Here is a 230,686-nt window from a genome sequence, read left to right as displayed (position 1 = left end):
ACTTTTGTTTTTGCTGTGCTATTTAAAAAAATCTATCCAGGGCAGAGTTTTATACAATTTGTAAAAGACAAGTTCAAGAATAAACTTAAAGTTTCTGTAATTCTTATTGTGAGTATGATTCAAACTTTCATATTTTTAATGATTTTGTTTATCGTGTCTAAAAATAGTGAAGTAGACTCTATTTTTACTGTCTCTTCATGGGGAATGCTAATCTATTTCTTTGTTAAAAACTTTCTTGCGGGGCCATTGGGAGAAGAAATAGGATGGAGAGGTTTTGCACAAATTGAACTCCAAAAGAGGCATTCACCATTAAAAGCTTCGCTAATTATAGGATTTTGGTGGGGGACGTGGCATCTACCTATATGGTTTACTACAGGATTTGTAGGAATTGATTTATTTAAATATATTTTATTTTTTATGATTTCTATCATATCCATTAAAATTGTCATGACAGCATTCTATAACTTAAATCAAAATTTAATCATTCCAATCATTATCCACCAATTCTTTAATTTTTTTATCGGCATCATAAACGGAAACTTAATCGATCTAATCATGTATAACGCGATTTTTTATTTAGTAGTTGCAGTTGTTTTAATTGTTGTGAACCCAAAGAGAGTTCTGTATGGAGCGGAAGATATAAATAGCAGGAATGGAAAGTATTAAGTACATTGCTATTGGAAGGCGGGGAATGGTGAAGAATTATATAGGGATAGTAGCTGCTATAAGTACCTTTATCCTTTCAATTGTTTTTCTATATTTCAATCCATATAGCGATCAAGAGCTTGATAAGGAAGTATATATCACTGTATTTTTTATGTTCTTATTTCCTTCTTTTCTAGCAGTAATTGCGGCAATGGCAAGGAAAAAGGTTTTTATGGTCGTTTGTTGCATGTGGATGTTACCAGGAACTCTTTATTTAGGTGTAGCAGCGATACCTAGTTTATGGAATACATACGTTATATTTTTCATAATGTATTGTTTAGCTATTGTTTGGACGGAGAGGAGAAATGCTTAAAGAAAGTAGTTCTCTTTTTTTATTAATATATTGAAATGGTAGTGAAGGGACGAGGGTGTAATGAAGCGAAAACTATCGAAATTAGCGGATATACTAGTCAATCATTCTACGAAAGTGCAGCCTGGCGATCAAGTGTTGATCCAAAGTGTTACTGAAATAGATCCCGCAGTAGTTCGTGAAATTATTAAGTCTGTGGAAAAAGCAGGGGGATATACGCATGTATCAATGCGCGATGTTTCTGTAACAAGGCAATTGATTCTATCAGGATCTGAAGAACAATTTAAGTTATTTGCAGATTGGGAATGTTATCGCTTAAGTAAGATGCAAGTATATATTAATCTCCGTAGCCCTAGAAATGCATATGAATTAGCAGATGTACCAGCAGAAAAAATGAAATTATATCAAAAGATATTTGGAAAAGCTCATAGTGAAGCAGTGTATAAAACGAGATGGGTGACAACTCGAATTCCGAATGCGGCGTCTGCGCAAGAAGCGAATATGAGTACTGAGGCTTATGAAAAATTTTATTATGATGTATGTACGTTAGATTACAATAAAATGTCGAAAGCAATGAATCCGTTAAAAGAATTAATGGAAAAGACAAAGCAAGTTAGGATTATTGGAGAAGGTACGGATTTGAAGTTTTCAATTGAAGGAATTGGCGTTTTAAAAGGAGAGGGAACGGATAATATACCTGATGGTGAAGTGTATACAGCACCTGTTAAAAATTCAGTAAATGGAGTAATAACATTTAACACGGTATCTGTTCAACGAGGTTATGCGTTTAAAAATATAAAGTTACATATTAAGCATGGAAAAATAATAGAGGTACACGCAAACGATACAGAGCGAATAAATCAAATTCTTAATACGGATGAGGGAGCAAGATATATTGGAGAATTTGCACTAGCCTTTAATCCTTATATACTACACCCGATGAATAATACGTTATTTGATGAAAAAATAAATGGTAGTTATCATCTAGCGATTGGAGATTCGTTACAAGGTGCAGATAATGGGAATAAATCAGCGATACATTGGGATTTAGTAAACATTCAAAGACCGGAGTATGGTGGGGGTGAAGTTTGGTTCGATGATGTACTAATTAGAAAAGATGGGCGTTTTATTTTACAAGAGTTGTTCGGATTAAATGAAGAGAATTTGAAGGGGTAAAGTGCTTTATTGAGATTATGTAAAATAGATTAAAACACAACGTATCAAACTACGAGATTAATCGTGTGATTTTACACTCATTTAATATTAATAGGTAAATAGAACAATTGGTGCCAATTGTTAAATGCGTAGTGTAAAAAAGACAAAATCTCTTAAAAAATACTTAAATTTTTACTCCATCTATCTTTACAATCCCTCCTTATAATGTGAATTGGGCAAGCATCTAAGAGAAAGTAGAACATGTTAGTTTATACATTTTATTATTAGGGGGAGAAATTGTATGAAAAAGGTAGTTGCTTCGTTAGCCGTTATGGCGGTATTATTACCGACATTTACAATGCACGCGGAAGAGAAAGAGCGAGTAAGAAAAACAGCGACGATGTTTAATGTTATTAGTGACATTCAAGGGGATTTATCAGATTTTGATCACGTATTAAAAGATATGAACAAAGTGACGCCGCTTTCTAGAGCGCTTATTATGAATGGGGATATAACGCCAACTGGACAGCAGTCACAATATGATGATGTGAAGCGTGTGTTAAACAAGAATAAGCATCCAGAAAATGTATGGTCAACTGTTGGGAATCATGAGTTTTATGCTGGGAAATGGAAAGCTGATGGGACGTTAGCTCAAAATACATGGCCAAATGGTGTAACGGAAGAAACACTATTCAACCGCTATTTGCAGTTTAGCGGGCAAGAAAAGGTATATCATAAAAAAGAATTAGACGGTTATCCGCTTTTATTTTTAGGAACTGAAAAATATATGAAATACCACGATTCAAAAATGTGGGACGAAGTATATATGAGTGATGAGCAATTAGGCTGGTTAAAACAAAATTTAGAAGACTACAGTCAAAAAGATAAGAATAAGCCAATTTTCATTTTCTCTCATCACGTTTTACCGGATACGGTATCTGGATCAAAACAAAATCCGTATTTACAAGACTATTTAAATGTTGATAAATTGTACGATATATTAAAAGACTATCCGCAAGTTGTTTTCTTCACGAGTCATACGCATTGGGATTTAAATTTACCAGATTGGGCTGGTAAAAAGAAAATTGCAGGCGGAGATGAAAAAGGATTTACGGTTGTAAATACGGGAGGTATTGAAACAGGCTGGATGTCAGCTGGACCAAATGGCGGAGAGAAGACTGCTCCAGATGGCTATTCATTTAAACAAGGATTACAAATAAAAGCATACGGTAACGATGTAATCGTAACAGCTTACGATTATAAACGGGATAAGGGCATAAAGAAATTATCAATTAGTGATGCGAAAATCGCACAAATGGCACCAGATGTCACGGCTGATGATAATAAAAATGTAATTGTCGGCGCAACAGAATATATGGAGTACTCTATAGAAGGAACGAACGAGTGGAATACGTATAATCCATCAAAACCTCAAAAGTTTGATGGCGACAAAATCGTATACGTACGTCACAAAGGAGAAATGAATTTAGAGCCAGGATTAACACAGCTTCTTCGTTTTTCGGTAAATAAGTGATTGGAGAGGGCTCACGCATTTAAATGTGTGGGCTCTTTTTGTTTTATCGGTTTTTGTCGGTAAGTCGATATATTTGAAAAATCGCCGATATAAATTGCATTTACCGAAAATCTAATACATTTTTAATTCAGAAAGGTGACTTCATCATTTTTACATGCAATAATAGTATCGTTACATACATTGTGAAAGAAGTACAAAAGGAGCGTTATTGATGAATTTAGCTAAATTTCCGAGAAAAAAATATACAGAATCATATACACCAATTGAAAAATTAAACAATTTTTCTGAAGTACTTGGTGGGCCAACTATTTATTTTAAACGAGATGATTTACTTGGTTTAACAGCTGGCGGTAATAAGACGAGAAAGTTAGAGTTTCTAGTTGCGGATGCACAGGCAAAGGGTGCAGATACGTTAATTACAGCTGGTGGTATTCAGTCAAACCATTGCCGTCTAACACTTGCAGCTGCGGTAAAAGAAAAAATGAAATGTATTCTTGTGTTAGAGGAAGGGCTTGAGCCAGAAGAAAAGCCAGACTTTAACGGAAACTATTTCTTATATCATTTATTAGGTGCTGAAAACGTAATTGTTGTGCCAAACGGAACAGACCTTATGGAAGAGATGCATAAAGTAGCGAAAGAAGTTAGTGAAAAAGGTAATACACCATATGTAATACCAGTTGGTGGATCAAATCCTACTGGCGCAATGGGATACATTGCTTGTGCGCAAGAAATTATGGCGCAATCATTCGAGCAAGGAATTGATTTCAGTTCAGTTGTTTGCGTAAGTGGTAGCGCTGGTATGCATGCTGGTTTAATTACTGGTTTTTCCGGAACACAAAGTAAAATTCCTGTAATCGGAATTAACGTAAGTAGAGGAAAAGCGGAGCAAGAAGAGAAAGTAGCAAAACTTGTAGATGAAACTTCAGCTCACGTTGGTATCCCAAACTCTATTTCACGCGAGGCAGTTACATGCTTTGATGAATATGTAGGACCAGGATACGCTTTACCAACACCAGAAATGGTTGAAGCAGTACAGTTACTTGCGAAAACAGAAGGTATTTTACTTGACCCAGTTTATACAGGTAAAGCAGTAGCAGGATTAATTGATTTAATTAGAAAAGGCAAATTTAATAAAGAAGACAACATTTTATTCGTACATTCAGGTGGTTCACCAGCTTTATATGCGAATACGTCTCTATTTGCGTAAGTGTAAAAAGCATTGGGTATCCAATGCTTTTTGTTTTGAATTAATGTTGAAATTTGATACAATTTCGTGAATATGCGATGATTTTTCAACATTCAACGGTAGACAACGATATATAAAGGAGATTGATGTATGACAGAATTTTGGGAAGCAAGTTTTATAGAAAATCAAATGATGTGGGGATTTGAAGCTGCAGATTCCGCAATTTTGACGAAGGATTTTTTCCTTGAAAAGAAAGTGAAGGATATATTGATTCCTGGTATTGGATATGGAAGAAATGCAAAGGTTTTTATTGATAACGAAATACAAGTAACAGGTATTGAAATTTCAAAAACAGCGATCGAATTGGCGAGGGAAAATGAAATTAATGCTAATTTATTCCATGGTTCAGTTACGGATATGCCTTTTGATAACAAACTGTATGATGGCATATTTTCTTATGCACTTATTCATTTGTTGAATAAGGATGAGAGAGAGAAGTTTATTAAAGATTGTTATAGTCAGTTAAAACCAAACGGATATATGATTTTTACTACTATTTCTAAAGATGCCCCAATGTTTGGGAAGGGGAAACAACTTGGTAAAGACTACTTCGAGATAATGGAAGGGGTAAAAATGTATTTTTATGATGTTGACTCGGTAAAACAAGACTTTGGAAAATATGGACTGATGGAAACTACGGAAATTGTGGAGCCACATAAAAATATGGCAAGTAAACCTCCATTTAAATTTATAATGATTAAATGTCAAAAAACACTATAATTACCATTGTGTAAAAATAGTGAAAGGTTACTTAATAAGCTGGTTGAGTAAGCTATTCACTCATTGTTCTTTAAAGGCGAAGTAAGGGGAGTCAAATGGCGTCCCTTACTTCGCTTAATTTATTTTAAAGCACGTTTTAAACTTTCAATGAATCATTTGTTATATAATGGAATTATTGGAACGTGGGAGGGGTGATTATATGAGTACAACATTAAGATGGATCATATACACGATACTCAGCATTTCTATAATACTAATACTTCTTTTAGGTTACGGATTATATTTGTATTTTAAGTGAAATGGTAACCGAACCAAAGGAAAGATAAAATAATTGCTGTATTAAATAACGTAAAGGTTAAACCGATAATAGATAAAATTTTCTTTTCGCTGCGACTACAAAATGAGATAACTGCTAATATAATTGCTATAACAGCGGAAGTTAATATGAAGTACGCGAAAGGAACCACATATTCTACTCCAACTCTGTCTAAAATAGGTGAGAAGAGAAAGAGATTAATAGTAACGAATATACTTATAATGAGAAACGTATAACTTTTCCAAGTGTATGTTTTCAGTTGCATGGAATGGCACTCCTTCCTTATTAGTTTTTATATGTCTAATTGCAAGGTGTTTACCTTTATTTTACAATCAGGGATGCTTTTTATTAAAAAGAGGAGGACTAATATGCGAATTAGAAAATTGACTTTAGTTTTTGTTTTTATGTGTATATTCATAGTAACCGGCTGTTCAAATATACTAGGAAATGAAGATCAAAGAATCGAAGTGCAAAAACGTGTTGGTGATGATAATTATGAGGATTTGAAAGTAGTTACAGACAATAATCAAGTGTTGCAAGTAAAGAAAATATTAAATGATATTCATTTTGAAAATAAAAAAGCGGAAATGTCGCGTTCAGCTGATTATCAGTTTATTTTTCAGTTTAAAAATCCGAAAATAGAGGCGAAATCTGTGTCATATCAAATTTGGATTAGTCCTAATAAAGATAAAGTAGAAGTAATGGCGGGGGATAATCGGTATGCTCAATTAGAAGGGAAAAATGCAGCCACCTTGTTTCAGATTGTTACCGGAGAGAAGTTAGTTAAATAAAAGTATATGGTACTTAACTTTTTGGTGTTTATTGTAATGATTTATTACTTGTAAGGGACTATTCAATGTGTTGTTCTATTAAAAAACTAAAGTTGATTAATTAAATGCGATAAAATCTTTTTAAAAATAATGAAATTTTAGGAAAAATAAGGTACACTAGTCAATGGTTTTAGTTTAAAATCGATTGACGTTAATGTATACGGGGGAAAGATTGATGAACAATAATCCAATAAATGAATCAGTTGAAGAAGTTGAGAGAAAACGAGTAAGATCAAGCAAACGTTTTACAAATTGGAAGCTTATTGCAGCGGGTGTTGGTGTAATTGTACTTCTCATTGGAGGAATGAGTTATTATCAGGCAACTCACTTCAATTCAAATGTTACGATTAATGACACAAAAGTCGGTGGTCTGAACGCTGATCAGGCAATACAGAAATTAAAAACATCTGGACTAGAAAACAAAGTCTATGTTGATCAACAACAAATTTTAGATGAAAAAGATACAAAAACGGAACTTACGGAAAAAGATTTTCCTCAAGTTAAGAAACTATTAAAAAGCCAGTGGACATTTTTCCCTTCCTCAAAGGAAAAAAATTATTCAGTGCTACCGGAAAAGGCGGATCAGTATCGTAGTGAAACGATGAAAAAACTTGTAGAAGAAAAGCTCATCTCTATGAATGAAAAATTAAAAGCGCCTCAAGATGCTATGGCGAAGCTTGAACAAGGAAAAGTTGTTATTTCGAAGAGCGTTGATGGAAAACAGTATGACGTTACTAGTCTACTGAAAGATTACGACAAGCAGAAGTATAAAAGTGAAATTCATCTGAAGTCTACATACATAAAGCCTATTAAAGAAGACGATCCGATTGTCAAAAAAGAGGAGAAAGCACTACAGAATCTTCTTGGGCAGTCTGTTGAGTATAAAGTGCAGAATGAAGTGTATCCTTTAAAAGCGAAAGATTTAATTCAGAATGCCTCTATGTCAAAGGATATGAAAGTTACAATCGATGCGAGCGACATTAAGAATAAGATTGCTGAAATTAATAATGCTAAATCAACATTAAATAAAAATTTCAGCTTTAAAACCCATTCCGGTTCGGTCATATCAGTAAAAGGACAAGGCTACGGCTGGGCACTAGATGTTGAAAAAGAAACAAAACAAGTTCAACAAGCTTTTGAAAAGGGTGAAAAATCGCTATCTGCTTCTAATATCCATGGAAATGGTTGGGAGAAGGAAGGTATCGGTTATGAAACAACATCGAATAATGGCATCGGAGACACGTATGCGGAAGTTTCAATTGCAGATCAACAAATTTGGATTTATAAAGATGGGAAATTAGTCGTCACAACAAATGTAGTAACTGGTAAACATAGCACGAGTGAAGATACATCACCAGGTGTGTGGTACGTTCTATATAAACGAACACCATACACGCTGAAAGGCAGCGCAGTAGGTAAAGCTGATTATGCAGTTAAGGTAGATTACTGGGTTCCATTCACAAATAGCGGCCAAGGATTCCATGATGCAGGCTGGCGAAAAGACTGGGCAAATAATGCTTATTTAACAGGGGGATCAGGCGGGTGTGTAAACCTTCTTCCTAATGTTGCAAAAACTGTATATGACAGTTTGAACACTAATGATCCAGTTATTGTGTACTAGAAAATAGCTACGTATCAAGAAATAAATAAAGCAGGAAATCTTATCTGATGGTACATGAAAAAACACCTCTTGAATTCGCATATTTAGTGTGCAAATTCAATGGAGGTGTTTTTTGTTTGAAAACAAGAGTTCATTGCCTATAAGAAACGAAGTAGAAAGAGATTGAGATGATAAATAGATATTCAAATAGTCAATAAAATTGACACTGAATATCATTTTCATTTATTATGAAATCGTCGCATGTAATTGGACATGATTTTTGTGAAAAAGTTTACTTTTTTATTAATATAATAGATTTCTATTAAGGTGTCCCATTTAAGAATTTAAGCGTAGGAAAGGGTAAAATAAAAATGAACTGGAAAAAAGGCGGATTATGGATTATTATTTTTTTCATTGTAAAAGGTACGATTTCTACACTTTTAATAGTTACAGGTGCTAAATATTTTGATTTATCATTTATGCAACTTTTCGTACTAATACTGATCTTATTACTGATTTCTCTCATAAGTCGAAAATTGCTGCATAGACATAAACAAAATAAAAAGCAAAAAGAGCTAAATATATAATGGAGCCCCAGAGACCTTTGGATTTCTGGGGTTTTACTATATATTTAGCTTCTTACTATTTGTGGAAAGTAAAACTCCCAGCTCAAAATTTAGGTGGGTACAGAAGTTTGTTGGGAGCTGATTAAAGTTTCACTTTATTCCATAGTGCATGATCTATGTTGATTAAAGGAAGTCACTGAATTTATTGCTACAATTATTAAACAAGGACTGAAGAGAGCTTTTTAATCAATCTGTATTCTAAAGCTAAAACCGAGCATACATTATGCTCGGTTTTCAATTGGTAGTTTAAATGTAAAAGTACTGCCTTCTCCTAATTCACTTTCAACGGTAATTTCTCCTCCGTGTAGTTCTATAATCCATTTTACCATCGACAATCCTAAACCTGTGTTTCCATTGTTTGAAGATGTTCGTGCTGCGTCAACTCGATAGAAGCGGTCCCATATTTTTACAATATGTTGCTCGCTGATGCCTATGCCATTATCGGAGACTTTACCTATTATGTTGGTTTCATCCCGGAACAGTTGGATATTCACAGTGCCGTTCGCTTTGCTATAAGCAATCGCATTCGTTAGTAAATTCATTAATAAACGCATCATCAATGTTTGATCTGCTTTAATAAACAGGTCTTCCTCTATATTTGTTGTTATATTAATCGAAGCTTCTTGAACCATTAATGAAAGCTCTTCTACAACGATTTCCGTTAATTCACTCATATTGATACATTCAAATTGAAAAGTATTATGCTTTTCTTGGTCAACTCGTGCTAATAATAAGAGTTGCGAGATTAACGTGGACATTTTACGCGATTGCCTTAAAATTACTTCTAACGATTCTTCCATTTCTTTCGGATTATTCCTCTGCGATAAAGCGTATTCGCATTGCGAAATAATAACAGATGTTGGTGTTCTTAATTCATGAGATGCGTCAGATGTAAATTGTTTTTCACTTTCGAATGATGTCTCCAATCGCTCAAACATTTTGTCAAAGGTTTGTGCTAAATGATACATTTCGTCTTTCGATGAACCTTGTAAATTAATTCTCTTCGAAAGGTCTTTACCATCACCAATTTCACTGGCTGAATCACTCATTTGTTGCACAGGTCGAAACGCTCTTTGCGTAATAAAATATCCTCCCGCTGCTGCAATGAGAATAAGTAATGGAAATGAGATGAGTGTTACCACAATAAGCGTATTCATGGTCGATGATAATTGATTCATGGTCATTATGCCACGAACCCAGACTTGCTCATCGCCGCCTACATTATGGAGAAAATCATATACTATCCATTCCTTATTACCGTCTTTAATGGTTTGTATTTCATCGGATTTAAGCGATACCTTTTTATTAAAGGTTGTTGGATTATGTCCTGCCAGCAGCTCACCTTGTTTACTATAAATGATGATATTTACTCCATCTTCTAAGGCTTCAAATTCATCGTCAATCTTTAACTGCCCATGCTTATATTCGATATCTTCAACACTTTCTTTTACTGTGCTCTTCAATTGATTTTTCATATTAAAAAGCAAAACTTTATCTGAAGAAGTTAAAATAAAAGCTAACACGAGTGCCATAATAATTACAACTAGCCCCGTATACCATAGGGTCACTCTCATTTTTATTGATAGTCTTTTCATGATTCTACTCGCAATACGTAACCAGTTCCTCGTACTGTATGAATTAACTTCGTTTCAAACTGGCTATCAATTTTTTTGCGAAGATAGCGGACGTAAACATCAATAATATTCGAGCCACCTTCATAGTCGTAATTCCACACATGTTGCTCAATTTTATCTCGTGTCAACACAACTTCTTTATTACGAATCATATATTCTAAAATAGCAAATTCTTTACTGGAAAGATTGATAACTTGATCTCCTCTTGTTACTTTATGCATATTGCAATCCACCACTAGGTCAGCGATTTCAAACACATTAGATATATTTCCTGTTTTTCTTCGCATCAACACTCGAATTCTTGCTAACAGCTCATCAAAAGCAAAGGGCTTTACTAAATAATCGTCCGCACCTAAGTCGAGTCCTGTTACGCGATCATCAATTGTATCTTTAGCTGTAAGAAGCAAGACAGGAGTTGTATTATTGTCCGAACGTAATCTTTGTAATACTTGTAAACCATCTATTCCGGGAATCATAATGTCAAGCACAATCAAATCGTAGGTAGCCATGCTTATATAATCCAAAGCATCTTCTCCATTCCCACATCCATCGACACTATAATATTCTGCATTTAATCGTTTTACTAATATATTTTGTAAGTCTTTTTCATCTTCGACAATAAGAACTCGCATTAACATTCTCCTTTTCTTCTTATTTATATGTATCACTATAATTTCAAAACATTAAAGAAAGATTAGAAACTATTTAATTATATCATTTTATTTTTTTGCACATTAATCTTCCTTTAATGTTTGTTCAGTAATATAAGGACATGGATAAGGTGCACATGTAAAGGGAGGAGAACATAATGGGAAAATGGATGATGATTGGAGCAATGTCTTGTTTATTCTTAACAGCTTGTTCTACTCAAGCTGATAACGATACAGAAATACAACAACTGAAAGTGGAAAATGATACATTGCAAAAAGAAAGTGCTCAACTACAACAAGAACCACACAAAACAGGGCCTGCTACGAATGATACGAAGCAAATACAAGATTTTAAAAACGAAGTCACATCTATTGTAGAAAAGGCAAATAACACGAAACCAGTTGGAGCTAAAGAAGAAAACTTAAATACGTACTTAGCAGCAAAAAAAGAAATTGATCAATTGGATGACAAGATAGATCTATCGGATAATCAGCTAGAAGCAGATTATCACGCCGGAACGATAACGATTGAACAATATAAAGCGCAAGAAAGAGAACACGATATACTGGAAGATCAATTAGAGCAAGCAGAAAATGTACTTGAAGCAAGATTTGGAATAGATGATTAATTATTAAGGAGTGGATGAAAATGTTAAAACATAAAAAGAAAATAATGATAAGCGTAATTGCTATTTTAGTAAGTGGTATTGCTATTGTTGGTGGATATTATGGTATGGGTTACAATTATGCAAAAAAGAATGAAAACTACACAGAGAAACAAGTTCGTGAAATTTCTTTAGCGCATACAAATGGAGAAATTATGAATGTGAAAAAAGAATTCGAATTAGAAGATGACAACTTAGCACAATCAAAATTTGAATATGAAGTGGAAATCAAGACACCTGATAATCTGTTAAATATTTTAAAGGTTAGTGCTAGAACAGGTACAATAGAAATCAATAGTGAAGATTAAAAAAATATCGCGTATTTGAAAAAATACAATAAGCTGCCCATATGGGCAGCTTATTTACATAATTCTTGTTATCGGTAGCGAAGAAAAAGACGAATCCCTACTCTCAAGGGAATCGTCTTTTTTGTTCTATGGATCTATGCGTTTTTTTATACATTCCTATCCTGGTGCGGTTTTAGGGTTCTTGTCTGTTTTTGGATTAACCGAAAAACTGTATAAAATCTTGTATACGCTTAGAGTAATTTTTTCCGAAATTCTGGCGGTACCCCATTGCCATCAACCTAAGCTTTTGAGATACCCCCATACCGAAATTTTCACCTTTTTACAGTTATTTATGAGAATTCAGCTCATTTTTTCGTTTTGGGGAACAATCAATTTCTTACGTTGATGGGTATGTGATAATGCTTCCATTTGAACAAAGGCTGCCGTCCAACTTTTACAACACCTACTAGCCGAACTACGTTTGTGGGGCTGGTTTTTGAAGTGATTTTATAGTATTACTGAAGATATTTCTTATATTTTTGTTCCGCAATCGGGCCAGATTATGAAGTAACAAAGAGAATATATAGTTTGATTCAACTAAAAAATGAGAAAAAGGGTTGCTTGAGGCAACCCTTTTTTATAGATCATAGTGGCACAAGATTTTAAGTCGTACCCCGTTATTTTTTATAGATGGTGTATGACCTTTGAATTAATTAAGATACTGTTTTAATATTTTTAACCCAACTTTTAACTCATCCAATGAATTTGTAGAAGAAAGTGCAATACGCAAATACTTATCCGGATTGGTCTGACCGCTTAGAAAACGGTTAGAATGAAAAACTCTAATACCGTGCCTTTTCAAATCCGCTTCCAACTGTAACGCATCGTTATGCCCTTCAATTGGAAGCCAACGATAAAAACTAAGAGGATGTTCAACATTCTTTTTTATAGGAAAATATTCCGAATAAATATCATTTGCAGACTGTGCAAGCTGTTTCTTTTGAGAAACAATTTCATGAGCCTTCCCCGATAAGATAAGCTCTGAGATAACCTCTGCATCAAAAGAAGAGGTTTTTACATTGATGTTAAAAATAGCATGCAAAATTTTCTCACTTAATGCATCCCCATAGACCATATAGGCAATTCTTAATCCAGAACATATTGACTTAGAGGTGCCACAAATATAAACACTCTGTTCTGGAAGTAAATTAAACATTGGCTGCTGGTAATCGGAGATTGTACCTGCCGTCAGAAATGCATGAATATCATCCTCAATCAAAATTAAACGATGCTTACGAATGACTGCCGCTAATTCTTTCTTTCGAAAATCCGAAATCATAACTGTGGTTGGATTATTGCAAGAGGGCATCAGAAAAATGCCGTGAATATTTATTTGCCGACACTGCTTTTCAAGTTCGTCTGGTAGCATTCCAAACTGGTCTCCAGGAATTGGGACTAACTGAATATGGAACATTTTTGCTAACTCGATAAAATTTGAATACGTGTATAAATCGGTTGCAATTCTATTACCAGGCTCAAACAAAGCAGCCAAGGCAATAGTCAAAGCATTTTGCGCGCCGGAAACAATCGCTATATGTTCTTGGTCTGCTTGAATACCGAAAGATTTCATCCAGTTTAGCCCTGCAGTCTTTTGATGTGGAATACCGGTTGGATCATTGTAATTTAGTAGCTGCTCCAAATAGCTTTTATCCACAACCTTTTGGATAACCTCTGCTACAATTCCATTAGATTGCTCAAAAGAGGCTACTAAGCCAAAATCAATACTGTTTGTGATTTTATCATTGGAAATGGTTATAGAACGAGCCGCATTTGGAGCTACAAAGGTTCCGCTTCCGGTTACTGCATAAATTAAGCCCTTTACCTCGCATATTTTGTAGGCACGAGTAATAGTCGTAAAGTTTAAGTCAAGAAAATCTGCCAATTCTCGTTGAGGGGGTAACTTTGTCCCGGGTGCTAAAAAGCCATTTATAATATCCTGTTCAAGTAGTGACGCTAGAGATTTATAAAAAGGGCGTTTTAAGGATTTCTTATCAGGTTTCCAAGCCATCGGGTAATTATCAAATGAATTTACTGGCATACTACACCTCTAATATCTTATTCTATACAATCATATCACTTTTTGTATGGAATTCTTAATAAAAGGGAACTAAATTCTTTATAAAGAAATGTAATGCATACAATTATTTTATTTTTTGTATGGATGCTCTATGTTAAATTAAAACAAAGTTAGCAATCAAGGATGTGAATCATATGAAAAAAAGAAATCAAATAAGAATTGCATTTCGTGCGGCTTTTCCATACACAGTCCCTATTTTTGCAGGATTTGTATTTTTGGGAATTGCTTATGGAATCTATATGAATTCATTAGGTTTCAATGTAATTTATACAAGCATGATGAGTCTAACAATATTTGCAGGATCAATGGAGTTTGTTGCAGCGAATTTATTGCTTGTCGCGTTTAATCCAATTAACGCCCTTTTTCTAACTTTAATGGTGAATGCACGACATTTGTTTTATGGCATTTCCATGCTGGATAAATATAGGGGAACCGGGAAGAAAAAGTTTTATCTGATTTACGGGCTATGTGATGAATCTTTTTCTATCAATGGTACCGTTGATGTTCCATTGGGTGTGGATAAGGGGTGGTTTATGTTCTTCGTGACACTGCTCAATCATTCCTATTGGGTCATAGGAGCAACAATTGGCGGCATTTTTGGACCTCTTGTACAGTTCGATACAGAAGGACTCGAATTTGTTATGACGGCTCTCTTTGTTGTAATTTTCATTGAACAGTGGATGAAAGAGAAACAGCACTATAGTGCTCTTGTAGGGATTGGGCTGTCAACTGTCTGTCTTATTATTTTTGGCGGAAACAATTTCATTATCCCTGCTATGGTTGCAATTCTGGTAATGCTCACCGTTCTTAGAAAGAAATTAGAGAAAGTTGAGGTCATCATATGACTATGAGTTTAGCGCAGCAAATTATCACAATTGCTATGGTTGTTTTAGGCACAATGCTTACAAGGTTTCTTCCATTCGCCATTTTCCCATCAGGTAAACCCACACCAAATTATGTTCAGTTTCTTGGCAAAGTGCTACCATTGGCTGTGGTAGGACTGTTGGTAATTTATAGTTTAAAGGATGTGAGCTTTCTGTCCGGCAGTCACGGCATCCCTGAATTTATTGCGGTATCGGTAGTTGTCCTGCTTCACTTTTGGAAGAAAAAGATGCTCCTCTCTATAGCAGGGGGAACGATTGTCTACATGATTTTGATCCAATTGGTTTTTTAATTGCATTAATAATATTAGCGTTTCTATCTCCTCTCATCCATAAGTATAAGAAATGATGAAGAAGGTAGGTTGAAAGTACAAAAAAACTATATATTAAATTTGTAGGAGGAATACAGATGAAAGCTGTTCAAATGTCAAATTTCGGTGGACCTGAAGTCTTGAAATGCACAGAAGTAGATGAACCAATCCCGGCTACAAATGAAGTACGTGTTAGACTTTTTGCTGCGGGTGTCAACCCTAATGAAACGTATATTCGTACTGGTACGTATTCTTTTTATATTCCTGAGTTGCCGTACACCCCCGGGTTTGATGGATCTGGAGTTATAGATGCAATAGGCGAGGGGGTAAAGCATCTCAAAATAGGAGACCGCGTTTTTGTAGCTGCATTGCTTGCAAAGCGGAATACCGGAACATATGCACAAAAAGTGGTTTGTGATGCGAATGTTGTCCATAAATTGCCTGAGTCAATATCATATCAGAAAGGTGCATCTCTCGGTATTCCAGCATTAACTGCTTATCGTGCATTGTTTCACAGAGCGAAGTTAAAACCAGGTGAGACAGTTTTGATTCACGGAGCAAGCGGTGGCGTTGGTTTGTTGGCAGTTCAGATGGCCAAAGGAATCGGAGCGACGGTGATTGGAACTGCAAGCACAGAAGAGGGGAAGTCTTTGGTGAAAGCTTCAGGAGCCACACATGTACTCGATCACATAACGGAGGATTCCATCAATAAAATAATTTCTTTGACAAATGATAAAGGACCAAATGTCATCATTGAGTTCTTGGCAAATGTGAATTTAGAGACTGATCTGAAGATAATAGCACAATATGGTCGTATCGTTGTAGTTGGTAGCCGGGGCAACCTGGAATTCAATCCGAGATTGGCGATGTATAAAGAAGCAGATATCTTAGGTTTGGCTCTTTGGAATGCAATACCCGATGAGTACAATGAGAGTTTACTTGCTGTTGAGGCTTTCCTGGAATCGGGTATTTTACATCCGGAAATCGGAGATGCATTAACCTTAGAAGATGCAGGAAAAGCGCATGAACAAATATTAAGTAAAAAAGCACATGGAAAAATAGTACTTTCCATTGATTAAATCTCCCCCCGATGCAATGTATATTCCTGTAAAACAATGAGGAAATGCTTTGTTTGTATCAGGACAAATTCTAGTTGTTAATGGGGCACTTGCTTATACAGGGAAAGTCGGTAATGAAAGAACATTAGAAGAAGCACATGAGGCAGCAAAAATCAGCACGATTAATATGTTGGCAGCAGTCAAGAATTACCTTGGTGATTTAGATCGTGTTGTAAATGTCATTAAACTTCAGTGATTTGTTAACAGTGAAGTTGGGTTTTTAGAACCACATACTGTTATTAATGGGGCATCACAATTATTATACGATGTGTTCGGTGAGGCAGGAAGACATGCACGTACGTCACTCAGTACGTATCAATCCACTGAATGCCACAGTTGAAATTGAAGCGATTTTTGAAATCGAGGTAAAAATAGAGCAAGCCTAAATAAAAAAGAGGGATTTGATTGGTATTATCCCCCCTAAGTAGACAGTGTATCATTTACTTAGAGGGGATTTTACTATGTCTAGGAAAAATAACAGCTATTCTTACGAGTTAAGAATACAATCAGTTCAAGGTTATTTAAATGGTGAGGAAGGTATGTCAAAGTTGCCCCAATGTATGGATTAAAAAGCAAAACCCAATTAGAAAATTGGGTAGAGAAATATCGTGAAACACCTAATCCACTCAATGGAAAGAAAATTCATTTCAAATGCGTTGAAGAAGAACGTGACTATTACAAGGTACAGGTTGAATATCTAAAAAAGCGTTAATACTCTAAAACCTATCCAAACGTATTAGAACGAAAATTTCAGAAGAGACAGCCAAACGAAGTACTCATAACGGATATCACCTATTATTGAAGGGTGGATTTCGTTATTTATTGGCCGAACAAGACCTTAATAACAATGTAGTTATTGCTTGGAGGCTGTCTTCACGGAATGATTTACAACTCGTGATGGATACATTAGATTTAGTAGCAGAAAAAAGAAATTTTTACAGAACCATTTTCCATTCGGATCAGGGGTTTCAGTACGCATCTCACGCCTATCATAATCATTTTGCACACCTAGGTGTTATTGGCAGCCACTCCCGTAAGGGACATTGCCATGATAATACTTGTATTGAATCATTCTTTTTGCATGTAAAATCAGAAGGTATTTATTTAAACCACTTTGAATCTGAAGAGGAACTACAAGCTGCCATTGAAGATTATATTTATTTTTATAACTATCAACGTTTCCAAAAACGACTCTGCCACCTTGCAGAATTGTTCGACTTTTTTAGGTTGCAATTTGCTTAGCGTAAGAAATTCGCGTTTTGTTGGTGCTACCCCATCGCTATCAAGCTAAGATAAATTTGTATCCATATAATCAAAAAAACGCTATTCTTTTTGTAGAAATATACAGAAAGGATGGCGTTTTTGATGAATCCTATCATTTCCAATGAACTGAATCTTTTCGCACAAGAGCTACAATACTTTTTATCTCCAATAGTCCTACAAGATATCGCCAAACAAGTTGGTTTTGTACAGCGATCTAGTAAGTATCAAGCAAACGAACTCATTGCCCTTTGCGTATGGCTCAGTCAAGAAATCGCTAGCACATCGCTTACACAATTGTGCAGTCAGTTAGAAGCCTCAACTGGGGTACTGATGAGCTCAGAAGGATTGAACCAACGCTTTAATCCAGCAGCTGTCGCATTTCTTCGAGAAGTCTTTACTTCTCTTCTCACACAAAAACTCTGTTCAAATCACTCGCTTTCTGCACACATGATCTCTACTTTCAATCGTATCCGTATTTTAGATGCGACAGTGTTTCAACTGCCTGATCATTTCGCCACTAACTATCAAGGTTCAGGCGGGAGTAGTAATACGGCAGGCGTGAAAATCCAATTGGAATATGATTTACTTAGTGGTCAATTTCTTAACGTGCAGCTTGGACCAGGAAAGAATAATGATAAAACATACGGTACCATCTGCCTTGAAACCGTAGAGGCGGGTGATTTGTGTTTACGTGATCTTGGTTACTTCGATTTAGGAGACTTACAAACTATTCATGATAAAGAGGCTTACTATATCTCGCGGTTGAAGCTGAATACACGCATTTATATCAAGAACCCTGAGCCAGAATACTTCAACAACGGCACGTTAAAAAAGCAAATAGAATACATCCAGCTTGATATGGCACAAATGATGTCGGGTCTAATCCCAGGTGAAACGATAGAAATCCCCGAGGCATACATTGGCCAAAATCAGAAGCTTCCAGCACGTGTCATTTTCCATCGTTTAACCGATGATCAAACGCAAACACGCCTGAAAAACCAAGCGATACGTGAAAAGAAAAAAGGCATCGTCATGAAGGAGAAAAGTAAACGTTTAATGGGTATGAATGTATATATCACGAACACGTCTCTAGAAGGAGTACCAACGAACTACGTGCACTCATTGTATTCACTTCGTTGGCAGATTGAAATTTTGTTTAAAACGTGGAAGTCATTTTTTGAAATTGATGAATGTAAAAATATTAAAAGAGAACGCCTAGAGTGCCATTTATATGGACAACTCATCGGCATTCTCCTCTGTTCTTCTACGATGTTTCAAATGCGACAGTTTCTGCTTGAAAAGACAAAGCAGGAGCTGAGTGAATACAAAGCGATTTATATGGTTAAAGATTACTTTCCGTTACTGTTTCAAGCGATAGCCGTTGGCACAGAAGAAATTTTAAAAATTCTGCATCGTCTTTATCTGTTGCTCAAAAAGAACGGTCGTAAATGTCATCGGTATAAGAAGATGACTGTCTTTGATATTCTAGGGATTGTGTATAAAACGACGGTGAAGTATAGACAATCTGCCTAGCGAAAAAATCACGTTTTATTAGGCTTCTTTAGCATGCCTACTTTTCTATCAATTGCTAGTTTTGAAACAAGGATCGTTTCTTATCTAGTAATTTACTTGGTTAGCTTGATGGGCATGGGGTACTGCCAAGATACATGTAATTTTGAGTCATAGGCTTACTTTTATTTTGAAACATAATCAAATCGGGGTTTTCTCTATAATTTTTAAACTTATTATCATACACCCTAATCATACAATTGAAACAAAGTATTTTCAGTAGCTAACTAATGAATGATTAAGGTTGCTTATGCTTTATTTGGATAGATACGAAATTTATATGCTTTATTGATCATCATTCCTTTCACACCCATTTTGATATGTACCTATTATACAACAAACGTACATTCGAATGATATTGAAGTAACAATGTAAGTATGTCGAACAATTAAGATGACTTCCTGCCATCCCTTGTCCGAAGCCAATTCATCTCCCACCTACTCACTTCACGTTCCTTGAGGAAGGAGTCTTCTTGGCTAAAATGATAAAATATAAAAACTACGCTACCTTTTCTGTGGAATCCTAGGAAAAGATGACGCTTTTATCTCCCAATAACTTAAAAACTTAAACTATAAGGGAAAAAAGAATGAAGTATTCTGATGGTAGTAAATGACTTAGCGGTTTCAATGTATATATGACAAATCCGCCTATAGCTATTTACTTTCTTGAATTTTACATAATATTAATTTTCTGTGAATTATTACTCTGTAATTAATTAGATTTAATGTATTATTCACACGAAATGACTTCCTTTGTGTAATTTATTTGATTTGTAAGACAGTTAGGAATACTAGATTAAAACATAAATAGACGTTTTTGATAGATATTTTATAAAGTTGTATTTATATGTGTCATAAAATAACATCTAAATATAATTATAAACAGAGTAAAGGGAGGGCTATGTAAAAAGTAATAAATACAAGTTCATGAACTGTTTTTGCACGTAAACACATGCTAAAGAAATGAAAACTTTTAAATTTATCAAGGAAATGAGAGGGAGATACTATGGGGAATAAATCAAAGCATAAAACCAAAAGAATACTTGTAGCTACTGCAACATTAACTATACTTGCTTCTGGAATGGCTTCTTCACCAGATGTCTTTGCAGAGGAAACGCAGCAGCAAAAAAATTTATCGACATCACTGCAAAGTGAAAATTCATTTAAATCAGAAAATAGAACGTATACAGTCCCAGGGAAAGGGGATGTCGAGGGACTGAAACAACAGGAAAGAAAAAATATGGCATTTAGCCCATATGAACCCACTGGTTTATATGCAAAACCAAATGAACAAATAACGATTAATGTAGAAGGTAATCAAGATATTCAGGTATATATTGGAACGTATTCGTATGATGCTTCTTGGAGAGAAGATTCTAAAATAAAATCATTTACATTAAAACCTGGTATAAACACGATTCAATCTCCAAATGGGGGGATGATTTATTTTTATAATAAACAACAAGGTGGCACCATTCGAACAACAGTCACAACAGGTGGAACGACTACGCCTTTCTTTGAATTAGGAAAGCATACGAAACAAGATCTAATAAACATGCTGGACCAATATCCTAATGCACATGCAGTGGAGTTAAAAGGAGAACGTGTATTAATTACAGCCAGTCCTGCACGTGTTAAGAAATATTTGTTGGGTTCTAATACAGATCCTGTACAACTCTTAAAAAAGATGGATGAAGCTACTCGAATTCAAGACAAAGTAGCTGGATTATCCGAAGAACAAGTAGATAAACATTATGTTCATTACGTAGAGGAAAATCATTCTCCGGATTATTATATGTATGCAACTTCTTATCGAACTGCATATGTAGGAGATGCAATCCAATACGTGTTAGATATTGATAAATTTGTAAAAGATGGCTGGGGTCCATGGCACGAGGCAGGACATTTGAGACAACAATCGCCCTGGAAGTTTTATAATATGACAGAAGTACAAAATAATATATACAGCCTTTCTGTAGAAAAAGCATTTAATCAACCATCCAATTTAGAGAAAAGTGGAATTTATCCAAAAGCGTTTCAATATCTAGAACAAACGAATAAAAATTATGATGAAATTAGTGATGTTTTTGTTAAGCTTGTTATGCTTTGGCAACTACAGTTAGCATATGGAGAGGATTTCTATCCTAAATTGCATCAGCTGTATAGAGACATGCCTTCAAATGAGATTCCACAAACTGATGAAACGAAAAAACAATTATTTATGATTTCAGCATCAAAGGCAGCAAACCAAAATTTAATTCCGTTTTTTGAGAAGTGGGGATTACGTCCAAATAACGATACCATCCAAAAAGTGGCTGCATTAGGATATCCAATTTTAACAGCAGAAATTTGGAAGGGTACGGATTCTAATCCAATTAAACCAGATATGCCTAATGGAAATAATATTTTAGAAGGAAAACAGTTTGCATGGTCACTAAAAGGAATTAGCGATTTTGAGTTTGCTAAAGTCAATTTCAATAAGTCGACAGAAGAAATGCAAATCGACTTAAAAGCAGGCATACCGCATCATTATTTTAATGAAACATACGCGAGTCTTAAAGTACAAAATACATCAGGAAAAGTAGTATACAATAAAGATATTTATGGAAACAAACAGCAAAATGCTGAATCGCAAAAGGTACCAGTCAAAGTAGGAGATTTTATCGAGTTAACACATTTAGAAGGTGTGCATAGAGCTACTTTTATGAATGTCGATAATAGTAAACAAGAGAGCTTTGGAAAAAAAGCCATATACGAAGTTACAAAGGATGGCCTGAAAAAAGTAAATCAAATTGTTAATCCGAAACCAGATACAGAGGCTCCGACACAGCCACAAGAATTATATGCAAGCAACCTAACTTCTAACAGTGTAGAGCTAAAATGGAACCCTTCTACAGATAATGTAGGTGTAAAAGAATATCAGGTAATACGCGATGGAAAATTGATTCAAACGGTACAAGGAACGACGTTTACTGATCAAAACTTAACAGCTAACAAGGAATATAAATATGCAGTGAAGGCTGTAGATGCAGCTGGAAATACATCAATTCAAAGTAACATTCTTCCGGTAAAAACAAAAGATCAAAATGCATCTTATGAGAAATGGGATCCAAAGAAGGCGTATACAAAGGGAGACAAAGTAGAACATCAAGGGAAAGTGTATGAAGCTGTTCAAAATCATCAAGGAAATGGTGACCAAAATTGGATATTTGCATTATCTTTATGGAAACCACTTACAATCAAGTAATATGTAAGAATCAGATGTGAAGATAGAACAACATAAATTGGGGCAGTATTTTAAAGAATTACTGGATGTTGCTTGAATTTTGATAGATTTATCTACTAAGTTATTATTCAATAATAAAAATTAGAAAAGGAAGTAGATTAGTGTGATTAGTCAGAAAACGAAGAAAAGTTTTAATAAAGTTATTATAATTACCGCAGCATGTAGCATGTTTTCTATGTTTGGAACGTCTATTTCGCACACTAGAGCCGAAACACATTCAGCTGCTCCAGCAGTTTATGTGAGTCCCAAAAATATACCTGCCTCAGATATTATTAGTATAGACTGGTCACCAGTTCAGACTGCACCTTATACGTATTGGGCTGTACACAACTGGAATGCAGGTGGTGAAGCTGGAGGATATGCTGGTTTTCAACAACAAAGTGGGTATGATGAAAATGGAAAACGTACATTACATTTTGCCTTATGGGATCCAATTTCCTCTAAAGAAGCAATAAAGGCCGAATACTTATCTCCGAATTCACAAGCTGGACCCTTTGGAGGAGAAGGAACAGGAATGAAGGTTCAAACAAATTATGGTTGGAAAGACTACAATTGGTACAGAATGACAATGCGTTCATGGCAAGAAGATGGTCATACTAAATTTGGACAATGGATGAAAGATGTAACAAAGAATAAATGGCACCTAATTGCAATTATGGACTTTCCGGTTGCTAATGTTGCATTTAATCATGGATTAGGAATGTTTCAGGAAGACTGGGCTGATAGTGGACAGAATGTTCGAGAAGCGCGCCTAAAAAATGGTTATAGCCGAAAGTTAGTAGATAAACAATGGAGTTCTTGGAATAATCAAAGTATTTCTGGAACGCATGATAATGCTTATCAATATGATGGAGGAGCTACTTCAGAATATGTATGGGTCAAAGCAGGAGGTAATACGCAGTCTACCATTGGATCAGGAAAAACATTCACGCTAAATCAACCTACTCAACCTGAAATAGGAAAAATAGATTTTGATATCCAATCTATATATTATGAAAATGAAAAATTAAATGTATCTTGGAAACTAAAAGAAAATAGTACACCGCAATTTAAGGGGAAAATTGAAATTTATAACAATGAAAATATGACGGGCCAACCTATTAACGTAATTGATGATATTAAATCTTATCAAAATGGAATCAATCAATCTATATTATTACCAACAAATGCTTATGCAAAAATTGTATTAACGGATTTATTTGATCAAACTGTTGAGAAAAAGGTACAAATCAAAAATGAATCTCCAAACATTTTTGAAGGTAACGAATTTGCATGGTCGCTGAAAGGGATTGGAGATTTTGAATTTGCGAAAGTAAATTTAAATAAATCAACAGAAGAAATGCAAGTGGACTTAAAAGCAGGTGTACCACATAACTACTTTGATAGTACATACGCAAGTATTAAAGTGCAAAACACATCAGGTAAAGTGATCTATAACAAAGAGATTTATGGAAATAAGCAACAAAATGCTGAATCACAAAAGGTACCAGTCAAAGTAGGAGATTATATCGAGCTAACACATTTAGAAGGTGTGCATAGAGCTGCTTTTACGAATGTCGATAATAGTAAACAAGAGAGCTTTGGAAAAAAAGCCATATACGAAGTTACCAAAGAAGGTCTGAAGAAAGTAGAAAAAATGCCAGAAGCAACAATTTTAGATGGAAATCAATTTGCATGGTCATTAAAAGGATATAGTGATAGAGAAATTGCAAAAGTAGATTATGATAAAACGGCAGAACAGATGAAGGTAAAACTAGAAGCAGGTGTACCACATTCCTACTTTGCTAGTACGTATGCGAGTATTAAGGTCCAGAATTCTTCTGGCAACGTTCTGTACAATAAAGAAATTGTAGGAAATAAACAACAAAATGCTGAAAGCCAAACTGTGCCCGTTAAAATAGGGGATTACATTGAACTAACTCATATAGAAGGGGAAGCAATAAAGGAAAAAACGCGAGCGACTTTAATTAACCTTGAAAATAACAAAAATGAAACCATTGGAAAGATAGCGAGATATCAAGTTACAAAAGAAGGCCTGAAGAAAGTAGAGAAAATGCCAGAAACAACGGTTTTAGATGGAAATCAATTCGCATGGTCATTAAAGGGATATAATGATCGAGAAATCGCGAAAGTAGAATATAACAAGGCAACAGAGAAAATGCAGATTAAATTAGAAGCGGGTATACCCCATTCCTATTTTACTAGTACGTATGCAAGCATTAAAGTTCAAAACTCATGGGGTAATATCTTGTACAATAAAGAAATTGTAGGAAATAGACAACAAGCTTCTGAAAGCCAAACCGTTTCAGTCAAAGTAGGGGATTATATTGAGTTTACTCATATAGAGGGAGAAGCACAAAAGGAAAAGACACGTGCCACACTTACTAATCTTGAGAATAGTAAACAGGAATTTGTGGGTAAGAAAAAAACATATCAAGTTACTCCTACGGGATTATTAATAAAATAGATTAAAAGGATGTCTAAAAAAATAGAATTTTTTTGGACATCTTTTTTATTATTAAAAAAGTGTTAATTATTGATGGAAAGAACGCATTTTGTATTGTTTTTGTTGAGGAAAGAGTACTGGTAGTATAAAGAGAAAATAGATTTTCTAAATTAAAAGAATATGTTATTAAAAGTAAGGATTTCTAATTAATTTGAATAAATAGGTAAAATATAATAATATATCCATTCGGTTTAAAAGATGTAAGGGGGGAATCGGAAGCGGATATTTTAAACGTGCATGAAGTAAGAGCAGATTTTGAATTAACGGAAATGGGTAGATGACAAGTGGGAGGTTTAGTACATAAAGTGAAAAATGACTTTCCATCAGATTTTATATGGGCAAGTACATTAAAGAGGGCGCGAGAAACTGCTGAAACATTAGCAAAAGCTATTGGCTGTCTAATGAAATTTGAAGAAGAATTAATGGGATTTAATAATGGTATACAGGCTGGTATGTCTTTTGAAGAAGCGAAAAAGTTACCGGAGCCAATATTTCTTCAGGATCGTTTTGAAAATGGAGAATCATTCATAGAGTTTCGAATGAGCCTTAGATTTTCAAACGATTTTATTGTTATATTTTGAGTGCAGTGAAGTATCTTATATTGAAAATTAAACAATTAAGTTTTAACCCTGTCCTAAATTTAGAACGGGGTTATGCCTGTTTTAGGTTTGAAAATTAAATAACGTTATTGTTTTTTCACATTAACGTTAAGCTCTACACTCTCATTACATATTTAAGACTCTGATGTAAAAAACAAACAAACTTGAAAATGATTTTTCTAACTTAGCCATATTGATACTACTAAAGGTGCGTAATCCATATAGGAAGAGAAAATATATTCAAATGGAAGCATTATCAACCAAACATCATTTTATTAACGGTACGCTGGTACCTGTAGTACAACCTAAGCTTTCGTGATTTGGTCGAAATGATGGAAGAACGAGGTTTATCTTTGTCCCATACCATCATTATGCGTTGGGTTCATTAGTATAGACCTGAATTGGACAAACGAATTCTTCGTCACCTCAAGCAAACCAATGATTCTTGGAGAGTTGATGAAACATTTATAAAAGTTATAGGGCAATAGATGTACCTGTAACGTACTGTTGATTCGAAAGGCAACACAATCGATTTTTGTCTAAACAAAACAAAAAATCAAAAGGCTGCAAAGCGCTTTTTTAGGAAAGCTTTGCGGCCTTTTTATGATTCAAAGCCACGTGTAATAACAGTCGATAAGAATCCGGCTTATTCTATAGCAATTGAGCAGTTCAAAAAAGAAAAAGGCATACCTGATGGTATGCAACTTAGACAACAAAAGTACTTGAATAATATAGTAGATGGACTTGTAGCATAAAATACGATTCCGTTAGAAATATATATTTTATTCTCTTTTACTTTGTTTTTGCACCAGAACCAAAATAAAAAGGGAGCAAGAGGAGCTACGTAACCGTCAAGAAAAAATAAAGAAAGAGGAAGAAGAACGACAACGTATTCAAATACAGAAAGAGCAGTTATATAGAAAAAAGAGCTATGGAACAAATGAGACTTGTATCATGTCTATCTATTGAAACCATATTAAAAGTGAGGGCAGTTTTATGTTTATTCAAATAAGTTTGAGGTGTGGAAATGGAACAGAAGTTTATTGAAAAATGTAATCATGATGAGCTTGACTATGTTATAAAAGACTATTGGCAAGATGTATGGAATTATTCATTTATTATTACGAAAGATCCACATTTATCAGATGACATCACACAAGATGTCTTTATAAAGGTTTTTTAACATTGGCATTCGTTTCGAAAGGAGTCATCTATTAAAACGTGGATATTAAAAATCACAAGGAATACGGCAATAAACTATTTGAAATCCTCTTATTTTAAAAGGATATCTTTAGTGGGGTTTTTTAGTGACGACAAGCAGTCTTCCTCGGCAGAACAAGAGTTTTTTAAGCAAGAGGAACTAAATGAAGTGTGGGATGTTGTATTAAAACTACCTAAAAAACACCGTGAAATACTAATATTGGACGCGAAATATGAATTATCTTATGAAGAAATGGCTGAAACATTAGGTGTATCAATTGGAACAGTCAAATCTAGATTAAGTCGAGCGAGAAGTAAAGTTTCAAAACTAATAGGGGAGGGTAGAAGTGATGAACAGTAAAAAAAATCCTGACTGGTATAGTAAATTGAAAAAAGGCCCAATGGAGCATCGGAAAGATGAAGCAGAATTTATTTATAAAATAAAGCAATCGGTATATCAAAATAGTGAAGTAGATTCTGTAACAAATAAGAGACCATTTCGTAAAAAAGCATTGCCTGTTGCAGTTGTGTTGGTTTGTACAATGTTATTTTTTATTGTTCAACAACCTGGGCTTGATGATAATAAATCACCGGTACAAAGTAGTACACAAATTAAGCTGAAAACAAAAGATGAGTCTGCTCAAGAGCCATCATTAAAACAGTTTATGAATGATTTATCTCGAATTACAAATTCAAAAAATGAAAATGATTTGTATAGGGCATTAAATGATGAAGTTCTATTTAAAGGGAAGAGTTATAAGAAGGATGAATTGAAATTTGATGAGGATTTGTTTCATGAGTTGCAAGTCGCTCTTACAATGGGGGGAGAATTTGCAAATGATACAAAGAAAGTATATAAAGTACCAAGTGGAATGACAGAAAGTAACCAACCAAAGCAAGCGCATTTTATATATGTAACTGTTACTGGAAATAAAACGAAAATTTTAGCTGAACCAAAACGAGAATCACAAGTTTTATATGAAGTATCTAATGAAATGGTAAAAGCTTGGATTCCAGAAAAAGAGCAGAATGATGGATATATAAAAATATCGACATTTAACGGTAATAATGGGTATGTACAAAAAGAGTATGTTTTAACTGATATTAAATATTCATTCGTGTTCGAAAAGGATCATGAAGGCATGTGGAAAATAATAGATATAGATTCTATATGGTAAAAGAGGAAGGTTCACTTTAATGAACCTTCCTCTTTGTTTTTATTTTCTTATTGAAGTGTATGCCAGAACTCTAAAACTTCTGCTGTAACGAGAGCAGCGATGTTTTTTTCTGAATTACTACCAGGAATAACGACAGAAATGGCGATTTGTGGATCTTCGGTAGGAGCATATGAAATGAAAAGAGAATGATTTATCATTCTTTCTTGCTCATTCGGAGAACCGGTATTACCCGTTTTACCTGCGACATGAAAGGGTAAATTTTTAATCTCCTCTATATTTTGACTCATTCCACCTTGCACGACACTCCAAAATTCCATAGGATAACGATTTGAACTTTCTAAAATTGGTTTAAACTTTTTTGTTTCCTTACCGTCCTGATTCATAATAGCACTTACGATTTGAGGTTTATACTTATCACCTTTACTTGCCAAAGTTGCTGCATATTGAGCGAGTTGAAGAGGGGTATGCACTTCATTTCCTCCCGAAGAGGCATTTAATAAAGCGGAGATTCCCTTTTCAAACTTATTAGATGGATGGAATTCATATTGACCGTCTTCTTCAAAGGGTAAATCAATCCCGGTTTTAGAACGTAGGCCGAATTGCATTAAATAATCTGTCCATATATGTGCCACTTTTTCTATATTCCCATTATTTTGGTTGAATAAGGGCAGAGCTACTTTTGCTGTCATAAATGTGTTAGATGAATTAATGATAGCCTGCCTTGGTGTAATCTCACCTGTTGGCGTTCCAGGTGCATTCGTAATGTTATTTTGATTATCATACTGAAAAGTACCCTTATCTAAATAAGTATCTTCGGGTTGAAAAAGCTTTTCGTTTAATCCAATTAAAATAGTAAGAGGCTTTATAGTAGAGGCCATATTCACATAAGATTCACCATACTTTAATTTTTGAATTGCCTTATTTTGCGAAAGTGATTTAAAGTTTTCATTTTTAGATGATACATGTGTATGTAATGCATTTGGATTAAATACTGCCGAGTTGGCCATAGTTAAAATTGCGCCAGTGTTTACATCGGTTACTACAACATAACCAACTTTAACATCAGGTATTTTCTTAATTTGAGATCTTAATGCTTCCTCTGTTTTTTGCTGCAATTTCGAGTCTAAAGCCAGCCGGATATCTTTTCCTTTTTGTACTTTTTGAATATTCCATAAGAACTTTTTATTATTCATTTTAAAAATTAGAGTTTTTCCGGGTTTTCCTTTTAAATCATTCTCATATTGAAGCTCAATCCCACTTTTCCCAACAGGTCCACACTTAGAATTAAGGTCATTTTCTACATACCCAATTAGCTGTGAACCAATTTCGTGTTTAGGATAATATCGAATCCATTCATCTTTAATTGTTACATTATTGGGTTTTTTTTTGTTTATGAATGTAAGTTCACTCTCGTTTATGTCAGAGTATAACGGTATATCATTCATAGTCTGCTTTTTACAAGATTGTTGTAATTGTGAATTTATGTCCTCTGCAGAAATGTCATGTTGAAATTCTTTTGAAAATTGATTGAAAAAAGCTAATGTGTTTGATGTATCATGATCCGATAGCCTTTCATCATTAGAAGTGCAATATAAAGACTTAACTTTCTTATTTGTAGCTAGTATTACACCATTTTGATCAAATATTTTTCCTCTTTCAGCTGAAGAAGTTGCGATAGTAATTGAAATAAAGTTGATTTTTAATAAAATTAGTAAAATCAAACCTACAATAGAAAGAACCGCAAAAAATCTCCATCTTTTTGTATGTAACATATAACCCTCCCTTATGTAGTCTAATTCATCTTATAGTTAATTATTTTTTTTGTAAATGTGGAACACTTTTATTATTTAGGTTATCTATTAAGTATTACAGCATGAAGAAAGGAAAAATTAGTATGAAAAGTTACTAGCAAGTCTATTTATAAGTTTAATATGAGTTATTATACAGTTTAGCTGTTCTAATGTAAGCAACAAAAAAATAGAGAGAAAAACAAGAAAGGAGATTATCAATTACGCTGCTGTATCCTATGCCCATCAAGCTAATATTTTGAGGAACCCCCAAAATAAAAAAATATCTCTTGACAGTTATTTATGTAAATTCAGCTCGTATTTTTGAAGATTATCGTTTTCTTTAACGGCATGAAGATTTTATCTTATTCAACCTTGTTGAAAATTACTTCCCTAACGAATAAATCCTACATCTTTTGCGAGCCTTTGAAGAATCTGAAGTCATAAATGATGGTGTAATTCCTGAGAGAATAGTTGAAACTGTTTTGCTAGTGAAATATCAATAAAAACACCATCCTTTTCATTGACTCTACTAAAGAGAAAGTGTAAATGTTCTTTAGGAAATATATACTTAAGTAAATTAGCACGTATATTCTATTTGGTAGTTATAGAAAAGCAAAAATAAAGATAAATTCTATATTAAAAGAAGGATTTTGTTTATTACGTTGACTCAACTATAGTATTAGGTGACATGGGACAGTAGGAACCCATGTTGGCGTCATTTGCTAAATGTAATTCCTTTTGCAGCGCAGTGCCTCCTTATACAAGTGGGCTTTTTTGTTGTAAACACATAATATATATGGAGGCATAAGAGAGATGACGGATGAGTATAAACACTTAATTTCGTATGTAGATAAAATAAAAGAACTTAATTATAGTACAGCTTGCACATTAATAGTTATACATAATGATAAAATTCTAGTAAACCATTATAACGGAAGGCATTCAAATGTTGTTTCATCATCTCAAAGAGAACTTGTAGTAATTACTACAAGTTCTCTTTGTTTTTCTGATAAAACCGAAAGTAAACTTTTATCTAGTAGTTTACTTGCATACTATTGATTTTTATACGTGTTTGGTAAAAAAACACAATGAGTTGCAAAAAATACTATACCGAAATCTAGTTCGGTATAGTATTGTGCATATAAAAGATCCCACTTTGCTATATCCCCCAAAAAGAATCATTGCTCCGAGGATTATAAACTGTATTTTCAGAAACATTACGAGCGTGTAAGAAAAATGTAAGGTAATTCAATATGAGAAAAATAATCTAACTAATACAATGAATAACAGATACATTCATGAGAAAATCTGTGTTGGGATATTAAGTTGTTTTAGTTCTTAAAGCATTCGACCAATTATTGTAGTTTAAATAAGGAAATATGAAACTAGACCATGAATTGTGACAAGATAAATGATGATTCTATTTTTCTTACAGATTGTAGTGGCTATAATTCACAGCAATTTTGCATTTCTAACTTTGCACCAATTAGGGCAAATAACAAATAGGGAAATGTCTGTGATTCAAAGCTCGATTGTTGTATTAGTAATCTATATTTGCATGCAAATTATTTACTTCATTATTATTAGAGATCACTATATAAAATGCATATGTACAAAATTATATTCATAAAAACAGAGGTGTAAAATGAACATTATTTTCAGTCTAATCGCTAGTTATGCGATTCCTATGATACTACTCACATTTTTGTTACTACTTGTATTTGTTTTTAGTTATTTTGTAGTATACAAAAAGATATGTAAAAGAGAAAAAAACTTACTGTAAAACAAATTATATTGTTTGTTTTAATAGCGGGATATTATTCCCTTGCATTATCAGCTACTTCATTTGGTCGTTCAGATGATATGGCCTTTGCAAGAACAATTGACTTTGATGTACTTAGTGTTTATAAAAAAGCATGGAATACATTTTCATTTACTTCCTTCTTCCATATCTTTGTGAATATAGGTATGCTTTTTCCGTTAGGAATTTTATTCCCTTTATTTAGTAAGGTTTTTCAAAAAACAAAATGGATGTTAATCATCTCAATTATAGCAAGTTTATTGATTGAAATTCTTGAATTTACACTGCAACGAGGAAGTATGGAACTAGCAGATTTACTTCATAATACTTTAGGTATGATGCTAGGATATTCTGTGTTAAACATAGTTCTTATATTTTTGAAAAAAAATGAAACAGATACAAAAATAATCAAATATTTATACCTTCCCATTACAGTAAGTTTCGTCGCACTCGGAATAATGATTTCGTATCAAATGAAGGAATTTGGAAATATGCCTATTGATCCCATTACAAAAACTGATATGTCTCAAGTTGTTATAAAAACATCAATAGAGTTAAAAGACGAAGGGAAAAAAATGCCTGTTTACAAATATTACGGTACAAAAAAATCACATGTTCGAGATGTTGAAATTCTTTCTCCAAAGGAAGCATTTCAAAAACTGAAACAAGGAGACTTCGATCCTATAGTATCTTTCAAAGCAGGTGATACATTATCCATTATAAAATATAGTATAGATTACTACACTGATACAAAAGGTTTCTCTCAGCCTATATATGTTTTTGAAGTACACTTAAATGGTAAAGATAGTTGGCTTCAACCTATTTCCGCAAAGAAATAATGTAAATTTGGTTCTGTTGCAAAGTTTTTTAAGAAATATTTTGAAGAGGCTACTAGTACTGGCTGTAATTCATGATACATCGAAAAGGCGGAGTCTGTTTGAAGACTTTGCCTTTATTTGTATAGTGCTTGCAAGGGTACGGAAATGATTTAGGGGATAAGGGGCATCATCTATCAAATCTCATTTTTATTGTGTAAATTTGGAGGGGATTCCTCATATGAAAGTAGTAAAAATAAAAGTGAAAGATCTTAGTAAAGAATATACAGGAAATGTTTCACACATGGCACTTTCAAATATTAATTTAACAATTACAGAGGGAGAATTTGTTGCGGTTATGGGTCCTTCGGGTAGTGGGAAAACAACGTTATTGAATATGATATCTACTATTGATTCGCCAACATTAGGTAGTGTATTCATTAATAGTAAAAAACCATATCAACTTTCGGCAAATGATTTGGCCTTATTTCGCAGACAGGAATTAGGGTTCGTTTTTCAATCTTTTAACCTGCTGCATACATTAACAGTAAAAGAGAATGTGGTTCTTCCGCTTGTATTAGATGGCATGAATGTGAAAAGAATAAATAAACGAGTAGAATCTATTTTGGGGAAATTAGGTATTAACGAAATTTTAAATAAACGAACATATGAAATATCAGGAGGACAAGCGCAGCGAACAGCGATTGCCCGTGCACTCATTCACTCTCCTAAATTGGTTCGCCGACAAGAAACTTAGATTCTAAAGCCTCTCAAGACGTAATGGAGATATTAACACTATTAAATAAAGAAGAAAAGGCAACAATGATGTTAGTAACGCACAATCCAGTTGCTGAAAGTTACTGTGACCGCATTATTTTTATTAAAGATGGACAGCTATACAATGAAGTTTGCTACAATAATGATCGCCCATTATTTTATAAAAATATTATGGAGAGTCTTTCTATGTTAGGGGGGAATAAATATGACTTTTCGACAGCTCGCATTCAATAATGTTTTAAGGAATCAACGAATATATCTTGGTCATTTTTTTAGTAGTACATTTGCGGTATTGATTTTTTTCACTTATGGACTACTTATCTTTCATCCGAACCTACAAGGCGAACTGACTCATGTAAGTACCATCATGAGTACATTTGGGAGAATAGGATTTCATTTATCGTATTACTTAATCTTTGTCTTTTCTTTTTTATTTATTTTCTATTCTGTTAGTGCATTTTTAAAAAATAGAAAAAAGAGTTTGGATTATTAATGTTACATGGAATGTCTCATCAACAGCTTCATCGATTAATTTTTTTCGAAAATATGTTGATTGGAATCCCTTCTATAGTAGTAGGCATCGGACTTGGGATGGTTTTTTCTAAATTATTTTTACTAGTTAGTGGGTCTTTATTAGGAGTAGAGCAAACATTAGCATTTTATTTTCCATTAAAGGCAATGCTAGTAACAGCAATGTCCTTTTTTGTTTTATTTCTACTCATTTCATTGTTTACATCAAAAATGGTGAAAATGAATGAGCTTGTAGAACTTATAAAATCAGAGGAAAAACCAAAACCAGAGCCGAAAGTCTCTGGTTGGATATCTCTGTTGGTACTTATTTTATTTGGGGCAGGTTACTCCAGCGTTCACTACAGTATCGTCGCGGTGTATTACATGGATTTAGATCAATTATTACTACTTGTAGGAGTGGGCGTCTTATTAATTGTATTTGGAACCTATTTTTTCTTTAATCAATTGTGTGTCTATGTGTTATATACTTTAAAAAATAAAGAAGCTACATTCTTTAAAAGAACCAATCTCCTTGTTATTTCAGAATTAATGTATCGAATGAAGGATAATGCGAGAACGTTCTTTATCGTTACAATTATATCTGCCGTTTCTTTTACAGCAATTGGAGTTTGTACAGCTATTGGAAATCCAGAATTAGCAAAACATGAGACCCCATATGCATTTACGTATCGATCGGATAAGGGGAATATACAAGAAAAAGCCCATATTGAAGAGATAAAGAAGCAATTAAAAGAATATGGATTTTCTTATAAACTTGTTGCAACAGAATTTAAAAGGACATTAAACGGATTGGCGTTAATTAATCTATCTACGTATAATGAATATGCAAAACAATTAGGGTATGACATAGAGAAATTAACAAATGAAAATGATAGCATTGCAATACGACTAAATAAGAACGAGAAAAGTGCGGAGGATATAAAAACTTTTGAAATAATACATGGTCAAATAGAGGTTCCACTTTCTGTACAAAAAACAATTTATATCCCAGAATTATCGTTAATCGAAAAGCCTGTTATTGTCTCTGATGCTATTTATAATAAGGTCCAAAATGCTCAACAAGAAAACGTACTTCGAGATTACACGATATACGGTTTTATTGTTAAAAATTGGTCTGAAACGAATGCAGTTTCTACTAAACTTATGAAGATTATTGGTAAGAATCAAGATGATTATTATATGTTTTCATCTTTGTATTTAAGATGGCTTGAATTAAAGCAACAAAACGGATTACTTTCTATCTCAAGTGTAATGGTGGGGATTGTATTTTTCGTATTTACGCTAAGCTTTTTATATTTCCGTCTATTTACTGATTTAGAACGGGATCAAGAGCAATATCAAATGATTTCAAAATTAGGTTTAAGCCAAAGTGAGTTAAAGCAAATTGTGACAAGACAAATGATGCTACTATTTTTCTTACCGATTGTAGTGGCTATGGTTCACAGCAGTTTTGCATTTCTTACTCTGCATCAATTAGGACAAACAGTAAGTAGGGAAATGTCCGTTATTCAAAGCTCAATTATTGTATTAGTAAGCTTTATTTGTATGCAAATTATTTACTTCCTCATTATTAGACATCACTATTTAAAACGTATATGTACAAAAATGTATTCATAAAAAAGATAGGCAAAAAATTAAATGTGCATACTCAATCACTAATTATGGTTGGCTATGCACATTTAGAATGTTAAAAATATACCAAGGTTAATAGTATTTGTTGCGATGCATTTTGATTTTCTTGGCTTAATCAGTTGTCAGTGGCTCAAAAAAAGGAATCATGGTATTACCCCTTTTAGATAGCACTAATCGGTATAAAATTTATAAATTTTTTAGTTAATATGTAAATTGGATATTGTATTTAATGAAGCGCCCTGTAAGCAGGGTGCTTTTTCAATTATATCCTACTCATCCAATTGGAGAATCAACATACTATTTTAAGTAAAGAAAAATGGGTACTTATTGCATTTTAGGGGGATATAAGATATCATCTTTTTTAAATAAATAAAATATAAAACACTAAACGAACTTTAAAAATTACCCCTAAATTAAAGGAGATTACGAAATGAATACAATCATGATTGTAGAAGATGATATGAAAATCGCTGAATTACTGGGAACTCACATAAAAAAATATGGATACCAAAGTGTTATTATAGAGGATTTTGAAAATATCTTAGCTACATTTCAAAAGATTAAACCAGATTTAGTGCTATTAGATGTAAATTTGCCTAATTTCGACGGCTATTATTGGTGCCGCCAAATACGAGCTATTTCTACTTGTCCAATTGTATTTCTATCTGCAAGAAGTGGAGAGATGGATCAGGTTATGGCTTTAGAAAATGGTGGTGATGACTACATTACGAAACCTTTTTATTATGAGGTTGTAATGTCTAAAATCCGTAGTCAACTCAGAAGAGCATACGGTGAGTATGCTCCAAAAGTAAAAGAACGAATAGTTGAGCAATCAGGGTTAATCCTGTTCCCAGAAAGAATGGAACTTCAACTAAATGATAAGACAATTTTACTTACTAGAAAAGAAACAACTTTATTAGAAATATTGATAACAAAGTCTCCGCTCCTTGTAAAACGTGAAGTGATTTTAGAACAACTATGGGATAGTTCATATATAGACGAGAATACATTGAGTGTAAATATAGGAAGAATTAGAAGGAAATTGCAAGATTTAGGTATTGAAAACGCACTGGAGACAGTTCGTGGTGCTGGATATCGTTTGCATGCTACTTGGGAGAGGGAAGGAAAGGAATAATGAAATTATTTTTAAAAGAACATATTCCACTCATTTGTTATACATTTGCCCAATTGCTTATCATTCTTTTTATATATTGGTTTGATGGTTATCCACATGTTTTGACAGCATTATATTCTGTATTTTTAGGTGTTTTTTTATTAATGGGTTATTTAATATATCGTTATTATAGTCATCGTTCATTCTACAAGCGTCTATCAACACCAATGGAAACGTTAAATGAATCAATTAAAGATAGTGATTTGACTCCGTTATCAATGGCCTTAGAAACATTACTACAAACTCAATATCAATATTATCAAAACCAATTAAAAAAATGGGAACGAAAACAACAAGAACAAATGACTTTTATGAATCAATGGGTTCATCAAATGAAAACACCTATTTCTGTCATCGAACTAATTACACAAGATGCAGATGACTTTCGATTTGACAGTATTAATGAAGAAACGGAACGAATCAAAAAAGGATTAGAGATGGTGTTATATGTTGCCCGATTAGAAACATTTGAACAAGATTTTCATGTGGAAAGAGTGCAATTATTAGAAATGATTGATTCCGTTATTCATGAAAATAAACGTCTGTTTATACGTAGTTATGTGTATCCAGAAGTAAAAGTGGATCCGATTCTTACTGTAGAAACAGATAAGAAATGGTTTCGATTTATACTCAATCAAGTGCTGTCGAACGCAATTAAATATTCATCAAGTAAGAAAGAGAAAGTAATAATATCAGCGTATACAAAGGGACGTGCAGTTATTTTGGAAGTAAGAGATTATGGAGTGGGCATTCCTACTGCTGATTTACCACGTGTTTTCAATCCATTTTATACTGGAGAAAATGGTAGGAAATTTAAAGAGTCTACGGGAATGGGATTATATCTTGTTAAAGAAGTATGTGAAAAATTAAATCATAAGATTGAGCTAGAATCTGAAGTAGGTAAGGGAACAAAAGTTAGAATCGTATTCCCATATGCCTCTCGTTAACCGATGAAAGGTAGACTTTTCATCGGTTTTTTCTTTTGAATCTTACAAACTTGTTAGATAAATGTTAGGGAAATCGATATGAGACATACTATATATAGGTTACACTTCATGTATCGAAAAGAGAAATGGAAGGTGAAATACTTGTGGAGATACTACATGTTTCAGATTTAGGGAAAGTTTATTCTGGGGAAATTTCTTATACAGCATTATCCCATATTGATTTAAAAATAAACAAAGGTGAATTTGTAGGAATTATGGGACCATCTGGGAGTGGTAAAACAACGCTATTAAATATGGTTTCTACTATAGATGCTCCAACATCAGGAGAAGTATTAATTCATGGAGAAAATCCATATCTGTTATCTCCAAATCAGTTGTCTTTATTTCGAAGACGTGAATTAGGGTTTGTTTTTCAATCATTTAATCTCCTTAATACATTGACAGTGAAAGAAAATATTGTTCTTTCACTTACGCTTGATGGTGTAAGTCCTAGAGAAATGGAAGGAAAAGTGGAAGCTATTGCTGAAAAACTAGGGATAACTGAAATATTAGATAAACGTACGTATGAAATTTCTGGTGGACAGGCACAAAGAACAGCAATCGCACGAGCTACTATTCATAATCCGAAATTATTACTTGCGGATGAGCCTACAGGAAATCTGGATTCAAAATCTGCTAGTGATGTGATGGAATTATTGACAAGGCTTAATAAAGAAAATAGCACAACGATGATGTTAGTGACACATGATGCAATGGCTGCAAGTTATTGTGATCGAATTGTGTTTATCAAAGATGGACAGCTATACAATGAGATTTATTGTGGAGATAATCGCAAAGTATTCTATCAAAAAATTCTAGAGGTTTTAGCATTATTAGGAGGAAATGCAAATGACTTTTCGACAGTTCGCATTTAATAACGTCATTCGAAGTAAACGAACATATTTGGCTCATTTTTTAAGTAGTACGTTTGCTATTATGATTTTCTTTACTTATGCATTACTTGCATTTCATCCTAATTTACAAGGCGATCTTGCTTCCAGTGTAACAATCAATACATTCGTAAAGTCAGGATTACAGATATCGCAGGGATTAATATTTTTCTTCTCATTCTTCTTTATTCTATATTCTGTAAGTGCATTTTTAAAAACAAGAAAAAAAGATTTTGGAATTTTAATGCTACACGGGATGTCACGTTCACAGTTGAATAAATTAGTATTTATTGAAAATATAATAATTGGTATCGCTTCTATTTTAACAGGAATTACAATTGGGATGGCGTTCTCTAAGTTTATTTTAATTATGAGTAACAGTCTGTTACTTATTGATAAAGGGCTCCCATTTTACATGCCCTTTAAAGCTATTGGAATAACGTTTGGAGCCTTCTTCTTACTATTTTTATTTATTTCACTTTTCACTTCTCGACTAGTAAATGTAAAGCAATTAGTAGAATTAATAAAAGCAGAGGAAAAGCCAAAGCCTGAACCAAAAGCATCCTTTGGGCTATCTTTATTCGCACTTATTAGTATTGGATTAGGATATACGGCTGTTTTCCATAGTGTTAACGCAATTCATTATAAGGATATGAAATATGTATTATTCATGATGGCGACAGGGGTGAGCTTTGTTGTACTTGGAACGTACTTCTTATTTACACAGCTCAGTGTGTATGTGTTACGTGTATTAAAGAAAAGGGAAAATATTTTCTTTAAGAAAACAAACATACTCACCATCTCAGATTTAGTGTATCAATTAAAAGATAATGCAAAAATGTTTTTTATGGTCACTATTATATCTGCCGTTGCCTTCACTGCAGTAGGGACTTGTATGGGTTTAGGCAATTCGTCCATGGCTGAATCGGATAATCCTTTTGCATTTTCTTATAAGTCCTATGATAATAATCAGTTAGAAAAAGAACATCTAAAAAAAATAGAAAGCGAACTCCATGATGGTGAATTTAAATTTAAACGGGTTACTTATTCAATAAAACAAGTGCGAGATACCCTCTATAATAGTAATGTATCATCAAGCGTTATAAAATTAAGTGATTATAATAAGCTAGCTGAGGCATTTGGCTTCGAAGAAGAAAATCTAAAAGGTGAAAATAGTAGTTTTGTTATACCTTCGAGGAAAGTTGCTAATACAAAATCTAATCAAAATAACTTTCAATTGTTGTATAGAGATATAAAAAAAGATATGCATGTAAATAAAATACTTACTCCGAAAGAATTACAAGATACAATGGTAACGATAATTATTGTACCAGACGCTGTATATAATCAAATGATAGCGGATCCAGAGAATTACCATTTTGAAACCACTATTAATGGTTTTATTGTGAAAGATTGGGAGAAAACAAAAAAAGTTGCGGAAAATATTGTAGCTGCTTTTCAGAAAGATAATACAAGTAAAATTGAGGATATAGTAGACAACGAAAAATATACATTTTCGACTTTAATTCTTACATGGATAGTGATGAAGCAAAGTTTTGGACTTGTATCTATCATGAGTGTATTAATAGGCATTGTTTTCTTTACGTTTGCTGCAAGCTTTTTATATTTCCGATTATACACAGACTTAGAACGAAATCAGCAGCAATATAAAATGATAGCAAAAGTTGGTTTAAGCAAACCGGAATTAAAGAAAATTGTGTCACGTCAACTTGCATTGTTATTCTTTTTACCAATTGCAATAGCAATTACACATAGTACGGTTGCTTTTATGGCCTTACAAAAGTTAGCCAATTTTTCAGTCTTAGGTAGTTCCGTTATGGTATTGATTTGTTTCTTAGTTATGCAAATTATATACTTTTACTTTGTTCGTGCTCAATATTTGAAAAAAATGTATAAAACAATCATTTAATTCAATTCAAAAAAATAAAAATAAGGAGAATATAGGATGAAAAAAAGACTTGGGTTATTAATAGTAGCTGGTATTTCGATTACCGTGTTAGGAGCATGTTCATTATTTGGTACAAAAGAATCTCCAGCAAATGGAATTTCAATAGAAGTAGGAGCGATAAACGAACAAACAAGAAACTCTATAATTGACTCATACAAAGATATAACAAGCTCACAAGACCTATATCAATTAAAAGAAGGGACGATAGATAATAACAAGCTCGACATAAAGCTACCGACTAATTTTGGGGATTCTATGGATACTGCTACTAGTAATTTACTATTTATTAGTAGAACAACTGCTGAAAAAATGAATAAAAAGGGACTTATACGCGAAAGGGATAATAACAAGGGGATTCTATCTTCAGACCCTCTTGATTCGTTACCAAAAATAGAAAAAGATGAAACTATCATATTTGCAAATAAAGAATATAAAGACTTGAAAGAACTAACATTTGATAAGAAAAAAATGAATGTTCAATATAAAGGGGATGTATGGCTATCTCCATATCGTGGTGGATCCAACGAAATCCTATTAATTGTAGATGATACATTATTTAAAGAAATAAATGGAAAAGAAAAAACTAGACAGATTCTATTTTTTAATAAATCTTTTGGGAATCTTAATTTAGAGAATCAAGGGAAAGCATCAGAATTAAGAAAGGAAATAGATAAAGTGAATACGGCTTTAGGTACTGAGGACAAGAGAGCCGTTAATTTTGTAAATATTACAGAAAAGTAAACAAATATTTCTATATAGAATAGAAAAAGTTAAAACCTATTAAACGATGAATGAAAGTTCATTTATTACTTTTTTTAAATATGATTATTTTTAAGGATACAAATAAGTGGACTTGATTTTTTAGTCATAATAAAAAAATCAAGTCCACTTTTGAAATTATAACCATCATCTAAATTTACAACCTTGTTTTCTTGTCTCTAAACGTACAATTTTCCCGCAATGATATGGTGCCCCCTCATAGTACAATCTAAAAAATCATTTATGAAACGAGTTTTAAACCTATTGCAGCACCTAAAACCATACCTATAAAGATAAGTCTTCTCCAGTCTTTTGATTCGCCATAAAAAACCATGCCTAAAATTGCACCTCCAGACGCACCAATTCCAGTCCAAATTGCATAAGCTGTTCCCATAGGTAGTATTTCCATTGCGTAGGCAAGAAATATAAAACTTAATCCAAATCCGAGAATTAACAAAGCTAATGATTGCCAATTTCGATCCTTATGCAATTTATTTATCATAGCAACACCAAACATTTCAAAAAGACCTGCTAAGATTAAAGAAATCCATGCCATTAGGATTCATCACCTTTCTGAACTTTGTCATCAGTAACTAATTTCAAGCCAATTACTCCAGCTAATAAAAATAAAATCAAGAGTACTTTTCCCACTTTAAATGGTTCACCAAAGAACAGGATTTCAGAAAAGACAGTTCCAGCTGTACCTAATCCAACAAAAACAGCATAAACAGTTCCCACGGGAAGTTTTCTTCCTGCCATGATCATTAAATAAAAGCTGAAAAATATAGCAATGATAGTCCCCGTCCAAGTCCAAAAGTCACCAGCATTTTTTAAACCAATAACCCAAAAAATTTCAAAGAAAGCAGCAATAAATACTTTAATCCAGTCTTTACTCATCTAAAAGACACCTCCAATTTTATTCTTTACCAAAAAAAACAAAAAAAGCCTAAGAGAAAACTGTTAAACAGTTTCTTCCAGGCTTTTATCCTTCCGTGACACAGTAAAGCTGTGGTCTTATCCCTGTCAAGTAGACAATATTAAAAAGACTAAGCAACCATCGAGATTCGATATTCTATCGGAGCTCGGTGGTTGAGTCGTTTTTGGAACCGTTTATAGTTATAAAAATAAATATACTCTTCAATTGCTTGTATTAAATCTGCTTCTGTTTTAAAATGATTCAAATACAACATTTCCGATTTAAAATGGGAGAAAAATGACTCAATACAGGCATTATCATGGCAGTTTCCTTTGCGAGAGTGGCTGCCAATGATACCTAAACCTAAAAGTCGTTTGTTGTAGGCGTGAGATGTGTACTGGAATCCCTGATCTGAATGGAGAATGGTTCCACGCACATCTCTTTTTTGTGCCAACATTTCAATTGTATCTAATACAAGTTCATTATCGTTGCGCTTGGATATTTTCCAAGAAACAACTTCGTTATTATAAATATCTTGTACAACAGAAAGATACCGAAATCCCTCTTGGAATCGTAGGTAAGTAATATCTGTAACAAGCGCTTCATTTTGTTGGCGATCTTTGAATTCACGGTTTAAAACATTCGGAAAAACATTGGAATAGTTCCCTTTAAAGAAGCGACGCTTCTTTCGAATAATAGATTGAATGTTGAGCTCGCTCATTAAGCGATATACTTTTTTGTGATTTATAAAGTATCCCTCTTCCTGTAAAGCGATTTTCATACGTGGATAACCATATTCCTTGTGCCTTACATGAATAGATTGTATTACTTTTTTTAATCGTTTCTCGGATTCTAGTCGTATGTTTTTCATACTTTTTGTATGAATCCACTTATAGTAACTTGAACGATGTACACCCGCAAATTTCGTAAGCCATATAACTGGATATTTCCCCTTTAATGATTCAATGATATGATATCTCACCGTATATTTTAGTGCACCTCCATTTACAGATTCGGATACTGCTTTTTTAAATATTCAACCTGTGCCTTATAGTAGTCACGTTCCTCTTCAATCGTCTTAAAATGAACGCGTTTGCCTTTTAGAGGATTTGATATACCTTTCATTCCACCATTTTTTCCACGAGTATCTGTAATTTCACCAGATTCTTTATATTTTTTCACCCAATTTTTTAGTTGTGTAGAGCTTCTAATCTGATATTTTTCCTTTATCATATTATAACTTCCTTCTCCGTTTAAATAACTTTGAACAGCCGCTAACTTTAATTCTTCTGAATATGTAATAAATGTTGAACCTTTTTTAGTCATGAAAAATCCCCTCCAAGTAATAGTGTAACATCCATGTATGTACATGGTCTTGTTACACTGTCTACTTAAAGGGGATAATATCAATGTCTAATATGTACGGTCCTATTTTTATGAATGCATGAAGTAATCAGTAAGCTGTACCTTTCCCTTTTCACGCAATTACTTATTTTCTTCCTCAAACCTTTTATTCTTTTTCTCTAACTTTTTAATTCTTCTTTTAAGAAAAGCAATGACGGCGTTTTGAATGTTCTCGTTTTGTGTAAACCTAGGGTCCACAAATACTTTTTCTTGTTTATTTCGCAAGAATTGATGTGTTCTTTGAGCTCTGTTTGGTTATACAGTGTGGTTTTACTACTCCGGCTTCTATTTGCCACACTCTTGAAGTAAATTATATTTTTCTACGTACTAAATAAAAAGATAAGGACCCCATAATAACAGGTGCAACGAAATCAAAGAAATGGGAAAAATTAAAAGGAAAAAGAAAAAGAAATGGTATAAGTGTATAGATAACTGCTTGTCCTATAAATACAGGAATTCCAAATTGAAACTCTCTACATCGTTTGATTTTCCTGTATAACACTTCCCCAATTAGACAAGCTACAAGAGCCGGTATACTACCATAAGTGACGATCGTTTTAATGAATCCTAATACAACGTTCGGGTGAATAAAGCTAGGATGAGAAATATATGAAATCAAGAACCATCCAAAAATAAAAGCAAACAGACTTGCAGCATAACTAATTACAAATTTTATCAACGTTAATCATCCTCACAGTTTTCTAATATTAACTCCATTGTATGACATAACGCATCATTAACAGTAGTCAATGATGCATATAATTTTTGTTTTTGGGGGATTTGCTTTTCTTAGCTTGATAGCGATGGGGTGAGTCATAAATTGTGGAACACATTCTTAAGTTATTATAATATGAAAAAATGAAATTCTCCTTCTGTAATTTATTCAAATGGATCAATCTCCGTATCTTATGAATGCTCTTCAATAAAACATAAGCAAAATGATTAACTATCCTATGCAAGAAAGTTAGGCTAGTTAATCGCATATGTTTTATTGAAGGGATGTGATTGAACTATGGAACGACCGAATTGGGGAATTGGAGGATTAGTATTCGTTGGCTGCATGTTTCTTGGCGGAGGAGTGGGATCTATATTAGGTGATACCCATGCTGGATGGCTAATAGGGATGGGGGCTGGATTTATTGGGATGGCTTTAACGAGACTGATCAGAAAGTAATATAACGGGATTCTTCTTCGGATAAATAAGGAAATATGTATGTCAGTAATTCATGGTATAAGAGCTCTATAAATTATAGTTAGAACCTTCTCTTTTCTAAATTTCTCCATACATAGATATGATTCTCAAGTCGGGGGATGGCACCTTAGGGTGTTTTTTTTGTTCTCTAAAAATGTTTTACCATATAATAGAATTCGTTAGATTCCGATAATCTTTTTTGTAATAGAATAGATTCATTACCGTTTCAGACCTAAGTATTCATTCATAACCTAACAGTAAAAGGGGGATGATTCAAGGTATGGCGTGTAATGATGAATTAATTTGTCAACAGTTTGCAAGGATTATCGGTGGCCAAGAAGGATTCGCCGGTGGAAAATGCGTGGCTACAATAAATCGGGATGAAATACAAGCAACTATCTTAGGAAAACGTTTTAGAGTAACAACTTCCTTCTCATTCGAATCACGAGATAATAAAACTGGACGAGCATTATGTTTAGGCCGGGTAGCGCTATTGCAAAGAGAAGTCAATGGGTTTGTTGCTACAATTATTAAACAAGGAATAACCGTTTCGTCTATACACAATGAGTGGTTATGTGATGAGCCGAATTTAATTTATGTTAATATCGAAGACGTTGATGATCCGCTAAGTTTCGCAAGGAAAGTTAGAAGAGCGTTATGCAATTAACCGATTTATTTAGTTAAATGAGTGAGTATGTTGGTTAGAATATTTCAAATTGTTGAATGGTTTTATAAAGTGAAAGAAGACGTTCCATATTTGGAATGTCTTTTCTTGATGTTTTTATAATTTGAAAAACGAGGAAACGAACTTGGAGGGAGTATTGGGGCCATGTTTGAGAAGAGTAAATCAATGGAAAAGGAAATGGTCTTTAAGTCTGGGATATGGACCTATCCTCCCGTTCTAATTAACTAAAAGAAGAACTTCCCCATACCGATTAGACTACTAAGCATTCCGATTCCATTCATGGTGCCTTTTCCTGCTGTCAGTAAGTTTCCAAGCATTCCTGGCTGACCGTTATTCCCCCAGCCCATAGGACTTCCCTGTCCTCCCCATCCTGGAGGATTTCCAAAAATACCCCAGTTATTATTGGTATTAAAATGAAAAGGCTTGGCTGGCGGCGATAGTAAAGCGGCAAGATGACCTTGTGCGAACATCCCTGTATGATTGAATGGTTGAGCCCAGGGTAAGGGAGGTTTTTGAAAATTAAAACCTGCATGGCCTTGTAATGGAGTCCAATTAGTGGGATGTCCTTGGGGCATCGTCCCTGCATAATAGATTGGCTGACCTAAAGAGAAGGGAGGGGGATCGGGATTGAAACCTGTATAATTGACTGGTGAATCCCAACCAAATGGATAGACTCGACAACTCCAATTCTCAGGAATCTTCAAATCATTCATTCCATCAGCTTTAGCTATTTGGGGCTGTAAATATAATGATGACATTGCAATTTGGTTATTATATTGCTCCCCGTTTCCATTTGAATTCAAATACCAATATTGGTGCATAAGCTTATTCCCCTCACTTTAAAAATGTAATGTTAGACTTAGCCTATGTAATATTCCTTTTTATGGATGGTTACATAACTAGATTTACAAGCCCGTATTTAAAGGAATGGGTGTGTGGTCTTGTTGATTTATTCTGCTATTTGTGGACAGTAAGACACCGTCCCCTCAAAATTCAGCGAAAGCAAAAAAGTTAGATGGGGGGCTTTTAGAAGGGTATTTTCAGTTGCTCCTTTTGTTTATTTCAGCCTAATTTAATTTCGGTTAACAAACATGTTTATAAAGGTTTAATCAACAAAAAAAATTAAAATGTTATGTTGAGCAAGTAGAATTGCTAAAAAGAGAATACCCATTCGAAGAGTTTGGCAAAATACTGCAAGGACAATGTATTCTTGTGCAGATATGCAAAAGATTTAAACGAATCAATGGAATTTATAATGAAGGGGCAAATGAATATATGAGTGAAACATTACATAACAGAAAACCACCATATTTAATGCTTGTAATCCTTTTTATTGGGGCATTTGTTTCATTTCTAAATAACTCGCTTTTAAATGTAGCTTTGCCATCAATAATGAAGGATTTAGACATTAAAGATTATTCGACGATCCAGTGGCTTTCTACAGGGTATATGCTTGTAAGTGGTATATTAATTCCGGCATCAGCATTTTTAATAACCCGCTTCTCCAATAGGAGCTTATTTATTACATCTATGGTGATTTTTATTTTTGGTACGGCCTTAGCGGCTTTAGCACCGAACTTTAGTTTATTACTTACTGGCCGGATGGTTCAAGCAGCAGGTTCCTCAGTCATGGGGCCTTTGTTAATGAATATTATGCTAGTAAGCTTTCCAAGAGAAAAAAGGGGAACAGCAATGGGGATTTTTGGATTAGTTATGATTACAGCTCCAGCAATTGGACCGACACTATCGGGTTATATTGTAGAGTATTATGACTGGCGTTTGCTTTTTGAAATGATTTTACCGTTAGCAATCATTAGCTTGCTGTTAGGGATTTGGAAATCGGAGAATGTCATGAGACAAAACAAAAATGCAAAACTTGATTATCTCTCATTACTATTATCTTCTGTCGGTTTTGGCGGTTTGTTATATGGATTCAGTTCTGCAAGCTCCGACGGTTGGACGAATAAAGTTGTTTTAACAACCTTAATCATAGGCGCTATTGCCCTAATTACTTTCATTGTCCGCCAATTAAAAATGAATGAACCGTTATTGGATTTACGTGTTTACAAGTACCCAATGTTTGCACTTGCGTCTGTAATTGCAATTGTCAACGCAGTGGCCATGTTTTCGGGTATGATTTTAACCCCAGCTTATGTACAAAATGTCCGCGGTATTTCACCGCTGAGCTCTGGGCTGATGATGCTTCCAGGTGCGGTAATAATGGGGATTATGTCACCAATTACAGGTAAACTATTTGATAAATATGGCCCTCGTATTCTTGGTATAGTAGGACTTTCCATTACAGCCGTTTCAACTTATATGCTAGCAAACCTGCAACTCGATTCTAGTCACACACATATTATTCTTATTTACACATTGCGGATGTTTGGGATGGCGATGGTGATGATGCCACTTATGACAAACGGACTTAATCAATTACCAACTCGCTTAAATCCGCACGGTACAGCTGTTAATAATACAGCTCAACAAGTGTCTGGTTCGATTGGTACTGCTATTCTTGTTACGATTATGAATTCTGTAACAAAAACAAAAGCTGAAAGTCTAATGGTTGATGTAGATCCTACAACCTTCACAGAGGCTACGAAGGCAATGTTAACTCAGAAGGCTTTATTATCCGGAATTCAATATTCATTCTATGTAGCGCTTGGCATGAATGTTGTTGCACTACTATTAGTTTTTTTCGTTAAACGTGTAGATACAAGTGCGGAAGCTGTGGAGAGGTTAAATCGGTAGAGTAAAATAAAACTTAAGATCATGATTCCTATAAGTTTTTGCTGTTTAGTTAGACTATGAAGAAATGCAAATTTCTGCTGCTAAGGCGCTGGTATTTAAACTTGGAAAAGAACCAGTGAAATAATTATATATAGTAAAAAGGATCTGATATTCATATCAGATCCTTTTTCATTAGTAACACAGTATACTTGCTTATCGTATTTGTTTGAATTGACATTAGGAACTACTGGTTTTCCCAATACTACAATCTTTAGCTCTCAATTTGTGATAAACATTATAATAATACGCTTCATTTTAATTTAGTATTTTCTCTGCAAGTTATAAATCTAATATCAACAAACAACTTAGATTACCAACCTTATAAGCAATATCATAATCGTGAATAGTTCGGGAAAAGATAAAATAAGGTAATCAATTACATATCTTTATCCCAGGCGATTCATTGCTATCTTCTTTTTATTGAATGGGATATTTTATTTCATGCTTTTTTGAAAGGGTGTTTTTAATGGATAAAAAAGTATCTGCCATTCCTCAACCGAAAACATATGGATTGCTGGGGAATCTCCCATTAATCGATAAAGATAAACCGACCCTATCCTTTATCAAGATAGCGGAAGAGTATGGTCCCATTTTTCGAATTCAAACTTTAAGTGATACCATCATTGTCGTTTCTGGACATGAACTGGTAGCAGAAGTCTGTGACGAAACAAGATTTGATAAAAGTATAGAGGGTGCTTTAGCGAAAGTTCGCGCCTTTGCTGGAGACGGATTATTTACAAGCGAGACTCACGAGCCTAACTGGAAAAAAGCTCATAATATTTTGATGCCTACATTCAGCCAACGAGCAATGAAAGATTATCATGCTATGATGGTCGATATTGCTGTACAACTCGTTCAAAAATGGGCACGGCTTAATCCGAATGAAAACGTAGATGTTCCGGAGGATATGACTCGCCTTACATTGGATACAATTGGTCTATGTGGTTTTAATTATCGATTTAATAGCTATTATCGTGAGACCCCTCATCCTTTTATTACTAGCATGAGCCGTGCTCTAGATGAGGCGATGCACCAATTACAGCGGCTGGATATAGAAGATAAACTCATGTGGAGAACGAAACGTCAATTTCAGCATGATATTCAATCCATGTTTTCTTTAGTAGATAATATTATTGCTGAACGTAAAAGTAATGGAAATCAGGAAGAAAATGATTTACTTTCCCGTATGTTAAATGTGCATGATCCGGAAACTGGTGAAAAATTAGATGATGAAAATATTCGTTTCCAAATTATCACTTTTTTAATAGCTGGGCATGAAACAACAAGTGGATTATTATCTTTTGCAATCTATTTTTTATTAAAGAATCCAGATAAATTGAAAAAAGCCTATGAAGAAGTAGATAGGGTTTTAACAGATCCCACTCCAACATACCAACAAGTTATGAAACTAAAGTATATCCGGATGATTTTAAATGAATCGCTACGTCTATGGCCTACTGCTCCAGCATTCAGTCTCTATGCAAAAGAAGATACAGTGATTGGTGGGAAATATCCAATTAAGAAAGGAGAAGATCGTATTTCTGTTCTGATTCCACAGCTACATAGGGATAAAGACGCGTGGGGAGACAATGTGGAAGAATTCCAACCTGAACGATTTGAAGAGCTGGATAAGGTTCCTCATCATGCTTATAAGCCATTTGGAAATGGTCAACGAGCATGTATCGGTATGCAGTTTGCACTTCATGAAGCCACACTCGTAATGGGAATGCTTCTTCAACATTTTGAATTAATTGATTATCAAGACTATCAGCTGGACGTAAAACAAACATTAACGCTAAAGCCTGGTGATTTTAAAATTAGGATTCTACCCCGAAATCAAACTATTAGCCATACTACTGTTCTTGCGCCTATAGAGGAGAAACTGAAAAACGATGAAATCGAACAGCAAGTTCAGAAGACTCCTTCTATTATTGGGGCCGATAATCTTTCGCTTCTTGTTCTGTATGGATCGGATACAGGGGTAGCGGAAGGTATTGCAAGAGAATTAGCAGATACAGCTAGTTTAGAAGGTGTTCAAACGGAAGTGGTAGCACTTAACGATCGAATTGGAAGTCTGCCAAAAGAAGGGGCGGTTCTTATTGTAACTTCTTCTTATAATGGAAAACCACCAAGTAATGCAGGGCAGTTTGTGCAATGGTTGGAGGAATTAAAATCGGATGAGCTAAAAGGTGTTCAATACGCAGTTTTTGGTTGTGGAGATCATAATTGGGCTAGTACTTATCAGCGAATTCCAAGATACATTGATGAGCAAATGGCTCAAAAAGGAGCAACAAGATTTTCTACACGTGGAGAAGCGGATGCAAGTGGTGATTTCGAGGAACAGCTCGAGCAATGGAAACAAAGTATGTGGTCTGATGCGATGAAGGCATTTGGATTGGAACTTAACAAAAACATTGAGAAAGAACGCAGTACATTAAGTTTACAATTTGTTAGTCGTCTTGGAGGATCTCCTCTTGCGCGAACATATGAAGCAGTTTATGCATCTATACTAGAAAATCGTGAACTTCAATCATCTAGCAGTGAAAGAAGCACGCGACATATTGAGATATCCTTGCCAGAAGGCGCTACGTATCAAGAAGGTGACCACCTTGGGGTGCTGCCAATTAATAGTGAGAAAAATGTCAACCGAATTTTAAAACGCTTTGGATTAAATGGGAAGGATCAAGTCATATTGAGTGCAAGTGGACGAAGTGTAAATCACATACCTTTAGACAGTCCTGTTAGTTTATTTGACCTTCTTAGTTATAGTGTAGAAGTTCAAGAAGCAGCCACTCGAGCACAAATACGAGAAATGGTGACATTTACAGCATGCCCTCCTCATAAAAAGGAATTGGAATTATTATTGGAAGAGGGAGTTTATCATGAACAAATATTAAAGAAACGTATGTCAATGTTGGACCTTCTTGAAAAGTATGAGGCTTGTGAAATCCGATTTGAACGCTTTTTAGAACTTCTTCCTGCGCTCAAACCGCGTTACTATTCTATTTCAAGCTCTCCACTCGTTGCACAGGATCGTCTGAGCATTACAGTTGGTGTTGTTAATGCACCTGCATGGAGTGGGGAAGGGACATATGAAGGAGTCGCTTCTAATTATTTAGCTCAGCGTCATAATAAAGATGAGATTATATGTTTCATTCGAACGCCACAATCAAACTTTCAATTACCTGAAAATCCAGAAACACCAATTATCATGGTTGGACCAGGTACTGGAGTTGCACCATTCCGTGGATTCTTGCAAGCGCGTCGTGTTCAAAAGCAAAAAGGTATTAACTTAGGACAAGCACATCTATATTTTGGTTGTCGTCATCCTGAAAAGGATTATCTCTATCGTACAGAACTAGAAAATGATGAAAGAGATGGATTAATCTCTTTACACATAGCTTTTTCCCGCCTAGAAGGATATCCTAAAACATATGTACAGCATTTAATAAAACAAGATAGAATCAATTTAATTTCGTTATTAGATAATGGGGCGCATCTTTATATATGTGGTGATGGAAGTAAAATGGCTCCTGACGTAGAAGACACCCTTTGTCAAGCCTATCAAGAAATTCATGAAGTCAGTGAACAAGAAGCAAGGAATTGGTTGGAACGTGTGCAAGACGAAGGGCGATATGGAAAAGATGTTTGGGCTGGAATCTAAATTCTTCTTAGTTAGATAAGTAATATTTAATTCACGAACTTCTTTCGACTAAGTATAACTTTAAACAAAATAAACTGATTTATAAAAACCCTGTATTTTTTATTGAATATGGGGTTTTCTTATTTTTAAATAAAAGGGACGTATATGTTGATTCAAAATCCAACAATCTTTATGCTTTATATACACAACATGAATAAAAAGATGACAAAATTTTTATGGTTAGTATGGTAATTTGGAAACAGAAGTCAGCTTAATCTATGAAAACCTTATCAGAGGAGTGATGTAAGTGAGACAAAATGTTTACGATAATCCGAATTTCTTCAAAAACTACACAGCGTTGCGTGAAAGTGGAATAAATGCTAATGACTTCATAGAACAGCCAGCAATCAAATCATTAATTCTGTGTTTGAAAGGGAAATCGGTATTAGACTTGGGTTGCGGTGATGGTCATTTTTCAAAGTATTGTATAGAAAATGGTGCAAAAAACGTAATAGGTGTAGACATATCCAAAAATATGATTGAACGTGCTAAAAAGTTAAATCAGGATGATAACATAGAATTTATGTGTCTTCCTATGGAGGATATGGGACTAACCAATCAAAAGTTCGACCTGATTATAAGTTCTCTCTCTATACATTACATTGAAGATTACTCGGCAATGATTCAAAAGATTAATGAACTATTAAAAAGCAGTGGTGAATTTATCTTTTCAACTGAACATCCAATAGCAACAGCTCGCAAAGGAAGCAACCATTGGATAAAAACTGAGGATGGTAATACATCACACTGGGCATTAGATAATTATCAAGAAGAAGGAATCAGAGTACACAACTGGTTTGTTGACGATAGTGTGGTTATTTATCATAGAACTGTTGCCACATTAATAAATACTTTAATTGAACACGGGCTTTCGCTGGATAAAATAATCGAACCACAATCAACTTTGGCAGGGATAGAGAAAATGCCAGATTTAATAAACGAATCGCGAAGTCCATCTTTTATTATAATCAAGTCAAAAAAACAAAATAATATTTAAAAATATTTACCGCAATCTGGGAGCTTTTATTGAATTACGAAAACAGCCGTTTCACTAAGGAATGGCTGTTTTTTTAAAAACATGACCTAAAGCCGTTAAACTGTAAGCGTTCAAGTTGCTATCATTTTGTAATTATTTTATAAAAGAGGTTGTGAAAATATTGAACATAGGAGTGAGTGAAAATGGCATATTTACTACAAGTTGATTTTCCGTTTGAAGGTCCTTTTGGTGAAGAAATGGAAAAAGCATTTTTGGATTTAGCAAAAAGTATTAATGAAGAAGACGGATTCCATTGGAAAATATGGACGGAGAATCAAGAAACGCAAGAAGCAGGAGGCATCTATGTATTTGAAGAAAAACAAGATGCTGAAAAATACGCCGAAATGCACAAAAATAGACTGCAAGCATCTGGTGTTAAAGATATTAGAGTAAGAATTTTTCACATCAATGAAAAGTTAACTAAACTGAATCGTGGTTATAGTAAATATTGAGGGACACGGAATTCAAAAAAGGAGGGGGTAATCCCTTCTTTTTTTGAATTGATGCTACAGAAAGAATAGCGTGTTTTTTAATTTAGGGTCATCTCTTTTTGATAGTTTGATATCGATGTGACAATACCCCTTTATTATTTTTCAGGTTACAATACATGTATTGCTTCAATAACATATGATCATTCTTAAGAATGTCATTGAAATGTACCAATAGATGTTAGTGCAGCAAAATAAATTGTGTTATGATGTGAGCAAATATAAAGCTATCTAACGGAGGGATTCACATGCCGCATGTTGTGTTTCGTGGAATTACTATTGAACAATTAAAAAGCATAAGCAAGCCATTAGTAGAAGAGCTCGCAGATATCTGTGAGTGCGGTACGGATAATTTCACCTTGGAACTACCAAGTTCTACGTTTGTATTCAATGGAGAAGAAATAGAAGCGTTTCCTCTTATTGAAGTGAAATGGTTCGAGCGTGGACAGGAAATTCGTGATCGATTTGCCAAGGCCATTACTACATATGTAATGGATTTTGGACTTCCAGAAGTAGAGGTTGTATTTACGGTTTTCACAGAATCAGCGTATTATATTAACGGGAAGCATTGTGCAAGTTAGAGCTATTTGAAAAATTTTTATAACATTAAGAGAAGAAATAGGAGAGAATATCCTATTTCTTTTTATTTCTATAATAAAATATAACTGCTAAATCTAAAGTAATGATAATAATTAGAAGTGATAAGTGTATAAGTGCATCAGTTTTCCCGTTTAATAAAGATTTTATAAAGAAATCCCATTCTGTTTCATAGGGAGGCTCTGACCAATTTCGTTGCATTCCGAAAGCTATTCCATTTATCAATTTAGCCAAGAAGACTCCTTCCTCAAGGAGCGTGAAGGACGTAGCCTAGGGAGTAGGAGGGAGATGAATTGGCATCGAACAAGAGATGGCAATTCATCTTAATTGTTCGACATATGTAAAGTGTTACCGGACAATTTGTCATAATCACTTCACTATAAAACGAACGTACGTTTGGTATATAATAGATATATATATCGAAATGGAGGTGAAACGAAGGATGATCAATAAAGCGTATAAATTTCGTATCTATCCAAATAAAGCACAAGCGATCCTGATCAATAAAACGATTGGTTGTTCTCGTTTTGTATTCAATCACTTCCTATCTCTATGGGATAATGCATACAAAGAAACAGGAAAAGGTTTGACATATGGTACATGCTCTGCCAAACTTCCTGCAATGAAGAAAGAGTTTGTTTGGCTAAAAGAAGTGGATAGTATTGCTATTCAATCGTCTGTTCGCAACCTTGCGGATGCTTATACACGCTTTTTTAAAAAACAAAACAGTGCCCCGCGTTTCAAATCTAAAAAGAACAACGTACAATCTTATACCACAAAACAAACAAATGAAAACATTGCTGTTGTGGGAAACAAAATGAAATTGCCGAAACTAGGTCTTGTTCGATTTGCCAAAAGTCGTGAAGTAAAGGGACGTATTTTAAATGCTACGGTTAGACGGAACCCTTCTGGCAGATACTTTGTGTCATTGTTAGTTGAAACAGAAGTGCAAGAACTTCCGAAAACACATTCTTATATTGGAATGGATGTAGGATTAAAAGATTTCGTCATTTTGTCAGATGGAACAACCTATAAAAACCCTAAATTTTTTCGCTCATTGGAAGAGAAGTTGGCAAAAGCACAGCGTGTTCTTTCTAGAAGAATGAAAGGATCTTCTCGCTGGAATAAACAACGAGTAAGGATAGCTAGGATTCATGAATACATAGCTAATGCTAGAAAAGATTACTTGGACAAAATCTCAACTGAAATCATCAAAAACCACGATGTTATCGGTATAGAAGATTTGCAAGTATCGAATATGCTAAAAAATCATAAGTTAGCAAAAGCGATTAGTGAAGTATCTTGGTCACAATTTAGAACGTTGCTAGAATACAAGGCAAAATGGTATGGAAAACAAGTCATTCCGGTATCCAAAACATTTGCTTCAAGCCAATTATGTTCTTGTTGTGGGTATCAAAATAAAGACGTTAAGAATCTAAATCTTCGTGAATGGGATTGTCCTGAGTGCAATAGTCATCACGACAGAGATATTAACGCAAGTATCAATCTTAAAAATGAAGCTTTAAGGCTTCTAACCGTAGGAACTACGGGGATAGCCTAATGAATTAGAAGCCACTAGGCTTCTGTACTTAGGAATCTCCCACTTCAAACAGTCCGTAAGGACGTTAAGTGGTGAGTAGTTCAAGAAAAAGATCATACTTAATAGGATTCTTCTAACAAATACGGCAACTACTTTTAAATTCCAATGCTTTATCTTAATTATATAAAGGATTGGAAATAGTATAAGTATCCAAAAAATAATAATATAGATTGTATTTATCATTCTTTACTACTAATAAAATGATTGTTTTTAATATAGGTAAGCCTTCGGATTGAAGGTATGTTTTATTGTTACTAGTTAAAAAAAGGGCCGGAATTCCGGCTCCTTTTCTATCTTAAAGTCTTACTTTATCCCGCATTAACGGGCAGTAAGACCTCCACCTCAAAATCCAGAGGAAGCACAGAAGTTAGGTGGGGATCAACTGCCCGTAAAAGCCCGATTGGTTCAACTAATAATCAGTGGGGGATGAACAAAACCCCACTGATTAAAGTTTCACTTTATCTCTCCGTTTCAAAAAACTCAATCCATTCTCCGTCAGGACCAGCGAAGAATATGTAACGTGTTCCATCTGGTAATGTTTCAATTTCTTCTCCTAGTAAAAAGGTTACTCTGTGTTTCTGTAGTCTTTCGATTTCATCTTCTAATGAATCCACTTTAAAGCAAATGTGATGTACTTTTCCTTCTGCCGGAAGAGAAGAGTTATAACCTTCAATAAGTTCGAGTATCGTTTCCTTCGATTCTTCCACACCTAAAAAAGCGAGTTTTAAGTCTGGATTTGGGTGCCCCATACGTTTAATGAGCTGTAAGCCGACTACTTCTTCATAAAATGAAATAGATGTTTCTAAGTTTGCAACCATAAGTCCAACGTGTTCGATTCGTCTAACTGGCATGTGGATTCCTTCTTTCTGAAAATTATATACAATATATTATTGAAAATTAAGAAAATAAGCAAGATAAAAACCTTACAAATTTTAGCGTGTTATATGGTATAGTGAGAAAGTATGTTTGGGGAGAAGGAAGGAGATTATACGATGAATACAACTACTCAAACTCCTTCATTATCGGAAACAATGAAAGAGTGGCATTATGCATTAGCATATGAAATTAAACATTGGAAAACGATAGGTGGTAGTAAAATCTCTATCATGAACGGTCGTTTTTTATATACAGATTATGAAAGTACAGTATACGTATTTCAGCTTATTTCGGAAGTAAGCTTACCTGAAGGTTCACCAATTCGAATTGAGTTCGATGGTGAGGAAGCGACAGGGGAAGTATTATCTGTACATGGATTAGAAATCGAATTGAAGTTAAATGATTATATACAAGGTGAAATACGAGAAGCCGTTTTATACAGTGAACCGTGGCAATTGTTAGAACAACTACAAGAGCGATTGAAAGAGGCACATAAGGATAAGTTAAAACGTAATCGTATAAAGCGTCTTGTTGATGGGACGAGCAGTCCGAAACATATTGAAAAGATGAAAAATACGAAAAATGAATTGGCGTATCGTTCTTTTTACAATCCAACAACGTACGTGTGGGGACCACCGGGAACAGGGAAGTCTTACAATTTATCGCGTATTATTTCTGCTCATTATCAAAAAGGAAAATCGGTACTTGTGTTAGCTCATAGTAATGCGGCAGTAGACGTATTAATGAGTGAAGTAACGAAGCAAATTGAGAAGAAGAAGAAATGGACGCCTGGAGAAATTGTTCGTTACGGTTATAGTCAACATGAACATATACGAAATCATGAAACGTTACTTGCATCGAAGTTAGTTGAAACGACGAATGGATCTTGGGGAGAAGAAAGACTCTATTTAGAAGAGACGCGACAAGATCTTCGTGAAAAGATTTTATCACATAAAGCGACTTCTGCTGATAAGAAGCGTATACAAGAGATTGAAAGTGATCTTCGAAAGCAAAAAGCGAAAATTAAAGAAGTAGAAAAAGAATACATTGAAAATGCGAAAGTAATCGGTGCGACTTTATCGAAATGTGCAATTGATTCACTTATTTATGAGCGTACATTTGATTTAGTTGTCGTAGATGAAGTAAGTATGGCTTATGTTCCGCAAATCGCATTAGCTGCTTCACTTGGGAAACGTATTGTCGTTTGTGGTGACTTTTTACAGTTACCTCCGATTGCGATGGCGAACCATGAACTCGTTCGAAAATGGCTCGGTGAAGATATGTTTTATCATGCAGGGATTGTTGATTCTGTAAATAAATCAGAAGCACATCCGAACCTTTTTATGCTGCAGGAGCAAAGACGTATGCATACGGATATATCTAAGTTTACGAATTCATTTATTTATAAAAATAGAGTGTACGATCATCCATCTGTTTCAGAGCGTAAAGAACTTGCGAAACTGCAACCGTTCGCAAATGAGGCGAGTGTTTTATTTGATACGAGCTTAATGGGAGCCTTTTCTTTAAAAGACGCTGCTTCCGGTTCTCGTTTTAATATTATGTCTGGTTTAGTAGCGATGCAAATGATGTTAATTGGATTGTTAGACGGTGTTCAATCTATCGGTGTAGTTACGCCTTACAGGGCACAGTCCCGTTTTTTATCAACGTGTATTAGAGAAATGTTGCAGAAAACGAAATATCAAAACATACCAGTTTTAGCGGCGACAGTTCATAAGTTTCAAGGGTCTGAAAGAGATATGATGATCTTTGATACGGTAGATAGTTATCCGCAAGAACGACCTGGCGTGTTATTCTTTGACCATAAAAATCATCGCCTCGTCAACGTTGCAGTGACAAGAGCGAGAGGGAAGTTCATTCAATTATCAGATTGCCACTACATGCGTAAAAATCTTTCGAGAAAACAAGCGTTATCGCAATTAACAGCTCATATAGAACGTCACGGAGATGTGTATGATCGCACGACATCAAGACAATTGTGGGAGCGAAAAATCTCGAAACGTTTACGCTGGTTTATGGAAATGAATCTTGAAGAGCCGAAAGGGTTATTGAAAGATATTTTAGCCGCAAAACGAAAAATTATCATTTCACTTCCAAGTACAAAGCAAGTGGATAAGCGAGTCTGGCAAGCGTTAATGCGTACAAATGCGCAAATAACAGTATATAGTGATGGACCAGTTCCGTTAAAAAATGTAAAGTTACAAAGACAAAATAAAGCATTCCCGTTTATCGTAATCGATGATGAAATCTTTTGGGCAGGAGCACCTCTTACATCTCAAATGATGTTTGAAGGTAGTATGGAATTTCCGTACATATGTGCAAGATTACAAGCACCTGAAACAATTGGCGTATTAAAAGGGTTTTTAGATATTCGGTAAATTCAGATAGGAATTCCTTGACTTTTGCCTGGAATGAACTTAGAATGAAAATAATTTAATATAATTTTATGAAAATTCTTATCACGAGAGGTTGAGGGACTGGCCCTATGACACCTCGGCAGCGGATTCTTTATGAATACTGTGCCAATTCCAGCAAGGTAACTTGAAAGATAAGAAAGAAGCTCATTTTGACTGTATATACAGAAGCCTCTTTCTATCTTTTAGAAAGAGGCTTTTTTACGTGAAAATAAAAGGAGGAAGAAAAATGGGAGCGACAGGAGTAACGTCACAAAGAAAAACAATTGAAGAGAGTATAGAAAGAAATAAGGAAAAGTACATAGAAACAAGTCATAATATTCATGCGAATCCGGAGATTGGTAACCAAGAATTTTACGCATCAAGAACGTTAAGTTTGTTGTTAGGAAGCGCAGGATTTCAGTTGCAGCACAATATAGCTGGGCATGAAACAGGATTTATCGCGCGAAAAAGTTCAGGGAAACAAGGACCAGTCATCGCATTTTTAGCTGAGTATGACGCTTTACCAGGACTCGGTCATGCATGTGGTCACAATTTAATTGGCACAATTAGCGTTGCAGCAGCGATCGCGTTATCAGAAACGCTTGAGGAAATCGGCGGAGAAGTTGTCGTGTTCGGAACACCAGCAGAAGAGGGCGGGCCAAATGGTAGCGCAAAATCGAGTTATGTGAAAGCTGGCTTATTTAAAAACATTGATGCGGCGCTTATGATTCATCCGAGCGGAAAAACAGCTCCAACGAGTCCGTCACTAGCGGTCGATCCACTTGATTTTCATTTTTACGGAAAAACAGCTCATGCAGCAGCCTCACCAGAAGAAGGAATTAACGCATTAGATGCGATTATCCAGCTGTATAACAGTATTAATGCACTTCGCCAACAACTCCCATCAGATGTGAAAATTCATGGAATCATTACAGAAGGCGGCAAAGCACCTAATATTATTCCAGACTACGCCGCAGCAAGGTTCTTCATCCGCGCAGCAACGAGAAAAAGATGTGCGGAAGTAACAGAGAAAGTAAGAAACATCGCACAAGGAGCAGCGTTAGCAACAGGTACAAAAGTAAAAATTCATCAATTCCAAAATGAAATCGATGAACTACTCGTAACAAAAACATTTAATGACGTCGTAGCGGAAGAGTTAGAACTACAAGGTGAAGAGGTAAACCGTAAAGAAAGAGTAGGAATCGGCTCAACGGATGCAGGAAATGTAAGCCAAGTTGTACCGACAATTCATCCGTACATTAAAATCGGTCCAGATGACTTAATTGCGCATACGAATGAATTTAGAGAAGCAGCACGTTCAGAATTAGGAGATAAAGCATTAATTACATCCGCAAAAGCACTAGCAAATACAGCGTATCGATTAATTACAGAAGAAGGTTTGTTAGAGAAGGTTAAGGAGGAGTTTAGGGAGGCGCGGAAGAATCAAGGATAGGGAAGAAGGAGAATTATACTCGGGATTTTTTAGTAGGGAATTGAATGAAAAAAGAACCAGCCTATGGCTGGTTTTATTATATTATAAAAGAATTTTTCCACATACACTTCATATTTCTACCTTAGTACCCTCTTATCAGAACGACAATTTCTCTTCAAATTCACTCTTTAAAACAATTAAAGGAGATGATAATCCAAATTGCATTAAGGAGTCTAAAAATGTAGCGAGAGAATCCATCGAATCGCTCATGACCTTCATCATATAATTAAACTCCCCGCTAATTCGATATAAATCAGTTACTTCGGGAGCGGCATTACAAAATTGGATGAAATCAGAGCATTGACTCGTTTTGAACATAATGAATGCTTGGATGTTTTTATTAATTTTGGAAGGCTCAAATTTCGTTCGGTAAGCAGCTATAACCCCTTGATCTTCAAGCTTGTTAATGCGTTCTTTTACAGCAGGCTGCGTCATGGATATAATACGTCCTATTTCTGAAACAGAAATTCTCGCATTTTCATACAACAAGTTCATAATTTTATGGTCAATTTCATCTAGTTTTACTGCGTTTTGCATTGGATAGCCCCCTTTTTTATTTTCTAAAGTAAATCGCAAATTATAACTATAATATCATAAGTGAAGGAACTAAATTACCTATAAATCTATATTTAAAATTAGTAGTATTTGCTTAAAAATATAAGTATAGGATTTATTAAACGGAAATTTAGGAAGGATGAAAAAAATGAAGAATCTTGATGGGAAAGTAGCGTTAGTAACAGGGGCGAGTCGCGGTATTGGTCGTGCGATTGCGATGAGATTGGCAAACGACGGTGCATTAGTTGCAATTCACTATGGCCGAAATAAAGCAGCTGCAGATGAAACAATTAGTGAGATTGAATCAAATGGAGGAAAGGCATTCTTAATTGAAGCGGATTTCAATTCAATTGATGGTGTCAAAAAGATAGTAGAACAATTGAAGAATGAATTACAAATAAGAGTTGGTACATCAGAGATTGATATTCTAGTAAACAATGCAGGGATAGGTACACAAGGAACAATTGAAAATACGACAGAAGAAGTTTTTGATGAAATTATGTCTGTAAATATTAAAGCACCGTTCTTCTTAATTCAGCAAACATTACCGTTATTACGAGCGGAGGCGCGAGTTATTAACATTTCATCAGCTGAAGTAAGACTTGGTTTTGCAGGGTCCATTGTATATGGTTTAAGTAAAGGGGCACTAAATACGATGACACTTCCTCTAGCTAAACATCTTGGAGAAAGAGGGATAACAGTGAATACAATTATGCCTGGATATACGAAGACAGATATAAATGCGAAATTGCTAGATAATCTGGAAATACGAAATTTTGCTACGAATTCATCTGTGTTCGGACGAATAGGGCAAGTTGAAGATATTGCAGATGTAGTAGCATTCCTTGCTTCTTCTGATAGCCGCTGGGTAACAGGGCAAATTTTAGATGTTTCTGGAGGATTTTGTTTATAGGGGCACTACTTCATACCGATAAAGCTAATATTTTCATATCCCCCTAAATTAAAATTTTCTTTCTCTACAGATAGCTATTTTGAGAAGCCGCTCATTTTTTCGTTTTGGGGGCATTTCTTTTTCTTAAGTTGATGGGTATGTATGGTGACCCCTATTAGACGATAGTGAATTAACAATTTCGCGGTTCAGTTCAACTTTATTCAAAATAAGATTTTTTTGCAGTAAAATCAATGTTAGTGGAACTTTTTTAATCAAACCTTTTTCTAAATTAACACAAATACTTGCAACATTTAAATTAGTACTATATAGTTCTAGTTATGACAAAGGTAAAATTAATGAATCAAAAACGTGTGATTGAAGTAGCTGCAACATTATTTTTAGAAAAAGGGTTTGCTTATACAAGTATGGATGAATTAGTACGTGTAAGCAAAGTTTCAAAGTCTAATGTGTATTATCACTTTTCTAATAAGGAAGTATTATTAGAAGGGGTCGTTGATTATTGGATTGAAATGTATCAATCTGCAATTGATGACGTACTTTCTCAGAACCAATTTTTAGTTGAAGATCGTATCCAACTGTTTTTAAAGCAATTATCACAAGGAGTTCAGTCGAGAGAGTATAAGGGGAGCTGTCCATTTATTACTCTTTATATTCAAAGTCCTAAACAGGCCACGCAAATAAAAGAAAAAATAGGTCTTTTTTTTACAGGATTACAAAAGAAAGTTTCTCTATTACTTAAACAAGGGGTAGAGAATGGAGAATTCAGAAACACGATTAATATTGATGAGGTTGCATCACTTTTTATTACAAATCTTGAAGGAGCGTTATTTATTTCAGAAACATTGAAGGATGCAACTGTAATTACGAAAACAGCAGATCATTTTTTAAAATTGCTTCGATAAAAGAAGCATTTTTTTACATCAAATTAGTACTAATTAGTACTAAAAAGGGGATTTTATATGAGAACAGTATTTTTAACTGGTGGAACAGGCTTTATTGGAAAGCAATTAGTAAAAGAATTAGCCAAAGAGGATGTTAAAATTCTTCTTTTAGTAAGGTCGAAAAGTAAAGCAATACGCATTTTTCAAGAAAGAGGCATCTTAAAAAAGGCAGTTATGCACTTTATTGAAGGTGATTTGACGAAAATAGATTTAGGTCTAAGTGCTGAAGATAAGGAGAGGGTATTGAAAACGGATGTGATTATTCACGCAGGAGGCCCCATGGATATTCAAGCGACAAGTAAAGAGGCAGCTTCCGTATTTTTAAATGGCGCCAAACACATTAGTGAATTAGCTAAAAACATTCATCAATTGAAGGGCTTGCAACAATTTATTCATGTTGTAGGTTATATGAGTCCCTTTGATGATAAAAATAGCAAGATTGCAATTGATGTGTTTAAAGAAGGAAACAATTATTTGAAAATAAAAAATCCATATGAGAGAACAAAATTTTTAGCAGATCTTTATATCCGTCACCAGGCATCAGCAGTAGGTTATCCGCTTTCTGTAATTAATCCGCCAACTGTAGTCGGTAGTAGTAAAACAGGAAGTACAGAGCAGATAGCAGGATTAGGTTTGCTTGTGATGAGTATGCGAAGAGGGCTCATGCCAGTGATTCCTGGAGGTAAGGGATATAGGTTACCACTGATTTCAAACGATGAGCTTGCGAAGTTTATTGTGCAGGTTTTCAGATTGGAACAACCGACTATTCAAACATATACACTTGTTGAAGACAAACAGCACGATCAGAACATTGCTAAATTATTAAGTATTATGTCGGAAAGTATGAATATGAGGGCACCAAAAATCTCTGTCCCAATGCCACTTATGAAAGCAATTATGAATAGTGGAGTGAGTAAAATAACAAAAATTCCTTCTGATGGACTGAATTTTATTACAAAACGAAAATTTTCAAATGTTTCAACGAAAAAAATTATGGGAGGAGATTGGTTTAAGAAGACGAGTGTAATGAAATTTTTCCCTGCCGTAGTAGCTGATCTGGATTATCGAATGATGTATCAAAATGGCCAGCATAATCATTTATTTAAACGAACATTATGCGATAACACTACCCTTTACCAATTACAAGGAGAGGGTAAACCGTTTATTTTATTACATGGTTTATTGAGTGATGGAGAGGATTTATTTCCTTTAGCACAAGAGCTTCATGAAAAAACTGGTCAACCTGTATGGATCTTGGATCTTCCAGGTTTGGGACGTTCTCCTTTTAAACAAGAGAAAAATCTTCTAGATATCTATTTGAATGTAGTGAAAAAGTTATTGGAGAAAGCTACTAATGGTGCACATCTAATTGGCCATTCATTCGGTGCATTTATTCTTCTGGAAGCATTGGTACAAGAGTACATAGATAAGAAGTATTCAATCACTTTACTTCAGCCACCTGTTGCTAAAAAAAATGCTAAATCGCTAAATGTTCCCCAATTTATGAACAAATGGACATTAAAATTGGCAACTAATAATTTGATAGGGCGTTATTTATTAAGTAATGGTTTGTTTGAAAGTATGGAGAGCATCCCTGAACATTATATCGAAAAAATAAGTAACAGTTTTACTTCTCCTAGAATTTTAAATACTACGGTTCAGCTTAACAGTTTACTACTGAAAAACGATCAAGGTGATTTCAATGAAGTAACAAAGTATAATCTTCACATTATTTGGGGGGAGTATGACAGAGGCTATTCTGCTCCATCGCATCTTGGTAAGGTTGATTTTGTTCCATATGGCCATCATTTTCCTCTTAGCCATCCGAGTGAAACGGCAACATTAGTAATAAAAAATAGTAATACTAGCAGATGAGAGTGTGGGATAAATAAACAGTGTGTAGTAAGATCGTTGTGTCTTTGAAATAAAATCGTACTGTGTGGGGCCCACCCCATCACTATCAGACTAAGAAACGCAAATACCTCAAAACGAAAAAATGAGCATTTTGTTACAAGATAGTACAAAATTTCGTTCTGGGGGTGCTATAAAATTTTAGCTTGATGGCGATGTGGTGCTACCCCATGCCCATCAACTTAAGAATTTAGAACTCCCCAAAAAAATTATGAGTTTTTTGTTACAAGTTATCACAAAATTTTCGTTTTTTGGGTAGTTTTATTTTCTTAGCTTGATTGCGATGAGCGGTACCCCATAAAGGCCCCTGATACATAATTGATGTTCTGCCATTTGTAGAAAACAATCTACTTATACCATTTTAACAAGAAGAAATATCTCGTCCATGTTGTAATATTGGCTTAGGTTAAGCTTGTGAAAAAACATATTCATGTATAATACAATTGATGTATGATACATTAGTTGTAGGAGGGTGACCTATTTGAAAAGAGAAGATGCCTTAAAACTAAGAACAGATATTAAGAAAATGATTATAATAACTGGGGTTTTTGAATCTCAAAATTTGCCCAATGGACCATTTGAAAAACCTTTACCAACTTCTCAAATGATGGCGTTAGAGGAACTAGAGGTGGAAAAACTAACTGTTTGGCAACTATCCAATAAACTTAGATTAGAGACTTCAACTGTAAGTAGATTGGTAGATAAGTTAGTAAAAAAGGGGCTTATTTATCGTGAAGTAAATGAAAAAAATAGAAGAGAACTTTTTCTGCACCTCACAGAAAAAGGTCACATAACTGTTAATTGCTTAAGAGAGCAATCCATTACATTTTATCAAAGTATTCTCAATAATTTATCAGAATCAGAACAAAAAATAGTTGTGGATGGTTTTGAATTATTTATTGATTCTATTTCTAAGCCTTTTGATTAGAGTGAGGTAAGTCATAACATTTGGAGGATAAAATGAGTTTGCATTTTGAACGTCCTATTATTGAATTAAAAGAGAAATTTGATGAATTAAAGAAAATTATGAAAGAAAATAATGTAGATTTATCGTCAGAAATTCATGAATTAGAAAAACGTTTAAATAAAATGCAAGATAAAATTTATTCTAATATTACACCTTTTCAACGAGTTCAAATTGCAAGGCTACGTAACCGACCCACGACATTGGACTATATACCTTTATTGTTTACAAACTTTCTCGAACTTCATGGTGATCGATTATATGGTGATGATAAAGCAATGATAGGTGGTATTGCAAAATTTAAAGGGATGCCCGTTACGGTTATTGGTCATCAAAGAGGTAGAAATACAAAGGAAAATATAGAAAGAAATTTTGGAATGGCACATCCAGAAGGTTATAGAAAAGCGCTAAGACTTATGAAACAAGCTGATAAATTTAATCGCCCTATTATTACATTTATTGATACAATAGGCGCCTATCCAGGGAAAGGGTCTGAAGAACGTGGAATTTCTGAAGCGATAGCTCGAAATCTATTTGAAATGGCTACACTTAAAGTACCAATTGTTTGTATTGTAATTGGAGAGGCATCAAGTGGTGGAGCTCTTGGCATTAGTGTCGGTAACCATATCCATATGTTAGAGTATTCATGGTACTCGGTAATTTCGCCAGAAGGAGCAGCATCTATCCTATGGAAGGACGCTAAGTATGCTCCAGAAGCTGCTGAACATATGAAAATTTCAGCAAAAGATTTAAAACATTTAGGAATTATTGATGAAATCATTCCTGAAATTAAAGGTGGAGCACAAAATGATATAAAATCACAGGCAAAAATGATTGAATCTGTAATCGAATCATCTCTAAAAAAATTGATACTATTATCCTCGGAAGAGCTTATACAACAGCGGTATGAAAAGTATAGACAAATAGAGAATTATAAATGAAAATATTTAAAGTCCGTATTACATTTCGGAGGATTCTCGTAAAAAAATTTTAAATATTTTGTAAGTAACCTCTTAAACTGGGATATGCTGATACTATTACTCTACAAAAGATGTGTGATCGGTATGGAAAAGGAAAATTTGTTCAAATGGAAGCATTATCACATACCCATCAACTTAAGAAATTGATTGTTCCCCAAAACGAAAAAATGAGCTGAATTCTCATAAGTAACTGTGAAAAGGTGGAAATTTCGGTATGGGGGTATCTCAAAAGCTTAGGTTGATGGCAATGGGGTCCCGCCAACAAGACATGAATTTTGCATGCTAAGCAAAAAAACAATAAGCTGTCCACATGGACAGCTTATTTACATAATTCTCGAAGTCGGTAGTCAATAAATCTTTAAAAATATCTCTTATTCATCTCTACTAAAAAATTTTTTGTGATGGGAAACCCAGAACTTTCCCCGATAATCGAATCAATTCCACAATGAGGACATTCTGCTGTATCTTCTTCCTTTTCCCACCAATCTGTTATTTCTTTAGGACTAAATATTTTTAAGCAGTGGAAACAACCACATATAATATCTTTTTTTAAGAGGTTTCTATTATGAGAACAAAAACGATGTGCTTCCTCAAAATATTTTTCCATTGGTATCCCTCTTTTCGTAATTTTCTTCGATACTTTACTTAAATTCTCCTTTGTATATCTTATACATGTTCGGTTAACATAACGTCCTATTGTCGGTAGCAAGTTTTTCATAAACTCCTTGTTTTTACTAAATTTTTTGTCTCTATGTCTATCTATCTCTTACACAAGATTTTATACATCATTGATATAGCGGGGATTCTAGGGATCTTCGCTATTCTTTTTTGCATAAAATCTTGTATGAAAAAGTAGTTAGACTAGCGTGTTTTACTCCGGTTCATTTCAAAATACAATTGAAAATTCATCTTTAAATTAAAAAAGAAAGTGTTACCTATATATATTAATAACTTCGAAATATTGTATAACAGATAATTTTTATTGTGCTAACGAATCAGGATAGTGTGGCGACTGACCAACTAAATAGTTGCTTATCCTCAATTATTAGAAGGGAAGTTCTATCATTTCGCGAATTTATTAGACATAGACGAGCGCTATAATTTTCTATATGTACATAAAGAGGTGAATACGCATGAATCAAAGACCTTCAGAAGAAGAATACGCCGGGAACTCCGGCGAATATATCCGTTTGGTGCCGGACGGTAACATCATCGATATTCTGTTCGCCCAGGAAAAGCAAATGACCGAGCTCCTGGCATCGTTGACCGAAAGCCAGGCCGCATATCGGTATGCGGAAGGAAAATGGACGCTGAAAGAAGTCGTGGGCCACATTGCAGATGCGGAACGCGTCATGACCTACCGCCTGCTCCGGTTCGCAAGAGGGGATCAGACGTCTCTGACTGGTTTTGATCAGGAATTGTTCATGCCTCCTTTCGGAAGTTGGACAACCGAGCAATTGGCCGAAGACTACCGGGCCGTACGGCAATCAACGATCACATTGCTGCGCGGGCTACCGGCGGAGGCGTGGACCCGCAAGGGCACAGCCAACAACCTAAGCATTACGGTGCGCGCCCTCGCGTACGGCATCGCAGGACACGAACTTCATCACATGGGGGTCATCCGAAATCGGTACTTGAGTTAATCTTCGGCTGAGGCCTTTGGAATGGAACTAACACCTCTCATCCAACCTTAGATACCGTTCTTATTGGGGTCCCGCCCCACAACCATCAACTTAAGGATTTAGACTATTTTTGAAATTAAAAGCACATTACTATTCTCTTATGTTAATGAGAAAGGGTGACGTGCTTTTTATGAATATGTACCAAAAACAAGAGTTATCTTTATTTGCCGAAGAGTTATATCGATTTTTTTCATTTGGGGGTATTTGTTTTTCTTAGCTTGATGGTGATGGGGCACTACGCTATAATGGTCAAATTAAAATTTAAAACAGTTATAGAGACTCCATTCCTCGGAAATATTGTAACTATTAAGTTGTAAAAAGAACCGTAGTTTTTTATTTTTGAAAAGGCTATGGTCCTTTTTAGTTGTAGCAAAGATATGATGTGAGGAGGTTTTTGTAAATCAAAAAAATTGATTAATTAGTTGCATAATAAATTAATCAGCGTATATACTATAAATATCAAAAAAATTGATGAAGGGAGAGGAAACTACAGTGGCACAGGATTTTAAGTTATATGAGAAAAAGTTTAAAGCGTTGGCGGATCAGAAGCGTTTAGAGATTATGTATGAACTTTGCCAGCGGGGCCAGACTTGTGTATGTGATTTAACAGAAGTTTTTGAAATGACGCAATCTAAGTTGTCGTATCATTTAAAAATCTTATTAGATGCAGGTTTAATTGTAAAAGAAACAAAGGGTACGTGGAGTTATTATGATTTAAATGATGCGGAAGTAAATAATTTATTATCAGAAGAATTATGCTGTATCTTTAGAAAAACAGGCAAAGGTAGTTGCTGTTAAAATTTTGCACTATTAATCAAAAAAAATTGATTAATAACATGTAAAGAGGAGGAAGAAGCTATGAGATATGTTCACGTTGGGATAAATGTTACGAATTTAGAGAAGTCTATTGAATTTTACGAAAAGGTATTTGGCGTATCATCAGTAAAGGTGAAAGTAGATTATGCAAAATTTTTATTAGAGACGCCAGGACTTAATTTTACGCTAAACGTACGAGATGAAGTGAAGGGAAATCAGGTAAATCATTTTGGTTTCCAAGTGGATACAGCTGAAGAAATTACATTTCATAAAGAAAGATTAGAAAAAGAAGGGTTCTTTGCACGTGATGAGATGGATACGACTTGTTGCTATGCAGTTCAAGATAAGTTTTGGGTAACGGATTTTGATGGGAACGAGTGGGAATTCTTTTATACGAAAGCACATAGTGATGTTCATAAAATTGAAGATTCATCTTGTTGCACGACTTCTAACGTAGTAGAAAAAAATTCTTGTTGTTAATAGGAGATGGAAAATAAAATGAAACGTTTATCTTTTCTAGATCGATATTTAACACTATGGATTTTTCTAGCTATGGCTGTTGGGATTGGTTTAGGGTTTGTGTTTCCTAGTGTAGTAGACGGACTAAATACATTACAAGTTGGAACAACGTCTATCCCGCTCGCTGTCGGTTTAATTGTCATGATGTATCCACCATTAGCGAAAGTTCGTTACGAGGAAATGGGCCGAGTATTTAAAGACGTAAAAGTATTGGTTTTATCTTTAGTACAAAACTGGATTATTGGGCCTGTACTTATGTTTGTTTTAGCAATTATTTTTCTTCCTGATAAGCCAGAATACATGGTCGGACTCATTATGATTGGTTTAGCACGCTGCATTGCAATGGTGATTGTTTGGAACGACCTTGCAGATGGGGATAAAGAGTATGCAGCAGGTTTAGTAGCTTTTAACTCCGTATTCCAAATGTTATTTTTCTCCGTTTATGCATACGTGTTTGTAACAGTCATTCCAGAATGGTTAGGGATTGAAGGGGCTATTGTCGATATTACAATGGTAGAAGTAGCGAAATCAGTATTTATCTATTTGGGAATTCCTTTTATAGCAGGTATGTTAACACGTTTTGTACTCGTTAAGTTAAAAGGAAGACAATGGTATGAAAAGGTGTTTATACCTAAGATTAGTCCACTTACATTACTTGCATTACTATTTACAATCATCGTTATGTTCTCTTTAAAAGGGGAAATGATTGTTAGCGTACCATTAGATGTAGTAAGAATAGCAATTCCGTTATTAATCTATTTTATTGTAATGTTTTTTGTTTCTTTCTTTATGGGAAGAAAAATTGGTGCAAACTATCCGGTGACTACAACGTTAGCATTTACAGCAGGTAGCAATAACTTTGAGTTAGCAATTGCTGTAGCAGTTGGTGTGTTTGGTATTCATTCAGGCGCAGCATTTGCAGCTGTTATCGGGCCTTTAGTTGAAGTACCTGTAATGATTGCACTTGTAAACGTCGCTTTTTGGTTTAAGCGTAAATATTTTAATGATCAACCAGTATAATTTAAAAATAAAGGCGGAAAACAACATGAAAAACAAAAAGACAATCTATTTCTTATGCACAGGAAATTCATGCCGAAGCCAAATGGCAGAAGCATGGGGCAAACAATATGTAGGCGATAAGTGGAATATATATTCTGCAGGAATCGAAGCACACGGAGTAAATCCAAATGCTATTAAAGCGATGAAAGAAGTAAATATCGACATAACAGATCAAACATCAGATATAATTGATGTAAATATTTTAAATAACGCTGATTTAGTTGTTACCCTTTGTAGTCATGCAGATTCTGTTTGTCCTTCGACACCTCCGCACGTAAATCGTGTTCACTGGGGATTTGATGACCCGGCAGGAAAAGAATGGTCTGAATTTCAACGTGTTCGCGATGAAATCGGTGAACGGATTAAACGATTTTCTGAAACAGGTGAATAAATAAAGTAAAGAGCGAACCTTCTATCAGGAGGTTCGCTCTTTTTTACTATATATTTCATTATATATCCATTTACTTAATGCAGCGGTTTAAACCAACTACCAGAACAAATAAGGAATATTCTGTTATAATAGAACAGTTTCAGGAAGGCGGTGTAACGTATGATTTCTGAATTAAACAAGAATGATTTTTACAAATGTGTTTAATTATGTAGGTTATTATTTTCCGTTTGAGTAAATTAGGCGGGTGTTACAAACCTCTTATCTTAAAAGTTTTTACATGTAAGGAGAATAGTATGAAACACATAATAAAAGATATATTAATGAATTATTTTAAAGAAATTCATACACTAATAGTGGAAGAAGAATTACATAAAAATAGCTGGCATACAGATCTACACTATAAAATCATGGTAAATGGAAATCGGTATTCCGCACGGTTTATAAATAGCAATCGAATAAGCAATCCAGCCTTTGGGACGTTATCAAATGAACAATTGAAAGAGCAAGTACGGTTTACCTATTATTTACGAGAGCATGGAATACCATTTATGCAGATTAAGGAGAATAGGGCGGGAGAGTCATTTACATTTGTTACTTGGAATGGTGAACAGTACCGGTTTGTATTGTCTACTTGGATTGAAGGGGAACATATTACTCATTGTACAGAAACTATCGCAGAATCCTTTGGAAAGGAAGCGAGAAAGATACATGATATTTCTAGTACATTTCAAAGCTCGATTTTTCAAAAAAAATCTCATTTAGATGGATATAGTGATTTTATAAAGCTGTTAGAAAATAAGGGCAGTACATGTAAAGAGTTGCGGGGGTATATAGATCTAGCTAAATATCATATAGAATGCGCACATGCGAGTGATTTAGAGTTTATTGTACAGACAGATTTAAATCCTTTAAATGTTATATGGAACTCAAGTCAATGTGTAAAAGGAATTGTAGATTTTGAATCTATTGGGTATGTAGATCGTATTGAAGGACTAGCCTTTATAATAAAATGGTATTCTCGAACAAAAGGAATACAGTCTCATGAAGTATGTTCGAGTGTTGCTAGTGCATTTTTAGAAGGGTATAAAGCTAGTAATATTTTAACTTTAAACGAGTATAAAAGACTTTCTTCATTACTATGGTTATCTGGTAGTTTGAATTGGAATTTTGTTAAAAAGACGATGAATGTATTAGATGATGGGAGGGGATTAAAGGAACATTTGAAAGGCTATAAAATAAGAGGCGAAAGATTGTCTTCATTGTTAAGTGGAGAAAGAGCCAGTTCATTTGGGTAGGCTTTTTCGTAAAGATTGTTGCTTTTTTATAAGTTTCAATAATGTATAGTATAATAGAAATAGGTAATATAAAAAAGGGATGATAACAATGACGAAATTATCTTATAGTGGCTTGAAATATGGAAAAAGTGATGTGGAAGTAAAATTATTGGTGGATATACAAAATGATAGTTTTGAAGTAACACATACTAAAGAAGTCTCTCTAGTAATGAATAAATCAAAAGGTGAATATATCGTAGTAAATCGAAACACATTGAAATTTGAGGTTGTTGCATAATACGAAGAGAATATGAAATAAATAAACTTTATGTGCCTGACTAGAGAAGTCCCATTATTGCTTGGGAAAATAGCAGCAATCAATTACTAAAAAAACAGCAATCGATTGGGCTGTTTTTTTAGTAATAAATAATTTTATTATGTTAAGCACTTGGCATCGGCGTTGGAGTAGCTTTTACACCGTCTTTTTTATATTGTTTATCAATGTTTTCTCGAATTTTTAAAGGAGATGCTCCATTTTGTTTCATTAAAACAGCTTGGAAAGCGATATCTACACACTCTGCGTGATTCATAGCGTGTGAATTCCATGTAACTTGACCGTTTTCTTTCATTTCACGGATAAAACAATCTTTATTACTTATATGTCCTGAGTTTTCATCACACCCACAATAACAAGGAATCCATTGTAAGAGTTCGATATCTTTTCCTACCATTTCATAAATTTGTGAGACTTGTCCATTTTTAGTTGATGATAAGAAAGAAGGAAGAGATTCTACAGTAGCTGTTGTTTCTAATGTATCACCTTTAAAATGTTCATCATTATTCTTTGTTTCTTGTAATTGATTTTGTGTGTTGTCGTTCTTAGTAGGTGAAGAATCATTAATGGAACTACAGCCAATTAATAGACTTACTAATAAAAATATAGGTACGATCTTTGACATCATACAGTCTCCTCTCTGTAGAGCTACCTTTACATAATGTTTTTATTCATTCGATCTCGTTAACACCATAAACAAAGTAATGAAAGAAAAAGCAATTAACGCTAAGAAGGGGATCGTTATAAACCCTAACCAATTAATATAATCAACATTACAAGGAACACCTTGCACGCATGGGTTAATCTCTGAAACACCAGGGATCTTTTGTATTGCATAGTGATAAATTGAAATACTCCCGCCGATAATAGAAATTGGTAATACATATTTTTTTATGTTTTTTTCATTATAGAACGTTGCAATGCCTAAAATAATACAGAGCGGATACATCATAATTCGTTGGTACCAACACAATTCACACGGTACGAATCCAAGGATCTCACTGAAAAATAGACTACCTAGTGTCGCTATCATTGATACAATCCATGCAAAATATAAAGTGTAATTACGCCATTCAAAATTCTTATTTGTTGTATTCATCATTTTTTGTCCTTTAATGCTTTTTCAATTAAATTTTTGATTTGTTCATAATCATAAGGATCAGACAACATCGTTCCATTTATGACAATGCTCGGTGTTTGTTCTACACCGTAATCTTGTGTTAATTTTTCATCTTTATTTACTTCTTCTTGCGCTGTTTGTTTTTTCAAATCTTCTTCAAGTTGAACAGTATTAATACTTGGTGTATATGTTTTCGCAATTTCTAATAGTTTTTCAGGAGTAATCCATGGATCATCGTGATTTGCTGGCTGTGCGTTAAATAATTCTTTATGGAAGCTCCAATATGCTTGTGGGTCTTGTTTATAAACAGATTCAGCAGCTAAAGCAGACAATTTAGATTCTGTTCCGTGGAATAAAACATTTACATATGAAAATTTAATTTTTCCTGTATCGATATAGTCTTTTTGAAGCTGAGGGAAGATACGCTCACCCCATGCTTTACAAGCAGGACATTTAAAGTCGCCAAACTCAATAATAGAGACTGGTGCATCTTCTTTTCCTAAAGTAGGTTGTTTGCCGATAGGGGGTAAATCTTTTATTACTTTATTTGTCGCAACTTTATCTTCTTTATTTAAAACGACGAAAGCTGTAACAGCAGCGAAAATGATTAATGTGACAACGAACAATAATTTCATGTGAGAACTTTGCCTTTTTTTCATGTAAACACCTCGGATTTTTAAAGTTTAATAGAAACATAATAAGCGGTTTTTATTTAGCGAATTCTTTTAATATCACGAATCATATCTTCGTACGGTGTGTTTTGAAGGCCTGAGTACTTCTTCACAACTTTCCCATCTTTATCTACAAGATAAAAGCTTGTACCATGTATAACTTGTGTATTGTTTTCTGGTTTCGTTACAAGTGTTTGGAAGTTATCTTTTGCAAACTTTTCAATTTCTGGTCGTGTATACCCTGTTAAAAAATGAGTTCGCTTCGCATCCATTTCATATACTTTCATAAACTCTGTTATTTTTTCAGGTGTGTCCACTTCAGGATCTACACTAAACGATACAAACTCTACATCTTTAATACCTTCTTTTTGCAACATGTTTTGAAGTTTTGCCATATTAGCTGTCATAGGAGGGCAAACAGTTTCACAACTTGTAAAAATAAAATCGGCTACCCAAACTTTATCCTTCAATTCAGATGAACCAAACTTTTTTCCATTTTGATCTGTAAACGTAAACTTTTCTACATCCCAACCCAGTGAATCTCTTAATTTATTATCACTACATGCTCCTAAAATCGTAATGATAGAAATAAGCATAAGTAATGTAATGACCCGCATTTTTTTCATATGTACATCCTTTCAAAATTTATTTAAGGTACGGAGCTATTAGGTAGCCCCGCATCTTATTATTTGTTTCTTAATAAACGCATACTGTTTAGGATTACAATAAGCGCAGCGCCTGTATCACTTAGTACAGCCATCCAAAGAGTAAGCCACCCTGGGAAGATAAAGGCAAGGGCAATAAATTTAATAAGTAATGAGAACCATATATTTTGTTTAATAATGTGCAATGCTTTCCGGCTAAGTTTCATCGTATACGGAAGTTTTTCAAGATTATCTGCCATTAATACAATATCTGCCGTTTCCATTGCTGTATCAGTTCCAGCACCGCCCATGGCAATTCCTAGATTTGCAGTAGCAAGGGCAGGGGCATCATTAATACCGTCCCCAATCATAGCTACTATTTTTCCTTCAGATTGAAGTTGTTTTACAGATTGCACTTTATCTTCTGGAAGTAAGTTAGCAAAATAACGATCTACTTTTGCTTTCTGTGCAATATGTTCAGCTGTTCCTTCGTTGTCTCCTGTTAACATAACAGTTTCCTGAATACTTGCTCGTTTTAATTCTTGAATCGTTTCATAAGTAGTAGAGCGAATAGAATCTGCTACTGAAATCATTCCTAAAATTCCTTTGTTCGTTCCAACAAGTATTACGGTTTGACCAATTCTTTGCATCTCCCCGATCGGTTCGTTCCATATTTGAAGTGAAACCCCAAAATCTTCATATAATGCTTTATTTCCGGCGTAGTATGTTTCGCCGTCTATCGTGACCTGCGCACCTTTTCCTACAATGGCGCGGAAATCTGTTCCACTTTGAAGAGAAGATTGGTGTTCTTTCGCATACGCTGTAATGGCTTTTGCAATTGGATGATTAGAATATTCTTCAATTGTTGCGGCAATGGATAGTAATTCATCTTCCGTACAATGTAAGCTTCGCACATGCATTACTTTTGGTTTTCCTTCAGTCAATGTACCTGTTTTATCAAACGCAATAGCATTTAATGCACCTGCAATTTCTAGTGCAGTACCACCTTTAATGAGTACACCGTTTCTTGCGGCATTTCCTATTGCAGATACGATCGCAACAGGAGTAGAGATAACTAAAGCACAAGGACACGCAACAACAAGAAGTTCTAAGCCTTTATAAATCCATTCCATCCAGTCGCCCATACCAAGAAGGGGAGGGATGAGCATGACACCAATTGCTAATACAAAAACGATAGGTGTATAGATTTTTGCGAAACGATCCACAAATGCTTCTGTCGGTGCTTTCTTTTCCTGCGCTTCCTCTACAAGGTGGATAATTCGAGATAACGTAGTATCCTCAACAAGTTTAGTTACCGTGATTTCAAGTGAACCTTCCTCATTTATCGTCCCCGCATATACGGAATCACCAATTTGTTTATCAATTGGGATAGATTCACCAGTTATCGGAGCTTGGTTTACAGTAGAAGTGCCTCCTATAACTGTGCCGTCTAATGGGATCTTTTCACCGGGTTTTACAACGATCTTTGTATGCACTGCAATATCATCTACAGATTTTTTTATAAGTTCAGTTCCGACTTTTACCCAAGCTTCTGACGGTGCTAAATCAATCAGTCCGCGAATAGATTCCCGTGTACGTTCAATTGATTTATTTTGTAAAGTTGCTCCTAATGCAAATAGCCAAACAACGGTTGCACCTTCTAGCCATTGACCAATTAATGCAGCACCAATTGCAGCTGATATCATAAGAACGTTCATATCAAGTGATTTACTTCTAATTGCATAAAAGGCACTTTTAGCAGGCTTATAACCACAGATACCAATACTCGCCGCATAGAGAAGTGTAATAAGAAGAGGGGATATGTTTGTAAAACTTCCTCCAAACCCTAAAGCTAAAAATAATCCTGAGAGAATCAAAGTTGTATTTTTAGCTTTTTGAACAGGAGCGGCCCCTCTACGAAATCCTGCCAAGGAAGCCGCAAATCCTGCGTTAGACACTTCTTTTATAATGTCATCCACATCACGGTCATGACGAATATGCATTTTTCCAGTAGCAAAGTTTACTCGAACTTCTTCTACGCCTGAAACATTTTGCAGATGCTTTTCGATTGTTAAGGCACATGCACCGCAATCCATTCCTTCCACAAGATATGTTTGTACGCCATCTCCAGATATTTTCTGAGTAGCAAGAAGAGGTGACGTGTCTTCGCATGAGCTATCACTACAGCAAGAAGACTTTGATTTTGTTTGTTCTTTTTCTAGAGCTAATTCAGATGAACAGCAGGAAGAACTATTTTCTGTTTTTATAGAATCATTGTTTCCACTACAACAAGAGGTTTCCTTCGTGATAGGAACAACCGGAATCTCTTTATTAGAGGAGCAACATGACGAAGTTTCTATTATTATTTCTTTTTCAGTACTACAACAAGAGGTTTCCTTTGCGATAGGAACAATCGGAATCTCTTTTTTTGAAGAACAACATGATGAAGTTTGTTTTTCCTTCTTATCTGTCATGATCGTTTTCTCCTTTTTGAGATAAACAAGCATCGTTTTTATCACATGACGCTACTTCATTTTGTACTTCATGAAAAACAACATCAAACATAGTGAGTAACTGTTCAATTTGCTTATTACGTAAGGAATAGTGGACGTATTTTCCTTCTTGTCTGCCTAGAATGATTCCGCATCCTTTTAAACAGTTTAGGTGCTGAGATATGTTTGACTGATTTCCTTGAGTGATTTCCACAATTTCAGATACTGTTTTTTCGCCATCCATCATACATTGAAGAATTTGTAATCTTGTTTTATCAGCAAAGCCACGGATGAACTTGGCTTTTACATCTGAATCATTTGAGTTGCACAATTGTATTCTCTCCATTCGTATTAGTAATTACTAATATGTTATTCTTTATTCATATTAGCATTGGCTAATATGTGTGTCAAAAATGAATTTAGAAAAGTTTGATATTTTTGTTTTTTAGAGGCAACTTTTCACAATATATTCATAAAGTAATAAAAAGCAGTTTACAAATTTGCATCTAGCTTATATAATTTGACTCATATAAAAAAGTTTCCCGAAGGAAACTTTTATGTAAATTTACATTCGTATTATATTTTTTTTGTTTGAAAGTTGCCTTAGTGCAAAATAATTACATATACGAAAAAAAGAAAGGGGAATGCATAAAAAATGGATGAGGCTATAATTGTCAAAGATTTATTTGTATCTTACCAAGGGAATCAAGTCGTTCAAAATGTTTCCTTCGATATTGAAAAAGGGAAACTCGTTGGAATTATTGGTCCAAACGGAGCGGGAAAATCTACTTTAATGAAAGCTGTTTTAGATTTAATTCCAAATGATAAGGGATACGTTCAAGTTCTTGGGGAGGATATTCGGAGCGCTAGAAAACATGTTGCATACGTACCGCAAAGGAGTGATATAGATTGGGACTTCCCGATCACAGTTATAGATGTCGTGCTAATTGGAACGTATCCATCTTTAGGTATGATGAAAAGACCGAAGAAAGAGCATCGGGATTGGGCTTTTGAATGTTTAAAAAAGGTCGGAATGGAAGAGTTTAAAAATCGTCAAATTGGTGAGCTTTCAGGCGGACAACAACAACGTGTCTTTTTAGCGAGGGCGTTAGCACAAAAGGCAGAGATATTTTTCCTAGATGAACCATTTGTTGGAATTGATGTAACAAGTGAAGAGACAATTATTAAAATCCTTAGAGAATTACGTAAAGAAGGAAAAACAATTGTTGTTGTACATCACGACCTAAGTAAAGCAGAGTCCTATTTTGATAAATTACTATTATTGAATAAGAGCTTAATTCATTACGGAGAAGTAAGGCAAGTATTAGAACCAACTGTTATGTCAAAAGCGTATGTAAATCACGGCATATTGTTTAATAATGCAGCGGAGGTACATTCATCATGAAGATTGTAGAATTTATAGATGCATTAATGCAGTACGGTTTTCTGCAGAAAGCGTTATTAACTTCCGTTATGGTAGGAGTTATTTGCGGCGTAATTGGATGTTTTATTATTTTACGAGGTATGGCTTTAATGGGAGATGCCATTTCACATGCTGTTCTTCCAGGCGTAGCCCTTTCTTATATGATTGGTATGAACTATTTTATAGGGGCGGTTTTAACAGGTGTTATTACTGCAGTTGGAATTGGATTTGTAAGTCAAAATAGTCGAATTAAACATGATATGGCGATAGGGATTATGTTTACATCTGTTTTCGCTATAGGGATTATTTTAATTACCTTTATGAAGAGTAGTTCGGATTTGTATCATATTTTATTTGGGAATGTTCTATCAGTTCGCTCTTCCGATATGTGGATGACACTTATTATTGGAGTTGTCATTATTGGTCTTGTGATTTTGTTTTATAAAGAACTACTCGTATCCACTTTTGATCCAACGATGGCGCAAAGTTATGGATTGCCGAACAAATGGATTCATTACGGTTTAATGATTTTACTTACAATGGTTACAGTTGCTTCACTTCAAACTGTGGGAATTATTCTAGTTGTCGCTATGCTTATTACACCAGCGGCTACAGCGTACTTATTAACAAACCGTTTATGGGTCATGATTTACTTAGCGGCAGGCATTGGTGCACTTTCATCTGTAGTAGGGCTATATTTTAGTTTCTCGTATAATCTTGCTTCAGGTGCAACAATCGTTCTCGTTGCAACATTCTTGTTCGCATTGGCATTCTTTTTCTCGCCGTCACAAGGTTTATTTTGGAGAGCTATCAAAATTAGAAAAAATAGAGCAGAGTTGTCATAATTGATTGGAGGATAAAAATGAAATTTAAAAATGTTTTATTATCAATACTTTGTATTTTCGTATTTGCATTAACAGCGTGTTCTAGTAACACAAATGGGAAAGAAGAGAAAAGTGGAAAATTAAAAGTTGTAACTACATATTCCATTATATATGATATGGTGAAGCAAATTGGTGGGGATAAGGTTGAGATTCATAGTCTTGTTCCAATTGGAGCTAACCCACATGAATATGATCCACTACCGAAAGATGTTATGAAAATGACAGATGCAGATATGGTGTTTTACAATGGGTTAAACTTAGAAGAGGGCGGAGCATGGTTTAAAAAACTATTAAAAACGGCAAATAAATCAGAGAAAGATGCACCTGTTTATAAAGTAAGTGAAGGTGTAGAAGCTATTTATTTAGAAACAAAAGGATTAGAAAAAGAGCCAGACCCACATGCATGGATGAATATTAAAAACGGTATTGTATATGCTGAAAATGTGAAGAAAGCATTAATTAAAGAAGATCCTAAAAATAAAGAGTTCTATACTAAAAATGCCGACAAGTATGTAGAGGAACTTCAAAAGCTACATGATGAAACTGTGAACAGAATTCATCAAATCCCAGAGAAAAAACGTTTCTTAATTTCTAGTGAAGGTGCATTTAAATATTTTGGAAAAGCATATGGAATTAAGACGGGATACATTTGGGAAATCAACTCAGAAAATCAAGGTACACCAGATCAAATTCGAGATGTTGTAAGTTTAATTCAAACAAACAAAGTTCCGGCTTTATTTGTTGAAACAAGTGTAGATCGACGTAGTATGGAAACTGTTTCAAAAGAAACAAACGTACCGATTGCGGGTACAATTTTTACAGACTCACTAGGTAAAACAGGTGAAGATGGAGATACTTACTTGAAAATGATGAAATGGAATACAGATACAATTATTAATGGGTTACAAAAGTAAAAACTATTTGTTTTTCAATGGAGTGTAAGTATTGAAGTTTTGTAAAATAAGAGAAGAAAGAGCCAACTCATGTGAGTTGGCTCTTTCTTTTATGTATCATGTTTTATTAATGATTTGGCTGAAGTAACAGCATCTAAAGAAGATGAAACAATATTATAAAATAGCTTCTTCTAATGATTGAGTGCTGAATCCAAGAATTGATTTTTGAATGTTATTTTCATGATCTTTTACAATAATATATGGAACGACCTGTACGTTAAAGGATTCAACCTCTTCTTTTTCTTCTGGGGTATTAGGGGTACCCCCCATCGCCATCAAGTTAAGAAATACATTCTTCCCCAAAACGAAAAAATGAGTTGTTTTTGTTACGTTACCAGTTCTAACAAAGATTTGCTACGTTATTCCATTTTCCAATGTGTTTTTGATTTTTCAACTATATCTTCTTCAAATGATGAATGAAACAAATGTCAAGTAACCCTAAAATATAATACACTTACGATGTACTATATTTTAGGGTTACTTGACGTTTACTTTATATAATGGAATCTTCGACTATATACATTCTAAGTGATTCGTATCGTTGATAAAATGAATTACTTTTTCTTTATCCGTAAGTTCAATCATACTAATCCCTGTATCTCCTACTTTAAAATAGTAATCCATGTTAATTGGCATTTGGAAAAAGGCACGTAATATACTAGTAATTACCCCGCCATGAGCTACAATTGCAATCCGTTCATATTTATTTTCTGTCACAATTTTAGAAAATATCGTTTCAATTCTCATTCGAAACTCAATGAATGATTCCCCATTTTCAAAACGATCATGAAGAAATTTTGGCTCTGGATACTTTTTCGCTTCTTCGAAAGACATGCCAGCCTGTATACCATTATTAAATTCCATTAATTCTTCTTCAAATTTCACTGGACAACCAATTGCTTTCGCTAATGTTTCAGCAGTTTCTCGCGCCCTCTTTAATGTACTTGCCCATATAAAATCTGGTGGAAAGTCATTTTTCACTTTATGTACTAAACCTTTCACTTGTTTTCTACCCATTTCCGTTAATTCAAAATCTGCTCTTCCTTCATGTACGTTTAAAATATCCGCTTCCGATTCCCCGTGCCTAATTAATAGTATTTGCATACCTTTTCCCCCTTACATCTTTTAAACTAGATTGATATATTACCATATTTTACCGATATATTCAAATGAATAAGAAATTCTTACTTTTAATAACATATTCTTTAACTTGTGGTACCGTCTCATCGCTATCAAGCTAACAAAACTAAATTTCCTTAAAATGAAAAAATACGCTATTCTTTTTGTAAAAACATAGGAAAGGATGGCGTTTTTGGTATGAACTTATCGACTTTTGATAAATTAGAGTTGTTTTCTAAAGAGTTACAACGATATATGTCACCTGGTGCTTTAGAACAATTAGCTAGAGAAATAGGATTTGTTCAAAGAAAAAGTAAATATCGTGCGCAAGATTTAGTAGCTCTTTGTGTTTGGTTAGGCGAAAACATAGCAAATACTTCATTGACACAACTATGTAGTCGATTAGAAGCTAACACAGGTATTTCTATGAGTCCAGAAGGACTCAATCAACGCTTTAATTCTCGAGCTGTACAGTTTTTACAACAACTCTTAGCACATTTACTTCACCAACAATTTTGTGCTTCTAGCAAGATTCCAACTTTGTATACAAAATATTTTCGACGTATCCGCATCTTGGATTCTACCCATTTTCAAATTCCAGATAAATTCACTTCTACATATCAAGGTTCAGGTGGTAGCGGTCAAAGTGCTGGAGTAAAAATTCAACTAGAGTATGATTTACTAAGTGGTCAATTTCTTCATGTTCATGTAGGATCCCGAAAACACAATGATAAAACGTATACTTCTACTTGTTTAACATCCCTTCAACCGAACGATGTATGTATACGTGATTTAGGATATTTCGACTTAAAAGATTTACATACTATAAGCGAGTGTGATGCTTATTTTATTTCGCGATTAAAGCTTAATACACGTATATATCAGAAGAATAAAGAACCTGAATACTTTCAAAATGGAACCATAAAAAAGCAATCTGAGTACATCCAATTAGATATGGAGCAATTTATTGACCAATTACAGTCAGGTGAAACATATGAAATTCCTGAAATCTATATTGGAATGTATCAAAAGCTTCCGGCAAGACTAATTATGTATAAATTAACTGAAACGCAAATGAAGCGTAGACAAAAGGATTTAGCTTCTAAAGAGCATAAGAAGCAAATTACCTATAAAGAACGCAGTAAACGACTTAGTGCAATTAACTTTTACGTTACAAATATTCCATTGGAATATCTGCCAAAAGAGCAAGTATACGATTTTTACTCCTTACGATGGCAAATTGAACTTATCTTTAAAACATGGAAAACATTTTTTCGTATTCATAAATGTAGTTCTGTAAAATTAGATAGACTAGAATGTCACTTATACGGACAATTAATAAGTATCCTTCTTTGTTCCTCCACCATGTTTCAAATGCGCCAACTACTCCTCATCAAGAAGAAACGAGAATTAAGCGAATATAAAGCAACTTATATCATAAAAGATTATTTCTTACTTATTTATCAATCTTTGCAAAAAGACACCCAAGAATTAACAAAGATATTGTTTCGGCTGTTCAATCTTTTGCAGAAAAACGGACAAAAATCCCATAGGTATGAGAAGAAAACAGTCTTTGATATCTTAGACGTCGTCTACAACTTTTCCATGTCTCATAATCATGTAGCGTAATTCAAAAAATCGAAACCCAATAGGGTTTATTTGATATGCAATTCTTTAAAAAACTTACACGGGATCTTTAGAAAAAAGAAGAAATCTCGCGTGAAATTAAACTAATATAAGCTTAGCTTGATGGGCATGGGGTACCCCCCATATTAGAAAAAAATATATTTTGATGCAAATTTATGGTGTAAGCAAGAGCATGAAAGTTCTATCGCCAATTCTTTTTTTGATATAATAGATGCGTGGCAGGAAATAGATAGAAAGATACTGCTAGTAATTTATACTTAAATGTAGGGTAACTAACTGTTACGATTTATTTAACCAATTATAACGAAAGTTAATTAAATATATCAGTAAGCCCTGCTAGTCCAGTGATTGGCTAGTAGTGAGGGTTAACTGCGGGCAATCCCTAAAGCTGATTGAACTACAACGTGGCTAGAAATAGCGAGCGTGAATGTTGCGAAAGCAGAAAAAATCAATCAGATGGTGTAAGGTTAAATCCTAAACACTAGAACAATGGGTCTTCCGCCTCGAATCATCTAAGTCAAAATGGATAAGATGAACGTTCAACGACTATCTCGTATAACTGACGAGAGTACATCACAAGCCTATGGTGGTGGAAAAATCCTCTATCTCTAAAGAGATAAACATATAGTCTGCGCTCATGTGAAAATATGAGAAGTTCATAAGAGAACTGGCTAAGGAATTGCGCCCTTAGTTGAACGAGATAAATTTGATTGAATTGTATAGATTTAGTTAAGTTTATCGTATCGGAGATTGAACAGATTTATGGGGAATGAAAAAGAAATTAGTTCCGCTAAATTAATATGGAAGATGACGCGCCCGCATACTTTAACGGCGACGTTTTCTCCTGTAATTTTAGGGACAGTGGCATCACTTTACGTTGCAGAAATTCATTGGCTTTTATTTATTGCGATGATGGTTGCATGTTTAGCGTTGCAAATAGCAACGAATTTATTTAATGAGTACTATGATTTCAAACGTGGATTAGATACCGCTGATTCAGTTGGCATCGGTGGTGGAATTGTCCGTCATGGATTGAAACCAAAAAATGTTTTAACAGTTGCGCTTTTATTGTATGTAGTAGCAGCATTTATTGGAATTTATATTTGTATGAATAGCAGCTGGTGGTTAGTCGTCATTGGTTTAATTGGGATGGCGGTTGGCTACTTATATACAGGTGGTCCATTACCAATTGCGTACACTCCATTTGGAGAATTAGTTTCTGGACTGTTAATGGGGACATGTTTTGTACTTATTGCTTTCTTTATTCAAACGAATACGATAACGATTGAAAGTGTATTGATTTCCATTCCAATTGGAATTTTAGTAGGTGCAATTAACATGTCGAATAACATCCGAGATATCGAAGAAGATATTAAAGGTGGAAGAAAGACGTTGGTAATCCTCCTTGGGAGAGAAAAAGCAGTGGTAACACTAGCTGTAGCCTTTTTCATTGCTTATTTATGGATTGCCGTAATTGTATTGATGGGTTATATAAGCCCTTGGGGTTTTATTTTGAGTTTTTTAACGTTATAAACTATTCTCATTTGAAATGCATATACCAATAAATTGCAACTTCATCACTTGTCATATCCAAACCTTTATAAACAAGAAAATCAAATCCACCAATTACAAATCCGTATTTTTCATAAAATTTACATGCTGCGACATTATTATCTTGCGTTTCAAGCATGATACCTGGCATATTTCCTTCTTTTGCCCATTGCTTTGCTTGATCAACTAACCTTTTACCAACTCCGAGTGTACGATATTTTTTATCCACCGTTATATCTTCTATATAAGCATAGTGATTCCAATTCTTTTTCAATACTATGAATCCAATGATTTGGTTATGTAACAGTGCTATGTAAATTACTTGATTGGGCTTATTTATATATTCATTGCACGCCAGTTCTTCATTATTATTTTGTAAATAACTTTTTTCATAACTCGGAACGTCTTCTACTGTATATTCTATGCGTCTATTTACTTTTGAAAGAGAAAGAATTAACCGCGCATTCACTATAAAACTGTCATCAATCTCCGGGAAATTATCTAAATCATTTGTTTCTAACGCTCTAATTAAAAGGCTCATCGTGATACCTCCAAATAATATTATTTCTTCTGGTTCTTTATGTGATTCAAATTCATTCCAATTACAAAATTATAATAGCATTTCAATAGTAAGGCTATCTCTGCATTTTATCTTTATACTGTCACGCTATTATCTTGATATAACTATGTTGTATGTAGTAGTGACGGAAATAGTGAAAGATTTATAATTGGTTAACATATAAAATGAACTATTTCTTCCTAACAATAAAGTGAAACTTTAATCAGTGGGGGTTTTCTTCATCCCCCACTGATTATTAGTTGAACCAATCGGACTTTTATGGGCAGTTGATCCCCCAGCTAAATTCTTTGCTTTCGCTGCATTTTGAGGTGGGGGGTCTTACTGCCCATTAAAGCGGGATAAAATAAATCGTGGAGAAGATAAAAGATGCAAAGAACAATATTAATCGTAGAAGATGAAGATATTTTACGTGAGATTATGAAGAAAATGATATTAAATATAAACTATTAATCAAACCAACAATAGATGCAGATGGTAAGGTAAATTACATATTTGCTATGACATCATTGCAACCAGTTGATGAAGCTGTGCAAATGATAAAGGATTATTATGTATATTTAATTCTATTTGTACTGATTTTAATTGTTTGGACATCGTTCTATTACTCAAAGAAAATTGCCAAACCACTATTACAAATAAATGATACTACAAAAAAAATCGCAGGCTTAGATTTTTCAGAGACGATACCTATTACTACAAAGGATGAAATAGGTGATTTATCACAAAATATTAATACACTTTCTAAAGCGTTGCATTCGTATATTCATCAATTGCAGCAAGATATAGAGAAAGAAAAGCAATTAGAAAATACACGTAAAGAATTTATTGCTGGTGTTTCACATGAGTTAAAAACACCTTTAAGTATTATGAAGAGCTGTATTTCAATTTTGGAGGATGGTGTTGCTAGTAATAAAAAGGATTATTACTTTAAAGCAATGTCAAAGGAAGTAGATAAAATGGATATGCTCATTATTGATATGCTGGAGTTAGCAAAATTCGAATCTGGTACGTATAAAATGGAAATGGATGTTTTCCATATTGACGAGATGATTGATTATATATGTGAGCAATTAACTTCGGATATAACAGCTAAGCAATTACATGTGCATAAACAACTTTCTAAAATTGAAGTTGTTGCAAATCCACATCGAATAGAACAGGTGGTTACTAACTTTATTACGAATGCGATTCGTTACACACCAGAACATGAGGATATTATTATTTCTACAATAGAAGAGAATGAACGTGTAAAAGTATGTGTAGAAAATAAAGGAGCACATATTGAACTAGAACATTTAGAGAAAATATGGGATTGTTTTTATCGAGGAGATACGTCTCGTCAACGCTCCAAAGGTGGAACAGGATTGGGCCTTGCTATTTCAAAAAATATATTAGAACTGCATGACGCGGAATATGGTGTTTTGAATACAGAAGATGGAGTATCATTTTTAAACAAAATCGACATTATCTGCATTTTATCTTTATCAGCATTCAGTACTATTTTCATTAGAAACGGAATGAAAAGCTGATAAGGAGATTATTAAAATGAAAAAAAGTGCGATATTGCTTTTGTTTATTATATTAATAATGGGCACTGGTGTTAGTTTCATACATGCTAAGGGGCACAAAAATATATCAAAAGAGGATTTACGATTAAAAGGAAAAACTATTGTAATTGATCCGGGGCATGGTGGAGGAGATAGAGGGACGAAAGGAAAGAAGTTTGGAACGATTGAAAAAGAGCTTAATTTAAAAGTAGCACAAAATATAAAGAAAGAATTAGAAGAAAGAACGGATGCAAAAGGAAGAATTACAAGCGCGTGTTAAAGTAGTGAAAGACCATTCGGCGGATCTTTATATTAGCATTCATCATGATGCTTTTGAGGATACAAATGTAAAGGGAATAACAACTCATTATGGATCTAATAAAAGGAAAGATAAAAAATTAGCTAAGATTGTACAAGAAGCTATTTTTGATCAAAATATAGACAGCAGAGATAGAGGCGTTCATGGCAGTGATTTTCTTGTCTTACGAGAGAATCCTTCTCCGGCTATCCTAATAGAATTAGGGTTTACATCTAATGCGAGTGATGAAAAAAGAATGAATTCAGAAGAATTCCAAGCAAAATCGCAAAAAGGAATTGTGGATGGCATTATTAATTATTTTACGATGTAATAAAATAGGCAAATAGAAAAATACTATTCTTTCTAAATCTTAATTAGGAAGAGTAGTATTTTTTATTTTTGGTGTATATCCAGTTTTTAAATTAAAAACAAATATTTTTCTAAAGAGTGGATGCAATACGCTATTCTTTAACTGATTTCGACATTATCTGCATTTTATCTTTATCCATCTCTATTAATCTATTTATTGTAAACACCGGTTGAAACTAATGATTCAGCCTTATAAATAATGAATATGAAAATTAATAGGGAAAGGATCGAAAAATAATGAAAGAATCACAAAGTAAGAAAAAAAAGTCGATTAACTAAGGTAATAATATCTCTAGGAGTTGTTTTAGCAACGACCTTTTTCACTTTCTTTTTAATTGGAAAATGGTACTCTATCCCAGCGAAGGGAGTAGCTAATGAAAGTATGAAACAAGTTAATACGCAACAACAAGAAAAGAAAAAGGAAACATCACCAGCAAAACAAAAAAGACCTGATGGAAAACCGGTAGGAAAAGTTGTCTATTTAACATTTGATGACGGTCCTAGCGAATTGACTGGGAAATTTTTAGATGTACTAAAAGAGCAAAATGTTGCTTCGACATTTTTTATGCAAGGTAGTAATTTACAAAATACAGGTTTTCAGGAAAATGTAAAACGAGCAGTAAAAGAAGGACATTATATTGGTGCACATAGTATGACACATAATAGTGATAAGCTATACAAAAAGGGACAATTTGTACCAGAGATGAAAGAAACGTTAGATCTTATCCATAATATTACGGGTACAACTCCTAAACTGGTCCGTCCGCCATATGGATCTGCACCAGGATTAGAGGGAGAGGAAGTTCGTAAACAAATTGTAGAAGCAGCAATAAAAGTTTGGGATTGGACAATAGACTCAAATGATTGGAAGTTAAAAGATAATCCAACTCAGATTATCGAAAATGTAAAGAAACAGACAACAGAAGAAGTAGAAGTTGTTTTAATGCATGAAAAGGCGCAAACATTACAAGCTCTTCCTGAAATTATTAAATTTTATAAAGAGCAAGGGTATGAATTCGGTGTATATAGTGATGAAGATCATTTTCGTCTAAACTTCCAGAAAGATCAACGTCTATAGTATAAACTTAGTTATCTTAAAAAGGTGTTTTTATTACTAAATCAATAACTAAGCCAAAAGCTGATTTCCTATACGATAAGGAAATCGGCTTTTTCTTTATAAAATTTTAATTAGCTTATGAAGCTTCTTTTTAAAATAATATATTGAATTTATGTTAAAACGGCATTTCAGGGCTCGTATTATTTTTTCTAAACTTATTAGTTAAGATTATTCGACAATTATAGTAATAATAATTAAAGTATAGAATATACACATCTTAGGGAGGGCATATATGTGAAGAAGTGGTTGAAAATTGTTCTGTACTCTTTACTAGGTATTTTACTTATGGGAAGTATTGCTTTTTTGACTTGGTCTCAGTTTACTTATAAACCAACGAAAGAGGCTTTGTCGTTAGTGGATGATAAAAAAGATGAAGAGAATATAGTATTTGGAGAGAAAGGTGCTAAAATAGGGGTTATTTTTTATCAAGGAGCTAAAGTAGAAGTTGAGGCTTATAGTTACTTAGGGGAAGCTCTTGCAAAAGATGGGCATTTTGTAGTAATGCCTAAGTTACCATTAAACTTAGCGATACTTGGAATCAATGCAGTAGACAGTGTAATTGAACAGTATCCTGAAGTTCAAAAATGGTATGTTGCGGGGCATTCAATGGGGGGAGCTATGATTTCTAAGTATGCTTTTCAACATGAAGACAAGGTAGACGGGATCATTTTCTTAGGTTCGTATCCTGCAGATGATTTCTCTACTAAATCGCTTCCGATGTTATCAATTTATGGGGAAGTAGATGCTTTAGCAACTGTAGAAAAAATAGAGAACAATGAAAAGTTAATGTCAAAGAATGCAACTATGCACATGATAAAAGGCGGAAACCATGCTAATTTTGGCATGTATGGTGAGCAAAAGGGTGATAATGCGAGCTTAATTACGTCAAAAGCACAACGAGATGAAACAGTGAAAGTAATTGAAGAATGGTTATTAAAACAATGATAGCGAATGTAATAAATTTACCGAAAGGATTCTCCCATCTCAAGCATGTGTAGGAAGATAGCCTAACGGTAGGTGGGAGAGATAATAAAGAGCCAACTCGTACGAATTGGCTCTTTTATTTATTTGCTATCTCCAATTGTCCCCTTATTTTCTCCGGAATGTCCTTTTCAGAAATAATGTCGTAGGAATAGACATACTTACCTTTCACATGAATTTTTAAGTAAGTTTTTCTTATAAAATCATTAGGAGTGTTCGTTCCTATTTTATATTCCTTCTCATTCCTTAATTCATCAACACCTTTTAGCGAGTACATAGCTCTTCCTTTATGATGGTAATCTGGAACGCCATATTCCTCCGCAATAGCGTATACATTTTTTTCTTCAGCAATCGGATTAAATCTGTCTAAATCTCCGCGTAATATGAAAGGTAGTAAGTATATAGGGAGGCCTATTCCTAGTATGCAAATTACAAATTTCTTCATGATCGTTTCTCCTCTTGTTCATTTACATGATTCAGTATAAAAAAAATTCTTATAAATATAGAGGGAAATTCCTTAAGATTTTCTTAATAAAGTTTAACCGTGTGAAAAAAGATTAACTTGAGCATTAAGCTTACGGAATGAATAGCCAAATAACCTGTTTTCTTTATTTTTTGATGGTAGGTTATTTGGTTTTATATTGGTATGAGTGAATTAAGAAATAAGTGGGATTTAGGAACTAGAATAAATTTATCTTACAGTAATAAGAGAATTATCTAAATAAATTATAGTGAGAACAATTAAAGAAAGCATCTAGTCGGGTGCTTTTTCTTTTGGAATAGAGAATCCCATGGGCAGTTACATGTAATGCAGCGCTGTGCTTCTATGTCATTGGAAAATCCAATGATAAAAAAAGAGGGGAAGGCATTTTTTATTGAAGTTTGTTAATGATAGCTTTTTAACTTGAGAGGGGGATCGTAAAATAGATTATTAATCTCTTTGATAATTTTTATTTTCCTTATAGTTGGCATACTGTATTAGAAATTTTTAATTTTGAAAGGAGAATCAATAATTATGGGTAAGAAAAGAAGAATAAGTAATAAGTTATTACTTGTCAGTGCAATTTGTACAATAACAATTCCCTCAGTCTCATATGCGGAGGAAGTAATTTCACCTGAAAATTTTACGAGTTCTTCAAGTTTGTATGAGGGACGGAATACGGAAGTATTGAAAACAAGCTTATATCCTGATACATATAATTATCTGTTTAACCACCAATTTATTTCGAAATTAAAGGAAGCAAACACAACTATAAAAAAAGTAGACAATAGTGATGATGAAAATCCTATTATATCTACTACTCTTTCATTTATTCGCCATATGAATAGTGAAGATTATAAATCTGCATTTGATTTAACCTCAAGGTCATTACAGAAAATAATATCCAAAGAATGGTTGAAGAGCTATTGGGAGGGACTGCCAGTTCAATTACAAGCAGGTTCTTTTATAGAAATTGGAGAGGTTACACAAAAAGGGACAAATTCTGTTCATACAAATGTGGAGATTCAATTAGTTTTTGAACAAATGACTGTACCTTTACTAATAAAACTAGATCCATCTGGAAAAATAGACGATTTTCAACTCAGCATGTCGTTTAGTCCTGTTGCAGAGCGTCCATCATATAGTAAGCCTGAATCATTTGTTGATAAAGAAGTAGTAGTTGGAAGTGGTGCATTTCCATTACCAGGAACATTGTCTGTTCCAAAAGGAAAGGGTCCTTTCCCAGCGGTTATTCTTGTTCAAGGATCTGGAGCAACTGATCAGGATGAAACAGCGTTTGCTTTAAAACCATTTCGCGATTTAGCTGAAGGTCTTGCATCGAAGGGAATTGCTGTCCTTCGCTATAATAAACGAACATATGAACATGGGTTGAAAACACAATTCAGTCCCTTTTATACAGTTGATAAAGAGACAACAGATGATGCTCTTCTTGTAACTCAATTTCTTAAAAATGAGCCTTTAATAGATAAGAATCAAATTTATATTCTGGGTCATAGTCAAGGTGGAATGATGCTTCCGAAAATGATTGAAAAAGACCAAAATCAAAATATTGCTGGGGCAATTGTAATGGGAGGGCCAGCTCGTACGATCCAAGACGTTGTTTTAGATCAATTTGAGTACCTTTTTTCTATTGGAGCAATGAACCTAGATGAATATAAATTCTACAAATCACAATTTGAATTATTAAATGATCCCAATTTCTCTAGTCAGAATCCCCCAAAAGATTTTTACTTAGGATCAGCAGTATTTTGGGATTCTATCCTTAAAATTAAAGCAGCAGAAATGTCAAAAGAACAAAAGACACCGCTTCTTATTATTCAAGGAGAAAGAGACTATCAAGTTCAATCAAAAATCGAAATTCCTCTTTGGAAAGAACAATTAAAAGAACGAGATAACGTTGATTATCGATTATATCCAAAGTTAAATCATTTCTTTACAGAGGGTGATGGGGAAATAAGTAAGCCGGATGAATATTATAGTCCTGCTAATATACCTGAGTATGTTATAAATGATATTGCTGCTTGGGTGCAAGGAAGATCGTAATTAAATTAGCAACCATATGTTTTAATAAAGACTTTCTTTCTGTAATCAAAATAGAAACATTTTTATTAGGTTATATGTTTTTAAAAGCACTCTTTGAAAAGGAGTGTTTTTATATTTTCCTTTGATTTAATTAACGAAAAAAATATCTTGTACTCCTTTTATAACTTTTTCTAAATAGAACTTTTCTATAAAATAAGGGGCTTGCCTTCCAAACAAATCGTTATTTGTAACACTTTTATTAAAGCAAAGTTCTCGTGACATCGCTTTGATATTCAAAAACATTAATAACCTATTGTATTAAGTTTTTTGAAAATTTAGGTTTAACATCTTTAAAATAGGTGTATTACATATTACATAACAACTAAATAAAAAATCTAAAGGAGGAAAGATACCATGCATAAGAATGAAAGGAAACCGGTGGTTCATGAATATCAAAATGAACAGGAAGTAGTTATGAAAGTAAAAGAGCTAGAATTGCAAGGGATTCGCCAAGATGACATTTATGTCTTAGCACATGAAAAACATCTAACAAAAAGGATTGCGGATGATACAAACACAAATACGATTGGAGTAAAAGAACAAGGATTGGGCACAAGTATTATCAACTTTTTCTCCAAAAAAGGTGACGAACTCCGAAATCAAATGGAAGAAATGGGGTTGTCGAAGGAGGAGGCTAACTTATATGAAGAAAAACTAGATCAAGGGAGAATTTTACTCCTAGTAACAGCTGAAACACCAATGGCGAGTGATAGGCAGCTGCAAAACTATCATTCCCTCTAATAGATTGCAACATCTGATAAATAGGTAAGGTAATGCTAATTTCCTATTTCAAGAAAAGATTGAAATAGACTATATTTTAGGCTGTAGCATTGAAGAAAATAAAAGTAGAGAAGGATGAGAAAAATGAAACATACAATATTTAAATATGCTTTGATTGGGATTACGACCGGAGTCATGGTCTCCCTATTAAAAAAAGAAAATCGGAAAGCTATACAAACAAAAGGAAAAAGCGTAAAAGACAAACTACAAGAAGGAAACATAAAGGAAACATTGGAGAAGGTAACTGAGACAAGTAAACAATTCTCTGTAACTGCAGCTAATGTTGCAAAACAAACATTACCACAACTGCTTACAGCCACACCAGTTGTCATTTCTACCATTAAAGATTTAACAGAAAACGAAAATAACAAAAAGAAAAAAGATGAAAAGGATTACGAAATAAATCAAAATAGTAAGGACATAGACGGGGAAAAAACGAAAAATGAAAAGAAATATATGAAAGAAGGGAAAGAAGGGAAAGAAGGGAGTGCCTAGATTTAAGTCTAAAAAGAGAAAGTGAGGAAAAAAGTATGAAATCTCTGTATGCGATTGATGTAGGAATTGGCTTTACCAAGCGGGCATATCGACAGGATGTAGATTCTGAGATGACGATCAAGAGTGAAGCTTCCACACTAGCCCCTGTACCTAATCATGCTAAAAGTGAAGATTTAACAAAGGTAAGTTTTATAGACTTAGACTTTGCATACTACATGGGAAATTTCTTTTTTAAAAGGCTAAGTGTAGAGAATTTAAAGATTTGCATGCGAAATAAACCCTATCGGGTTCCATTTTTTGAATTAGGCCGCTTTATTAAATCGTTGATTCAATCCCTCAGGACTGATGAGTACTTCTGTTGATGCTTCTAAACAGCTAGATAACTGAGTTAAAGAAGTCATAGCTACATTTTGGCTCAACCATACACATAAAGCTACTAAATCTTTTGCTTGGTACTTACTGGTTTCGTTGTACAAAGCCAACATCTCTAGCAAGATCCCATAAGGTATTTGGAGATAAAAAACTTTGAATCTCTTGAGCAAATAGTTGTAATTCGTCAGACACAGAAACAGACATAAAAAACGCCATCCTTTCCTATGATTCTACAGAAAGAATAGCGTATTTTTTCATTCTAGGGGGCATTTCTTTTTATTATCTTGATAGCGATGTGGTGGTACCCCATTTATTATTTCCAAATCCATTTAGAATGTTCAATAAATGGGGGCAGATTATGTTGATATTCCGTATAAATAATATCATTACATTAATTTTCTTTCGGAAGTACAATTCCTTTATACAATTGAACTGTAATCAAATAGTAAATCGAGTAAATCACTACGAAAATAATAATTGGTAGCCAAATACGAAAGTACGGATCAGCCAAAAGAACGCTGAACATGTTCATACCAACTAATACATGAACAATACCCACAATTGCTGGGACTAAAAATATAAAGAATAACTCCTTATAAATCGATTGTATTAATAACTCCCGGCGAACACCGATTTTACGAAGCATTTGATAACGTGTACTATCTTTGGATGCACCGGATAGAATTTTAAACATTAAGCAGCTTGCCATCATTGCTAAAAATGCAACTCCAACGAAAAAACCCATAAACATTAGTCCGCTGGCAAAATCATGACTCACAATATACGCTTGATACTTACTATCCAATTCTTCCGCTTTCACATTTTTATATTTTGCTATCTGTAATTCATCAAGTTTTTTCCATTCTTTTATGTATGATCCAAAATCATCTGTTTTCCCCATAAACACAGTACTTTCTTTACCCTTCAACCCATCGTATATGTTTTGATTTACAATTTTCATTTCATAATCAGGATATAAATAATTTGGCTGGATCGTTCTGAAAGCCTGGATCCATTGTTTTGTGTCGGTCTCTCCTTTAACCCATTTTATTGAAAATGCACCAATGGGTAATCCTTCTGAAACTTTTTCTATTTTCATACCTTGCAAGAAAGGGCGATTTTTTTCTACATCTTCTTTAAGATAATAAACATACCTATCATCAACTTTGTAATGATATTCATGTTTTTCTTGGAATAAGATACCACCCAAAATTTTCTTTTCTTCCGCTGTTGGATTATGAATGACTGAATCGTAAATTCGCATTTGATCTGTCATTTTTAGGATGTTGTTTTTAAATGCCATACCACAAGCAATTCCACCAGCACCAAGAGCCACTAAGATTGCTACTGTTGCAAGCACATTTGTTAGACCATTAATGCGGAAATTTAATTGTGCAAAAGTAAAAGCATTTAGGCCTTTTTCACTATGTTTTTTATTACTCTTTAGCTTGTTAATCATAACTGGGAGAAGTGATCCAAATATAAGGTAAGTACCAACGGTTGCTGTGATTAATCCAACGGCCATTAATCCCAAAACAATTAGCGAATTTGCATGAGAAATATAAATCAGTGATGCATAACCAATACCTAATAAAAGAATACCAAGGAATGCAACTACAACTGTCATTTTTCCTTTTACGGCGACACGTTCTGTTTGTGCATCTGCATGTACAAGTTGCAGTACAGAAATACGCGATAATTTAATACTATTCATAATTGCTGATACTATAAATAGTGCAAAGAAGAAGACGCAAGTAATAGTGATAGATGGCAGATAAAATGCTTTATAACCTTCACCAGTAAACTCGAGTTGTTTCATTAATAACTGACCGATACCTTCTGCAAGTCCTACACCAATTGTAATTCCAATCAAAAGAGATGTGGCACCTAATATGATTGTTTCGATAAACATAAGTAAGGTAACTTTATGCTTTTTTGCTCCTAACATCATATACATACCAAATTCTTTTTGGCGAAGAGCTGATAAGAAAGAGTTTGCATATAAAATATAGAAAAATGTGATAACCGCTAACAAAAAGGAACCAATTTTAAATACAGACACAATATCCCTAATAGAAGAGTTAGATTCAAGGAACGTTTTATTGGATGCTAGCGTTTGAAACATATAAAAAGTCGAAATAGAGACAATAAGACCAACAAGTAAAACAATATAATCTCGCAACTTACTTTTTAGGCCTGACATGGAAAGCTTAAATAACATGATTGAACTTCCTTCCTTACGCTTTTTGTGTGCCTAAGTTTGCAAGCACGTCTAAAATTTCTTTATAGAATTCTTCACGGGTACCACCACGATGAATTTCTTTATATAACTCACCATCTTGAATGAATAAAATACGCTGACAGTAACTGGCACTATATGGATCATGCGTAACCATCATAATGGATACACCTTGTTCTTTATTTAAGTTTGTCATCGCATCCAGTAAACTTGCTGCATTTTTAGAATCAAGCGCTCCTGTTGGCTCGTCCCCTAAAATAATTGCTGGCTCATGCACTAACGCACGTGCTGCTGCCGAACGTTGCTTTTGTCCACCAGATACTTCAGATGGATACTTTTGAAGTATTTCTGTAATTCCTAACATACCCGCTACTTTCTCGACTTTGGGTCCAATATTACGTGATGGAACACCTTGAAGAGATAGTGGAAGTGCGATGTTTTCATAAATAGACAGGTTTTCTAACAAGTTAAAATCCTGGAAGATGAATCCTAATTTTTGCGAACGGAAATCAGAAAGCTCACCTTGCTTCATTTTCGTAATATCCGTTCCTGCAATTTCAACAACGCCGCCTGTCGCTTTATCTAACGTTGAAATCACATTTAATAATGTTGTTTTACCAGAACCAGATGGCCCCATAATACCGACAAACTCCCCCTCTTGAATTGAGAATGATACACCTTTTAACGCGTACGATTGATTCTCACCTTTTTTACCGTACAATTTTTGAATGTTTTTTACATCTACAACTGGTTTTATCATATATATCCTCCTATGTTTGCTTTTTCATTTCTTTAAAATAAGCTGCTATTCATATTTGCTACTAACAAAATAGTCATGTTGCATTTACCTTTTCCATAAGGCTGTCACGATGTATCCAATTGAAAGCTGTAAAGAAAATTTTATTTTTAATTTCTCCACTCACCTCATTGCTTTGAATACATACATGATAAACTATGAAAATTAGGAAACACCCTGTAAAATCCTTAAGAATTCTTAAGTTTTATAAAAAAAAGCTTATGGAACCTGTAATTCCATAAGCCAATCTATTTGATTGGATGTTCAACAATAAAGGATATCCAACCTTCTTTATATTCTGCATGTATATTACCATGATGAAGTTCAACAATTCTTTTTGAGATAGCAAGTCCCAGTCCATTTCCTTGATCATTTTTTCTTGCCTTATCACCCCTGAAAAATCTTTCAAACAATTTATTAGGGTCGCTAACAGGCGGCTTCTCGACTTTATTTGATACTTTCAAAATTGCTTTGTTACCTATTAATTCAAGACATACGGATAATTCGGAAGGTTTCATGCTGTACTTTATCGCATTCATAAACAGATTTTCATATACACGTACCATTTTTTCTACATCCATGAAAATAGGTATTGTTTCTTCTGTTATTGATTTTTGAACGATTAAACTTTCCTTTTCAAATATAGGAATGTATTCTCCAACTATTTGCTCCAACAAACCTGATAAATCAACTTCATTAAAGTTTAACTTAGCATCTATGCCTGATAAACGAGTATATTCAAACAGCTCATCAATTAAATATTTCAGTCTCTGTGACTTTGAATAAGTGGTTTCAAGGTATTCCTGTAATTGTGTTTTACTGTTGTATTGCCCTCTTTTTAATAAATCTATATAGCCAATAATAGATGTTAACGGTGTGCGTAAGTCATGAGATACATTGGTTATAAGTTCATTTTTTGTACGTTCTAATCGTCTTTCCTGTTCAAATGTATTTTCCAATTCCTTGGACATATAGTTGATATTTTGAGCAAGTTGGGTCAATTCGTCCTTCCCCTTAATCCCAATTGTCAAACCCAGTTTTCCATTTGCAATATCATTTACATTATCCGAAATGAGCTTCAAATATACTATTTTCTTTCGAACCAATATCAAAAAAATTATTATAAAGTTAAAGATTGCGAACGCGAATAAGAACAACAATGCCAAATTGAATTCAAACATACCAAATTCTTCGTGTTTTACAAAAAATGGATCTATGACGTATGCCAAAATGAGGATTGTTAAACCAAATGAAATAAAAAAACTAACTGCAACAGCACCAAGAAGTTTTATAATGATCTTATTTCTAAAACTAACATTCTTCATATTTTATATCCAATTCCCCAAACAGTTTTAATATAAATAGGATGTTTAGAATCCTCTTCAATTTTGTCTCTTATTTTTGTAATATGCACCATGACGGTATTATCCGATTTATAAAAAGCATCTTTCCAAACTGCTTCATATATTTTTGCTACACTCAGGACAATCCCTTTGTTACGGGCAAGTAGTTCGAGTATATCAAATTCTTTTGGAGTTAGACTTGTTTCCTTTCCCCTTACCCATACTTGACGTGTATCTGTATTCACGGCTAAATCACCAATTTCTAGGATGCTTTTATTATGATCTATTGACGTATTGTATTTTTTAAACCTTCTTAATTGGGATTTTACCCTAGCGATTAATTCCAATGGGTTAAACGGTTTTGATAAATAATCGTCGGCACCAGAGGCTAGACCCTGAATTTTGTCTATATCCTCTGATTTTGCAGATAGCATAATGATAGGCATATTGCGGTCTTCCCTAATCTTCATGCAAGCTTCAATACCATCCATATCCGGCATCATAATATTCAAAATAATAAGATCAAACTCCTTTTCTTCTAACAGTTGTAAAGCTTCCATAGCATCTTCTGTCTTTTGAGTTTTCAGTCCTTCATTTTCCAAATATACAGAGATAAGATTTCTAATCTCTTTATCATCATCAACAATAAGAATTTTTGACTCCATATGATTCCTCAACATTTTTTCTCGTATTGAACAACTAAAGACATAAGCAGGGGAAACATTTCTATCTTACTTTCTTCAAATTAATTCCTTCAATTATTTTTTTCCAATAAACCTTGAATTTGGAAGGGCTGCAACAACTGATTTCTAGTTCATTATATACATAAAATTAAAAAGGTTAACTATTTTCATACTTAACCCCTCACAGGTTTGAATTCATAATCATATACTAGCATCCAAATCTTAAGAAAAAGGGGAAAAAGTTCTTAAGAATTCTTAAGCTTTCTACAGCACTTTGTCATAAGAATATGTGGTGAAAGGGAAATTAAGTTGTCTTAGTTTAAAAAAGGTAGAAAGGATAATGAATTGACTGGATAAATGGGAATGTTTAAAGCAACAAATAAAAGAAAAGTATAAAAAGCATAATGTAGATAGGCCCTTTGTTCTTGCGATAGATGGTTTAAGTGGTGCTGGGAACACGACACTAGTACATCAACTAAAAAATATCTTAGATGATATAATAATTATCCATATAGATGATCATATTGTTGAGAAAGCTAAGAGGTATAATACAGGGCACGATGAATGGTTTGAATATTATCAGTTACAATGGGATACTAATTATCTAAAAGAACACTTATATGACAAATTGTATCAAAATGAAAAGTATCTATCTTTGCCATTTTACAACAAGGAAAAAGATACATTTACACAGAGAACGATAAAGATAACATCTAAAAGTATTGTAATTATTGAAGGCATTTTTCTTTTGAGGGGAGAATGGAAAATATTTTATGATTAGGTAGTATTCTTAGATTGTCCTAGGGATATAAGATACGAGCGTGTACTTCATCGTGATACATACATAGGGGATTTGGAAGAGCGATTAAAGAAATACCAAAATAGATATTGGGTAGCAGAAGATTATTATTAAAAAAGCAACAGCCTTTAGAATTTGCTCATTACGTTCAACAACTAGAGGGGGCTAATTAATAATTATTCGCTATTCTAAAGAATAACCGTATTCAAATTTCATTATTTAATGCTTACAAAAAGAGCACTAAAAATCATGAAGTGACCCCTAAAAGTTAGACACGGTTATTTCATTAGGCTACTTGATCCAAATGAGTCCGGTATTGTACCGGGCTCATTTTTAATTTTGCCTTAATCCGTTTCTTATTATAATAATCTATATATTTTTCTAATTCTATTTTAAAATGCTCTATGCATTCAAATTCTTTTATATAGAGGAACTCCGACTTCATAATCCCAAAGAAATTCTCTATTACTGCGTTGTCGTAACAGTTTCCTTTTCGAGACATACTCTGTACGATAGCTCTTGATTCAAGTGTACGGACGTACTGTCTCATTTGATAATGCCATCCTTGATCCGAATGCATCAGTAGCTGGTGGTTTTCAGGTAAACGTTCTAATGCTTTCTCTAACATCTCTGAAACAAGTGAATACGCCGGTCTAGAACCAATTGTATAGGTAATAATCTCACCATTATACAAGTCTAATACAGGTGATACATACAGTTTTTCTCCAAATAATTTAAACTCTGTGATGTCTGTTACCCATTTTTGATTCGGTGCATCTGCATAAAAATTACGCTCTAAAATATTGGGTGCAATTTTACCGACTTTCCCTTTATAGGATTTATATTTCTTCATACGCACAACACACTTTAATCCAAGCTCTTTCATAATACGTTGCACCTTTTTGTGATTCACTTTCTGACCACGATTCGCTAACTCATCACGAATGCGACGGTAGCCATAACGACCTTCATTCTCCTCATAAATCACTTTAATCTCAGCTTTCAAATCGGCATCTACATCTGGGCGATTCATTTTCTTTACTAAATCATAATACGTGCTTCGTGGAATAGTAGCTAACTCCACGAGTGCCTTCACCGAATATTTATGCCTTAATTCATAGACTACTTGCGCTTTGTCTTGTTTAGTGACTTTTCCTTGTTTTGAACTAAGGCATTCAACTTTTTTAAGTACTCATTTTCCATTTCAAGCTGTTTAATACGTGCTTCAAGTGCTTCGACTGACCCTTCAGCTAAAGCTTGTTTTACTTGTTTATTTGACTCTTTTTTCATAGATGGACGCCCCTTTTTTTTAGATTGAAGGGCATCAATTCCTTGTGTTTCGAGTTGTTTTTTCCAAACAGAAATCGTTGAAGGGGCAGGAATGTTAAAGATAGCTGCCGTCTCAAATAAGGACATACCGTTTTCAATCATAAAGTTTAGTACGTCTAGTTTAAATTGTTGTGTGTAATTTGTACATCGTTTTAGAAAAGCTTCCACACCATTCTGCTTATATTGGTTTACCCAATTCAGAATGATTGTGCCACTTATACCGATCGCTCTACCCATTTCTCGATAACTTTCATTTCCGTTCAAATAACGTAGAACGATTTGTATTTTTTCATCAGCTGTAAATTTAGCCATAGAAAAACTGCACCTCCAATTGTTAGACTGTGTCTAACAATTGGGGTGCAGTTCATCAGTGCTCTTTTTTATATTTAATTGGGGGTCTCATCGCATGTCTATCAAGCTAATATTTTGAAGTATCCCAAAACGAAAATTTTATATTACTACAACAGTTATTTATGAGAATTTAGGTCATTTTTTTCGTTCTGGGGAATAATGAATTTCTTAGCTTGATGGTGATGGGGTAATACCCCAATAGGGAGAATATTGTATTAGGGGGAGGAATTTGACGTGTGTTATTTATGAGAGGCTCATTGTACATATACATGTGTACAATGATTGGGACATTCATATTTCTAGAAAACTTGAAAAAATGTCTTGATAAAATGGCAACCGTTTGCTAGTATGCCAGAGCAGTTCGTCTGCATTAAAGAAATGATACAGGAGCAAACGAAAGTCCCGCGTCCAATTTTAACGCAAGATGCAAAAGAAAGGATTGAAAATAAGCTGTTAATTTCATATTTAGGTGAAGAAGAGGTTTTACTTACATATTATAAAGAGGGCTATCTATATAAAAATTACATAACAGTAGCTGATATAAATCCATTAAATAAGACGATTACTTGTACCGATGCTTTTCATAATCAAAGGATGTTTAAGTTTGTTGATGTAATTGAAGTGAATTAGAGGGGGAGAAATAAAAAATCATCTCTTCCTAACTTAATTATATCATGTAAATCAAGTTCGAAATAGACTGTTTATTCTCATTTACTACTGCTACAATCAAGAACACACACATAGTAAGGAGAGATGTTACATGAGTTCTTTCGTTCTCGATTTTCAGGAAATAGAAAAAACGCAGCTTTCACTTGTTGGCGGAAAAGGATTGAATTTAGGGGCATTATCAAACATTCAAGGTATACAAGTGCCAGAAGGTTTTTGTGTTACAACGGTAGGGTATGAAAAGGCCATCGAGCAAAATGACGAGCTTCAAACTTTGTTGCAGCAGCTAACAAAGTTGAAAATGGAAGAGCGATCCCAAATTGGTGGAATTAGTAAGAAGATTAGAGACGTCATTATGGCAGTAGAAATCCCTTCTGAAGTAGTGGAAGCGGTAGCTCATTATCTCTCACGTTTTGGAAATGAACATGCGTATGCCGTGCGTTCTAGTGCTACGGCTGAAGATTTACCGTATGCCTCATTTGCTGGTCAACAAGATACGTATTTAAATATTATCGGAGAAGAAGCGATTTTGCAGCATGTAAGAAAGTGCGGGGCTTCTTTATTTACAGAGCGGGCAGTTATGTACCGCATGCAAAATGATTTTGAACATAATCAAGTTTCTATATGTGTTGTCGTTCAAAAAATGGTTTTCCCTGAGGCTTCGGGCATTTTATTTACTGCTGATCCGGTTACTTCTAACCGAAAGGTAGTATCAATCGATGCCAGTTTTGGACTTGGTGAGGCATTAGTATCAGGACTGGTCTCTGCCGATAATTATAAAGTAAAAGAAGGCAAAATTACCGGAAAGATGATAGCAACTAAAAAATTAGCTATTTATGCTTTAAAAGATGGCGGAACGGAGACGAAACAGATTGATCCGGCTCAGCAAAAGCTTCAAACATTGTCTGAACAACAAATATTACAACTAGCACAGATTGGAAGACAGATTGAAGCTTATTTTGGTTGTCCGCAAGATATTGAATGGTGTTTAGTGGATGATACATTTTATATTGTCCAAAGTCGCCCAATCACGACTTTATATCCAATACCAGAAGTAAATGATGGGGAAAATCATGTGTATGTATCGGTTGGTCACCAGCAAATGATGACCGATCCCTTGAAGCCATTAGGAATGTCTTTATTCCAGTTAACATCTTTTGGACAGAGGTTTCAAGCTGGAGGAAGGTTGTTTGTTGATGTTGCACAAAGATTGGCTTCGCCTACTAGTAGAGAACTTTTATTAAATATGATAGGGAATTCGGAACCGCTTATTAAAGATGCATTAACAACTGTAGTCGAGCGAGATGATTTTATTACATTGTTACCAGATGATGAAAAAGAAAAGAGTGTTGGTAAAAGTGGACCACCTGCAAGTTCACAACCAAAAATCGAAAACAATCCAGCGATCGTTACGGATTTAATAAAGATGAATCAAGCATCAATCGAAGAGTTAAAACGAAAAATGCAAACGAAATCAGGGGTGGATGTACTTGATTTTATTTTGGAAGATATGCAGCAATTAAAGAAAATATTATTTCATCCGCAAAGTATGGCTGTCATTATGGCAGGTATGGATGCTTCAACATGGATCAATGAAAAAATGGAGCAATGGCTAGGCGAAAAGAATGCAGCAGACACACTTTCACAATCTGTACAAAATAATATTACGTCGGAAATGGGGCTAGCATTACTCGATGTTGCAGATATGATTCGGCCATATCCAGAAGTTATTGCGTATTTACAACATGTAGAAAATGATAACTTTTTAGATGAATTAGTTCAATTTAAAGGCGGAGAAAAAGCTCGAGATGCCATTCAAACTTTTCTAAATAAATACGGAATGAGATGTAGCGGAGAAATCGATATTACAAAAACACGCTGGAGTGAAAAGCCAACAATCATTATCCCAATGATTTTAAATAATATAAGAGACTTTGAAGCTGGCGCTAGTAAACGGAAGTTTGAAGAAGGGTTGCAAGAAGCTTTGAAAAAAGAAGAGGAGTTAGTAGATCGATTGCAGCATTTGCCGGATGGTAAACAAAAAATAGAAGAGACGAAGCGAATGATTCGTAACATCCGGAATTTTATCGGTTATCGTGAATATCCAAAATACGGTATGATTAATCGCTATTTCATATATAAGCAGGCAATATTGAAAGAAGCCGAGCAACTCGTGCAAAATAAAGTTATTGATGAAGTAGAAGATATATACTATCTAACTTTTGAAGAACTTCATGAAGTTGTCCTTACGAATAAACTAGATTACGAGCTTATTCATAAACAAAAAAATGATTACAAATTATATGAAAAACTAACGCCTCCACGTGTAATGACGTCTGATGGAGAAATCATTACAGGTAAATATAAACGAGAAAATCTTCCGGCTGACGCGATTGTAGGTTTGCCTGTTTCTTCAGGAGTGATTGAGGGGAGAGCACGCGTTATTTTAAATATGGAAGAAGCGAATTTAGAAGAGGGAGATATATTAGTTACTGCTTTTACTGATCCTGGCTGGACACCATTGTTTGTGTCTATAAAAGGGTTAGTCACTGAAGTTGGTGGGCTCATGACACACGGAGCAGTTATTGCACGTGAATATGGATTACCAGCAGTCGTCGGGGTAGAGAATGCTACGAAATTAATAAAAGACGGACAACGAATTCGGGTACATGGAACAGAAGGCTATATTGAAGTGTTGTAATGAAATAAAAGATCATCCGCTATTATAGTGGATGATCTTTTATTATATAGCGGACTTATTTCTTTAAACCAGCTGCATAAAAAGGTCCATGAACTGCGATTGTTGATAAAATACGAGCAATCTCCTCAGGTGTTTCTTTTTGTCCATTATTTAACCATTGTTGAATGACACCTATATGAGCAGATGCCATATAAGAAGCTAAGTATTGGCTTGGGACAAGTAAATTCTCCTTATTAATGAGAGGACCATTCGTATCTTCAAATAGTGTTTTCCACATAAAGTCTTTCAGTTTCGTTTGGAAAGATAAATCTCCTTTTGGGCTTAGTACAGCTTTCATAAAATCACTATTTTCATTTAGAAATTCAAGAATAGAAGCGATAAGTATAAATGGCATTGTTGGGGAAGGGCTTGATCCAAGATCAGCAATAACTTCCGGTAATCTCTGTTTAGCAATACTAGAAAATTCATACATAATTTCTTCTTGGCATTTTGTCATTAAATCAAATTTATCTTGGTAATGTGTATAAAATGTACCACGATTTATGTTTGCTTTCGTAGTAATATCTTTCACTGTTATGGCGTCAAAACCTTTTTCCTCAATTAATTCCACTAATGCATTTCGTATGGCAGTTTTCGTACGAATAACACGTAAATCTAAATTACTATCGCGCAAAGTATGTCCCTCCTTAATTTTAGCCAACACATTTCAAGGATGTGTCTTATAACCGACACATTCACGATTTTTGATTATTGTATAAGGTTCAACTCGAACATATAATTCAAATATAAATAAACAACACGTTGTTGGTTATTATAAATCAAATTAAAGGAGGAGAAAAGAAAATGTTTAAAAACAAACTTTTATTGTTATCTCCAGTTATTGCACTACTTGTTGTTTTTATTTTTTCATTAACATTATTTCCAACCGTTCAACCTAAGCCGAAAAACTTACCAATCGCAATTGTAAATGAGGATCAAGGAGTAGAAATTCCGAATCAACCGAAGATGAATATGGGGCAAACGATTGTTGATAATATGAAAAAGACATCAAAATCAGAGGAAGAACCTGCGGTAAAGTGGGTAGAAGTGCAAAATAAAGAAGCAGTTCAAAAAGGCTTAAATAATCAAGAATATTATGCAGCATTGGTTATTACGAAAGACTTTAGCACAAAACAAGCATCGTTACGAACACCACAGCCATCTTCGCCAGAGGTAGAAATATTCATCAATCAAGGAATGAATACAGCAGCATCAACTATGGCAGGACAAATGTTAAATGCGATCGTTGATAATATGAACAATACTGTTCGTACACAACTATTAGAAGGATTGAAAGCAAAAGGAGCTACATTAACAGCAGACCAAGTTTCAAATGTAGTAACACCTATTACGAAGAAAGTGACAAATGTGAATGAAATCGGCAAAAATAGTGCGAACGGTAACTCGCCAATGTCTTTATTCCAGCCGTTATGGATTGCAAGTTTAGCGAGCTCAGCAATTATCTTTATTGCGATAAGTAAAATGCCAGTAGGTACAAGAAAAGAAAACTTTGTATTAAAACTAAAACAAATAGTAACAGGAGCAATTGCTACACTTGTAATTGGATTTGGTCTTACATGGATTGCGGATGGAATGGTAGGATTAAATATCCCGAATTTCACGGATACGGCTCTGTTCTTATCCATTACTTCTTTTTGTTTCTTCTTAATGATTTCTGCGGTGCTTTCATTAGTTGGACTAAAGGGTATAGGTATATTCGCTCTATTACTTTTCTTTGGGGCACCGCTATTAGCATTAGCGCCTGAAATGATGTCACCATTTTATCAAGATTGGGTGTACGCATGGTTGCCAATGCGATTTATGATTGAAGGGCTTAGAGAAATATTCTTCTTTGGAAAAGGATTAGCTTGGAATACTCCTCTTACTGTACTCGTTTGGATTGGTGTAGTAAGTATGGTTATCATACTTGGAACAGCTTTAAAGCGTAATGTAGGAAAGGAACATAAAACGGAAGTAAATGCTTAAAAAATAGTCGAGGAAAAACCGTTTCACTAGTAGTGGAGCGGTTTTTTGTGAGGAATTACAAGGAAGGTTATATAGTAAATATATATAAGATGTAGTAATTACTTACGTTATATAATGTATTAAACAGAACAGAAAATATAAAAGAAAGGAGCAAACAAATGAAAAGAGGAATTACAGTAGATATTCCAAATGAATATGATAATCTACTTTGGAAAGTGTTAAAGCCGATTGATATTTCTCCATTTGATTGGTGGGTGGGGAGTGAGGAGTCCTACTTAGTAGCACGTGGTGGATTGGATGAGGCATTATTTCCAGAAGAACCAAGTATAGTGGAAGGATCAGATTTGAAAAGATTATTTAAAGACAATATATATTATGTTATTTTTGCAGATTTAAAAGCGTATCCAAAAGGAGAGGAAGTAGTAGATATTGAAACATATGAAGAATTTAAAGAGAGTAAGTGTGAATTAGTTTTACTAGTTGCGGATTGTACATACGTCACAGTTTACGCTAAAGACCAAGAAGCGATTGAATTGATGTATGAAAACGCAATTGATCAAGGGTTTTATGTTGAATATGTTACAGACGAAAATGACGGTAGAACGCGTTTATCCGTGTGATAGGTATATAAAGGGGGAAGTAAATGAATTATATTAATGCTGATTTAGTTAAAAGGTTAATAAGGGCACAATTTCCAGAATGGGCACATTTAGAAGTGAAACCTGTAAAATTTAGCGGTCATGATAATAGAACGTTTCACCTAGGGGATGAGATGAGTGTAAGATTGCCAAGTGATGCAGCATATGCACCGCAAGTAGAGAAAGAAAATAAGTGGTTACCTATATTAAGTAAGGAGCTTTCTTTACCGATTTCTACACCACTTGCGAAAGGAAATCCATCTGAATCGTATCCATGGCCTTGGTCTATTAATAAGTGGATAGAGGGGGAAACGGTTACGAAACAAAATGTCCGTGACTTAAATGAATTTGCGGTGGACTTAGGAGCATTTTTAATAGAGTTACAATCAATTGATGCGAGTAACGGGCCATTAGCTGGAGAACATAATTTTTACCGAGGCGGGCTTATATCTGTATACGATGAAGAAACGAGAGTGGCTATTGAAAATAATAAGGATGTTTTTGATGAGACATTGTTAAAGCATCTTTGGGATTTAGCACTTAGGTCAACATGGGATCGCAAACCAGTTTGGGTTCATGGAGATGTAGCGCCAGGTAACTTACTTGTTAAAGAAGGAAAACTTTGTGCCGTAATTGATTTTGGTATTTTAGGAGTAGGAGATCCGGCTTGTGATGCAGCGATGGCATGGACATTTTTTGATAAGAATAGTAGAAACGTATTTAAAGAAGTATTGCGCATAGATGAAGGAACGTGGAATAGAGCGAGAGGATGGGCACTTTGGAAGGCGTTAATTACATATGATGCGAATAAGACTAGTAATAAGATAGTGGCAGAAGAATCTTATCGTGTAATTCAAGTAATTGTGGATGATTATAAGAGGTAATAGAAAAAGCTTATTTTGATTGTATATTTCAAAATAGGCTTTTTTGCATGATTAAATATTCAGAATTAAAAGAAGGGATCTGGCGTTATTATACATAATATTTAGATAATTGGAGGTGTCGAATTTTGAATGAAATTGAATTAAAAAGTAATGTAATTAAGACAGGGCGAGAGAGGGGGATTATACTTCGGTTTATACTCGCAAGTTTAGTAGGTGTGTTTATGTTTTTCGTACCAGTTACGATAAAAGGTGCTTCGTCTATTATGATTGATCATATCGTATCGTGGATAAGAGCTATGGTTCCTTCGGTAGTACCTTATTATGCACTGCTTGTTATGGTAATTGGTGCGATTTATCCATTTTATACGAAGAAGTGGAATGCATCTATCGTAGACATTTGTTTTTCTTTATTAAAAGTAGTTGGTGTTGTTTTTGGTATATTATATTGTTTGAAAATAGGGCCAGATTGGTTCTTTGCGCCAGATGTTGGACCGTTTTTGTATGAGAAGTTAGTTATATCAGTAAGTTTACTCGTACCAATTGGTTCGGCATTTTTAGCGTTATTAGTCGGGTACGGATTACTTGAATTTATCGGTACGTTTTGCCGTTCAATTATGAGACCTTTATGGAAAACACCAGGACGGTCAGCAATTGATGCGGTCGCTTCCTTTGTGGGGAGTTATTCGCTTGCACTTCTTATTACGAATCGAGTGTACAAAGAAGGAAAGTATACGACGAAAGAAGCAGCAATTATCGCTACAGGTTTTTCTACAGTATCTGCAACATTTATGATCATCATCGCAAAAACATTAGACATTATGCATTTATGGAATGTTTATTTTTGGACTACTCTTGTTGTAACATTCATCGTGACCGCTATCACCGTAAGAATCCCGCCTCTTAGTAGAAAACCAGATACATATATTACGAAAGAAGGGTTCCCAGAGCCCGTTTATAAAGAGAAAATGTTAGAGCGAGCTTGGGAAGATGCATTAGAAGTATCGAAATCTGCGCCAAGTATTATGAAAAATATCGCAGTGAATTTAAAAGATGGATTTATAATGACGATGGGGATTTTACCATCTATTATGTCAGTAGGATTAATTGGTATCGTCTTGGCAAAGTTTACGCCAATATTTGATTGGATTAGTTATATTTTCTATCCATTTACATGGTTACTGCAGCTTCCAGAAGCGGAACTAGCTGCAAAAGCAGCATCAGTTGGTATTGCAGAAATGTTTTTACCTTCTCTTTTAGTTGTAAGTGCACCACTCGTGACAAAGTTTGTTATTGCGGTTGTTTCGGTATCATCTATTTTGTTTTTCTCCGCTTCAATTCCTTGTATATTATCAACAGATATTCCGTTAAAAGTATCTGAGCTTATTATTCTATATGTGCAAAGAACGATTTTAACGTTGCTTATTATTACGCCGATTGCTTATTTGTTGCTTTAAAAATGTAGCCTTAAGTTTCTGAAGTTATGCCATTTTCCGATTATTCAAATCAGAAAATGGCATAACTTTAATTATGTTCTATAGTAACTCCAGCTGTTTTTTCATAAATAACGTATGAGCTAAGTAAATAATCATACCAATACTTGTGATTAAAACTCCTGCGAGTAGAAAAACTCCGCTTACTTTTATCCATAGGGCTAAAAGTGAACCTAATGTAGGTGAAATCACCATAGCGCCGTGCACCATTGTATTTGCGGTACTAGTTACTCTTCCCATTAATCTTGCAGGGGTTTGAAGTTGAAGTAAGTAACTATAGCATACAGAGGTAGAAGCGATAAATATACCAATAAAAAACCAAATGATTAACGATAAAAATAAATTACTCGATAAAAAGCCGAACCCTCCAAGTCCAGTAAGGATCAACATTCCTCCAAGTAATATAGCTGAACCGTTTAAGATATTCATTTTGTTTACTGTATTTCCCTATTTTCCAATGGTTATAGCTCTGACTAAAGCGTCTAACCCAACGATACTTATAAAGATTCCAAACAAACTATCACGTATGTCCATTTCTTTTGCCAATAAAACAACTAAACTATCAAATAAAAAGATGACAAAAAATACTGTAGCGTTAAATAGTATTAAAAGTGTTAAAACTTTCTTGGGCCAAATAAAAATAAAGCCTTCGCGGAAATCGTTCCAAAACCCACTGACTAAAGTATCGCTTTATCGTAAAACATAGGTCTATGAAATGTTTTTAATCCATTTTTATTTTTAAGTAACGCCTACGTTTTGTATCAATTTAGTTTTTGAATATTCCTTGACAGGAATATTCCTGTTTGGTTATAATCGATTCAACAGAAAGATAATATTAGTGATGATATTGATGTGTTACAACCGGAGACCATCACTTTATGAGGTGAGTGATATGTCGGGAAAAATTCCGGGCGTGAATATGACGACGTTGAGCGCTTTATCTGAACCGAATCGTATGAACATTGTTGAACTCTTGCGTGACGGTCCCTTAACCGTTGGGGAAATTGCCGATCATCTAGGATTAAGGCAACCACAAACTTCGAAACACCTAAAAGTGTTAAGCGATGCAGGGATTGTGGAAGTGCAGGCTGAAGCTAATCGCCGGATTTACAAGCTCCGACCTGAGCCTTTCCAAGCACTTGATTGTTGGGTACAGTCATTTAAGCGTGTGATGGAAGAGAGATTCGATAATTTAGATGAGTATTTGAAGGAATTGCAAAACAAGGAAAAGTCATAAAATCAGTTCATATTTAAGGAGGAATTAACATGTCAAACAATACAATGGTATCAAGAGTAGAGAACGATCGGGTATTAGTACTGGAGCGCGTTTTCGATGCGCCGCGTGATCTTGTATTCAGTATGTTTAAAGAACCAGAGCATTTGAAACATTGGTGGGGACCAAGAGGTTGGGAAATTCCAGCATGCACTGTCGATTTCCGTCCGGGAGGCGTTTGGCACTACTGTATGAAGTGTGTCAATCAGAACTTGGAGCAATTTTTTGGTATGGAATCATGGGGAAAAGCAGTCTATAAAGAAATTATTGAGCCAGAGAAAATCGTCTACACTGATTACTTTTCAGATGCTGAAGGCAATGTAAATGATTCTATGCCGTCAACCGAGATGACATTGGAATTCATCGATTTAGGTGGAAAGACAAAGCTAATAAACCGTGCTGAATATGTTTCCGAAGAAGCCCTTAAGACCGTTATGGACATGGGCATGCTACAAGGTATCACCGAAACTTGGGATCGTTTGAACGAGCGATTAGAGTCGCTGAAATAGATTTTTGTAAGGGAGAGTTAAAATAGATGATTAATAATGTTGGTCAAATCATGTTGTATGTGAATAACCAAGATGAAGTGAAGGAATTCTGGACAGAAAAAGTAGGGTTTAGTGTCATTTCAGAGGAAGATAACGGTCAAGGAATGCGATGGATTGAAATTGCTCCAACTAAAGAAGCTGAAACAAGTATTATTCTCCATAATAAGGAGCTAATTGCTAAAATGCAGCCGGAGTTAAATCTTGGCACACCTTCTTTAATGTTCTTCTCAAAAGAATTCGATCGTTTATATAGTGATTTAGTATACAAAAACGTTACAGTCGGAGAAATTGTAAATATGCCTTCAGGTAGAATATTTAATTTTGCAGATAGCGAAAATAATTATTTTGCAGTAATGGAAAAGAAGTAAATTTCAATTCAATTTATGAGTGCGATGCTTGAATAAAAGGCATCGCACTTTTTATTTTAAAGATATATTTTATTCCTTGATATAAAAATAACCTTATGTTCTTATATAACGATATAACGGTAATAAAGTATGATATAGTTACAACAAAGGGGGCTTACAAATGGAAATTATTCACGAAAGAGCAAAGTTACGGTTAATGGATAGCGATGATGTCGAAAAAATGTTTTCAATCGTGGAAGGAAATCGAGATATTTGGGCGTATTTAATCTCTAAAATGGATACTGTTCAAGATATGCAGCAATATGTTCAAAAGGCGATAAAAGCTTATGGGGCAGGGAAGGATTTGCCATTTGTTGTTGTTGATCAAAAGACGAATGAAATAGTAGGGAGTACACGCTTATATAACATTTCAGTTGAAGATAAGACGGTGGAATTAGGGAAAACGTGGTATGACCCGAGTGTGCAACGTACGAGTATGAATACAGAATGTAAGTACATGTTATTACAATATGCTTTTGAAAAATTGCATATGCGGAGAGTACAAATTAAGACGGATGCACGAAATGAAAAAGCACAAAGAGCAATTGAAAGACTGGGCGCAGTAAAAGAGGGTGTGCTTAGAAACGAAAGAAAATTGCCGAGTGGACATGTTAGAGATGCAGTTGTATACAGTGTAATTGCAAGTGAATGGCCAGCTGTAAAGGAAAGATTATTAGAAAAATTAGAATCGTATAAAGAAAAACGATAATTCATATTAAGAAAGGTGTATTGATCGTCTAGTTGAAAAATATACCTTTTTTCTTACAAAACAGTTACTTCTTTTGTTTCATCATTCCATTATGATAAAAAATTCGTTACAATGTAGTTGTATGGTAATAAACTTATAAATTACACAAATGTAATGAAAACCGCAAACGAAAAATGAATTGATAATCCTCAATTTTAAATGAAAACCCTTTAATGCATATATATGATAAGAAAAATTCCTTCTTTTAAACAAATTCAAACAAAATGATTTGATATATACGTTTTTATATAGAAGTATGGATGATGTACGGAGGCAGTTATAAATGAAAGAAAATAAGAAAAGTAAGAAAAGAAGAACCTTGCAAGTATTCTTGCTTATGATTTGTTCTATTATTTTATATGTAAGTTATGCAGCTTACGATATTTGGAGTTATCGCTTTAAAACAGATGATGGTGTGAAGACAGATGCTGGTATCGTGCTGGGAGCAGCTTCATGGAACGGAAAACCATCTCCTGTATTTAAAGAAAGAATTAATCATGCAATTTCCTTATATAAGAACGGTAATATTAAAAAGATTATTTTCACAGGTGGTACAAAGTTTGAGGCAGAGCTTGAGGAAGCGCGTACTGCTAGAGTGTATGCACTGAAACATGGTGTAAAAGAAGAGGATATTCTAATTGAAACAAAATCCCTTTTCACAGAGGACAATTTAAAGAATGCAAAGCAAGTTGGAATAGAGAACGGAATACGCACATATACGATTGTGAGTGATCCACTTCATATGAAACGTGCAATGAAAATTGCAAAACATATTAAAATTGAAGCGTATGCATCACCAACTCCAACGTCAGCGTATAAAACGTTAGATACAGAAATCCCTTTCTTTTTTAAAGAATTATGCTCGTATATTGGATATGTAACCTCTTTGCCATTAAAGGCATTGAAAGGGGATTAATATAAGAAAAGAACCTATCCTTTTTATAGGAACTTTTCTTATTGTTCAAAAGCATTGTATTTTTATCGGAATAGTGAAACAATAGAGAAGTAACTTCATATAATCATAATGACAAAATGAACGGTTTATGAATCGAACATAAAGGAGATTATGTATGGCACTCTCATTTGTTGAAACAGAAGAACAATCTTTAGTTATTGAGAAAATAAATAAATTGATTCCGAAGTTCATGGAAAGGGAGCATCAACTAAGTGAATTAGGATCATTTCCGTATGAAAATATTAATAAGTTGAAAGATATCGGATATACGAAATTAACGTTGCCAAAAGAATTGGGAGGCAATGCGATTTCTTTATATGACTTCGTTTTATTTCAAGAGAAAATAGCAGAAGGCTGCGGTGCTACCGCATTATCAATTGGGTGGCACCTTGGCATTGTAAAGGAATTAGCTGAAAATCGTTCTTGGAATGAGGAAATGTTCACTTGGTTTTGTGAAGAAGTACGTAATGGTGCGCTTTTTAATAGAGCTGCAACAGAGCCGAATACAGGTAGTCCTACGCGCGGCGGGAAACCAGAGACGTTAGCTGTCAAAAAAGGTGAGAAGTGGATTATAAATGGAAGAAAAACGTTTACGACAATGGCACCAGTACTTGATTATTTTATCATTTCAGCAAGTATTGAAGGCCAGGAAGATATCGGAGAGTTTGTTATTCCAAAGAATACGCAAGGCGTGACCATTGAAGAAACGTGGGATAGCATCGCAATGCGAGGAACTGCGAGCCATGATCTCGTTTTACAAAATGTAGAGATACCAGATTGCTTTTTCACTGATATAAAGGGTTCAAAAGTTAAAGCTAAGGGTATTGGCTGGTTGCTACATATACCAGCATGTTATTTAGGAATTGCACAATCAGCAAGAAATTATGCAGTTCAGTTTGCGGTATCATACAAGCCAAACAGTTTAAATCATTCTATAAGTTTATTACCGAATGTTAGAAGGTTAGTTGGAGAATTAGAACTTGAGCTTATGCAAGCTCGTGTCTTTTTATATCAAATTGCGAAAAAATACGATGAGGCAGAAGATAAATTATCATTGCAAGCCGAACTAGCAGCTGCAAAATATGTTGTAACGAACGCGGCAATATCTATTGTAGATAAAGCAATGCGTATTGTCGGGGCGAAAAGTTTATCAGAAAAAAATCCGCTTCATCGTTACTATTTAAACGTAAGAGCAGGGCTGCACAATCCGCCGATGGATGATGTAACGCTGTCTATGTTAGCGGATGCGGCGTTTCGGTCGTAATGAAGAAATATAAAGTCTGTTCCGTTCAGGAACAGGCTTTTCGTTGTCGGTGAATCGTTGATATAATTCCATGTATTATGTCATTGTTCAAAGAAGAGGGAATTCTCGTTTTACAAAATAAAAAGGCTATCCTTTTGGTAAGAGGATAGCCTTTTTATTTTGTTCTATTGTGGCTGCACTTCAAGATTCATACTACTTTCAGAACAGTCTTGATTATGTGCAAATAATGAATACTCACCTGGTAAAGGATTGGCGATGAGTGAACGTAAAGGAAAGGATTCACTTTCATTTGGCTGTAACGTGTGTTTGACTAAACGATCTTCTTTGAATTTAATTGAATAGGTAAAACTGTTTGTACCAGTATTTTCAATCGTAATATGTAAGTCACCTTGGCCGCTAAAGTCAAAGTCTGTACCAGTATCGCCTCTGAATACAGTTGAGTTATTAAATGAAGATGAACGAAAGGTTTGAGTTTCTTCTTTATTGCTTGATGAAAGGGTAATAGTTTCTTTTTCTATACTTGAAGGTGAGGAAGCTAGTTTTGTAGTTTGCTTTGTTAATAAAGTAATCGCGCAAAGTGATGCAATTACAATAAATGAACTAGAGATAACGAACCGTTTTTTTGTAAGAATCATATATTCATCTCCTTTTATAGGGATATAAGAATGTGTAATTTTAAGAAAAACATAACATATATGATATTTATTATCAATTCAATAAATCTTTCTTTTCATTCTTCTTTTTATAGTTTTATAGTGGAATGCTATGTTTCTTATTTCACCTACTGTATAATAAGAAAAAAGTACGAAAAGAGGTTATCTCATGCTAGAGGTTATTGCAACTTGTTTAGAAGATGTGAAGCGAATTGAAAAGGCTGGTGGAAATCGAATTGAACTCATTTCATCATATACAGAAGGTGGTTTAACACCGAGTTATGCTTTTATAAAAAAAGCAGTAGAAGCAGTGCAAATACCAGTTCATGTTATGATTCGTCCGCATGCGAAGTCTTTTACATATACGGAAGAAGAAATCGAAATGATGAAAGAAGATATTGTAGTTGCTCAAAATCTTGGAGCTGCTGGTGTTGTATTAGGTGTATTAAACGTACAAAATGAAGTTGATGAAGAGAAATTAGTAGATTTATTATCTGTTGTAGATGGAATAAATGTAACGTATCATCGTGCGATAGATGATACAGAAAATCCAGTAGAAGCGATGAAAGCTTTGAAAAAATTCAATAAAGTTACTCACGTGTTAACTTCAGGCGGACAAGGAAATGTAGTAGATAATATTCCGGTGCTTCGAGAGATGCAGAAGGAAAGTGAAGGGAATATACAGCTTGTTGTCGGAAGCGGAGTAACGAAAAAGAATGTAAAACAATTGCTAGATGAAACTGGAATTTCTCAAGCTCATGTCGGTACAGCGGTAAGAGAAGGGAAATCATGTTTTTCTGAAATTGATCCTAATTTAGTACAAGAATTAGTTCAAATAATAAAATAAACACTTAAGAAAGAGGAGAAACGATGAAGGAAAATACGAAGAAAGAATTATTCTCATGGGCTAAAACGATAGGATTTACCCTTGTATTAATCGCTATTATTCGCGGTGTTTTATTTACACCTTCATTAGTACAAGGGGAATCGATGATGCCCACTTTAGAAAATAACGAACGAGTTCTCGTGAATAAGATTGGTTATAGTATAAGTGGATTAGACCGTTTTGACGTTATCGTCTTCCACGGAAAAGAAGGGTACGATTTAGTAAAACGAGTAATTGGTTTACCGGGTGATACAGTTGAGTATAAAGATGATGTTTTATATGTAAACGGAAAAGCGATGGAAGAACCGTATTTAAAAGAATTTAAAGAAAAGGCGTCTGGTCGTGTATTAACTCCTGATTTTACGTTAGAACAAATCACAGGGAAAACGAAAGTGCCAGAAGGCCAAGTGTTTGTTTTAGGAGATAATCGTGAAGTTTCTAAAGACGGTCGTATGTTTGGATTTATTTCAGAAGATGAAATTGTCGGAAAAGGACAAGCTGTTTTCTGGCCGTTGAAACAAGTGAGAGCGTTATAAAGTAAAGCGAAAGTATGGGAGAAATATTTTTCCATACTTTTTTTGTTTGTAAAAAAAATATTGATAGAATTGAAAGAATATTTTATAATTTTAAATTATATGTTTGTTTCGAAAAACGGAATTGAAGTTCCGAAATTCGGAACGAGAAGGAGATAGAATGAGTATAAATAAAACGGCAGTTAAGACAATGGATATTTTAGAGTTGTTTTATGAGCATGAGGAGCTAAGTTTGACAGAGATGGTTCAGCTTACGAATATGCCGAAAACATCTGTTTATCGTTTAATTGGCTCGTTAGAAGAAATGGACTTTTTACAAAAAACAGAAAAGGGCAAGTATCGTCTCGGAGTCGTTTTTTTACGATTTGGTCAACTTGTTTCACAAAGGTTATCCGTAAGAAATATTGCGATTCCTTATATGAAAGAGCTTAGAGATAGTTTAGGGCAAGCAGTAAATTTAATTATTCAAGATGGTAATGACGCGATTTATGTTGAGAAGATGGAAGGAGCTCAGCCAGTACGTGTTTATACGGCGGTTGGAAGAAGGGCTCCACTGTATGCGGGTGCATGTCCGAGAATTTTACTATCGTATTTTTCTGAGGAAGAGAAAAGAAAGTACATAGAGGAAACGGATTTAAAGCAGTTTGCAGATGGAACGATTGTGAATAAGGAGCATTTGTTAGAAGTATTACATATGGCAAAACAAGCTGGATATACAATTAGTTATTCTGAATTAGAAAATCATACAGCGGCTATAGCAGCTCCAATTTTTGCAAGTGATGGAACGGTTGTAGCCGGCATTAGTATTTCGGGATTAGCAATTGAGTATAGCGAAAGTAACATTTCATATTTTACTGCGAAAGTGAAAGAAACAGCATACCGCATTTCGAAAGAACTCGGCTTTTTGGCATAGAAAGAGGGAGTGGGATGAAATTTTCTGCGTTAGGGGATCAAGCAATTATTGTTACATTTGGTGAAGAAATTGGGATGGATATATATGAAAAAGTACAACGACTATTTCAAGCACTGCAGCAACATCCGTTTGCAGGAATGGTTGAATGCGTTCCGTCGTTTACTTCATTAGCGGTGTACTACAATTTGTACGAAGTATGGATGAAAAATGATAGAAATATAAGACCATATGATTATGTTTGCCACTATATACGGGAGCTGTGTGATTCATATAAAGAAGAAGTGAACCGAGATGTGAAACATATTTCTATACCAGTGTGTTACGGGGGAGAATATGGACCAGATTTAGAAGAGGTTGCGCATTATCAAGGATTACAAGTAGAGGATGTTATTCGAATACATAGTGAAACAACATATTTCGTGTATATGTTAGGCTTTACGCCTGGCTTCCCTTATTTAGGGGGATTATCAAAAGAACTAGAAACACCTAGAAAAGAAACACCACGGTTACAAATCGCTCCTGGTTCAGTAGGGATTGGCGGAAATCAAACGGGTATTTATCCGCTTGAAACACCAGGAGGCTGGAATATTATCGGCCGAACACCTATTTCTCTGTTTAATCCAAAAGAAGAAACACCAACATATATTCAAAGTGGTATGTATTTACGATTTATACCAATAACAAAGGAAGAGTACGTATCGCTTGAGGGGGCTAAAGAATGGATGTAGAGATTTTGCATGCAGGAATGTTTACAACAGTCCAAGATTTAGGGCGATTTCATTATCAACAATACGGTGTACCTGTTGGCGGTGCTATGGATAAAAGTGCGCTCAGGATGATTAATATGTTAGTAGGTAATGAGGAGAATGAGGCTGGACTCGAAATTACAATAATGGGACCTAAATTGTTAATAAAGAAAACGACTTTGCTTGCGATTGGCGGTGCGGATATGGAACCGTTATTAAATGGAGAACGCATTCCATTATGGCGCCCTATATTAGCTGAAGAAGGAAGCATGCTTTGCCTCGGAAAAGCGAAAAGCGGTTGCAGAGCATATGTGACTTTTGCGGGCGGTATAAATATTGATCATACGATGGGAAGTAAAAGTACTTACATACGTGCTGCTCTTGGCGGTATTGAAGGGAGAATGCTGAAAAAAGGAGATTATTTTCAAATTGGTACAGGGGCAGAAGTTGCAAGCCGTTTCATTCAAAATTTACAAGAAGAAAAGCGTATAAAAACGAAGTGGGCAATTTGTAACAATACTTTACCAAAATATAAGAAGCATCCTATTCTTCGCGTCATAACAGACTTTGAATATGATCAATTTACAGAAGAAAGTATAAAGTCGTTTTTTTCGAAAGAGTATAAAGTGTCCAATTATGCTGATCGCATGGGATATAGGCTTGACGGAGATGTTTTAAATAGAGTTGAAGAGATAGAAATTTTATCGAGCCCAGTTACATTCGGAACAATTCAAGTACCGAATGGTGGACAGCCTATTATATTAATGGCGGATAGACAAACGACAGGTGGTTATCCGAGAATTGGAAATGTAATTTCAGTAGATTTACCTCTTCTAGCGCAGCTGAAACCAGGAGACTATGTAACTTTTGAAAAAATAACTATGGAAGAAGCTGCACAATTGTATATAGAACAGGAAACAAGTATGAGTCTATTAAAGACATTCATCGCTTTACGAAGCTGAGATTAGGAGGAAAACATCGTGACTACGATCGATTTAAACTGTGATTTAGGAGAAAGTTTTGGAGCTTATAAAATGGGGAATGATGATGAAATTCTTCCGTTCGTTTCCTCTATAAACGTTGCTTGTGGTTTTCATGCTGGTGATCCGTCCGTTATGAGGCAAACGGTTGAAAAAGCTCTGCAGCAAAATGTAGCAATAGGGACACACCCTGGATTTCCTGATTTAATTGGATTTGGAAGAAGGAACATGCATGTTTCAGCAAGTGAAGTATACGATTATGTTTTATATCAAATTGGCGCATTAGAAGGATTTGTTAAAGCTGCTGGAGGGAAAATGCAGCATGTAAAACCGCACGGTGCCTTATATAATATGGCGGCAACTAATTCGGAAATTGCAGATGCAATCGCAAAGGCAATTTATCATATTAACCCTGGATTATTACTTTACGGATTAGCAAATAGTGAGGCATTTATAAGGGCAACAGAAAAATATAATATAACTCTCGTACAAGAAGCTTTTGCCGATCGTACGTATAAGCAGGATGGAACTTTAACGAGCCGTACAGAAGAAAATGCTCTTATAAAAAATGAAGATGAAGCAATAAAACAAGTACTTCAAATGGTGAAAGAAGGGTATGTAGAATCGGTTAATGGGGGGAAAGTAGCAGTTCAAGCGCAAACGATATGTTTACACGGGGACGGAGAGAAAGCAGTCCAATTTGCGGAAAAAATATACAGAACATTCGAACTTAATGGTATTTCTATATGCGCACCAAATAAAGTGAAACTTTAATTAGCGGGATTAAAAATGAGAGGAAGTGTTAAAATTGGTGAAATTAATTGGGATTTTACTTGTTGCGGTTGGGTTTTTATTTAGGCTAAATACACTGTTAGTAGTTATGGTTGCGGGTATTGTTACTGGTATGGTTTCAGGCTTAAGTTTTTATGATGTGATTAGCATGTTCGGTAAATTTTTCATAGAAAACAGATATATGTCTATGCCAATCATATTAACTTTACCGGTAATCGGAATTTTAGAGCGTTATGGTTTAAAAGAAAGAGCAGAAGCACTTATAACGAAATCAAAAGGAGCAACAACTGGAAGAGTATTAATGTCATATTTTACGATAAGAGAATCATCAGCAGCACTTGGACTAAATATTGGTGGTCATGCGCAAACGGTAAGACCGCTTGTTGCGCCGATGGCAGAAGGGGCTGCGCAAGGTAAATACGGTAAACTCCCTGAAAAATTGAGAGAAAAGATTAAAGCAAATGCAGCAGCTGCGGAAAATACAGCTTGGTTTTTCGGAGAAGATATTTTCATCGCAACTGGAGCCATTTTATTAATGAAAGGATTCTTCGATTCAGTAGGTATGCATGTCGGTGTATGGGATATGGCGCTTTGGGGAATTCCAACTGCGATATCTGCCCTTATTGTGAGCTGGATCAGGTTTAGAAGGTTTGATAAGTATATAGAGAAAACAATGAAAGCAGAAGAAAAACAAGAGAAGGAGGCTATATAAGATGAACATCATAACAATGGATACAATTTATTATGTATTAGGTATAATCGTTGCATTTATCGCTGTTCGTATTGCATTTGATCGTGAGCATCCAAACCGATTCGGTTCTAGTTTATTTTGGGCATTGTTTGCAGTTACATTTTTATTCGGAAATGTAATCCCTTCGTTTTATGTTGGCTGTATTGTGCTTGTTATGGTTGTTTTGGCTTCATTAAATAAAGTAACAAAATCCGAGGAGAAAGAAGTACCAGTACAAGAACGTGTAAAACATGCTGAGAAATTAAAAAATAAAATTTTTATGCCTGCAATATTAATACCTATTTTTACAATTATCGGAACGTTAACGTTAGGAAAAATCAAATGGGGAAATGTTGCACTTGTTGATCCTGATAAAGTAACATTAGTTGCATTAGCGTTAGGGGCATTACTTGCATTCATTGCGGCGATGCATATTACAAAAGCGAAAATAACAACGCCTGTTCAAGAAGGAAGTAGGTTACTACAGGCTGTCGGTTGGGCAGTTATTTTACCACAAATGTTAGCAGCACTTGGCGGTATTTTTGCGAAGTCTGGCGTAGGACAAGTCGTTTCGGATCTAGTCGGACAAGTGTTACCGACAGAGTATCCATTCGTTGCTGTTATGGCCTATTGTTTAGGAATGATGCTATTTACAGTCGTAATGGGGAATGCATTCGCAGCGTTTGCAGTAATCACTGGTGGAATCGGCTTACCTTTAATTGTGCAAATGCACGGAGGAAACCCAGCAATTATGGCAGCACTCGGTATGTTTGCTGGATATTGCGGAACGTTGCTTACTCCAATGGCAGCAAACTTTAATATCGTACCTGCGATGCTTTTAGAATTGAAAGATAAAAATGCAGTCATTAAAGCACAAGTACCAATTGCTCTTTCCATTTTTATTATAAATATGTTTATTATGTACGGCCTTGTATATCGTTTCTAATTAGGAGAGTGAAACTATGAAAACAGTATTAGTAACAGGATTTGATCCGTTCGGGGGAGAAAGTATCAACCCAGCTTGGGAAGTCGCAAAAAGTTTGCATGAAAAAACAATCGGAGAGTACAAGATTATTAGTAAACAAGTTCCAACCGTATTTCATAAATCAATAAGAGTATTAAAAGAGTATATAGAAGAGTTGTCGCCTGAAATGATTATATGTATTGGACAAGCTGGGGGCAGACCAGATATTACGATAGAGCGTGTAGCAATTAATATTGATGATGCAAGAATTGCTGATAATGAAGGGAATCAGCCGGTGGATATGCCGGTTGTAGAAGAAGGCCCTATTGCGTATTGGTCTACACTTCCGATGAAAGCAATCGTGAAAAAACTTCGCGAAGAAGGTATACCGTCATCTGTTTCACAAACTGCAGGCACATTCGTTTGTAATCATTTATTCTATGGACTCATGCACGAACTAGAGAAGAATGATAAGAAAATAAAAGGCGGATTTGTTCATATTCCGTTCTTACCAGAACAAGCGAGCAACTATCCAGGTCAACCGAGTATGTCACTTTCTACTATTAGTAAAGGTATAGAATTGGCAATTGAGGTAGCGATGGAAGTTGAGGTGGATATTGTGGAAATTGGGGGTACGACGCATTAAATAATAGTAGATTAAAGAGGGCTGATGCAGCCCTCTTTGTGTGTTTGTATTTTGTAATTGAAGATGCAGTATAGAATATAAAGGGAAAGGTTGCAATGGGAGTATTCTAACAAATATGGAATTGTTCCAAATAAAAGGGAACTTTTTAAATAGTTTCTTAATGATGTAGAATTTTCGTCTATATGAATGGATAAAAAGTTAAGTTCTGATAAACTCAAAGACATACAAAGTAATGATTTTAAAATGGTGTGATAAAAATATCACACCATTTTTATGTAAAACAAACAGAGTGAATTTTTTTCCATTAGTAAAGTATAACTGGGTAAGAGATAATCATCAGAATTGTTAATTGTACTATGATTTTTCAAAACTGATAAATTTAAATATAAGTACGGTAAGAATGCGATATTTATCTAACTTTTACAAAAAAGAGTAACCCATTTGGCTACTCTTCACATAGAAACTTGTATTTGTTCATTTCAATAAGAGACCGTTATTGAAGTCCCTTCATGAAATTTTGGATTTTTGATGATAATGTAAACAGCAGGATGCTAACTAAAATGGAGATAGCACCAATAATACCAAAGTAAATTGCTTCTGTTGCAGGATTATATAATTTAACAACTTGGGCATTTATTGCTTGCGCAGACGCAGTTGATAAGAACCATAAGCTCATGGTTTGCGAAGAGAAAGCAGCTGGAGCCAGCTTCGTCGTTATTGATAACCCTGAAGGAGATAAACAAACTTCTCCAATTACAATTAAAAAGAAGCTAAGGACTAACCACATAGGATTCACTAAAGAGTGAGTACCGTTGATTAAAGCCGGAATAATCATAACTAAGAATGATAAACCTGCAAATAGCAATCCAATAGCGAATTTTTTTGCCGTTGAAGGCTGCTTCTTGCCTAACTTTATCCAAACCCATGCAAAAATCGGGGCAAGCGTTACGATAAAGATTGGACTTAATGATTGGAACCAAGCGGAATGCAATGTAATTCCATTGAACTGTAATTGAGTTCGTTGATCCGCGTATGTCGCTAAGATAATAGCACCTTGTTCTTGTATAGACCAAAATATTGTAGCTGCAATAAAGAGTGGTATATACGCAAGAAGACGAGATTGCTCTACTTTTGTTGTTTTAGGACTACGATACATATAAATGAAATAATAGGTTGGAATAACAATCCCTAAGATACTAATCAGGAATGTAAAACGATTTATAGTTAACAACCCAGTTGGAATTGTAACCACACCTAGCAATGTTAATGCAACTAGACCAACACTGAAATACTTAATAGTCTTTTTTCTTTCCGAATCTGATAATGGATTAGGTACTTGCGTACCGACTAGACCAAGGTTTTTCTGTTTTGTTCCAACAAATACCCCTAACCCAATTGCCATACCAATTGCCGCAACTCCAAAACCAAGGTGGAAATTATATTGCTGACCTAATGTTCCGACAATTAAAGGTGCAAGTAAGGCACCTAAGTTAATACCCATGTAGAATATACTGAACCCTGAGTCACGACGCGCATCTGTTTCACTGTATAAACTTCCTACGATGTTCGATATGTTAGGCTTTAACAACCCTGTTCCTAGAACTAAGAAGACCATAGAGATAAATAACGCACTTTTACTACCCGGTAAAGCTAAAATAAGATGGCCAATCATAATTAAAACGCCACCAAAGAATACGGTTTTACTTGGACCAAATAAACGATCCGATATCCATCCACCGATAATACTAGACATGAACAGTAAGGAACCGTAAATTGCCATTATCGAGGTTGCGGTAGATTGTTCAATTCCTAATCCACCTTTTGTGACTGAATAGTACATATAATACAGTAAAATAGCTCTCATTCCGTAATGAGAAAACCTTTCCCAAAACTCAGTGAAGAATAAAGAGAATAATCCTTTTGGATGCCCAAAAAATCCTGTTTGAGGAATACTTTGAACAAGTTCGTTTTTTTCTTTCATAATGTTAATATTACCCCTTGTTAATTTTTTATATTATACAAGTATAATTTAAGAGGCTCCCAGTAGTCCATAACTATCTAAGCCCATCGATGAAGAAAAGCAGCCTTCTGGCTGCTTTCTAAATGAATTGAAAAATCGTCATTTGCTCATTAGACACACCTTTCACTGAATCTACCTCTAAACAATCCAGAATTGATTGTGAGAGTGCTTTAGCTACTAAGAATGCTACGTATATTGTTGACTTAATTGAACAGTAGTTATCTTTGAAACTTTAATTACACCCAAAAAAGTTGGGGGTTAATTCATGCAATGAAGTAAGTAAAATGAATTGTACAACACCTACTGTAAACAACTGGTATAATAAGTATAGGAATATACATAGAGGTGATTTTTGTGCAATATGAGGAAGTACGTTCGATATTAGAAAAAGCAAAGAAAATTACAGTGTTAACAGGTGCTGGTGCAAGCACAGAAAGTGGAATCCCTGATTTTCGTTCAGCAAATGGATTATATGCTGATGCGAATGTAGAGATGTATTTGTCGAGAGGCTATTATAATAGAAATCCGAAAGAGTTTTGGAAGCATTATAAAGAAATCTTTCAAATTAATACGTTTCATCAATATAAACCAAATCGCGGGCATCGCTTTTTAGCGGAGCTAGAAGAACAAGGGAAAGACATAACGATTTTAACGCAAAATATTGATGGTTTGCATCAAGTAGGTGGTAGTAAACATGTAATTGATTTACATGGAACACTTCAAACTGCGCATTGTCCGAAGTGTAAAACGGGATATGATTTACAATATATGATTGATCATGAAGTACCGCGCTGTGAGAAGTGTAATTTCATTCTAAACCCAGATGTTGTTTTATACGGAGATACACTGCCACAATATCAAAATGCAATAAAACGTTTATATGAAACAGATGTACTTCTCGTAATGGGAACGTCATTAAAAGTGCAACCTGTCGCTTCATTCCCAGAAATCGCAAAGAGAGAAGTAGGAGCATCAACAATTTTAGTAAATGAAGAGTTAACAGGGCAAGAATACAATTTTGATTTTGTTTTTCAAAATAAGATTGGTGAATTTGCCAAAGGGTTATCTTCGATTAAATAAGTTTTTGTTTTCGTAAAGAAACTGAGGTGAATGATGTCCACCTCAGTTTTTTTGTATGAATTATATTCATGTTATTGCGTATAAGGGGAATGGTAATAAATAGGATGAGAAAAACAAAAACTGAAAATTAAATCTTTTATTTCTTTTGTAATTAATATAAAATTCTATATATAGCATATAAATAAATTTAATACATAATGGTTCATGCGTAGAAATGTTAATAGAATGAAGTGAGGGAGCAAAATGAGACGAAAAAAGGAGAAACAGAAACAGTCGAAAAAGAAAAAGACTCATATTCCGTTTCGGTTAAATGTACTATTTTTTATCGTTTTTCTTTTATTTTCAGCTATTATTATTCAATTAGGTAAAGTACAAATCATTGACGGAGAAACGTATCGAAATGAAGTGAATAAAAAGGAAGATGTAACGGTGAGTACTCCAGTTCCGAGAGGGAAGATGTTTGACCGGGAAGGGAAAGTTATTGTAAATAATAAACCGTTACGAACTGTTACATATACGAAGATGAAAGGAGTGGACTCAAAAGAGGTTTTAATAGTGGCAAGAAATTTAGCACAGCTAATTGAAATGCCGCAAGAAGATATGGACAAGTTAACAGAGACAGATAAAAAAGACTTTTGGATGCAGTTAAATGAAAAACGCGCAGCAACAAAAGTAACGAAAGAAGATGAGAGTAAATTTAGGAAGCAGGAAATAGAAGGGAAAGACTTAGATAAGAAAGTAGAAGAGTTGAGACGAGAAAGAATTACACAAGAAGAATTAAACGAGCTTTCGAAAGAGGATATAGAAGTACTAGCAATTAAAAGCAAAATGAATGCGGGATATAAAATGACGCCACAAATCGTCAAAAAAGATGTAAGTCAAAATGAATATGCAGTAGTGAGTGAAAGATTATCGATCTTGCCAGGCGTAGATACGACTGTGGATTGGGAGCGAGAATATCCAAATGACAAAATACTACGTTCTGTACTTGGTAGTGTTTCTACTGAGAATGAGGGATTACCAAGGGAGCAATTAGACTATTATTTAGTGCGAGATTATAACCGAAATGATCGTATTGGTAAGAGTTACATCGAAAAACAATACGAAGATGTGCTACATGGAACGAAAGAACAGTCTAAAAATATTACGGATAAAGCTGGAAATATTATTCGGACTGAAAAAGTGACAAAAGGAAAAAGTGGAAATAATTTAATGTTAACAGTTGATATGGATTTACAGAAAAAGGTGGAGGAAAGTCTTGAAAGAAATTTAAGGGCATTTCATTCTTCTGAACCGATGATGGATCGTGCATTCGTTGTTATGATGAATCCGAAAAATGGTCAAATTCTATCATTAGCAGGAAAGAAAATTGTAAATAAAGATGGCGGGATGCAAATAGAAGACTACGCTTTAGGAACAATGATAAGTTCTTACGAGTTAGGATCAACGGTGAAAGGAGCTACGGTATTAGCGGGATATCAAACAGAAGCTATTAAGCCATATACGCATTTCTTTGATGCACCAATGTACTTTAAAGGAAGTTCGAAGCCGAAGAAATCGTGGAAAGACTTTGGAGATATTGATGATTTAAGAGCATTGCAAGTTTCATCCAATGTCTACATGTTTAATACGGCGTTAAAGATTGCGGGGATTGATTATGTACCAAACAATCCGTTAGATATTAGGCAAGAAACATTCAATAAAATGCGCTATTACTTTAGACAATTTGGTTTAGGTGTACCAACCGGTATTGACCTTCCAAATGAATCGATTGGTCAAATGGGTAGAACAGATAATATACCTGGTTTTTTACTTGACTATGCCATTGGACAATATGATACATATACGCCGCTTCAGCTTGCGCAATATATGTCAACGATTGCAAATGGTGGTTACCGAATGAAACCACAAATTGTACAAGAAATTAGAGAGCAACCGAATAGACCAGAGGAAGTCGGGAAAGTTATGCAATCGATGGAACCAGTCGTGTTAAATCGAGTGGATATGGATCTTTCATATATAAATCATGTGAAAGAAGGGTTTAGAAGAGTTTTCCAAGAGGTAGATGGGACCGGTGCTGGAACTTTTAAAGGATTACCTTATAAACCGGCTGGGAAAACTGGGACAGCAGAAACAGTGTACGGTGGAGAAAGTGATATTGGAAGAGATGAAAACAACTATCGAAAAAAATGTTATAATTTAACTCTCGCCGGGTATGCGCCATATGATGCTGATCCGGAAGTTGCTTTTTCTGTTGTTGTGCCATGGGTAAATAATGATAAATCAGGTATTAATTCTGCAATTGGTAAAGAGGTTTTGGATGCATATTTTGATTTAAAAACGCAGAGATCGGGTGTAAGTCCAGTCCCAGTAACACAATAGCCGAGTAAGGCACAGTAAAAAATTCAAATTGTAGTATATCACTGCGCAAATGAACAGGTGCAGTGATATATTTTTGAGTTAAAAAGTGTTTTGATAAGGTGGGAATGGATATGAAAGAGGAGAATAAGAGAGGTTGGGGAAAGTACATACTATTTATATTTGTCCTAGTAGTAACGTACCAGTCTTTCACTTTATGTAAAGTGGAAGGAAAATCAATGCAGTCAACTTTACATGAAGAAGACTACGTATTTGTAAATAAAGCTGCGGTACATTTTTCTAGCTTACAGCACGGAGAAATCGTCATTATTAAGGAAGAGGATGATTCGAAATATTATGTGAAACGTGTAATAGGGCTTCCTGGTGACGTAATTAACATAACGAATGGAACTGTATACGTAAATGACAAAAAGCAAGATGAACCTTATATAAATAAAGATTTATATAACAATACACAAGTGTTTTATAATTTTCAAAAGACAAAGATTCCGCCAAATAAGTTATTTGTAATGGGAGACAATCGTGAACAAAGTAAGGATAGTCGAAATGGTTTAGGATATATTGAAGAAGATAATATAATAGGAAAAGTGGAATTTGTGTACTATCCTTTTTCGAAAATGAAAATCATAAAATAAGTGGGGATTCACAAAACCCCACTTATTAAAGTTTCACTTTATCCCGCATTAACGGGCAGTAAGACTCCCACTTTAAAATTCAGCTGGGGCAAAGAAGTTAGGTGGGAGATCAACTGCCCGTAAAAGCCCGATTGGTGAAGGCTAATAATCAGTGGGGGATGGACAAAACTCCCCCACTGATTAAAGTTTCACTTTATCTTCTTTAAAAAACCTTTTGGATTAAATGATATGAAAAACTTATGTTTAGATTCATCGATTATGAAATTGCTATTTTTAGTTAAAAACTCTTCCACAGCTTCCATTGGGCCAGGTCCCCAATCAGGAAGGAGAGGATTTCCGTTAATACTTGTATCTTCTACAATAATGTAACTGCCAGTGGTTACAATAGATTTATAAAGTAAGAGTTCTTTCGATACATGTTCTTTACTATGATCAGAATCTAAAATAACTAAAATCACATCATCAGGTTTGCGCATACTTAATATTGATTGGACGGCCTGTACAGAAACAGATGAAGCTGTTAAATACGTAATTCGATTATGGGATGGCCGATTTGGTTGCGGAGTTATATCGATAGTAAGTACGTGACCTTTTCCAATTAAATCTAACATAGAAGCTAAAAACAGTGCACTACCACCGTGAAAAGTTCCGCATTCAATAATTAAATCAGGCTTTAATTCGTATAATATTTCTTGATATAAAAAGAGATCAGAAGGAAGTTTGCAGATTGGAACCCCGAACCAGTGTGTACCATGTAACCAAACGTTGCTGTCGTAATATTGTTTTAGAAATTCGCTACTAATGTTATCGATTTTGAATTCTCCTTTCTAAAAAGGATTCTTTCATACGTAAAGAGTTTACGTATGAAAGTTGTACTATATATTATGTGGTAAGGGATTATAAGGCGAGTGTTTTCACGTGAAAATAAGCCAAATAACACATGTGGAAAATGAATTGCTTGCAAAAGAAGATGTAAATGAAAGGAAATGATCGTATGTATAAGTACACAATTTGCTTCATTAGAAAAGGAGATAGAATACTTTTACTAAATAGAAACAAGAAGCCGACAATGGGAATGTGGAATGGTGTCGGAGGGAAAATAGAAGAGTATGAAACGCCATATGAAGGAGTCATTAGAGAAACCTTTGAGGAAACAGGAATAGAGCTTCCAAGTGTAACGTATAAAGGGAATGTTATTTTTAAAGTTAAAGACGAACCTTTGGGTAGTGAGGGAATGTATGTATTCCTAGCTGATTTACCAGATGGAGTACATATTGATACGCCAGTAAGCACTCATGAAGGTATATTAGAATGGAAGTCAATTGATTGGATATTAGATGGTGATAATAGAGGTGTAGTTAGCAATTTGCAAAGATATTTACCGACATTATTAAGTGAGGACAACAATTTAGAGCATATATTCATATATGATAATCGGAATATTATTGATTACAAAACTACACTTTTGATAGAAGATAATACGAAAAAACGATATGAAAAATATCTCGTTTCTCAATAAGAGAAGAAACGTTAAAATACGAAGAGAAAGCCAAATTCTTTATGGGAATTTGGCTTTTTACAAGGAATGCTAATTCAAATTTTACTCTTCATAATTTGCTTTAATAATAAAGCGGTGTTGCTTCACATCGAAATATCCTTTTTGCAAGATGATCTCATGTATGCGATATAATTCCTCGTTATAGCTTTCTACTGTAAAATCAGGAATTTGCCACGGAATTGCTTGCAAGTAATAGACAACAGCACCGACATCATAAAAACGCTGAAGAGGGAATTCTTCTTTCGCTTCTAAAATAGTAAATCCATTTTTCCTCAATTCACTACATGCCGTTTCGAGTGACCAACTTGAAAATTCGCTATTCAGCGGTGTGCCAAACTGCTCATTCAGTTCCGCACAATCAAGACCACCGACTTGTTGTGTAAGAAATGTTCCATTAATGGAAAGACTTCTTTTCACTTCAGAAGCAGAATAGGATTCATGTTGATTCACAATTAAATCAAACTGACCATCTTGAAATGGTAAAGCAGTATCATCAGTCACTTCTACGACTATAACTCCTAAAGGTTCTAATTTCTTTCGTGCAATTGGGACATTCGGAGCATAGCCCTCAGTCGCATAAATAGTTGACGGGAACGGTTGTAACATAGATAAAAACTCTCCGCCACCAGTCCCCATATCTAGCATTGATTTTGCACGTTGCATAAGCTGGAAAGCAGTGCTACCGTATGACCATGATAGGGGCTCGCTATTCATACGGCCAGTTTCTGAAATGAAAGAGAAATCCCAGCCGCTAAAGTTAGTCTTTGCACTTTCTAATAGTGCTGAAAATAATGGATCACGTTTCATATTGTTGCCCTCCTATTTCGTTAATAAATGATATAGTAAGAAAAGAAAAAGGGAGGACCTCTTATTAAAGTGGAACGGTTTTATGTTTCGTGTTCGAATAGATTCATATAAATTAGCTCCTTACGAGAATGGTTATTTATATATTCGGGAGTATCGAGTGAAAATCCTTTGAAATTATAGGGGAAGGCAGTTGTTTAATGAAAAATTGGATGGAGTTTACAGACAAAGAGTACGACCAAATATGGGATAGGGTATATAGTGATTTTGAGTTTTCGCCAAGTGATTCTACATTCCCATCATTTAAGGTGCCAAGTCCCTTTATAACATATGATATTTCTCATTACTTCAGAGAGTCGGTAGATTTAGATGTATATGACGACCTGGAAGAAAAAGCATTACTAGTTTTTAAAGAGAATACGGTATCGAATGAATATATAATGGCACTTGATTGGCAACATGAATGTTACTGGGTAAATCCACATTTAAAGTTTGATAGAAATGAATTTGATGAGTGGACAATCCCGATTTTTCCAAATGGAGATTATTATTTCTTTATTCAGAAGGATTTTAAGTGGGGCTATTTAGGGCATCCGTGGGAGGAGAGTATAACGATATTTGGAAAAGAATTAATAGATGCTTTTGATCAACATAAACCGGAAATATTTCATAAGATTTTAAGGCAGGGTTAATGTTTAAAAGAAAAAACGTTTATACTTCCAAATGAAGTATAAACGTTTTTATTATTAGCTGTTTTTATATAGATTGTTGCTTTCTTTACAAATACTTAAAAACAAAAATCTTTTGGTAAAGTGCCATTTTTTATCATCGTTCTTAATCCATGTTTCATAATCCAAGGATTAACAGGATGGTTTTTATCGAGTAATTGTTGCAACCATTGAAAAACGAGTTCGTTATCTTCCTTCGTAATATCATTAATGTGATTGGCTACAGATTTTTGAACATACTTAGAAGGGTCATTCATTAATGGCTCAAGAAGTTTTAAATTATTTCTGAAGTCACCTTTCAAAGCTCCTATTTTTTTTGCCCAAGGAAGTCTTGGTCTAGTACCTTCTGAAACTAATCTCCTGATGTGGCTGTTTTCATCACGTAACCATTGCTGCAATATGTCTAAGGTTTCTTCAAGGTATTTTTCAAGATAAGGACGAATGGCATATTCAGCAGTATTTCTTTTTGTTATTTCATACATTGCATTGAATGAGGATTCAAAATCGTTAAGTCCATATTTTTCAACGTATTTTGCGATAGGCATATACATATAACCCTTTGTAAATGTGCCGACTTCTGTTGTATTTTCTGGTCCTAATGTTTTCAGTAATATATGTATTGCTTCATTAAAATCTTTTTGTAATGCATTGTGTAATTCATCTGCTATTACTTCTATACGTTGCTTTAACTCTAAATTTTCAACTTTATATGTTACGGTAGATACAAAGTTTCTTTTAGAGAAATTAGGATCGTGTTTACAAATAGAATCAGCCATTTTTTCTGCTAATTCTTTGTTAAATAAAAATTTTAACGGAACATATTTGCCCATTTTTTCACCCCATTGGTCGGATAAAAACAATGTTTATTTTTTAATCGACAATCCATACACCAAAGTCTCACTAGGAGTCGTAATACTAAAACCTGTCGTCTTATAATCAAGTTTCACCGTATCACCAGTGTAATCTGTCGTGAATGAATCCATTTGTACGATAAGCTCCGCATCTTCATATACAACATCATCCGCATTATATGTATCCCAAATTAAATCGACATCAACGAAAATACTGCAAGAGTTTGTCATAGTTCCTCTAATGCGAATGATCTTTTTGTCTTCACGTACTAGTCTATGTATAGCTGCTTTTGCTTCATCAGTAATACGAATGTTCATGTAATCCCAACCTTTATTTATATTTCCTCTATTATTGCAAAAACAGGAGAAATAGGGAAGGGAGAAGCATTGCATTAAAAAAACGAGCAAACAATTTTGTTTGCTCGTTTTACTTTATTTCAGTTCACATTTATCAAGTGGAATGACTTTCGTTTTCTTAGTAAATTTATAACCTAACCATAGTACTAAGAAGAGTGGTAAACCGATGTAAGAAACGAGTACACCGTTCCAGTCGATAGATGCTCCTGTAAATGCTCCGTAGTTTTGACCTAAAATAACAATAACACAAAGTGTAAATGCAAAGATTGGACCGAACGGGAACCATTTCGCTTGATATGGTAAATCTTTCAAATCTTTCCCTTGTGCAATATAAGCTTTACGGAAACGGTAATGACTAATAGCAATCCCTACCCAAGCAATAAATCCTGACATCCCTGAAGCATTTAATAACCAAATGTATACAACACCGTCACCGAATAAAGAAGCGATGAAAGCGACGCTACCAACTACTGATGTTGCGATTAATGCGTTAACAGGTACACCGCGGCTATCTAATTTCCCTAAGAACTTTGGTGCTTTTCCTTGGCGAGCTAAATCCCAAAGCATACGAGTTGATGCATACATTCCAGAGTTACCAGCAGAAAGTACTGCAGTTAAAATAACAGCGTTCATAACAGAAGCAGCGAAGGCAACGCCCGCTTTTTCAAATACAAGTGTAAATGGACTTACTGTAACATCACTTGCTGCAAGGCTTTCAGTCGTATAAGGAATTAATAAACCGATAACGAGAATTGCTAAAATATAGAATAATAAAATGCGCCAAAAGATAGAACGAATTGCTTTCGGAATATTGCGTTCTGGATCAGCAGTTTCACCAGCAGCTACTCCTAATAATTCAGTTCCTTGGAATGAGAAACCAGCAGCCATAAATACACCGATAATTGCCATGATGCCGCCATTAAATGGTGCATCTGCAACAGTGAAGTTTTTAAAGCCAACAGATTCGCCGCCCATAATTCCAAAAATCATCATAAAACCGACAATTAAAAAGATAATAATAGTAACTACTTTAATAAGTGCGAACCAATATTCAGATTCACCAAAACCTTTAACAGATAAATAGTTTAAGAGAAAAATAATAGCTAAACAAAGTCCACTCCAAATAAGAGAAGGGGTATCTGGGAACCAAAATTTCATAATTAATGTTACGGCCGCTAGTTCAGCTGCAATCGTAATCGCCCAGTTATACCAATAGTTCCATCCAAGTGCAAAACCAAGTGATGGATCAACAAATTTTGTTGCATAAGTACTAAAAGATCCAGTAACAGGCATGTAAGCCGCGAGTTCTGCTAAGCTTGTCATTAAAAAATAAACCATAATTCCAATTGCGGCATATGCGACTAATGCACCGCCAGGACCAGCTGAATGGATAACACCACCACTGGCAAGAAATAATCCGGTACCGATTGTACCACCGAGAGAAATCATCGTAAGGTGACGAGATTTTAATCCGCGTTTTAATTCACCTTGTCCTTGTGTAGTTTGCGTTTTAGAGGTAGATTGATTTGTTGCGCTATTCATGTTCAACACTCCTTTTCTTGTAGGTTAGGAAGGAGCGGGGGAGAAAAATACAAAAAACCGCCAAAGGAATTAGGCGGAACGTTTCACAAATAACCACCCCATCATACCCTTCCGTTAAGATAGCACACCACGTTTACACGGTAATTTTGTAAACGTGACAGTTCTGTTCCTTTCGGAGACAGCCCCAGCTCATATTTCCAGAGAAGAAATATAAACTTCGGCAACTTTTCCTTTCAAACGGAGTCAGTGACATTCGCTGTGTCTCGTCCATTTTACTTTTAAAAATCGCAACCTCTACCTCATCGGATTGATGAGGATTTATATATTGCTAAGATATTTAATATATGGCAATTGTAATGACTTTCTGAATATATTGCAAGGAATTTTGTTAGGAAAAGTCAAAAAATATCGGTTATTGTATAGGAAACGCTTGCAAAACTCCACCCGAACCTACTATTATGTAGCAATAAGCAAAGAAAAAATTGTTATACAAATGTTTCGCAAAAAATATTGAAAAACCCTTTAAAATTAAAAGAAAATTCAGAAAATATAATTCGACATAACTATCAGAAGGGGATTATTCCTTAAATTCGTTTCAAAGAATAAGTATAAATTCGATAAATAGAATGAATATTCTTTTTATTTCTGATAAAATTGAGGTATTGTTTAATTGAAAAGGGGATATCATTATGAAATTAGAAACGGAAAGATTATATATAGTACCGTGTACAGAAGAATGGATTCAAATTGCGGATAATCAAGGATACAATAGTGGTCCGCATATTGTAGGACATATAGAAAATATGAAACGAGATGCGGCTTCATTACCGTGGGGACCGTGGTATGTTATTCGGAAAGAGGATGATGTGGTTCTAGGTGATATAGGATTTAAAGGGAAACCGAATGAGCAACATACGGTAGAAATTGGTTACGGATTTACCCGGAAATATTGGAATAAAGGGTATGCAACAGAAGCAGTTAGTGAATTAATGAAATGGGCTTTTCAAACAGGGGAAGTGGAAACGATTATAGCGGAGACAATCCTTGATAATTATAGCTCTATTCGTGTCTTAGAGAAATTACATATGAAAAGAGTAAATAGTACTGAAACGATGGTCAATTGGAAAATAGAAAAATAAAAAATACCGCTCGAAGTAAATCGGGCGGTATTATTATTAATTATGGTAGCATTTGTTTTTGATCTTTCGGATAGCCGGCTGTCGATACGTTAGAACGATTGGAATGATTACGAACAGCAATAAAAATAGATATAATAACGACAAGACCAACTGCAACGTAAGAAAGTGTAATAATAGTTGGATCAACTTTAAATGATGTAAGTAATGTACGAATATTCGTAAAGATAATAAGTCCGCCAACGAGTACGCCAAGTAAATGAGAAGGAACGATGCGTACTAACCATGCGGCGATTGGTGCGGCAACAATACCACCAAGCATGAGGGCAAATACCCAAACCCAGCTTATTTGTTCCCAGCCAAGTGAGATGAAAAAGCCGATTGTTGCAGCGAGTGAAACAGGAAATTCGCTCGTATCTACAGATCCAATAACTTTTCTAGCATCATTTCCTTTTGCAAGTAGAACGGGTGTCGTAATAGGTCCCCAGCCACCACCGCCAGTTGAATCAACGAATCCTGCGAACAGACCGAGTGGTACAAGTTGTTTAGCAGACATACGCTTATTTGAAGAAACAATTTGTTTTTGAATGATGAATCGTAATAAAATATAAACCCCTAAAGTAAATAAAAATATGGAAATGTACGGTTTAATTACATCACCAGGTAAATTGCTTAAAAAACATGCCCCAATAAATGCGCCAATTGCTCCTGGTAATGTAAGTCTGGAAACTGTATATTTATCAACGTTTCCAAATTTGATATGAGATGCACCAGAAGCGGCGGTTGTAACGACTTCAGCTAAATGAACTGATGCGGAAGCTACAGCTGGTGCGATACCAAACATTAATAATAGTGAGGTAGACGTTACCCCGTACGCCATACCAAGTGCGCCATCAATCAATTGAGCGAAAAATCCAATAATAGCAAAGACAATTAATTTCTGCATAAATAATCCCCCTGTAATAATAAATGAAAAAGACACTTTTCCCGTATGAGAAAAGTGCCTTTGGTTTTTCCAATCAGCAATAATTAAATTTGTTTTATTATAATACACATTAATCGTATAAATCAACTGGGTTTTAAAGTTTTTTGAATTGAACGAAAGAAAAATAAAATATACAATAAAAGGATGGAGAGAAAGGGGAGAAAGACTATGTTAGCATTTGATCATCTCGTTCACGCAGTGCATTGTACACCGGAGGAAGCAGCAAAACAAATGCAGGAACATGGATTTCATACTGCATTAGGCGGTGAGCATACGACTTGGGGTACTTGGAATAGTTTATGTTATTTTGATTTATCATATATAGAATTTTTAGCAGTTCAGCATGAAGAAAAAGCGAAAGAAGCAGAAAATCCATTAGTACAAGAAACAGTGGTGAAATTAAAAAATGGAGAAGGGATGCTACAAATCGCAATTCGAACAGATGCAATTGAAGAACTAGCAGTTAAATTTAGTAAGCACGGCTTACATACGATAGGACCATTTGAAGGGAAACGGATGAGAAAAGATGGCCGGCTTTTAGAATGGAAAATGTTATTTGTAAAGCAAGAAGAGAATGGACCGAAATTACCATTCTTTATACAGTGGAATGAAACGGATGAAGAAAGAAGAAACGATTTACGTAAAATAGGGACGATCACTGAACATAAAAATAAAGTACAAGAAGTTGAAACGATTCATTATACGGTGAAGAATGTTCGAGAAACAGTGCGGAAATGGAAAGAAGTAATGGAGCTAACTGCAAATTCAATCATACAAAATGAAGAATGGAATGCTGAGTGTCAAAGTGTATCGTTTGGTGATGTTCATGTGCAGTTTTGTGAACCAGTTGGAGAAGGGCTAGTACTAGAACGTTTGAAGCATCATGGCGAATATCCATTTGCAGTGGAGTTTAAAGGGGAAAATAACCGAGAGTATGAAGTGTTAGGTAGTTTGTTCGTATATTGATAGAGGTGAGTTTTGTGGAAGAAATGTTAAGAGAGATAGAAAGAAAACTAGAGTGGTCACGTATTGTAAAATGTACAGCAATTACAAAAGGTTTTTCACATGAAGAGAAGTATAAAATTGACCTAGAGAATCGAGAAACTTATTTTGTAAAAGTGTGTGATTCTGCTAATTATGAACGAAAACAAGAAGAATATATGTATATGAAACAATTGGAGTTATTACATATTCCAACGCCGAAGTTAATTCATTTCATAAAACTTGAGGAATTAAATAAATGTGTTCAAGTATTTGAATGGACCCAAGGTGTAAATGGTGAAGAGAGCTTAAGCAAGCTATCGGTGGCAGAACAGTATAATGCAGGAAGAAAAGCAGGAGAAATATTAAAGAGAATTCACTCGATAGAAAGAGAAAGTGCAAGTAATAAATGGGAAATATCTAGGTGGAATAAGTATGAAAGGTACATAGAGGCATTAGCAGATTATGAGGTGAATTTTCTGGATTTGAAGCCAGTATTCACCTTTGTAGAAAATCATAAAGACTTATTGAAAAATCGGCCTATCACATTTTTACACGATGATTACCACCCAGCAAATAGTATGATTGACAATAAAGAGTTTATCGTTATTGATTTTGGCGATCCAATACACGATTTTTATAATGTGGCGATTTTTACTACAAGAATAAGCAAACCATTTGCGGTTGGACAAGTTCACGGTTATTGCGGAGGCGATCCGTCAATCCGCTTTTGGAAACTGTATTCATTATATGCAGCGATGACATTCCCAGCGGATATCGTATGGACAAACCGAACTACACCACATTTAGTAGAGGATATGAAAGAAAGATTGAACCGAATTATAGAAGATCATAATCATTTTTCATCTTATATTCCAAAATGGTATCAATCACAACATGAGGATATAATAAACAATAAATAACGGAGGGATTCATTTGGATAAAATTGCGGTAATTTCAGATATACATGGTAATATTCCGGCATTAGAATCAGTACTGAAAGATATTAAATTAAGAGGAATTGAACGTATTATTTGTCTTGGAGATTTAGTAGGAAAAGGTCCGCATTCTAGCGAAGTAATTGAAATCGTTCGTAAAGAATGTGAAGGAACCGTAATGGGAAACTGGGATGATTTCATTACAAAACCGACTGAATTTGAAGCGTTAAAATGGCATCAAAAACAATTGTCAGAAGAACAAAATGAGTATTTAAGAAGCTTACCATTTTCAATCGAGTTTTGTATGAGTGGGAAACTGATTCGTATGTTCCACGCTTCACCAAGAAGTTTATATGAAAGAATTCAACCACATGCAACAAGAGAAGAGCGTATTAGTATGTTCGAAAATAGTGAGCTCACAGAGAATATAGAAGGGGAAAGAAAACCAGATGTCGTTTGTTACGGTGACGTTCATCAGGCGTATGTGCAAAATTTTAGAGGGAAAACGTTATGTAATGCTGGTAGTGTAGGTAATCCACTTGAAATTACACAAGCTTCCTATTTAATTTTTGAAGGAACATACAATGAAAAAGAAGCAGCAAGCTTTTCGATTCAACTCGTACGTGTACCATATGATATTGAACTAGCCATCAGACTAGCAGAAGAACTCGATATGCCAGAAATTGAAGAATACAAACAAGAATTACGGACTGCTTTATATCGAGGTTTTAAGGGGAAATAAGGAAAATATAAATCAATAAAAATATATCTATCATAACTTAAAATATATCAACGATTTTTTTAATATATCGATTTACCAACAAATAGCGATAAAATTAATTTACTGCAATTATATTATGTAAACAATATACAGGAGGGAATGTCATGCTCCGAAAACAATACATGAAAGAAATTGCTGATCATATTTTAACGTTAAAATTAACCCATCCAATAAGAGTTGGAGTAAATGGTATAACAGCTTCAGGAAAGACAACATTTGCAAACGAACTGGCAGAGGAAATGAAAAATCGGGGAGTACAAGTAACACGCGCCAGCATTGACGATTTTCATAACCCGAGAGTGATTCGTTATGCACAAGGAAAAGAGTCTGCAAGAGGGTATTATGAAGATGCACACGATTATACCTCTTTTAAAGAAAGGCTATTAAAGCCTTTAGGACCTAACGGGAATTTACAGTATGAAACGATTTCTCATAACTTAATAACGGACATCCCTGTACATAATACGCCGCTAGTGGCCTCGCCAAATATGGTGCTAATAGTAGATGGAACATTTTTATTGAAAAAAGAAATTGAGTATCTATTTGACTATAAAATTTTCGTAGATACAGATTTTGAGATTGCGAGAAACCGTGGTGCAGAGCGCGAGACTGAGGCTTTTGGAAGTTATGAAGAAGCAGAGAAAATGTTTATAAACAGATATCATGCAGCTTGTAAGATGTATATAGATGAGCATAATCCGAAAGAATGTGCGAATGTCATATTTCAGAATAGTAATTTTGATGATCCGGTAGTTGTATTTAAATGAATTTAAAATCGTTTATATAGCAAAAAGTTCGTGAAAGGGGATGTGTTGGGTGGATAAAAAAGATAATCCGAACGATTGGCCTGTATGAGCGAATGAGTCAGTAGAGATAGTTAATGCAAATCCTGATTGGCAAGATAAAGGACGATGTGAAGAACAACAACTTTATGAACTGCTTACTCCTCTCGGTATTAGCAAAGTAATACATATAGGCAGTACATCCATACCTGGTTTACCTGCAAAACCTATCATTGATCTAATGGCTGAAACAGACTCATTTGATAGAGTGCTCGATATTTCAGCAAAATTGTCTATATATGATTGGCATTATGTAGGCCCGGAATTAGATGAAAGACCTTGGAGAAGGTTCTTTGTGAAAGTGAAGAATAATAGGCGTGTAGCTCACCTGCATTTAATGGTTAAAGGAACTGAGCGATGGGAGCAACAACTTTTATTTCGTAACCGCTTACGAGAAAATCCACAATTAGTTTATGATTATTCAAATCTGAAACAAGATTTAGCTAAAAGATATAACCAAGATAGAGAAGCATACACAAAAGCTAAAACAGAGTTTATTAAACAAGTTCTAAAATGATTTAATTTTTGATTGTAAATACGTTTGAATACAAATGAAAAAAATACTTTATTTTATAACTTAAACTTACATGAAATGCATGTAAACAAAGTGAGAAGCTTTGGTGTTCCAATGTATTTCCTTTTATTTCTCGGGAGAAATTTATATAATTGAATCAAGTTCATAGAAAGATAGGGACTAAAACTATATTAAAAGTCGACTTAATTTTATGAGGGAAATTACAGGGGATAAGGCGAAAATAAGTTAAAAAACGTAAAAAGGGGATAGGGAATATAATGACAGAAGTACTAGAACTAAAAGAAGAATTACAACAAATTCAAAATAATAATTATGCTGTGCCAGAAGACGTAGACGCATATCCATATGCACAGTGGATGCTAGATTATATCGGATCACCTGATGCTGAATTACGTGATGATTTGATATATAGTACGCTTCACACATGGATTACAAATGATGTATTTAGACAAAAAGAATTACGAGGATTAATGTTACAAGCAATTAGTCCTGACTATTTATTTTATAAAATTGGTGAAAAGGGCACAGATTCTGTTTTTAAACGTGCGTTCTCTGTTTTAATTCCACCACTTATTTTATCTGTTCATGAAAGAGAACCATTGTTATCTGAAGAACAACTGTACAGTGTAGCAGAACAAGTTCTGGAATATGTCTATTTAGAAGAAGATGTAAGAGGTTACGTAGAAGGAAAAGGCTGGGCACATTCTACTGCACATGCGGCAGATGCACTAGATGCTTTAGCACGTACAATACAAAATCGTGAGTTTTCATATGCAATACTAGCTGCTGTTCGTCAGAAGGTTCGATTGAATGACTACGTATACATACACTTTGAGGATGAGAGATTAGTAACGCCAATTATGTCGTTACGGAACCAAAATCTTTTAACTGAAGAAGAATGGAGCAATTGGCTACATAGTATAGCAATTGTTGAAGATATCCCACATCCTCAACATGATATTTTAGTACAAAATATTAGATCTTTCTTAAGAAGTTTATATTTCAGAGTTTTAGAGACAGAGGGTATTACAGCCTTTACAGATGATATATTGGAGACTTTGGAGAAATTGCGTAGATATTAAAAAAGCAGAATATCTAGTCTATCACTAGATTCCATTATAAATGAGCATGTAAGCAAAGAATAAGATTAAAAAACCGATTATACCTGTAGGTTCCCTACAAAAATAATCGGTTTTTTTTAGTTGAATTGAAATTTTAGACTTAAATATACACGAGCTTATATGTAATAACGAATGTATTAAATATGTAGTTGTGGATTTTCCTCATATAAACTATTAACATACTGTTTTAAATTCTTGATGAATAATAGAATCTCTTGACTAGGCATTCTAGCATGTTGAAGATGAAATATGTTTCCTTTTCCTATTTCTAATTCATTTGAAGTCAAAGTAATAGGGATATTCCTAAAGACATGCCATGGAAAATACAAGTGTACAAAAGTTTCTCTAAAATATATACCTGATTGACAAATTAATACTCCATCGGATCCTTTACTCAAATTACCAAGGACAGATGTATCTAAAAAAGCAATGATTTCTTCTTCTTTTGAAACAATGTATCGTGCCCCAATTTCTTTTAATTTTTTGTGTGAAATATGAGTGTCTACAAATAACCCATTATCAGGTTCTAATAATTCATTGTACGTCTCAAACAAAGAACAGGTTGATTTTATCTCATCAACTTTTATAACTGGATGTATATCATTTTGCTTTGAATTTTGGAATGAATTTGTAAGAGTTATAAGTAATTCTTTAAATAACAGTGGAGGATAATCACTTCCGTTAATATTAAAGCTTTTTTGTGCATTAAAAGATAAAAAGCTATCTTTATCAATTTCAATTTGTTGCACTTTATTTAATTGATCCCATTTTATATGTCCTTTACCTAACAGCCAATTTTTCCAGTATAGACCTGAACTTGTAAAGTAAACACCATATTTTCCTGATCCAAACAAATTACAACTTAAAAAAGCGATAATTTGGTCATCTGTTGGTATAGAAAAACGTGTATTTGTAATTGATAAGAAATCTTTAGGTATTCTAGTAACATAAAATCTAGACTGCTGATAGTCTAAACAAATATCAGTTAAACGATTAATATCTATATTCAACATAATCATTCTCCATTTCATATTTCTTTTCGATATAAATAAATTATAATATTACTAGGAAAATATTAACACTTTAATTAAGCTTAAATTGAGAGATACTTTATAGGATTCTAAAATGAATTTGTATTAGATTGAAAAAATTATGATCCGGGTTATCTTTTTGAGGGAGTGTATTTTTGTGAACTTGATGGAAGAAGTACATAAAACCAATACCTTCCAAACATACTAATAAAATATTTTGGAGGTGAGTTTTATGGATAAAAAAGACTTTCAAAAAGTTTATAATGAATACTTACATCAAGGAGAAGAGCAAGCTCAATTGGAAGTAGTCCAGGACCAGGAAGTCGATTCGGGAGCAGAACAAATAGTTGCCGTTCGTAAAAATGATGAAGGTGATTTAATTGCTTTTAAAACGAGTAGCGGAAGAGAGTTAGATTATATTACTGCTCTTGATGAAGCAAAATCAGGGAAGTTAGCTCATGTGGACGTATTTCATAAGTATGGTAGAGATATTATACGTAGTGAACCTGATGGAATAAAGGAAAATAACTTAGATAATTTACCTTCATTTTAAACAGGTAAACCTCAAGAAGAGAATGTTCATTTGGATATTCTCTTCTTTGTTTTGCGAAGTTTTCCTTGCAAATAGACGGTTCATTTTTAAAGTGCGATTATACTTTTAAAGAGCACTCTAAACTTCTCTTTATCTTCTGCTGTAAATGGTTTCGGTCCCTTTGTACGCTTACCGCTTTTTCGAACCATTGCACTTAAATACCGTGTTTGTAACAATTGTTCAATGTTTTCATTCGTATACTTATAGCCTTTATGGTGTAGAACGATACAGCCTTTTGCTAAAGCAAGCGAAGCAAGACCATAATCTTGCGTTACGATTAAATCTTCTTTTTTTGCTAACTGCATAATCCGGTAATCCGCAGCATCCGCTCCGGAATCAACATAAATTGTTTCTACTCCTGATGGCTGTTCCGCATTAGAATAATGAGAAAAGCTAGTAACGAGGGTAACAGGAATTTCAGCATTCGTAGCTTCATAAATAATCACATCTTTTACAGGACAAGCATCTGCATCAACGTAAATTTTCATTTTATCACTCCTAAAACTAGGTTCGAGTTGATGATAATGGTAGATTTTTCTTTTGTCAAACGAGAAAGCTTTATTTAAAGTTATTTTTCACAAACTAAAATAGCCTCACGCAAACGAGAAATACCTTCCTCAATTTGATTAATATTCACTTTTCCATAAGATAAACGAATATAACCATCTTTCGCGCCGAAAATACTACCTGGCATAAAAGCAATTTCTTGTTTTAAACTTTGCATAATGAGTTGTTTTTCGTTTATCGGTTCGTTTAATTTTCCCCATATGTATATACCACCGGTTGGGCTTGAGAAAGAGATTTTATCGTGAAGTTGCTCGTTTAGGGCACGAACGATAATGTCTCTTTTTTCTGCTAGTTGTTTTCGTAACGGTACGATATGCGACTGAAATGGTACAGTTTCGAAAAATTGTTGTATAAGCCACTGCGGGAATATACTCATTCCTAATTCCATTTGGTGACGCGCATCTGATAATCGCTCTACGACAGACTGCGGAGCGACAAGCCAGCCAACTCGTAACCCTGGCGCAATCATTTTTGATAAGGAATGAACATAAATGACTGTTCCGTTTTCATCAATCGATTTTAAAGTAGGGCAAGGTTGTTTATTTTCTAACGTAAGTAAACTGGACGGGTCATCTTCAACGATCGCGATTCGTAAGTCCGCACAAAGTGATAAAAGTTTTTTTCTACGGTTTGGATGTAGCATTGTTCCCGTAGGATTTTGGAAATTTGGATTTAAAAAAATCATTTTAATACGATGCTTTCTATACAACTCTTGCACATCATCTGGATTAATACCATGTTCATCGACAGGTAATGGGAAAATACGAATACCTGCTGATTGGAATAGTGGTAATGAGTAACAGTGTGAAGGACTTTCGAAAGCGACTGCATCTCCTGGGTTTAATAAACATTGAACGATAAGGTGGAGTGCTTGTTGGGCACCGGATGTAATCATAATCGATTGTTCGGTCGCTTCAACTTTTAAATATTCCTTCATATATTTTACGACCGCTTGTCTTAGCGGGAGATACCCCTGGGGATGATCGTAACTTAATGACTGCGTTAACGGTTGTTCTCGCAAAATTGTTTGTAGTTGATCGTGAGGATAGAGATTACAACCGAGCTCTCCGTTTGCGAAATCTATAATGTTCTCATTTTGTTGTACTTCTGCCCGAATATGGCGAAGTAACGGTAAGTTTGGTAAGAAAGTCCCGCCTTCTACGAAACCTCTCCAGTTCGGCGTTAATGTTGGAGAAACACCCCACATATGTGTACTCACACGTGTACCTTTACCAGTCGTACTTTCTACAATTCCCATAGCACGTAGTTCATTATAAGCAGTTGTTACCGTACTTCGGTTTACATTTAACTGCGTAGCTAATTTCCGTTCTGAAGGGAGGAAGCTACCTGGGGGAAGTTCTCCGTATGTAATACGTTTTTCAATAAAGTCAACAACTTGCTGATAAATTGGGATTTTACTGTCGTTATCTAGCTTCCATTCCATACAAACGCCTCCGCAAATCTTATATACATTAAGTATAACAAATTGGCTGGGTAAAAAAACAGCCAATTGGACGGTGTTATATCCAGCCAATTTTACTATGCTAAATAGGGAAGGGGAGATTCGGATGAAACGATGGCAAATGGAGTGGCTCCTAGTATCAGTTGCATTAGTATGGGGAGCAAATTATACAATTGGAAAGTATGGCGTGGCATATATGTCATCCATTCAATTTAATAGTTTACGATTTTTAGTAGCATCACCGGTATTATTACTTATTACATTTATTATGGAACGCTCATTACGTATTGAAAGAAAAGATTGGTTACGATTAGTAGCAGTCGGTATCGTTGGTACGGCAATGTATCAAACGATGTTTATGCTATCTGTAAAATATACTTCAGCAACGAACGCCTCATTATTAATTGCGATGTCACCTATATTTACAGGGATATTAGCAGTATTGCACAAACAAGAACGTTTTTCGATGAAAGTACAAATTGGTTCAATAGTAGCATTTATTGGTGCAGCATTCGTTTTATTAACAGGTCATACGGGAGGAGCTACATACGAGTATGCGTGGCTCGGAAATCTAATTGGATTAGTCGCAGCAATTGCGTGGGGATGGTATCCCATTTTAGCGCAACCACTTATCACAAAATACTCCGCAATGAGAGTCACATCATGGTCTACTTTAATTGGAATTGTACCTCTCGTTATATACTGTTTATTCAACGTAAATACATTAACGTGGCCAGTAGATACGCCAAGCTGGGGATCACTAGCATATTCAATCGTCTTTGCGACAATCTTCGGACTTGCAATGTGGTATGTCGGTATTAGTAAAATCGGCTCAACGAAAGTAATGGTTTATATGTATCTCGTACCATTGTTCGCAGTTATCTTTGCGGCTGTAACTATTGGAGAGCAAATAAACATGATGCAACTAGTTGGCGGTCTTATTATCTTTATCGGTTTATATGTTGTAAAAAAAGGCGGAATCAAAAAGCCAGCTCTCAATTTGAAAAAAGTAAGTTAGTAGTAAAAATGATCTCTTTCATATAGAAGGAGATCATTTTTTATTTCGTAATAAAAGTGCTTGTTCAACAGCCAATTTTTGATGATCATGAAGTAAATGTTCTATAGCAAGCGATGGAGGCATCCATTGTAAAATATTGTCTTCTTCATGAACTTCAACTTCATGTATCTTTTGTACAATGTAAAAGAACCCATCATTTAAATAATATGTATCTTCTTTTTCGGCATAAAAATATCGTGCTGCATTACCGATATAACGATCAATTTCAATCGCCCAACCTAATTCCTCTAGTAATTCACGATGCAAACATGCTTCTTTCGTTTCCGTACCTTCCATACCGCCACCGGGTAAAAAATAACGTTCTCCATTTTGAATGATAGCTATGTTTGAAGTAGTTGGATCAAAAATAACCGCATAACAGCTTGGCCGTAATACATACTGAACAGTAGGTTTTTTATAACCAAATGTGAGTTTCGAAATCATAAAACACGACCTTTCTCTATAAAATACATAAAAGGAATATTAAGACAAATATAGAATTATATAAGTATAATCTTATAGGAGTGGAGTGATAACAACATGATAAATCGAAAATGTTCAAGGTGTAAAGAAATAACGGGTACAATACATGGGGGTAAAAAAATAAAGGAAGAATTTTTGTGTGAAGATTGTCTACAAAAAGGAATTGCGAGCGGGGAAATCGAATTATCACAAGTGGAGCAAGAACAAACTTCGTATCTTTCTATAAAAATATTAAAAATAATGAGTGTTATTTATTTAATGGTATCTATTATAACTGCTTTTTCTGCTGGAGCACTTATACAGGATCCAGGGCTTGGTGGAATATCATTTTCAATAACAGGTGCAGTTGGTTTTATGATAATTGGATCGATATTCCAGTCTGTTCTTGTATTTTCAGGTATTTGGGTATTCATTCTGTTAGTCGAAACGGTTATTAAAATATATGAAAAAATGAAGTGAGTGAGAGGGAGAAATACATGCGAGTAAGAAACATTCAAGGGGAAGATTATGTAAAGATTCATTCTGTATTAAATGATTGGTGGGGCGGAAGAGATATGGCTAGTATGTTGCCGAAGTTGTTTTTCGTCCATTTTCAAGAAACGAGTTTTATCATTGAAGAAGATGGAAAAACGTTAGGTTTCTTATGTGGATTTTTTTCGCAAACGCATAAAGATGAAGCGTACGTTCATTTTATCGGTGTAAATCCGAAGTTTAGACGAAAAGGAATCGCATCGACGTTATATTCTTATTTCTTCGATGTCGCTCGTGCAAATAACCGTAAAGTTGTAAAAGCGATAACGTCACCAGTTAATAAAAAGTCGATTGAATTTCATCAAGAAATCGGATTTCAAATTGAAGATGGGGATGATGAAATAGAAGGTGTATCCGTACATACAAATTATGATGGGAACGGCGGGAGTAGAGTTTTATTTTTAAAAAATGTGTAAAGTAGGCTGACGTAAAGTTAGCCTTTTTGTTGTGAGGAGGGATAAATATGGAGAGTTCTCAAAGTAGAAACGAGTATTTACGACGTGTTTATAAAGTGCAAGACTATATAGAATCACATATAAATGATTCACTTTCAATTGAAGATTTAGCTAATGTGGCAGGCTTCTCAAAATTTCATTTTCATAGAATTTTTAAAGGGATGATGGATGAGCCGTTATCTCGGTATGTGAATCGTTTGAAGTTAGAGAGGGCAACACACCTTCTTACTTATCGTACAGATATGACGATTACAGACATTGCGTATTACTTCGGGTTCACAGATTCAGCAGTTTTCTCCCGTACATTTAAAAGTTATTACGGAGTAAGTCCGTCTCACTATAGAAATCACAATAGCAAGAATTGCAAAGACGTTAGCGAAGATTCTCAATACAATGAGTGTAAGAAGGTTCGAGGAGAGGTCGAAATTGTAGCAGCGGACAAAGTAAACGTCGCATACATAAGACATGTAGGTACATATAAAGATTTAGCTATAGACTTTCCGAAAATGATAGAAAAACTATTTCATTACGCAGCGGAGCAAAACTATCATGCATTCGAGGATACGAAGGTATTAACCATTTACCACGATCATCATGAGTTTACAGAAGACTATCAGTTAAGAACAAGTCTATGTATAACAATTCCAGATGAGTCCGCAGTAGAAACGAGCGACATTGGAATAATGGTAATACCTTCTGGAAAGTATGCGGTAGGTCATTTTGAAATATTCCGAGATGAATATAAAGGAGCATGGAATTTCTTGTACGGTGAATGGTTGCCAAATAGCGGATATAAACCGAGAGATTCGTATCCTTTTGAAATGTATAAAAATGACCCAAGGCAGCATCCCGAACATAAACATATAGTTGATATATATGTACCTATCGAACCTTTTTAATCATAGATTAAGGGGGAAGAACGATGAAAACTGCTGAAGAGTTAGATTGCATTATAAAAGAAGAATACAAAAATATTAATGGTATGTTAGTAGTGCAGAGAGGTAATGTTGTTTTTGAAAATTATTATAATGGTTACGGTCCAGATGATGCATGTCATGTAGCATCGGTCACAAAAACGATAATCTCCGCGTTAATTGGGATATGTGTAGATAAAGGGTATATAAAGAGCGTTGATCAAAAAGTAATAGAATTTTTCCCAGAATATAATTGTAATTCATCTGAAATAACAGTACGACACCTTCTTACAATGACAGCGCCACATCCTTTCGTAGATTGGCAGGAACCGTTAGAAGAATTATGCACACAAAAGGATTGGGTGCAGTATACGTTAAATAGGGTAGGGAAAGGCGGAGAAATTGGATTTTTTAAATATTCATCTGCAGGAGCTCATTTATTATCAGCAATTATTACGAGCGCAACAGGAAAAAGTGCGCGTGAATTTGCGAATGAATACTTATTTCAGCCGCTTGGCATGAGAGAAATTCCAAACTACAATATGAAATCTTTTGAATTCGATGACTTATTCGGAAAAGATGTGAAAGGATGGGTTCACGATCCAAATGGTATTTCGACGGGCGGCTGGGGACTAACGTTAACAGTTAAAGATATGGCTAAGTTTGGACAGATGTATTTGAATGAAGGTATTCATAATGGAAAGGAAATTCTTTCAAAATCGTGGGTACAAGAATCAATAGCGATGAATTCAAATCAATACGGTTACTTATGGTGGTTACGAGAAGAGGATGGAATCTTTTCATACTGTGCAATGGGTGATGGTGGGAATATGATTTGCTGCGTGCCAGAGAAGGAACTGGTGGTGGTGATTGCTTCTGAAGTCATACCGAATGCAGGGGATAGATGGGAATTGATTGTGAAATATATTTTTCCTTACGTACAGTCCAACAATTAAATTTAAGATATAAAGGCGGTATGAGATCTCATACCGCCTTTATATATGGCATTTTACATAGAAAAGGAGATAGGAAAATAACTTAATGTCATTAAGTTAACTGAAAAATAAACGAAACGTAAAAAAATTATTAATATTTCGATTGTTTGATTTTAACCTCCATTTTTCTATGTATAATGAAGCCGCATACTAAAAATATTTTACAAAAAAGAGATGAAGTGTGTATAGGGAATTTATGAAAAGTTAATGTGTATTTCATGATGATTTTGGGAAACAGAATAATATTTTAAGTTGTGTTGATAAGTGCAGCGTTTATATGGAATTTTTCAAAAAGGATATTTATCTTTTTGACGTTTGGAGGGTATATGAATCTAATATTAAAAGAAATAGCAGCGAACAGAAAAATATTCATTATGTTATTTATTGGATTTACTTTAACAATTCTGCCCATACTTATAGCGATGTCGATCCGAGATGATTACGATGAAGATTTTTATGAGCGAAAACATGGTTATTTTAAATATTACTATTCTGTTCAGCTTACTAGTTTTGGGGAATTGGATTTCAAAGCAATACAAGAGTTAACAGAAACGACTTTTAAGAACTCAAGTGTTATTACAAATAATATGAGAATTGGAATCCCTGGCATAGGGCAAGTAACGATGATTGGACTTATAAATACGAATTGGTCTCCTCCATTAATAAAAGGTTCTCGAATGAAAGATGGGGAAGAAAATAGTGTAATTGTCGGAAAGAACATTTATAAAGAATCTGAAACAATAAAACTGTTTAGTAAAGAATATAGAGTTAAAGGCGTGAACGGAGCGAATGATGAACATGTTTATAATAACAATGTTTACATCGGTTTAAAGGATATGCCTGATGAGATAAAACGACGTATGAAAAATGAAACTACATTTGAAATGATAGTAAGGTCTAACGAAGATCCTAAACGAGAAATAGATACATTTATTCGATATTTTAAGCAAAATAGAACTGATGCAAATGCGAAAGTAATAAATGAAAAAGAGAATTATGAGAAAGAAAAAAGCTCAAGTAAAGCTATGAGAGCACAACTTACTCTTCCGTTTAGACTGCTTTTTATAGCTGTAATGAACTGTATAATTGCGAGTTATTTTTGGATTTATACGAAGAGGAAGAGTGTTTCCTTAAGAAAAGCGTTGGGAGCAAGCAATTTGAATTTATTTGTATTTATATTTAGCCAATTATTCATATGCGCAATCGCTGCAGCCGTTTGTGCTATATGTATGCAATGGATTTTAAGTACAATGAACAAAAGCATAGTAGATTTAATGGGTTTTACTATTCGTATAGATGTTTTCAAAGTTATGATGAGTGTAATAATTTCCTTGTCTATTTCGTTCATCACCGCTGTAATACCATTTTTCAAAATACTTAAAATTGAACCTGCTAAAGCGTTAAAGGAGTAAATAAGATGAGACTAAAAAGTGCTCTTATGACCCTGAAAAATAGATTGCTCATTTCCATATTTCTCTTAATACAATTCACGTTTGGATTAGCAGCAATAACTCTTTCCATTAATGGGATGTATAATTTTTACTATCTTGGGAACAGTTCCAACTCGTTGCTAGATTTAGAAAGTACATATTTTATCACTTATGATGGGATGACTACTGATAGGTTGAAGGCAGATCAATTTAATAAAGAACAAGTCGAAGAAATTTATAATAAAATGCAGCAAAATAAAGATGTGATTTCGTATGGTACATACGAACCGATGATAATCGAACTAGAATCAAGTAACCGACCACTCCAAGAAAGTATGTTAGAAGAATTGAAAAATAAAACTTTTCGCGACAAAAGCCCTACTATTCGCATAATTACAATAGATGAAGATTATTATAAATTACTGAATATACCTATAAAAACTGGAACAGGTTTTTCGTATCAAGACTTCCAAAAAAATAGTGAAGAGAAAACGAATGTTTTGGTAGGACCTTACTTTAAGAAATATTTTCAAATAGGGGATACAATCAATAATCAATATACGATTATTGGATTTTTACCGGAAAATAAATTCATTATAGATGGTAACGGAGCGAGTATATACCAGAAATTAGACAAGGCTATGTTATCACCCATGCCAATTGATAGATATGAACATTATGAAATAATGTTTTCAAGATTACATCAAAGTACAATTATGAATTTAAAAAAAGACGCAGATATAAACAAACTACAAGAAACGCTTCAACTGAAGGGAAGCGACGTTACTTTATACTTGAAAAATTTAGGAGAAGAAATAAATGAAGCCGTTACTAGTAGTATGGATACGGAAAATATCGATCTTATAGTAGGAAGTCTATTTATTTTATTTATAATAGGGGGAATTGTCGTAACGACAATTGTTTCCATCATGATGAGAAAGAGGGAATTTGGTATTAAGATGGTCCTTGGAGAAAGTAAGTTTGGGATGTTCATTCAAATTGTTTTAGAAAACATATGTATTGCGATAGTTGGTATGTTTTTATCTATAGTGTACTTTTCATGGAGATATGAGGCTCATCTACAAGTTTCGAAGGACTTTGATACGGCGTCTGTACAAGAGATAAATTTAAATATGCCTATTTTAATACTTGTATTCCTATTCTTACTACTAATTATCATAGTTTCAAATCTCATTGTCTTCTTATTTATTAGAAAGCTTGAACCAAAAACATTAATAGGTGGGATGGAATAATGAGTTTAATTGTGTTAAAAGACATTAAGAAGGTGTATAGTAACAAGAACCATAATACGTTCGCATTAAACGGTATAAACTTAACGATAAATAAGGGCGAAATTATAGCGATAATGGGTCGATCAGGATCGGGGAAAAGTACGCTATTAAATGTTATAGGGTTAATTGATTTGCCAAATGAGGGTGAATATACGTTAAATGAAAAAACATTAACTGAAATTAGAGCAAATAAAGTTCATAAAACAAGAAATGAAATGATTGGATTTGTTTTTCAATATTTTGCGTTGTTAAAAGAACATACTGTACTGGATAATGTAGCACTACCACTCACATATAGAAAGCTAAAGCAACGTGAAAGAGAAAATAAGGCGAAGTTCTACTTAGAAAAAGTAGGTTTAAAAGAACATTTGCATAAAACACCGGACGAGCTTTCAGGTGGACAACAGCAGCGAGTCGCAATTGCTAGAGCGTTAGTAGGTGAACCAGAAATAATTTTGGCTGATGAACCGACAGGGAATTTAGATAGAAAAACAGGAGAAGAAATTATGGATCTACTATTACAACTGAATGAAGAAGGACGAACGATTATTATTGTAACGCATGATATTGAGGTAGCGAATCAGTGTAATAGAATTATTGAGTTAGTTGATGGAGAGATTGTGTAAAGGTAAAGAATGAGCGGTAATAATTATTTATTATTAAAGAAACTATGCTGATTAACTCTTCAAAATGGTTTCTTTTTATTTTATAGAATTAAAATTGTAGTAAAAAGCTACATCCCACCCGTAACTTTTCAGAGCAAAAAATCGTTTAACAAAAGAAAGGATTTTCAATCACGAATGGGGGAGAAACATGAAGATTCTAATTCTAGGTGGTACACGTTTTTTAGGAAGAGCTTTCGTAGAAGAGGCATTAAAAAGAGGGCATGAAGTTACATTATTTAATCGCGGAACGAATAAAGAAGTTTTTCCTGAAGTAGAGCAGTTAATCGGTGACAGAAATGATGATGTTTCAAGTTTAGAAAATCGAAAATGGGATTTGGTCATAGATACGTGTGGATTTTCTCCTCATCACATTAGGAATGTAGGAGAAGTACTTAAAGATAATATAAAGCATTATACATTCATCTCAAGCCTTTCCGTATATAAAGATTGGATTCCGTATCACATAAAAGAAGATTATAAATTACTACCTGAACCAACAAGTGATAAGGTAAAAGCTGTAGAGAATGGTGAAATATCTCCTTATGAGTATTACGGTGCGCTTAAAGTATTATGTGAAAAAGAAGCAGAGAATTATTGGCCGGGGCGTGTTTTACATGTAAGAGCAGGACTTCTTTCAGGGATGTTTGATTATACAGATCGGCTTCCATACTGGATTGGGCGTGTAGTAAAGGGAGGAGAAGTGTTAGTTCCAGGAAGAAAAGAGCGTCCAGTGCAGATAGTTGATATAAAAGACGTGGCAAACTGGGGACTAAACATGGCAGAAACCAATAAAGCAGGTACATTCAATGTTACAGGTCCAAATTATGAATTGACGATGGAAGAGCTATTAAATACGTGTAAAAAGGGTACGAATAGTGATGCTGCATTCGTTTGGGTTGATGAATCGTTTATGAATGAACATAAAGTGCAGCCTTGGACAGAGATACCTTTATGGCTTCCAGAAACTTTTTCATTGGAAGGTGAAACGAAGCCGTGGAAAGGTGGGTTTTCTATAAGTATTGATAATGCTGTGAAAGAAGGGCTTACTTTTAGGAAATTAGAACATACAGTTACAGATGTATATGAGTGGATGAAGAGTGTGGACGAATGGGAATTAAAAGCAGGTATTTCAATTGAAAGAGAAAAGGAGCTGTTAGATAAGTGGAATGAAACAAAGAGAGTGTAAATAAGGATTCTATGAAAACAGGACTCTGTCTATTGGTTAAACAGAGTCCTAATATTTATCTACCATTCAATTGGTTCTTCCCCATATATTTCCCATAACTTAGGAAACATCTTTTTCAAACCGTCTTCGTCATCTTCATTCCAGTCAAACTCGATATCTATATCGTCGAATTTTTCATTAGATAAGACATGATAAAGTGTAAAGTAAGTATCATTTTCATCCCCGGTTTTTTCTGCATATACAGTGTATCCAAAGTATAATGAAAGTTCTTCAATATTTGGTACGTCATACTCACTCAAATTTTCTAATACAGGAATTAACCGTTCTGGATCTTCAATACACGCTTCGTATGTTTCTTTTCCTTGATATAATAACCACCCGCGGAAGTAATCAAAACTATCATCTGAACAACCGCCCATAATTATATAAGCAGCTGCCCATAAGTGAGGCGTATAGGAAGCTTTTAAAGTACGATGCATATGTGTATCAAAAGCTACAATTTCATGTACTGTACGTTTAGCAAGGTGAGAAGTGAGCCATTCTATTTGTTCTTCTTGGTCTTCGCCTTTCGTTTTTGCACGAGCGATTATCTCCCAAAATTCTTCTTCTGTTATCGTTTTTTCTTTTATGTAATCTTCCCATAGAATAGGGTCGGTATATCCTTTTTTTCGTTTGGAAGCGATTAGTTTGTTAGCTTCTTTTATGCATTCTTCTTCTGTTTCAAATTCTTTCGCTTTCACACTACCAGCTGTGCCAATTTTTCCGTAAAACACAACGTAGTCTCTATCTTTCACAACGATTTTCCAAAACTTATTTGATTTCTCAGTTTGCTGGATTAATAACGTTTCCATTCGTACCCCCATATTGCTTTTCTAGTATGCATTGTGATTGTAACATATGTATAAATACCTGTAATGACAAAAAGGTAAGTGTAGTTTTCGGAAAGTTCGAAAATCATTGAATGCAATAGAAAAATTTAGTAATCTTATTTGTACAGCACATACATAATAGTTTTGTAATGATTTGATATTTAAATAATATATAGGGGGCATTCAGGATGGATCTTACGTTTAAAGTAGAGGAAACATGTTTTAATTACCGAGTCGGAGCAATTTGTAAACAAGGTAGTAAAATACTTATCCTTCAAGATGAAGGTGAAGAGTATTGGTACGTACCAGGCGGAAGAGTGAAAATGCTAGAAAATAGTGAAGATGCGTTAAAACGAGAGCTTGCGGAAGAACTAGGCGTACCTATTGAAGTGAAGAGATTAATATGGTCAGTAGAAAACTTCTTTACACTTTCTGAGCGAAAGTTTCATGAGATTAGTTTTTATTATGAAGTAGAATTGCATGAATTACCTGCAAATGGGGCGGATCAATATATTCTTGAAGAAGAAGGTAGAAAATATTTATTTAAGTGGGTGCCGGTAGAAGAGTTAGATGCATATAACTTACAGCCAGCGTTTATAAAAGATAAAGTAAAGGATGTATCAGTTCATACAGAACATATCGTGTTACAAAAGTAAGCGTGCTTGGAGGGAAAAACGGTGAAGGGGACTAAAAAAGAGATACATATAGATGATAAAGTCATTCGTTACACACATATCGAAAAAGGTTCTAATACAATTTGTTTTATGTTCTCAGGTTCAGGCTACAATTATGACAAGCCGTTATTTTATTATGCAACGATGCTTATGCTTGAAAATAAAATAGATGTAGTACATATTCATTATTCCTACGATAGACAATTAATGGAAAAACCAATAGAAGAAGTAACGAAAGTAATGGTGGATGATATTAATCCTATCATTAATGAAGTGCTAAGAAATGGACAATACAACGATTCGATGTTTTTAGGAAAATCACTCGGAACAATCCCAATTGCGAATGATTTATTGAAGAGAGAAGAATTTGCACATTCAAAAATGATATTGCTTACACCATTACTAACTGTTGATTCGATTTTTGATTCGATCTTACATAGTCGTCACGAAGGAATTTTAGTAATTGGGGATAAAGATCATCAATACAATGCAGGTCAAATTGAGCAATTAGATCAATCGAATTTAAAAATCGAGGTTGTGAAGAACGCAAATCATTCTGTAAATATTGGGGAATTTGAAACGGAAAATTCAATTGAAGCTATAGCGAAAGTAATAGAAAAACTTAAAGAAGTTGTTAGGACAAATTAATTTAAGTTTCAATACATGCAAAAAGAGGTGCAATTTGCACCTCTTTTTTATTTAATAAGCCTTCAACACATGAAGTAAATAATCTTTCCGATTTAGCGGATTGAAGTCAACACGTTTTCGAGTAGGGAAGGGAGCCGTCAGCTTTGTGAAACCAGTTGGCTTTGTTATAAAGATACCTTCTCCTTCAGTAAATGAATGGAGCATTCGTTTAAAATCCTCTGTTTTTGCAACAGGTAATGATCCTGTTAAATGGTAAGAATCATTATGCAACGTAGGCTCTGCAAAAGTTGCTGGGATAGCAGCTAGTTTATACATTGCGGTACTAATTGCGTGCTCTGGAACAGTTAATTCAAATTCATTTATTGGTTCAAATACACATGTTTTGGCTTGTTTTAAAGCATCCATTAATACGAGCGGTGTTAAATTTCTAAAGTCACTCGCTGTTGTAACAGGACTGGCATAGCCGGTATGTGTTAATGTGACGATAATGTCCGTAACTTCCCATCCAAATAAACCTTGTTTTAACGTTTGAAATACTGTATCTTCAATCGCTTTATGAAATGCTAAAGGTAGTGATCCAAGTTCAACACCTAAGTTATACGTTATGCCAGAGTTAAGCGCGCCACGTTCAACTTTGAACCCAATTGTTGCGTAAAAAGGATTCTCTTTTTCACCCATTACTTCAACGCTATTCCCTAAGTCAATTGGTTTTTCAATACATACAACTCGCGTGTTTGAAAAGGTAACTTGTAGACGGTATTTTTCATAAAGTGTTGTTTCAATAACTTCTTTTTGCACTTCACCGAAAAGGCGAATGTATAGTTCATTATGAACATCGTCTTTCCAAACCTTAATGAGAGGATCTTCTTCGCATAGCTCCATAAGTGCAGCGTATAAATCATGAATTCGTTCTTTAGGCACTGCTTCAATAGCAGCTTCCATTTGTGGTTCGGCAAAGTGAAGATCCTTTATATAATCCGTCCGCTTACCGATAATATCACCAATTTTAATATTCGTAAGTCCCCACACTTTGCAAAACTCTCCGCTTTGAACAGTAGAAGATTGAACGGCATCTCCATTATGAAACATGCACATTTTTTTAATCTTTTCCTTATGTGGTAGAGACTCTCCACGCTGTATATCAACATATTTTCTAACGTGTAAACAACCAGAAAATAGTCTTACGTAAGCAATCTTTTCGCCAGAAGATTCACGTTCAATTTTAAAAACAACACCGGATAATATTTCATCTTGTGCCGATTTAGTAGCTGGAATTAAGGCTGAAATATTTTTAAGTAATTCAGTTACTCCTATACCTGTCATTGCTGAACCAAAAAAGATAGGAAACACATTTGCTTGCTGTATTTGCTTTTCGAGTTCTTTTCTTAATAGTGCATCCGGTATTATTTCGTTATTTACATATGACTCAAGCAATGATTCGTTAAATGGTGCTAATCGTTCAATACAATCGTCATAGGATTTATATTCAATAATCCGTACTTCCTTTGTACCTTCGTTTTCTACAGAGTAGAAGGGGGATGCTTCATTTGAAAGAAGCTCTTTTATTTGTTTCACAACTTTTTCAGTATTTGCGCCACTACGGTCTATTTTATTAACAAATAATATAGTAGGTATGTTTAATTTCTGTAATGTCCGCATTAAAATCTTCGTTTGTGCTTGCACACCTTCAACGGCAGAGATAACTAAAATCGCACCGTCTAAAACGCGGAATGATCGCTCCACTTCAGCGATAAAATCAGCATGTCCAGGTGTATCAATAACATTTACTTTTAAATCATCAATAAAGAAAGAAACGACAGATGCTTTAATCGTAATTCCGCGTTGTCTTTCTAATTCCATTGAGTCAGTTTGCGTATTACCACTATCTACTCGGCCAATTTCTTTAATCACATTCGTCTCATAAAGAATTCGCTCAGTCAAACTCGTCTTGCCAGCGTCTACGTGCGCGACAATCCCTATATTTATTGTTGTCATATATAAATATCCTCATTTCACTTTCCATTTTTAATTCCTCATTTCTATTTGTGTATTGCCGCATTACAATCACTCTCCAGTCATTTAAATTATTACTATTATAATGCATTTTCCATTTTTTGTAACGCTACAAAGTACCTTAATTTGGAAAAAATAAAAAGAAAACAAAATGCTTGCATTCTAAATCGATATAGATTATATTAATTGACATATCAACTATTGATGCATCAAACATTTTTGATTTGGATGTAAAGGAGGGGTAATTTGACAAGTTCATGCTCAAAAGAAGCAATAATTTTATATAAATTACACTTCCTCAATAAAGAAGTAAGTTCGAAGTTTGAAGGGTGTACGGGTATGAGTCAATCTAGACTAGAGCTTATACTTCAGTTATATGAAGTAGATGAAATTAGTCAAAAAGCACTTCAGCAAGAAGTGAATATTGATAATGCCGCGATTACGAGGCATTTAAAACAGCTGGAAGCAAATGGAATGATTACAAGACGTAAAAATCCAGATGATAACAGAATTACGTTAGTTTCTCTTACAGAAGAGGGACGAAATAAAATTCAAGTGTATCAAGAGGAAAAAGAGCGTTTCGCAACATCTGCATTTAAAGGATTAAGTGAAGAAGAACGCGATAATCTTTTAACAATGCTAGACCGCATTCAAGAAAACATAAAAGAATTATAAAAAAGGGAGAATACAACTATGACTAATTCAGTAAAAACAAATGATTTTAACGAAATTTTAACAGGACGTCGTTCAATTCGTAAGTACGATCCTTCAGTGAAAATTAGCAAAGAAGAAATGACAGAAATTCTTACAGAAGCAACACTTGCACCATCTTCAGTAAACATGCAACCATGGAGATTCCTTGTTATTGAAAGTGACGAAGCAAAAGCAACACTGGCTCCACTTGCAAAATTCAATCAATCTCAAGTAGAAACATCTTCAGCGATGATTGCTGTATTTGGTGACTTAAACAACTTTGATAACGCAGAAGAAATTTACGGTACAGCAGTAGAGCGCGGACTTATGCCAGCTGAAGTAAAAGAAGATCAAATGAAAAAACTTTCAGGTTACTTCTCAATGGTTACACCAGAAGTAATGAAAGATACTGTACTAATTGACGGTGGTCTTGTAGCGATGCAATTTATGTTAGCAGCACGTGCTCACGGCTATGATACTTGCCCAATTGGTGGATTTGAAAAAGACCAAATCGCAGAAGCTTTCGGATTAGACAAAGAGCGTCACGTACCAGTTATGTTAATTTCAATCGGAAAAGCTGCTGACAGTGGTTATCCATCAGTACGTCTTCCAATTGAAAAAGTTGCTGAGTGGAAGTAATTTTATAACAAAACAGAAATAAGTGAGATATGAGAGGGGAAACACCATGATTATTATTCACGCAATATTTCAAGTAGATCCAGCAAAACAACAATCATTTTTAGAAGAAATTCAGCCACTACTTCATGGTTCAAGAGAAGAAAGTGGAAATGTATCTTACGATTTATATAAAGATACTGAAAAAGAAAGTGTTTATACGATGGTAGAAGTATGGAAAGATGAAGCAGCAGTTGCGAGTCATAATACGAGTGAACACTTCACATCTTTCGTTAGTAAAGCATCACAGTTTTTAACTGCTCCGCTTGATATAAAGGTTTATAGCGGTGAACTAGTAAAATAATATGGTTATAGAAGATGACTTTGGCGTATGCTGAGGTCATCTTTTTTATTTACTTATATTTAATTGCATGTTAATGTATACTTAATTTTTTAATATCTCTACCAATGGAAAAAGAATATACAAGCTATATGGAACTCTTTGTAGAGTATTGCTTCTTTAATTGTTCATGAGTATATCTTTGTTTTATTAATATAGAATGAAAAAAGGATACGTTAGAGCTAAACGATTAATGGGTAGCATGTTAATAAAAAATTACATGAGTTTAGTAAAAACTTATAATTTATTTTTAAGGGTGTGAAAATATAATGAAACCGGTATTGAAAAGCATACTTATTTCCTTTACTTTTTCTGCAGTAGGGATGTGCTGGTTGCTGTTCATGTTATTTAGAGGAGGCGGAGACTGGTTATTGTCTTGGGTAGGTGTATTAATGGCATATTTATCTTTATACACTTTAATAGATTTATATTGTAAAAATACATACGAAAAAACATTAAATATAGTGCTTATAAAATCAACAGTTACTACCTTTAGTTTTGGAGTATTAGGAATCATATTTGGTATAATACACGAGCTATTAACACCATGGAGTCTCAGTTTAATGGTTTGGTATTGGTTGCTAACTCTACTTTTATTTTTAACGACCATAATATTATTAGTTATTTTAATATTTGTAAATCGTAAAGATCAAAATTTCCCCGGGGTATATAGATTACTTATACTTCTAAATTTACTTCTTACGTTAGGACCAGTATTGTGGCCACTATTTCTTACTATTATTGGAAATGGTATGAATGCTAGTGCAGGGTGGTAAAAGTGAATGAAATGAAAAGTTGATATAGGGTTTTAAGTATGTAAGAGAACGTGTTTTGATAAATTGAAAACACGTTCTTTTTTATTGTTAATCTTAATATAAACTCCTTAAATTTATAAGATAATTCGATTGGGAAAAAGATATGTTACTGGAACAAACATATATGTACCTTTGAAACGAACACAATTAATGAATCATCTTAAAAATAATAAAGACGAGGTGAAATGAAAATAAGGGCAGTTAAGTGGCTGTCCTTATTTTATATGCCCTTTTTATTTTCATGCATAGCTCTTTCTCAGTTTATCGTATCAAAATTTGAACGTAAGTATTTCGTAAGGAATGGATAAGAAAAAAGAGAGTTTTATCATATAGGATTAAAGTATAACTTGAATTAATCCGATATTAATAGAGAAGAGGGAGCCTTATGAAAAAATGTAATTCAATTAAGTTAGCAAGTTTAGCAATTTTATTAGCGGGTACTACTCTATTCACACCAGGTTTTACTGTGAAAGCAGAGTCTGTTCAAAATTTATCTAGTCCGTCACAATCACATGATCAAAAGAATCGGAATGGTTGGAAACAAGTAATGCAGGAAACAGTACAGCTTGGAACCCCAGGAATATTAGCGAAGACGTCTAACAATGGAAAGATTAGTAGTTATACTGCTGGCGTCGCGGATTTAAATACAAAGAAAACAATGAAATCGGATTATCGTTTTCGGATTGGGAGTGTGACGAAGACTTTTACCGCTACGACTGTTCTTCAATTAGTAGGAGAAAATCGCGTGCAACTTGACGATCCAATTGAAAAGTGGCTACCGGGTCTCATTCAAGGTAATGGGTATGATGGCAATCAAATTACGATACGTCAACTTTTGAATCATACGAGTGGTATAGCTGAATACTTAAAGTCAAAAGATGCTGACATAATGAATTCGAGAAAAACGTTTACAGCAGAAGAAATAGTGAAAATAGGACTTTCTCTACCTCCAGATTTTTCACCAGGTAAGGGATGGCTGTATTCAAACACAGGATACGTAATATTGGGAATGCTTATTGAAAAAATAACTGGAAATAGTTATGCGGAAGAAATTGAAAAGCGAATTATTGAACCTTTGGATCTGTCAAATACGTTTTTACCAGGGAATTCACCCGTTATTCCAGGAAAGGATCATGCTCGTGGGTATATGAAAATAGACGAAACAAGTGAATTGAAAGACATGACTTATTATAATCCGAGTTTAGCTAATTCAGCTGGAGATATGATTTCTAATGCGGACGATTTAAACAAATTCTTTTCATTTTTACTTGGTGGTAAGTTACTGAAAGAACGTGAGCTAAAAGAAATGCTTACTACAGTTCCTATAGAAGGAAAAGGTGTTGGTGATGGATATGGCCTTGGGATCTATGAGACTAAACTTCCAAATGGTATTTCAGTTTGGGGTCACGGAGGGGCAATTCCTGGATTTACAACTTTTGTTGGCGGAGTAATGGGAGGCAAACATACATTGGCTATTAGTATTAACTCTTTAGGTGCGATTGATATTAATACGCAGTTTAATAAAATGATGCAAATTGAATTTAAGAAATAGATGAAAAGAAAGCGAATGAGATACTGCTTTAAAGGACAGTATTAGCATTCATGGTATGGCAGCAATCAAGTATATGTAGAACATAAATACGGATACAAGTGTAATCCAATCTTATAGTCTAGTATAAAAAAGATGTCAGTTGCATGATATCTTTTTTATTTTGGATCAAAGAGATATATTATGAATTTTGAAAATTGTTATTTTTGTAATTATTCCATATAATAAAGGGTATAGGGGATATACAGGGGAGTTATGAATGGATAATACTTTAGTTAGTTAATTATTTTTGTTTTAATAAATAAAAGTAAATTGATGTGGAGTGAAATACATTGGGACAAAATCAGTTTAGATGGAGTAACACACAATTACGAGAACATGTTGAAGTAATAGATGGCACAAGAAGCCCGCACATTTTATTCAAGAATGCAACATATTTAAATTCCTATATGCGCAAGTGGGTGCAAGCAAATATTTGGATCTATGATGACCGCATTATATATGTAGGAGAAAAACTACCAGAGCAACTACATGAATTTGAATTGATTGATTGTGATGGAAAGTATGTAGTTCCTAGTTACATTGAACCGCATGCACATCCATATCAATTGTATAATCCAGAAACTTTAGCGACTCATGCGATGCAGTTTGGGACAACAACTTTTATTAATGATAATTTAACTTTATTTTTTACCTTACAACGTGAAGAAGCATTTCGTTTATTAGATGAATTTGAAAAGATTCCGGCAAGTATGTATTGGTGGTGTCGTTTTGATGGACAGACTGAACTACAAAATGGGGAATCTTTATTTAATAGTGAAGAAATAATGGAGTGGCTGAAGCATGAAGATGTTCTTCAGGGCGGCGAGTTAACAGCATGGCCAAAACTATTAAATGGCGATGATGAGATGTTAAATTGGGTACAGGAAACAAAGCACTTACAGAAAAAAGTAGAAGGTCATTTTCCCGGTGCGTCTGAATCAACGTTAGCGAAGTTAAAGTTACTAGGTACTGATTGCGATCATGAAGCGATGACAGGGCAGGAAGCTTTCGCTCGTCTTATGCAAGGTTACACGGTTTCTCTTAGGAATTCTTCCATACGTCCAGATTTAGAAGTTTTACTGAAAGAATTGCTGGAATTAGGTGTCAAGCAATTTGATAGATTCATGTTCACAACAGATGGTTCACATCCGTCATTTTATGAAAACGGAATGACGAATAGGATGATAGAAATCGCGATAAAGCAAGGAATACCAGTAATTGATGCCTATAATATGGCAAGCTATAACATTGCTCGTTATTATAATATGGAGCATTTACACGGCGCGATCGCGACAGGAAGAATTGCAAATATTAATATTTTGGAAAGTAAAGAAAATCCGATTCCAATAAGTGTAATTGCAAAGGGGAAATGGATGAAGCGTGACGGAATAAACAAAAATGCATCATTACATATAGACTGGAGTAAATTCAAAGTAACTCCATTATCATTAGACTGGTCTTTAAAGAAAGAAGATATGATTTTTTCTGAAACAACAGGTATAAAATTATTAAATGATGTTATTTCAAAACCATATGTAACTGAAATCGACTTAAACGGTGAAGAACTTTCTATTGAGCATGATGAATGTTTCCTTATGATGATTGCTCGTGACGGGACGTGGCGAGTGAATACAGTTGTGAAAGGTTTTGCGAATGGATTAGGAGGTCTTGCTAGCTCTTATTCCGGTACAGGTGACATCATTCTTATTGGAAAAAGGAAAGAAGATATGCTTACAGCTTTTCATAGAGTAAAAGAGCTTGGCGGGGGAATGGTAATAGCTGAAAGAAATGAAGTGTTACACGAAATTGCATTACCATTGCTCGGGATTATGTCTAATTTGAAAATGAGTGAATTAATACAGAAAGAGAAAAAAATGGTGGAATTACTGCAAGAGCGAGGTTATTCTTTTAACGATCCAGCTTTCACAATACTATTCTTTTCAGCGACTCATCTACCTTTCATTAGAGTGACACCAGTTGGTTTATATGATGTGAAAAGTGGTAAGGTACTTGCTACGTCGATTAAATGTTAAATATAAATCCCCTATAAAAATCAATTTTATAGGGGATTTATTATTTACAGCATAAGAATAGAATTACCTCAAAAACAAATAATATAGTATCTAAATCATTTGAGGTGATACTTAAATATGAAAAAACTATTGTATGTTTTAAGTGTATTTATTTTGTGCGTATCTATACAGCATGTGGTACATTCTCAGTCAAATGCACCAAGGTTATCTTCAGATTGTCTGGAAGAAAGTAAAATTCGTGATGAAAAGTATGTGAAAAACATTATGAATGACATTATATCTACATTTGATTTAAAGATTGATGAAAATAGTTTTTGGGAAATTAGTAAAAGAGACCTAGAGGCTGCGCATTTGATGTATGGCGGAAGGGAAAATGATTCTTATTATAATTCGCTAACTAAAGTTTATGATAGTGGTGGATATAGGGGAGAGCCTAGATTATTTGTGAAGGCGCAAGAAGCATTTTTACTTTATAAAGAAATAGACGATACTAATGTAATGAAACGCCTAAACCTTGAAAAAGGGGAATGGATTGTTACCGAAACGAAAAAGAAGCAAGGGAAAATCGTGGAATACAAGCCGTTACAATGTGAAAAGGATTATCTGGAAAAGAGAAATGAATATCATAATATAAAATGATGTAATGAAAATCTTGAAGGGAATAGTTTTTGTTAATAAATGATAAAAAGCAAGCAATCATATTAGTTTTGTAAATATGGTTGCTTGTCTTTGTTTTAAACAGAATTTCAAAGTTTAATTAACTGAATTTTCTAAATTATATTTATCAAATATTATATAAGTCGCTTAGTATTAGGTTGAGATAAAATATAGTTATTATACAAGAAAGAGGGGGAAGAGTGTGATGACAAATACAAATGAGGAAATCATGTACGTGCACTTTTTTCAGAGGCTGAAGCACACTTTAAGTTGGGAGAAACTCTGCGTGCAGAAGAGCTTATTAATCGCGGAATAAATGTCAGTAAGGAAATTGATAATAAAGAATACCTCCATAGATTTTTAATCCTTGAACAAATGAATAAATTATCAAATACAAATGAACTAGAGAAGGTTGTAATTGAAGGTATTCAATATTTTGAACAGAATAATCTATTAGATGCTGTTTATGAATATACTGAAAAACTTGCAATAAGATTTCATGAAGAAAATAATTATCGAAAAGCTAGTGAATATTTTTATCAAAGTACAGTGTCACAAAAAAATCAATGGAAAAAGGGACATTAAAATGATAAAAAAAGTCAAAATATTTTTAATGGGCATTGTATTTATTGGAACAGTCGCTTTTGGTGGGTCCCAATTTATTCAATATGCAAATCGAGGAGATACACCTGCACCGGTAATTCCGACATACACAAAATCTTCACATGATAGCCTGAATTTATCATAGAAATCACAAATAAGTTCGCCATAAAAAACGTCATTTTCATCATTGAAAATGACGTTTTTTTTATTATTAAAGCCTTTGCATCGTACTCTCAATCCTCTTTGCTAAATCAGCTGACACTTCATGGAAATACCCTAAAACTACCTTTCTTATATCATTGGAGATAACTTTCAAATCACTAGCTAAGTTTTCGGCAAGATGTTCTTTTTCAATTTGTGATAACTTCGCATAATATTCACCAGGCTGCCCAAAGTCGTCTTTCTTAGTTATAGAAGCTCTTTCAAGTTTTCCTTCAACGTATCTTCCGTCACCGCTAGTTGCTTGATTAGCAGGTGTCCAATTTTGCTGTTGGTTGATCGCTAATTTACGAAATTCGGGTCCAATTCTTCTTCTTTGAGAATCACTATAAATGTTAGCGCGACCTTGTAGCATTTTATCATCTGATAGTTCTGCACCGTCTAGTAAATTAGAAGGGGAGAAAGCGACTTTTTCTACTTGTTCTTTATAGTTTTCAGGATTTTTATTTAATACCATTTTGCCTACTGGTATAAGAGGATACTCCTTTTCATCCCATACTTTTGTATCATCTAAAGGGTCATAAGAAAGGTGTGTTTCATCTTTAGGATCCATGAGCTGGACATATAAACCATATTCCACTGCTTTACCAGCCTCAATTGTATCGTATAAATCTTTCCCGCTATAATCAGGATTTTCGGCGGCCAGTTTATTTGCTTCCTCACTAGTAATGAATTGTACACCTTCAAATGGATACCAATGATACTTTACATACTTTCGATAACCTTGAGCATTTCTCCAAACATATGTATTTACACTATGTCCTGGGATGTGGCGAAGACTTTTTGCCGTACCAGCATCAGAGTATAAACGGACAACAAAGTGAATGGATTCGGGTGCTCTAGCAACAAAATCCCAAAATCTATCAGGGTCTATTAAGTTATTTTTAGGTGAAGGCAATAACGCATTAATAGTTTCAGGGAAACGCATCGGATCACGAACAGAAAAGACAGGAAGGTGATTACATAAAAGATCAAATACGCCTTCTTTTGTATAAAATTTTGTAGCAAAACCTCGTACATTTCTAGAAGTATCAGGTGTTCCTTTCGTACTAACAGCTAATGAAAATCGAACCATAACAGGAATTTTCTCATTAGAATTTTGTAAAAAGCTTAGTTTTGTATGTTCAGACATCGGATATATCGTTTGAAAATAACCGAATGCACCAAATCCTTTTGCATGAACAGGTCTTTCTAAAATTTTTTCGTGAATAAATTCTTGTAACGCCTCGTGCAGTACATTATCTTGCTTTAAAATAGGTCCACGTGAACCAACTGTTTGAGAGTGAAGTATAGCTTGTTCATTACGTTCTCCATTTTCATTAAAGCCTTTCTCTAGTAAAGATTGTCCCTGTTTATCATAGTTTTCATCCATCGATATAGCCTCCAAATCTTTTTTTTCCATTGTTACTAAATATGATTTTATAGCCTTGATTATGTATGACACGCAAAGTTCAAAATAGTAACAGACCGCTAGATGAAAAAAACGTGTATGTAGTGGACCTGTTGAAATAGAAGAAATTATGGAAAAATGAATATCGGGAAGAAAATTACTATTAAAATTACAATCTTAAAAATGAATTTATACATGACTTTATAGAGAATGAACATAAATAAACAGGGAAAATAACTAGGAGGAATTTAAAATGTCGGATTGGTTTCAATTAGATAAAGAATATATGATGCCTACGTATTGTCGTACGAAGGTTGCAATAGAAAGAGGAGAAGGGTGCAAGCTTTATGATGTGGATGGTAAAGAGTATGTAGATTTATTTTCTGGTGTCGGAGTGAACGTATTAGGGTATAATCACCCGAAAATCGTGCAAACGACAATGGAACAAGTTACGAAATCTCTGCATCTTCCGTTTCATTTTTTAAACCCAGTTGCGATTGAGTATGCAAAGAAATTAGTTGATTGCTCTTTAAAAAATGGAAAAGTCTTTTTTACAAACTCTGGTACGGAAGCGACAGAAACAACGTTGAAATTAATTGATAAATATAGAGCGAATACGCATGAGGAACGTGAAGGAATCGTAGTGCTGAAGAATAGCTTCCACGGGCGTACGTTAGGGGCACTTCATTTTACGAGACAAGAAAGTGTATATCAAAATTTCCCTAAAACATCGATTCCTGTATATGAAGTAGAGCGCGAGAATATAGAGCAATTAGAAGAAACAATTGTTAAAGAAAATCCAATTGCGATTATGCTAGAGCCTGTATTAGGTAGCGGGGGGATATACCCTTTATCGGGTGAATATTTACATGGTGTTCAAAACTTATGTGATAAATATAATGTCATTCTTATCGTTGATGAAGTTCAAAGTGGTATGGGGAGAACTGGTAAACTATTTGCTTATCAAAATTTCAATATTACACCGGATATTATTCAAATTGGTAAGGGAACAGGAGGCGGGATACCGCTTGGCGGAATTGTTGTAGGTGAAAAGTTATGTGATGTATTTGCACCAGGAGATCACGGCACAACGTTTGCTCATTCTTCAATGGGAACGGCTTTAGGGTTAACGGTTTTAAATACATTGATTGACGATGGTTTAATGCAAGAAGCGTATGAAACATCACACTATCTAAATGATAAATTGCAAGAAATTCAGAAAGAAAATTCTTATTATATTCAGGAAGTACGTCATGCTGGAATGATGTTTGGAATTAGTTTGAATGATAAGAATGAAAATGTTAAGAAATTACAGGTGGAGCTAATGGAGAAAGGAATGTTAGTTGATGTTACACAAGGGAACATCATCCGTTTACTTCCTCCATATATAATTACTAAAGAAGAAATTGATGCATTTATTTATGAGTTTATCTCCTGTATTCATAGCTTATCAGCTATAGCGAGTGTTTAAAAAACTTTATAAAAAAGCACCTTATTTTTAATTCAAATAGGAAGAAAATAGGGGTGGAAAAAATAAATTTAGATATTAAAATAAAAAGCTGAAAAAGGTACTCGTATAGCGCCTTCTTCAGCTTTTTAAAATAGTAAATTACTTAATCTAGGAAGCATCTCGTTGGACAAATAATTAATTATGTGAAACAATAATAACAGATAAGGAGACGTTGCTTTTCCTTAAGTGCTTCGTATTGAATTTATTCTAGTAAGAGAAGGTGTGCTTAAAGAAGTTAAATTAAATAAGGGGCTGTTTTACTATATGCAACAAAATAATGATTTAAATTTTGAACCTCAAGACGTTAATATTGTCAATTCTAAACAAGCGAAAAAAGCAGTTATTGCTACTGGCATTGGGAATGCAATGGAGTGGTTTGACTTTGGATTATACGCGTATTTAGCGGTAATATTAAGTCAATTATTCTTCTCAGGTGTGGATAATAGTGGTTTGCAACTTGTATTAACATTTGGTACATTTGCGGCGGCCTTTCTCGTTCGACCAATCGGAGGTATTTTCTTTGGTAGAATAGGAGATAAATACGGCCGAAAGATTGTTTTAAGTACAACTATTATTTTAATGGCACTTTCTACATTATTCATCGCATTACTACCAACCTATGAACAAATTGGTGTATGGGCACCAATACTACTTTTAATTGCTCGAATGATTCAAGGCTTCTCTACAGGCGGCGAATATTCAGGAGCAATGGTTTATATCGCAGAATCTTCTCCAGATAAAAAGCGTGGTATACTCGGTAGTGGTCTTGAAATTGGAACACTCTCAGGTTACATTGCTGCCTCGGTAATTGTTACCATTTTGACGTTATTATTAACAGATGAGCAAATGCTCAGCTGGGGATGGCGTATTCCTTTCTTAATTGCTGCACCAATTGGTTTGGTCGGTTTATATTTACGACGTCATTTAGATGAATCTCCAATCTTTCAAGAGATGGAAAAAGCACAAGAGGAATCTGAAGACAACGAACAATTTTCATTTATGGATATATTAAAATATCACAAAAAAGACTTCTTATTAAGCACAGTAATTGTTGCCTTCTTTAACATTACAAACTATATGATCCTTTCGTATATTCCTTCTTATTTAACACAAGTACTAAAAGTCAAAGAAACAACGGGCTTATTAATTATTTCAATTACGATGGCACTTATGATTCCACTGGCACTTTATTTCGGTAAATTAAGTGATAAAGTAGGTAATAAACGAGTAGTACAAATTGGCTTACTTGGTTTAGCATTATGTTCAATTCCAGCATTTTTATTAATTGGTAACGGACATATTGTAGCCATGTTTGCGGGTATTTTCATTTTAGGTTTCTTCCTTAGTGTATATGAAGGAACATTGCCTTCGTTATTACCAGCACTCTTTTTCACCGATGTACGTTATCGTGCGCTTTCTATCTCCTTTAATATTTCTGTATCTATATTCGGTGGTACAACACCGCTCGTATGTTCATACTTAGTTCATGCTACTGGTAATCCACTAGCACCAGCATTTTATTTAACAGGTGTAAGTGTAATTGGATTAATTGTGTTTAGTGTACTGTTTGTCACAACCTCAGGACGTGCACTAAAAGGTTCTTACCCTACTGTAGAATCGAAAAAAGAAGCACATCAAATTGCTAAAGAGGATCCTGAAGAAACACTTTGGTGGCATGAAGAATCTTTAGAAATTGAAGCAGGAAAAAAAGCATAATTTGTGAAAAGCAACGTGGACTTTTACACAAAAAGACTCCTAGTTTAATAGGAGTCTTTTTGTATACATCATTTTCTCTTCTTCTTCAAACTCTTCTGATACGCATAAAGCTTATGAACCTCTTCCTTAAATTCATGCAGAAGTACAGTGTTTTCACCATTTGAATAACGAACTGCATTATACGCGTCTATAATAATATGACTCTGAATATTTACCTCTTCTTCATCATTAATTCTTTCTAGCCAAGCTTCAACAGTTTCTCCTCGTTCTCGGTTTAAAGGAGGAGATAGCTTACTCTCGAGTTTGAAAATTTCTTTTCGAATTTCGTTATGTGGTGGTTTATTTCGTTTGAAGCGTTTTTGGCTAATGCCTTCTTTATCAGTAATGATTGTAGATTCAAAGACAGGCATATTTGGTAAACTTAAATGTTTTCGTTTTTTTACTATTTTCCAAACGACGTAAATAGCGATGGCTGTACAGGCTATTATTGTAATGCTATTAATGAGAGTTGGATCAAAAGGACGCTGCCCCAATTCCTCTTTAATTTGAGGATCTTTTAAATTTCCTTTATTCGACCAAAAGTCGTCTGTATCTTTTAATGCAGCTGCCGAGAACAATGGATTTAAAGCATAACCAAATCCTAAGGCAACTACTTGTATGATATAGGAAAAAAGAAGCCGATAAGGAAATATCGGAATAAGTAAAGCGCTAATTATTCCAATCGTAATAATAGAAGTGAAACGTAATAGCTGTTGATTACGATTGGAACCTGTTAACCAAAATGTAATCATAATGTGTAAAGTTAATAGTAACAATTTCCACAATGGCGGAAAGGGGGCATAAAATATAGCTGAAACGACAAACCATACAATACCGCCTAACGATTTTTGTACTGGATATCCCGGTCCAACAGAGTGTACGATAAAGAAAAACAGTGGTAATAATATTGTGCCTAAAATAGAGAAAGGTAGAAATAAAGAACAACCGATTATTTGAATAACTAACAGTAGTACAAATCCTGTTGTTTTTTTCCTCATTAATTTATGAATAAGAACTACACCTACATAGCCTGTTGCTAAAAATATAGCAATACCAACTAGTTCGTCTCTTTCCGTTAATAATGAAAGAAGGAGGAGCAGAATAAAGTCATTAACGTGATAGAGCCAAGTTTTCAAGCTTTTCCACCATCCCTTCATTATTAATGAGGAACGTAGGCTGAGATAGAAAAGGGAGCTCCTTTTTCTGCAAACCAATGTATATCATTGTAGATGAGCGTTCCCTTTTTCTCGTTACATAGTGAAGAAATCCTTGTTTCGGAAGTAGCGTACTATCATCTGAAATACGTGCTAATTCTTCTAACGCTTTGGCATAATGTGTTTGTCCTTCGTTTAATGGTAAAAGCAAAGGGCCATCTTCTGCTAAAACACTAATAAATAACTCAAACGGAATTTGATGCTTCGTTGCGAATTGACAAATGTACGTTGTAAATGAAATAAGGTCTTCTACATTTTCTTTCCAACCAAACCCACGATCAGCAGCTAAAGAAAGACAAATCGTCCAACTATAATTTTTTACTGGTTCATATTGCTTCGCTTGTAACGCCTGCATTTTAGCGGATGCTTTCCAATGGATAGAGCGGAAAGATTCGCGTTCATATCGTTTAACACCGATAATGGATGTTTCATCATTGTAAAAAGAGAAATTCGTTCGATACGAACCTGTTAATAGTTGCTGGAGTTCTTGTAAACCGGCTACCTCTTTAGGAGAAGGGTACACAATGATTTCAGTCTTTAACTTATCGAAAACAGGTAAATGTACAGTTAAAAGATGAAAAGGATCTTTTAAAACACATTCGAACTGTTCAATTTGAAACACACCACGCTTCGTTGCGGTTAATGTTAAATCCCATTTTTGTGCCGAATGAGCAGGTTGTGAAAATGGGAAAGAAAATAACGTTTTTGATATTTGTTCAATCCCTTGATCTTTATGCGGTATAAGGGAAGAATCTAAATGAAAATAACAAACACCATTAACGAGTGGTATATTTGCCCCATTTTTTAAATGAATAAAAAACTGTCCAGATTCACCAGGGAAAAGCCGAGTTGTTTGTTTCTCGTTTATTACTTGAAACTTTTTCTCTATGTAAGCGACATATTTATAAATAAAAATCGCAAATAAATAGTAGAAGAAAAAGAGAAACATAATAATTCGTTGCGGCAGAAAAAACGTAAATAGTATAGCGCCTGGCACAGTTAATTGAATAATATGGAGCTGAAAAAATAAAGGTACAGTTACAACGCGCTGTCCATTCATGCTTGTTCAATCTCCACAGGTACGTCTACTTCTTTTAAAATCCTTTGCATTAATTCATTTTTTGTCGTACGTAAAGCTCCTTCCATTGACAAGACGATACGGTGATTCCAAACAGAAGGAACTAAAAATTGTATATCTTCAGGCGTGCAATATTCTCTCCCGCGTAAAAAGGCTAATGCTTGAACGGCACGTACTAAAGCTAATGTAGCACGCGGGCTTACACCGTTAGCAATGTAATCATGATTTCTTGTAGCGTGAGCAAGCTTAATAATGTAATGTTCTAACGGTTCTGATACGAAAATTTCTTTCACTTGTTTCTGTGCTTCTAAAATGTCTTCTAAAGAAATGACAGATGTGACGCTTTCTAACGGTGCATTGTTACGAAAACGGCGCATCATTTTTAATTCATCTTCAGGAGACGGATAACCAATTGAAATCGTCATTAAAAAGCGATCAAGTTGTGCATCTGGAAGAGGGAAAGTTCCTTGTGATTCAATCGGGTTTTGCGTCGCAATAACAAAGAATGGTTTCGGAAGAGGAGTAGACTGCTTTTCAAGCGTTACTTGTCGTTCTTCCATCGCTTCTAACAAACTAGATTGTGTTCTCGGCATCGCACGGTTAATTTCATCTGCAAGTAATATGTTTGTCATAACTGGTCCAAGTCTTAATTCGAATTCACTAGTTTTTGGATTGAAATATTCAATACCTGTTACATCACTCGGAAGTACATCAGGGGTAAATTGAACGCGAGAAAAATTACCACCAATGCTTTTAGAAATTGTTTTTGCTAGTAATGTTTTTCCAGTACCAGGTACGTCTTCAAGCAGTACATGTCCATCAGCAAGCAGTGAAACGAGGAGTAAATCAATTACATTTTCCTTACCGACAAAAACAGATCCTATGTTTTCTTTCAATTTAGTTATCATATGTATCATTCCTTTCAAAATAAAAGCGGATATTTCTATATTTTAACAAATTATTCAGAAAATTGATATGATTTTTTAATTCAAAGAAATGGATATTTAATTTTAATATTACACTTGCATATTTTGGAATATGATTATACAATATCGTTATGCGATGTATCGCGAGTCGATATATCATGAAGCGATGTATCGGAGGTAGTTATAATGAATGCGAAAGCGCAAAAATACATTCCATTAACTGAGGCGACATATTACATATTGTTGTCACTTGTAAAGCCAATGCATGGTTATGGAATTATGCAAATGGTAGAAGAGATGACAAATGGGGAAGTAAAGCTCGGTCCTGGTACTTTATATGGGAATACTACGAAGTTATTAAAAGAGAAATTGATTGTTGAAGTTGCCTCTACAGACAGAAAGAAGTGCTATGAGTTAACACCGTTTGGGAGAGAAGTGTTAGAGCTAGAGTATAACAGACTGCAGAGATCTGTAAGAAATGGAAGCAGTATATTAGGGGAGTGAATGGAAGATGGAGACAAAGAAGGTACTCAAATTTTTCGCGGCATGGAGTTTAGAGAAAGAGGAAGCTTTTTTAAGAAAAATGCATCAACAAGGCTGGGCACTACAAAAATACAATGTGATGTATACGTTTAAGAAAACGGAGCCGAAAGATGTAATATATAAAGCGGATTTTAGATTGGATTATAAAGATTCAAAAGAAAAACAAAAAGAATATATTGAACTATATGAAATGTGTGGCTGGAAACATGTAACGAGTTTTACAAAATAGAATTATTTTTGTAAGGAAGTAGAAGAGGAAAATGAGTTGCCGGATATATATTCAGAAAAAGAGACGAGGATACAAAAACTAAAGGAGTTATCACTATTCTTTGTTATTATGTTAGCAACTATATTACCATCAATGTATAACGTATTTTTAAGTCCGATAGAATCAAGAGTGCCTATTTGGGCGAAAGTTATGGTGGGGGTTGTTAGTTGTATGTGGATGTATCTCTTTATAAGGCTCTCTTGGAAAATTAAGAAATTGAAAAGCGAAATATTATAATAAAGATTGGATTTTAAAAGAAGATGATTTCGTAGATATTATACGGGAATCATCTTCTTTCATTTCTATGTAATTTTATTTTGTTCACTCTTTTTTACATAATAAAAGACTGTATATTTAAGGCATAGAACTAACAGTTACAAAGATAATACTAGTAATAATACCTAAAAAAGTCATAAATGATGAAGAAACGATTAATAATAATGAACACTGATTAATACTATTTTATTAGAGTTTTGATGTTTAAAGTGGTAATAAAGTAAAAAGCCGCAAACAGTAGAAACAATCCATATAGCTAGACCGTAAGGAGTTGTTATCTTCTTCCAATCGAAAATCCAAAAGTAGAGTATAATCATGTGGCAAACTAATCTCTTATGTAAATATTACCAGAAGAGTATGGAGAATACGTTTTGTACTACCTCATTAAAAGGAAAAATCCCTTAAAGAAAAATCTATTTCTATAAGGGATAGTAATGATTTTATGAGAAAGACTGATTTTGCGCAGGTTTTATAAATTGTTCTGGGTTTTCAACAAGCCCACATACAGCACATTGGACGCGGTAAGTAGGTCCTTGATAAGCCATATGAAAAGCGTTCATCGTTTCATTTGTGTATTCTTCTTCTACTTGACCTGTTTGTGGATTTAATTTTACTGGTTTTACTTGTTGCTCAAGAATATTAAAGCGCGTTCGGTTCGTTTTACAGCTTGGACATAGCATTGGTTCCATATGTATACACCTCCATTTGTAGCATTTCTTAAGCGGTATGATTTTATGCAAGTAAAAAAACTTTCTCAATATAAATAGGTGTTTATTATATTTAAAATTCAGAAAAAATAAAATATAATAAATGTAAGAACTGGTTATGTCCAAACCAAATCTCCTGTTTTATGCCAATAAGCTGGGGGCCGAGAAATCGGCCTCATTTTTTTGTGCTCATCTCAATAAGGTACAAGGTTTTTAAAAACATTTGTCGAATTTTTAGAGGTGAAGGTTAAGGGGGAATAATTATGAACTTAAAAATGAAATACATTATTTTATATGTAGAAAAGTTTGAGCAATGTCTTCAGTTTTATAAAGAAATTTTAAGATTGCCAATAAGAGCAGAGCACGGTACATATATTGAATTTGAAACAGGAGCAACAATTTTAGCGATGAATACACGAGAGGATGTTAAGGAGTTAACGGGACTACCTCTTACAGAAGGTGTACTACAATCTTCTCATTTTGAGTTAGGGTTTGTTGTAGATGATGTTAAGGAAACGATTGAGAAATTAAAAGAACAAGGGGTTAAAGTCCTAGTTGAGCCAATCGTAAAACCGTGGGGACAAACAATTGCTTACATTGCCGATCCAGACGGTAATTATATTGAAATTTGTAGTTCATTAGAATAGAAGGAGAAAAAGAGGATGGGGTTTCCAAAATTAGAGACAGAACGCTTACTATTAAGAGAACTTACACTATTAGATGCAGAAGCGATGTTCCATTATTTTTCAAAAGAATCCGTTATTCGTTATTTCGGAATGGACTCTTTCGAAAATGTTGAGCAAGCGAAAACAACTATTCAAACGTTTAGAAAGCGTAATGAAGAGGGAAGTGTATTTCGCTGGGGAATAGAGAAGAAAGGCACGGATCAATTAATTGGTACGTGTGGGTTTCATTTAATTAACAATCATCATAAACGAGCTGAAATTGGTTATGAGCTAGATGATACATATTGGGGACAAGGATACGCAACCGAAGCACTGCAAGCAATGCTAGCTTTCGGATTTGAAACGTTGCATTTTATAAGAATTGCAGCTGTCGTATATATAGAAAATGAAGCTTCCCGTAATTTATTAAAAAAATCCGGATTTCAAGAAGAAGGATTACTTCGAAAATATATGATTCAAAATGATGTTGCTCATGACACGGTCGTTTATTCATTATTAAAAGAAGATTGGCAAAAGTAATGAGCACAAATGAGATAATGAAGGTTATTAAGGACCATAAAGATGAGCGATTTATACTAGGTATAGATGGACTAAGTCGTTCGGGTAAAACAACGTTGGTTAAAAAATTAGAAGAAAATATGAAACGAAATGGAATCCCGTTTCATATTTTTCATATTGATGATCACATAACCGAGCGTAACAAGCGATATAATACTGGATTTGCAGAATGGTATGAGTACTATAACCTTCAATGGGATATCGATTGCTTGCAGCAAAACTTATTTCAAAAGTTACAAAGTGACATGCAATTAGAGTTGCCATACTATCATGATGAAACAGACTCATGTGAAATGAAAGAAATACAGCTTCCTTTAGTAGGTGTAATAATTGTAGAAGGAGTTTTTCTTCAACGAAAAGAATGGAGAGATTTCTTTCATTATATGGTGTATTTGGATTGTTCAAGAGAGACAAGGTTTCTACGTGAAAGTCCGGAAACGCAGAAGAACCTTCCAAAGTTTCAAAGTAGGTATTGGAAGGCTGAGGAGTATTATTTGGAAGTGGAATTGCCGAGGGAGAGAGCGGATTTAGTAATTACAAAATGAAGCTAAGTATCAAGAAATGCATGAAAAATTTGATAGCAAGATGAAAACCGCATTATCAGAGGGGAAAATGAAAGATCTTACGCCTGTAATGTTAAGCGATAATAAAGTTGTTTAAAAAATAATAAAATCCTTTAAAAAATAATAAAGTTCTTTAATTCTTATAGAGCTAACCATGCAGGTTAGCTCTATAAAAAAATTCAATTTATTACAAAGTGTAGAAAAGCATAATTTTTCAAAGGCAAAGCAAGAATGGGTATATTATGGAATGGTAGACAATAAGTTAACTGTCATCTATGTTGCCATGAAAGAGTTTAAATGGCATGAACTACAATTTGTAGGGCAGTTTATGAGTTCACAACAAAGAGAACGCTATAATATCATATTAAAATAAAAGAGGGGTAGAACATGCCATTCCATATAGGTAGTGCAAGAGCAGGTTTTACTAAGGTAAGTGGTACTAGGGGTAGGTGCATTCTATAAGTATTTAGGATATAGAGAAAACGGTAAAGATGTAATGGAACGACACGAAGCTTATGTTGAGGATATTCATGTAGAAACTGTAACGAAATACGGTAAAGTATACTGGAATACGATTGATAGTGAACTAGAATATGCAAAAAAAGATTAGTGAACTAGGATATACAGAAAAGGAAACTCTTAGAGATGTATAACTTAGGGCAGATAGATGTTTGAGAGACTATGGTTACGCTATAAAATAGTAGACTTTAGGAGAAATAAATCTATTTAAAGGGGTACCAAGGATGGGGAAATTCAAGAAAGACCAAAAAGTAGTTGCACTTACATTTGAGGGGTTAACGCCATGTACCATTGTAAGAGTTGGTTGGATTTTTATTACGGTACAGGTAGAGGAAACAAAACATCTGTATTCGATTACAAAAGGTAAGATAGTTCCTTTAGAAGAAGACAAATACTACTTATTAGAAGAGTGTATAAATGAAGAAGGTAACTTTGAAATAGGCGATGTGTTTGGTATTATTGATTCATCGAACTTAGAAAGTGTAAAGAAAGAATTTGCTAACAACGGTGAATTCGAGAAGAAAGATGGACAATATTATACAAGACTTAAAACAGGTAGTGAGTTACTGAAACAATACTTCAACTAATATTTCACAAAGGAGTATGCAATATGATTGAGATGAAACAGGTAAAAGTAGGGAGAGACCAAAAGGAGTCTCTTTTTGTTTTAAATGGTAAAGGTGACATTATATTAAGTACAGAGAAAAGGTCCATCTTAAACAGTTGGTGTAATCTATTAGGGATAGAGATACCGACTAATGTAAAAATAACAGAAGTAGACAATGTACATATAACTACATATCAAGTAGAGAAGACTGTCATGTGTAAGGAATTTATAGATAAGAAAGAAGTACCTTTAGGGGTATCTCCTTGTCTAACCTTTGTACCTATGAAAGACTGTGATGAATACATGGAAGTAATTGCTTACGTACATATTGACGAGAAAGTCACAACAATCTATATACCGCATGAAACTTCAAATGTATTTGTAGAGTTGTATACAGGAGAAGTAGACACTAGTGTAAAGTTACCATTTTTAAATTATAATTTCTAATAGGATGGTAGGAACATGATTCCAAATATAGAACTAGGTATTAAAACGGTAAAGGGTCAAGACTTAAAATTAGGTGATATATTAAGTGCAGATGGGTTAATAGACACAGTTGTAGTAATAGACGAAGAAGGTAACTTACATACACAAGTAAATAGTGAACCATCAATGGCATTCGAGTTAGAAGGTTTTATCATAGTAGAGTGAAAATGACCTAATTTTGATATTTACGGACATATTTCAAGTGGGAAAATATGCTCAACTCACCCTATCAATAATTACAATGGGATTATCTGCTTACATTTGTTTGAACAAAAAGATGAAATGAGGCTTTCGATAAAAGTGAATAATCTTATTTATGTTAGGTATATAGACTAATAAAAAAATTTTATATTTTGTTATTGGGAGGACGAAATAATGGATTTGGTAAACAAATTTTTAAACGGCTTGAGAGCAGCATTATCAACAGATGATCTCGAGGCACTAAATAAAGCGTACGGTGCTACAAAAGATGATATTGATACATTAAGGTCAGAATATCCAAATTGTCCAGAATCACTAATCTCTTTACTTGAAAATATTGATGGTACATATTGGCGGAAATATGGAGAAAACAAAGTTGCGGTATGTATTTTAGGCTCAGATGTTGAAGAGTATCCATATTATTTGCTTTCTACACAGCAGATGCTCGAAAGTTCAAAAGAAGAAGAAGACGTCTCTTATCTTTTAGAATACCAAGATGACGAGGATACTGTTGATTCTAAGATAAATCCAAAAGGACTTCTCCCTGGCACTTATATTCATTTTTCAGACTGTATGAACAATGGTGGAACATCAAGACTCTATATTGATTTTAACCCTTCTGATGAAGGTGTATGTGGTCAAATAATTCGTTTTTTGCACGACCCTGATGAATATGAAGTGATTGCAAACAGCTTTGATGAGTATTTACAGGATCTTATTGATGGTGATTTTAATTTTCTAGAAGAAGAATCTCAATAATTTGTGAAGAATTACACTTCAACTAATGGGAGCTTTAGTTGAACAAGATTTAAACAAATTTATTATTTATATTTGTCTACAAACTCATTTAAAAGGTTAGAAATTAAACAACTTTAAAGAGCCTTACTACAATATGATTTGTAGCGAGGCTCTTATATTTTTAAATCAGAATTAAATAACATTATTATCACTTTACATGTAATTGAAAAAGCTGGTATATTCGAAAAGATTGAAAAAAGTCGATTGAAGAAAAAGATGGTTTATATACTGTTGTTCTTGTAGCAAAATATAGTAAAGAACAACGTACCTTTATCATAACTTATAACGCTAAAGAAGAAATAGCAGGTTTATATATTAAATAAAAAACAGATACAGTGGAAGTTTCCACTGTATCTGTTTTTTTTGTTTTAACCAAATTATGGTTATTCGCGCTAATATGAACACATAGCTATATAAAAGGGGTGGGTATTATGAAAACCGAAATAGTTCCCAAAAAGAAGTACAGTATAATAAGCTATTTATCTTTACTCATCGGAATTATGTGTTTTTTATTCGTTTTTATAACTCCGACGAGAATAGCGAATGCCGGAAATATAGTTGGAGATTATGTAACGATTACTCTGACAGGGGTAGGTATTATACTTTCAATAATCACAATGACGAAAAAAACAGAGAAGAAGGGGATAGCTATTATTTCATTAATACTGTCCTCATCATTTTTTATATTTTGGATTATCGCGATTATCTTATTGTTTACTGGTCAAATAAATTTTGCGCCGTAATGAGCAATAAAAAGAGTCCTTCATACAAGAAGGACTCTTTTTTATTCGGTATCTTCAGGTTGATATTCTAAAATATCCCCAGGTTGGCATTCTAATGCTTTACAAATAGCATCTAAAGTTGTAATTCTAATTGCTTTTGCTTTTCCATTTTTTAATATAGAAAGGTTAGCCATTGTAATTCCAACCTTCTCCGAAAGCTCTGTTACACTCATTTTTCTTTTAGCTAACATTACATCAATATTAATTATTATTGCCATGTTATTCACCTCAGACCGTTAAATCATTTTCTGATTTTATATCTATCGCATCTTTTAAAAGTCTTTGGAGAACGGCAGCAAAGACTGCGATAACCATGGAAGCAAAGATTAGGAGCATGCCAAGTATAATAATACCTGGTGCGTCATCTCTCTCTGCTACAAGATAGAAGAGTGGCATACCTACCACATATAAAATACTGATTGTTACTGCGCAGTTTTTTATCTTTTTTAAAGCTCTAACAGATAATTTCGAGAAAGCGTTACCCTTGTCAATGAAGCTTACAAGTTTAAAAGCTTGATACAGAGCAAAATAAAAAGGTAGCACCGTTGCATATAGATTGATTAAAACAAGATATTTTATAAATGCAATATCCGGGAACAATTCCGCTGCATATTTCCCTATGTTAGGAACTAAAAATATACATAAAGCAAGAACAGGGATTCCAATCAGAATAATAGCTGTCTTTAAAAAGAGTGTTGATCCTTGTTTCATATAAAGCACCTCATTTATTAATTATCTATTTAATCTAACATGAAATTTATCGTTTAACAATAAATTTTTATTTATTATAATCTTGTTTTTATTGTTAAACCAATTTTGTATTTTAATGAAGATAATCATTCCTTCTTTCTGTAAATGATGTTATGTTAAAAGTAACGATTAAGTCGTTCTTATCCCGCTATTTGTGGGAGTCGGGCTGCCCGTAAAAACCCGATTGGTGAAGGCTAATAATCAGTGGGGATGGAAAAAACCCCCTCTGATTAAAGTTTCACTTTATAGATAATAATTAATATGATTATACCTTTAGAATTTCTTCAACTACTACAAATAATTGAATAGTAAAAAGCCGATTATCCTTTAGATTACAAGAAATCGGCTTTTTTATATAAAAGATCGCTTAGCTTACGAAAATCGCTTTTTGTTGGCAGTGCCCCATTGCCATCAAGCTAAAAAGAACGAGTTACCCCAAAACAATAAAAATGAGCAAAATGCACAATTTTTTTGTTCTGAGGGGATATTATGAGGTTTTAACTTAATGGGCATATAAGGTGACACTTAGTACCACCTTATAATTAGGTAAATTAGACCTGAAACAAAAATTAACGGAAGAATTACTAATAGTTTAGTTTTGAGAGGCATACTTTTATCTGGAACTCCTGGATGAACAGTAAAAAGTAGTAACAGAATTGCTCCAATAATTCCTAAAATTATTTTAATAATAATTCCCCTCCTATGAGATATTCTTGATAAGAGTATATCATAGCCACATATTTTTTTGGGATATAACTGTATTTTTGTAAAATATTGAAAAAACTTTTACATGTTTAATCGTGTAATATTATCCCATTTTCGATTTTGAGGTGATTTTATACATAATCCTTATGGGCATGAGATTAACTCATATTCATAAATAAACAAAAAGAAAAGCTATAAAAAGACTATGAAAAATTAAGAACTTAAAAGGTGGTATCGGTATTCTGTTCTTATCCCATCGCTATCAAGCTAACAAAACAAAATTCCACTAAAATAAAAAAATACGCTATTCTTTCTGTAGAATCATAGGAAAGGATGGCGTGTTTGATATGAACTTATCGATTTTTGATGAATTAGAATTGTTTTCTAGAGAGTTGGAACGATATATGTCACCTGATGCTTTAGAGCAATTAGCTAAAAATGTAGGATTTGTTAAACGAAAAAGTAAATACCGTGCACAAGATTTAGTAGCCTTATGTATTTGGTTAAGTCAAAATATAGCTCATACTTCATTGACAGAATTATGTAGTCGATTAGAAGCTAACACAGGTATTTCTATGAGTCCCGAAGGACTCAATCAGCGTTTTAATTCTCAGGCTGTTCAGTTTTTACAACAACTCTTAGCACATTTACTTCACCAACAATTTTGTTCTTCTAGCAAGATTCCAACTTTGTATGCAAACTATTTTCGGCGTATTCGTGTATTGGATTCTACACATTTTCAGATTCCGGATAAATTCGTTTCTACATATCAAGGTTCCGGTGGTAGTGGGCAAAATGCTGGCGTAAAAATTCAACTAGAGTATGATTTACTAAGTGGTCAATTTCTTCATGTTCATGTAGGATCGGGAAAGCACAATGATAAAACGTATGGTTCTACTTGTTTAGCGTCCCTTCAACCGAACGATGTATGTATACGTGATTTAGGATACTTCGATTTAAAAGACTTACATACTATAGAAGAGTGTAATGCCTATTTTATTTCAAGGTTAAAGCTCAATACACGTATATATCAGAAGAATAAAGAGCCTGAATACTTTCAAAATGGAACAATAAAAAAGCACTCTGAGTACATCCAATTAGATATGGAGCAATTCATTGACCAATTAAAGTCAGGTGAAACATATGAAATTCCTGAGGTTTATATTGGAATGCATCAAAAACTTCCTGCAAGACTCATTTTGTACAAATTAACTGAAACGCAAATGAAACGTAGGCAAAAGGATTTAGCATCTAAAGAACATAAGAAGCAAATTACCTATAAAGAACGTAGTAAGAGGCTTAGTGCAATTAACTTTTACATTACAAATATTCCTTTAGAATATCTACCAAAGGAACAAGTATACGATTTTTATTCCTTACGCTGGCAAATTGAACTTATTTTTAAAACCTGGAAATCATTTTTTCGTATTCATCACTGTAATTCTGTAAAATTAGAACGACTAGAGTGTCACTTATACGGACAATTAATAAGTATCCTTCTTTGTTCCTCCACCATGTTTCAAATGCGCCAATTACTCCTCATCAAGAAGAAACGAGAATTAAGTGAATATAAAGCAATTTATATCATCAAAGATTATTTTCCACTTATTTATCAATCTTTACAAAAAGACACCCAAGAATTAACAAAGATTCTCTTTCGTATGTTTAATCTCTTACAGAAAAATGGACGAAAATCCCATAGGTATGAGAAGAAAACAGTCTTTGATATCTTAGGCGTCGTATACAACTTTTCTATGTCTCACAATCATGTAGCGTAATCCAAAAAATTGAAACCCGATAGGGTTTATTTGGTATGCAAATCTTTAAAGAACTTACACTGGATCTTTAGAAAAACGAAAAAATTTCACGTGAAATTAAACTTATATAATCTTAGCTTGATGGCGATGTGGCAGTGCCCTGTCACAATCAAGCTGAGAAAAACAAATAATCCAAACTGAGAAAATTCTTAAGTTGATGGATGTGTGATGCTACTCCTATGTTAGGGTTCGAGTCATTTGAAACAGCAACCTCTATATTGAGTGGTGTTAAAGCGACGTATATGATAAAAAAGATGTATCACTTGTAAAAAAATTGCATCACCTTGAATGAGCTAATACGACAAGAATCCGTTTCGGGCCTAATTAGGGAATGCAGTACAGATCAGTATATAGTATACAAGCATTCCCTTTCTATAAATACGGTATGTTTTTAATATAATTAAAAGAAAATTTTTGTGTTCTTTAATATGATGTGACATAATACCAGTTTTTTTCTATTTTTGTGATTTCTTTATATTCATTATTAAAGTCGTATTTGTTTGGTCTAGTATCATTTGGTGTATAAATAAATCCTGAAAAATTATCTAATATACCACGATAAGTAAAAAAGAAAACAGAAATACCATTTTTATTTTGTTGAATAATTACATCCCCACCGTTTTTGGAAGTGGATGCAAACTGTTTAGGTAAATGAATTTGTCTACTATCATAATGAACATTAGGAGTTAACTCTTTATGTTCTATAAGTGCTATAACTTTTTCACGGTCTTCTTTATAGATAATAAAATCTAAATTTATATAAATCTCATTAAATGGTATACATATCCAAGTAATTATTATGATTAATTGAATAATTAACGGTTTCCAATTTTTGTATTTGATAAGATGTATGATTGTGAAAATTAATATTAAGAAAAACAATCCATGAACTATTATTGAAAGAAATGGCATAACAAATGGGGTAAGGAATTCAACTAAATACCATTTAAAAAAATGATAAAGTATAAGAGCGATACCGCTTATTAATGTAATTTTGGTTAAATTCTTATTCAAATTTTGAAGCTCCTTTCTATACTAAAAACTATGTGATTTTAGTATGAATATAAAATGCGTTTTTTCATAAATTTCCCTTGTTTTCATTTTATTAACTTTGTATGATTAACATTTTGAATATATCATATATTTAAAATTAAATAAACGACATTAAATTTTTATATTTTATATAGAATAACAGTTAAATAAAAGTGAAGGAAGTTTTCAAAATAGACTAGTTTTTTATTTTAAATGTAATTTGATTTGTTTCATGAAATAGATCCAGTTCCGATAAAATCAGTTGCAACAAGTGAACATTACGTTCACCGACTTATGATATGCTCACTTCTTATTGTGGAAACGGGGCAGTACAGAAGTGAAAAAAACTCTGTGTTTCTTTTTAATTAATATATTTATTGGGAAAAATTTCGAAATTTCCGGCACAAATGCTCCTTCTATCCTATAATAGAAGCTATTCTGGACGTAAGCAATTTGTAAGGAATGAGTAAGAAAAAAGAGATTTTCATAGTATAAAATATTTATTATACCTGCGTATAACACCTGCTACTAATAATGTGTTATAATACGAATTAGCAACATAAAGGAAAGGAATTAGAAAAAATGACATTACAAAATACTAAAAATTTAAAAAAACAAGTTGCTCCTTTTGAAAAATCAACGGCAAAAAAAAGTGTTTGGCAAATCATCAATACGGTAGTGCCATTTATTATCTTATGGTACCTTGCTTATAAAAGTTTGTCCGTTTCTTATTGGTTAGCATTAGTTCCATCTCTGTTAGCCGCTGGATTTATGACACGGGTTTTCATTATTTTTCATGATTGTACCCATCATTCTTTCTTTAAAAGCCGTCGTGTAAATAGAATAGTAGGGACATGTATGGGTGTTTTAACTTTATTCCCGTTTGATCAATGGGGGCATGAGCATTCCGTTCATCACGCTACAAGTGGTAATTTGGATAAGCGAGGTACAGGAGATATTTGGACGCTTACAGTGAATGAATATTTAGCAGCGCCATTTAGACTCCGTTTAGCATATCGTTTATATCGCAACCCATTCGTTATGTTTGGGTTAGGTCCGATTTATGTTTTTCTACTTAAAAATAGATTTAACAGAAAAGGTGCTAGAAAGAAGGAACGCATGAACACCTATTTGACGAATGTTTTAATTGTTGCTTTAGTAGGGTTACTTTGCTGGGCAATCGGATGGCAATCGTTTCTTTTAGTACACGGTTCTATATTCTTAATAGCAGGTTCAATAGGTATTTGGCTGTTTTACGTACAGCACACATTCGAGGATTCTTATTTTGAAGAAGATAAAGATTGGGAATATGTGAAAGCGGCAGTGGAAGGAAGTTCGTTTTATAAACTTCCCAAAATCCTGCAATTTCTAACTGGTAATATTGGATTTCATCATGTTCACCATTTAAGTCCAAGAGTACCTAACTATAAACTAGAAGAGGCACACAATAATACGCTTCCTTTAAAAAATGTACCAACGATTACTCTTGCTACAAGCTTGCGGTCAATCCGTTTCCGTCTTTGGGATGAGCAAAACAACAATTTTGTTACCTTTAAAGACGTTAAAAAATTAGTGAAAAACAATGTTTCTATTCCAGTAAAATCAAAACTATAACTTCATCAAATATGACTGACTCCCCTTAATCATTTTCGATTTAAGGGGAGTTTTTGTTTAACTAGTAGATGCACGATATGGAGAAAACTTGAATGATTTAAATTGTAATGGAGGTGGATTAGGAAATAGTAGGTATTAATATAAGAAGATGATAAAATTATTATGTTAATAATTTGAGACGATTGATACCACAACCTTTTTTAATGGATATTATGCTTAGTCCCTGAGAATATTTCAATAGACATGAAAATGATGTTAACGTAATAACAAGAGTATCTTAATCTGCAAAATAAATAACAATAAGAGTCATTAAGTTATTTTGAGATAATAAAATACAAAACGGACAAACTCAATTATTCATGAATTTGTCCGTTTATCTTTTAGTGGAAACAGGGGAGTATGTAAACCACATGTGCATAAAGTGTAAAGCTGTTTAAAGATTTGTGTATTCAGCTAATCTGGTCTTTTTTGCAGTTGTTACTTTTTAGTTTGCCTAGATAGTTCAACAGACTTTTGTGTACAACGCTGCATAGCTGAAATGATGGCTGTTCGTAAGCCTTTTTCCTCTAATGTTGCTACAGCTTCTATTGTCGTTCCGCCTGGGGAACAAACCATATCTTTCAATGCACCTGGATGCATTCCTGTTTCTAGTACCATTTTTGCAGAGCCTAATACAGCTTGAGCTGCGAATTTATATGCTTGATTTCGTGGCATACCATCTAGTACAGCAGCATCTGCCATCGCTTCTATAATCATATATACATATGCTGGCGAAGAACCACTTACAGATGTTACAACATCCATTAATTTTTCGCTTACGATCTCTGTTTGACCAAAACTATTGAAAAGGATTAATACATCTTCTAAATCTTTTTCCGTCACCATTTCATTAGGACATAGCGCAGACATTCCTTCTCCAACAAGAGCAGGTGTATTAGGCATTACTCGTACAACCTTCAACTTTTTATCAAAAGCATCTTCAGTACTTTTAATGCTTTTTCCTGCAGCGATCGTTACGACGATAACATCGTTTTTGATTACTTCTTTTATTTCGTTAATTATTGATGCGTATAGGTCTGGTTTAATTGATAAAATCAAAATATCAGCATTTTTAGCTACTTCATTGTTGTCAGTAGTTGTAGTTAGTCCATATTTTTCACTAGCATGTTTTAAATTAGTAGTGTTTAAATCTGAACAAATGATTTTATTTGAAGACACTATATTTTTGTTTATCATCCCGCCAATTATAGCTATCCCCATATTTCCGCATCCGATGAATCCAATTTGTTTGTCCATAATAACTCAATCTGGCTCCTTTTATCATAAATTATATCGGTTTCAAATTATTATTCTAAAATAACAATAACATCCAAGTGCAATATAAAGAAACATTCTAAGAGAATACGTTCTTTTTTGCAATACAAAAAATAAAGAAATCAATTTTATTCTGTACTAAACAAGTGCATTCTCAATTATTTAATATTTTATGTTATTTACTATTTGGTAACGTTTAAAAGCATGTTGGAGAATAGGTATAGTTATATCAACTTTTTCTAGATATGGTGATATTCATAAATGTGTACATAATTTCATACTTAAAGCTTGTCGCTCTATTCATTTTGCAAAATACCTCTTGACACAAAAACGAAATATATAGCATAATATAAAAAATCAAATGGAAAATCGTTGAAGGGAAATAGTACATATGTCTTCTTGCGAAAGAGAGTGGAATTCACCGGCTGAAAGATTCCTCGTATAGAATGTATCGAACCTATCCCTGAGTCTTAAATGAAAGTTTAGGCGTACGCCTGCGTTATAGGCGCCAAGTGGATATCTGTGTATATCAATTAAGGTGGTACCGCGGAACAATGACCGTTTCGTCCTTTTTATTTTATTAAGGGCGAAGCGGTCATTTTTATTTTGCCCTCTAATACTATAGGTGCAGCATTGATGAGGATAGACATAGCTGCAAACTGTATAAATAAAAGTGTAATTTATAAAAACTTTGATTTTAGACTTGGGGGATAAAAAAGTGAAAAAACAACGAATTGTTGTAAAGATTGGGAGCAGTTCCTTGGCAGCAAGTCATGGAGGCATCTCTAAAGAACAACTTTCAGATCACGTTGCTGCATTGGCACGATTGAAAGAGGAAGGGCATGAAGTTTTGTTGATTACATCTGGGGCAGTCGCTGCAGGTTTTTCTGCTCTAGGGTATTCTAGTAGACCTGTTACAATTAAAGGGAAACAGGCTGCTGCTGCTGTCGGACAAAGTTTATTAATGCAGGCATACACGGAGGAATTCCGTAAATATGGTATCGTTACTGCACAACTTTTACTAACGAGAAGTGATTTTTCTAGAAAAGAACAATACAGTAACGCTTACGCTACTTTAGGAGAGCTACTAAACCGTTCCGCTCTTCCAATAATCAATGAAAATGATTCCATTTCTTTAGAAGAGCTGACGTTCGGTGATAATGATATGCTGTCAGCTTTAGTAAGCGGACTTGTTTCGGCAGATATGCTCATGATTTTTACCGATGTGAACGGTTTATATGACCAAAATCCTCAGAAAAATGCGGATGCGAAAAAATATCATTTCCTTCCTGAGGTAACGGAAGAAATTGCTTCTCTTGCAGGAGATGCTGGCTCAAAACTTGGGACTGGCGGTATGAAATCAAAAATCGATGCTGCAAAGACGGCACTATCTCTTGGAGTGAGTGTATTTATCGGAACGGGATGTGGACAGGAGAAGTTTTTAGATGTTATGAAGGGCAAAGGTGATGGAACATATATCGGGAATGCTCCTCAAAAAGTGATTAAGATGAACAAGCAATGGATCGCCTTGCATTCGCTTGTTAGCGGACAAATTGAAGTAGATGCGGGGGCAGCCACTGCCATCATTCAACATGGAAAGAGTTTACTTCCTGCTGGTGTTACTAGTGTGTCTGGATTTTTCCAAGTGGATGAAGTCGTGGAAGTAATTACGCAACAAGGGCGCGTAATAGGAAAAGGACAATGCACATATAGCGCAGAGGAACTAAGGAATTTAAAAGGTATGCAAAGCCAAGATATTCAAGCAAAAGGCGAAAGGCATAATTATGAAGTCATCCATAGAGATCACTGGGTTTCATTGTAAGCTTTAATTCTAGTACAAGAAAGATTTAGATACTGGTGTTAAAGGGCTCTCAAACTGTAACCTTTAAAAAGGAGGAAATAAAATGAATGAAGTATTGGCAAAGGGAAAAAGAGCAAAAGAGGTTGCTCGAGAACTTGTTCTTAAATCTACGAGTCAAAAAAACGAAGCACTTGCTGCAATTGCTGAAAGGCTAATAGTAGAAACAGCTTATATTTTAAAGGAAAACAAACGAGATATTGAAGAAGGTAAGGCGAAAGGATTTTCCGATTCTCTTCTTGATCGTCTTATGCTCAATGAACAGCGTATTATTGATATGGCAGAGGGGATTAAGCAGTTAATTGAATTACGCGATCCTGTTGGAGAATGTGTAAGTGCATGGGAGCGACCAAATGGATTATCTATTCAGGAAATGCGTGTACCACTTGGTGTTGTCGGAATGATTTACGAGGCAAGACCGAATGTAACGGTAGATGCTGCTACAATTTGTTTGAAAACAGGAAACGCAGTCATATTACGTGGTAGTTCTTCTGCTATCAATTCTAACAAAGCCATCGTTAGCGTTATTCACCGAGCGCTCAAACAAACAAGCTTGCCTCCAGAAAGTGTACAGCTCATAGAAGATACAACGCGAGATAGTGCAAAGCAGTTGTTTACATTGAATGAGTACTTAGATGTTCTTATCCCAAGAGGCGGCAAGCAGTTAATAGATACTGTAGTGAGAGAAGCATCTGTTCCAGTACTTGAAACAGGTGCGGGAAATTGTCATATTTTCATTGATGAAACAGCGGATAAACAAATGGCATTTGATATTATTATAAACGCAAAAACGCAGCGTCCATCTGTATGTAATGCAATAGAAACGATTGTACTTCATGAGAAGTGGGCACAGCAATTTGGTAGCGAGCTGTTTTCTTCTTTGAAGGAAAGAGGCGTGGAGCTACGTGGAGATAGTAAAGCATTGGCAATTGATTCTTCTATTGCATTAGCTTCAGAAGAAGATTGGGAAACAGAGTTTTTATCTCTCACACTGGCAGTTAAAGTGGTTTCCACTACAGAAGAAGCGATTCATCATATAAATACGTATGGATCCATGCATTCCGAAGCGATTATTACAGAGAACGAGGAAAACGTCAGTAAGTTTTTCACATCTGTTGATGCCGCTGCACTGTATCATAATGCATCAACTCGTTTTACTGATGGATCTGAATTCGGATTCGGAGCAGAAATTGGCATCAGTACACAAAAGCTACATGTAAGGGGACCAATGGGGTTACCTGCATTAACTTCCACAAAATATGTGATTCGTGGGAATGGACAGATTCGGGGATAAGAATTATAAAAGAACAAGTAATAAGATGAAGACACCCAATTCAGTTTAAGTGTCTTCATCTTATTACAATTATTCATTTACCATACAAAAAGCCCCACAAGCATAGCACTTAATAAGGAAACAGCCATTCCGCTAACAAGAAGCTTCCAAACATTTTTACCGATTATTGATGATTTTTCCCCGCCAAATAATGAATTGTAAGTTCCATAAATCATACCTACTGTACTAAAGTTTGCAAAAGAAGCTAGAAATGTAGTTGCAACCGCAATGGTATGCGGTTGTAAAGACTTTAGGTTTGATTTTAAATCCATCATTGCAACAAATTCATTCGTTGTTATTTTTATCCCCATTAATTCTGCTACATACATAGCATCACTGCCTGATACACCAAGTAAAAATGCAAAGGGACTAAAGATAATCGAGAAGATTTTTTGAATTGTTAAACCTGTTACAAAAAAGCTTAAAATACCATTTAAACATGCTGTTAATGCTACATAGCCAATTACCATCGCTAAAATAACAATAACCATATTCATCCCAACTAACATACTGTTTGAAATAGTAGAAAAGAAATCTTTTTTTTCATTTTTTGAAGGTGAATAAATAACATCCTCTTCTTTAGTAACTTCTACAGGATTTAAAACATTAGCCAAGATTAATGCATTAATACAGTTTAAAGGAATAGCGCTGAAAATATATGTTGCTGGAACCATTGATAGATAAGCACCAAGAATGGAGCCGCTGACGCTACTCATACTCATAATTCCAAAAGTCAACAAACGATTTTCTTTTAACACAGATAATTGATCACGAACAACTGCAAGTGCTTCCGTATTTCCTAAAAACATCATTTGAATGGAAAAGAAGCTTTCTAACTTTGGTAAACGAGAAATCTTTGAAATGATTGCACCAACTTTATCAATAATCCAAGTTAAGATTCCAAAATACGAAAGAATATCAAAAAAAGTGATAACAAAAATGATAGGAAGTAATGCGCTAAAGAAGAAATCAACTGTTTGATTTTCCATAGCTGAAGGAAATGCAAATCGAATTCCTTCATTCGCACATGATAGTAGCCAACTGAAAAATGACGCAATTTTATTAATGATAATACTGCCCAATTTCGTGCCTAACATAAACCACGTAATAAAAAGCTCCAATATTATTAGAATAACGATTGGTCTCCATTTTATTTTTCTTTTATTAGGCGAACATAGGAAAACGATTAATATTACAACGAAAATCCCTAACATATTTAATATGAAATGCATGTCAACAACTCCTTGAGGCTTATTATTTGTATATAAAAAAGCCCCTATTCTTCCAAATTTGGATTATAATCAGAAGTTATGAAGAATGTAAATTATGTTTGGGATTAATCTATTTCAATTTATGTACTAAAAATTAATGTTTTTTCGCTTTATAAAGGATATTTATTAATAATGTAAAGCAACAAAATAAATCTATTGGTAGAACGAAGGACAATTAATAGCTGCATCCATTTTTAAATTGTTTAGGTGAGATACCAGTATGTTTTTTTAAGATCTTTGTAAAATGACTTTGGCACGCTGAATATATTCATTTAGAGAAATTCTAACTTCCTTTTTGAAAAGGGAAGATAGATAACTAGGGTATAATGTGACTATTTCTGCTAGATGGGATAGTGATGCTTCTGAAATGATGGACGATATGCTGAACTATATGCCATTACGAGCATTAGTGAACTTTAGCGCAGGTGCTTTTACAGAAGAAATGTTGAGTGAAATAATTGGGCTATTGAACGATGCACAAATGAATTAATAAGAGGTGAATGCAGGGAAGTTAGGCGGGAGATAATGGCCCGTAAATGCCTAATTAAAGTTTTACTTTATCCATTGAATATTCTTTGCTGAATTTTAATTAAGCTTAATAATTCATTGCAGGACGTTTCTCCAGCATGCAAAAAGGCAAATGAGAGTTAGAATCTCATTTGCTTTTTTTGTACTTATTCTGCTAAATGTAGAATCATATGCTTGTCTATCATCTTTAATCATTGCTTATAAATATGAACGATGAGATGGCCATGAACCTTGGAGTTTACGAAGTTGTATAATTTGACCTGTATGATAAGCATCATGCAATAGGATATTCAGATATTGTTGCCAAACTGGTAGAGAAGGACTTGGTTGATCCAGTTCTGTTTCTTGAAGGAATGTTAATGAAGATTGTAAGGCATCATGTACTTGAAGCGTTCGCTTCACTGTTTGTTGCCACGCTTCATCATCATTAGGTCCACCTTGGACAAACGTGTCATCATTATTTTGTGGAGCAACAAATATGTCATCCTGATGTAAGCGGGAAAGTAAACGCTCTTTAAAGGTTAGTAAATGGTTTGCATTTTCCCAAATCGTATTACTGGCCTTTCCTTCTGGGGGCCAACATGCTTGTACAGCAGTAAGATTCTTTAACGCTTCTGATATCGGTGGATACCATTCTTCTTCGTAAAAAACTTGCTTGACCCCATTTTGTAATATTTCTTTTTTACCCATTCGTATAGCCTCCTTAACTATGAGATAGACCAACAATAAGTGTTAGATAAATTAAGTAGAAACGTACCTACTTATCATCTGATTGATGTTTGGAAGTTTCTAAAAGAACAATACGGCGCCGTTGTAGTAATTGCAGAAATAAACTTATGCTTTCAAAATCATTTTTATAAACGTAATAAATTCTCCTTTCTCTTCAATAAACCTGCCTCATAGTTGAACAAGAAAATTAACTGTAGCTTAAATTTAAAAATTTGTAGCAATATAAAGTTTCAGATAGTTTTAAAATTCTAAAAAGTTAGAAGTTATAATTCGATGAATATAGAATTTAATACATAGCAAATAAGGAGGGGATAAAATGGAAGTCTTTCACGTGACGAGTAGAAAAAGGGAAACATACAACGTTCAAATGAAGTATTCGATACTTTTCGAATGCGCACTTGGCATTGCGGCAATTACTCATAAGAGGTTAATCGACAAGCTTGAAAAATCTCAAAGCGAATGGGAAGAAATAAGACAATCTTTATCACATGAAATGATAGAGCATTTACAATTTGTTGAGAAGCATAATACGTGGAAAGCGTTGCTACAGTTACTGTATGATGGAGATTTTACGGATTTATCTCAGTTTGTTCACAATATCAATTCGTTATCGGAAGTAGATTTTAAATATGTGTGCTTACCGTTTTTAGGAGAAATGCATCAAGGAAAAAGACGTTTAGCAGCAAATGGAGACGTAACTGCAATACATGAATTAAAGGAACTGACACATGATCACCAGTTTTTCTCTACTTATATTGGCTTTATATGTGATGTAGATGTACAAGAACTAAAGGGTCATTTAATCGCGGTTATGACAGGATGGTATGAGGGTGTTATTAAGAAAGAAGAGGAGCAACTGCTCTCTATATTAAAGCGAGATTATGAAGCGAAAAATGAAATGAATAAAAAGATGCAACCGGAAGAGTTTGTAGAGTGGGCTACAGGTGGCGTTATATATATGCCAGAGCCAAGTGTTCATCACGTACTTCTTATCCCACAAATTACGTACAGACCGTGGAACATAGGAGCTGATATTGAAGATACGAAAGTGTTTCATTATCCGGTCGCAAATGAAAGTATACATCCGGAAGATCCATATGAGCCGAGTTATTTTTTAGTTCATAAACATAAGGCGCTCGGGGATGAGGCAAGATTGCGTATTGTAAAACTACTATTTGAACAAGAGCGTACACTGCAAGATATAACGGAAAGATTACAACTAGGAAAATCGACAGTACATCATCATTTGAAACTGTTACGTGCAGCGAAGTTAGTTGATATACATGACGGAAAGTATGTATTGAGGAAGAAAGCAGTGCAGTCTTTAGCGAAAGAATTAGATGCATTTTTGAATAGATAATATACAACGAGAATGTACATAAAGGGAGGAAGTTAATAGAAAAGTTGGTGAGCTATAGTGAAAAGTTTATTGAAAGACCGTTCATTCTTTTTTATGTGGATTGGTAGTGCAATTTCAGAATTAGGCGGGGCTTTCGGGACGTTATGTAATTCAATTCTTGTATATGAGTTAACAGGATCGAAAACAGCATTAAGTAGCATGTGGTTACTATATTTTATCCCGTCACTCATACTACAACTTATAAGCGGGCCATATATTGATAAATGGAGCAGAAAGTGGATTATGATTTTTTCGCAATGGATGCGGGCCTCTGTTTTCTTACTGCCTTTAGTAATGCTAGTTACTAGCAGTATAGAAGTTTGGCACATTTACGTTGTCCAAATTATAGTTGGTCTCATTACGCCGCTGTATACACCCGCCAGTCAAGCGATTACACCGAGCATTGTAAGTAAAGAGCAGCTTCAAGATGCAAATGCGTATATAGATGGAATGACTCGTCTTATGATGTTTCTAGCGCCAGTATTAGGTGGTATCGTCATTAAATTTATTGGAATCGAACTTACGCTATCTTTCGTATGTATGTGTTTATTTATAAGCGGAGGATTATTGCTTTTCATAAAAGAAAAGAGGGTACAGCAAGAACTTCGAAAAACGTGGCTAGAAGAGTTTCTTCACGGCTTTACATACTTTTTCACAAAACCAGTTATCGTTTGGCTTGGTATCTTTCTAACATTCGTTCAATTTGGAGTAGGAGTAACGATGGTTACGAATCTTCCTTATATTAAAGATGAACTATCGGCAGGGTATGCTGAATACGGTTATTTTATGGCAGGATTCCCACTTGGCTATGTAGTTGGTTCCATATTAGTTGGGAAAGTGAAGTATAGAAGCCGTAGATTACTTATGCTTGGAGGATTATTCGTAGGGGGCCTTACTTACATTTCACTAGGTTTAAATAATAGTATTATTATTGCGATTGTAATCGAGGTAATTGCTGGTATATGTATTGCATTTTTCAATGTTCATAACACGACGATATGCCAACAAACTGTCCCAAGTAATATGATAGGAAAAGTATTTTCAGTGCGATTATTTTTCATACGATCAGCAATGCCATTAGGTGTGTTAATAGGGGGAATACTGAGTGAAATGTGGGGAGTGAGAGTACTATACTTTATCATTGGCTCGATTATATGTGTCACTTCTTTAATAGGAATATTGCTTCCGTATTTCAAATTTTTAGATGAGGCGATTGAGGAGAAGTCAGCATAATTCTAAAGATTTGAAACTTTATAATTGAAAACAATTATCATAATCAATTATAATAGAAGAATACTAGTATTCGTATTACAAAGAGGGAGTGGAATATATGTTTATCGAAACGAAGACATTTACAGTAAAAGAAGGTACATCAGATATAGTTGTAGAGCGTTTCACAGGAGAAGGCATTATTGAAAAATTTGAAGGATTCATCGACTTAAGTGTTCTCGTTAAAAAAGTAAGACGCGGAGACGAAGAAGTTGTAGTTATGATTCGGTGGGAATCGGAAGAAGCATGGAAGAACTGGGAAACGAGTGAAGAGCACTTAGCTGGACATAGAGCGGGCCGTGGTAAGCCAAAACCAGATCATATCATTAAGGTTGAGCACGGAGTTTATTATGTGAAATCATCGAAATCGGCTTATCAACAGTCGTAAAAATACATTTGTTTAATTATATTCTTTCGAATAAATAACCATCTATCTGCTTACTGATAGATGGTTATTTATATTGAATAAAGAGAATGATTCGCATGTGATGTAAGAATAATTAACGGATAAGTTAAAACTAGAAATGTTATAATATAAACTCGATCAGTGAGTAAGATTAGGAGGAACAATAATGGTTCAATCGATAGTTCATATCGCATTAGTAGTAAAAGACTATGATGAGGCAATAGAATTTTATACAAAGAAACTAAATTTCACATTAGTTGAAGATATTTATCAGCCAGAAGAAAACAAACGGTGGGTAGTGGTATCTCCTCCAGGTTCAGTCGGCACAACAATATTACTAGCCAGGGCATCTAAACCTGAGCAAGAGCCCTTTATTGGTAACCAATCAGGCGGTAGAGTATTTCTTTTCTTAAATACTGACGATTTTTGGAGAGATTATAATGAAATGATTTCAAGAGGAATAGAATTTGTGAGAGAGCCGAAAGAGCAATCATACGGAATTGTTGCAGTATTTAAGGACTTATACGGTAATTTATGGGATCTACTGCAACTAAAGGATGATCACCCAATTGCACAAAGAATTAATAGTAAGCAATTTGACTAGGCATTTTACAAGTATGTGAAAATAAAATAGAGCTCGGCATGTAACAATTAGCAGTGTGTATAATGGAAAGGTATGAGAAAAAATATAATTCAATATCGTTTAAAAAGGTGTTTGCTTATTTTAGAAACTGAGAAATATCGATCTATTCTTATAAGAATAGATCGATAACTTGGAGGATAGAAATGATAGAAAATCTTTCATTTATTACATATGAAAACCATAAAGAGTTAGTACATAAAATTCTAAATGAACATATAGCTAGAAATGAAATAAGTGGATTAATGCTTATCGGATCTGTCGCAAGAGGTGATGCATATCCTGAATCCGATTTAGACTTTTATATTCTTTTAGAGGGCGGACAAAAGAAGAAATTTCATTCAGAAACTAGAAAAGGTATTCTAGTTGAATACAAGTATGATGATTTTAATCAAATACAAGTAAACTTTAAAAAGAATCCGATGGAACTATATTCTTTTTTAGAAGGTAAAATTTTATTTGATAGTTACAGTGAGTTAAAAAGGTTAAAGGAAATAGCTCAACATACATATGAAAATTATTCTGTTTCTAGTGATAAAGTAAAAGGCATTTCTCATTGGTTAAATAGTTCGCTAATTAAAATTAAGTCTGCTTTGAAAGCTAATGATGAGTTAAAAGCTTCATACATAGTCCACACATCAACTTGGACCATTGTAGAAGGAATATGGGCTATTAATAACAAACCAACACCTTCAGCTGGATCTGTTTTAAGGTATATTCAAGCATTACCTAGTAGACCGACTAATTTTGATGATTTGCTTAATAAAGTGTTCTTAGGGGATACGAAGGAACGTATTCATTCGGCAATTATCGTGATTGAGTGGGTTTTAGTGAATCTAGAGAACAAAAAATAACGGACATATTAACCGTATAATATGTCCGTTATTTTAATCTAATCTAACTTAATTTCAAATTCAAGCCGTTCATGCTTGTCCGAAAAAGGCATACTACGTTCTGTAAATAAAAAGCTAATACCAGACGGGTTATCAGGAAGAGCAGGGGAAACTACAAATTGGTAGCTCACATGTCCATCTGTTCCAGTCCATCCTTCTGCCCAGCAATCGTATGTATCATTTATCGATAATTCAACAAGGCTATGTGTATTATTCTCATTAAGTGTATTGTTTTTTGGATCCCATTCCTTATATAAATTAATTACACTAGCGTTAGAATATTGACGAATAAAGGTTACAGTATACACAGTTTCTTTATGTTCATAAGTTTTTAAAACGGGTATATGTTTTTTAAACTTAGTCGGTTCGACGCGAGGTTTAAACTCATCTTCGTCCATCATAGATGAGAATAATGAATTTAAATAATCGGGATATAACCCGTTCTGCTTTGCCCAATTAGAAATGGCTTCATCTGGTGGGAAACCCGGATTCCCATTCGAAAGTTCTTTCCGTTCTTTTAATAAAGAGCAAATTTTTTCATCAATAGAAGATAAGCGTTCATCATAATGATCAGTAGGGCGTTCAAAAGGCATTCGTTGCATAATCATTCCTCTTTTCCTTTATTTTGTTTTCATATTTTATTATAACTGAAACAATTCTCATTTTTTACAATATAATCAATTAATTTAAATATTCAGAAAAACAGGATATTTATGTGTTAAAATAAATATAGAAAACCATTTATTAACTATCGGCAGGTTAATAGAAAAAGGGTGTAAATAGTTAATAATGTCACAATTAAAATGCAACTAGATAGTTAGGAGGAATGATTATAATGGATACTACATAACAAAACAGTAATGCATGGGATAAGAAGGTTGAAGAAGGTTCTAGATACACTGAGCCTGTAAGTAGTGAGGTTATTGAAAAAAGTAAATCAGGTGAATGGGAAATCACAGTCACCACAGAAAAATCAGTTCCTAGAGATTGGTTTCCAAAGTCATTAGAGGGATTAAAGATACTTTGTTTAGCATCAGGTGGAGGGCAACAAGCACCAGTACTGGCTGCTGCTGGAGCAGATGTAACAGTTACTGATATATCTAAGAAGCAATTGGAACAAGATGAAATGGTAGCGGAACGGGATGGATTAACTTTAAAAACAGTACAAGGAGATATGTCAGACCTTAGTGATTTTGAAGATGAATATTTTGATATTGTCGTAAATCCTGTTTCTAATTTGTTTGTAAAAGATGTTCATCTTGTATGGAATGAGATTTCAAGGGTTTTAAAGAATAAAGGTATTCTTATTTCTGGATTTACAAATCCTTTACTATGGATTTTTGATGACAACCAAGAACAAAAAGGTATTTTGGATGTTAAACATTCAATACCTTCATCAACATTGAATTATTTACCAGAGGATGAAGTTCAAGATTATATTAATTTAAATCAAACAATAGAATACGCACATACTCTAGAAGATCAAATCCAAGGTCAAGTTGAAGCTGGTTTTGTTATAACGGGTTTTTACGAGGATGATTTTGGTGGAACAAGGATATTAGATAAGCATATTAAAACTTTTATTGCTACAAAAGCTATAAAGTTAAAGATTGATTAAAATTTTTGGCTCGTTAGTCGAAGAAGGAAACTTGAAAACAGTAAAAGTTCAATGTATGTCAAAAAGGATGGCACTTGCCATCCTTTTCCTTTTGTAGTTTGGTGTCAAAATAAGTTTTACTCCTCTTAACTGAACCCGTTATAATAAATAGTCCATCTTTTTACATTAATTTTTCACATCATTATATAGTTCCAGCGCCTCTTTCACATTCAATCTATTTTTCACAATGCCATGAATTGCTTGAATCATCGCAGCTGGATGTTCGGATTGCCATATGTTTCGGCCCATGTCTACTCCAATTGCACCTTCTTGCAGCGCATTGTAAGTAATGTTTAATGCGTCTTCGATTGAATCTAGTTTTGGGCCGCCCGCGATTACGACTGGAGCAGGGCATGTGCTTGTGATTTTTTCGAATCCTTCGCAGTAGTAAGTTTTAATAATGTCAGCTCCCATTTCAACACATACGCGGGAGGCGAGTGCAAGAAAGCGAGCTTCACGTTTTTGTAGTTCTTTCGCAACGGCGGTAATACCGAGCACTGGCAGGCCGTAATCGTGAGCTTCAGAGACTACGTTTGCGAGATTTGAAATAGTTTGTGTTTCATAGTCCGATCCAACAAAGACAGAAACGCCGACGCCAATTGCGTTTTGTTTTACTGCTTCTTTCACAGGTGTAACAATTGTTTCATTCGCTAAATCTTTGCCTACTACAGTTGCCCCGCCTGATACACGCATAACCATCGGTGTGTTGCAGTTTTCAGGAATACAGGAACTTAATACGCCTCGTGTTAAAAAGAGGGAATCAGTATATGGAAGCAAGTTTTTAACTGTTTCTAACGGTTGTTCAAGTCCGTGAATTGGCCCTAAAAAGTAGCCGTGATCTATCGCTAACATAACCGCTCTGCCGTCAGGTAAAATTGTGTTTAATCGATTTTTAAATCCCCAAGTCATTAGGAATCACTCCTTCGTTAATGTTGGATTTTCAGTTTGTACAGTATCTTTATTTGGTAAATGTGGTGACTTTATAAAAACAGCTTTAAAAGGCTTATCAGAATGGTTAATAAGATAATGGGATTCATGAGGTCGAACTTGCAAGACATCCCCTTGTTTGATCGGAACTCTCTCGTTATTCACATAGAAATCTATTTCGCCTTCTAACGCATAGAAGACCTCTTCGCACGTTGTATGATAGTGATTTTGAAACTCTTGCCCAGGCTGAATCACGACTAGGCCAAGATCGATATTTGGACCTTGTATTAAATATTTAGGCCCGTTATCACCGAAGCGATAGGAGAAATCATTTTCATTCGCTTTTAACATACATTTCACTCCTTTATCCCGCGTTAACGGGCAGTAAAACTCCCATTTCAAAATTTGGCTGGAGCAAAGAAGTTAGGGGGAGGTCAACTGCCCGTTAACGCCCGATTGGTGAAGGCTAATAATCAGTGGGGGAGGAACAAAACCCCCACTGATTAAAGTTTCACTTTATGTAATGTGTTACAGAGCACCGGGTGCAATCCACATATGTGAGGTGAGCCCTTTATCGGCTAAAGCGAGCTGACTGTTATACACAGTTTTCCATGTTTCATAGAATTCCTTATATAGTTCATGATTTTCAGTGACTGGCTCAAATGTTTTTTCCCACTGTACAAACTGTTCGGCAGTCGCTGCCATAGATGAATATATGCCAGCACCAACCCCAGCAGCAATTGCAGTTCCTAAAGCTGCCGCTTCTTTTACAACTGGTACTTTCACTGGGATTCCAAGAACGTCTGAAAGAATTTGCGGCCAAAGTTTTCCTTTAGCAGCGCCGCCAGCAAAAATCACTTCAGAAGGAAAGTTACCTGTGAGAGCCTCTATTAATTTCAAGTTGCCGAATGTAACGAAGGCGGCATTTTCTTCTATTGCCCGGAACATTTCTTTCTTCCCACATTTATCAGCATCTAAGCTCAAATTTAAAAAGGATGGTGCAGCATGTCGCCAAGAAATATAATTCATTACATTTGAAAAAGTGGGGATTATGCCATTTGAGCCTACAGGAACTTCTTTCGCTTGTTCTTCTAGTAATTCATAAACATCTACACCGAGTTTTTCAGCGAGCCGTTTTTCTTCATGGCAAAAGGCATCTCGAAACCACCTCATAACAAGGCCAGGGAAGAAAGCAATTGTTTCGTATTGCCATAGGTTAGGAATGACGTGGCAATTAACACGAATCGCCGCATTTGGATCAGTTTCTGGTTTTGTTATATTTACTTCTTGTTGCCAAAAACTGCCTCCGCATATAAATGTTTGTTCAGGCTTTACAACTCCAGTTCCAAGCGATGCCATTTGTGCATCTCCGCCGCCAGCAACGACCGGTGTTCCTTCATGTAATCCTGTTAACTCAGCACTTCGTTTTGTGATATTCCCGATAACTGTACCAGCTTCATTTACTTTTGGAGAAAAGGCTAGAGTAAGACCGCATTGCTCAGCAACCCAGTTATCCCAAGCTCTATTTTGTAAATCGAATATACCGGACGTACATCCGTTTGAAGGATCAATTTGTAGTACGCCGCACAATTTATATAAAATCCAATCGTTTAACATCGTGAAAGAATGAATGCTCCTGTACACGTCTGGTTCATGTTTTTTAATCCAAAGTAAGCGAGGTAAAGCACCTAATGAAAAAGTTTGACCAGATTTTTTATATAAATCCTTTTCAATTTCGGAACGAATTTGTTTTAGTTCACTAACTTCCGCTGACGCGCGGCCATCAACATTTGCACAAGCCCATATTTCCTGCCCGTTTTTATCGTATAAAACAAAGCCTTCACGCATACTCGTTGCACTAATACCTTTAATAGAAGAGGAGGACGTATTACTTTTTTGAAGAACCTCTTTCGTACATTGTTGAACGAGCTGCCAGTTTTCAGTTACATCAAAATTCATAGAACCAGGGTAACGACTATCTGATTTATGAATCCATTCTTTTTGACTAACAGCAAGTTGATTACCGCTTAAATCAAAAAGAACTGCTCGAATGCTCCCTGTACCAGCGTCGTAAGCTAATAGAGTAGACATTAAGAGTCACCTTCCTTTCTTAATAAGGAGAGGGCAGTTTCTTCATCGGTAATTAATGTATGAATGAACTTTCCTTTTAAGGCGCCGTAAATTGCAGCTATCTTTTCCGTACCGCCAGCTACACCAACGACATGTTTCATATTTTGAAGAACAGAGAGTGGTGTGCCGATAAGACGGTTATGATGGGGAAGTTCTAATTGTTTTCCGTCAGTATTATAAAATTGCCCTAAAATATCTCCAGCCCCGTGTTGACTACGTATATAAGTCATTTCACGTAGTGTTAATTTTTCTTCTTTCACAATTGTGGCGTCTTGAGATAAGCTGCCAATGCCAACTACTGCTGTATGAGCGAGTGAAGCGACGTGAAGCATATCTTTCACGCTCGGTTCAGATAGAATAATTTGCGTCATTTCGTTTGTAGATGTTAGAAAAGGGGTAGGAATAATATGAAGATCACCTTGCATGTAGTTTAAATAGCTTTGGTTTCTTGGAACATAGTGATTTACGCCTCCTGTAAGAGTAACGATTGAAAGATTCATAGAGCTATCAAAATGAATGTTTTCTAGCATTTTACTTATCGTCTCTCCCCAGCCAATCCCAAGTAAATCTCCTTGTTGCAGATGAGTTTCTAAATATTGTGCGGCAGCTTTTCCGAGTGAAAATGCATAATCTTCTGCTGGCGTTGGAATAACGAAAGCATCTTTTAGATGGAATTTTTTCATAAGGTCACGTTCGATGCTTAAACAGTGCAAACCAGTACCTTTTACGTGAAATGTGACGACACCTTCCGTCCGTGCTTTATCTAACAACCGAACGACTTTATTTCTTGAAATGTGAAGAAGTGAAGCAATTTCTTGCTGGGTTAATTGATCTTTATAATAGTACCAAGCTACTTTTGTTAACAAATTGTCTTCAAAGCTCAGCTGTGACATGCTCTTCATCCCTTTCAACAATTGACCACTGCTTAAACATATGTGCTCGTTATTTTGTTTATTCCAGTTGAGGCGATAAAGTGAAACTTTAATCAGTGGGGGAGGTTATTCATCCCCACTGATTATTAGCCCTCACCAATCGGGCGTTTACGGGCAGTTGATCTCCCACCTAACTTCTTTGCTCCAGCCGAATTTTGAGGTGGGAGTCTTATTGCCCGTTAATGCGGGATAAATAGCCCAGTGAAAAAAGTGTTCTAGATATGAAAAAAGAAATATACAATGCTACAAAACAAGTAGAACAAAAAATCATTTTCTCAAAAAATGTTCTGCATAAAGGCAGGTGACAACATGTGGAGAGCGTGCCCTTATTACAAGTTACAAAGATGAGTAAATCATTTGCAGATCAACTCGTATTAAAAGAAGTCAATTTACAATTAGAGCGTGGAGATATATACGCTTTAGTTGGAGGAAATGGTGCCGGGAAATCAACGTTAATGAAAATACTAACGGGCTTGTATTCATACGATGCTGGCAAAATTTATGTGAAGGGGGAAATACAACAGTTTTCAAACACAGCAGAGGCGCATCAACATGGTATTTACTTAATACCACAAGAGCCGCTCATCTTTCCTCATATGACAATTGAAGAGAACATTTGTATCGGAATGAAAGCGAACAAGAAAGAACTGCGAAATAAAATTAATAAGTTGCTAGAAGAATTAGGGTGGAACATTCAACTTCATGATCTAGGGTTATCGTTATCCATTGCCCAGCAACAATTAGTAGAAATATTGAGAGGATTAATAAGGGAAGCTGAGATTCTTATTTTAGATGAGCCAACATCGACATTAACAACTCACGAAATTAAGAGTCTTTTTGTATTGATAAAAAGTTTAAGAGAAAAAGGAATTGGAATGATATATATTACGCATCGTTTTCCAGAAATCTTTGAAATTGCAAATAAAGTAGCGATTTTACGTGACGGAATGATTGTAAGTCAAGGTGATGTATCAAGGTATACATATGACATGCTAATGGAGGGGTTATTACCGAAAGGATATAAATTTGAGGAGAAAAAAGAGAACATACAAGAGGAAACAGAGCATTCGGAAAAACTATTAGATGTCACGAATGCGTCAAGCTATGCGTTTCAAAATGTATCATTTACTGTACACGCTGGAGAAGTTGTTGGGATTGCTGGGATCGTTGGATCAGGTAGGACTGAACTAGCTGAATCGTTATGTGGATTAAAGCCTTTGAAATCAGGTTCTGTTTTATTAGATGGGAAATCCATTACGAAGTATTCGGTACATAAGCGAATAAAGGAAGGTATGGTGTATGTACCGGAGGACCGGGCAGGGAATGGCATATTTTCAATTGCGTCTGTTAAGGAAAATATAACATCTGCATCTTTAAACAGTATGAGTAGCTTCTTTTTAAATAACAAAAAAGAAAGCGCTTTATCCGAATTGTATATAAAACAGTTTAGAATTGTTGTCCCTCATATGAATGAAGAGCTGACGTCTTTATCAGGTGGGAACCAACAGAAGGTCGTGCTAGCGAAATATCTTGCATGTAATCCGAAAGTGATTATTCTTGATGAACCGACCCGTGGTATTGATGCGAAAGCAAGATTAGAAGTATACGAAACGATACAAAGTTTGAAGAGAAAGGGACTTGCGCTCATATTAATTTCTTCAGATATGGAAGAAATCGCTCAATTAGCGAATCGTGTTTATGTGATGAGAAACGGAGGATTCGTCTCTCATTTGGAGAAGAAGGAAATTTGTATTGATGAAGTTACACGCCTTGCGTACGGAGGAAAGGGAGGTGTAACGGAGTGAACCGTTTATTTAAAATGCATGAGACGTCTATTATTATTTTATTATTTCTTTACATAGCCTTCGTTGGAGTAATGAACCCTAGTTTTGTTCAGTTTAGCTCTTTATCTTTAATTATGAAATCAAGCGTTATTTTAGTTATTTTGGCAATTGGTCAATCTTTCGTATTGTTTACGAAAAATATAGATGTATCAGTAGGATCTATTATGGGATTAAGCGCTGCGGTTTGCGGGATGTTGTTAACAGATGGATACAGTGCCTTTATTTCAATATTTGCGGCAATTATACTTGGTGCTCTTATTGGTATGGTAAATGGAATTGGCGTTACGAAATTTCGAGTGCCAGCTATCATTATGACATTAGGAATGCTCGGTATTATTAGAGGTGCAATGTTACTATTCACGGGCGGAAAGTGGATTGAAGATATTCCGAATGAGTATAAACAAATTTCTTCTATTATGATTTTAGGCATTCCGGTAACGGTATGGACCGTTCTTATCATATTACTACTACTATATTTCTTTTTAATGAAAGTACAAATTGGAAGATATTTTTATGCGGTCGGTGATAATGAAGATGGTGCAAGGCTTATTGGAATACATGTAGATAAAGTGAAAATATACGCGTTTATCATATCAGGCATAAGCGCTGGGCTCGCTGGATGTATATTCGTAATGAATATTGGATTCGTTCCAAATCAAACAGGTACAGGGATAGAATTGCAAGTGATCGCCGCTGCTGTTTTAGGTGGTATACATTTAAAAGGAGGAACAGGTTCTATATTTGGAGCGGCATTAGGTGCATTTTTTTTAGAAGTGATAAGCAGTTCACTCGTCTTTTTAAAAATACCTGCATTTTGGAATAGTGCTATTTCAGGATTTTTACTTTTACTCATCATCATAATAGATAGTGTCTTAAAAAAATGGAAGAAACTCCGGCAACTAGAAGAAAGAAGGGTGAATCTATGAGGGGAATACGTAGCTTGTATAGATGGGAAGGGGTTCTTCTCATATTGCTTCTCGTAGAACTCATTCTCTTTAGTTTCATAAATAGTGATTTCTTAAACATTAGTAACCTCCTTTTTAGTATGAACGATTTCCTCATTATTTCAATCGCGGCTATTCCGATGACATTTGTCATTGTAACTGGCGGAATTGATGTATCAGTAGGATCTATTATGGGGCTTACTTCGATTCTTATCGGAGCACTTTGGATGAATGGCATGCCTATACTGTTGGCCGTTATCATTGCGCTCGTAATAAGTTGCATAGCGGGCGGATTAAATGGACTTATTATAAAAATGACAGATGTAGAACCTCTTGTCGTTACACTTGGAACGATGTTTTTATATGCAGGAATCGCCCTTGTTATTTCAGGTGGTTCGGGTGCAGCGGGCTATGAAGGAATAAGTGGTTTACCAGATTCGTATGTGCAAATGGCAAATGGTAGTTTTATCGGTATACCTAATCTATTATGGCTCCTTGTCATTTTAACGATAGTATTTACGATATTGTTTCACCGTACAACATATGGTCGCTACGCAAAATTAACTGGCGCAAATGAAAGTACGGCGAGATATTCCGGCATTCGAACGAAGAAAGTAGTGATTATTGCTTACGTACTTTCTGGGTTAGGAGGTGGATTAGGAGGAGCTTTCTTAACAGCGTATTTCGGTTCAGCTCGTGCAGATATTGGAAGTGAAACGATTTTGCCAGTAATTACGGCAGTTGTATTAGGCGGCACACTTATTACAGGCGGAAAAGGGAGTATTATTGGGACAGTACTAGCGAGTATTTTTATAGGACTCATGCAGTACGGTTTACAAATGACGGGCTTAACGAATGAACAATCTAATGTAGTAATAGGTATTATCCTTATTGTTTCTGTTATTATGAGACATTTCAAATTACAACGATTCACTACGGGGAAAAGAAGGAATTTGCATAAGGGGGAAATGTCATGAAGAGAAAACTGGGGATTGTTATTATTATGTGTATTTGTTTAATCGGTTTAATTGCTTGTTCTAGCCAAACAGCGGATAAGAAAAAAGCAGATGATGTGAAATTTGCATTCATTCCGAAATTAACGGGAGTTGGCTTCTTTACATCAGGCGGTGAAGGTGCAAAAGAGATGGGAGATAAGTTAGGTGTACAAGTGAAATATGATGGACCTTCTGAAGCGAGCGTATCAGGGCAAGTAAAATATATAAACAATTTTATTAATCAAAACTACGATGCAATTATGGTTTCATCTACGTCAGTTGATGGTCTCTCGCAATCATTACAACGTGCAAAGAAAAAGGGGATGACCGTATTAACGTGGGATTCTGATGTGAATCCGAAAGACCGTTCGTTTTATATTAGCCAAGGTACACCAGACCAACTAGCAAAGTTATTAATAGAAATGACATCTAAGCAAATTGGAGATAAAGGGAAGGTCGCATTCTTTTATTCAAGCCCGACTGTAACAGATCAAAATCAATGGGTAACGAAGGCGAAAGAGATTATTAAAGAGAAATATCCGAATTGGGAAATTGTAACGACGCAATACGGTGAAAATAATGCTCAAAAATCTTTATCGGTAGGGGAGAGTATTTTAAAAACGTATCCAGATATTAACGCAGTAATATGTCCAGATGCAACAGCACTACCAGCAATGGCGCAAGCAGCTGAGAATTTGAAAATGGATAAGAAAGTAGTCGTAACGGGATTTTCGACACCGAACGTTATGCGTGATTATGTAAAACGAGGAACAGTACAACAATTTGGATTATGGGATGTAAAACAACAAGGTGCCCTCGCAACGTATGTTGCAAATGAAATTGTTGTAAAAGGGAAGAAGTTAAAAGTCGGGGATAGCTTTGAAGTAAAAGGAATCGGAAAAGTGAAAGTAGAGCCGAACTCTATTCAAGGGTATGATTATGAGGCAGAAGGAAATGGTATTATCGTATTACCTGAACGAGTTGTATTTACGAAGGATAATATTGATAAGTATACTTTCTAGTAGAAAATAAAAACGTCCGAATATATCGGACGTTTTTATTATGTCGTTTTTTTAATCTATTCATTAATTGTGAACAGCTTCTTTTTCATTTAACCCAAGTGTGCGTCCTGTTGAAGCGTGAAGCTCTTGGAACAGTCTTGGATTTTCCGTAAGTGACACGCCGTAAGAAGGGACCATTTCTTTTATCTTTGGCTCCCATTCTAGTATACGTTCTGGGAAGCATTTTTCTAATACTTCAAGCATAACGTGAACAGCAGTAGAAGCACCTGGAGAAGCGCCAAGTAACGCAGCGATTGATCCGTCATTTGCACTAACAACTTCTGTACCAAATTGAAGTGTTCCTTTCCCACCTGCATCAGTATCTTTAATTACCTGCACACGTTGTCCAGCAACGACAGTATCCCAATCTTCACTTTTAGCGTTCGGAATAAACTCACGTAATTCTTCCATACGCTTTTCGTGTGATAACATAACTTGTTGGATTAAGTATTTTGTTAATCCCATTTCTTTTACACCGGCTGCTAACATCGTTAAGACGTTATTCGGTTTTACAGAACCAATTAAATCAAGGTTTGAGCCAGTTTTTAAGAATTTAGGTGAGAAACCTGCAAATGGTCCAAACAGTAAAGCTTTTTTGTTGTCTATATATCTTGTATCAAGGTGAGGTACAGACATTGGCGGAGCACCAACTTTAGCTTTTCCGTATACTTTTGCATGATGCTGCTCTACAATTTTTTGGTTTTTACATACCATAAATAGTCCACTTACTGGGAATCCTCCAATATGTTTTGACTCAGGAATACCAGTCTTTTGAAGTAGAGGTAGGCTACCGCCACCGCCGCCGATAAAGACGAATTTTGCAGTATGGTGTTCGATTTTACCACTATTCATATCATGTACTTTTACTTCCCACAAACCGTTCTTCGCACGTTTAATATTTTCGACACTATGTTTGTAGTTAAGCTCCACATTTTTAGTTTTTAAGTAATCAAATAACATACGTGTTAGCGCACCGAAGTTAACATCTGTTCCAGAATCAATTTTTGTTGCAGCCATAGGTTCATTAGAATTACGACCTTCCATAATGAGTGGAAGCCATTTTTTTAATGTGTCAGGTGCATCAGAAAATTCCATTCCTTGGAATAGAGCGTTTCTTGAAAGCGCTTCAAAACGTTTTTTTAGAAACTCTACATTTTTTTCCCCTTGTACCAAACTCATATGAGGTAGTGGCATAATAAAATCTTGTGGATTACGAATTAAATTTCTTTTTACAAGATACGCCCAGAATTGTCTTGAAAGTTGAAATTGTTCATTAACTTTTACAGCTTTACCAATATCTATAGATCCGTCGGATTTTTCGGATGTATAGTTAAGCTCACATAGCGCAGAATGTCCTGTACCGGCATTATTCCATTCGTTAGAACTTTCTTCTCCGGCATTTGCGAGTTTTTCAAATACTTTAATTTCCCATTCAGGTGCCAATTCTTTCAGTAATGATCCTAACGTTGCGCTCATAATTCCTGCGCCAATTAAGATAACGTCTGTTTTTTGCTGCATGTTGCTCATGATAATCTCTCCATCCCCTATATTGGCAAAAAAGAGTAGGTGTTTTTTATTTCTAAGCCGTAAAAAGAAAACACCGCCTAGGCCCCACCTAGGAATCTATCTTTTTTGTCTCAATTATATAACCATCTCATACTCTATTATAATAATTAATAGAGTAAAATATCTAGTGTTATCTGATAATTTTAAACTATTTAACGTTTTATTTCTTAGAATTCTTCTGCCATAAGGGTAAACTGCATAGTAGTAAAGCTAGATTTGGAGAAGAATTCCAGTTTGATGTTATCCCAAAAAAGCTTATAAATACTTAAATTCTTTATCTTTGAGAACTAGTAAAATTCTATTTTGAAACATTTAATGTGAAAAAATAGTATAAATAACATTTAAATGGTAAAATTATTCAAAAAAATTAAACAGGAGGGATACCAGTGCTTACACGTGAACAAATCGCAAACTTATTTCGGAATTTTTCTGCGAATGAATGTAAAGGATCGAGTGTTTTATACGAATACTTATCAATAAAAATTTCTGAAGATGAGGAAGTTCTTACGTTAGCTTCCTACGAACAACCTGGTCAACCAGTCCCAAACTTATTATTAGGTGCAGTCCATTATTTATTGTTAAAAGGAAAAGAGCACAGTTTAAAAAACTATTATCAAAGTTTAGTTGAAAATGCTGATATAAATTTTGAAAATGCCTTTTACCAATTTAAAGATTTTTGCCATGTATATCGAGAAGAAATTATCTCTTTATTACAAACGAAACTTGTTCAAACGAATGAAGTAAGACGATGTGCCTATTTATATCCAAGTTTCTGTTACATATTTAATAAAGTGAACAAACCATTGGCGTTAATAGAAATTGGTACAAGTGCGGGATTACAACTATTTTGGGATCAATATCGTTATTCATATGGAACGGAAGAAGTGTATGGAAATACACAATCGAATGTTCATTTAACCTCTGAAATAAGAGGGGAGAATATGCCGAATCTGCTAAAACAAAGTCCACCTGTCGTAGAAAGAATCGGACTAGATTTACATGTGAATAATTTAAATGATGAAGAAGATTATTTATGGTTACGCGCGCTTATTTGGCCAGAACATAAAGAAAGACTTGAACTATTCGATCAAGCAGCAACGCTTGTAAAAGAAAAATCAGTACAATTAATTGAAGGGGACGGTGTAGCACTTCTTCCAGCCATTGCGAATCAAATAAGGGAAGATGCTGTAATCTGCATTTTCCATACACACGTCGCAAATCAAATACCTGAAAATGTAAAACATACGCTAGAAAAACAAATTAAAGAAATTGGTGCAAAACGTGATGTATTCCACCTATATAACAACATGTGGGACCGTGACCTTCATATTGATTATTATATTAACGGAAACGAATATTGTGAAACGGTTGGGGAAACGGAAGGGCATGGAGGGTGGTTTAGTTGGGGGCTTGGGGATAAGCCGCTTTGTTAATGTAATCCTATAGGATGGGGACATTTTGTTTTAAAATTAAAATTTTTTGATTAATATGATAATAATTTATGATAACTTGTATATAAGGATAAAATAAAAAGGATGATAAGCATGCAAAAGAGACCAGAGGCAAATGAATATAACCCGTATTATTCAACGTACATAAACTTAATACCAGATGGAGATATCATACATATTCTAGAGCAACAAATGAAGGAAACGAATCTTTTGTTGAAGGATATTTCTGATAGTGAGGGACATTTTAGATATGCTCCTAATAAATGGAGTATCAAAGAAGTAATCGGTCATATTGCGGATACTGAACGTATTATGGCGTATCGATTGCTTTCCATAGCAAGAGGCGAGACAGCAGAACTTCCTGGATATAACGATGATATGTATGTTCTTAGAGCAGCTTTTGATAAGCAATCTATGCAAGATCTTCTTGAGAACTTAATAGTTGTTCGCCAATCTACTATGCATTTGCTTAAAAGTTTAGATAAAGAAGCTTGGTTACAAAGGGGAATTGCGAACAATTCTGAAGTCACGGTTCTTGCATTAGCAAACATAATTGCTGGTCATGAGCTTCATCATCGTCAACTTGTAAAAGAACGTTATTTGGGTTCTAAGGCATATCCAGCATGTTAAAATATGAAAATAAAAAGAGAATGATTCATAGGGAATTTCTGAATTATTCTCTTTTTATTTTTCTGCGTATCAGTGGAATTATAAATGTTTTTTTACAAGGTCTATTCCTTCTCGTTGATGCTAATAGGGGGCACTATACATGCCCATCAAGCTAAGGGTAGGTATTGGGGTTTGTGTAGCAATGGAACCAAATCACGCAATAAGCATTAGCGAACATTAGAAATAGTAAAAATGCCACTTTTTCCTGTTAAAACGAGGTGATTTTAAATTTCAAATTCTTCTTTTACAACAGTCGCTAGTCCATCAATTGATTTACGTAAATCTGTTGCCCCTTGTGCAAGATATACTTTTTATATTGTGATTTCTGACAGCTTATTTATTAGTAAATTCATCGGGAGTCCAAGTAGCGATTTCATTTCCAGGTGCAGCAACTACAAGCCAATCCTCAAATTGGACCCCAGCTTGCCAGCATTCATAGTGATCATGAAAACCATTTACAAACATGATTTGTCCGTTCTCAAATGTTATAAATAAATGCGGAGATTCATTAGCAAGTTGTATGTTTGTAACTTTTTTTCTTCTTACTTCAAAAATTCTCTTATATTCTTCCTCCTCAGTATAATCGTCAAATTCCTCCTCATTAGAAGGGTACTTTTCTGGTGGATTATTAAATAAAAACCATTTCGATTCGATGTTGACATATAATTGCCCATCATAGTCAACTGCAGCTTCAAAATTTGTAAAATGAATCTTTATAGTTGCTGGAGAAATACCAAATTGCAATCCATCAACTTGTGCTCCTATGAAGAGATGTTTTAATACATTTTCAGCATAAAGTTTGTCTTCTTTGTTCATTATACGAATCATCCTTTCTGTAAAATATATAGTATATCTTTATTGTAATAAATAAATTTTTATGTAAAATGAACCTTTTGTGAGAAACGGGCGAATATAGTGTGAAAGATCATGAGAGGGTAACGTAATTTTGGATGAAGTAGAATTAAAAGAATGGCTGTATAAAATGGAGCCTAGGGACCAAGAAGCCTTTCGAGTTATTTATAAATTAACAAGTAAAGATATTTATAGACAGTAGTATTTTTATTAGGGAATCAAAAGCAAGATGTCAAAATTGATGAATGTACAGCTTGTTAAATAGTTCAATATTTTTGATTTTTCTCTGACTGCATAAGTATGATGTTTGTAGGAGGGGATCATATGAGTATACACAAAAAAATCATAGCGATTTCAGGAAGTATTAGGGAAGGATCATCCAACACAAACATATTAAAAACTTTAGCAGCATTTATTCCAGAAGGTATAGATTACACTATTTATAATGGGATAGAGGAACTACCTCATTTTAATCCGGATGTAGATCGAGTTGGAGCACCGGTTGTTGTTGAAGAATTTCGAAAGACATTAAGTGAAGCACATGCACTTATTATTTGTACACCAGAGTATGCAAAAAGTATTCCAGGAGTTTTGAAGAATGCTTTAGAATGGCTTGTTTCATCAGCGGAACTTTATAAAAAGCCAGTGGCTATTATAACAGCTTCACCATCAATTGCTGGAGGGGATAAAGCACATGAATCTTTATTACTTACACTAGGTATGCTAGATACAATTGTCGTTCAAAATGGCTCGTTATTAATCCCATCTGTGCGAACTAAATTTAGTGATGATGCAAAAGTAACAGATGAGGATACAAAGAAAGCTCTTATCTCTTTAGTTCAAAGTGTAGTAGACGAGATAAAGAAATAGTGATTTAGTTCGTATTAAGGTGAAAATGGGACTTTTATAATAAAAAAAGATAAAGGCAATGCTACGGTTAGTTCAAATGTAGCATTGCCTTTTTATATAGTTAAATATATGTACTCAAAATCTCCCCAGGCAATCCATCAATCTCGCAAACTTTTTCAGATGTAAAACCAACGTTTAGTAAAATCTTCCGAGAGGGGGTATTGCTCGGATCGATAATTGCTTTTAGTACGCTTACATCTGTCTGCTTCGCTATTTCAATTAATTCTCTTGCGATATAACTACCATATCTTTTTCCCCAGTGCTCTGGCAAAATCATATACCCAATTTCAGCTTCTTTTACATTATCTTCATTCACTGTTACATGTCCAAGGCCGATAAATTCATTTGTTGCACTGTCATAAACTTTATAAGACCCAAACAGTTTATGCTTTTCATTGCGCCTTAACAATTTTTCATAGTCGTTTTGTGCCTCTTCTAGCGGAATAGCACGCTCTGTAATTTGTGCCATCACTCTTTCATTTGATACGAGCTGGAAATATGGACTAAAATCTGTTGCTTCAAATTTTTTGAAATGCAGTTTATGCATAGGGTTCCTCCAAACGAATTTTTATTAGTTCTTCAGAAAAGATAAACGATAGTTAAATAGTGATCTCTATTTGATTGCCTTCCGGATCACTAATTACACTTTCGTAATAGCCATCTCCAGTGAAACGTGGTCCATTTAATAAAGGAGAACCAGCTTCTTTTAACGTTTTTGTTAGTTCATTTACACGTTCTTCACTACCAACAGAGAAAGCCATGTGTGCATAGCCAGTGATATTTAGGTTAGGCTCGTTTTCTATGCCTTTCTTACGCATAATTTCAAGGCGCGCTCCAGATTCGAACGTAATAAAATAAGATTCAAAGTGTTTCGCTTCATTATGATATAAAGAGTTTGCTTTACCGTTAAAGTACTTTGTATAGAAAGTACGCATTAATTCTAAATCATTTACCCAAATTGCTATATGTTCGATTTTCATTCGTTTCACCAACCCATTCTTTATGTAAATTAAAAAATATGTACTCTGTAATAATTAGCGAAATTCAACAACACTAATTAGATGTTCACTTTATTAAATTTGCATGCATATTGCAAGAAATAAGAATGGAAGTTAGGAAAAAGCGAATTGTAATGAAAAATTTTTATTAATGATATTAGATAATTTTCAAGTCATAACATGCATACAATGTCTAATTAAGTGAATTACGTACGTCAAAATTTCAAATAAGGAGGGACATTTGTGGGGCAATTTGAACAAATGGTGATTGTCGGTATTTTCATGTCTTTTATACTGTCTATTATGATATTAGGGTCTACATATTATAATCCTCGCCTTTGGTTAAATGATTATCCGAAAGATATTCAAAAAGTAGTTTTGCCAAAATCGATAAATGAAAAAAAACAAACGTTTTATTTCGGAATTATTTACAATATTATTCTCTTCGGAACGCCTTTAGTTTCTACATATATACTACATCACCATGGAAAATTATTGTATATTGAAGCCTATTTACATACTTTTGGGATTGTAATGATTTTCAATTTAGTAGATTTATTAATAATCGATTGGCTTATATTTTGCTGGATTACTCCAAGATTTGTTGTTATTCCTAGTACTGAGGGAATGAAAGGATATAAAGACTATAAGTTTCACTTAAGAGGTGCAATAGCTGGAACGCCATTTTTAGCAATTGTAAGTTTATTTTTGGCAGGAATTGCGACAACTATCTAGTGTGAAGTAGAAGGTCATGAAGAGTTTATAGAAGATAAGTAGATTTATAATGTATAGAATTAGAAATGAAAATTTGATAATATTGGAGTGGAAAGTTTTAAAAACAGTATATTAAGTGGTATTAATATACTGTTACAAATGTTTTGATACTCTGTGGAATTCCCTGATTTTATGGAAGGATTTCATAGAATTCAAAAAAATGTAATGGAGGCTATTATGAAAAAAATAATTGGCGCAGCAACAGCAACAGTTCTTGGATTGGGGGCTTTTACCACATCTGCTATCGCAGAAACTATCGTAACAGCGGATGTACTCAACGTACGTGAAAAGCCAACTACGGAATCAAAAGTTGTCGAAAAAGTAAAAGAAGGACAAAAGTTAAAGGTCATACATACTGAAGAAGGATGGTCAAAAATTGATTTAAATGGTAAAGAATTGTTTGTAAGTTCGGAGTATACAAAAGATATTTATCATGTAACAGCAAACCTATTAAATGTACGTACTGAAGCAAACACAGAATCAGAAATTCTTGGCAGACTGAAACAAGATGATGTAATTGAATCAACACATCAAGTAAAAGATGGATGGCTGCAATTTGAGTATAAAGGAAAAACAGCTTATGCAAATGTTTCTTTCCTATCAAGTACAGCACCAATTGAAAAGAAAGCTGAAGAGAAAACGAAGCGAGTAGCGAAAGTACAAAAAGCAGTTAAAGCAAAGGAAGAAGTAAAAACGCAGAAAGAAGCAAAAGTACAAGAAATAGCAAAAGCGAAAGAAACAACAAAAGAGCAGAAAGAAACGAAAGCAGAAGAAATAGTAAAGCCTAAAGAAGAAGCGAAAGTAACAGAGAGAGTAAAAGTTAAGGAAGAAACGAAAGCAGAAGAAATAGTAAAGCCTAAAGAAGAAGCGAAAGTAACAGAGAGAGTAAAAGTTAAGGAAGAAACGAAAGCAGAAGAAATAGCAAAGACCAAGGAAGAAGAAAAAGTAACAGAGAGAGTAAAAGTTAAGGAAGAAATGAAAGCAGAAGAAATAGTAAAGACCAAGGAAGAAGAAAAAGTAAAAGAAGAAGCAAAAGCACAAGAAATAGCAAAAGCTAAGGAAGAAGCAAAAGCACAAGAAATAGAAAAGGCTAAGGAAGAAGCAAAAGCACAAGAAATAGCAAAAGCTAAGGAAGAAGCAAAAGCACGAGAAATAGAAAAAGCAAAAGAAGAAGCAAAAGCAAAAGAAGAAGCAAAAGCGCAGGAAATAGCAAAGGCTAAGAAAGAAGCGCAAGCACGAGAAATAGAAGAAGCGAAAGCAAAAGAAGCAACAAAGACACAAGAAGTATCTAAAAATAACACACAGTCTGCTAAACGTGAATTAACGGTAGTAGCGACAGCATATACTGCTGATCCAAGTGAAAATGGTACATATGGTGGACGCGTTTTAACTGCGATGGGTCATGATTTAACGGCAAATCCTAATATGAGAATTATCGCAGTAGATCCGAAGGTAATCCCATTAGGATCTAAAGTATGGGTAGAAGGTTATGGAGAAGCTATTGCTGGTGATACTGGTAGTGCTATTAAAGGAAATCGTATTGATGTTTTAATGGGTTCAAAAAGTAAAGCTATGAATTGGGGAAGGCAAACTGTTAAAGTAAAAGTTTTATAATAATGGTTATCCAAATAGAAGTCAGTTCTCTTTATTGAGACTGGCTTTTATTTTTTGCCTTAATGTGATTCATTGAAAAAATTTGAAGGATATGTAAAAGAATTAATTTTGCTGCTGAGTACAGTGAGCGGTCAAAGTAACCCTATTGAAGTATTTAATCCTTATTTGTATTTCTGACAACCATATTGTTCTTCTATCACTATTAAAATACAATTAGATAAATAGGAGAAAAATATTCATAAAATAGTAATTATTTTATTTAGTCTTATACTAGAGTTTAAAACGTTCCAAATCCCTATAGCGTCAGAATGGATACAGAACTCAGTCTTCTTGTAAATTGTTATTATTTTATTATCGTATTCATACCAAAAAGATAACGGTGATAAGAATAAGAAAAATGATGATTAGCAACAATAAAAAATGTTTTATGTACCGAAAGTTATTAAAAGATTAGTATCGAGGATCACCTTTATAAGCGAGAAGAGGATTAAATATGACAACAGAATTATATGGCACACATTATAATGAAATAAAAGGGTATAGAGTAATGGAAGGGAAAGATTCATATAATCATTATTTTGGTGGTCAAGATTGTGACTTACCACTATGTAAGCTATGCAATGAGAAAATGCATCAAATCTTTAGTTTAGATTTGAAAGATGATAGGCTTGTTGAACTTAAAAATGATGAAATGAATGTTTTACCATTCGTTTCTTGCTTGAATTGTTCGATGGTGTGGGAGCCGCAATATTTTCAGTTAAGTAATGGTGGTAAAACGGTATAAATAATAAAGCAGGACAATACGGAAGATTGGATAATGGAAAATGAGGATAAACTACCGGTCGATCTACCAAAAACTAATGTAAAGCTAACAAATATGAAAAATGAAGATATACCTACTGATGAAGATCGTTACTGGGAAGCTTTTGACTTATTCGGTTCGGAATATATATGTAGATTGTTAGGAGCGCCTTTATACGATGAAGTTCCAGAAGATTTAGGATGTCCAGCTTGTTCTAAAGAGATGAAATATGTTGCTACAATTACACAAGACCTTGAAGAACGGGAACTTATTTCAGTAGTTGATTTTCAGTTTGGGGAAATGAATATATATTATTACTTATGTAAAGATTGTTCCGTTATGAAAACTGAAATACAAGGAACATAATAAAATAAGACTGACAAATGATTCAGTCTTATTTTTGTTGTGTAACGTCATTAAGAATAGTGTGAAATACATCTTTTTGCGTGAAATCATCTGTAAATACAGTTTCTCTAGCAACTTCAATTGTATCGTGAGGATTATACCATTTCCGTAATGCATCCTCACCAAATTCATGCCTTTTTCCCCTTGTGTTATGGCGTCTAATTGTTTCCTCTAATGATAAATCGAAGTAATATGTAAACGTATTTTCATCAAAAAAATGTATTAATTCTTTCAGCATATCACCGTATCTACGACTGCTCAGTATACCTTCTAAAATAACAAATTCACATTTTCCTTTTCCGTACTTCGTAATTTCAAATAATAAATCATGAGATAAGTTACCTATTGTATCGTGAACTTTTAGCATATCTCTGCGCACAACGTCTTGTGAGACTAGAAGTGTTCCTTGCCCGAAATGTTCTTGCAGTTCCTTTGCGATTGTTGTTTTGCCACTTGCGGAGTTTCCACGAAGAATGATTAATGTCGATTTCAAAGTCTCATCTCCTATGTGTTTTTATTAGACAATTTTCAGTAGGGCTATACTAGATTTTTAGAATAAACTCGTTTACAGAACTTATTTTAGCTTTGTAAACGAGTGGTGTTATGCGAAGAGTTATTGTACGAATGTATTTTGTCCAGATGCAATTTTCCACGTATCTTTTTCTTTAACCATAACATACATAGCGAGGCTACTTTGTTCATTTTCTATTATCGTTCCTTCAGAAGTTGTTGGATATTGTTTAATGTGTACGATAGCTACATCGGAACGTATGAAATGAATGTCTTCAATTTCATACTGTGCATAAGAGTTGTGAAGTGGTCCTGCTAAAAGAATTTTGTGAGCTTCATTGATTTGTTTCCAGCCCGAGAGGCGAATTCCTAAGACATTTACCCATGAAGCGTGTAATGTAAAGTGACGATCAAGTTCATCGGCATCATGTTTATTGAATGCAGCTTCAACTTCATGAATGGTTTGTTCAATGTGCTTTATCCCTAATTGTAATTCTTCTTTGGAATTATAGTATTTAGTCATGTGAATTCCTCCAATTTATTGTTTATTACTTTTATTACGGGAAAATCACATTATCCTCCAACGATAGTAGTATTTATTTTAATTAAAATATAGGCGGAAGTATGATTTGTAGTAAGGGGAATAAAATGAATTTTTTGGTAATTGAATAAGGTTAAGTATATAATCAATGTAATGGATAATAAAGAGGGATGTTAAATAGAGTAAGTAACAAAAAAGTCTCAGTCTTTTTGGAAGCGAGACTGGGTATGCACTCTTTTGGCATTTCTTGTTATGCAATTCATACTTTTCTTCTGTGAATTAAACTCATGGTGGTCTCCGAAATTTAGTGAAGGGGGATTATTTGAAAGAATTATGAACTCACAGTTCTTTACAGAAACATTTGCTCCGTATAAAACTTCACAATTTAACTTGTATACAGCATTTTTTATCATTGCATTACTAACATATGCGCATTAATAGGCACAATTAAAGATTTAACATCAAGGGAAAATACAAAGATTTAAGCTATTAACAAAGAGGTGTAATATGCTATTTCAAAAAGAAAATTTATCGGTTAGATACGTAATAAAAAACGATGCACCTATCATTTCAAAATGGTTAACAGATCCAGAAATCCTGCAGTATTACGAAGGACGAGATAATCCGCAATCTGTAGAAGAGGTACTTGCCCATTTTATACATAATCCAAACAGTAAGGAAAAAAGATGCTTAGTAGAATTTGATGAAATGCCGATCGGTTACATTCAAATGTATCCAGTTGATTTTGAATGGAAAGCGTTATATGGATATGAAGAATCGCAGAATGTATGGGGAATGGACCAATTTATCGGTGAACCGATCTTTTGGGGAAAAGGAATTGGAACAAAACTCGTTCAAGCAGCAATTACATATATTATGAAAGAAGTGGATGCAGAAGCAATTGCAATGGACCCTAAAGTAAATAATGAACGTGCGATAAGCTGTTATGAAAAATGCGGATTTAAAAAGGTGAAGATACTAAAGAAACATGAACTGCATGAGGGGAAATTAGAAGATTGTTGGATGGTAGAATATAAACAATTATAATAAATATGCAGGGGCTTATAAAAATAAAGGGAGCTGTGTGAAATGAAAAAAGCATTAATAGTTATTGATGTGCAAGTGGGTATGTATACAGCAGGAATGCCAGTACATAATGGGGAAAAGTTTTTAGAAACATTACAAAATCTTATTGAGGAATGTCGTTCAAATAGTATTCCGATTATTTATGTACAACATAATGGGCCAAAAAATCACCCGTTAGAAAAAGGTACAGCTGGCTGGCAAGTACATGCAGCGATTGCACCACAAGATGGTGATAGTATCGTTGAAAAGACGACTCCAGACTCATTCCATAAGACAAACTTAAACGAAGTGTTACAAGGAAAAGGGATTGAGCATGTTATTATTTCAGGAATGCAAACAGAGTACTGTGTTGATACGACAACGCGAAGAGCGTTTAGTGAAGGGTATAAAGTAACATTAGTAAGTGATGCACATAGCACATTTGACACAGATGTATTACGCGCTGAAGATATTGTAAAACATCATAATGTTGTATTTGGATCATTTGCAGATGTTATTACGTTAAAAGATTTAAAAGTAAAAGCGTAATTACAGAAGTTGCTGTCTCTTAATGGGGCAGCTTTTTTATTTGAAGATAGGCTATCAAACGTTGTCGATAAATCGATATTTCTTGTCGAATCGTTGATATAATTAGAGTTACGATAGATATATTTCCAAAATCGTTAATATAATTTCATTCACCGTATTGATAGTACAAAAAACAAAAAGGAGCGCCACATCGTCAAAAATTCGACTGATGAGACAGCTACTTTTTTGCAACAGTAATTATGGCTTTATTTCTTCTTATCTTTATCCAACACATTCTGTTCTTCAGCAAACTCCGTGCCATATGCAAACCGGCGATTAATTCGAATGTTATCATTGCTGTGCCTTGTGTGGGAATTAGAAAAGCGATGGACGATTACTTCTGATAATGTAAAGACGATGGCAGAAAGGATACTGCCCCATGCAATTTGCATGTAGTTGTCTAATAAAATGTTACCGAAAATCCAAACACTTAAGTACGTAAGTAAGAAATCCGTCATAATGGCAGCGGAATTGCCAATTCGATTTAAAATAATTTTATCAACAAACATATAAGAAACGATTGTGACGAAGAGACTAAAAGAAATGATTTGGACGAGCGTTGCTGGGAAAAATAGAGCTAGTCCGATACTAAAAGCGATGATGCATGATATAAACTTGATAAGTATTACAGTAATATCACTCAATATTTACACCTCCCATTTATACATAGTTTTACAATAAATGCAGGAGTTCATACATTGGAACGGTTTAATTTAGATAAAACTTTATCATGCTGAAATTTTATCTAAATATTAAAAAAACATTTAAAAAATGTTATAGTGAAATGAGAGCGTATGACATTTTTAGGTAAGGGGGAATCCGGGATGTGGATAACTTCAGAAGTAGAAATTCCAGATGAGTTAATCGATCACCTTGAACAAGGTAAGTTAGTATTATTCGTTGGAGCAGGAGTTTCTATGAAGGGGAAATCAAACTTACCGAATTTCGATGATTTAGTTGATGAAATTTCGAAAGCTTTATATGTCGAAAGGCGTGAGATGACAGAACCCCACGATTATTATCTCGGTAAAATTGCGAAAACGAAAGATGTGCATCAAGTTGCAAGAGACCTCGTTAATATAGAAAAATCAAAACCAAATCCATTACACTATGCGATTCCAAGGCTGTTTCCGTTAGATACGGATGTTCGAATTGTAACGACAAACTTTGATCAACATTTTACGTCTGTAATTACAGAAATGAATAGAGAGCTGAATATTTATTATGCACCTGCTTTACCGACAGGGAGAGCGTTTAAAGGGTTGGCTTACATACATGGGAATGTAGAACAAGAGAAAGAAGCTTTAATTTTAACGGATGGTGATTTTGGAAGGGCTTACTTAACAGAAGGGTGGGCGAGACGATTTTTAGTTGATCTATTCTCAAATTACACTGTTTTATTCGTTGGGTATAGTCATAATGATCCTGTAATGAAATATTTAGCAACAGGCTTACCACCGAGTACAAGGCGTTATGCTTTCGTCGCACAAGGTGATAATACATATCATTGGGAGCATTTAGGGATAAGACCGATTGTGTATCCGAATAAAGCAAATAATCATCAGGCGCTTGTGAAAGCGGTGAAGCGGTGGGCGGAATTAATGGGGGATAATTATATTACGAAAAGAATGCGTATTCGTGATATTGTAACCGTTCCTCCATCAGTAGAGCAGGAGCAATTATCCTATATAAAACAGTCAATAAAAAAAATTGAAACCGTTCGGTACTTCGTTGAATTTGCTCGTGATTATGAATGGGTGGAATGGCTTGAAGCAGAAGGGAAACTAAGAAATTTATTTCTGCTTACAGCAAATTATGATGAAGTAGATGAATTGCTTGCGGAATGGTTGGTGGAGCAATTTCTATTTAGTCATCAAAAAGAACTATTTCAATTGATTTTTAAAAATCATTCTAAAATATCCCCGTTATGGTGGCGAACAATTTGTACTTACTTAAACGAAACGAAAGAAACGATGGACCCTTTGTTGTTTGCAAGATGGACATTGCTTTTATTAGAAACAGCAGAGAAAGATAGTAGCTCTATTGAAATGATCACATATTTATTGCAAAAATGTTCTTTCCCTGAGCATAAAGAAATTGGCTTGTTGCTATTAACGTTTATTTTAGACGGGAAACTTAAATTGAAGCGTGTAAGAAGATGGGGAAATGATACGCAAGAATCGATTGAACTCGAGGAATCGAGTCGTATACCAATGCCTATTTTTTCCCATGTGGAGCGAATTTGGAAAGAGAAAATGAGACCACATATTACTTACTACGCAAATCCGATTATGGTTACGGGGTTAGAAAAGATACAACTATTGTCATTAAGACAAAATGCACTGAAAAGAAGAGATAGAGAAATTTCAGAGCAGGAGTTACAGCAAAATGATTTTACATTTTTAATTCAAATTGTAAAAGAGTGTCTTACATATTTATGTGAAAACAATGAGAAAAAAGCAAATCATTATATTACAGAAATGATAGAAACTGATAGTGTACTTCAAAAGCGAATTGCAATTGAAGCAATGATTAATAATGTATTCGTTACAGCGGATGACAAACTGAAGTGGCTGTTACATGTAGATGTTCTGTTAGATTTCACATGTAAACATGAAGTGTTTCAACTTTTAAAGAATTATTACGCAGATGCTTTAGAGGAAACGAAAGAAGAAGTAATTCAACATGTATTAGAGTATCTTGCAGAAGAGAGGGCGTTTGATGCTTGTCTTGTATTAGACTTACTATTCACGTGTGATTCGAATAGTAAGTGTACGGCGGAAGGATACGAGCTAATGAAACAGAAACACCCCCATTTTTCTTCAGATCTATACAGTGTTCCAAAGAAAGAGGCAAATGAACAACGTATTACATGCAATGTAACAGCTGATGGATTACTGCAGCTGAAAGACGATGAAATAATGGAGCAAGTTCGGCATTTTTCAAGAGACGGTGTTTTTGAACAACGCCATTTTTTAGAGATGTTATCAAAAGCGTGTAAATTGAATGTAGAGTGGAGTATTTCGTTTGCTTATCAACTAGTAGGCGTGCACGAAATTAGTAATGAAGTATGGTTTGTATGTATTAGAGAATGGCGAAATAATAGGAATTTAACGAGTGAGCAAATTCAAAGGATTATTCCGTTATTGCAGAAGTTTTCTCGAAATACTACTTTTCATTGGCTAATTAGTAGTTTTCTATATGAAATTAGCAATCGATTAGAAGAGCTAGAAGAAAACAGTATACGGGTTATAAAGCGCTTTGCTTTTTCAGTATTTCCACATGTTATGAGAGGGGAAACAGATTTTAAAATTGGAAAACAAGAGTTTTACAATGAGTCTATACAGCATCCTGTTGGGAAGATGACAGCTGTATTGCTAAAACTGTTAGCGTACGATCACTTATATGATCGCAATGTATATGAATATTTATTTTTATTTGAAGAACAGGTAAGGGTTACTTCGGAACGAACGAACTTTATGTTAGCTCGTTTAACAGCAGATATTACGTTTTTATACCATATTGAGAAGCAATGGTGTCGGAAAAATGTACTACCTTACTTAGATTTAAAGAAAGAAAGTGAGCTTACGAAATATGCGTGGGCGGGATTATGTTATACGCAAATTAATGTACCTTTGTTTACAGAAATAAGACGATATATTAAGTATGCAGTAGAACATTTAGATGCACTACATCCATATACGAGAGAAGCATTTTTAAAATGGCTTAGCTTTGTATTTATTAAATGCGTATTATATTGGGAGCAAAAAACAGATTGGTTATATCCACTTTTGATGCAAGAAAACGAAGAGAATAAAATTAAGTTTATGCAGTATTTATGCTACTACGTAAAAACGTTAAGTGGTAAGGAACAACAAAAATTTTGGACAGCGTGGCTTAGTGTGTTTTTAAGAGAACGTCCGAAAATGGGCGTAATAACAACGAGAGAATACATGATGCTTTTACGTATTGTTTTATGCATGGATGAGGTTTTAGAAAAAGGATTAAATATTATTTCTAGTAAATTTCAAGGTGTGGAAGGACAATCTAATCAAGAAGAAATGAAACAGTTGTTTATAGAGATACTTGAAAAGAAAGAACGTATGAAAGCGTATAAAGAATTGTATGCAAATGTGTTTTTTACTTTACTTCAGACGTGTCAAGAAGCCGATTTACTTGAAAGTGAGATCATACAAATAAAAGAACTATTAACCAGGTATGAAGTAGAAAGACATGTATTAAATTTAATCGAAAATGAAATAATTCGCATCGGAATCGTAACGGAGAATTTACAAGAGGAATCATAGGGCGGAAGTGGAATTTTTAAAAAATATATAAAAAGTTATTGACAGTGTTTTGAAAAGCGTTCTATAATACGAATCATACTTATTCAATTTCAAAAACATTTGAATAAACAAAGTGCAATGAAGAGATCACAGTAGTGGTTAGTCTTACTGTAACAGAGAGCTGGTGGTTGGTGTGAACCAGTACAGGGATAATCATGAATTACAGTCTTGGAGCATCTTTTTCGTAGTAAAGATAGTATTGTCTTTATGAAGGAAAAGCGGTCAATTGATCGTTAACAGTGAAGAGAGGTAGACGGAAAGTTAGTCTACAACTAGGGTGGTACCGCGATAAATATCGTCCCTACTGATTTATTCAGTAGGGACTTTTTGTATTTTAGTGGTCCAACTTGAAAATAAAATAGTCACGCGTTGAAAGGAAAAGAAGTAGTTGTTGTTTCCCTGTAACAGAGAGCTGGTGGTTGGTGCGAACCAGTACAAAAACAAGAGCGAATTACAGTCCTGGAGCATCTTTTTCGTAGTAAAGATAGTTATTGTCTTTATGAAGGGAAAGACGGTCAGATGATCGTTAACAATGAAGAGAGGTAGGCGAAATAAGTCTACAACTAGGGTGGTACCGCGATAAATATCGTCCCTACTGATTGAATCAGTAGGGCTTTTTTGTACAAAAAAGTGGCTTATTAACTAGTAGTTAGTGTCTTTATGGTAATTATTAGTTTAAAATAAGAAGAGGTATCGATTCCACTTTAAATTTGTATAATTAACCAGTTCAGAAAATAGAGAATTTTTTATTCTCTTACTATACTTTTAAAACATTAGAGGAGGATTTCCAAATGGCAAATCACGAATTAGATCAATTACGTAAACAGGTAGATGAAATTAACTTACAATTATTACACTTATTAAACAAACGCGGTGAAATCGTTCAAAAAATTGGGGAACAAAAGCAAGTACAAGGTACGAAACGCTTTGATCCAGTACGTGAGCGTGAAGTACTTGATATGCTTGCAGAGCATAACGAAGGACCATTCGAAACGTCAACGATTCAACATATTTTCAAAACGATTTTCAAAGCAAGCTTAGAATTACAAGAAGATGATAACCGTAAAGCATTACTAGTTTCACGTAAAAAGAAAAAAGAAAATACAATTGTTAATGTTAAAGGTGAATTGATTGGAAACGGAACACAAACGTTCATCATGGGACCTTGTGCGGTAGAAAGTTTAGAGCAAGTTCGCCAAGTAGGGCAAGCTATGAAAGACCAAGGCTTAAAATTAATGCGCGGCGGTGCTTTCAAACCGAGAACATCTCCATACGATTTCCAAGGTTTGGGAGTAGAAGGTTTACAAATTTTACGACAAGTAGCAGATGAGTTCGACTTAGCGATTATTAGTGAAATTTTAAATCCGAATGACGTAGAAATGGCGCTAGAATACGTTGATGTAATTCAAGTTGGAGCACGTAACATGCAAAACTTCGATTTACTACGAGCTGTAGGTAAAGTTAACAAGCCAGTATTACTAAAACGTGGATTAGCAGCAACAATTGATGAGTTCATTAATGCAGCGGAATACATTATTGCACAAGGTAATGACCAAATTATTCTTTGTGAGCGCGGTATTCGCACATACGAGAGAGCGACACGTAACACATTAGATATTTCAGCAGTACCGATTTTAAAGAAAGAAACACATTTACCAGTTATCGTTGACGTAACACATTCAACAGGACGTAGAGATTTACTATTACCAACAGCGAAAGCGGCACTTGCAATTGGAGCAGATGCAGTAATGGCGGAAGTACATCCAGACCCAGCAGTTGCGTTATCAGATTCTGCGCAACAAATGGATATTCCAGAATTCCATAGATTCATGGATGAGTTAAAAGGTTTCAAAAATAAATTATCTTAATTCCATATCATAAATGCGCTGAAGAGGAAACAGTAGTGCTTATCTCACTGTTAAAGAGAGCTGATGGCCGGTGTGAATCAGTACAAAGGTAAGCATGAATTACAGCCTTGGAGCATCTTTCCCGCCAACTTTTGGAGAGAAAGACGGTCAAACGATCGTTAAAGAAGAAGAGAGGTAGACGAAAGAAGTCTACAACTAGGGTGGTACCGCGATAAACATCGTCCCTACTGAGCGCTCAGTAGGGACTTTTTTGTACAAAAAAAATAGTAAAGGGGCAAGAGAAATGAGATACATTACAGCTGGAGAATCACATGGGCCGCAGTTAACAGTTATTTTAGAAGGTGTACCAGCAGGTTTAACATTAACAGCGGAACATATTAATAAAGAATTATTAAGAAGACAAAAAGGGCATGGGCGCGGAAGACGCATGCAAATTGAAACAGATACAGTTGAAATTGCAAGTGGTGTACGTCACGGAATGACACTTGGTTCACCAATTACGTTAATCGTAAAAAATGATGATTTCAAACATTGGACGAAAGTAATGGGTGCTGAACCAATTTCGGAGCAAGAAAGTAAAGAAATGAAACGTACTATAACGAAACCACGTCCAGGACATGCGGATTTAAACGGGGCAATTAAATACGGCCATCGTGATATAAGAAACGTATTAGAGCGCTCTTCTGCAAGAGAAACGACAGTTCGTGTTGCTGCTGGTGCAGTTGCGAAACAAATTTTGAAAGAACTAGGTGTGGAAATTGCAGGGCATGTTCTTGAAATTGGTGGGGTACAAGCGAAGCGTATTTCAAACTTACCAATTGAAGAAATTCAAACGATAACTGAAAATTCACCAGTTCGATGTTTAGATAAAGAAGTAGAACAAGAGATGATGAATGCGATTGATGATGCGAAAAGTAGCGGAGATTCTATAGGCGGTATTGTCGAAGTCATTGCAGAAGGAATGCCAATTGGAGTTGGTAGCTACGTTCATTACGACCGAAAATTAGATGCAAAACTTGCCGGTGCTATTATGAGCGTGAATGCGTTTAAAGGTGCTGAAATCGGAATTGGTTTTGAAGCGGCAAGACAGCCGGGAAGTAAAGTGCACGATGAAATTTTATGGGATGAAGAAAAAGGATACACGAGAAATACGAATAATGCCGGCGGTTTAGAAGGCGGTATGACAACAGGTATGCCAATTGTCGTAAGAGGCGTAATGAAGCCAATTCCTACATTATATAAACCGTTAGCAAGCGTAGATATTGATACGAAAGAAGCGTTCCAAGCGAGTATTGAGAGATCTGATAGCTGTGCAGTACCAGCAGCAGGTGTTGTAGCTGAAGCTGTCGTTGCATGGGAACTTGCCGGTGCACTAGTCGAGCAATTCGGAAAAGATCGCATGGAATTACTAAAACAAAATATTTCGCACCATAACAAATACGCAAAAGAATTTTAAT

The 230,686-nt window shown here is 34.5% G+C and carries 221 protein-coding genes, 23 pseudogenes, 2 riboswitches and 4 other annotated features (1 of these 250 cut by a window edge); of the genes and pseudogenes, 169 read left to right on the top strand and 75 right to left on the bottom strand.

What is annotated here, in order from left to right:
* The 6 genes from JFU23_RS03635 to JFU23_RS03610 form a co-directional block, all read left to right on the top strand.
* Positions 1 to 666, top strand: partial view of a CPBP family intramembrane glutamic endopeptidase gene (locus JFU23_RS03635; protein WP_201031403.1) — the 3' portion only. It extends 159 nt beyond the left edge of the window; the window shows 666 of its 825 coding nt (coding positions 160-825); its start codon lies beyond the left edge, outside the window; the stop codon is at positions 664 to 666.
* A complete protein-coding gene (locus JFU23_RS03630) occupies positions 653 to 1,018 on the top strand; it encodes a hypothetical protein (RefSeq protein ID WP_201031402.1) in 366 nt (121 codons plus the stop codon). Before JFU23_RS03635 ends, JFU23_RS03630 begins: the two co-directional genes overlap by 14 nt.
* A 60-nt stretch (positions 1,019 to 1,078) precedes the next feature.
* On the top strand, positions 1,079 to 2,191 hold the full coding sequence (locus JFU23_RS03625) for an aminopeptidase (RefSeq protein WP_201031401.1): 1,113 nt from the start codon (positions 1,079 to 1,081) through the stop codon (positions 2,189 to 2,191).
* A gap of 280 nt (positions 2,192 to 2,471) precedes the next feature.
* Complete coding sequence (locus tag JFU23_RS03620) at positions 2,472 to 3,704, top strand: DUF4073 domain-containing protein (protein ID WP_201031400.1); 1,233 nt, start codon at positions 2,472 to 2,474, stop codon at positions 3,702 to 3,704.
* A 211-nt stretch (positions 3,705 to 3,915) separates the two neighbouring features.
* On the top strand, positions 3,916 to 4,911 hold the full coding sequence (gene cuyA / locus JFU23_RS03615; RefSeq protein WP_201031399.1) for a D-cysteate sulfo-lyase: 996 nt from the start codon (positions 3,916 to 3,918) through the stop codon (positions 4,909 to 4,911).
* A gap of 129 nt (positions 4,912 to 5,040) precedes the next feature.
* The gene (locus JFU23_RS03610; RefSeq protein ID WP_088039743.1) at positions 5,041 to 5,670 is read left to right on the top strand and encodes a class I SAM-dependent methyltransferase; all 630 of its coding nucleotides are present in this window, start codon (positions 5,041 to 5,043) and stop codon (positions 5,668 to 5,670) included.
* A gap of 290 nt (positions 5,671 to 5,960) precedes the next feature.
* Here JFU23_RS03610 and JFU23_RS03605 read toward each other — a convergent pair whose 3' ends face one another.
* On the bottom strand, positions 5,961 to 6,251 hold the full coding sequence (locus JFU23_RS03605; protein ID WP_201031398.1) for a hypothetical protein: 291 nt from the start codon (positions 6,249 to 6,251) through the stop codon (positions 5,961 to 5,963).
* A gap of 103 nt (positions 6,252 to 6,354) precedes the next feature.
* Here JFU23_RS03605 and JFU23_RS03600 point away from each other — a divergent pair, with 103 nt between their 5' ends.
* The 3 genes from JFU23_RS03600 to JFU23_RS03590 all read left to right on the top strand — a co-directional run bounded on the left by JFU23_RS03600 (position 6,355) and on the right by JFU23_RS03590 (position 9,003).
* Positions 6,355 to 6,777 (top strand): YhfM domain-containing protein, encoded by a 423-nt coding sequence (locus JFU23_RS03600; RefSeq protein WP_201031397.1) that lies wholly within the window; start codon positions 6,355 to 6,357, stop codon positions 6,775 to 6,777.
* A gap of 214 nt (positions 6,778 to 6,991) precedes the next feature.
* Positions 6,992 to 8,437: a L,D-transpeptidase family protein gene (locus JFU23_RS03595; protein ID WP_002192790.1), complete on the top strand. Its 1,446-nt coding sequence runs from the start codon at positions 6,992 to 6,994 to the stop codon at positions 8,435 to 8,437.
* 350 nt (positions 8,438 to 8,787) lie between these two features.
* A complete protein-coding gene (locus tag JFU23_RS03590) occupies positions 8,788 to 9,003 on the top strand; it encodes a hypothetical protein (protein WP_002017170.1) in 216 nt (71 codons plus the stop codon).
* A gap of 260 nt (positions 9,004 to 9,263) precedes the next feature.
* Here the strand turns inward: JFU23_RS03590 and JFU23_RS03585 are convergent, their stop codons facing one another.
* Together JFU23_RS03585 and JFU23_RS03580 are read right to left on the bottom strand one after the other, a co-directional pair.
* Positions 9,264 to 10,637 (bottom strand): sensor histidine kinase, encoded by a 1,374-nt coding sequence (locus JFU23_RS03585; protein WP_201031396.1) that lies wholly within the window; start codon positions 10,635 to 10,637, stop codon positions 9,264 to 9,266.
* Positions 10,634 to 11,308, bottom strand: coding sequence for a response regulator transcription factor (locus tag JFU23_RS03580; protein WP_201031395.1), 675 nt, complete (start codon positions 11,306 to 11,308; stop codon positions 10,634 to 10,636). Before JFU23_RS03580 ends, JFU23_RS03585 begins: the two co-directional genes overlap by 4 nt.
* A gap of 176 nt (positions 11,309 to 11,484) precedes the next feature.
* On the opposite strand from JFU23_RS03580, the gene JFU23_RS03575 reads away from it, so the two are divergent.
* Positions 11,485 to 11,955, top strand: coding sequence for a hypothetical protein (locus JFU23_RS03575; protein WP_201031394.1), 471 nt, complete (start codon positions 11,485 to 11,487; stop codon positions 11,953 to 11,955).
* A gap of 20 nt (positions 11,956 to 11,975) precedes the next feature.
* Positions 11,976 to 12,299: a PepSY domain-containing protein gene (locus JFU23_RS03570; RefSeq protein WP_201031393.1), complete on the top strand. Its 324-nt coding sequence runs from the start codon at positions 11,976 to 11,978 to the stop codon at positions 12,297 to 12,299.
* Between the two features lie 688 nt (positions 12,300 to 12,987).
* Here the strand turns inward: JFU23_RS03570 and JFU23_RS03565 are convergent.
* Positions 12,988 to 14,376, bottom strand: a complete 1,389-nt coding sequence (locus tag JFU23_RS03565) for an aminotransferase-like domain-containing protein (protein WP_201031392.1) — start codon at positions 14,374 to 14,376, stop codon at positions 12,988 to 12,990.
* Positions 14,377 to 14,549: 173 nt separating this feature from the next.
* Here JFU23_RS03565 and azlC point away from each other — a divergent pair, with 173 nt between their 5' ends.
* The 7 genes from azlC to JFU23_RS03535 all read left to right on the top strand — a co-directional run bounded on the left by azlC (position 14,550) and on the right by JFU23_RS03535 (position 19,521).
* Positions 14,550 to 15,260, top strand: coding sequence for an azaleucine resistance protein AzlC (gene azlC / locus JFU23_RS03560; protein WP_201031391.1), 711 nt, complete (start codon positions 14,550 to 14,552; stop codon positions 15,258 to 15,260).
* The gene (locus tag JFU23_RS03555) at positions 15,257 to 15,589 is read left to right on the top strand and encodes a branched-chain amino acid transporter permease (protein WP_201031390.1); all 333 of its coding nucleotides are present in this window, start codon (positions 15,257 to 15,259) and stop codon (positions 15,587 to 15,589) included. Before azlC ends, JFU23_RS03555 begins: the two co-directional genes overlap by 4 nt.
* A gap of 116 nt (positions 15,590 to 15,705) precedes the next feature.
* The gene (locus JFU23_RS03550) at positions 15,706 to 16,686 is read left to right on the top strand and encodes an NADPH:quinone reductase (RefSeq protein ID WP_201031389.1); all 981 of its coding nucleotides are present in this window, start codon (positions 15,706 to 15,708) and stop codon (positions 16,684 to 16,686) included.
* A gap of 49 nt (positions 16,687 to 16,735) precedes the next feature.
* On the top strand, positions 16,736 to 16,921 hold the full coding sequence (locus tag JFU23_RS30450; protein WP_242483484.1) for a RidA family protein: 186 nt from the start codon (positions 16,736 to 16,738) through the stop codon (positions 16,919 to 16,921).
* A gap of 360 nt (positions 16,922 to 17,281) precedes the next feature.
* Positions 17,282 to 17,437, top strand: a complete 156-nt coding sequence (locus JFU23_RS30445) for a hypothetical protein (protein ID WP_242483483.1) — start codon at positions 17,282 to 17,284, stop codon at positions 17,435 to 17,437.
* Between the two features lie 86 nt (positions 17,438 to 17,523).
* On the top strand, positions 17,524 to 17,967 hold the full coding sequence (locus tag JFU23_RS03540) for a DDE-type integrase/transposase/recombinase (protein ID WP_274606695.1): 444 nt from the start codon (positions 17,524 to 17,526) through the stop codon (positions 17,965 to 17,967).
* Positions 17,968 to 18,090: 123 nt separating this feature from the next.
* Positions 18,091 to 19,521: an IS4 family transposase gene (locus tag JFU23_RS03535; RefSeq protein ID WP_201031387.1), complete on the top strand. Its 1,431-nt coding sequence runs from the start codon at positions 18,091 to 18,093 to the stop codon at positions 19,519 to 19,521.
* Positions 19,522 to 19,805: 284 nt separating this feature from the next.
* Here the strand turns inward: JFU23_RS03535 and JFU23_RS03530 are convergent, their stop codons facing one another.
* The gene (locus JFU23_RS03530) at positions 19,806 to 19,856 is read right to left on the bottom strand and encodes a helix-turn-helix domain-containing protein (RefSeq protein ID WP_374191749.1); all 51 of its coding nucleotides are present in this window, start codon (positions 19,854 to 19,856) and stop codon (positions 19,806 to 19,808) included.
* Between the two features lie 706 nt (positions 19,857 to 20,562).
* Between JFU23_RS03530 and JFU23_RS03525 the strand changes: the two genes are divergently transcribed.
* The 6 genes and pseudogenes from JFU23_RS03525 to JFU23_RS03500 all read left to right on the top strand — a co-directional run bounded on the left by JFU23_RS03525 (position 20,563) and on the right by JFU23_RS03500 (position 28,325).
* Complete coding sequence (locus tag JFU23_RS03525) at positions 20,563 to 22,803, top strand: M60 family metallopeptidase (RefSeq protein WP_201031386.1); 2,241 nt, start codon at positions 20,563 to 20,565, stop codon at positions 22,801 to 22,803.
* A 142-nt stretch (positions 22,804 to 22,945) separates the two neighbouring features.
* Positions 22,946 to 25,309, top strand: a complete 2,364-nt coding sequence (locus JFU23_RS03520) for a putative mucin/carbohydrate-binding domain-containing protein (protein ID WP_201031385.1) — start codon at positions 22,946 to 22,948, stop codon at positions 25,307 to 25,309.
* A 215-nt stretch (positions 25,310 to 25,524) separates the two neighbouring features.
* Positions 25,525 to 25,896 (top strand): annotated as a pseudogene (locus tag JFU23_RS03515) (histidine phosphatase family protein); the annotation flags it as partial.
* Positions 25,897 to 26,168: 272 nt separating this feature from the next.
* Positions 26,169 to 26,687, top strand: a pseudogene (locus JFU23_RS03510) (IS6 family transposase); the annotation flags it as partial.
* A gap of 287 nt (positions 26,688 to 26,974) precedes the next feature.
* Positions 26,975 to 27,508: pseudogene (locus JFU23_RS03505) on the top strand (RNA polymerase sigma factor).
* Positions 27,498 to 28,325, top strand: coding sequence for an SH3 domain-containing protein (locus JFU23_RS03500; RefSeq protein WP_201031384.1), 828 nt, complete (start codon positions 27,498 to 27,500; stop codon positions 28,323 to 28,325). The pseudogene JFU23_RS03505 and the gene JFU23_RS03500 overlap by 11 nt, the downstream one beginning before the upstream one ends.
* A gap of 47 nt (positions 28,326 to 28,372) precedes the next feature.
* On the opposite strand, the gene JFU23_RS03495 is transcribed toward JFU23_RS03500, so the two are convergent.
* Complete coding sequence (locus JFU23_RS03495) at positions 28,373 to 30,097, bottom strand: peptidoglycan D,D-transpeptidase FtsI family protein (RefSeq protein WP_201031383.1); 1,725 nt, start codon at positions 30,095 to 30,097, stop codon at positions 28,373 to 28,375.
* A gap of 1,429 nt (positions 30,098 to 31,526) precedes the next feature.
* On the opposite strand from JFU23_RS03495, the pseudogene JFU23_RS30440 reads away from it, so the two are divergent.
* The 9 genes and pseudogenes from JFU23_RS30440 to JFU23_RS03455 all read left to right on the top strand — a co-directional run.
* Positions 31,527 to 31,745, top strand: a pseudogene (locus JFU23_RS30440) (ABC transporter permease); the annotation flags it as partial.
* A gap of 15 nt (positions 31,746 to 31,760) precedes the next feature.
* A pseudogene (locus JFU23_RS03490) lies at positions 31,761 to 32,755 on the top strand (VanZ family protein).
* Positions 32,756 to 32,972: 217 nt separating this feature from the next.
* Positions 32,973 to 33,742 (top strand): annotated as a pseudogene (locus JFU23_RS03485) (ABC transporter ATP-binding protein).
* Positions 33,714 to 35,656, top strand: a pseudogene (locus JFU23_RS03480) (FtsX-like permease family protein). The pseudogenes JFU23_RS03485 and JFU23_RS03480 overlap by 29 nt, the downstream one beginning before the upstream one ends.
* A gap of 445 nt (positions 35,657 to 36,101) precedes the next feature.
* Positions 36,102 to 36,806, top strand: a complete 705-nt coding sequence (locus JFU23_RS03475; protein WP_201031382.1) for a response regulator transcription factor — start codon at positions 36,102 to 36,104, stop codon at positions 36,804 to 36,806.
* Positions 36,806 to 37,792 (top strand): sensor histidine kinase, encoded by a 987-nt coding sequence (locus tag JFU23_RS03470; protein WP_201031381.1) that lies wholly within the window; start codon positions 36,806 to 36,808, stop codon positions 37,790 to 37,792. Before JFU23_RS03475 ends, JFU23_RS03470 begins: the two co-directional genes overlap by 1 nt.
* A gap of 143 nt (positions 37,793 to 37,935) precedes the next feature.
* Positions 37,936 to 38,706, top strand: coding sequence for an ABC transporter ATP-binding protein (locus JFU23_RS03465; protein WP_307838473.1), 771 nt, complete (start codon positions 37,936 to 37,938; stop codon positions 38,704 to 38,706).
* Complete coding sequence (locus tag JFU23_RS03460; RefSeq protein ID WP_201031379.1) at positions 38,681 to 40,651, top strand: FtsX-like permease family protein; 1,971 nt, start codon at positions 38,681 to 38,683, stop codon at positions 40,649 to 40,651. Before JFU23_RS03465 ends, JFU23_RS03460 begins: the two co-directional genes overlap by 26 nt.
* Before the next feature lie 36 nt (positions 40,652 to 40,687).
* Complete coding sequence (locus tag JFU23_RS03455; protein ID WP_201031378.1) at positions 40,688 to 41,431, top strand: lipoprotein BA_5634 family protein; 744 nt, start codon at positions 40,688 to 40,690, stop codon at positions 41,429 to 41,431.
* Between the two features lie 259 nt (positions 41,432 to 41,690).
* Here JFU23_RS03455 and JFU23_RS03450 read toward each other — a convergent pair whose 3' ends face one another.
* The 5 genes from JFU23_RS03450 to JFU23_RS03430 all read right to left on the bottom strand — a co-directional run bounded on the left by JFU23_RS03450 (position 41,691) and on the right by JFU23_RS03430 (position 44,448).
* Positions 41,691 to 42,005 (bottom strand): DMT family transporter, encoded by a 315-nt coding sequence (locus JFU23_RS03450; RefSeq protein WP_201031377.1) that lies wholly within the window; start codon positions 42,003 to 42,005, stop codon positions 41,691 to 41,693.
* The gene (locus JFU23_RS03445) at positions 42,005 to 42,346 is read right to left on the bottom strand and encodes a DMT family transporter (RefSeq protein WP_201031376.1); all 342 of its coding nucleotides are present in this window, start codon (positions 42,344 to 42,346) and stop codon (positions 42,005 to 42,007) included. The genes JFU23_RS03450 and JFU23_RS03445 overlap by 1 nt, the downstream gene beginning before the upstream one ends.
* A gap of 149 nt (positions 42,347 to 42,495) precedes the next feature.
* Positions 42,496 to 43,347 (bottom strand): IS3 family transposase, encoded by an 852-nt coding sequence (locus JFU23_RS03440; RefSeq protein WP_201031375.1) that lies wholly within the window; start codon positions 43,345 to 43,347, stop codon positions 42,496 to 42,498.
* 23 nt (positions 43,348 to 43,370) lie between these two features.
* On the bottom strand, positions 43,371 to 43,691 hold the full coding sequence (locus JFU23_RS03435) for a helix-turn-helix domain-containing protein (protein ID WP_002134894.1): 321 nt from the start codon (positions 43,689 to 43,691) through the stop codon (positions 43,371 to 43,373).
* 388 nt (positions 43,692 to 44,079) lie between these two features.
* Positions 44,080 to 44,448: a hypothetical protein gene (locus JFU23_RS03430; protein ID WP_201031374.1), complete on the bottom strand. Its 369-nt coding sequence runs from the start codon at positions 44,446 to 44,448 to the stop codon at positions 44,080 to 44,082.
* 333 nt (positions 44,449 to 44,781) lie between these two features.
* Here JFU23_RS03430 and JFU23_RS03425 point away from each other — a divergent pair, with 333 nt between their 5' ends.
* Both JFU23_RS03425 and JFU23_RS03420 read left to right on the top strand, forming a co-directional pair.
* The gene (locus JFU23_RS03425; RefSeq protein ID WP_000441003.1) at positions 44,782 to 44,943 is read left to right on the top strand and encodes a hypothetical protein; all 162 of its coding nucleotides are present in this window, start codon (positions 44,782 to 44,784) and stop codon (positions 44,941 to 44,943) included.
* Positions 44,944 to 45,229: 286 nt separating this feature from the next.
* Positions 45,230 to 45,628 carry a DUF1259 domain-containing protein gene (locus JFU23_RS03420; protein ID WP_242483482.1) on the top strand — a complete coding sequence of 133 codons (399 nt, stop codon included), beginning with the start codon at positions 45,230 to 45,232 and terminating at the stop codon, positions 45,626 to 45,628.
* Positions 45,629 to 45,870: 242 nt separating this feature from the next.
* On the opposite strand, the gene JFU23_RS03415 is transcribed toward JFU23_RS03420, so the two are convergent.
* Positions 45,871 to 46,467, bottom strand: a complete 597-nt coding sequence (locus JFU23_RS03415; protein ID WP_201031373.1) for a hypothetical protein — start codon at positions 46,465 to 46,467, stop codon at positions 45,871 to 45,873.
* Between the two features lie 454 nt (positions 46,468 to 46,921).
* Between JFU23_RS03415 and JFU23_RS03410 the strand changes: the two genes are divergently transcribed.
* The 5 genes from JFU23_RS03410 (at position 46,922) to JFU23_RS03390 (ending at position 54,247) form a co-directional block, all read left to right on the top strand.
* Positions 46,922 to 48,400 (top strand): MDR family MFS transporter, encoded by a 1,479-nt coding sequence (locus JFU23_RS03410; protein WP_201031372.1) that lies wholly within the window; start codon positions 46,922 to 46,924, stop codon positions 48,398 to 48,400.
* 505 nt (positions 48,401 to 48,905) lie between these two features.
* Positions 48,906 to 52,103: a bifunctional P-450/NADPH--P450 reductase gene (cypD, locus tag JFU23_RS03405; RefSeq protein ID WP_201031371.1), complete on the top strand. Its 3,198-nt coding sequence runs from the start codon at positions 48,906 to 48,908 to the stop codon at positions 52,101 to 52,103.
* A 286-nt stretch (positions 52,104 to 52,389) separates the two neighbouring features.
* Entirely contained in the window at positions 52,390 to 53,139 is a 750-nt protein-coding gene (locus tag JFU23_RS03400; protein ID WP_201031370.1) for a class I SAM-dependent methyltransferase, read from the top strand.
* 182 nt (positions 53,140 to 53,321) lie between these two features.
* The gene (locus JFU23_RS03395; protein ID WP_016120482.1) at positions 53,322 to 53,630 is read left to right on the top strand and encodes a monooxygenase; all 309 of its coding nucleotides are present in this window, start codon (positions 53,322 to 53,324) and stop codon (positions 53,628 to 53,630) included.
* Between the two features lie 284 nt (positions 53,631 to 53,914).
* A complete protein-coding gene (locus tag JFU23_RS03390; RefSeq protein ID WP_002142404.1) occupies positions 53,915 to 54,247 on the top strand; it encodes a DUF1904 family protein in 333 nt (110 codons plus the stop codon).
* Between the two features lie 52 nt (positions 54,248 to 54,299).
* Here JFU23_RS03390 and JFU23_RS03385 read toward each other — a convergent pair.
* Positions 54,300 to 54,485, bottom strand: a pseudogene (locus tag JFU23_RS03385) (hypothetical protein); the annotation flags it as partial.
* Positions 54,486 to 54,705: 220 nt separating this feature from the next.
* On the opposite strand from JFU23_RS03385, the gene tnpB reads away from it, so the two are divergent.
* Positions 54,706 to 55,824 carry an IS200/IS605 family element RNA-guided endonuclease TnpB gene (gene tnpB / locus JFU23_RS03380; RefSeq protein WP_016101077.1) on the top strand — a complete coding sequence of 373 codons (1,119 nt, stop codon included), beginning with the start codon at positions 54,706 to 54,708 and terminating at the stop codon, positions 55,822 to 55,824.
* 497 nt (positions 55,825 to 56,321) lie between these two features.
* Here the strand turns inward: tnpB and JFU23_RS03375 are convergent, their stop codons facing one another.
* Positions 56,322 to 56,714 (bottom strand): VOC family protein, encoded by a 393-nt coding sequence (locus tag JFU23_RS03375; protein ID WP_016127236.1) that lies wholly within the window; start codon positions 56,712 to 56,714, stop codon positions 56,322 to 56,324.
* Between the two features lie 111 nt (positions 56,715 to 56,825).
* Here JFU23_RS03375 and JFU23_RS03370 point away from each other — a divergent pair, with 111 nt between their 5' ends.
* Complete coding sequence (locus JFU23_RS03370) at positions 56,826 to 59,135, top strand: AAA domain-containing protein (protein ID WP_201031369.1); 2,310 nt, start codon at positions 56,826 to 56,828, stop codon at positions 59,133 to 59,135.
* Between the two features lie 75 nt (positions 59,136 to 59,210).
* A riboswitch (SAM riboswitch) is annotated at positions 59,211 to 59,312 on the top strand.
* An 88-nt stretch (positions 59,313 to 59,400) separates the two neighbouring features.
* On the top strand, positions 59,401 to 60,606 hold the full coding sequence (locus tag JFU23_RS03365) for a M20 family metallopeptidase (RefSeq protein WP_061674490.1): 1,206 nt from the start codon (positions 59,401 to 59,403) through the stop codon (positions 60,604 to 60,606).
* 135 nt (positions 60,607 to 60,741) lie between these two features.
* On the opposite strand, the gene JFU23_RS03360 is transcribed toward JFU23_RS03365, so the two are convergent.
* Positions 60,742 to 61,182: an Lrp/AsnC family transcriptional regulator gene (locus tag JFU23_RS03360; RefSeq protein ID WP_001178566.1), complete on the bottom strand. Its 441-nt coding sequence runs from the start codon at positions 61,180 to 61,182 to the stop codon at positions 60,742 to 60,744.
* 166 nt (positions 61,183 to 61,348) lie between these two features.
* On the opposite strand from JFU23_RS03360, the gene JFU23_RS03355 reads away from it, so the two are divergent.
* The 5 genes from JFU23_RS03355 (at position 61,349) to JFU23_RS03335 (ending at position 66,870) form a co-directional block, all read left to right on the top strand.
* Positions 61,349 to 62,113, top strand: coding sequence for an SDR family oxidoreductase (locus JFU23_RS03355; protein WP_201031368.1), 765 nt, complete (start codon positions 61,349 to 61,351; stop codon positions 62,111 to 62,113).
* A 335-nt stretch (positions 62,114 to 62,448) separates the two neighbouring features.
* Positions 62,449 to 63,015 (top strand): TetR/AcrR family transcriptional regulator, encoded by a 567-nt coding sequence (locus JFU23_RS03350; protein WP_001072320.1) that lies wholly within the window; start codon positions 62,449 to 62,451, stop codon positions 63,013 to 63,015.
* 57 nt (positions 63,016 to 63,072) lie between these two features.
* Positions 63,073 to 64,929: an alpha/beta fold hydrolase gene (locus JFU23_RS03345; RefSeq protein ID WP_201031367.1), complete on the top strand. Its 1,857-nt coding sequence runs from the start codon at positions 63,073 to 63,075 to the stop codon at positions 64,927 to 64,929.
* A 517-nt stretch (positions 64,930 to 65,446) separates the two neighbouring features.
* Complete coding sequence (locus JFU23_RS03340; protein WP_000817662.1) at positions 65,447 to 65,893, top strand: MarR family winged helix-turn-helix transcriptional regulator; 447 nt, start codon at positions 65,447 to 65,449, stop codon at positions 65,891 to 65,893.
* 32 nt (positions 65,894 to 65,925) lie between these two features.
* The gene (locus JFU23_RS03335) at positions 65,926 to 66,870 is read left to right on the top strand and encodes an acetyl-CoA carboxylase carboxyltransferase subunit alpha (RefSeq protein ID WP_063217980.1); all 945 of its coding nucleotides are present in this window, start codon (positions 65,926 to 65,928) and stop codon (positions 66,868 to 66,870) included.
* A gap of 397 nt (positions 66,871 to 67,267) precedes the next feature.
* Here JFU23_RS03335 and JFU23_RS03330 read toward each other — a convergent pair whose 3' ends face one another.
* Positions 67,268 to 67,516 carry a cytoplasmic protein gene (locus tag JFU23_RS03330; RefSeq protein WP_201031366.1) on the bottom strand — a complete coding sequence of 83 codons (249 nt, stop codon included), beginning with the start codon at positions 67,514 to 67,516 and terminating at the stop codon, positions 67,268 to 67,270.
* Positions 67,517 to 68,042: 526 nt separating this feature from the next.
* On the opposite strand from JFU23_RS03330, the gene JFU23_RS03325 reads away from it, so the two are divergent.
* The 7 genes from JFU23_RS03325 to JFU23_RS03295 all read left to right on the top strand — a co-directional run bounded on the left by JFU23_RS03325 (position 68,043) and on the right by JFU23_RS03295 (position 72,948).
* Positions 68,043 to 68,552, top strand: a complete 510-nt coding sequence (locus tag JFU23_RS03325; RefSeq protein WP_063217978.1) for a DinB family protein — start codon at positions 68,043 to 68,045, stop codon at positions 68,550 to 68,552.
* A 510-nt stretch (positions 68,553 to 69,062) separates the two neighbouring features.
* A complete protein-coding gene (arsR, locus tag JFU23_RS03320; protein WP_161939634.1) occupies positions 69,063 to 69,389 on the top strand; it encodes an arsenical resistance operon transcriptional regulator ArsR in 327 nt (108 codons plus the stop codon).
* Between the two features lie 60 nt (positions 69,390 to 69,449).
* Positions 69,450 to 69,887: an ArsI/CadI family heavy metal resistance metalloenzyme gene (locus JFU23_RS03315; RefSeq protein ID WP_201031365.1), complete on the top strand. Its 438-nt coding sequence runs from the start codon at positions 69,450 to 69,452 to the stop codon at positions 69,885 to 69,887.
* 18 nt (positions 69,888 to 69,905) lie between these two features.
* On the top strand, positions 69,906 to 70,946 hold the full coding sequence (gene arsB / locus JFU23_RS03310; RefSeq protein ID WP_002110658.1) for an ACR3 family arsenite efflux transporter: 1,041 nt from the start codon (positions 69,906 to 69,908) through the stop codon (positions 70,944 to 70,946).
* A 25-nt stretch (positions 70,947 to 70,971) separates the two neighbouring features.
* A complete protein-coding gene (arsC, locus tag JFU23_RS03305; RefSeq protein WP_201031364.1) occupies positions 70,972 to 71,376 on the top strand; it encodes an arsenate reductase (thioredoxin) in 405 nt (134 codons plus the stop codon).
* A gap of 293 nt (positions 71,377 to 71,669) precedes the next feature.
* On the top strand, positions 71,670 to 72,671 hold the full coding sequence (locus JFU23_RS03300) for a phosphotransferase (protein WP_201031363.1): 1,002 nt from the start codon (positions 71,670 to 71,672) through the stop codon (positions 72,669 to 72,671).
* A gap of 88 nt (positions 72,672 to 72,759) precedes the next feature.
* Positions 72,760 to 72,948: a hypothetical protein gene (locus tag JFU23_RS03295; protein ID WP_201031362.1), complete on the top strand. Its 189-nt coding sequence runs from the start codon at positions 72,760 to 72,762 to the stop codon at positions 72,946 to 72,948.
* Positions 72,949 to 73,090: 142 nt separating this feature from the next.
* On the opposite strand, the gene JFU23_RS03290 is transcribed toward JFU23_RS03295, so the two are convergent.
* From JFU23_RS03290 to JFU23_RS03265, 6 genes are read right to left on the bottom strand one after another with little or no spacing between them, the layout of a single operon-like run.
* A complete protein-coding gene (locus JFU23_RS03290) occupies positions 73,091 to 73,609 on the bottom strand; it encodes a PCYCGC motif-containing (lipo)protein (RefSeq protein WP_201031361.1) in 519 nt (172 codons plus the stop codon).
* 42 nt (positions 73,610 to 73,651) lie between these two features.
* Positions 73,652 to 74,086: a disulfide oxidoreductase gene (locus tag JFU23_RS03285; RefSeq protein WP_201031360.1), complete on the bottom strand. Its 435-nt coding sequence runs from the start codon at positions 74,084 to 74,086 to the stop codon at positions 73,652 to 73,654.
* A complete protein-coding gene (locus JFU23_RS03280; RefSeq protein ID WP_201031359.1) occupies positions 74,083 to 74,763 on the bottom strand; it encodes a DsbA family protein in 681 nt (226 codons plus the stop codon). The genes JFU23_RS03285 and JFU23_RS03280 overlap by 4 nt, the downstream gene beginning before the upstream one ends.
* Before the next feature lie 53 nt (positions 74,764 to 74,816).
* Positions 74,817 to 75,401: an SCO family protein gene (locus JFU23_RS03275; protein ID WP_201031358.1), complete on the bottom strand. Its 585-nt coding sequence runs from the start codon at positions 75,399 to 75,401 to the stop codon at positions 74,817 to 74,819.
* Between the two features lie 59 nt (positions 75,402 to 75,460).
* Entirely contained in the window at positions 75,461 to 77,893 is a 2,433-nt protein-coding gene (locus tag JFU23_RS03270) for a heavy metal translocating P-type ATPase (RefSeq protein WP_201031357.1), read from the bottom strand.
* Complete coding sequence (locus JFU23_RS03265; RefSeq protein WP_098273952.1) at positions 77,883 to 78,242, bottom strand: ArsR/SmtB family transcription factor; 360 nt, start codon at positions 78,240 to 78,242, stop codon at positions 77,883 to 77,885. Before JFU23_RS03265 ends, JFU23_RS03270 begins: the two co-directional genes overlap by 11 nt.
* A gap of 324 nt (positions 78,243 to 78,566) precedes the next feature.
* Here JFU23_RS03265 and JFU23_RS03260 point away from each other — a divergent pair, with 324 nt between their 5' ends.
* The 3 genes from JFU23_RS03260 to mntA are packed head-to-tail and all read left to right on the top strand — an operon-like array spanning position 78,567 to position 81,132.
* Entirely contained in the window at positions 78,567 to 79,316 is a 750-nt protein-coding gene (locus JFU23_RS03260) for a metal ABC transporter ATP-binding protein (RefSeq protein WP_063217969.1), read from the top strand.
* A complete protein-coding gene (locus JFU23_RS03255; RefSeq protein ID WP_048525430.1) occupies positions 79,313 to 80,179 on the top strand; it encodes a metal ABC transporter permease in 867 nt (288 codons plus the stop codon). The genes JFU23_RS03260 and JFU23_RS03255 overlap by 4 nt, the downstream gene beginning before the upstream one ends.
* 17 nt (positions 80,180 to 80,196) lie before the next feature.
* Positions 80,197 to 81,132, top strand: a complete 936-nt coding sequence (mntA, locus tag JFU23_RS03250; RefSeq protein WP_201031356.1) for a manganese ABC transporter substrate-binding protein/adhesin MntA — start codon at positions 80,197 to 80,199, stop codon at positions 81,130 to 81,132.
* Positions 81,133 to 81,285: 153 nt separating this feature from the next.
* Here mntA and JFU23_RS03245 read toward each other — a convergent pair whose 3' ends face one another.
* Positions 81,286 to 81,441, bottom strand: coding sequence for a hypothetical protein (locus tag JFU23_RS03245; protein ID WP_207200011.1), 156 nt, complete (start codon positions 81,439 to 81,441; stop codon positions 81,286 to 81,288).
* A gap of 243 nt (positions 81,442 to 81,684) precedes the next feature.
* Complete coding sequence (locus JFU23_RS03240) at positions 81,685 to 82,275, bottom strand: histidine phosphatase family protein (RefSeq protein ID WP_048543746.1); 591 nt, start codon at positions 82,273 to 82,275, stop codon at positions 81,685 to 81,687.
* Positions 82,276 to 82,488: 213 nt separating this feature from the next.
* On the opposite strand from JFU23_RS03240, the gene JFU23_RS03235 reads away from it, so the two are divergent.
* Both JFU23_RS03235 and JFU23_RS03230 read left to right on the top strand, forming a co-directional pair.
* Entirely contained in the window at positions 82,489 to 83,919 is a 1,431-nt protein-coding gene (locus JFU23_RS03235) for an IS4 family transposase (RefSeq protein ID WP_201031355.1), read from the top strand.
* Between the two features lie 780 nt (positions 83,920 to 84,699).
* Positions 84,700 to 85,467 (top strand): annotated as a pseudogene (locus JFU23_RS03230) (1,4-dihydroxy-2-naphthoate polyprenyltransferase); the annotation flags it as partial.
* 10 nt (positions 85,468 to 85,477) lie between these two features.
* Here JFU23_RS03230 and satA read toward each other — a convergent pair.
* Entirely contained in the window at positions 85,478 to 86,029 is a 552-nt protein-coding gene (satA, locus tag JFU23_RS03225; protein ID WP_201031354.1) for a streptothricin N-acetyltransferase SatA, read from the bottom strand.
* Between the two features lie 405 nt (positions 86,030 to 86,434).
* Between satA and JFU23_RS30430 the strand changes: the two are divergent.
* The 5 genes and pseudogenes from JFU23_RS30430 to JFU23_RS03205 all read left to right on the top strand — a co-directional run.
* Positions 86,435 to 86,515: pseudogene (locus tag JFU23_RS30430) on the top strand (DNA-binding response regulator); the annotation flags it as partial.
* Positions 86,482 to 87,597: pseudogene (locus JFU23_RS03220) on the top strand (sensor histidine kinase); the annotation flags it as partial. The pseudogenes JFU23_RS30430 and JFU23_RS03220, both read left to right, overlap by 34 nt.
* 16 nt (positions 87,598 to 87,613) lie before the next feature.
* Positions 87,614 to 88,244 (top strand): annotated as a pseudogene (locus tag JFU23_RS03215) (N-acetylmuramoyl-L-alanine amidase family protein).
* A 420-nt stretch (positions 88,245 to 88,664) separates the two neighbouring features.
* Positions 88,665 to 89,360 carry a polysaccharide deacetylase family protein gene (locus JFU23_RS03210; RefSeq protein WP_207192172.1) on the top strand — a complete coding sequence of 232 codons (696 nt, stop codon included), beginning with the start codon at positions 88,665 to 88,667 and terminating at the stop codon, positions 89,358 to 89,360.
* A gap of 273 nt (positions 89,361 to 89,633) precedes the next feature.
* Entirely contained in the window at positions 89,634 to 90,344 is a 711-nt protein-coding gene (locus JFU23_RS03205) for an alpha/beta hydrolase (protein WP_201031353.1), read from the top strand.
* A 115-nt stretch (positions 90,345 to 90,459) separates the two neighbouring features.
* Here JFU23_RS03205 and JFU23_RS03200 read toward each other — a convergent pair whose 3' ends face one another.
* On the bottom strand, positions 90,460 to 90,825 hold the full coding sequence (locus JFU23_RS03200) for a YxeA family protein (RefSeq protein WP_201031352.1): 366 nt from the start codon (positions 90,823 to 90,825) through the stop codon (positions 90,460 to 90,462).
* Positions 90,826 to 91,395: 570 nt separating this feature from the next.
* Here JFU23_RS03200 and JFU23_RS03195 point away from each other — a divergent pair.
* Positions 91,396 to 92,925, top strand: a complete 1,530-nt coding sequence (locus JFU23_RS03195; protein WP_201031351.1) for an alpha/beta hydrolase — start codon at positions 91,396 to 91,398, stop codon at positions 92,923 to 92,925.
* A 126-nt stretch (positions 92,926 to 93,051) separates the two neighbouring features.
* On the opposite strand, the gene JFU23_RS30425 is transcribed toward JFU23_RS03195, so the two are convergent.
* Positions 93,052 to 93,207, bottom strand: a complete 156-nt coding sequence (locus JFU23_RS30425; RefSeq protein WP_242483480.1) for an acyl dehydratase — start codon at positions 93,205 to 93,207, stop codon at positions 93,052 to 93,054.
* A 111-nt stretch (positions 93,208 to 93,318) separates the two neighbouring features.
* On the opposite strand from JFU23_RS30425, the gene JFU23_RS03190 reads away from it, so the two are divergent.
* From JFU23_RS03190 to JFU23_RS03180, 3 genes and pseudogenes are all read left to right on the top strand, one after another.
* Positions 93,319 to 93,705 (top strand): YflT domain-containing protein, encoded by a 387-nt coding sequence (locus JFU23_RS03190; protein WP_201031350.1) that lies wholly within the window; start codon positions 93,319 to 93,321, stop codon positions 93,703 to 93,705.
* Positions 93,706 to 93,828: 123 nt separating this feature from the next.
* Complete coding sequence (locus JFU23_RS03185) at positions 93,829 to 94,239, top strand: peptidase U61 (RefSeq protein WP_201031349.1); 411 nt, start codon at positions 93,829 to 93,831, stop codon at positions 94,237 to 94,239.
* A 35-nt stretch (positions 94,240 to 94,274) separates the two neighbouring features.
* Positions 94,275 to 94,463: pseudogene (locus tag JFU23_RS03180) on the top strand (ParM/StbA family protein); the annotation flags it as partial.
* 81 nt (positions 94,464 to 94,544) lie between these two features.
* Here the strand turns inward: JFU23_RS03180 and JFU23_RS03175 are convergent.
* The 5 genes and pseudogenes from JFU23_RS03175 to JFU23_RS03155 form a co-directional block, all read right to left on the bottom strand.
* Positions 94,545 to 94,815, bottom strand: a pseudogene (locus JFU23_RS03175) (IS4 family transposase); the annotation flags it as partial.
* A 187-nt stretch (positions 94,816 to 95,002) separates the two neighbouring features.
* Positions 95,003 to 96,832 (bottom strand): FtsX-like permease family protein, encoded by a 1,830-nt coding sequence (locus JFU23_RS03170; RefSeq protein WP_201031348.1) that lies wholly within the window; start codon positions 96,830 to 96,832, stop codon positions 95,003 to 95,005.
* Between the two features lie 16 nt (positions 96,833 to 96,848).
* Positions 96,849 to 97,610 (bottom strand): ABC transporter ATP-binding protein, encoded by a 762-nt coding sequence (locus JFU23_RS03165; RefSeq protein ID WP_201031347.1) that lies wholly within the window; start codon positions 97,608 to 97,610, stop codon positions 96,849 to 96,851.
* Between the two features lie 284 nt (positions 97,611 to 97,894).
* Complete coding sequence (locus JFU23_RS03160) at positions 97,895 to 98,971, bottom strand: HAMP domain-containing sensor histidine kinase (RefSeq protein WP_201031346.1); 1,077 nt, start codon at positions 98,969 to 98,971, stop codon at positions 97,895 to 97,897.
* Positions 98,968 to 99,654, bottom strand: coding sequence for a response regulator transcription factor (locus tag JFU23_RS03155; protein WP_201031345.1), 687 nt, complete (start codon positions 99,652 to 99,654; stop codon positions 98,968 to 98,970). Before JFU23_RS03155 ends, JFU23_RS03160 begins: the two co-directional genes overlap by 4 nt.
* 367 nt (positions 99,655 to 100,021) lie before the next feature.
* On the opposite strand from JFU23_RS03155, the gene JFU23_RS03150 reads away from it, so the two are divergent.
* Positions 100,022 to 100,453: a nucleoside/nucleotide kinase family protein gene (locus tag JFU23_RS03150; RefSeq protein WP_307838349.1), complete on the top strand. Its 432-nt coding sequence runs from the start codon at positions 100,022 to 100,024 to the stop codon at positions 100,451 to 100,453.
* Positions 100,454 to 100,757: 304 nt separating this feature from the next.
* On the opposite strand, the gene JFU23_RS03145 is transcribed toward JFU23_RS03150, so the two are convergent.
* A protein-coding gene (locus JFU23_RS03145; protein ID WP_157404958.1) for an IS3 family transposase occupies positions 100,758 to 102,112 on the bottom strand; the annotation gives its coding sequence in 2 pieces (ribosomal slippage) (positions 100,758 to 101,659 and positions 101,659 to 102,112; 1,356 coding nt in all).
* Between the two features lie 387 nt (positions 102,113 to 102,499).
* Between JFU23_RS03145 and JFU23_RS03140 the strand changes: the two genes are divergently transcribed.
* Both JFU23_RS03140 and ppsA read left to right on the top strand, forming a co-directional pair.
* Entirely contained in the window at positions 102,500 to 102,781 is a 282-nt protein-coding gene (locus tag JFU23_RS03140; RefSeq protein WP_113709907.1) for a YolD-like family protein, read from the top strand.
* A 130-nt stretch (positions 102,782 to 102,911) separates the two neighbouring features.
* Complete coding sequence (gene ppsA / locus JFU23_RS03135) at positions 102,912 to 105,518, top strand: phosphoenolpyruvate synthase (RefSeq protein WP_201031344.1); 2,607 nt, start codon at positions 102,912 to 102,914, stop codon at positions 105,516 to 105,518.
* 55 nt (positions 105,519 to 105,573) lie between these two features.
* On the opposite strand, the gene JFU23_RS03130 is transcribed toward ppsA, so the two are convergent.
* Entirely contained in the window at positions 105,574 to 106,191 is a 618-nt protein-coding gene (locus JFU23_RS03130; protein WP_002084688.1) for a TetR/AcrR family transcriptional regulator, read from the bottom strand.
* A gap of 170 nt (positions 106,192 to 106,361) precedes the next feature.
* Between JFU23_RS03130 and JFU23_RS03125 the strand changes: the two genes are divergently transcribed.
* The 4 genes from JFU23_RS03125 to JFU23_RS03110 all read left to right on the top strand — a co-directional run bounded on the left by JFU23_RS03125 (position 106,362) and on the right by JFU23_RS03110 (position 110,519).
* Positions 106,362 to 107,543 (top strand): YhgE/Pip domain-containing protein, encoded by a 1,182-nt coding sequence (locus tag JFU23_RS03125; RefSeq protein WP_201031343.1) that lies wholly within the window; start codon positions 106,362 to 106,364, stop codon positions 107,541 to 107,543.
* 158 nt (positions 107,544 to 107,701) lie between these two features.
* On the top strand, positions 107,702 to 108,163 hold the full coding sequence (locus tag JFU23_RS03120; protein ID WP_201031342.1) for a DUF2691 family protein: 462 nt from the start codon (positions 107,702 to 107,704) through the stop codon (positions 108,161 to 108,163).
* A 23-nt stretch (positions 108,164 to 108,186) separates the two neighbouring features.
* A complete protein-coding gene (locus tag JFU23_RS03115) occupies positions 108,187 to 109,065 on the top strand; it encodes an aminoglycoside phosphotransferase family protein (protein WP_201031341.1) in 879 nt (292 codons plus the stop codon).
* 125 nt (positions 109,066 to 109,190) lie between these two features.
* Positions 109,191 to 110,519: a YjiH family protein gene (locus tag JFU23_RS03110; RefSeq protein ID WP_201031340.1), complete on the top strand. Its 1,329-nt coding sequence runs from the start codon at positions 109,191 to 109,193 to the stop codon at positions 110,517 to 110,519.
* 78 nt (positions 110,520 to 110,597) lie between these two features.
* Here the strand turns inward: JFU23_RS03110 and JFU23_RS03105 are convergent, their stop codons facing one another.
* Entirely contained in the window at positions 110,598 to 110,984 is a 387-nt protein-coding gene (locus JFU23_RS03105; RefSeq protein WP_242483479.1) for an MFS transporter, read from the bottom strand.
* 463 nt (positions 110,985 to 111,447) lie between these two features.
* Between JFU23_RS03105 and JFU23_RS03100 the strand changes: the two genes are divergently transcribed.
* From JFU23_RS03100 to JFU23_RS03075, 6 genes are all read left to right on the top strand, one after another.
* Positions 111,448 to 111,792, top strand: a complete 345-nt coding sequence (locus JFU23_RS03100; protein WP_201031339.1) for an ArsR/SmtB family transcription factor — start codon at positions 111,448 to 111,450, stop codon at positions 111,790 to 111,792.
* A 29-nt stretch (positions 111,793 to 111,821) separates the two neighbouring features.
* Positions 111,822 to 112,337: an SRPBCC domain-containing protein gene (locus JFU23_RS03095; RefSeq protein ID WP_002013656.1), complete on the top strand. Its 516-nt coding sequence runs from the start codon at positions 111,822 to 111,824 to the stop codon at positions 112,335 to 112,337.
* A 26-nt stretch (positions 112,338 to 112,363) separates the two neighbouring features.
* Complete coding sequence (locus JFU23_RS03090; protein ID WP_201031338.1) at positions 112,364 to 112,744, top strand: VOC family protein; 381 nt, start codon at positions 112,364 to 112,366, stop codon at positions 112,742 to 112,744.
* A 160-nt stretch (positions 112,745 to 112,904) separates the two neighbouring features.
* Positions 112,905 to 113,492 carry a GNAT family N-acetyltransferase gene (locus JFU23_RS03085; protein WP_201031337.1) on the top strand — a complete coding sequence of 196 codons (588 nt, stop codon included), beginning with the start codon at positions 112,905 to 112,907 and terminating at the stop codon, positions 113,490 to 113,492.
* Positions 113,493 to 113,814: 322 nt separating this feature from the next.
* Positions 113,815 to 114,447 carry a YdcF family protein gene (locus JFU23_RS03080; RefSeq protein ID WP_201031336.1) on the top strand — a complete coding sequence of 211 codons (633 nt, stop codon included), beginning with the start codon at positions 113,815 to 113,817 and terminating at the stop codon, positions 114,445 to 114,447.
* A 154-nt stretch (positions 114,448 to 114,601) separates the two neighbouring features.
* A complete protein-coding gene (locus JFU23_RS03075) occupies positions 114,602 to 115,750 on the top strand; it encodes an acyl-CoA dehydrogenase family protein (RefSeq protein ID WP_201031335.1) in 1,149 nt (382 codons plus the stop codon).
* Between the two features lie 164 nt (positions 115,751 to 115,914).
* Here JFU23_RS03075 and JFU23_RS03070 read toward each other — a convergent pair whose 3' ends face one another.
* Complete coding sequence (locus JFU23_RS03070) at positions 115,915 to 116,385, bottom strand: hypothetical protein (RefSeq protein WP_201031334.1); 471 nt, start codon at positions 116,383 to 116,385, stop codon at positions 115,915 to 115,917.
* 187 nt (positions 116,386 to 116,572) lie between these two features.
* Here JFU23_RS03070 and JFU23_RS03065 point away from each other — a divergent pair, with 187 nt between their 5' ends.
* The 9 genes from JFU23_RS03065 (at position 116,573) to pcp (ending at position 123,593) form a co-directional block, all read left to right on the top strand.
* Positions 116,573 to 117,250 carry a copper homeostasis protein CutC gene (locus tag JFU23_RS03065; RefSeq protein ID WP_201031333.1) on the top strand — a complete coding sequence of 226 codons (678 nt, stop codon included), beginning with the start codon at positions 116,573 to 116,575 and terminating at the stop codon, positions 117,248 to 117,250.
* A gap of 23 nt (positions 117,251 to 117,273) precedes the next feature.
* Positions 117,274 to 117,825 (top strand): signal peptidase I, encoded by a 552-nt coding sequence (gene lepB, locus JFU23_RS03060; protein WP_002013664.1) that lies wholly within the window; start codon positions 117,274 to 117,276, stop codon positions 117,823 to 117,825.
* A 157-nt stretch (positions 117,826 to 117,982) separates the two neighbouring features.
* Positions 117,983 to 118,735, top strand: a complete 753-nt coding sequence (locus JFU23_RS03055; protein WP_002137090.1) for an IclR family transcriptional regulator — start codon at positions 117,983 to 117,985, stop codon at positions 118,733 to 118,735.
* Between the two features lie 14 nt (positions 118,736 to 118,749).
* Positions 118,750 to 119,463 carry a 5-oxoprolinase subunit PxpB gene (pxpB, locus tag JFU23_RS03050; RefSeq protein ID WP_201031332.1) on the top strand — a complete coding sequence of 238 codons (714 nt, stop codon included), beginning with the start codon at positions 118,750 to 118,752 and terminating at the stop codon, positions 119,461 to 119,463.
* A complete protein-coding gene (locus tag JFU23_RS03045) occupies positions 119,454 to 120,443 on the top strand; it encodes a 5-oxoprolinase subunit C family protein (RefSeq protein WP_201031331.1) in 990 nt (329 codons plus the stop codon). The genes pxpB and JFU23_RS03045 overlap by 10 nt, the downstream gene beginning before the upstream one ends.
* 18 nt (positions 120,444 to 120,461) lie before the next feature.
* On the top strand, positions 120,462 to 121,235 hold the full coding sequence (gene pxpA / locus JFU23_RS03040) for a 5-oxoprolinase subunit PxpA (RefSeq protein ID WP_201031330.1): 774 nt from the start codon (positions 120,462 to 120,464) through the stop codon (positions 121,233 to 121,235).
* Positions 121,236 to 121,269: 34 nt separating this feature from the next.
* Complete coding sequence (locus JFU23_RS03035; RefSeq protein WP_002142352.1) at positions 121,270 to 121,965, top strand: DUF969 domain-containing protein; 696 nt, start codon at positions 121,270 to 121,272, stop codon at positions 121,963 to 121,965.
* Between the two features lies 1 nt (position 121,966).
* Positions 121,967 to 122,929 carry a DUF979 domain-containing protein gene (locus JFU23_RS03030; RefSeq protein WP_201031329.1) on the top strand — a complete coding sequence of 321 codons (963 nt, stop codon included), beginning with the start codon at positions 121,967 to 121,969 and terminating at the stop codon, positions 122,927 to 122,929.
* 16 nt (positions 122,930 to 122,945) lie between these two features.
* Positions 122,946 to 123,593: a pyroglutamyl-peptidase I gene (gene pcp / locus JFU23_RS03025; protein ID WP_016101119.1), complete on the top strand. Its 648-nt coding sequence runs from the start codon at positions 122,946 to 122,948 to the stop codon at positions 123,591 to 123,593.
* Positions 123,594 to 124,086: 493 nt separating this feature from the next.
* Here pcp and JFU23_RS03020 read toward each other — a convergent pair whose 3' ends face one another.
* Positions 124,087 to 125,574 carry a peptide MFS transporter gene (locus JFU23_RS03020; RefSeq protein ID WP_201031328.1) on the bottom strand — a complete coding sequence of 496 codons (1,488 nt, stop codon included), beginning with the start codon at positions 125,572 to 125,574 and terminating at the stop codon, positions 124,087 to 124,089.
* Positions 125,575 to 125,967: 393 nt separating this feature from the next.
* Between JFU23_RS03020 and JFU23_RS03015 the strand changes: the two genes are divergently transcribed.
* The 3 genes from JFU23_RS03015 to lepB (JFU23_RS03005) all read left to right on the top strand — a co-directional run bounded on the left by JFU23_RS03015 (position 125,968) and on the right by lepB (JFU23_RS03005) (position 129,707).
* Positions 125,968 to 126,693, top strand: a complete 726-nt coding sequence (locus JFU23_RS03015) for an NAD-dependent protein deacylase (RefSeq protein WP_201031327.1) — start codon at positions 125,968 to 125,970, stop codon at positions 126,691 to 126,693.
* A 243-nt stretch (positions 126,694 to 126,936) separates the two neighbouring features.
* On the top strand, positions 126,937 to 129,075 hold the full coding sequence (locus tag JFU23_RS03010; protein WP_201031326.1) for a peptidoglycan D,D-transpeptidase FtsI family protein: 2,139 nt from the start codon (positions 126,937 to 126,939) through the stop codon (positions 129,073 to 129,075).
* Positions 129,076 to 129,185: 110 nt separating this feature from the next.
* The gene (lepB, locus tag JFU23_RS03005) at positions 129,186 to 129,707 is read left to right on the top strand and encodes a signal peptidase I (protein WP_201031325.1); all 522 of its coding nucleotides are present in this window, start codon (positions 129,186 to 129,188) and stop codon (positions 129,705 to 129,707) included.
* A gap of 188 nt (positions 129,708 to 129,895) precedes the next feature.
* Here the strand turns inward: lepB (JFU23_RS03005) and JFU23_RS03000 are convergent, their stop codons facing one another.
* Entirely contained in the window at positions 129,896 to 130,519 is a 624-nt protein-coding gene (locus tag JFU23_RS03000) for a cephalosporin hydroxylase family protein (protein WP_080118273.1), read from the bottom strand.
* A gap of 182 nt (positions 130,520 to 130,701) precedes the next feature.
* Between JFU23_RS03000 and JFU23_RS02995 the strand changes: the two genes are divergently transcribed.
* Positions 130,702 to 131,226: an NUDIX hydrolase gene (locus JFU23_RS02995; RefSeq protein ID WP_002190054.1), complete on the top strand. Its 525-nt coding sequence runs from the start codon at positions 130,702 to 130,704 to the stop codon at positions 131,224 to 131,226.
* Positions 131,227 to 131,307: 81 nt separating this feature from the next.
* Here the strand turns inward: JFU23_RS02995 and JFU23_RS02990 are convergent, their stop codons facing one another.
* Positions 131,308 to 132,072 carry a class I SAM-dependent methyltransferase gene (locus JFU23_RS02990; protein WP_201031324.1) on the bottom strand — a complete coding sequence of 255 codons (765 nt, stop codon included), beginning with the start codon at positions 132,070 to 132,072 and terminating at the stop codon, positions 131,308 to 131,310.
* Positions 132,073 to 132,269: 197 nt separating this feature from the next.
* Here JFU23_RS02990 and JFU23_RS02985 point away from each other — a divergent pair, with 197 nt between their 5' ends.
* Entirely contained in the window at positions 132,270 to 132,761 is a 492-nt protein-coding gene (locus JFU23_RS02985; RefSeq protein WP_061688493.1) for a DUF2716 domain-containing protein, read from the top strand.
* A 95-nt stretch (positions 132,762 to 132,856) separates the two neighbouring features.
* Here JFU23_RS02985 and JFU23_RS02980 read toward each other — a convergent pair whose 3' ends face one another.
* The 3 genes from JFU23_RS02980 to JFU23_RS02970 form a co-directional block, all read right to left on the bottom strand.
* Positions 132,857 to 133,627, bottom strand: coding sequence for a DNA alkylation repair protein (locus tag JFU23_RS02980; protein ID WP_201031323.1), 771 nt, complete (start codon positions 133,625 to 133,627; stop codon positions 132,857 to 132,859).
* A 33-nt stretch (positions 133,628 to 133,660) separates the two neighbouring features.
* Positions 133,661 to 133,966 carry an iron-sulfur cluster biosynthesis family protein gene (locus JFU23_RS02975; RefSeq protein ID WP_002127979.1) on the bottom strand — a complete coding sequence of 102 codons (306 nt, stop codon included), beginning with the start codon at positions 133,964 to 133,966 and terminating at the stop codon, positions 133,661 to 133,663.
* Between the two features lie 114 nt (positions 133,967 to 134,080).
* Positions 134,081 to 135,547, bottom strand: coding sequence for an amino acid permease (locus JFU23_RS02970; protein ID WP_002013597.1), 1,467 nt, complete (start codon positions 135,545 to 135,547; stop codon positions 134,081 to 134,083).
* 112 nt (positions 135,548 to 135,659) lie between these two features.
* A riboswitch (Lysine riboswitch) is annotated at positions 135,660 to 135,852 on the bottom strand.
* Between the two features lie 384 nt (positions 135,853 to 136,236).
* On the opposite strand from JFU23_RS02970, the gene JFU23_RS02965 reads away from it, so the two are divergent.
* Positions 136,237 to 136,686, top strand: coding sequence for a GNAT family N-acetyltransferase (locus tag JFU23_RS02965; RefSeq protein WP_201031322.1), 450 nt, complete (start codon positions 136,237 to 136,239; stop codon positions 136,684 to 136,686).
* A 40-nt stretch (positions 136,687 to 136,726) separates the two neighbouring features.
* On the opposite strand, the gene JFU23_RS02960 is transcribed toward JFU23_RS02965, so the two are convergent.
* On the bottom strand, positions 136,727 to 137,629 hold the full coding sequence (locus JFU23_RS02960; RefSeq protein WP_201031321.1) for a sulfite exporter TauE/SafE family protein: 903 nt from the start codon (positions 137,627 to 137,629) through the stop codon (positions 136,727 to 136,729).
* Positions 137,630 to 137,836: 207 nt separating this feature from the next.
* Here JFU23_RS02960 and JFU23_RS02955 point away from each other — a divergent pair, with 207 nt between their 5' ends.
* The 6 genes from JFU23_RS02955 (at position 137,837) to JFU23_RS02930 (ending at position 142,827) form a co-directional block, all read left to right on the top strand.
* Positions 137,837 to 138,634 (top strand): VOC family protein, encoded by a 798-nt coding sequence (locus JFU23_RS02955; RefSeq protein ID WP_201031320.1) that lies wholly within the window; start codon positions 137,837 to 137,839, stop codon positions 138,632 to 138,634.
* 14 nt (positions 138,635 to 138,648) lie between these two features.
* Positions 138,649 to 139,572 carry an aminoglycoside phosphotransferase family protein gene (locus JFU23_RS02950; protein ID WP_201031319.1) on the top strand — a complete coding sequence of 308 codons (924 nt, stop codon included), beginning with the start codon at positions 138,649 to 138,651 and terminating at the stop codon, positions 139,570 to 139,572.
* Between the two features lie 13 nt (positions 139,573 to 139,585).
* Positions 139,586 to 140,329 carry a metallophosphoesterase family protein gene (locus tag JFU23_RS02945; protein ID WP_085311792.1) on the top strand — a complete coding sequence of 248 codons (744 nt, stop codon included), beginning with the start codon at positions 139,586 to 139,588 and terminating at the stop codon, positions 140,327 to 140,329.
* A 143-nt stretch (positions 140,330 to 140,472) separates the two neighbouring features.
* Positions 140,473 to 141,135, top strand: coding sequence for an AAA family ATPase (locus tag JFU23_RS02940; protein ID WP_201031318.1), 663 nt, complete (start codon positions 140,473 to 140,475; stop codon positions 141,133 to 141,135).
* Positions 141,136 to 141,241: 106 nt separating this feature from the next.
* Positions 141,242 to 141,727 carry a GrpB family protein gene (locus JFU23_RS02935; RefSeq protein WP_307838474.1) on the top strand — a complete coding sequence of 162 codons (486 nt, stop codon included), beginning with the start codon at positions 141,242 to 141,244 and terminating at the stop codon, positions 141,725 to 141,727.
* Positions 141,728 to 142,002: 275 nt separating this feature from the next.
* Positions 142,003 to 142,827: a DUF2785 domain-containing protein gene (locus tag JFU23_RS02930; RefSeq protein ID WP_201031317.1), complete on the top strand. Its 825-nt coding sequence runs from the start codon at positions 142,003 to 142,005 to the stop codon at positions 142,825 to 142,827.
* A 176-nt stretch (positions 142,828 to 143,003) separates the two neighbouring features.
* On the opposite strand, the gene JFU23_RS02925 is transcribed toward JFU23_RS02930, so the two are convergent.
* Entirely contained in the window at positions 143,004 to 143,879 is an 876-nt protein-coding gene (locus tag JFU23_RS02925; protein ID WP_201031316.1) for a hypothetical protein, read from the bottom strand.
* Between the two features lie 250 nt (positions 143,880 to 144,129).
* Here JFU23_RS02925 and JFU23_RS02920 point away from each other — a divergent pair, with 250 nt between their 5' ends.
* The gene (locus JFU23_RS02920; protein ID WP_201031315.1) at positions 144,130 to 144,450 is read left to right on the top strand and encodes a DUF3892 domain-containing protein; all 321 of its coding nucleotides are present in this window, start codon (positions 144,130 to 144,132) and stop codon (positions 144,448 to 144,450) included.
* An 86-nt stretch (positions 144,451 to 144,536) separates the two neighbouring features.
* Here JFU23_RS02920 and JFU23_RS02915 read toward each other — a convergent pair whose 3' ends face one another.
* Positions 144,537 to 144,977 carry a YaiI/YqxD family protein gene (locus tag JFU23_RS02915; RefSeq protein WP_016101131.1) on the bottom strand — a complete coding sequence of 147 codons (441 nt, stop codon included), beginning with the start codon at positions 144,975 to 144,977 and terminating at the stop codon, positions 144,537 to 144,539.
* Between the two features lie 80 nt (positions 144,978 to 145,057).
* The gene (pdxR, locus tag JFU23_RS02910) at positions 145,058 to 146,500 is read right to left on the bottom strand and encodes a MocR-like pyridoxine biosynthesis transcription factor PdxR (protein WP_201031314.1); all 1,443 of its coding nucleotides are present in this window, start codon (positions 146,498 to 146,500) and stop codon (positions 145,058 to 145,060) included.
* A 124-nt stretch (positions 146,501 to 146,624) separates the two neighbouring features.
* Here pdxR and JFU23_RS02905 point away from each other — a divergent pair, with 124 nt between their 5' ends.
* Positions 146,625 to 147,536, top strand: coding sequence for a DMT family transporter (locus JFU23_RS02905; RefSeq protein WP_201031313.1), 912 nt, complete (start codon positions 146,625 to 146,627; stop codon positions 147,534 to 147,536).
* 33 nt (positions 147,537 to 147,569) lie between these two features.
* Here JFU23_RS02905 and JFU23_RS02900 read toward each other — a convergent pair whose 3' ends face one another.
* Positions 147,570 to 148,019 (bottom strand): NUDIX hydrolase, encoded by a 450-nt coding sequence (locus JFU23_RS02900; protein WP_201031312.1) that lies wholly within the window; start codon positions 148,017 to 148,019, stop codon positions 147,570 to 147,572.
* A gap of 96 nt (positions 148,020 to 148,115) precedes the next feature.
* Between JFU23_RS02900 and JFU23_RS02895 the strand changes: the two genes are divergently transcribed.
* The 8 genes from JFU23_RS02895 to JFU23_RS02860 all read left to right on the top strand — a co-directional run bounded on the left by JFU23_RS02895 (position 148,116) and on the right by JFU23_RS02860 (position 155,526).
* Entirely contained in the window at positions 148,116 to 148,517 is a 402-nt protein-coding gene (locus tag JFU23_RS02895; protein ID WP_201031311.1) for a DUF3980 domain-containing protein, read from the top strand.
* 17 nt (positions 148,518 to 148,534) lie between these two features.
* A complete protein-coding gene (locus JFU23_RS02890) occupies positions 148,535 to 149,005 on the top strand; it encodes a GNAT family N-acetyltransferase (RefSeq protein ID WP_002032934.1) in 471 nt (156 codons plus the stop codon).
* Positions 149,006 to 149,052: 47 nt separating this feature from the next.
* Complete coding sequence (locus JFU23_RS02885; RefSeq protein WP_201031310.1) at positions 149,053 to 149,943, top strand: AraC family transcriptional regulator; 891 nt, start codon at positions 149,053 to 149,055, stop codon at positions 149,941 to 149,943.
* A 23-nt stretch (positions 149,944 to 149,966) separates the two neighbouring features.
* Positions 149,967 to 150,914, top strand: coding sequence for a serine hydrolase domain-containing protein (locus tag JFU23_RS02880; protein WP_201031309.1), 948 nt, complete (start codon positions 149,967 to 149,969; stop codon positions 150,912 to 150,914).
* Between the two features lie 365 nt (positions 150,915 to 151,279).
* On the top strand, positions 151,280 to 152,365 hold the full coding sequence (locus JFU23_RS02875; protein WP_201031308.1) for an FtsX-like permease family protein: 1,086 nt from the start codon (positions 151,280 to 151,282) through the stop codon (positions 152,363 to 152,365).
* 5 nt (positions 152,366 to 152,370) lie between these two features.
* Positions 152,371 to 153,636, top strand: coding sequence for an ABC transporter permease (locus JFU23_RS02870; RefSeq protein ID WP_201031307.1), 1,266 nt, complete (start codon positions 152,371 to 152,373; stop codon positions 153,634 to 153,636).
* Entirely contained in the window at positions 153,636 to 154,301 is a 666-nt protein-coding gene (locus JFU23_RS02865; protein ID WP_201031306.1) for an ABC transporter ATP-binding protein, read from the top strand. The genes JFU23_RS02870 and JFU23_RS02865 overlap by 1 nt, the downstream gene beginning before the upstream one ends.
* Positions 154,302 to 154,488: 187 nt before the next feature.
* The gene (locus JFU23_RS02860; RefSeq protein WP_201031305.1) at positions 154,489 to 155,526 is read left to right on the top strand and encodes an SDR family oxidoreductase; all 1,038 of its coding nucleotides are present in this window, start codon (positions 154,489 to 154,491) and stop codon (positions 155,524 to 155,526) included.
* A gap of 59 nt (positions 155,527 to 155,585) precedes the next feature.
* Here the strand turns inward: JFU23_RS02860 and JFU23_RS02855 are convergent, their stop codons facing one another.
* Positions 155,586 to 156,377, bottom strand: coding sequence for a DUF4240 domain-containing protein (locus tag JFU23_RS02855; protein WP_201031304.1), 792 nt, complete (start codon positions 156,375 to 156,377; stop codon positions 155,586 to 155,588).
* Positions 156,378 to 156,583: 206 nt separating this feature from the next.
* Between JFU23_RS02855 and JFU23_RS02850 the strand changes: the two genes are divergently transcribed.
* Positions 156,584 to 157,051, top strand: a complete 468-nt coding sequence (locus JFU23_RS02850) for an NUDIX hydrolase (protein WP_061674859.1) — start codon at positions 156,584 to 156,586, stop codon at positions 157,049 to 157,051.
* Between the two features lie 21 nt (positions 157,052 to 157,072).
* Positions 157,073 to 157,717: an alpha/beta hydrolase gene (locus JFU23_RS02845; protein ID WP_201031303.1), complete on the top strand. Its 645-nt coding sequence runs from the start codon at positions 157,073 to 157,075 to the stop codon at positions 157,715 to 157,717.
* Positions 157,718 to 157,768: 51 nt separating this feature from the next.
* Here the strand turns inward: JFU23_RS02845 and tet are convergent, their stop codons facing one another.
* Positions 157,769 to 159,712 (bottom strand): tetracycline resistance ribosomal protection protein, encoded by a 1,944-nt coding sequence (gene tet, locus JFU23_RS02840; RefSeq protein WP_201031302.1) that lies wholly within the window; start codon positions 159,710 to 159,712, stop codon positions 157,769 to 157,771.
* A gap of 264 nt (positions 159,713 to 159,976) precedes the next feature.
* Here tet and JFU23_RS02835 point away from each other — a divergent pair, with 264 nt between their 5' ends.
* From JFU23_RS02835 to JFU23_RS02795, 9 genes are all read left to right on the top strand, one after another.
* Positions 159,977 to 160,405, top strand: a complete 429-nt coding sequence (locus JFU23_RS02835) for a MarR family winged helix-turn-helix transcriptional regulator (RefSeq protein WP_000204168.1) — start codon at positions 159,977 to 159,979, stop codon at positions 160,403 to 160,405.
* An 18-nt stretch (positions 160,406 to 160,423) separates the two neighbouring features.
* Entirely contained in the window at positions 160,424 to 161,062 is a 639-nt protein-coding gene (locus tag JFU23_RS02830) for a nitroreductase family protein (protein ID WP_000185377.1), read from the top strand.
* Between the two features lie 46 nt (positions 161,063 to 161,108).
* On the top strand, positions 161,109 to 161,402 hold the full coding sequence (locus JFU23_RS02825; RefSeq protein ID WP_000583822.1) for a putative quinol monooxygenase: 294 nt from the start codon (positions 161,109 to 161,111) through the stop codon (positions 161,400 to 161,402).
* A gap of 305 nt (positions 161,403 to 161,707) precedes the next feature.
* Positions 161,708 to 162,214, top strand: a complete 507-nt coding sequence (locus tag JFU23_RS02820; protein ID WP_088039655.1) for a DUF3902 family protein — start codon at positions 161,708 to 161,710, stop codon at positions 162,212 to 162,214.
* Between the two features lie 424 nt (positions 162,215 to 162,638).
* Positions 162,639 to 163,805 (top strand): serine hydrolase domain-containing protein, encoded by a 1,167-nt coding sequence (locus JFU23_RS02815; protein WP_201031301.1) that lies wholly within the window; start codon positions 162,639 to 162,641, stop codon positions 163,803 to 163,805.
* Between the two features lie 329 nt (positions 163,806 to 164,134).
* The gene (locus tag JFU23_RS02810; RefSeq protein WP_201031300.1) at positions 164,135 to 165,877 is read left to right on the top strand and encodes an adenine deaminase C-terminal domain-containing protein; all 1,743 of its coding nucleotides are present in this window, start codon (positions 164,135 to 164,137) and stop codon (positions 165,875 to 165,877) included.
* A gap of 117 nt (positions 165,878 to 165,994) precedes the next feature.
* Positions 165,995 to 166,516, top strand: a complete 522-nt coding sequence (locus tag JFU23_RS02805; RefSeq protein ID WP_085311770.1) for a hypothetical protein — start codon at positions 165,995 to 165,997, stop codon at positions 166,514 to 166,516.
* 288 nt (positions 166,517 to 166,804) lie between these two features.
* Positions 166,805 to 167,119: a hypothetical protein gene (locus tag JFU23_RS02800; RefSeq protein ID WP_242483478.1), complete on the top strand. Its 315-nt coding sequence runs from the start codon at positions 166,805 to 166,807 to the stop codon at positions 167,117 to 167,119.
* A gap of 1 nt (position 167,120) precedes the next feature.
* Positions 167,121 to 167,282 carry a hypothetical protein gene (locus JFU23_RS02795; protein ID WP_176126993.1) on the top strand — a complete coding sequence of 54 codons (162 nt, stop codon included), beginning with the start codon at positions 167,121 to 167,123 and terminating at the stop codon, positions 167,280 to 167,282.
* Positions 167,283 to 167,348: 66 nt separating this feature from the next.
* Here the strand turns inward: JFU23_RS02795 and JFU23_RS02790 are convergent, their stop codons facing one another.
* Positions 167,349 to 168,728: a catalase gene (locus tag JFU23_RS02790; RefSeq protein ID WP_201031299.1), complete on the bottom strand. Its 1,380-nt coding sequence runs from the start codon at positions 168,726 to 168,728 to the stop codon at positions 167,349 to 167,351.
* A 271-nt stretch (positions 168,729 to 168,999) separates the two neighbouring features.
* Between JFU23_RS02790 and JFU23_RS02785 the strand changes: the two genes are divergently transcribed.
* Both JFU23_RS02785 and JFU23_RS02780 read left to right on the top strand, forming a co-directional pair.
* A complete protein-coding gene (locus JFU23_RS02785; RefSeq protein WP_201031298.1) occupies positions 169,000 to 170,217 on the top strand; it encodes an aspartate aminotransferase family protein in 1,218 nt (405 codons plus the stop codon).
* Between the two features lie 303 nt (positions 170,218 to 170,520).
* Positions 170,521 to 171,972: an MFS transporter gene (locus JFU23_RS02780; RefSeq protein WP_012261183.1), complete on the top strand. Its 1,452-nt coding sequence runs from the start codon at positions 170,521 to 170,523 to the stop codon at positions 171,970 to 171,972.
* A 68-nt stretch (positions 171,973 to 172,040) separates the two neighbouring features.
* On the opposite strand, the gene JFU23_RS02775 is transcribed toward JFU23_RS02780, so the two are convergent.
* The 3 genes from JFU23_RS02775 to JFU23_RS02765 are packed head-to-tail and all read right to left on the bottom strand — an operon-like array spanning position 172,041 to position 175,211.
* A complete protein-coding gene (locus JFU23_RS02775) occupies positions 172,041 to 173,147 on the bottom strand; it encodes a DUF4018 domain-containing protein (RefSeq protein WP_201031297.1) in 1,107 nt (368 codons plus the stop codon).
* Positions 173,122 to 174,285, bottom strand: a complete 1,164-nt coding sequence (locus JFU23_RS02770) for a DUF58 domain-containing protein (protein ID WP_201031296.1) — start codon at positions 174,283 to 174,285, stop codon at positions 173,122 to 173,124. Before JFU23_RS02770 ends, JFU23_RS02775 begins: the two co-directional genes overlap by 26 nt.
* On the bottom strand, positions 174,282 to 175,211 hold the full coding sequence (locus JFU23_RS02765) for an AAA family ATPase (RefSeq protein WP_061674891.1): 930 nt from the start codon (positions 175,209 to 175,211) through the stop codon (positions 174,282 to 174,284). Before JFU23_RS02765 ends, JFU23_RS02770 begins: the two co-directional genes overlap by 4 nt.
* Before the next feature lie 204 nt (positions 175,212 to 175,415).
* On the opposite strand from JFU23_RS02765, the gene JFU23_RS02760 reads away from it, so the two are divergent.
* Both JFU23_RS02760 and JFU23_RS02755 read left to right on the top strand, forming a co-directional pair.
* The gene (locus JFU23_RS02760; RefSeq protein ID WP_002142294.1) at positions 175,416 to 175,733 is read left to right on the top strand and encodes a PadR family transcriptional regulator; all 318 of its coding nucleotides are present in this window, start codon (positions 175,416 to 175,418) and stop codon (positions 175,731 to 175,733) included.
* A gap of 7 nt (positions 175,734 to 175,740) precedes the next feature.
* Positions 175,741 to 176,277, top strand: a pseudogene (locus JFU23_RS02755) (DUF2812 domain-containing protein).
* Positions 176,278 to 176,394: 117 nt separating this feature from the next.
* Here the strand turns inward: JFU23_RS02755 and JFU23_RS30420 are convergent.
* Both JFU23_RS30420 and JFU23_RS02750 read right to left on the bottom strand, forming a co-directional pair.
* Positions 176,395 to 176,633 (bottom strand): annotated as a pseudogene (locus JFU23_RS30420) (hypothetical protein).
* Between the two features lie 123 nt (positions 176,634 to 176,756).
* Positions 176,757 to 177,005 carry a hypothetical protein gene (locus JFU23_RS02750; RefSeq protein WP_000433610.1) on the bottom strand — a complete coding sequence of 83 codons (249 nt, stop codon included), beginning with the start codon at positions 177,003 to 177,005 and terminating at the stop codon, positions 176,757 to 176,759.
* Positions 177,006 to 177,286: 281 nt separating this feature from the next.
* On the opposite strand from JFU23_RS02750, the gene JFU23_RS02745 reads away from it, so the two are divergent.
* The 12 genes and pseudogenes from JFU23_RS02745 (at position 177,287) to JFU23_RS02700 (ending at position 182,184) form a co-directional block, all read left to right on the top strand.
* Positions 177,287 to 177,670: a VOC family protein gene (locus JFU23_RS02745; protein WP_201031295.1), complete on the top strand. Its 384-nt coding sequence runs from the start codon at positions 177,287 to 177,289 to the stop codon at positions 177,668 to 177,670.
* 15 nt (positions 177,671 to 177,685) lie between these two features.
* Positions 177,686 to 178,228, top strand: a complete 543-nt coding sequence (locus JFU23_RS02740) for a GNAT family N-acetyltransferase (RefSeq protein WP_201031294.1) — start codon at positions 177,686 to 177,688, stop codon at positions 178,226 to 178,228.
* Positions 178,228 to 178,812 (top strand): kinase, encoded by a 585-nt coding sequence (locus tag JFU23_RS02735; protein WP_016101152.1) that lies wholly within the window; start codon positions 178,228 to 178,230, stop codon positions 178,810 to 178,812. The genes JFU23_RS02740 and JFU23_RS02735 overlap by 1 nt, the downstream gene beginning before the upstream one ends.
* Positions 178,802 to 178,903: pseudogene (locus tag JFU23_RS31315) on the top strand (DUF3887 domain-containing protein); the annotation flags it as partial. The gene JFU23_RS02735 and the pseudogene JFU23_RS31315, both read left to right, overlap by 11 nt.
* 81 nt (positions 178,904 to 178,984) lie before the next feature.
* Complete coding sequence (locus tag JFU23_RS30190) at positions 178,985 to 179,203, top strand: hypothetical protein (protein ID WP_078184928.1); 219 nt, start codon at positions 178,985 to 178,987, stop codon at positions 179,201 to 179,203.
* Positions 179,204 to 179,263: 60 nt separating this feature from the next.
* Complete coding sequence (locus JFU23_RS02730) at positions 179,264 to 179,440, top strand: hypothetical protein (RefSeq protein ID WP_242483477.1); 177 nt, start codon at positions 179,264 to 179,266, stop codon at positions 179,438 to 179,440.
* A 133-nt stretch (positions 179,441 to 179,573) separates the two neighbouring features.
* The gene (locus JFU23_RS02725) at positions 179,574 to 179,936 is read left to right on the top strand and encodes a hypothetical protein (RefSeq protein WP_002032883.1); all 363 of its coding nucleotides are present in this window, start codon (positions 179,574 to 179,576) and stop codon (positions 179,934 to 179,936) included.
* A 23-nt stretch (positions 179,937 to 179,959) separates the two neighbouring features.
* Complete coding sequence (locus JFU23_RS02720) at positions 179,960 to 180,403, top strand: hypothetical protein (RefSeq protein WP_201031293.1); 444 nt, start codon at positions 179,960 to 179,962, stop codon at positions 180,401 to 180,403.
* A 15-nt stretch (positions 180,404 to 180,418) separates the two neighbouring features.
* Positions 180,419 to 180,607, top strand: a complete 189-nt coding sequence (locus JFU23_RS02715) for a hypothetical protein (protein ID WP_016101154.1) — start codon at positions 180,419 to 180,421, stop codon at positions 180,605 to 180,607.
* Positions 180,608 to 180,817: 210 nt separating this feature from the next.
* Positions 180,818 to 181,402: an SMI1/KNR4 family protein gene (locus JFU23_RS02710; RefSeq protein ID WP_016101155.1), complete on the top strand. Its 585-nt coding sequence runs from the start codon at positions 180,818 to 180,820 to the stop codon at positions 181,400 to 181,402.
* Positions 181,403 to 181,600: 198 nt separating this feature from the next.
* Positions 181,601 to 181,764, top strand: a pseudogene (locus JFU23_RS02705) (DUF3887 domain-containing protein); the annotation flags it as partial.
* A 108-nt stretch (positions 181,765 to 181,872) separates the two neighbouring features.
* A complete protein-coding gene (locus JFU23_RS02700; RefSeq protein WP_002185556.1) occupies positions 181,873 to 182,184 on the top strand; it encodes a hypothetical protein in 312 nt (103 codons plus the stop codon).
* A gap of 41 nt (positions 182,185 to 182,225) precedes the next feature.
* Here the strand turns inward: JFU23_RS02700 and JFU23_RS02695 are convergent, their stop codons facing one another.
* Together JFU23_RS02695 and JFU23_RS02690 are read right to left on the bottom strand one after the other, a co-directional pair.
* Positions 182,226 to 182,441: a helix-turn-helix domain-containing protein gene (locus tag JFU23_RS02695; protein WP_000974615.1), complete on the bottom strand. Its 216-nt coding sequence runs from the start codon at positions 182,439 to 182,441 to the stop codon at positions 182,226 to 182,228.
* 10 nt (positions 182,442 to 182,451) lie between these two features.
* Entirely contained in the window at positions 182,452 to 182,934 is a 483-nt protein-coding gene (locus JFU23_RS02690; RefSeq protein ID WP_002013525.1) for a DUF2975 domain-containing protein, read from the bottom strand.
* A gap of 1,091 nt (positions 182,935 to 184,025) precedes the next feature.
* On the opposite strand from JFU23_RS02690, the gene JFU23_RS02685 reads away from it, so the two are divergent.
* Positions 184,026 to 185,456, top strand: coding sequence for an IS4 family transposase (locus JFU23_RS02685; RefSeq protein WP_201031292.1), 1,431 nt, complete (start codon positions 184,026 to 184,028; stop codon positions 185,454 to 185,456).
* 218 nt (positions 185,457 to 185,674) lie between these two features.
* Positions 185,675 to 185,749 (top strand): annotated as a pseudogene (locus JFU23_RS31310) (IS6 family transposase); the annotation flags it as partial.
* Between the two features lie 169 nt (positions 185,750 to 185,918).
* Here JFU23_RS31310 and JFU23_RS02680 read toward each other — a convergent pair.
* The gene (locus tag JFU23_RS02680) at positions 185,919 to 186,509 is read right to left on the bottom strand and encodes a hypothetical protein (RefSeq protein ID WP_201031291.1); all 591 of its coding nucleotides are present in this window, start codon (positions 186,507 to 186,509) and stop codon (positions 185,919 to 185,921) included.
* A 600-nt stretch (positions 186,510 to 187,109) separates the two neighbouring features.
* Between JFU23_RS02680 and desA the strand changes: the two genes are divergently transcribed.
* A complete protein-coding gene (desA, locus tag JFU23_RS02675; RefSeq protein WP_201031290.1) occupies positions 187,110 to 188,141 on the top strand; it encodes a Delta(5) desaturase DesA in 1,032 nt (343 codons plus the stop codon).
* 477 nt (positions 188,142 to 188,618) lie between these two features.
* Here desA and proC read toward each other — a convergent pair whose 3' ends face one another.
* Entirely contained in the window at positions 188,619 to 189,437 is an 819-nt protein-coding gene (gene proC, locus JFU23_RS02670) for a pyrroline-5-carboxylate reductase (protein ID WP_201031289.1), read from the bottom strand.
* A gap of 381 nt (positions 189,438 to 189,818) precedes the next feature.
* Positions 189,819 to 190,029: a binding site (T-box leader), on the top strand.
* 144 nt (positions 190,030 to 190,173) lie between these two features.
* Between proC and proB the strand changes: the two genes are divergently transcribed.
* The gene (gene proB / locus JFU23_RS02665) at positions 190,174 to 191,277 is read left to right on the top strand and encodes a glutamate 5-kinase (protein ID WP_201031288.1); all 1,104 of its coding nucleotides are present in this window, start codon (positions 190,174 to 190,176) and stop codon (positions 191,275 to 191,277) included.
* A gap of 82 nt (positions 191,278 to 191,359) precedes the next feature.
* Complete coding sequence (locus JFU23_RS02660) at positions 191,360 to 192,607, top strand: glutamate-5-semialdehyde dehydrogenase (protein WP_201031287.1); 1,248 nt, start codon at positions 191,360 to 191,362, stop codon at positions 192,605 to 192,607.
* A 77-nt stretch (positions 192,608 to 192,684) separates the two neighbouring features.
* Here the strand turns inward: JFU23_RS02660 and JFU23_RS02655 are convergent, their stop codons facing one another.
* Together JFU23_RS02655 and JFU23_RS02650 are read right to left on the bottom strand one after the other, a co-directional pair.
* Positions 192,685 to 193,878, bottom strand: a complete 1,194-nt coding sequence (locus tag JFU23_RS02655) for a NupC/NupG family nucleoside CNT transporter (RefSeq protein ID WP_201031286.1) — start codon at positions 193,876 to 193,878, stop codon at positions 192,685 to 192,687.
* Between the two features lie 214 nt (positions 193,879 to 194,092).
* A pseudogene (locus JFU23_RS02650) lies at positions 194,093 to 194,304 on the bottom strand (helix-turn-helix transcriptional regulator); the annotation flags it as partial.
* On the opposite strand from JFU23_RS02650, the gene JFU23_RS02645 reads away from it, so the two are divergent.
* A complete protein-coding gene (locus JFU23_RS02645) occupies positions 194,246 to 194,407 on the top strand; it encodes a hypothetical protein (RefSeq protein ID WP_170972758.1) in 162 nt (53 codons plus the stop codon). The pseudogene JFU23_RS02650 and the gene JFU23_RS02645 sit on opposite strands and share 59 nt — an antisense overlap.
* A 236-nt stretch (positions 194,408 to 194,643) precedes the next feature.
* Here JFU23_RS02645 and JFU23_RS02640 read toward each other — a convergent pair whose 3' ends face one another.
* Positions 194,644 to 195,135, bottom strand: a complete 492-nt coding sequence (locus JFU23_RS02640; protein ID WP_201031285.1) for a DinB family protein — start codon at positions 195,133 to 195,135, stop codon at positions 194,644 to 194,646.
* Positions 195,136 to 195,490: 355 nt separating this feature from the next.
* On the opposite strand from JFU23_RS02640, the gene JFU23_RS02635 reads away from it, so the two are divergent.
* From JFU23_RS02635 to JFU23_RS02615, 5 genes are all read left to right on the top strand, one after another.
* Positions 195,491 to 196,534: an ArsR/SmtB family transcription factor gene (locus JFU23_RS02635; protein WP_201031284.1), complete on the top strand. Its 1,044-nt coding sequence runs from the start codon at positions 195,491 to 195,493 to the stop codon at positions 196,532 to 196,534.
* Between the two features lie 57 nt (positions 196,535 to 196,591).
* Positions 196,592 to 197,806, top strand: coding sequence for an MFS transporter (locus JFU23_RS02630; RefSeq protein ID WP_201031283.1), 1,215 nt, complete (start codon positions 196,592 to 196,594; stop codon positions 197,804 to 197,806).
* Between the two features lie 97 nt (positions 197,807 to 197,903).
* Positions 197,904 to 198,230 (top strand): heme-degrading monooxygenase HmoA, encoded by a 327-nt coding sequence (gene hmoA, locus JFU23_RS02625; RefSeq protein WP_002084853.1) that lies wholly within the window; start codon positions 197,904 to 197,906, stop codon positions 198,228 to 198,230.
* A gap of 184 nt (positions 198,231 to 198,414) precedes the next feature.
* Complete coding sequence (locus JFU23_RS02620; protein ID WP_078176498.1) at positions 198,415 to 198,852, top strand: VOC family protein; 438 nt, start codon at positions 198,415 to 198,417, stop codon at positions 198,850 to 198,852.
* A 182-nt stretch (positions 198,853 to 199,034) separates the two neighbouring features.
* A complete protein-coding gene (locus tag JFU23_RS02615) occupies positions 199,035 to 199,742 on the top strand; it encodes a nucleotidyltransferase family protein (RefSeq protein ID WP_060750441.1) in 708 nt (235 codons plus the stop codon).
* A 38-nt stretch (positions 199,743 to 199,780) separates the two neighbouring features.
* Here JFU23_RS02615 and JFU23_RS02610 read toward each other — a convergent pair whose 3' ends face one another.
* The gene (locus JFU23_RS02610; RefSeq protein ID WP_201031282.1) at positions 199,781 to 200,383 is read right to left on the bottom strand and encodes a chorismate mutase; all 603 of its coding nucleotides are present in this window, start codon (positions 200,381 to 200,383) and stop codon (positions 199,781 to 199,783) included.
* A gap of 320 nt (positions 200,384 to 200,703) precedes the next feature.
* On the opposite strand from JFU23_RS02610, the gene JFU23_RS02605 reads away from it, so the two are divergent.
* On the top strand, positions 200,704 to 201,399 hold the full coding sequence (locus tag JFU23_RS02605; protein WP_307838475.1) for a class I SAM-dependent methyltransferase: 696 nt from the start codon (positions 200,704 to 200,706) through the stop codon (positions 201,397 to 201,399).
* 165 nt (positions 201,400 to 201,564) lie between these two features.
* Here JFU23_RS02605 and lsrF read toward each other — a convergent pair whose 3' ends face one another.
* The 4 genes from lsrF to JFU23_RS02585 form a co-directional block, all read right to left on the bottom strand.
* Positions 201,565 to 202,347, bottom strand: a complete 783-nt coding sequence (gene lsrF / locus JFU23_RS02600; RefSeq protein WP_201031281.1) for a 3-hydroxy-5-phosphonooxypentane-2,4-dione thiolase — start codon at positions 202,345 to 202,347, stop codon at positions 201,565 to 201,567.
* A 6-nt stretch (positions 202,348 to 202,353) separates the two neighbouring features.
* A complete protein-coding gene (locus JFU23_RS02595) occupies positions 202,354 to 202,716 on the bottom strand; it encodes a cupin domain-containing protein (protein ID WP_000909986.1) in 363 nt (120 codons plus the stop codon).
* 177 nt (positions 202,717 to 202,893) lie between these two features.
* Complete coding sequence (gene lsrK / locus JFU23_RS02590) at positions 202,894 to 204,456, bottom strand: autoinducer-2 kinase (RefSeq protein ID WP_201031280.1); 1,563 nt, start codon at positions 204,454 to 204,456, stop codon at positions 202,894 to 202,896.
* Positions 204,456 to 205,388, bottom strand: coding sequence for a sugar-binding transcriptional regulator (locus tag JFU23_RS02585; RefSeq protein WP_201031279.1), 933 nt, complete (start codon positions 205,386 to 205,388; stop codon positions 204,456 to 204,458). The genes lsrK and JFU23_RS02585 overlap by 1 nt, the downstream gene beginning before the upstream one ends.
* A 350-nt stretch (positions 205,389 to 205,738) precedes the next feature.
* Between JFU23_RS02585 and JFU23_RS02580 the strand changes: the two genes are divergently transcribed.
* From JFU23_RS02580 to lsrB, 4 genes are read left to right on the top strand one after another with little or no spacing between them, the layout of a single operon-like run.
* A complete protein-coding gene (locus JFU23_RS02580) occupies positions 205,739 to 207,232 on the top strand; it encodes a sugar ABC transporter ATP-binding protein (RefSeq protein ID WP_201031278.1) in 1,494 nt (497 codons plus the stop codon).
* The gene (locus JFU23_RS02575; protein ID WP_201031277.1) at positions 207,229 to 208,197 is read left to right on the top strand and encodes an ABC transporter permease subunit; all 969 of its coding nucleotides are present in this window, start codon (positions 207,229 to 207,231) and stop codon (positions 208,195 to 208,197) included. Before JFU23_RS02580 ends, JFU23_RS02575 begins: the two co-directional genes overlap by 4 nt.
* Positions 208,194 to 209,192: an ABC transporter permease gene (locus tag JFU23_RS02570; RefSeq protein WP_002189993.1), complete on the top strand. Its 999-nt coding sequence runs from the start codon at positions 208,194 to 208,196 to the stop codon at positions 209,190 to 209,192. Before JFU23_RS02575 ends, JFU23_RS02570 begins: the two co-directional genes overlap by 4 nt.
* Positions 209,189 to 210,232, top strand: a complete 1,044-nt coding sequence (gene lsrB / locus JFU23_RS02565) for an autoinducer 2 ABC transporter substrate-binding protein LsrB (RefSeq protein ID WP_002142271.1) — start codon at positions 209,189 to 209,191, stop codon at positions 210,230 to 210,232. The genes JFU23_RS02570 and lsrB overlap by 4 nt, the downstream gene beginning before the upstream one ends.
* A 63-nt stretch (positions 210,233 to 210,295) precedes the next feature.
* Here the strand turns inward: lsrB and JFU23_RS02560 are convergent, their stop codons facing one another.
* The gene (locus JFU23_RS02560) at positions 210,296 to 211,801 is read right to left on the bottom strand and encodes a malate:quinone oxidoreductase (protein WP_307838476.1); all 1,506 of its coding nucleotides are present in this window, start codon (positions 211,799 to 211,801) and stop codon (positions 210,296 to 210,298) included.
* A gap of 422 nt (positions 211,802 to 212,223) precedes the next feature.
* Between JFU23_RS02560 and JFU23_RS02555 the strand changes: the two genes are divergently transcribed.
* Positions 212,224 to 213,270, top strand: a complete 1,047-nt coding sequence (locus JFU23_RS02555; RefSeq protein WP_201031275.1) for a DUF2332 domain-containing protein — start codon at positions 212,224 to 212,226, stop codon at positions 213,268 to 213,270.
* Positions 213,271 to 213,381: 111 nt separating this feature from the next.
* Entirely contained in the window at positions 213,382 to 213,918 is a 537-nt protein-coding gene (locus JFU23_RS02550) for a DinB family protein (protein ID WP_016101170.1), read from the top strand.
* A gap of 263 nt (positions 213,919 to 214,181) precedes the next feature.
* Here the strand turns inward: JFU23_RS02550 and JFU23_RS31160 are convergent.
* Positions 214,182 to 214,256: pseudogene (locus JFU23_RS31160) on the bottom strand (hypothetical protein); the annotation flags it as partial.
* Between the two features lie 34 nt (positions 214,257 to 214,290).
* The gene (locus JFU23_RS02540; protein ID WP_201031274.1) at positions 214,291 to 214,773 is read right to left on the bottom strand and encodes a hypothetical protein; all 483 of its coding nucleotides are present in this window, start codon (positions 214,771 to 214,773) and stop codon (positions 214,291 to 214,293) included.
* A gap of 130 nt (positions 214,774 to 214,903) precedes the next feature.
* On the opposite strand from JFU23_RS02540, the pseudogene JFU23_RS02535 reads away from it, so the two are divergent.
* Positions 214,904 to 215,043: pseudogene (locus JFU23_RS02535) on the top strand (sigma-70 family RNA polymerase sigma factor); the annotation flags it as partial.
* Positions 215,044 to 215,133: 90 nt separating this feature from the next.
* Entirely contained in the window at positions 215,134 to 215,679 is a 546-nt protein-coding gene (locus JFU23_RS02530) for an NADPH-dependent FMN reductase (protein ID WP_002189990.1), read from the top strand.
* A gap of 100 nt (positions 215,680 to 215,779) precedes the next feature.
* Here JFU23_RS02530 and JFU23_RS02525 read toward each other — a convergent pair whose 3' ends face one another.
* Both JFU23_RS02525 and JFU23_RS02520 read right to left on the bottom strand, forming a co-directional pair.
* Positions 215,780 to 216,265: a GNAT family N-acetyltransferase gene (locus JFU23_RS02525; protein WP_002127881.1), complete on the bottom strand. Its 486-nt coding sequence runs from the start codon at positions 216,263 to 216,265 to the stop codon at positions 215,780 to 215,782.
* A gap of 52 nt (positions 216,266 to 216,317) precedes the next feature.
* Positions 216,318 to 216,698 (bottom strand): VOC family protein, encoded by a 381-nt coding sequence (locus tag JFU23_RS02520; protein ID WP_002127880.1) that lies wholly within the window; start codon positions 216,696 to 216,698, stop codon positions 216,318 to 216,320.
* Between the two features lie 261 nt (positions 216,699 to 216,959).
* Between JFU23_RS02520 and JFU23_RS02515 the strand changes: the two genes are divergently transcribed.
* From JFU23_RS02515 to JFU23_RS02505, 3 genes and pseudogenes are all read left to right on the top strand, one after another.
* A complete protein-coding gene (locus tag JFU23_RS02515) occupies positions 216,960 to 217,451 on the top strand; it encodes a nitroreductase (RefSeq protein ID WP_201031273.1) in 492 nt (163 codons plus the stop codon).
* A gap of 216 nt (positions 217,452 to 217,667) precedes the next feature.
* A complete protein-coding gene (gene entB / locus JFU23_RS02510; RefSeq protein WP_242483476.1) occupies positions 217,668 to 219,104 on the top strand; it encodes a cell wall-binding protein EntB in 1,437 nt (478 codons plus the stop codon).
* Positions 219,105 to 219,597: 493 nt separating this feature from the next.
* Positions 219,598 to 220,272, top strand: a pseudogene (locus JFU23_RS02505) (hypothetical protein).
* A 28-nt stretch (positions 220,273 to 220,300) separates the two neighbouring features.
* Here the strand turns inward: JFU23_RS02505 and JFU23_RS02500 are convergent.
* Positions 220,301 to 220,804, bottom strand: a complete 504-nt coding sequence (locus JFU23_RS02500; RefSeq protein WP_078176514.1) for a kinase — start codon at positions 220,802 to 220,804, stop codon at positions 220,301 to 220,303.
* 120 nt (positions 220,805 to 220,924) lie between these two features.
* A complete protein-coding gene (locus JFU23_RS02495; protein ID WP_061674140.1) occupies positions 220,925 to 221,344 on the bottom strand; it encodes an SgcJ/EcaC family oxidoreductase in 420 nt (139 codons plus the stop codon).
* Positions 221,345 to 221,614: 270 nt separating this feature from the next.
* Between JFU23_RS02495 and JFU23_RS02490 the strand changes: the two genes are divergently transcribed.
* The 3 genes from JFU23_RS02490 to JFU23_RS02480 all read left to right on the top strand — a co-directional run bounded on the left by JFU23_RS02490 (position 221,615) and on the right by JFU23_RS02480 (position 222,976).
* The gene (locus tag JFU23_RS02490) at positions 221,615 to 221,800 is read left to right on the top strand and encodes a YfzA family protein (RefSeq protein ID WP_374191742.1); all 186 of its coding nucleotides are present in this window, start codon (positions 221,615 to 221,617) and stop codon (positions 221,798 to 221,800) included.
* A gap of 69 nt (positions 221,801 to 221,869) precedes the next feature.
* Positions 221,870 to 222,409 (top strand): GNAT family N-acetyltransferase, encoded by a 540-nt coding sequence (locus tag JFU23_RS02485; protein ID WP_201031271.1) that lies wholly within the window; start codon positions 221,870 to 221,872, stop codon positions 222,407 to 222,409.
* A 42-nt stretch (positions 222,410 to 222,451) separates the two neighbouring features.
* The gene (locus JFU23_RS02480; RefSeq protein WP_201031270.1) at positions 222,452 to 222,976 is read left to right on the top strand and encodes a cysteine hydrolase family protein; all 525 of its coding nucleotides are present in this window, start codon (positions 222,452 to 222,454) and stop codon (positions 222,974 to 222,976) included.
* 245 nt (positions 222,977 to 223,221) lie between these two features.
* Here the strand turns inward: JFU23_RS02480 and JFU23_RS02475 are convergent, their stop codons facing one another.
* Complete coding sequence (locus JFU23_RS02475; RefSeq protein WP_002032800.1) at positions 223,222 to 223,659, bottom strand: YndM family protein; 438 nt, start codon at positions 223,657 to 223,659, stop codon at positions 223,222 to 223,224.
* 150 nt (positions 223,660 to 223,809) lie between these two features.
* On the opposite strand from JFU23_RS02475, the gene JFU23_RS02470 reads away from it, so the two are divergent.
* From JFU23_RS02470 to aroC, 3 genes are all read left to right on the top strand, one after another.
* Entirely contained in the window at positions 223,810 to 227,322 is a 3,513-nt protein-coding gene (locus tag JFU23_RS02470; RefSeq protein ID WP_201031269.1) for a DUF4020 domain-containing protein, read from the top strand.
* Positions 227,323 to 227,430: 108 nt separating this feature from the next.
* Positions 227,431 to 227,667: a binding site (T-box leader), on the top strand.
* Between the two features lie 54 nt (positions 227,668 to 227,721).
* Positions 227,722 to 227,958, top strand: a binding site (T-box leader).
* Positions 227,959 to 228,152: 194 nt separating this feature from the next.
* Entirely contained in the window at positions 228,153 to 229,229 is a 1,077-nt protein-coding gene (locus tag JFU23_RS02465; RefSeq protein WP_002013433.1) for a bifunctional 3-deoxy-7-phosphoheptulonate synthase/chorismate mutase, read from the top strand.
* A gap of 9 nt (positions 229,230 to 229,238) precedes the next feature.
* Positions 229,239 to 229,458 (top strand) — a binding site (T-box leader).
* A gap of 54 nt (positions 229,459 to 229,512) precedes the next feature.
* On the top strand, positions 229,513 to 230,685 hold the full coding sequence (aroC, locus tag JFU23_RS02460) for a chorismate synthase (RefSeq protein WP_201031268.1): 1,173 nt from the start codon (positions 229,513 to 229,515) through the stop codon (positions 230,683 to 230,685).
* Position 230,686 lies beyond the last annotated feature (1 nt).

The organism is Bacillus sp. TH50 (genome assembly GCF_016650565.1).
Classification (GTDB): Bacteria; Bacillota; Bacilli; order Bacillales; family Bacillaceae_G; genus Bacillus_A; species Bacillus_A mycoides.
Note: the sequence above shows the minus strand (reverse complement) of the source record. Positions and strands in the feature narration are given on the sequence as shown.

What these genes read in the sequence shown, in the direction of transcription:
- JFU23_RS03460 (WP_201031379.1), top strand. Translation starts at nt 38,681, where the DNA reads ATGACTTTTCGACAGTTCGCATTTAATAACGTCATTCGAAGTAAACGA.
- JFU23_RS03600 (WP_201031397.1), top strand. Translation starts at nt 6,355, where the DNA reads ATGCGAATTAGAAAATTGACTTTAGTTTTTGTTTTTATGTGTATATTC.
- JFU23_RS02995 (WP_002190054.1), top strand. Translation starts at nt 130,702, where the DNA reads ATGTATAAGTACACAATTTGCTTCATTAGAAAAGGAGATAGAATACTT.
- JFU23_RS02760 (WP_002142294.1), top strand. Translation starts at nt 175,416, where the DNA reads ATGAATGCGAAAGCGCAAAAATACATTCCATTAACTGAGGCGACATAT.
- JFU23_RS02765 (WP_061674891.1), bottom strand. Translation starts at nt 175,211, where the DNA reads ATGATAACTAAATTGAAAGAAAACATAGGATCTGTTTTTGTCGGTAAG.
- JFU23_RS03115 (WP_201031341.1), top strand. Translation starts at nt 108,187, where the DNA reads ATGAATTATATTAATGCTGATTTAGTTAAAAGGTTAATAAGGGCACAA.
- JFU23_RS03315 (WP_201031365.1), top strand. Translation starts at nt 69,450, where the DNA reads ATGAGATATGTTCACGTTGGGATAAATGTTACGAATTTAGAGAAGTCT.
- JFU23_RS03290 (WP_201031361.1), bottom strand. Translation starts at nt 73,609, where the DNA reads ATGTCAAAGATCGTACCTATATTTTTATTAGTAAGTCTATTAATTGGC.
- JFU23_RS02750 (WP_000433610.1), bottom strand. Translation starts at nt 177,005, where the DNA reads ATGGAACCAATGCTATGTCCAAGCTGTAAAACGAACCGAACGCGCTTT.
- JFU23_RS02495 (WP_061674140.1), bottom strand. Translation starts at nt 221,344, where the DNA reads ATGACTAAATACTATAATTCCAAAGAAGAATTACAATTAGGGATAAAG.
- JFU23_RS03575 (WP_201031394.1), top strand. Translation starts at nt 11,485, where the DNA reads ATGGGAAAATGGATGATGATTGGAGCAATGTCTTGTTTATTCTTAACA.
- pcp (WP_016101119.1), top strand. Translation starts at nt 122,946, where the DNA reads ATGAAAACAGTATTAGTAACAGGATTTGATCCGTTCGGGGGAGAAAGT.
- satA (WP_201031354.1), bottom strand. Translation starts at nt 86,029, where the DNA reads ATGAGCCTTTTAATTAGAGCGTTAGAAACAAATGATTTAGATAATTTC.
- JFU23_RS02870 (WP_201031307.1), top strand. Translation starts at nt 152,371, where the DNA reads ATGAGACTAAAAAGTGCTCTTATGACCCTGAAAAATAGATTGCTCATT.
- JFU23_RS03580 (WP_201031395.1), bottom strand. Translation starts at nt 11,308, where the DNA reads ATGCGAGTTCTTATTGTCGAAGATGAAAAAGACTTACAAAATATATTA.
- JFU23_RS03275 (WP_201031358.1), bottom strand. Translation starts at nt 75,401, where the DNA reads ATGAAAAAAATGCGGGTCATTACATTACTTATGCTTATTTCTATCATT.
- aroC (WP_201031268.1), top strand. Translation starts at nt 229,513, where the DNA reads ATGAGATACATTACAGCTGGAGAATCACATGGGCCGCAGTTAACAGTT.
- JFU23_RS02635 (WP_201031284.1), top strand. Translation starts at nt 195,491, where the DNA reads ATGGAAGTCTTTCACGTGACGAGTAGAAAAAGGGAAACATACAACGTT.
- arsB (WP_002110658.1), top strand. Translation starts at nt 69,906, where the DNA reads ATGAAACGTTTATCTTTTCTAGATCGATATTTAACACTATGGATTTTT.
- JFU23_RS03090 (WP_201031338.1), top strand. Translation starts at nt 112,364, where the DNA reads ATGATTAATAATGTTGGTCAAATCATGTTGTATGTGAATAACCAAGAT.
- JFU23_RS03395 (WP_016120482.1), top strand. Translation starts at nt 53,322, where the DNA reads ATGGCATATTTACTACAAGTTGATTTTCCGTTTGAAGGTCCTTTTGGT.
- JFU23_RS02550 (WP_016101170.1), top strand. Translation starts at nt 213,382, where the DNA reads ATGCAAAAGAGACCAGAGGCAAATGAATATAACCCGTATTATTCAACG.
- JFU23_RS02885 (WP_201031310.1), top strand. Translation starts at nt 149,053, where the DNA reads ATGGAGAGTTCTCAAAGTAGAAACGAGTATTTACGACGTGTTTATAAA.
- JFU23_RS03235 (WP_201031355.1), top strand. Translation starts at nt 82,489, where the DNA reads ATGAACTTATCGACTTTTGATAAATTAGAGTTGTTTTCTAAAGAGTTA.
- JFU23_RS02920 (WP_201031315.1), top strand. Translation starts at nt 144,130, where the DNA reads ATGGATAAAAAAGACTTTCAAAAAGTTTATAATGAATACTTACATCAA.
- JFU23_RS02540 (WP_201031274.1), bottom strand. Translation starts at nt 214,773, where the DNA reads ATGAACAAAGAAGACAAACTTTATGCTGAAAATGTATTAAAACATCTC.
- JFU23_RS02480 (WP_201031270.1), top strand. Translation starts at nt 222,452, where the DNA reads ATGAAAAAAGCATTAATAGTTATTGATGTGCAAGTGGGTATGTATACA.
- JFU23_RS03345 (WP_201031367.1), top strand. Translation starts at nt 63,073, where the DNA reads ATGAGAACAGTATTTTTAACTGGTGGAACAGGCTTTATTGGAAAGCAA.
- JFU23_RS03195 (WP_201031351.1), top strand. Translation starts at nt 91,396, where the DNA reads ATGGGTAAGAAAAGAAGAATAAGTAATAAGTTATTACTTGTCAGTGCA.
- JFU23_RS02980 (WP_201031323.1), bottom strand. Translation starts at nt 133,627, where the DNA reads ATGGGCAAATATGTTCCGTTAAAATTTTTATTTAACAAAGAATTAGCA.
- JFU23_RS02830 (WP_000185377.1), top strand. Translation starts at nt 160,424, where the DNA reads ATGACTAATTCAGTAAAAACAAATGATTTTAACGAAATTTTAACAGGA.
- ppsA (WP_201031344.1), top strand. Translation starts at nt 102,912, where the DNA reads ATGAGTTCTTTCGTTCTCGATTTTCAGGAAATAGAAAAAACGCAGCTT.
- JFU23_RS02720 (WP_201031293.1), top strand. Translation starts at nt 179,960, where the DNA reads ATGATTGAGATGAAACAGGTAAAAGTAGGGAGAGACCAAAAGGAGTCT.
- lepB (WP_201031325.1), top strand. Translation starts at nt 129,186, where the DNA reads ATGAAAGAGGAGAATAAGAGAGGTTGGGGAAAGTACATACTATTTATA.
- JFU23_RS03605 (WP_201031398.1), bottom strand. Translation starts at nt 6,251, where the DNA reads ATGCAACTGAAAACATACACTTGGAAAAGTTATACGTTTCTCATTATA.
- JFU23_RS03300 (WP_201031363.1), top strand. Translation starts at nt 71,670, where the DNA reads ATGAAACACATAATAAAAGATATATTAATGAATTATTTTAAAGAAATT.
- JFU23_RS03280 (WP_201031359.1), bottom strand. Translation starts at nt 74,763, where the DNA reads ATGAAAAAAAGGCAAAGTTCTCACATGAAATTATTGTTCGTTGTCACA.
- JFU23_RS03210 (WP_207192172.1), top strand. Translation starts at nt 88,665, where the DNA reads ATGAAACAAGTTAATACGCAACAACAAGAAAAGAAAAAGGAAACATCA.
- JFU23_RS03325 (WP_063217978.1), top strand. Translation starts at nt 68,043, where the DNA reads ATGAATCAAAGACCTTCAGAAGAAGAATACGCCGGGAACTCCGGCGAA.
- JFU23_RS03425 (WP_000441003.1), top strand. Translation starts at nt 44,782, where the DNA reads ATGGAACGACCGAATTGGGGAATTGGAGGATTAGTATTCGTTGGCTGC.
- JFU23_RS02745 (WP_201031295.1), top strand. Translation starts at nt 177,287, where the DNA reads ATGAACTTAAAAATGAAATACATTATTTTATATGTAGAAAAGTTTGAG.
- JFU23_RS02865 (WP_201031306.1), top strand. Translation starts at nt 153,636, where the DNA reads ATGAGTTTAATTGTGTTAAAAGACATTAAGAAGGTGTATAGTAACAAG.
- JFU23_RS02805 (WP_085311770.1), top strand. Translation starts at nt 165,995, where the DNA reads ATGAAAAAACTATTGTATGTTTTAAGTGTATTTATTTTGTGCGTATCT.
- JFU23_RS02860 (WP_201031305.1), top strand. Translation starts at nt 154,489, where the DNA reads ATGAAGATTCTAATTCTAGGTGGTACACGTTTTTTAGGAAGAGCTTTC.
- JFU23_RS30445 (WP_242483483.1), top strand. Translation starts at nt 17,282, where the DNA reads ATGTATGGATTAAAAAGCAAAACCCAATTAGAAAATTGGGTAGAGAAA.
- JFU23_RS03270 (WP_201031357.1), bottom strand. Translation starts at nt 77,893, where the DNA reads ATGACAGATAAGAAGGAAAAACAAACTTCATCATGTTGTTCTTCAAAA.
- JFU23_RS03330 (WP_201031366.1), bottom strand. Translation starts at nt 67,516, where the DNA reads ATGGAAAAATATTTTGAGGAAGCACATCGTTTTTGTTCTCATAATAGA.
- JFU23_RS03420 (WP_242483482.1), top strand. Translation starts at nt 45,230, where the DNA reads ATGATTCAAGGTATGGCGTGTAATGATGAATTAATTTGTCAACAGTTT.
- JFU23_RS02615 (WP_060750441.1), top strand. Translation starts at nt 199,035, where the DNA reads ATGATAGAAAATCTTTCATTTATTACATATGAAAACCATAAAGAGTTA.
- JFU23_RS03085 (WP_201031337.1), top strand. Translation starts at nt 112,905, where the DNA reads ATGGAAATTATTCACGAAAGAGCAAAGTTACGGTTAATGGATAGCGAT.
- JFU23_RS03080 (WP_201031336.1), top strand. Translation starts at nt 113,815, where the DNA reads ATGAAAGAAAATAAGAAAAGTAAGAAAAGAAGAACCTTGCAAGTATTC.
- JFU23_RS03590 (WP_002017170.1), top strand. Translation starts at nt 8,788, where the DNA reads ATGAACTGGAAAAAAGGCGGATTATGGATTATTATTTTTTTCATTGTA.
- JFU23_RS03415 (WP_201031373.1), bottom strand. Translation starts at nt 46,467, where the DNA reads ATGCACCAATATTGGTATTTGAATTCAAATGGAAACGGGGAGCAATAT.
- JFU23_RS02655 (WP_201031286.1), bottom strand. Translation starts at nt 193,878, where the DNA reads ATGCATTTCATATTAAATATGTTAGGGATTTTCGTTGTAATATTAATC.
- JFU23_RS03095 (WP_002013656.1), top strand. Translation starts at nt 111,822, where the DNA reads ATGTCAAACAATACAATGGTATCAAGAGTAGAGAACGATCGGGTATTA.
- JFU23_RS02690 (WP_002013525.1), bottom strand. Translation starts at nt 182,934, where the DNA reads ATGAAACAAGGATCAACACTCTTTTTAAAGACAGCTATTATTCTGATT.
- JFU23_RS03065 (WP_201031333.1), top strand. Translation starts at nt 116,573, where the DNA reads ATGCTAGAGGTTATTGCAACTTGTTTAGAAGATGTGAAGCGAATTGAA.
- JFU23_RS03030 (WP_201031329.1), top strand. Translation starts at nt 121,967, where the DNA reads ATGAACATCATAACAATGGATACAATTTATTATGTATTAGGTATAATC.
- JFU23_RS03140 (WP_113709907.1), top strand. Translation starts at nt 102,500, where the DNA reads ATGCCAGAGCAGTTCGTCTGCATTAAAGAAATGATACAGGAGCAAACG.
- JFU23_RS03185 (WP_201031349.1), top strand. Translation starts at nt 93,829, where the DNA reads ATGAAACATACAATATTTAAATATGCTTTGATTGGGATTACGACCGGA.
- JFU23_RS03555 (WP_201031390.1), top strand. Translation starts at nt 15,257, where the DNA reads ATGACTATGAGTTTAGCGCAGCAAATTATCACAATTGCTATGGTTGTT.
- JFU23_RS03455 (WP_201031378.1), top strand. Translation starts at nt 40,688, where the DNA reads ATGAAAAAAAGACTTGGGTTATTAATAGTAGCTGGTATTTCGATTACC.
- JFU23_RS02525 (WP_002127881.1), bottom strand. Translation starts at nt 216,265, where the DNA reads ATGCATAAACTGCATTTCAAAAAATTTGAAGCAACAGATTTTAGTCCA.
- JFU23_RS03260 (WP_063217969.1), top strand. Translation starts at nt 78,567, where the DNA reads ATGGATGAGGCTATAATTGTCAAAGATTTATTTGTATCTTACCAAGGG.
- JFU23_RS03450 (WP_201031377.1), bottom strand. Translation starts at nt 42,005, where the DNA reads ATGGCATGGATTTCTTTAATCTTAGCAGGTCTTTTTGAAATGTTTGGT.
- lsrF (WP_201031281.1), bottom strand. Translation starts at nt 202,347, where the DNA reads ATGACTTGGGGATTTAAAAATCGATTAAACACAATTTTACCTGACGGC.
- JFU23_RS03125 (WP_201031343.1), top strand. Translation starts at nt 106,362, where the DNA reads ATGTTTAAAAACAAACTTTTATTGTTATCTCCAGTTATTGCACTACTT.
- JFU23_RS02875 (WP_201031308.1), top strand. Translation starts at nt 151,280, where the DNA reads ATGAATCTAATATTAAAAGAAATAGCAGCGAACAGAAAAATATTCATT.
- JFU23_RS02595 (WP_000909986.1), bottom strand. Translation starts at nt 202,716, where the DNA reads ATGTTAAAAGCGAATGAAAATGATTTCTCCTATCGCTTCGGTGATAAC.
- JFU23_RS03365 (WP_061674490.1), top strand. Translation starts at nt 59,401, where the DNA reads ATGGGAGCGACAGGAGTAACGTCACAAAGAAAAACAATTGAAGAGAGT.
- JFU23_RS02490 (WP_374191742.1), top strand. Translation starts at nt 221,615, where the DNA reads ATGCAATTCATACTTTTCTTCTGTGAATTAAACTCATGGTGGTCTCCG.
- JFU23_RS02685 (WP_201031292.1), top strand. Translation starts at nt 184,026, where the DNA reads ATGAACTTATCGATTTTTGATGAATTAGAATTGTTTTCTAGAGAGTTG.
- JFU23_RS03550 (WP_201031389.1), top strand. Translation starts at nt 15,706, where the DNA reads ATGAAAGCTGTTCAAATGTCAAATTTCGGTGGACCTGAAGTCTTGAAA.
- JFU23_RS02740 (WP_201031294.1), top strand. Translation starts at nt 177,686, where the DNA reads ATGGGGTTTCCAAAATTAGAGACAGAACGCTTACTATTAAGAGAACTT.
- JFU23_RS02905 (WP_201031313.1), top strand. Translation starts at nt 146,625, where the DNA reads ATGAAACGATGGCAAATGGAGTGGCTCCTAGTATCAGTTGCATTAGTA.
- JFU23_RS03165 (WP_201031347.1), bottom strand. Translation starts at nt 97,610, where the DNA reads ATGATAAAACCAGTTGTAGATGTAAAAAACATTCAAAAATTGTACGGT.
- JFU23_RS02940 (WP_201031318.1), top strand. Translation starts at nt 140,473, where the DNA reads ATGCTCCGAAAACAATACATGAAAGAAATTGCTGATCATATTTTAACG.
- lepB (WP_002013664.1), top strand. Translation starts at nt 117,274, where the DNA reads ATGAAGGAAAATACGAAGAAAGAATTATTCTCATGGGCTAAAACGATA.
- JFU23_RS02930 (WP_201031317.1), top strand. Translation starts at nt 142,003, where the DNA reads ATGACAGAAGTACTAGAACTAAAAGAAGAATTACAACAAATTCAAAAT.
- JFU23_RS02780 (WP_012261183.1), top strand. Translation starts at nt 170,521, where the DNA reads ATGCAACAAAATAATGATTTAAATTTTGAACCTCAAGACGTTAATATT.
- arsC (WP_201031364.1), top strand. Translation starts at nt 70,972, where the DNA reads ATGAAAAACAAAAAGACAATCTATTTCTTATGCACAGGAAATTCATGC.
- JFU23_RS02990 (WP_201031324.1), bottom strand. Translation starts at nt 132,072, where the DNA reads ATGAAACGTGATCCATTATTTTCAGCACTATTAGAAAGTGCAAAGACT.
- JFU23_RS03360 (WP_001178566.1), bottom strand. Translation starts at nt 61,182, where the DNA reads ATGCAAAACGCAGTAAAACTAGATGAAATTGACCATAAAATTATGAAC.
- JFU23_RS03245 (WP_207200011.1), bottom strand. Translation starts at nt 81,441, where the DNA reads ATGGGGGGTACCCCTAATACCCCAGAAGAAAAAGAAGAGGTTGAATCC.
- desA (WP_201031290.1), top strand. Translation starts at nt 187,110, where the DNA reads ATGACATTACAAAATACTAAAAATTTAAAAAAACAAGTTGCTCCTTTT.
- cypD (WP_201031371.1), top strand. Translation starts at nt 48,906, where the DNA reads ATGGATAAAAAAGTATCTGCCATTCCTCAACCGAAAACATATGGATTG.
- JFU23_RS02820 (WP_088039655.1), top strand. Translation starts at nt 161,708, where the DNA reads ATGAAACCGGTATTGAAAAGCATACTTATTTCCTTTACTTTTTCTGCA.
- JFU23_RS03105 (WP_242483479.1), bottom strand. Translation starts at nt 110,984, where the DNA reads ATGAATATCTTAAACGGTTCAGCTATATTACTTGGAGGAATGTTGATC.
- JFU23_RS03170 (WP_201031348.1), bottom strand. Translation starts at nt 96,832, where the DNA reads ATGTTATTTAAGCTTTCCATGTCAGGCCTAAAAAGTAAGTTGCGAGAT.
- JFU23_RS03585 (WP_201031396.1), bottom strand. Translation starts at nt 10,637, where the DNA reads ATGAAAAGACTATCAATAAAAATGAGAGTGACCCTATGGTATACGGGG.
- JFU23_RS02985 (WP_061688493.1), top strand. Translation starts at nt 132,270, where the DNA reads ATGAAAAATTGGATGGAGTTTACAGACAAAGAGTACGACCAAATATGG.
- JFU23_RS02520 (WP_002127880.1), bottom strand. Translation starts at nt 216,698, where the DNA reads ATGAAAATCGAACATATAGCAATTTGGGTAAATGATTTAGAATTAATG.
- arsR (WP_161939634.1), top strand. Translation starts at nt 69,063, where the DNA reads ATGAAGGGAGAGGAAACTACAGTGGCACAGGATTTTAAGTTATATGAG.
- JFU23_RS02485 (WP_201031271.1), top strand. Translation starts at nt 221,870, where the DNA reads ATGCTATTTCAAAAAGAAAATTTATCGGTTAGATACGTAATAAAAAAC.
- JFU23_RS02825 (WP_000583822.1), top strand. Translation starts at nt 161,109, where the DNA reads ATGATTATTATTCACGCAATATTTCAAGTAGATCCAGCAAAACAACAA.
- pxpB (WP_201031332.1), top strand. Translation starts at nt 118,750, where the DNA reads ATGAAATTTTCTGCGTTAGGGGATCAAGCAATTATTGTTACATTTGGT.
- JFU23_RS02795 (WP_176126993.1), top strand. Translation starts at nt 167,121, where the DNA reads ATGATAAAAAAAGTCAAAATATTTTTAATGGGCATTGTATTTATTGGA.
- JFU23_RS03435 (WP_002134894.1), bottom strand. Translation starts at nt 43,691, where the DNA reads ATGACTAAAAAAGGTTCAACATTTATTACATATTCAGAAGAATTAAAG.
- lsrB (WP_002142271.1), top strand. Translation starts at nt 209,189, where the DNA reads ATGAAGAGAAAACTGGGGATTGTTATTATTATGTGTATTTGTTTAATC.
- JFU23_RS03295 (WP_201031362.1), top strand. Translation starts at nt 72,760, where the DNA reads ATGACGAAATTATCTTATAGTGGCTTGAAATATGGAAAAAGTGATGTG.
- JFU23_RS02890 (WP_002032934.1), top strand. Translation starts at nt 148,535, where the DNA reads ATGCGAGTAAGAAACATTCAAGGGGAAGATTATGTAAAGATTCATTCT.
- JFU23_RS03055 (WP_002137090.1), top strand. Translation starts at nt 117,983, where the DNA reads ATGAGTATAAATAAAACGGCAGTTAAGACAATGGATATTTTAGAGTTG.
- JFU23_RS02790 (WP_201031299.1), bottom strand. Translation starts at nt 168,728, where the DNA reads ATGGATGAAAACTATGATAAACAGGGACAATCTTTACTAGAGAAAGGC.
- JFU23_RS02530 (WP_002189990.1), top strand. Translation starts at nt 215,134, where the DNA reads ATGAGTATACACAAAAAAATCATAGCGATTTCAGGAAGTATTAGGGAA.
- JFU23_RS03475 (WP_201031382.1), top strand. Translation starts at nt 36,102, where the DNA reads ATGAATACAATCATGATTGTAGAAGATGATATGAAAATCGCTGAATTA.
- JFU23_RS03020 (WP_201031328.1), bottom strand. Translation starts at nt 125,574, where the DNA reads ATGAAAGAAAAAAACGAACTTGTTCAAAGTATTCCTCAAACAGGATTT.
- JFU23_RS03620 (WP_201031400.1), top strand. Translation starts at nt 2,472, where the DNA reads ATGAAAAAGGTAGTTGCTTCGTTAGCCGTTATGGCGGTATTATTACCG.
- JFU23_RS03120 (WP_201031342.1), top strand. Translation starts at nt 107,702, where the DNA reads ATGAAAAGAGGAATTACAGTAGATATTCCAAATGAATATGATAATCTA.
- JFU23_RS02915 (WP_016101131.1), bottom strand. Translation starts at nt 144,977, where the DNA reads ATGAAAATTTACGTTGATGCAGATGCTTGTCCTGTAAAAGATGTGATT.
- JFU23_RS02725 (WP_002032883.1), top strand. Translation starts at nt 179,574, where the DNA reads ATGGGGAAATTCAAGAAAGACCAAAAAGTAGTTGCACTTACATTTGAG.
- JFU23_RS03445 (WP_201031376.1), bottom strand. Translation starts at nt 42,346, where the DNA reads ATGAGTAAAGACTGGATTAAAGTATTTATTGCTGCTTTCTTTGAAATT.
- tnpB (WP_016101077.1), top strand. Translation starts at nt 54,706, where the DNA reads ATGATCAATAAAGCGTATAAATTTCGTATCTATCCAAATAAAGCACAA.
- JFU23_RS02700 (WP_002185556.1), top strand. Translation starts at nt 181,873, where the DNA reads ATGAAAACCGAAATAGTTCCCAAAAAGAAGTACAGTATAATAAGCTAT.
- JFU23_RS03045 (WP_201031331.1), top strand. Translation starts at nt 119,454, where the DNA reads ATGGATGTAGAGATTTTGCATGCAGGAATGTTTACAACAGTCCAAGAT.
- JFU23_RS02770 (WP_201031296.1), bottom strand. Translation starts at nt 174,285, where the DNA reads ATGAATGGACAGCGCGTTGTAACTGTACCTTTATTTTTTCAGCTCCAT.
- JFU23_RS03370 (WP_201031369.1), top strand. Translation starts at nt 56,826, where the DNA reads ATGTTTGGGGAGAAGGAAGGAGATTATACGATGAATACAACTACTCAA.
- JFU23_RS02965 (WP_201031322.1), top strand. Translation starts at nt 136,237, where the DNA reads ATGAAATTAGAAACGGAAAGATTATATATAGTACCGTGTACAGAAGAA.
- JFU23_RS03570 (WP_201031393.1), top strand. Translation starts at nt 11,976, where the DNA reads ATGTTAAAACATAAAAAGAAAATAATGATAAGCGTAATTGCTATTTTA.
- JFU23_RS03100 (WP_201031339.1), top strand. Translation starts at nt 111,448, where the DNA reads ATGTCGGGAAAAATTCCGGGCGTGAATATGACGACGTTGAGCGCTTTA.
- JFU23_RS02620 (WP_078176498.1), top strand. Translation starts at nt 198,415, where the DNA reads ATGGTTCAATCGATAGTTCATATCGCATTAGTAGTAAAAGACTATGAT.
- entB (WP_242483476.1), top strand. Translation starts at nt 217,668, where the DNA reads ATGAAAAAAATAATTGGCGCAGCAACAGCAACAGTTCTTGGATTGGGG.
- JFU23_RS02785 (WP_201031298.1), top strand. Translation starts at nt 169,000, where the DNA reads ATGTCGGATTGGTTTCAATTAGATAAAGAATATATGATGCCTACGTAT.
- JFU23_RS02585 (WP_201031279.1), bottom strand. Translation starts at nt 205,388, where the DNA reads ATGTCACAGCTGAGCTTTGAAGACAATTTGTTAACAAAAGTAGCTTGG.
- JFU23_RS03500 (WP_201031384.1), top strand. Translation starts at nt 27,498, where the DNA reads ATGAACAGTAAAAAAAATCCTGACTGGTATAGTAAATTGAAAAAAGGC.
- JFU23_RS02955 (WP_201031320.1), top strand. Translation starts at nt 137,837, where the DNA reads ATGTTAGCATTTGATCATCTCGTTCACGCAGTGCATTGTACACCGGAG.
- JFU23_RS03155 (WP_201031345.1), bottom strand. Translation starts at nt 99,654, where the DNA reads ATGGAGTCAAAAATTCTTATTGTTGATGATGATAAAGAGATTAGAAAT.
- JFU23_RS02715 (WP_016101154.1), top strand. Translation starts at nt 180,419, where the DNA reads ATGATTCCAAATATAGAACTAGGTATTAAAACGGTAAAGGGTCAAGAC.
- JFU23_RS03535 (WP_201031387.1), top strand. Translation starts at nt 18,091, where the DNA reads ATGAATCCTATCATTTCCAATGAACTGAATCTTTTCGCACAAGAGCTA.
- pdxR (WP_201031314.1), bottom strand. Translation starts at nt 146,500, where the DNA reads ATGGAATGGAAGCTAGATAACGACAGTAAAATCCCAATTTATCAGCAA.
- JFU23_RS02855 (WP_201031304.1), bottom strand. Translation starts at nt 156,377, where the DNA reads ATGGAAACGTTATTAATCCAGCAAACTGAGAAATCAAATAAGTTTTGG.
- JFU23_RS03390 (WP_002142404.1), top strand. Translation starts at nt 53,915, where the DNA reads ATGCCGCATGTTGTGTTTCGTGGAATTACTATTGAACAATTAAAAAGC.
- lsrK (WP_201031280.1), bottom strand. Translation starts at nt 204,456, where the DNA reads ATGTCTACTCTATTAGCTTACGACGCTGGTACAGGGAGCATTCGAGCA.
- JFU23_RS03075 (WP_201031335.1), top strand. Translation starts at nt 114,602, where the DNA reads ATGGCACTCTCATTTGTTGAAACAGAAGAACAATCTTTAGTTATTGAG.
- JFU23_RS02470 (WP_201031269.1), top strand. Translation starts at nt 223,810, where the DNA reads ATGACATTTTTAGGTAAGGGGGAATCCGGGATGTGGATAACTTCAGAA.
- JFU23_RS03355 (WP_201031368.1), top strand. Translation starts at nt 61,349, where the DNA reads ATGAAGAATCTTGATGGGAAAGTAGCGTTAGTAACAGGGGCGAGTCGC.
- tet (WP_201031302.1), bottom strand. Translation starts at nt 159,712, where the DNA reads ATGACAACAATAAATATAGGGATTGTCGCGCACGTAGACGCTGGCAAG.
- JFU23_RS02900 (WP_201031312.1), bottom strand. Translation starts at nt 148,019, where the DNA reads ATGATTTCGAAACTCACATTTGGTTATAAAAAACCTACTGTTCAGTAT.
- JFU23_RS03285 (WP_201031360.1), bottom strand. Translation starts at nt 74,086, where the DNA reads ATGATGAATACAACAAATAAGAATTTTGAATGGCGTAATTACACTTTA.
- JFU23_RS03010 (WP_201031326.1), top strand. Translation starts at nt 126,937, where the DNA reads ATGAGACGAAAAAAGGAGAAACAGAAACAGTCGAAAAAGAAAAAGACT.
- JFU23_RS30190 (WP_078184928.1), top strand. Translation starts at nt 178,985, where the DNA reads ATGCAGGTTAGCTCTATAAAAAAATTCAATTTATTACAAAGTGTAGAA.
- JFU23_RS03525 (WP_201031386.1), top strand. Translation starts at nt 20,563, where the DNA reads ATGGGGAATAAATCAAAGCATAAAACCAAAAGAATACTTGTAGCTACT.
- JFU23_RS02815 (WP_201031301.1), top strand. Translation starts at nt 162,639, where the DNA reads ATGAAAAAATGTAATTCAATTAAGTTAGCAAGTTTAGCAATTTTATTA.
- JFU23_RS03495 (WP_201031383.1), bottom strand. Translation starts at nt 30,097, where the DNA reads ATGTTACATACAAAAAGATGGAGATTTTTTGCGGTTCTTTCTATTGTA.
- JFU23_RS02695 (WP_000974615.1), bottom strand. Translation starts at nt 182,441, where the DNA reads ATGGCAATAATAATTAATATTGATGTAATGTTAGCTAAAAGAAAAATG.
- JFU23_RS02610 (WP_201031282.1), bottom strand. Translation starts at nt 200,383, where the DNA reads ATGCAACGAATGCCTTTTGAACGCCCTACTGATCATTATGATGAACGC.
- proC (WP_201031289.1), bottom strand. Translation starts at nt 189,437, where the DNA reads ATGGACAAACAAATTGGATTCATCGGATGCGGAAATATGGGGATAGCT.
- JFU23_RS02710 (WP_016101155.1), top strand. Translation starts at nt 180,818, where the DNA reads ATGGATTTGGTAAACAAATTTTTAAACGGCTTGAGAGCAGCATTATCA.
- mntA (WP_201031356.1), top strand. Translation starts at nt 80,197, where the DNA reads ATGAAATTTAAAAATGTTTTATTATCAATACTTTGTATTTTCGTATTT.
- JFU23_RS02970 (WP_002013597.1), bottom strand. Translation starts at nt 135,547, where the DNA reads ATGAATAGCGCAACAAATCAATCTACCTCTAAAACGCAAACTACACAA.
- JFU23_RS02465 (WP_002013433.1), top strand. Translation starts at nt 228,153, where the DNA reads ATGGCAAATCACGAATTAGATCAATTACGTAAACAGGTAGATGAAATT.
- JFU23_RS03610 (WP_088039743.1), top strand. Translation starts at nt 5,041, where the DNA reads ATGACAGAATTTTGGGAAGCAAGTTTTATAGAAAATCAAATGATGTGG.
- JFU23_RS03470 (WP_201031381.1), top strand. Translation starts at nt 36,806, where the DNA reads ATGAAATTATTTTTAAAAGAACATATTCCACTCATTTGTTATACATTT.
- JFU23_RS03565 (WP_201031392.1), bottom strand. Translation starts at nt 14,376, where the DNA reads ATGCCAGTAAATTCATTTGATAATTACCCGATGGCTTGGAAACCTGAT.
- JFU23_RS03190 (WP_201031350.1), top strand. Translation starts at nt 93,319, where the DNA reads ATGCATAAGAATGAAAGGAAACCGGTGGTTCATGAATATCAAAATGAA.
- JFU23_RS03335 (WP_063217980.1), top strand. Translation starts at nt 65,926, where the DNA reads ATGAGTTTGCATTTTGAACGTCCTATTATTGAATTAAAAGAGAAATTT.
- JFU23_RS03200 (WP_201031352.1), bottom strand. Translation starts at nt 90,825, where the DNA reads ATGAAGAAATTTGTAATTTGCATACTAGGAATAGGCCTCCCTATATAC.
- JFU23_RS02660 (WP_201031287.1), top strand. Translation starts at nt 191,360, where the DNA reads ATGAATGAAGTATTGGCAAAGGGAAAAAGAGCAAAAGAGGTTGCTCGA.
- JFU23_RS02960 (WP_201031321.1), bottom strand. Translation starts at nt 137,629, where the DNA reads ATGCAGAAATTAATTGTCTTTGCTATTATTGGATTTTTCGCTCAATTG.
- JFU23_RS02925 (WP_201031316.1), bottom strand. Translation starts at nt 143,879, where the DNA reads ATGTTGAATATAGATATTAATCGTTTAACTGATATTTGTTTAGACTAT.
- JFU23_RS03625 (WP_201031401.1), top strand. Translation starts at nt 1,079, where the DNA reads ATGAAGCGAAAACTATCGAAATTAGCGGATATACTAGTCAATCATTCT.
- JFU23_RS03375 (WP_016127236.1), bottom strand. Translation starts at nt 56,714, where the DNA reads ATGCCAGTTAGACGAATCGAACACGTTGGACTTATGGTTGCAAACTTA.
- JFU23_RS03160 (WP_201031346.1), bottom strand. Translation starts at nt 98,971, where the DNA reads ATGAAGAATGTTAGTTTTAGAAATAAGATCATTATAAAACTTCTTGGT.
- JFU23_RS03255 (WP_048525430.1), top strand. Translation starts at nt 79,313, where the DNA reads ATGAAGATTGTAGAATTTATAGATGCATTAATGCAGTACGGTTTTCTG.
- JFU23_RS03630 (WP_201031402.1), top strand. Translation starts at nt 653, where the DNA reads ATGGAAAGTATTAAGTACATTGCTATTGGAAGGCGGGGAATGGTGAAG.
- JFU23_RS03595 (WP_002192790.1), top strand. Translation starts at nt 6,992, where the DNA reads ATGAACAATAATCCAATAAATGAATCAGTTGAAGAAGTTGAGAGAAAA.
- JFU23_RS03240 (WP_048543746.1), bottom strand. Translation starts at nt 82,275, where the DNA reads ATGCAAATACTATTAATTAGGCACGGGGAATCGGAAGCGGATATTTTA.
- JFU23_RS02895 (WP_201031311.1), top strand. Translation starts at nt 148,116, where the DNA reads ATGATAAATCGAAAATGTTCAAGGTGTAAAGAAATAACGGGTACAATA.
- hmoA (WP_002084853.1), top strand. Translation starts at nt 197,904, where the DNA reads ATGTTTATCGAAACGAAGACATTTACAGTAAAAGAAGGTACATCAGAT.
- JFU23_RS02735 (WP_016101152.1), top strand. Translation starts at nt 178,228, where the DNA reads ATGAGCACAAATGAGATAATGAAGGTTATTAAGGACCATAAAGATGAG.
- JFU23_RS03410 (WP_201031372.1), top strand. Translation starts at nt 46,922, where the DNA reads ATGAGTGAAACATTACATAACAGAAAACCACCATATTTAATGCTTGTA.
- JFU23_RS02570 (WP_002189993.1), top strand. Translation starts at nt 208,194, where the DNA reads ATGAGGGGAATACGTAGCTTGTATAGATGGGAAGGGGTTCTTCTCATA.
- JFU23_RS02880 (WP_201031309.1), top strand. Translation starts at nt 149,967, where the DNA reads ATGAAAACTGCTGAAGAGTTAGATTGCATTATAAAAGAAGAATACAAA.
- azlC (WP_201031391.1), top strand. Translation starts at nt 14,550, where the DNA reads ATGAAAAAAAGAAATCAAATAAGAATTGCATTTCGTGCGGCTTTTCCA.
- JFU23_RS03350 (WP_001072320.1), top strand. Translation starts at nt 62,449, where the DNA reads ATGAATCAAAAACGTGTGATTGAAGTAGCTGCAACATTATTTTTAGAA.
- JFU23_RS03070 (WP_201031334.1), bottom strand. Translation starts at nt 116,385, where the DNA reads ATGATTCTTACAAAAAAACGGTTCGTTATCTCTAGTTCATTTATTGTA.
- JFU23_RS02975 (WP_002127979.1), bottom strand. Translation starts at nt 133,966, where the DNA reads ATGAACATTCGTATTACTGATGAAGCAAAAGCAGCTATACATAGACTA.
- cuyA (WP_201031399.1), top strand. Translation starts at nt 3,916, where the DNA reads ATGAATTTAGCTAAATTTCCGAGAAAAAAATATACAGAATCATATACA.
- JFU23_RS02640 (WP_201031285.1), bottom strand. Translation starts at nt 195,135, where the DNA reads ATGGGTAAAAAAGAAATATTACAAAATGGGGTCAAGCAAGTTTTTTAC.
- JFU23_RS02850 (WP_061674859.1), top strand. Translation starts at nt 156,584, where the DNA reads ATGGATCTTACGTTTAAAGTAGAGGAAACATGTTTTAATTACCGAGTC.
- JFU23_RS30425 (WP_242483480.1), bottom strand. Translation starts at nt 93,207, where the DNA reads ATGTTTTTGAATATCAAAGCGATGTCACGAGAACTTTGCTTTAATAAA.